General features: G+C 59.8%; 141 protein-coding genes and 2 pseudogenes. 68 read left to right on the top strand and 75 right to left on the bottom strand.

Translation table 11 applies throughout. The features are described 5' to 3' along the window. Positions 1-401 precede the first annotated feature (401 nt). Positions 402-7,811, bottom strand: coding sequence for a DUF4214 domain-containing protein (locus ACI2KS_RS24975; RefSeq protein WP_404623678.1), 7,410 nt, complete (start codon positions 7,809-7,811; stop codon positions 402-404). 980 nt (positions 7,812-8,791) lie between these two features. Here ACI2KS_RS24975 and ACI2KS_RS24970 point away from each other — a divergent pair. Then, the gene (locus tag ACI2KS_RS24970) at positions 8,792-14,305 is read left to right on the top strand and encodes a DUF4214 domain-containing protein (RefSeq protein ID WP_404623677.1); all 5,514 of its coding nucleotides are present in this window, start codon (positions 8,792-8,794) and stop codon (positions 14,303-14,305) included. A gap of 829 nt (positions 14,306-15,134) precedes the next feature. Here the strand turns inward: ACI2KS_RS24970 and ACI2KS_RS24965 are convergent. From ACI2KS_RS24965 to lapG, 12 genes are all read right to left on the bottom strand, one after another. Continuing rightward, positions 15,135-17,492, bottom strand: a complete 2,358-nt coding sequence (locus ACI2KS_RS24965) for a DUF4214 domain-containing protein (RefSeq protein ID WP_404623676.1) — start codon at positions 17,490-17,492, stop codon at positions 15,135-15,137. A gap of 489 nt (positions 17,493-17,981) precedes the next feature. Further along, positions 17,982-18,974, bottom strand: coding sequence for a hypothetical protein (locus tag ACI2KS_RS24960; protein ID WP_404623675.1), 993 nt, complete (start codon positions 18,972-18,974; stop codon positions 17,982-17,984). Positions 18,975-18,979: 5 nt separating this feature from the next. Then, positions 18,980-20,395 (bottom strand): MBOAT family O-acyltransferase, encoded by a 1,416-nt coding sequence (locus ACI2KS_RS24955; RefSeq protein ID WP_404623674.1) that lies wholly within the window; start codon positions 20,393-20,395, stop codon positions 18,980-18,982. Between the two features lie 341 nt (positions 20,396-20,736). Then, positions 20,737-21,513 (bottom strand): ABC transporter permease, encoded by a 777-nt coding sequence (locus ACI2KS_RS24950; protein WP_404623673.1) that lies wholly within the window; start codon positions 21,511-21,513, stop codon positions 20,737-20,739. A 135-nt stretch (positions 21,514-21,648) separates the two neighbouring features. Beyond that, positions 21,649-23,448 carry a DUF4214 domain-containing protein gene (locus tag ACI2KS_RS24945; protein ID WP_404623672.1) on the bottom strand — a complete coding sequence of 600 codons (1,800 nt, stop codon included), beginning with the start codon at positions 23,446-23,448 and terminating at the stop codon, positions 21,649-21,651. Between the two features lie 334 nt (positions 23,449-23,782). After that, positions 23,783-27,130 (bottom strand): glycosyltransferase family 4 protein, encoded by a 3,348-nt coding sequence (locus ACI2KS_RS24940; RefSeq protein WP_404623671.1) that lies wholly within the window; start codon positions 27,128-27,130, stop codon positions 23,783-23,785. Positions 27,131-28,313: 1,183 nt separating this feature from the next. Beyond that, the gene (gene gmd / locus ACI2KS_RS24935) at positions 28,314-29,360 is read right to left on the bottom strand and encodes a GDP-mannose 4,6-dehydratase (protein WP_404623669.1); all 1,047 of its coding nucleotides are present in this window, start codon (positions 29,358-29,360) and stop codon (positions 28,314-28,316) included. Then, a complete protein-coding gene (locus tag ACI2KS_RS24930; RefSeq protein ID WP_404623685.1) occupies positions 29,357-30,733 on the bottom strand; it encodes a TolC family outer membrane protein in 1,377 nt (458 codons plus the stop codon). Before ACI2KS_RS24930 ends, gmd begins: the two co-directional genes overlap by 4 nt. Positions 30,734-30,765: 32 nt before the next feature. Further along, positions 30,766-32,088, bottom strand: coding sequence for an HlyD family type I secretion periplasmic adaptor subunit (locus tag ACI2KS_RS24925; RefSeq protein ID WP_404623668.1), 1,323 nt, complete (start codon positions 32,086-32,088; stop codon positions 30,766-30,768). Positions 32,089-32,101: 13 nt separating this feature from the next. Further along, positions 32,102-33,835: a type I secretion system permease/ATPase gene (locus ACI2KS_RS24920; RefSeq protein ID WP_404623667.1), complete on the bottom strand. Its 1,734-nt coding sequence runs from the start codon at positions 33,833-33,835 to the stop codon at positions 32,102-32,104. A 408-nt stretch (positions 33,836-34,243) separates the two neighbouring features. Next, positions 34,244-36,190 carry a cyclic di-GMP receptor LapD gene (lapD, locus tag ACI2KS_RS24915; protein ID WP_404623666.1) on the bottom strand — a complete coding sequence of 649 codons (1,947 nt, stop codon included), beginning with the start codon at positions 36,188-36,190 and terminating at the stop codon, positions 34,244-34,246. A gap of 8 nt (positions 36,191-36,198) precedes the next feature. Next, positions 36,199-36,894, bottom strand: a complete 696-nt coding sequence (gene lapG, locus ACI2KS_RS24910; protein ID WP_404623665.1) for a cysteine protease LapG — start codon at positions 36,892-36,894, stop codon at positions 36,199-36,201. A 479-nt stretch (positions 36,895-37,373) separates the two neighbouring features. Between lapG and ACI2KS_RS24905 the strand changes: the two genes are divergently transcribed. The 6 genes from ACI2KS_RS24905 (at position 37,374) to ACI2KS_RS24880 (ending at position 44,441) form a co-directional block, all read left to right on the top strand. After that, positions 37,374-38,162, top strand: coding sequence for an ABC transporter permease (locus ACI2KS_RS24905; protein WP_404623664.1), 789 nt, complete (start codon positions 37,374-37,376; stop codon positions 38,160-38,162). A gap of 1 nt (position 38,163) precedes the next feature. Further along, positions 38,164-38,880: an ABC transporter ATP-binding protein gene (locus tag ACI2KS_RS24900; protein ID WP_404623663.1), complete on the top strand. Its 717-nt coding sequence runs from the start codon at positions 38,164-38,166 to the stop codon at positions 38,878-38,880. Positions 38,881-38,885: 5 nt separating this feature from the next. Further along, positions 38,886-40,085, top strand: a complete 1,200-nt coding sequence (locus ACI2KS_RS24895) for a hypothetical protein (RefSeq protein ID WP_404623662.1) — start codon at positions 38,886-38,888, stop codon at positions 40,083-40,085. Positions 40,086-40,207: 122 nt separating this feature from the next. Then, the gene (locus ACI2KS_RS24890; RefSeq protein ID WP_404623661.1) at positions 40,208-41,329 is read left to right on the top strand and encodes an acyltransferase family protein; all 1,122 of its coding nucleotides are present in this window, start codon (positions 40,208-40,210) and stop codon (positions 41,327-41,329) included. A 363-nt stretch (positions 41,330-41,692) separates the two neighbouring features. Further along, complete coding sequence (locus ACI2KS_RS24885) at positions 41,693-43,132, top strand: mannose-1-phosphate guanylyltransferase/mannose-6-phosphate isomerase (RefSeq protein ID WP_404623660.1); 1,440 nt, start codon at positions 41,693-41,695, stop codon at positions 43,130-43,132. 187 nt (positions 43,133-43,319) lie between these two features. After that, positions 43,320-44,441 (top strand): glycosyltransferase family 4 protein, encoded by a 1,122-nt coding sequence (locus tag ACI2KS_RS24880; RefSeq protein ID WP_404623659.1) that lies wholly within the window; start codon positions 43,320-43,322, stop codon positions 44,439-44,441. A gap of 144 nt (positions 44,442-44,585) precedes the next feature. Here the strand turns inward: ACI2KS_RS24880 and ACI2KS_RS24875 are convergent, their stop codons facing one another. The 3 genes from ACI2KS_RS24875 to ACI2KS_RS24865 all read right to left on the bottom strand — a co-directional run bounded on the left by ACI2KS_RS24875 (position 44,586) and on the right by ACI2KS_RS24865 (position 47,616). Further along, positions 44,586-45,923: a DEAD/DEAH box helicase gene (locus ACI2KS_RS24875; RefSeq protein WP_404623658.1), complete on the bottom strand. Its 1,338-nt coding sequence runs from the start codon at positions 45,921-45,923 to the stop codon at positions 44,586-44,588. A gap of 61 nt (positions 45,924-45,984) precedes the next feature. After that, positions 45,985-46,884, bottom strand: a complete 900-nt coding sequence (gene yedA / locus ACI2KS_RS24870) for a drug/metabolite exporter YedA (RefSeq protein WP_404623657.1) — start codon at positions 46,882-46,884, stop codon at positions 45,985-45,987. Between the two features lie 120 nt (positions 46,885-47,004). Further along, positions 47,005-47,616 carry a PolC-type DNA polymerase III gene (locus ACI2KS_RS24865; protein ID WP_404623656.1) on the bottom strand — a complete coding sequence of 204 codons (612 nt, stop codon included), beginning with the start codon at positions 47,614-47,616 and terminating at the stop codon, positions 47,005-47,007. A gap of 158 nt (positions 47,617-47,774) precedes the next feature. Here ACI2KS_RS24865 and ACI2KS_RS24860 point away from each other — a divergent pair, with 158 nt between their 5' ends. Together ACI2KS_RS24860 and ACI2KS_RS24855 are read left to right on the top strand one after the other, a co-directional pair. After that, positions 47,775-48,782: a glycosyltransferase family 2 protein gene (locus tag ACI2KS_RS24860; protein ID WP_404623684.1), complete on the top strand. Its 1,008-nt coding sequence runs from the start codon at positions 47,775-47,777 to the stop codon at positions 48,780-48,782. A 1-nt stretch (position 48,783) separates the two neighbouring features. Continuing rightward, entirely contained in the window at positions 48,784-49,122 is a 339-nt protein-coding gene (locus ACI2KS_RS24855) for an EamA family transporter (RefSeq protein WP_404623655.1), read from the top strand. Between the two features lie 7 nt (positions 49,123-49,129). Here ACI2KS_RS24855 and ACI2KS_RS24850 read toward each other — a convergent pair whose 3' ends face one another. After that, positions 49,130-49,609, bottom strand: coding sequence for an NYN domain-containing protein (locus ACI2KS_RS24850; RefSeq protein ID WP_404623654.1), 480 nt, complete (start codon positions 49,607-49,609; stop codon positions 49,130-49,132). Between the two features lie 282 nt (positions 49,610-49,891). Beyond that, positions 49,892-50,707, bottom strand: coding sequence for a DUF2076 domain-containing protein (locus tag ACI2KS_RS24845; RefSeq protein WP_404623653.1), 816 nt, complete (start codon positions 50,705-50,707; stop codon positions 49,892-49,894). Positions 50,708-50,887: 180 nt separating this feature from the next. Here ACI2KS_RS24845 and ACI2KS_RS24840 point away from each other — a divergent pair, with 180 nt between their 5' ends. Further along, complete coding sequence (locus tag ACI2KS_RS24840) at positions 50,888-51,547, top strand: YciC family protein (RefSeq protein WP_404623652.1); 660 nt, start codon at positions 50,888-50,890, stop codon at positions 51,545-51,547. Positions 51,548-51,555: 8 nt separating this feature from the next. Further along, positions 51,556-52,647, top strand: coding sequence for an endonuclease/exonuclease/phosphatase family protein (locus ACI2KS_RS24835; RefSeq protein WP_404623651.1), 1,092 nt, complete (start codon positions 51,556-51,558; stop codon positions 52,645-52,647). A 197-nt stretch (positions 52,648-52,844) separates the two neighbouring features. On the opposite strand, the gene hrpB is transcribed toward ACI2KS_RS24835, so the two are convergent. Next, the gene (hrpB, locus tag ACI2KS_RS24830; RefSeq protein WP_404623650.1) at positions 52,845-55,391 is read right to left on the bottom strand and encodes an ATP-dependent helicase HrpB; all 2,547 of its coding nucleotides are present in this window, start codon (positions 55,389-55,391) and stop codon (positions 52,845-52,847) included. A 144-nt stretch (positions 55,392-55,535) separates the two neighbouring features. Here hrpB and ACI2KS_RS24825 point away from each other — a divergent pair, with 144 nt between their 5' ends. Next, on the top strand, positions 55,536-55,961 hold the full coding sequence (locus ACI2KS_RS24825) for a polyribonucleotide nucleotidyltransferase (protein WP_404623649.1): 426 nt from the start codon (positions 55,536-55,538) through the stop codon (positions 55,959-55,961). A gap of 30 nt (positions 55,962-55,991) precedes the next feature. Continuing rightward, the gene (locus ACI2KS_RS24820) at positions 55,992-56,897 is read left to right on the top strand and encodes a cation diffusion facilitator family transporter (protein WP_404623648.1); all 906 of its coding nucleotides are present in this window, start codon (positions 55,992-55,994) and stop codon (positions 56,895-56,897) included. A 117-nt stretch (positions 56,898-57,014) separates the two neighbouring features. Here ACI2KS_RS24820 and ACI2KS_RS24815 read toward each other — a convergent pair whose 3' ends face one another. After that, positions 57,015-57,746 carry a DUF6515 family protein gene (locus ACI2KS_RS24815; RefSeq protein ID WP_404623647.1) on the bottom strand — a complete coding sequence of 244 codons (732 nt, stop codon included), beginning with the start codon at positions 57,744-57,746 and terminating at the stop codon, positions 57,015-57,017. Between ACI2KS_RS24815 and ACI2KS_RS24810 the strand changes: the two genes are divergently transcribed. The 3 genes from ACI2KS_RS24810 (at position 57,732) to ACI2KS_RS24800 (ending at position 59,537) form a co-directional block, all read left to right on the top strand. Continuing rightward, complete coding sequence (locus ACI2KS_RS24810; protein WP_404623646.1) at positions 57,732-58,370, top strand: hypothetical protein; 639 nt, start codon at positions 57,732-57,734, stop codon at positions 58,368-58,370. The genes ACI2KS_RS24815 and ACI2KS_RS24810 overlap by 15 nt on opposite strands. Positions 58,371-58,796: 426 nt before the next feature. Beyond that, positions 58,797-59,276 (top strand): Lrp/AsnC family transcriptional regulator, encoded by a 480-nt coding sequence (locus tag ACI2KS_RS24805; RefSeq protein ID WP_081569314.1) that lies wholly within the window; start codon positions 58,797-58,799, stop codon positions 59,274-59,276. A gap of 54 nt (positions 59,277-59,330) precedes the next feature. Continuing rightward, positions 59,331-59,537 (top strand): DUF2788 domain-containing protein, encoded by a 207-nt coding sequence (locus tag ACI2KS_RS24800; protein WP_404623645.1) that lies wholly within the window; start codon positions 59,331-59,333, stop codon positions 59,535-59,537. A gap of 162 nt (positions 59,538-59,699) precedes the next feature. On the opposite strand, the gene ACI2KS_RS24795 is transcribed toward ACI2KS_RS24800, so the two are convergent. The 4 genes from ACI2KS_RS24795 to ACI2KS_RS24780 form a co-directional block, all read right to left on the bottom strand. Further along, positions 59,700-60,332 carry a pseudouridine synthase gene (locus tag ACI2KS_RS24795; protein WP_404623644.1) on the bottom strand — a complete coding sequence of 211 codons (633 nt, stop codon included), beginning with the start codon at positions 60,330-60,332 and terminating at the stop codon, positions 59,700-59,702. A gap of 71 nt (positions 60,333-60,403) precedes the next feature. Then, positions 60,404-61,900: an AMP nucleosidase gene (gene amn / locus ACI2KS_RS24790; protein ID WP_404623643.1), complete on the bottom strand. Its 1,497-nt coding sequence runs from the start codon at positions 61,898-61,900 to the stop codon at positions 60,404-60,406. A 772-nt stretch (positions 61,901-62,672) separates the two neighbouring features. Then, positions 62,673-64,322 carry an acyl-CoA dehydrogenase family protein gene (locus ACI2KS_RS24785; protein ID WP_404623642.1) on the bottom strand — a complete coding sequence of 550 codons (1,650 nt, stop codon included), beginning with the start codon at positions 64,320-64,322 and terminating at the stop codon, positions 62,673-62,675. Positions 64,323-64,469: 147 nt separating this feature from the next. Next, on the bottom strand, positions 64,470-66,428 hold the full coding sequence (locus ACI2KS_RS24780) for a 7TM diverse intracellular signaling domain-containing protein (protein ID WP_404623641.1): 1,959 nt from the start codon (positions 66,426-66,428) through the stop codon (positions 64,470-64,472). Between the two features lie 363 nt (positions 66,429-66,791). On the opposite strand from ACI2KS_RS24780, the gene ACI2KS_RS24775 reads away from it, so the two are divergent. From ACI2KS_RS24775 to ACI2KS_RS24760, 4 genes are all read left to right on the top strand, one after another. Further along, a complete protein-coding gene (locus tag ACI2KS_RS24775; RefSeq protein ID WP_404623640.1) occupies positions 66,792-67,589 on the top strand; it encodes a hydroxymethylpyrimidine/phosphomethylpyrimidine kinase in 798 nt (265 codons plus the stop codon). A gap of 26 nt (positions 67,590-67,615) precedes the next feature. Next, positions 67,616-68,242 carry a thiamine phosphate synthase gene (thiE, locus tag ACI2KS_RS24770; protein ID WP_404623639.1) on the top strand — a complete coding sequence of 209 codons (627 nt, stop codon included), beginning with the start codon at positions 67,616-67,618 and terminating at the stop codon, positions 68,240-68,242. 58 nt (positions 68,243-68,300) lie between these two features. Beyond that, a complete protein-coding gene (hemL, locus tag ACI2KS_RS24765; protein ID WP_404623638.1) occupies positions 68,301-69,584 on the top strand; it encodes a glutamate-1-semialdehyde 2,1-aminomutase in 1,284 nt (427 codons plus the stop codon). Between the two features lie 309 nt (positions 69,585-69,893). Continuing rightward, on the top strand, positions 69,894-70,457 hold the full coding sequence (locus ACI2KS_RS24760; RefSeq protein WP_404623637.1) for a tetratricopeptide repeat protein: 564 nt from the start codon (positions 69,894-69,896) through the stop codon (positions 70,455-70,457). Between the two features lie 6 nt (positions 70,458-70,463). Here ACI2KS_RS24760 and ACI2KS_RS24755 read toward each other — a convergent pair whose 3' ends face one another. Next, on the bottom strand, positions 70,464-70,790 hold the full coding sequence (locus ACI2KS_RS24755; RefSeq protein WP_404623636.1) for a DUF1820 family protein: 327 nt from the start codon (positions 70,788-70,790) through the stop codon (positions 70,464-70,466). Between the two features lie 131 nt (positions 70,791-70,921). Here ACI2KS_RS24755 and miaB point away from each other — a divergent pair, with 131 nt between their 5' ends. From miaB to lnt, 5 genes are all read left to right on the top strand, one after another. Next, a complete protein-coding gene (gene miaB, locus ACI2KS_RS24750) occupies positions 70,922-72,250 on the top strand; it encodes a tRNA (N6-isopentenyl adenosine(37)-C2)-methylthiotransferase MiaB (RefSeq protein WP_404623635.1) in 1,329 nt (442 codons plus the stop codon). Between the two features lie 235 nt (positions 72,251-72,485). After that, positions 72,486-73,493, top strand: a complete 1,008-nt coding sequence (locus ACI2KS_RS24745) for a PhoH family protein (RefSeq protein ID WP_404623634.1) — start codon at positions 72,486-72,488, stop codon at positions 73,491-73,493. Next, a complete protein-coding gene (gene ybeY / locus ACI2KS_RS24740) occupies positions 73,486-73,986 on the top strand; it encodes an rRNA maturation RNase YbeY (protein WP_404623633.1) in 501 nt (166 codons plus the stop codon). The genes ACI2KS_RS24745 and ybeY overlap by 8 nt, the downstream gene beginning before the upstream one ends. A 5-nt stretch (positions 73,987-73,991) precedes the next feature. Then, positions 73,992-74,834 carry an HlyC/CorC family transporter gene (locus ACI2KS_RS24735; protein ID WP_404623632.1) on the top strand — a complete coding sequence of 281 codons (843 nt, stop codon included), beginning with the start codon at positions 73,992-73,994 and terminating at the stop codon, positions 74,832-74,834. Positions 74,835-74,862: 28 nt separating this feature from the next. Continuing rightward, entirely contained in the window at positions 74,863-76,383 is a 1,521-nt protein-coding gene (gene lnt, locus ACI2KS_RS24730; protein WP_404623631.1) for an apolipoprotein N-acyltransferase, read from the top strand. A gap of 45 nt (positions 76,384-76,428) precedes the next feature. Here the strand turns inward: lnt and ACI2KS_RS24725 are convergent, their stop codons facing one another. Both ACI2KS_RS24725 and ACI2KS_RS24720 read right to left on the bottom strand, forming a co-directional pair. Then, on the bottom strand, positions 76,429-77,190 hold the full coding sequence (locus tag ACI2KS_RS24725) for a YdcF family protein (RefSeq protein WP_404623630.1): 762 nt from the start codon (positions 77,188-77,190) through the stop codon (positions 76,429-76,431). 86 nt (positions 77,191-77,276) lie between these two features. Then, a complete protein-coding gene (locus ACI2KS_RS24720; protein WP_404623629.1) occupies positions 77,277-77,648 on the bottom strand; it encodes a hypothetical protein in 372 nt (123 codons plus the stop codon). Between the two features lie 301 nt (positions 77,649-77,949). On the opposite strand from ACI2KS_RS24720, the gene leuS reads away from it, so the two are divergent. From leuS to arfA, 4 genes are all read left to right on the top strand, one after another. Beyond that, positions 77,950-80,571 carry a leucine--tRNA ligase gene (gene leuS / locus ACI2KS_RS24715; protein ID WP_404623628.1) on the top strand — a complete coding sequence of 874 codons (2,622 nt, stop codon included), beginning with the start codon at positions 77,950-77,952 and terminating at the stop codon, positions 80,569-80,571. A gap of 89 nt (positions 80,572-80,660) precedes the next feature. Further along, positions 80,661-81,266, top strand: a complete 606-nt coding sequence (gene lptE, locus ACI2KS_RS24710; RefSeq protein WP_404623627.1) for an LPS assembly lipoprotein LptE — start codon at positions 80,661-80,663, stop codon at positions 81,264-81,266. A gap of 43 nt (positions 81,267-81,309) precedes the next feature. Next, entirely contained in the window at positions 81,310-82,347 is a 1,038-nt protein-coding gene (holA, locus tag ACI2KS_RS24705) for a DNA polymerase III subunit delta (RefSeq protein WP_404623626.1), read from the top strand. Between the two features lie 232 nt (positions 82,348-82,579). Further along, on the top strand, positions 82,580-82,738 hold the full coding sequence (gene arfA / locus ACI2KS_RS24700; protein ID WP_404623625.1) for an alternative ribosome rescue factor ArfA: 159 nt from the start codon (positions 82,580-82,582) through the stop codon (positions 82,736-82,738). Between the two features lie 26 nt (positions 82,739-82,764). Here arfA and ACI2KS_RS24695 read toward each other — a convergent pair whose 3' ends face one another. Then, positions 82,765-83,694 carry a halovibrin HvnA gene (locus ACI2KS_RS24695; RefSeq protein WP_404623624.1) on the bottom strand — a complete coding sequence of 310 codons (930 nt, stop codon included), beginning with the start codon at positions 83,692-83,694 and terminating at the stop codon, positions 82,765-82,767. A gap of 725 nt (positions 83,695-84,419) precedes the next feature. Between ACI2KS_RS24695 and ACI2KS_RS24690 the strand changes: the two genes are divergently transcribed. Further along, complete coding sequence (locus ACI2KS_RS24690) at positions 84,420-85,754, top strand: lytic murein transglycosylase (RefSeq protein WP_404623623.1); 1,335 nt, start codon at positions 84,420-84,422, stop codon at positions 85,752-85,754. A 252-nt stretch (positions 85,755-86,006) separates the two neighbouring features. Here ACI2KS_RS24690 and lipA read toward each other — a convergent pair whose 3' ends face one another. The 12 genes from lipA to ACI2KS_RS24630 all read right to left on the bottom strand — a co-directional run bounded on the left by lipA (position 86,007) and on the right by ACI2KS_RS24630 (position 97,528). Continuing rightward, entirely contained in the window at positions 86,007-87,050 is a 1,044-nt protein-coding gene (gene lipA / locus ACI2KS_RS24685; protein ID WP_404623622.1) for a lipoyl synthase, read from the bottom strand. Position 87,051: 1 nt separating this feature from the next. Further along, positions 87,052-87,699: a lipoyl(octanoyl) transferase LipB gene (gene lipB / locus ACI2KS_RS24680; protein WP_404623621.1), complete on the bottom strand. Its 648-nt coding sequence runs from the start codon at positions 87,697-87,699 to the stop codon at positions 87,052-87,054. Next, positions 87,699-87,974, bottom strand: a complete 276-nt coding sequence (locus ACI2KS_RS24675; RefSeq protein WP_404623620.1) for a DUF493 domain-containing protein — start codon at positions 87,972-87,974, stop codon at positions 87,699-87,701. The genes lipB and ACI2KS_RS24675 overlap by 1 nt, the downstream gene beginning before the upstream one ends. 96 nt (positions 87,975-88,070) lie before the next feature. Then, a complete protein-coding gene (locus tag ACI2KS_RS24670) occupies positions 88,071-89,231 on the bottom strand; it encodes a D-alanyl-D-alanine carboxypeptidase family protein (protein ID WP_404623619.1) in 1,161 nt (386 codons plus the stop codon). 181 nt (positions 89,232-89,412) lie between these two features. Then, a complete protein-coding gene (locus tag ACI2KS_RS24665) occupies positions 89,413-90,441 on the bottom strand; it encodes a septal ring lytic transglycosylase RlpA family protein (RefSeq protein WP_404623618.1) in 1,029 nt (342 codons plus the stop codon). Continuing rightward, positions 90,441-91,451 (bottom strand): lytic murein transglycosylase B, encoded by a 1,011-nt coding sequence (mltB, locus tag ACI2KS_RS24660; RefSeq protein ID WP_404623683.1) that lies wholly within the window; start codon positions 91,449-91,451, stop codon positions 90,441-90,443. Before mltB ends, ACI2KS_RS24665 begins: the two co-directional genes overlap by 1 nt. A 41-nt stretch (positions 91,452-91,492) precedes the next feature. Continuing rightward, positions 91,493-92,596 (bottom strand): rod shape-determining protein RodA, encoded by a 1,104-nt coding sequence (gene rodA, locus ACI2KS_RS24655; protein WP_404623682.1) that lies wholly within the window; start codon positions 92,594-92,596, stop codon positions 91,493-91,495. A gap of 31 nt (positions 92,597-92,627) precedes the next feature. Further along, on the bottom strand, positions 92,628-94,526 hold the full coding sequence (mrdA, locus tag ACI2KS_RS24650; RefSeq protein ID WP_404623617.1) for a penicillin-binding protein 2: 1,899 nt from the start codon (positions 94,524-94,526) through the stop codon (positions 92,628-92,630). A gap of 31 nt (positions 94,527-94,557) precedes the next feature. Continuing rightward, a complete protein-coding gene (rlmH, locus tag ACI2KS_RS24645) occupies positions 94,558-95,025 on the bottom strand; it encodes a 23S rRNA (pseudouridine(1915)-N(3))-methyltransferase RlmH (RefSeq protein ID WP_400597531.1) in 468 nt (155 codons plus the stop codon). A 9-nt stretch (positions 95,026-95,034) separates the two neighbouring features. Further along, positions 95,035-95,460, bottom strand: coding sequence for a ribosome silencing factor (rsfS, locus tag ACI2KS_RS24640; RefSeq protein ID WP_404623616.1), 426 nt, complete (start codon positions 95,458-95,460; stop codon positions 95,035-95,037). A 66-nt stretch (positions 95,461-95,526) separates the two neighbouring features. Then, a complete protein-coding gene (gene nadD / locus ACI2KS_RS24635) occupies positions 95,527-96,210 on the bottom strand; it encodes a nicotinate-nucleotide adenylyltransferase (RefSeq protein ID WP_404623615.1) in 684 nt (227 codons plus the stop codon). Between the two features lie 43 nt (positions 96,211-96,253). After that, positions 96,254-97,528, bottom strand: coding sequence for a glutamate-5-semialdehyde dehydrogenase (locus ACI2KS_RS24630; protein ID WP_404623614.1), 1,275 nt, complete (start codon positions 97,526-97,528; stop codon positions 96,254-96,256). A gap of 323 nt (positions 97,529-97,851) precedes the next feature. Here ACI2KS_RS24630 and ACI2KS_RS24625 point away from each other — a divergent pair, with 323 nt between their 5' ends. Both ACI2KS_RS24625 and ACI2KS_RS24620 read left to right on the top strand, forming a co-directional pair. Beyond that, the gene (locus tag ACI2KS_RS24625; protein ID WP_404623613.1) at positions 97,852-98,535 is read left to right on the top strand and encodes a DNA-3-methyladenine glycosylase; all 684 of its coding nucleotides are present in this window, start codon (positions 97,852-97,854) and stop codon (positions 98,533-98,535) included. A 3-nt stretch (positions 98,536-98,538) separates the two neighbouring features. Further along, positions 98,539-99,855: a bifunctional DedA family/phosphatase PAP2 family protein gene (locus ACI2KS_RS24620; protein WP_404623612.1), complete on the top strand. Its 1,317-nt coding sequence runs from the start codon at positions 98,539-98,541 to the stop codon at positions 99,853-99,855. Between the two features lie 169 nt (positions 99,856-100,024). Here ACI2KS_RS24620 and ACI2KS_RS24615 read toward each other — a convergent pair whose 3' ends face one another. Genes ACI2KS_RS24615 through ACI2KS_RS24605 form a run of 3 tightly spaced genes read right to left on the bottom strand, consistent with a single transcriptional unit; the run spans position 100,025 to position 101,701 of the window. After that, positions 100,025-100,615 (bottom strand): LON peptidase substrate-binding domain-containing protein, encoded by a 591-nt coding sequence (locus ACI2KS_RS24615; RefSeq protein WP_404623611.1) that lies wholly within the window; start codon positions 100,613-100,615, stop codon positions 100,025-100,027. 10 nt (positions 100,616-100,625) lie between these two features. Then, a complete protein-coding gene (locus tag ACI2KS_RS24610) occupies positions 100,626-101,342 on the bottom strand; it encodes an LrgB family protein (RefSeq protein ID WP_404623610.1) in 717 nt (238 codons plus the stop codon). Beyond that, the gene (locus ACI2KS_RS24605; protein ID WP_404623609.1) at positions 101,339-101,701 is read right to left on the bottom strand and encodes a CidA/LrgA family protein; all 363 of its coding nucleotides are present in this window, start codon (positions 101,699-101,701) and stop codon (positions 101,339-101,341) included. Before ACI2KS_RS24605 ends, ACI2KS_RS24610 begins: the two co-directional genes overlap by 4 nt. Positions 101,702-102,010: 309 nt before the next feature. Here ACI2KS_RS24605 and ACI2KS_RS24600 point away from each other — a divergent pair, with 309 nt between their 5' ends. The 3 genes from ACI2KS_RS24600 to ACI2KS_RS24590 all read left to right on the top strand — a co-directional run bounded on the left by ACI2KS_RS24600 (position 102,011) and on the right by ACI2KS_RS24590 (position 105,181). Then, on the top strand, positions 102,011-102,466 hold the full coding sequence (locus ACI2KS_RS24600) for a MaoC family dehydratase (RefSeq protein WP_404623608.1): 456 nt from the start codon (positions 102,011-102,013) through the stop codon (positions 102,464-102,466). Positions 102,467-102,605: 139 nt separating this feature from the next. Beyond that, entirely contained in the window at positions 102,606-104,330 is a 1,725-nt protein-coding gene (locus ACI2KS_RS24595; RefSeq protein WP_404623607.1) for a C13 family peptidase, read from the top strand. Positions 104,331-104,539: 209 nt separating this feature from the next. Further along, positions 104,540-105,181: an NAD(P)H-binding protein gene (locus tag ACI2KS_RS24590; RefSeq protein ID WP_404623606.1), complete on the top strand. Its 642-nt coding sequence runs from the start codon at positions 104,540-104,542 to the stop codon at positions 105,179-105,181. A 206-nt stretch (positions 105,182-105,387) separates the two neighbouring features. Here ACI2KS_RS24590 and ACI2KS_RS24585 read toward each other — a convergent pair whose 3' ends face one another. The 4 genes from ACI2KS_RS24585 to ACI2KS_RS24570 all read right to left on the bottom strand — a co-directional run bounded on the left by ACI2KS_RS24585 (position 105,388) and on the right by ACI2KS_RS24570 (position 109,801). Further along, on the bottom strand, positions 105,388-105,678 hold the full coding sequence (locus tag ACI2KS_RS24585; protein ID WP_404623605.1) for a YceK/YidQ family lipoprotein: 291 nt from the start codon (positions 105,676-105,678) through the stop codon (positions 105,388-105,390). Next, on the bottom strand, positions 105,671-106,300 hold the full coding sequence (gene ubiX / locus ACI2KS_RS24580) for a flavin prenyltransferase UbiX (RefSeq protein WP_404623604.1): 630 nt from the start codon (positions 106,298-106,300) through the stop codon (positions 105,671-105,673). Before ubiX ends, ACI2KS_RS24585 begins: the two co-directional genes overlap by 8 nt. Then, positions 106,297-107,646 carry a UDP-N-acetylmuramate:L-alanyl-gamma-D-glutamyl-meso-diaminopimelate ligase gene (gene mpl / locus ACI2KS_RS24575; RefSeq protein WP_404623603.1) on the bottom strand — a complete coding sequence of 450 codons (1,350 nt, stop codon included), beginning with the start codon at positions 107,644-107,646 and terminating at the stop codon, positions 106,297-106,299. The genes ubiX and mpl overlap by 4 nt, the downstream gene beginning before the upstream one ends. Positions 107,647-107,884: 238 nt before the next feature. Beyond that, entirely contained in the window at positions 107,885-109,801 is a 1,917-nt protein-coding gene (locus ACI2KS_RS24570; protein ID WP_404623602.1) for a sigma-54-dependent Fis family transcriptional regulator, read from the bottom strand. A gap of 299 nt (positions 109,802-110,100) precedes the next feature. On the opposite strand from ACI2KS_RS24570, the gene ACI2KS_RS24565 reads away from it, so the two are divergent. Further along, positions 110,101-111,621: an aldehyde dehydrogenase family protein gene (locus ACI2KS_RS24565; RefSeq protein WP_404623601.1), complete on the top strand. Its 1,521-nt coding sequence runs from the start codon at positions 110,101-110,103 to the stop codon at positions 111,619-111,621. A 104-nt stretch (positions 111,622-111,725) separates the two neighbouring features. On the opposite strand, the gene ACI2KS_RS24560 is transcribed toward ACI2KS_RS24565, so the two are convergent. Next, positions 111,726-111,932, bottom strand: a complete 207-nt coding sequence (locus ACI2KS_RS24560) for a hypothetical protein (RefSeq protein WP_404623600.1) — start codon at positions 111,930-111,932, stop codon at positions 111,726-111,728. Positions 111,933-112,309: 377 nt separating this feature from the next. Here ACI2KS_RS24560 and ACI2KS_RS24555 point away from each other — a divergent pair, with 377 nt between their 5' ends. The 7 genes from ACI2KS_RS24555 (at position 112,310) to ACI2KS_RS24525 (ending at position 118,484) form a co-directional block, all read left to right on the top strand. Continuing rightward, positions 112,310-112,762, top strand: coding sequence for a GNAT family N-acetyltransferase (locus ACI2KS_RS24555; RefSeq protein ID WP_404623599.1), 453 nt, complete (start codon positions 112,310-112,312; stop codon positions 112,760-112,762). Between the two features lie 254 nt (positions 112,763-113,016). Continuing rightward, a complete protein-coding gene (locus ACI2KS_RS24550) occupies positions 113,017-113,664 on the top strand; it encodes a DedA family protein (RefSeq protein ID WP_404623598.1) in 648 nt (215 codons plus the stop codon). Between the two features lie 3 nt (positions 113,665-113,667). After that, on the top strand, positions 113,668-114,486 hold the full coding sequence (locus tag ACI2KS_RS24545) for a zinc-dependent peptidase (protein ID WP_404623597.1): 819 nt from the start codon (positions 113,668-113,670) through the stop codon (positions 114,484-114,486). A gap of 108 nt (positions 114,487-114,594) precedes the next feature. Continuing rightward, positions 114,595-115,122: an inorganic diphosphatase gene (ppa, locus tag ACI2KS_RS24540; RefSeq protein ID WP_404623596.1), complete on the top strand. Its 528-nt coding sequence runs from the start codon at positions 114,595-114,597 to the stop codon at positions 115,120-115,122. Between the two features lie 487 nt (positions 115,123-115,609). Continuing rightward, positions 115,610-116,335, top strand: a complete 726-nt coding sequence (locus ACI2KS_RS24535) for a helix-turn-helix transcriptional regulator (protein ID WP_404623595.1) — start codon at positions 115,610-115,612, stop codon at positions 116,333-116,335. Positions 116,336-116,730: 395 nt separating this feature from the next. Next, on the top strand, positions 116,731-117,936 hold the full coding sequence (locus tag ACI2KS_RS24530; protein ID WP_098480867.1) for a phage integrase central domain-containing protein: 1,206 nt from the start codon (positions 116,731-116,733) through the stop codon (positions 117,934-117,936). Between the two features lie 230 nt (positions 117,937-118,166). Further along, the gene (locus ACI2KS_RS24525) at positions 118,167-118,484 is read left to right on the top strand and encodes a hypothetical protein (protein WP_098480866.1); all 318 of its coding nucleotides are present in this window, start codon (positions 118,167-118,169) and stop codon (positions 118,482-118,484) included. 98 nt (positions 118,485-118,582) lie between these two features. Here the strand turns inward: ACI2KS_RS24525 and ACI2KS_RS24520 are convergent. After that, a pseudogene (locus ACI2KS_RS24520) lies at positions 118,583-119,029 on the bottom strand (integrase); the annotation flags it as partial. Between the two features lie 1,100 nt (positions 119,030-120,129). Between ACI2KS_RS24520 and ACI2KS_RS24515 the strand changes: the two are divergent. From ACI2KS_RS24515 to ACI2KS_RS24505, 3 genes and pseudogenes are all read left to right on the top strand, one after another. Further along, a pseudogene (locus ACI2KS_RS24515) lies at positions 120,130-122,462 on the top strand (N-6 DNA methylase). Next, positions 122,462-123,835: a restriction endonuclease subunit S gene (locus ACI2KS_RS24510; protein ID WP_098480865.1), complete on the top strand. Its 1,374-nt coding sequence runs from the start codon at positions 122,462-122,464 to the stop codon at positions 123,833-123,835. Before ACI2KS_RS24515 ends, ACI2KS_RS24510 begins: the two are co-directional and overlap by 1 nt. Next, positions 123,832-127,098 (top strand): type I restriction endonuclease subunit R, encoded by a 3,267-nt coding sequence (locus tag ACI2KS_RS24505; protein WP_404623594.1) that lies wholly within the window; start codon positions 123,832-123,834, stop codon positions 127,096-127,098. Before ACI2KS_RS24510 ends, ACI2KS_RS24505 begins: the two co-directional genes overlap by 4 nt. A 104-nt stretch (positions 127,099-127,202) precedes the next feature. Here ACI2KS_RS24505 and ACI2KS_RS24500 read toward each other — a convergent pair whose 3' ends face one another. The 3 genes from ACI2KS_RS24500 to hhe form a co-directional block, all read right to left on the bottom strand. Continuing rightward, on the bottom strand, positions 127,203-128,324 hold the full coding sequence (locus tag ACI2KS_RS24500) for an endonuclease NucS domain-containing protein (protein ID WP_098480863.1): 1,122 nt from the start codon (positions 128,322-128,324) through the stop codon (positions 127,203-127,205). A gap of 168 nt (positions 128,325-128,492) precedes the next feature. Beyond that, positions 128,493-129,581: a DUF4236 domain-containing protein gene (locus ACI2KS_RS24495; RefSeq protein ID WP_098480862.1), complete on the bottom strand. Its 1,089-nt coding sequence runs from the start codon at positions 129,579-129,581 to the stop codon at positions 128,493-128,495. Positions 129,582-129,626: 45 nt separating this feature from the next. Then, positions 129,627-135,371: a DUF4011 domain-containing anti-phage protein Hhe gene (gene hhe, locus ACI2KS_RS24490; protein ID WP_227432302.1), complete on the bottom strand. Its 5,745-nt coding sequence runs from the start codon at positions 135,369-135,371 to the stop codon at positions 129,627-129,629. Between the two features lie 858 nt (positions 135,372-136,229). Here hhe and ACI2KS_RS24485 point away from each other — a divergent pair. Continuing rightward, positions 136,230-136,760, top strand: a complete 531-nt coding sequence (locus ACI2KS_RS24485; RefSeq protein WP_404623593.1) for a glyoxalase superfamily protein — start codon at positions 136,230-136,232, stop codon at positions 136,758-136,760. Between the two features lie 597 nt (positions 136,761-137,357). After that, positions 137,358-137,570, top strand: a complete 213-nt coding sequence (locus ACI2KS_RS24480; RefSeq protein WP_404623592.1) for a DUF6124 family protein — start codon at positions 137,358-137,360, stop codon at positions 137,568-137,570. An 83-nt stretch (positions 137,571-137,653) separates the two neighbouring features. Here ACI2KS_RS24480 and ACI2KS_RS24475 read toward each other — a convergent pair whose 3' ends face one another. Continuing rightward, on the bottom strand, positions 137,654-138,325 hold the full coding sequence (locus ACI2KS_RS24475; protein ID WP_404623591.1) for a DUF6933 domain-containing protein: 672 nt from the start codon (positions 138,323-138,325) through the stop codon (positions 137,654-137,656). Positions 138,326-138,496: 171 nt separating this feature from the next. Further along, complete coding sequence (locus tag ACI2KS_RS24470; RefSeq protein WP_404623590.1) at positions 138,497-139,453, bottom strand: LysR family transcriptional regulator; 957 nt, start codon at positions 139,451-139,453, stop codon at positions 138,497-138,499. A gap of 122 nt (positions 139,454-139,575) precedes the next feature. On the opposite strand from ACI2KS_RS24470, the gene ACI2KS_RS24465 reads away from it, so the two are divergent. Further along, the gene (locus ACI2KS_RS24465; RefSeq protein WP_404623589.1) at positions 139,576-140,757 is read left to right on the top strand and encodes a fumarylacetoacetate hydrolase family protein; all 1,182 of its coding nucleotides are present in this window, start codon (positions 139,576-139,578) and stop codon (positions 140,755-140,757) included. 236 nt (positions 140,758-140,993) lie between these two features. Beyond that, positions 140,994-142,778 carry an IlvD/Edd family dehydratase gene (locus ACI2KS_RS24460; protein WP_404623588.1) on the top strand — a complete coding sequence of 595 codons (1,785 nt, stop codon included), beginning with the start codon at positions 140,994-140,996 and terminating at the stop codon, positions 142,776-142,778. 135 nt (positions 142,779-142,913) lie between these two features. On the opposite strand, the gene ACI2KS_RS24455 is transcribed toward ACI2KS_RS24460, so the two are convergent. Further along, a complete protein-coding gene (locus ACI2KS_RS24455; RefSeq protein ID WP_404623587.1) occupies positions 142,914-143,819 on the bottom strand; it encodes a LysR substrate-binding domain-containing protein in 906 nt (301 codons plus the stop codon). A 131-nt stretch (positions 143,820-143,950) separates the two neighbouring features. On the opposite strand from ACI2KS_RS24455, the gene ACI2KS_RS24450 reads away from it, so the two are divergent. From ACI2KS_RS24450 to ACI2KS_RS24425, 6 genes are all read left to right on the top strand, one after another. After that, the gene (locus tag ACI2KS_RS24450; RefSeq protein ID WP_404623586.1) at positions 143,951-144,958 is read left to right on the top strand and encodes a zinc-binding alcohol dehydrogenase family protein; all 1,008 of its coding nucleotides are present in this window, start codon (positions 143,951-143,953) and stop codon (positions 144,956-144,958) included. 110 nt (positions 144,959-145,068) lie between these two features. After that, complete coding sequence (gene nfsB / locus ACI2KS_RS24445) at positions 145,069-145,722, top strand: oxygen-insensitive NAD(P)H nitroreductase (protein WP_404623585.1); 654 nt, start codon at positions 145,069-145,071, stop codon at positions 145,720-145,722. Positions 145,723-145,963: 241 nt separating this feature from the next. Continuing rightward, positions 145,964-146,206 carry an exodeoxyribonuclease VII small subunit gene (locus ACI2KS_RS24440; protein ID WP_404623584.1) on the top strand — a complete coding sequence of 81 codons (243 nt, stop codon included), beginning with the start codon at positions 145,964-145,966 and terminating at the stop codon, positions 146,204-146,206. Further along, entirely contained in the window at positions 146,203-147,090 is an 888-nt protein-coding gene (ispA, locus tag ACI2KS_RS24435) for a (2E,6E)-farnesyl diphosphate synthase (RefSeq protein ID WP_404623583.1), read from the top strand. The genes ACI2KS_RS24440 and ispA overlap by 4 nt, the downstream gene beginning before the upstream one ends. A 238-nt stretch (positions 147,091-147,328) precedes the next feature. After that, the gene (gene dxs, locus ACI2KS_RS24430) at positions 147,329-149,221 is read left to right on the top strand and encodes a 1-deoxy-D-xylulose-5-phosphate synthase (RefSeq protein WP_404623582.1); all 1,893 of its coding nucleotides are present in this window, start codon (positions 147,329-147,331) and stop codon (positions 149,219-149,221) included. A 157-nt stretch (positions 149,222-149,378) separates the two neighbouring features. Then, positions 149,379-151,262 carry a TonB-dependent receptor plug domain-containing protein gene (locus ACI2KS_RS24425; RefSeq protein ID WP_404623581.1) on the top strand — a complete coding sequence of 628 codons (1,884 nt, stop codon included), beginning with the start codon at positions 149,379-149,381 and terminating at the stop codon, positions 151,260-151,262. A 110-nt stretch (positions 151,263-151,372) separates the two neighbouring features. On the opposite strand, the gene ACI2KS_RS24420 is transcribed toward ACI2KS_RS24425, so the two are convergent. From ACI2KS_RS24420 to nrdR, 11 genes are all read right to left on the bottom strand, one after another. Then, positions 151,373-152,170 (bottom strand): cobalamin-binding protein, encoded by a 798-nt coding sequence (locus ACI2KS_RS24420; RefSeq protein WP_404623580.1) that lies wholly within the window; start codon positions 152,168-152,170, stop codon positions 151,373-151,375. 85 nt (positions 152,171-152,255) lie between these two features. Further along, the gene (ribA, locus tag ACI2KS_RS24415) at positions 152,256-152,873 is read right to left on the bottom strand and encodes a GTP cyclohydrolase II (RefSeq protein ID WP_404623579.1); all 618 of its coding nucleotides are present in this window, start codon (positions 152,871-152,873) and stop codon (positions 152,256-152,258) included. Positions 152,874-152,984: 111 nt separating this feature from the next. Beyond that, the gene (locus ACI2KS_RS24410; RefSeq protein ID WP_404623578.1) at positions 152,985-153,776 is read right to left on the bottom strand and encodes an ABC transporter substrate-binding protein; all 792 of its coding nucleotides are present in this window, start codon (positions 153,774-153,776) and stop codon (positions 152,985-152,987) included. 10 nt (positions 153,777-153,786) lie between these two features. Next, positions 153,787-154,296, bottom strand: coding sequence for a phosphatidylglycerophosphatase A (locus tag ACI2KS_RS24405; protein ID WP_404623577.1), 510 nt, complete (start codon positions 154,294-154,296; stop codon positions 153,787-153,789). Next, complete coding sequence (gene thiL / locus ACI2KS_RS24400; RefSeq protein WP_404623681.1) at positions 154,293-155,258, bottom strand: thiamine-phosphate kinase; 966 nt, start codon at positions 155,256-155,258, stop codon at positions 154,293-154,295. Before thiL ends, ACI2KS_RS24405 begins: the two co-directional genes overlap by 4 nt. A 37-nt stretch (positions 155,259-155,295) precedes the next feature. Further along, the gene (gene nusB / locus ACI2KS_RS24395) at positions 155,296-155,796 is read right to left on the bottom strand and encodes a transcription antitermination factor NusB (protein ID WP_404623576.1); all 501 of its coding nucleotides are present in this window, start codon (positions 155,794-155,796) and stop codon (positions 155,296-155,298) included. Further along, positions 155,793-156,269, bottom strand: a complete 477-nt coding sequence (ribE, locus tag ACI2KS_RS24390) for a 6,7-dimethyl-8-ribityllumazine synthase (protein WP_404623575.1) — start codon at positions 156,267-156,269, stop codon at positions 155,793-155,795. The genes nusB and ribE overlap by 4 nt, the downstream gene beginning before the upstream one ends. A 147-nt stretch (positions 156,270-156,416) precedes the next feature. After that, on the bottom strand, positions 156,417-157,508 hold the full coding sequence (gene ribBA / locus ACI2KS_RS24385; RefSeq protein WP_404623574.1) for a bifunctional 3,4-dihydroxy-2-butanone-4-phosphate synthase/GTP cyclohydrolase II: 1,092 nt from the start codon (positions 157,506-157,508) through the stop codon (positions 156,417-156,419). Between the two features lie 17 nt (positions 157,509-157,525). After that, positions 157,526-158,197 carry a riboflavin synthase gene (locus tag ACI2KS_RS24380; protein ID WP_404623573.1) on the bottom strand — a complete coding sequence of 224 codons (672 nt, stop codon included), beginning with the start codon at positions 158,195-158,197 and terminating at the stop codon, positions 157,526-157,528. Positions 158,198-158,243: 46 nt separating this feature from the next. Further along, positions 158,244-159,383 (bottom strand): bifunctional diaminohydroxyphosphoribosylaminopyrimidine deaminase/5-amino-6-(5-phosphoribosylamino)uracil reductase RibD, encoded by a 1,140-nt coding sequence (gene ribD / locus ACI2KS_RS24375; RefSeq protein WP_404623572.1) that lies wholly within the window; start codon positions 159,381-159,383, stop codon positions 158,244-158,246. A 2-nt stretch (positions 159,384-159,385) separates the two neighbouring features. Next, a complete protein-coding gene (gene nrdR, locus ACI2KS_RS24370) occupies positions 159,386-159,850 on the bottom strand; it encodes a transcriptional regulator NrdR (protein ID WP_165869747.1) in 465 nt (154 codons plus the stop codon). A gap of 173 nt (positions 159,851-160,023) precedes the next feature. On the opposite strand from nrdR, the gene ACI2KS_RS24365 reads away from it, so the two are divergent. The 3 genes from ACI2KS_RS24365 to trxA all read left to right on the top strand — a co-directional run bounded on the left by ACI2KS_RS24365 (position 160,024) and on the right by trxA (position 162,125). Further along, a complete protein-coding gene (locus ACI2KS_RS24365; RefSeq protein WP_404623571.1) occupies positions 160,024-160,488 on the top strand; it encodes a YbaY family lipoprotein in 465 nt (154 codons plus the stop codon). Beyond that, positions 160,485-161,138 (top strand): class I SAM-dependent methyltransferase, encoded by a 654-nt coding sequence (locus ACI2KS_RS24360; RefSeq protein ID WP_404623570.1) that lies wholly within the window; start codon positions 160,485-160,487, stop codon positions 161,136-161,138. The genes ACI2KS_RS24365 and ACI2KS_RS24360 overlap by 4 nt, the downstream gene beginning before the upstream one ends. A gap of 114 nt (positions 161,139-161,252) precedes the next feature. Continuing rightward, complete coding sequence (gene trxA / locus ACI2KS_RS24355; protein WP_404623569.1) at positions 161,253-162,125, top strand: thioredoxin; 873 nt, start codon at positions 161,253-161,255, stop codon at positions 162,123-162,125. A gap of 122 nt (positions 162,126-162,247) precedes the next feature. Here trxA and ACI2KS_RS24350 read toward each other — a convergent pair whose 3' ends face one another. Then, the gene (locus ACI2KS_RS24350; RefSeq protein WP_404623568.1) at positions 162,248-162,604 is read right to left on the bottom strand and encodes a hypothetical protein; all 357 of its coding nucleotides are present in this window, start codon (positions 162,602-162,604) and stop codon (positions 162,248-162,250) included. A gap of 250 nt (positions 162,605-162,854) precedes the next feature. Between ACI2KS_RS24350 and ACI2KS_RS24345 the strand changes: the two genes are divergently transcribed. The 5 genes from ACI2KS_RS24345 to ACI2KS_RS24325 all read left to right on the top strand — a co-directional run bounded on the left by ACI2KS_RS24345 (position 162,855) and on the right by ACI2KS_RS24325 (position 166,919). Then, a complete protein-coding gene (locus ACI2KS_RS24345) occupies positions 162,855-163,433 on the top strand; it encodes a DUF2796 domain-containing protein (protein WP_404623567.1) in 579 nt (192 codons plus the stop codon). Between the two features lie 64 nt (positions 163,434-163,497). Continuing rightward, on the top strand, positions 163,498-164,208 hold the full coding sequence (locus ACI2KS_RS24340) for an ABC transporter ATP-binding protein (protein WP_404623566.1): 711 nt from the start codon (positions 163,498-163,500) through the stop codon (positions 164,206-164,208). A gap of 1 nt (position 164,209) precedes the next feature. After that, positions 164,210-165,475 (top strand): ABC transporter permease, encoded by a 1,266-nt coding sequence (locus ACI2KS_RS24335; RefSeq protein ID WP_404623565.1) that lies wholly within the window; start codon positions 164,210-164,212, stop codon positions 165,473-165,475. Between the two features lie 10 nt (positions 165,476-165,485). Beyond that, positions 165,486-166,007 (top strand): DUF3299 domain-containing protein, encoded by a 522-nt coding sequence (locus ACI2KS_RS24330; protein WP_404623564.1) that lies wholly within the window; start codon positions 165,486-165,488, stop codon positions 166,005-166,007. A 225-nt stretch (positions 166,008-166,232) separates the two neighbouring features. Beyond that, positions 166,233-166,919, top strand: a complete 687-nt coding sequence (locus ACI2KS_RS24325) for an OmpW family protein (protein WP_404623563.1) — start codon at positions 166,233-166,235, stop codon at positions 166,917-166,919. Positions 166,920-166,983: 64 nt separating this feature from the next. Here ACI2KS_RS24325 and ACI2KS_RS24320 read toward each other — a convergent pair whose 3' ends face one another. Together ACI2KS_RS24320 and ACI2KS_RS24315 are read right to left on the bottom strand one after the other, a co-directional pair. Then, positions 166,984-167,913: an NAD-dependent epimerase/dehydratase family protein gene (locus tag ACI2KS_RS24320; protein ID WP_404623562.1), complete on the bottom strand. Its 930-nt coding sequence runs from the start codon at positions 167,911-167,913 to the stop codon at positions 166,984-166,986. Continuing rightward, positions 167,906-168,790, bottom strand: coding sequence for a sugar nucleotide-binding protein (locus tag ACI2KS_RS24315; protein ID WP_404623561.1), 885 nt, complete (start codon positions 168,788-168,790; stop codon positions 167,906-167,908). The genes ACI2KS_RS24320 and ACI2KS_RS24315 overlap by 8 nt, the downstream gene beginning before the upstream one ends. Before the next feature lie 154 nt (positions 168,791-168,944). Here ACI2KS_RS24315 and ACI2KS_RS24310 point away from each other — a divergent pair, with 154 nt between their 5' ends. Continuing rightward, positions 168,945-173,258, top strand: coding sequence for a DEAD/DEAH box helicase (locus ACI2KS_RS24310; RefSeq protein WP_404623560.1), 4,314 nt, complete (start codon positions 168,945-168,947; stop codon positions 173,256-173,258). A gap of 174 nt (positions 173,259-173,432) precedes the next feature. On the opposite strand, the gene ACI2KS_RS24305 is transcribed toward ACI2KS_RS24310, so the two are convergent. Then, positions 173,433-175,565: a mechanosensitive ion channel family protein gene (locus tag ACI2KS_RS24305; protein WP_404623680.1), complete on the bottom strand. Its 2,133-nt coding sequence runs from the start codon at positions 175,563-175,565 to the stop codon at positions 173,433-173,435. Between the two features lie 215 nt (positions 175,566-175,780). Here ACI2KS_RS24305 and ACI2KS_RS24300 point away from each other — a divergent pair, with 215 nt between their 5' ends. Continuing rightward, the gene (locus ACI2KS_RS24300) at positions 175,781-176,386 is read left to right on the top strand and encodes a TetR/AcrR family transcriptional regulator (RefSeq protein ID WP_404623679.1); all 606 of its coding nucleotides are present in this window, start codon (positions 175,781-175,783) and stop codon (positions 176,384-176,386) included. Between the two features lie 25 nt (positions 176,387-176,411). Beyond that, the gene (locus ACI2KS_RS24295; RefSeq protein WP_404623559.1) at positions 176,412-176,891 is read left to right on the top strand and encodes a DUF1348 family protein; all 480 of its coding nucleotides are present in this window, start codon (positions 176,412-176,414) and stop codon (positions 176,889-176,891) included. A gap of 97 nt (positions 176,892-176,988) precedes the next feature. On the opposite strand, the gene ACI2KS_RS24290 is transcribed toward ACI2KS_RS24295, so the two are convergent. Continuing rightward, a complete protein-coding gene (locus ACI2KS_RS24290) occupies positions 176,989-177,531 on the bottom strand; it encodes a single-stranded DNA-binding protein (protein ID WP_404623558.1) in 543 nt (180 codons plus the stop codon). A gap of 9 nt (positions 177,532-177,540) precedes the next feature. After that, positions 177,541-178,935 carry an MFS transporter gene (locus tag ACI2KS_RS24285; RefSeq protein ID WP_404623557.1) on the bottom strand — a complete coding sequence of 465 codons (1,395 nt, stop codon included), beginning with the start codon at positions 178,933-178,935 and terminating at the stop codon, positions 177,541-177,543. A gap of 187 nt (positions 178,936-179,122) precedes the next feature. Between ACI2KS_RS24285 and uvrA the strand changes: the two genes are divergently transcribed. Next, positions 179,123-181,957, top strand: coding sequence for an excinuclease ABC subunit UvrA (uvrA, locus tag ACI2KS_RS24280; protein WP_404623556.1), 2,835 nt, complete (start codon positions 179,123-179,125; stop codon positions 181,955-181,957). A gap of 75 nt (positions 181,958-182,032) precedes the next feature. Here the strand turns inward: uvrA and bfr are convergent, their stop codons facing one another. The 3 genes from bfr to ACI2KS_RS24265 form a co-directional block, all read right to left on the bottom strand. Further along, positions 182,033-182,497 (bottom strand): bacterioferritin, encoded by a 465-nt coding sequence (bfr, locus tag ACI2KS_RS24275; RefSeq protein ID WP_404623555.1) that lies wholly within the window; start codon positions 182,495-182,497, stop codon positions 182,033-182,035. A 260-nt stretch (positions 182,498-182,757) separates the two neighbouring features. After that, positions 182,758-183,144 carry a 50S ribosomal protein L17 gene (rplQ, locus tag ACI2KS_RS24270; RefSeq protein ID WP_074891753.1) on the bottom strand — a complete coding sequence of 129 codons (387 nt, stop codon included), beginning with the start codon at positions 183,142-183,144 and terminating at the stop codon, positions 182,758-182,760. Positions 183,145-183,186: 42 nt separating this feature from the next. Beyond that, positions 183,187-183,618, bottom strand: a 432-nt coding sequence (locus ACI2KS_RS24265) for a DNA-directed RNA polymerase subunit alpha C-terminal domain-containing protein (RefSeq protein WP_404623554.1), incomplete at its 5' end; no start/stop codon positions are given.

Here is a 183,618-nt window from a genome sequence, read left to right as displayed (position 1 = left end):
ACATGCTCCGATTCAGTGATCACCACCACCCGCTTCTGCCCGGAGGGCGTGGGAGTCCAGCTTGCTGACGATCTGCCGGGAACCGGCAGCAAACCCTGTTGATCGTTCCCACGCTCCGCGTGGTAATGCCGCCCTGGACGCTTCGCGTCCACTCCCGGAGCGATGGCTGACGCGGAGCGTCAGGCGATGCGTTCCCACGCGGAGCGTGGGAACGATCAGAAACGCGACTGACCTGACGAATGCGGTCAGCCAGTCACTACCAGGTACCTGACCCAACGCATTCGCCAGCAAGCCGCCTCCTATAGTGATTCGTTGCCGCCCAGCCAGCGCGGCCCCCAAAAAAAACCCCGCTTCCTTTTCAGGAAGCGGGGTTTTGGTATTGCAGGTCAGCTACAGAAGTATCAGAGCGGTATAGCCAAGTGGCTCGCCAGGTGCAGATCATTAACAGTGCTGATCGAACCTGTGTAAGTCACGGTACCCACCAGAGTGATGTCCGCAGCGCTGTCGACGACGCCTGCTGCACCGCCGCCGGCAGAGTTCACGAAGTAGACGTTGGCGGAGTGAGCGGTATTGTCGAAGGTGACGACCACTTCCTTGCCATCGACTTTCGACAGGAACGAGCTGTTGAAGTCTGTAACGCTGATGGCGTTTTTGCTGGCGAGGCCAAGGCTGTTGCCATCAAGCAAGGTCACCACGCCAGCGCCACCACCGAAGTCGGAGGCGTCGTTGACGATTTCACTGCCCGCAGTCGAAAAACCACCCAGGAAGGACGAGAAGTCCAGCGCGCTGCCCGCCGCGCCGACCGAGAAGTTCTTGACCAGATCGACACCGTTGGCCGCTGCCGAAGCTGCGAAGACGAAGGTGCTGGCAGTGTTCATGGTGACACTGTCGTTGCCGGTGCTGGTGAAGAAGCTCTGATGGCCGGAACCCAGAATGACGTTCGAAGCTGCCTGGGCATGAACCGAGACGCCGTCGCCATCACCGATGGTGATTGCGTTGGTCGAACGGTTGCTACCTGCCAGGTAGATGTCTTCGAAGCCCGTCAAGCCGCTCAGGTTGGTGGTGACGCTGGCCAGGCCAACATTCAGCACGTCGTGAGACGAGGTACCGGCGCTCAGGGTCTGGCCAGCCAGATCAGCCGCCGTGTCCGTCACAACCAGGCCTTCAGTGCCCGACAGTTTCAGCGTAGCGCTGGCAGCCAGTGCAGCCTTGACGTCCGCAATGTTGCCGGTGACGGTGCCGACGGACGAAGCATCGACTTGTACATCAGTCTTGCCGTCGATCGATGCCAAGGTGGCTGCGGCAACGGTACCGGTGTCGGTGAGCGTCACAGTGACGCCAGCCTTGACGTAGGTGCTGTCTGCAACCAGATGCGCCGCCGTGTCGGTGACTTTGGTGTAAGCCAGAGCAACGTCGGTGAAACCGTCGATGGTCGCCAACTGAGCAACGGTAGCCGCGTCGGAAACGCTGACAGTGATGCCGTCCTGCACAAAGGTACCGGCGTTCGTAGCCAGATTGGCCGCTGTGTCGGTGACTTTGGTGTATTCCAGGTCAGCGGAAACCAGATCGATTGCCGCCAGCTGCTCAATCGTCGCCGCGTCAGTGACGACGACAGTCTTGTTGAGGCTGTACTTGGTGCCAGCCGCCACTGCATCAGCCGCCAACGCCGCCGCCGTGTCGGTCACGCCTTGATAGTTCACGGCATCTACACCGTTCGCTGCATCAATCGCAGCAACCTGTGCAACTGTCGCGGTGTTGTCAGTGATGGATACGGACACGCCAGGCTTGATGAACGCTGCTGCATCAGCCGAGGTCAGGTTGGCGATGGAATCGGTGAGAGCGGTGTAGATCACCTTGCTCGCATCGCCAGTGGCCGCAACCAGCGCCTTCAGTTCAGCGACGGTGGCGTCGTCCTGCACGGTAACCGTCGATCCTACAGCGACATACGAAGTCAGCACGCCGTTGGTGAACAGGTTCAGATGGGTATCTGCCAGATTCGCCGCGGTCACTGTTCCGCCGGTCATCGCGGTGATCGCTGCCAGGCTGGCGACGGTCGCTGCATCAGACACGGTGACGTTGATGTCGGTGGCCGGGTCCAGGAACTCAGCGCCGTGGGCGACAAGATTCTGCGCGGTGTCTTTGACGGCGGTGTAACTCAGTTGGGTTGGATCAACCATGTTGTCGCTGATGGTGGTCAGGTCACCCAGCGAAGCTGCGTCAGTCACAGTCACCTTGGCTGCGAGTGATACGAACAGCGCGTCGCCAGCCAGTGTCGAACCGGTATCGGCAACCTCATGGAAGTTCGGGTTTGTCCCGGTAGCTGCCTTGATGTCAGCCAACTGCTGCACGGAGGCGGCATCGGTCACATCGACAGTCATGCCCAGAACAACGAAGGTGCCATTGCCGCCATTGGTCAGTGCATCGATGGCCAGGTCTGCAGCGTTGCCGCTGACTTCGTGGTACTCGACGTCGCCAGTGGTTTTCGTGGAGATCGCAGTCAGATCGGCAAGGTCGATCGCGCCGCTCACGAACACATCGACATCACCTTTGATGTAAAGGGTATCGGCAGCCAGGTGAGCACCGGTGTCAGTGATCGACGCGTACGTCAGCTCACCGGTGATTTTCTGGTCGATGGTGTTCAGGTCGGCCAGGGAGATGGTTGTGGTCACTTCGACCGCAATGTCGCCCTTGACATGACCGTTGGCTGATTGAGCGTCCAGCGTCAGCGTGTTGGCGGTGTCCACCAACTTGGTGTAGGTGACAGGGCTATCGACCAGATCCTGGATGTCATACAGGTACTGCATCGAAATCCCGCCGATGACTGTGACCTTTACCGAACCGTGGATATAGCTGTCTGTGTTCGCATGCAACGCAGCAGCGCTGTCGGCGATCTCGTTGTAAGTCACAGTGGCCGACTTGTCGTCGATGGTTTTCAGATCAGCCAGGTCAACAACACCGGTAATCTCAACGTTTGTGCTGTTGCCGATGTAAGGAGTGATGGCAACCAGATGAGCAGCGGTGTCGATGACCGAGGCTGCGGTCAAAGTGCCCGCGCCGTTCGCGCCGTCGATGGTGGCCAGGGTGCTCAGCGAGACAGCGTCGGTCACATTGACGTTCGTGCCGTCGACAACGTAGTGAGTGGCGCTACCGTTGATGTTGGCAAGCAGCAGTGCAGCGGTATCGCTGACACTGGTGTAGGTCAGTGAGGCTGCGCCATTCTTGCCATCGATGTTAGCCAGCTGAGCAACAGTGGCTGCTCCGCTCACAACCACGTTCACAGCGTCTTTGACGTAACCGCCGGTGTTGTCGAACAGCGCGCTGGCGCTGTCGGTGACCGTCGTGGCAGCGACTGTGCCGGTGCCGTTGACGCCGTCGAGCACTGTCAGTTGAGCAATGCTCGCCGAGTCAGTCACGGTCACATTTACGCCGGCTTTGACGTAGCTGCCGGAGTTGGTGGTCAGCGCAGCGATGCCATCCTGGATCAGGTTGGCAGTCAGCGTACCGCTGGTTTTCAGGTCGATAGTGCTCAGTTGCGCCAGGGTGGCCGCATCGGAGACGGTCACGTTGACGCTGCCGTTGACGTACAGGCCGGTGTTGGAAACCAGTGTTGCGGCGGCGTCCTTGATCGAGCCATAGGTGAGGGCCGCATTGCCATTCAAGCCGTCGATGGCGGTCAGCTGGCTGATGCTCGCATCGTCGAGGACGTTTACCGCAACGCCCGCCTTGATGTAGTTGCCAGCGTTGGCAGCCAGCAGTGCAGCGTTGTCAGCGACGGTGTTGGCAGTCAGAGTACCGGTGCCATTGGCGCCATCGATGCTGGTCAGCTGAGCCAGGGTAGCAGCGTCGTTGACGGTGACATTGACGCCCGCCTTGATGTAACCACCCACGTTGCTCACCAGTGTCGCAGCAGCATCGGCGATGTTGGTCGCGGTCAGGCTGCCAGTGGTTTCCAGGTCAATGATGGTCAGTTGACCCAGGGTCGCGGTGTCGGAAACAGTGACGTTCACTGCATTCTTGACGTAACCACCGGTGTTGCTCACCAGAGTGGCGGCCGAATCGGTTACCGAGGTGTAAGCCAGTGTGGCGGCAGTCTTGCCGTCAACGTTGGTCAACTGAGCAATGGTCGCCGCATCGGTGAAGCTGACGGTGCCGGCCGCGCCCAGAATGTCGCTCGAAGCGGCGTCCAGGTTGGCAGCGTTGTCGCTCAGGGTGGTGTAGGTAACAGCGCCGATGCTATTGATCGCCTTGACGCTGCCGACCTGAGAAACAGACACAGCGTCGGTGATGATGACAGCGTGGCCAGCCAGCTTCGAAACGTTCGAGGTCAGGTTGGCAAAAGTGTCAGTGACAGCGTTGTAGCCAGCAATGATGGCGCCAGCCGACGTGATGGTCGTGAGCTGGGCGATCGATACCGCGTCATCCGTCAGCGAGACGACTTTGTCCGTAAGCAGACCCGCCGCGTCTTGTGCAGTCAGGTGTGCATAAGTGTCGAAGACGCTGGTGTAGGTGACGCCTGCAATACCTGCCGCGTCCTTCAGCGCCACCAACTGCGCAATGGAGGCAGCATCGTTCACGGTCAGGGCATGACCTGTGATGGTTTGCAGATTGGCGGCGTCAGTCAGATTCGCAACGCTGTCTGCGATGGCGCCGTAAGTGACAGTACCTTCGTCAACCGCATTGCGGACATCGGTAATGTTCTGAATGGAAACAGTCCCGATGATCACAGCGTCATGGAGCTCGACGATGCCGGCGTTTGCCACGTTGATCAGGTTAGCGACCGAATCGGTCACTGCACCGTAAGCGACAGAGCCGTTGTTACCCGCAGCAGCCTCGACCGCCTGGATATCGGCTACAGATGCATCGCCAGTGACTTGCAGAATCTTGCCAGCAACGGCCTGGGAGTTGGCCTGGTCGATCAGGACTGCCACGGAATCGCTGACTACGCCATATTCAACACCGCTCACGTTAAGCTGATGGAGCTCAGTCAGATCCGCGATGCTCAGTGCATCACTGACCGAGACCGCATGATCAGCGATCAGCTCGCCTGCGCCCAGCAAATCGGCGATTTCGCCTTTGATGCCGTTGTAATCGACGCCAGCGTTAGTGCCAGTACCCACGGCGGTCTGTACTGCGGCCAGATCGTCTAGGCTGATGAACTCGTCGTCGATCTGAACGTGCTGGCCAACCACGACCGAGGTGTAGTCTGTGTCAGTGAGGTCTTCCACGGAGCCGTGCAGGTTGAACACGATGTCCAGGGTGACGGCGGCCTTGTTGACCGCGCCGTTCACCAGGTCGGTGTATTGCTCCTGCAGAGCCAGGGCGGCTTCCACACCGATCGAAGCAGTCACTTCGATATGGGCGGAGGTCAGGTTGTAGGCGAAGTCGTCGCCCAGCGCTGCGGTATCGCCGCCCAGGTAAGCCTGAATGTTTGCCAGCGAATCATTGACGGTGAAGTCATGACCGATCAGCAGGGGCGCGTTAGCGACCAGGTGCTCGACGGTGTCAGCCAGGCTGTAGGTGAAGACCAGTGGAGTATTGTCGCCAGTGGCACCGGCGTAGACGCTCTGCACAGGCAGTTCTGCCGCGATCAGCGCCTGCACGGTCAGGTCGCTGCCAGCGTCGAAGCTGGTGTCGGTCAGGCTGTAGGTGGTGTAGGTCAGATCCGAATCGGTGCCTTTGTCAGCAACGATGTGGGTCAGCGTGTCGCTTACGCTGTAATCGTGACCGGCGGTGACCGGGAAATCCGAATTCACGTCATGCAGCAGATTAGCGACGGTGTCGGTGACGGTATAACCGGCATCCAGGCTCAGCGCTGGCTCATTCTCTGCGCCATCAACCACTGCCTGAGCTTGAGCCTTGAGCAGGGTAGCGTTGGCCACGCTGAGGTTGTCGCCCAGGTCAATGCTGGCGTCGGTCAGGGTGTAGTGGTTCAGGCTCAGCGGCGATTCCACGTCGGCTTTAGCGGCCAGAACGCTGAGCAGCGTGTCGTTGACCACGTAAGGACGATTGCCATCCATCACTGCCAGGTGGTTGTTGAGCGCGGCGGTGAGGTTTTCAACGGTGTCGTACAGGGTGAAGGTTGCGTTGAGCGTGACCGGGACGACGTTGAGGGCGTTCTCGACCGCCGCCTGGAAGAATTCCAGAGCCTGCTGGCCCATCGTGACGGAAAAATGCACGTCCGACGGCACAGTTACGTTCCCGCTGGTCAGGGTGTAGTCGAACCCTTCTGGCAGCGTGTCTTGACCAATTGCCGTGAGAACGTTTTCCAGCGAGTCGTTGACGATGAAATTGCCGTCTTGGACCAGTGGGTGTTCAGCATCAAGGTCAAGAGCCAGGTTCGCAACGTTGTCGACTACGGTGCCGTGAGCCGCCAAAGCACCGGTCAGGACGTTGATGGCAGTCAGTTGTGCAATCGACGCGTCATCGCTGACGTTCACAGCGACGCCAGCCTTCACGTAACCACCCGCGTTGGCCTTCAGGTGAGCAGCTGTGTCGCTGATGGAGTTAGCGGTCACAACACCCGAGGTCTTGTCGTCGACGGCTTTGACCTGAGCGATGGTCGGCGACTCAGTGATGGCAACGGCCTTGTCGCCCAGACCGGTCAGGCCGCTGGCACTCAATGCAGTCAGCAATTCCTCTTGAGTACCGCGGATGGTGCCTTCGAAAGCGGTGAAGTTCAGCTTGGCCGTGGAATGGTTGTCGACGAGGTTCAGTTGCGCTGCGGTGATTACGCCCGAGCCGGTCACTGCAACGTTGCCGTTACCAACGATCTCCACGTTACCGAAAATGTCCAGGATGCTGATGTCGCCAGTGACGGAACCGGCGATATTGAGCCCCTGGGTGATAAGCCCCGAGGCAATCGTCACTGCAGTCCCGGTTTTCGGAGTGAAAACGACGTCGTCACCATGCAGGCTGATTGTCACAAGCCCGTTCTTGGTACCCACGATGTAGATGCCCGCATCTTCGCCCGTGCTGTTGGTCACGGTGAACGTCGGGACAGTGACAGGCGGAGTGCCTGTATCGCCGCCGCCAGTCGATGGCGTGGCCGCTGTCACATCAGTGCCAGCCTGGGTAGCCGGGTTGTCCAGCGCAGCCGGATTGGTCTGCGCCGCTACAACCTTGGTGTTGATCGACGCGAACAGCGTGGCCAGGTTGGTGTTGCCAGTCACGCCATTGGCCACTGCAGTCAGGTAAGTGGCCAGATCGGCAACTTCACCCGGAGCGGTCTTGATCAGGTTGGCGACGTTGGTCAGCGCGGTGTTCAGCGCGGTCAGGACGGCTGGAGTCTGGTTGCCGGCAGCGCTTGGAACCAGTTTGATCAGGTCCAGGGTGGCGGTCAGGGTGTTGCTGTCGGCGGTGACCGAGGTCAGGACCTTGGCGGCCAGGGTGACGTCGTTCAGGCCTTTGTCGGCGAAGGCGATACCGACCGATGCCTTGTTCGACAGCAGTGCTGCGTCCGCCTTGCCTTGAGTGGAGGTGTTGGCCTTGGCGCCGTTGATGACGGTGGCGACGAAGGTGTCACGGCTGATCGCGCCGCTGTCGAGCTGGGCTTGCCAGTACGCCAGGCCAGCGGCATCGCTGGTGCGGCTCAGCACGTTGTCATAGATGGCGTTGACGAAATCGGTGGTGCTCATGCCGGCCGGGTACTTGGCCTGGCCTTCTGGCTGGGATTCGACCCAGTTCTTGGCAATCTGACCCAGGGTGATGGTGCCCGAGTTCAGTTGATTGACCCAGTACGCCAGACCTGCTGAGTCCGGTGCACGGTTGAAAAACGCGGTGTACAGCTCAGCTAAATCCGACTGGGTGCTCATGTCTATCTCCTGACGACGAAAATTCAAAAGCCTCACCAAGTGGTGAGCCTCTTATTCCAAGGTTTTACTGTTTTAAGAAATCGTACCCAGAACGGGTGCCCGAACTTTGCAGAAAAGTTGGGGCGGCAAGCATCTCAGGGAAACAATTAACTTTCTAGTATTATTTTTTAAACCGCGCCAGCAAACCGGCGCCAATAAATCAACACAACTTAAAAACAACTTTCCGGTTAATACCAAAAAATCGCGCGCTGCATTTATATGGAGAAACCCTCAAAAACACGCAAACCAGAACAAGACTAAGCTGTAATAAAAATGAAACACGTATGCGGCATACCCCTGTGTTTACTGGACAATCCGCGAAAAACGTAAAACTGGCGCCATTTTTAAACCTTTTCCAAACACCAAAAACAAAATAACTAATGAGTCAGCTAACCACTATTCGTTTGGCAACTGAGTAGCTGCAAGAAGAGGCAAATGCTTACAAAGGAATTAATACTTTCTGGTTTTTAACCTCCTACTGATCACTTTTTGATCTCTGGTCTAGCAATAAAATAACGATGACTATCCGAGCAGAAACCCAGCAATAAAAAGTGTCATAGCCAAATATATAAAAGACATACGCAAAGCCTTTCGAAAAAGCGCTGATAGTTTGAAAACGCCTAACCTCCTCATTTCATTGAGGAATTCACCCGGTTTTTGCCATCACTTTGGCATCACGGACAGGAGAATCCTGACCAGCCGGCCATCTGCGGATTCAGCGTAGGCGCTTGATCTTAGAAAAATGCTTGCAGGGCAGTAGCTTGGCTAAGCGCCATCATCGGTGTGAGACAGCCCTTCTGCCGTTGCGAATCCCGGATGGAAAGGCGCTCAACGGTAATGTCGGATTGCCTTGGCCAGACCTATACTCCGCAGCGAATCGTCCTACAAATCCTGCATTTTTCTGCCTCGCCCTGTAGTCAGGGACAGATAAGGAACATCACATGCCCTCGCCGTCGTCCCCCTACATCGTCCTCTTGGCTCCGCTGAACTACTCCGAAGCCAGCAGCGGCGACATCGATACCTTCACCGCCTACACCGACGCCCAAGGCAATCTGGCGCATTACGCGTGGGTCATGAATCAATCTGGCGCGAACATTTGGACTGCGTCTATCAATTCGCCCAGCGACTCGGCGGACGTGATCCAGCTTTCGATTCCGACAGGGTATGCCGTAGACGGCTACTCGCTGTCGATCACCAGTTCGACGATCAACTCGTCCGCGCTTTTTGACTTTGGCTCGAACAGTGGCGGGAGCTTTGATGATTTCCGCGCGTTGGCCAGCTTCAGCAGCAACAACGTCGTCGGGGCGGGGACCTACAGCATCACCATCGGCAGCGGCACCAACGTGCTTAGCTACACCCTCCAACTGAACATGATCAAGGTCAACGAAGCGCCAACGATCACCGAGGATGCCCTCTACCCCACGTTCTACACGGGCGGCGCGCCGGCGGATCTGTTCAGCAACGTCGTGGTGAGCAACGAGGCCGGGCAGCACATCACCCAGATGACCCTGACCGTGTACGACGTCGTCGCGGCCGACAGCGAATTTCTCACGATCGGCAATGCCGATATCCGCCTTGCCGATGGCCAGTCCGGCACCCTGAGCAATGGCGTTGCCTTCACCACTACCGACAGCAACGGCTCGATCGTGGTCAGTCTGGTGATGCCCGCCAACACCACGTCGCAGACCCTGCAAGCCCTGCTCGACGGCATGACCTACAAGAACACCAGCGCCAGCCCGACACTGGGCGATCGCTACATCGAACTCACCAGCGTCAGCGATGACGGCGGCACTGCAAAGACCGGTATCGACACTGGACAGCTGGGTGACTACGCCACAGTCACCGTCGCAGCACCGCTCAACGCAGCACCGGTGGTGACCACCGACAGCGGCAGCGCGGCATTCAATGAAACCGCTGGCGGCACCTCGACGCCGGTGACGATCGATGCCAGCCTCACTGTGATCGACAGCGACAACACCACGCTGCTTAGCGCCAAAGTCAGCGTGAGCAACCACTTCAACAGCGCGCAAGATGTCCTGCTGTTTACCAACAACGGCACCTCCATGGGCGACATCAGCGGGAGCTACGACGCCAGCACCGGCGTGCTGAACCTGACATCCGCCGGCAGCGCCACCGTCGCGCAATGGCAGGAAGCCCTGCGTTCAATCGCCTATAGCAATTCCTCGCACGACCCCGACACCAGCCCACGCACCATCAGCTACGTGGTCAATGACGGCACCTCCGACAGCGCGATCGCCACGCGAGACGTCACCCTGACTGCCGCCAACGATGCGCCGGTGCTCACGACCACCGGAGCCACAACCTCCTTCACCGAGGGAAACAACGTCACCTCGACGGCTGTGGTGATCGACAGCGGGCTGAGCCTGGGCGACATCGACAACCTCACCCTGGCCAGCGCGACAGTCGCCATCACCAGCGGCGGACATTCTGCCGAAGACACCCTGGGCTTCAGCAACAACCCGGCGACTATGGGCAACATTCTGGCCAGCTATCACGCCGCTACAGGCGTGCTCGACCTCACTTCGGCCGGCGCGACCGCCACCCTTGCGCAATGGCAGGCGGCCTTGCGTTCCGTGACCTACAGCGACAGTTCAGATACCCCGAACACCTCGACTCGGACCATCAGCTTCACGGTCAATGACGGCGCGGCCAACAGCAATTTCGGCACGAAATCGGTATCGGTCACCGGCGTCAACGACGCCCCGATAGCGACGGTCAGCGGTGGTTCGAGCGCGTTCACCGAGGGTGCCGACGCCACTTCGACACCCGTCATCGTCGACGGCGGCCTGACCGTCAGCGACCTGGACAGCGTTACCTTGTCGACGGCGAAAGTGAGCATCACCACCCACTTCAAAACCGCTGAAGACAAGCTGCTGTTCGTCAATGATTCCACCTCCATGGGCAATATCAGCGGCGTGTACCATGCCGACACGGGCGTGCTCGACCTTGCCTCATCAGGCAGCACCGCCACCCTTGCGCAATGGCAGGCGGCGCTGCGCTCGGTTGCCTATACCGACACCTCCGATACCCCGGACACCAACGCGCGAACCATCACTTTCGTGGTCAATGACGGCAGCACAAATAGCGCAGTCGTGCAGAAAACCGTCACCGTGACCGCCGCCAACGACGCGCCGGTCGTCAGCACCAGCGGCGGGGAAGTGACTTTCACCCCGGGCAACAACGCCGCCGCGGTCCCGGTCATTATCGATAAACAACTGACGGTCAGCGACCCGGACAACGCAACGCTGGCCAGTGCGACCGTGGCTGTCACCGGTCACTTCAATGTCGGCGACGACGTGCTGTCGTTCACCAACAATGCCGCGACCATGGGCAACATTTCCGGGAGCTACAACGGCGTGACCGGCATATTGACGCTGAGCTCGGCGGCCAACCAGGCCGACCTCGCACAATGGCAGTCGGCGCTGCGTTCGGTCACTTATACCGACAACGCGATTGTGCCGAACACCGATACCCGAACCATCAGCTTCACGGTGAATGACAGCCAGGCCAACAGCACCACTGTCACCAAGGACATCTCGGTGGCGACGGTCGATCAGTCTCCTGTACTTGGCACCAGCATTGGCGACACCGTGTTCACCGAAGGCCAGAACGCAGCCTCGACGCCCGTGGTTATCGACAGCGACCTGACGGTCAGCGATGTCGACGGCAACCAGTTGGTCAGCGCCACCATCAGCATCGGCAACCATACGGCTGATGACTTGCTGGCGTTCGTCAACGATGGCTCGACCATGGGCGACATCACCCAGAGCTACAACGCGGCGACGGGTGTGCTGACCCTGAGCTCGGCGGCTTCGGCGTCGTTGGGTGAATGGCAAAATGCATTGCGCAGCGTCACCTACAGCAACAGCTCGGACACACCCGACACCACCCCTCGCGACATCAGTTTCGTGGTCAACGATGGCGGCAGCGACAGCGTGGTGGTGAAAAAGACCGTGACGGTGACCAGCGTCAACGACGCGCCGGTGGTGGTCACGGGCACCGACCCTGCAACATTCATCGAAGGGCACGACGTCGCGTCTACGCCTGTGGCCATCGACAGCCAGCTGCATATCAATGACGTAGACAACGGCACGCTGGCCAGCGCGAAGGTCAGCATCACCGGCAATCTGCACAGCGCCGAAGACCTCCTGGCGTTCACCGGCAGCGCTGCAACCGGCAACATCATCGCCAGCTACGACGCGCTCAGCGGTGTGTTGTCGTTGAGTTCAGCGGATGCAACGGCCACGCTTTCGCAATGGCAAACCGCCTTGCAGTCGGTGACCTACAGCAACAGCTCCGACAACCCTAGCGCGGACTCGCGGGAAATCAGCTTCGTAGTCAATGACGGCACCGACGACAGCCTGGCTGCGGTCCAGACCGTGGGCGTCCTTCCGGCCAACGATTCGCCGACCATCAGCGCGCCTCCAGCGAGCACGGCCTTTACCGAAGGCGACAGCGCGGTAGTGGTGAACGGCAACGTGGCTGTCGCGGACGTCGATGACACCACGCTCCAAAGTGCCAAGGTTGCCGTCAGCCACTATCAAACTGGTGAGGACCGCCTCGCGTTGGCGCCTGGCCTGCAGGACATCGGCGATATCACTGCCTCGTTCAACGCTCTCACCGGCGAGCTGTCGCTGACCTCGGCGACCCCAGCGACCCTTGCACAGTGGAAGACCGCACTGAGCTCGGTGACCTACGAAAACATATCGCAAGCCCCCAGCGGCTCGGCGCGCACCATCACCTTCACCGTCAACGATGGCGAATTCGACAGCAATGTCTTCTCGCAAACCGTTGACTTGTTTGCCGTCAACGATGCGCCGGAAATTACCCTGGCCGCCGCCACCCAGAGCGTTCGACAGGACACGACGCTGGTGTTCAACACGGCCAACCACAACCTGATCCGCATCGACGATGTGGATGCCGGCAGCAGTGAGGTGCAGGTCACGCTCTCGACTACCAATGGTTCGCTGACGCTGGGCAGCACTACCGGCCTGACAGTCGCTGGCAACGGTCAGGATAGTGTCCTGGTCACAGGCACCCTGGCGGCGATCAACGCCGGGCTGAACGGCCTGAAGTTCGCGCCCACCACGGGCTTCACCGGTAGCGCTACGATCAACGTGTCGGTAAACGATCAGGGCCTGAGCGCTGGTTATCCAGATCCATTGACCGCCGATACGTCGCTGGCGATCACCATCACCCCGACGCCGACAACACCGGTCACGCCACCGGTCACCGTCGATGGCGTACCTGTGACCAGCACGTCGGTCACGCTGCCTGACGGCGAGACCGGCAGCAGTGTTTCGGTAGGACTGGTCACTGATTCGCGTGTCGACAGTACCGGCAATGCCAGCACCGCCGATATCGACCTGGTGGGCAGCGGCTCGGGCGCTTCGCTGTCGGCCAAGTTGCCGGTCGGTTACGGCCTGACCGCAGCCGCCGGGGCGGTCAAAACCGTGGCCAACAGCGCCGAAACGCTGAAGGCCGCGATCGACGCCGTGACGGCCAACACCGACCAGGCGCATCAGAACGTCAACGGTCAGCACTTCCTCGACAAACTGGCCGATGGCTCTTCGCTGCTGGTGACGACCGTCACCCCGGTAACCGCCAGCACGGCACCGACTCAGGCGCTGGAACTCGACGGCTCCAGCGGCTCGCAACTTACCGCGCTGGTGATCGATGCCGGGCAAATGGGCGGCAAGGGTTCGCTGGTCCTCAACAATGTCGACTTCGCCGCCGTTGTGGGCCAGGCCACCGTGCAGGGCAACACCACCGGGCAAGTACTGACCGGGGACGACGCCAGCCAGAGCTTCATCGTCAATGCCAGCGACAGCTTCGTGTTCGCCGGTGGTGGCAGCGACACCCTGCAAATCACCTCCTTCGCGGCGGCCAACAACACGGTGCTACAAGGTGGCCAGGGTAACGACACCGTGCAGTTCAGCGGTAACAGCTCGCTGTACAACATTGAGCAGCACGGCGGGTTCACCATCGTCAGCAGCAAGGACGATCCGAACCAGCAGGTCAAGGTTGTCAACGTGGAAAGCCTGAGCTTTGCCGACGGCGCCGTGTCGATTCCCACCGACACCCAGCAGACGACGCTCGCCGCCTTGTATGAAGGCTTGTTGGGGCGTCAGGCCGACGTCGCCGGGTTCGACTACTGGACCCAGCAAAGCCTGAGCATTGGCGGGATTGGCCTGTCGATCCTCAACTCGACCGAAGCCGGCGCCAAAGCGTTGAACGGCGACACCAGCCACGACATCGCGGCGATGTACACCGCGTTCTTCGGCCGTGCCGCCGATGCGGCAGGCCAGGCGTACTGGACCGAACAGGTCCAGCAAGGTCACCTGACCTTCGTGCAAGTCGCCGACAGCCTCCTCACCTCCGCCGAAATGGCCAGCCACAACAAAGCCCCGGCCACCTGGGACTTCACGGTCTGATGGAAAAAAGGGCAGCCCGAGGGCTGCCCTTTTCTTTACTCGCGTCGGATGTACCACCCACTTGTCTGACGCAGAGCGTCACGGGCTGCATTCCCACGCGGAGCGTGGGAACGATCAACGATAGGTTCAGGGAAAGGCCGGCAGATTTGATCGCGCCCACGCTCTGCGTGGTAGCCACTCGCCGGACGCTCCGCGTCCCGTGATGGGTGACGCAGAGCGTCAGGGGTTGCATGCTCGCGCGGAGCGTGGGAACGATCAACGATAGGTTCAGGGAAAGACCGGCAGATTTGATCGCGCCCACGCTCTGCGTGCTAGCCACTCGCCGGACGCTCCGCGTCCCGTGATCAAATGACGAAAAAAGGGCAGCCCACGGGCTGCCCTTTTCTTTACTCGCATCGGATGTACCACCCACTTGTCTGACGCAGAGCGTCACGGGCTGCATTCCCACGCGGAGCGTGGGAACGATCAACGGTAGGTTCAGGGAACGGCCGGCAGATTTGATCTCGCCCACGCTCTGCGTGGTAGCCACTCGCCGGGCGCTCCGCGTTCCGTGTTGGGTGACGCAGAGCGTCACAGGATGCATTCCCACGCGGAGCGTGGGAACGATCAACGATAGGTTCAGGGAAAGACCGGCAGATTTGATCGCGCCCACGCTCTGCGTGCTAGCCACTCGCCGGACGCTCCGCGTCCCGTGATCAAATGACGAAAAAAGGGCAGCCCGAGGGCTGCCCTTTTTTTTACTCGCATCGGTTGTCTCACCGACTGGCCGATTCACGACAAGCTCCGGCCCAAGCCTGCTGCACCAGGCCTGACCCAGGGCGCATCGGGATCAGACCGGCACTGCTGCTGCGTGGAGTACCAGCGCGGTGGCGTCTACGGTGCCGTCGGCTACAAATACGCCAACCTGCTTGATTGCGCCGGTGGTATCGGCATCCCAGATAACCAGCGTCCCGGCATCTGCGGCTGTCGAAGCGGTGTAGGCGCCATCTACCAGAGCAACCCCTTTGATCACCGCGTAATGCCCGTCGGTGATTGTATGGTTGCCACCAACGTCCAGCGACAACGTGTCTTCCCCGGTCAGGCCGAACGACGTGAGGTCGATCTTGTCGCCAGCGGCGAAGTGGGTGAAGGTATCGACCGAGGCGTCATTGCTGATACTCGTGTCAGTGAAGGTGAAGGACGCAGCATCGCTCAAGCCAGCGAACGACATCGTCACCACGCCGGTGCTGATATCACCGTTGAGCGTTTCAGCGGTGTCGGCCACTTGCGATGCGGTTGCGGTCAACGCCAGGTCGCCGATGGAGTCATAAGCGGCGGCGTTGGCGACGCTGTCGACGATCGAGAAATGCCAGTTCGACGTGTCGATGTTCGGCACTGCGGCTACCGCGCCGACCTGAGCCAGGGTCACGGAGTCAGAGACGGTGACCTCACCGGCGTGCTGCAGGTAATCGGAGTGATTGCCCTGCGCATTGGCAACGATATTCGCCGCCGTGTCGTCGATGCTGTAGGCCCAGAAGTCGTCGTCCGTGACTTTGCCCAACGTGTCGCGCTGCGCAAGGCTCAGCGTGCCTGCGTCGTCGCCGGTCACTGTCACCGATGAAGGGTGAGTGAGGAAGTCGGCATCGGACGTATTGATCGCCAGCAAATTGGCCGCAGTGTCCTGAACCTCATACTCGTCATTCTCGGCAATGGCACCGGCCGTGATTGCAGCCTGCACGCCCAGCACGGTGTCGTGGATGATGGTCTCTGCCGCAGCGCCCAGGAAGGTCGCGTCATCGCCAGTGGCGCCTGAGATATCGGCGAAGGTGTCGCGCACAATGTACCCAGGATGATCGGCGATCACCGCAGCGCCGTCTTCGGTCTGCAGATTCGCCAGGGTATCGGCAACGACCACCTTCGTGGCATCACCCAAGGCACCACTGCCGGCAGCGCCAGTGAGCGCACTGACAGAATCACGAATATCGTAGGTCCAGACCTGGCCATCGGTCAGCGTTGTCAGCTCGGTATGACCGTCCACGGTCAGGGTGCCCGCGGCATCGTCCAGCACGGTGATCTTCTGGACATCGGTCAGGTAATACTTGGCCCAACTGAGAATGGTCGATGCCTTGTCGACGACTTCAAGGCTGTCGACACCGGTATAAACCGGGCTGTTGGAGACGATTTCCTTGACCGTGCCGACCGCTGTGACAGCGCCGCCGTAGGTGCTGGCGTCAACACCGGTGAAGTCCGCGGCGCCCACGATGGCAACAGTGGCCCCGTCGGAGGTCACGGTGTGGGTCGTCATGTCGACGTGCACATCAGCAGCACCGGTGCCGGTGATTTTCAGCAGACCATCGGCGCTGGTCGCCGTCAGCGCTGCAACCGGGTCAGTCGGGCCGGTTGGATCAGTCGGCCCGGTGCCACCACCGTCAACCGGCGGATTGGCTGCAGCGATGTCGTCATGCCCAAGCGTCGCCGGATTATCCAGCGCGGTGGTGTCGGTCAGTGCCGAAGTGGCAACGGCGCCGATTTTGGTCAGCAACGTGTCGAGGTTGGTCGACGAGGTCAGGCCAGCGCTGAGGGTACTCAGGTAGGTGGCCAGATCAGCCTGCTCGCCGGGTTGGCCTGCGATCAGCGCGGCAACCTTGTCGATGGTGCTGGAGAATTTATCGACCAGCGCCGGCGTCAGGCTGGCATCGGCCGGGATCAACTTGATCAGCGCCAGGGAGCTGTTCAGGCTGGCATCGCTGGCAGTCACAGTGGTCAGCACTTTAGCGGCCAATGCGGTGTTGTTGATGCCCTGATCGGCGAAGGCGATGCCTACAGCGGCCTTGTTATCCAGCAGCTGCGCATCGAGCACGCCTTGTGCCGAGGTGTTGCTGTGGGCGCCGCTGATGATCGCCTGAATGAACACGTCGCGGGACACCGCGCCAGAGGCCAGCTGGTTCTGCCAGTAGGTAGCGCCATCGGTATCGGCGGTGCGGCCCAGCACATTGTTATAGATGGAGGCGATGAAATCAGCGTCCGAGGTGCCGCTTGGGTATTTGGTCTGGCCTTCGGGTTGCTCGTCGACCCAGTTCTTGGCCATCTGTGCCAGGTTGATGTTTCCGGCATCCAGCTCACCGATCCAGTACGCCAGGCCCGCAGCATCGGGCGCACGATCGAAAAAGGCAGTATAAAGTTGCGCTACATCTGTTTGAGTTGTCATGTGCTACTCCTGAAGGAAGACGACCTGTCCGTTCTTACAACCACAAGTGAACAGCGCTCTTAGTTGGCGCGCGCAAGGTGTTTCAAGATCGGACACAGCACTACAGTAGGCCAACCCAATACAAAGACCAACTAATTAACCGATATAACTTTCTATGGTAGTTAGGCAATACGCCAACAAAAAGCAGCCCTTCTGCGTCAAAAAACATTGCGCTTAAAACAACGTAAATTTCGACTTGAAAATGACGCCAATAGATACTCCGGCCAATTGGAGCCGGGAAAACAGACGTCAAAAAAGGCGCCAGCCCGCCGGGAGCGGCGGCTGCAGGCAAAACCCCGTTTGAATGGCAGATCGGCTGCGCATTCGCAGCAGCTCAATCAGGCGGTGCTGTAGCAGTCCGGTTCGCCGGCGCTGGCGTTGTCGGATTCAATACCGCTTGTGAACCGCGCAATTACAGGATCTATCGAAAGAAAGTCAGTAACTAATGAATCAACGGGCAGGACAATTGGCAAAAACCGGCTTTACCCATTCAACTAACTGCTGCATATATAAGTGCCGGGACTCGGCATTAAGGTGATAGTTGGTGTCGAAGAACCGGTCAATCGGATACATCGTCTGCAATGGCGAGCCTACATAGTTCAACCCATGCATGCGCGCCTGTTCCGGCAGCGCCTGGTAATAACGCAACTCTCGCCCGTGATGGTAGGCCGGTCGGTCCAGCATCGGCGGCGGTACGAACAGCGCGCAGCCGCCGGCAGTGCTGACTTCATCAGCCAGCGCTTTCCAACTCGCCCAGTTGGCATCCCAGCCGTGGGCCTGCGCGCCGTAGGTCTCGACCGCTGACTGCTCGACCAGACCGCGCATCCAGACCTGCTGCTGGCTGGCTTCGCTGTGCACTTGGTCGCCTCGCTGATCGAGGTTCTGCGGCCCATACAGCCCGCTGACGACAAAGCCGGGCGGCAGACCACGGTAGCCGCTCAGCACTCTGCTCAACGGCGTCAGCCACAGCACCTGGCTCAACTGCGCGACGTTCACGTCCATGTGGCGGAAACCGGGGTGTTCCCACCAGAAATCAAGGAATGGGTAGTTGATCGACCAGCGCCCGTGAAACATCGGATATTCCACCGGCAACAACACCCAGTCGCCGGGTTTGATCACTTGTCGGGCGTAGTGCTGGATGTAGGGCGACAGCACCCCCGCGTTGACCCCAAGGTTTACCACCGGCCGGCCGACCGCCTGTTCGAGCATGGCCGAATCGATGCCGAACATCGCCGCCGAGCCGGCCACCACCACCAGCTTGGGCTGCTTGATCGCATCGGCCAAGGCCAGTTTGTGCGCATAGGCTTTTTCGATCCATTGCGTGGTCGGCACCGGGCGCCCGGCCTGCCCTGCCAGCAACAGCAGCCACAGCCCGACGACCGAACCCAGCCCCAGCAACAGGCCCAGCGCAAAACGGTTCGAGAGCAAGGCGTGCTTCATCATCGACCTCAGAAGTTGAAATACAGGAACGCGCGGTCCGGCGCGCCTGCCAGTGCCTTGAGCACCAGAAACAGGCCGACCGACACCAGCACACCGCGTCCCAACGGCCCAAGGTTCAAGCACAGGCGACGACTGCCCGGCGCCAGCAGCGCCAGGCACAGCAACAGCGCACAGACCGCGGGCAGGCTTTTGTCGATGTGCATCGCGGCCACTTCGCCCAGCATCACTGAGCCGTCGAACGACAGGGTCCAGCGCCAGCTCGCCAGGCCTTCGAACATATGCAGGCTGGTGGTCAGCGAATCAGCGCGGAACGGAATCCAGGCCAGCATCACCACCAGCAGCGTCAGTGCCACGCCAGCGGGGCGCGGCAGCCGCCAGCCACTGAGATGACGCCAGTAGTGGTTGATCACCAGCAGCAACCCGTGAATGCCGCCCCAGAGAATGAATTGCCACCCCGCGCCGTGCCACAGACCGCCCAGCAACATGGTGATCAGCAGGTTGCCATTGGCGCGCAGACGCCCTTTGCGGTTGCCGCCCAGCGGGATGTACAGGTAGTCGCGCAAGAAACTCGACAGGGTGATATGCCAGCGCCGCCAGAACTCGACAATCGACGCGCTTTTATAAGGCGAGCGGAAGTTGGCCGGCAGCCTGATGCCAAACATCAGCCCCAGGCCGATGGCCATGTCGGCATAGCCGGAGAAATCGAAGTACAGCTGCAAGCCGTAGCTCAAACCTGCGAGCAGCACCTCTGGAGCCGACAGCGCAGCGCCGCTTTGCGCGGTATTGAACAGCGTCGCGACGCCGGACGCCAAAGGGTCAGCCAGTAGCACCTTCTTTATCAGGCCCACGGTCAGCAGCGACAGACCCAATTGCCACGGCAGCGCCCGCCGGAACCAGCCGCTGGCAATCTGTGGGAACAGCCAGCGCGCATGGACGATGGGGCCGGCGATCAGCTGCGGGAAGAAACACACGAAGAAGCTGTATTGCAGGACGCTGCCGGTGTCCTTCAGGCGACCGCGATAGAGGTCCACGTGCCAGGCGATTTTCTGAAAGGTAAAGAACGAGATGCCCAGCGGCAGGATGATGTGCCAGCTGGCGGCAGATGGCAGAAACCCAAAGAAGAACCCGGCGTATTTGAAGTAACACAGCACCGCCAGATTGAACGCCACCGCCACTGTCAGCCAGAGCTTGGCGTGCGGCTCGCCACGTCGCCTGACCTGCAACTTGCCCAGCACGAAATTGATGACGATCAGAACCAGCAGCAGCCCCAGATAGCGCCAGCTCCACATCCCGTAGAACACCAACGAGGTAATGACCAGCATCGCCAAAGCCGGCCGCTCCAGACGCCACGCACGCAGCACGACGAACAGCAGGTACACGGCCGGGAAGAACACGAGGAGAAAGGCGTAGGAGCTGAAGATCATAAGAAAGAGTCAGGCGCCGCATTATTGTTTTGGACGTTCATCGGTTGCCGCGCATCGCCAGCCACCGTTACCGCTGACCCGCCGCCACACTTCTGTAGGGGCTGGCTTGCTGGCGAATGCGGTGGGATCAGGTGCATCTGATGCGGCTGACACTCCACCCCTCTACCACCAACACCCTGTAGGAGCCGGCTTGCTGGCGAACGCGGTGGGTCAGCTACAGCTGATGCGACTGACACTCCACATTCGCCAGCAAGCCGGCTCCTACAGGAATGTGGTGGGTCAGCAACATCTATGGCGACGGGCACTGCGCGCTCGCCAGCAAGCCGGCGCCTGCATGACGATCACAGGAAGTCGCGGATATCGCGTTCGAGCTTGCGGCCGACGAAAATCGCGAGGCTGAGCAACGCCACCGAGAACACCACCAATACCCCAATGGACAGCAGATGCGGCGCCTCACCGGTGATCAACGCGGCGCGATAAGCCAGCACCAGGTGGTAGAACGGGTTCAGCGCCACCAGCTGTTGAATGAAGCCCGGCAGAATATTGGCCACGTACACAATCGGCGTCAGCCAGAACCACAGCTGCACCACCACACCAACGATCTGCCCGATGTCGCGCATGAACACCGAGAGGATCGCGCAGGTCATGCCCAGCGCGTACGCCAGCAGTTGCTGACACAGGAAGATCGGAATCCACCACAGCAGCGACCAGGTGAAGTGAAAGTCGATGGCGATCAGGAAAATCATGAAAAAGCCGGTCGCGATCAGGTAATGCACGGTTTCGCTGAGCACTACGTACACCGGCAGGGTCCACAGCGACATGCGCACCTTGCCGATCAAGTGAGCCTTGTCGTGGAACACCTGGGTGATGCGGCTCAAGGTGGCGGCGAAACAGTTCCAGGCCAGCAACCCGCTGACCAGGTAAACGCTGTAGCCCCAGCGGCCCAGGTCCTGGCCGAGGCCACCCAGGCGCATGCCCATGATGTTGGAGAACACCAGGGTGAAAATAAGGATGTTGATCAGCGGGAGGATAAAGGTCCAGGCCGCACCAAGCATCGAGGCAGAATGACGGTCAATCAGATCCTGGCGGGTGAAGTTGACGATCAGGTTCCAGTTCATCAGGCAGTCCGGTACATAAGAAAGGGCCAGAGGATACGCACTCTGCGCCTAATAAAAAACCCGCCTTTTAAGGGGCGGGTTTTTTGGTCTGCCAAGGTGAGCCGAAGCCCACCTAGGCATCACTCACATTGCTTATTAGGCAACGTGGGCGCTGGTGATCACGCCGTTAGCGTAGCTAACGTCGGACAGGCTAGTTACGCCAGTCAGAGTGATCACTGCAACGTTGTCGGTGGCGCCGGTGCCAGCAGTGTGACCAACGGCGTTGGTTTCAATGTTGACGCTTACAGTGCCGTTTGCTGCCTGAGTGAAATACACTTCCTTGGCTGCAGTGTTGGTGCCAACAGCGTAGCCGTCAGTGCCTACAGTAACAGCAGAGTTGAAGGTGTAGCCTTCACCAACATAGATCGCATCGCCTTTGTTGAAGGCAGTGATGGTGAAATCGTTGGCGGTAGCAGTACCGGTAGCTGTGCCGAAGAAGAACAGATCTGCCTTGGCAGTACCAGCAACGGTAGCGCCGTTAGCAACAGCTGCTTCGTCGTGAGCGTAGGCATTCACGCCAGTGGTGATACCGTTCAGAGCGGTTTGGGTATCGGCAGCAACTGCTTGAACAGCGTCGTGCGCTGTGATTTCTGCGTTGGCTTCAGCAACCAGTGCATCAGCAGCCTGGGCGTCAGCAACGATTTTGGCAGCAGCAGCGCTGTTTTCAGCAGCATTGACGTACGCGTTACCAACCACGCCTTCAGCAGCGGTCAGCTTAGCGTCAGCGGCATTGAACGCAGCTTGTGCAACGCCGTCAGCTTTAACGCCAGCGTAGTTGGTGGTGAATACGCCAGTGTTGAAAGCGGCGTCAATTTTAGCCAAGGTAGCGGCGTCAGCAGTGCTGATAGCTGTAAACAGCGCGTCAGCGTCAGCGATAGTCGAGCCACCAGCAGCAACGTAAGCGGTGTTAGCAGCAGCGAACGCCGAAGCATTGGTGCCAATAACGCCCTGCAGAGCAGCAGTGTCAGTGTCGATTTTCGCCTCAGTAGGAGCGACGGCGGCAGCTGCTGCAGTCACAGCATCGTTGTAGGCGTTGATTTCTGTAACAGCGTCTGGGTGAGTGCTGACCAGGTTCGCGCGAGCAGTAGCCAAAGCAGTAGCTGCGGTCGATGCGTCCAGCTGCAGCTGAGCGGTGGAACCACCGATTTCGGCGCGCAGTTCGGTGGCGTTAGTCAACGCGACAGAAGCTTCGTCGTAGCTGATGACGTCGTCGGCATCAGTATCGGTAATGTCGTCCAGAGTAGCGTGGTAGTCAGCGTTCAGAGCGACGACTTTGTCGTTCAGAGCGGTCAGCGAATCGACTTTAGAGGCTTCGTAAGAAACCACCGCTGCATCAGCAACAGCATCAGCTTTGATGATTGCAACGCCAGCTGGGATAGCCAGGCCCGACAGAGTACCGTCGCTCAGGTGACCCAGAGCAGTAGTCACAGTAGCGGTATCGCCAGTCACACCGGTGATGATGGATTTAGCATCGGCAGAAGCGTAGTTCTCGCCAGCAGTCGAAGTGTAAACCTCAGCGACCAGAACCTTGTTAGCAACGATTTTAGCGTCGGAAGCCGATGCGCCGTTTACGAAAGCTTGCAACAGTTGGTCGGTGTTAACGGAAGCGCCGCCACCGGTAGTCCAGTAGGTCAGGCCAGCTGCGTCAGCCGAGTGGCCGAACAGTTGCAGGTAGATCTTGGAAACGGTTTCGCTGCGAGTCAGGCCAGCGTATGCGTCAGCGTACTCAGGTTGCTCGTTAACGAAGTTAGCGCGCAGGTTTTCCAGAGTCAGGGTAGCTGGGGCAGTAGTCGAACCGTTCAGTTCGTTCAGCCAGTAGTCCAGACCAGCTTTGTCGGCAGCGCGGCCCAGGTAAGCGACATACAGCTGTTGAACTTGTGCAGAAGTGGTAGCCATTACGTTTTCATCTCCAATATGAGTCGATATCGACACTCAGGCATCCGTTCGGATAGAAGGCCCGTCGGCCTTAGCCTGTTGCCACGTCCCAGCGGGCCGTGGCCCCCTTTATGGGAAGTCGGCGATCATCGCCAACTCTGCCGCCAGCTACTGACCCAAGCCCTTTTTTCAAAGCCCTTCAGACAGATAACTGACGATTGCGCGCCGATCATACATGTCAAAATAGCGGCGAAACAATAGCCGTGATCCATCTTTTTCATGAAAGTCCATAGGGCTTTCTTTATAGGGTCAGTAGGAAGATTCGTTATTTTCCGTAGCCTAAAGTTCCCTAAATTCACGCCGATATTGCGCGCAGCAGGTTGTTCAGACGGGCGGATACGGCTCCCCAACCGTGATTTTTCAGCCATATCTCCTGTTTGGCACGGGGCGAAGCGTCTAGCTGGGCCCTGATGCCATCGGATAGCGATTTGCTATCGGTGCCTGGAAGAAATGTAACAGCATCGGACACATCTTCAAAGATGGACAGTGGCGTACACAGAACCGGACGACCGGTGCTCAGGCCCCAACGGACCGCCGCACTGGAAGATTCCTGGGTGTGTTGGTACGGGAAAACGATGGCGTTCGCCATGCCCAGCCACGCCAGCGATTCCTCATCCGAGAGAAAATCGGTGATCAGCGTCACTCGTCCGGATAAATCCGATTGGCTGATGCGCTGACGGCAGCTTTCAGCCAGCTCCGCAGAGGCCGGAACCGGGTACTGCGCGTTGACCAACAGCAGGTGCAGGGACTTGTCTTTCTGCGCCAGTGTGGCGAAGGCTTCGATCAGCTCCGGCGTGCCCTTGTGCGGCAGCAGGAAGCCATAGCTGGCGATGATGGTTTTGCCTTCCAGTTTCGCCGCCAACTGACGCGGGCCCGGCGCGGGCGGCGGGGTGTCGATGACGCCGTGGGGGAACATCAGCAAGTTGTGGTTGAGGCCGTAATCCTTGAGGCGATTGAGGTCGCCGACGCTGTGAACCAACAGGCGCGCGCAGCCTGCAAGCGACTCCTGCATATTCCTGAGCGTCTTCAATTCTTCGCCATGCTTGACGTCTGCAGTGGAGTGGAACACCACCAGCGTGCGGATGCCCCGGTCGTGCGCCCAGTCAAGAAAGGTCGCGAACGGCTTGATACCGAAAAACGAGAAGTTGAATTGAATCAACAGCGTATCGACGCCGGATTGCTCGACGGCAGTTCTCAGGCGCTCCAGGTTATCGGTCGGACCTGCGGTCCAGCAGCGCTCGATATGCTGCTGATCGCCGCGGGTGAGCACGGCGTCATCGTTGGCGAACACATGGCAGTCCTGACCGAACGCCGGTTCCAGCAGTTTGGTGCTATAGGTGGCGATCCCGCAGGCGCTGTTCCAGGTGGTTACGCTGCCCAGTTTGGGCGCCTTTTTCAGCAGCGGTTGCTGTTGCGCCACATTAATAGCTTCGGCGCTGGCCTTGGCCACTTCAGCCCAAGTGAAGCGGCTGCGAATCAGCGCGTCAGCAGCCTGCACACGCTTGGCGGTGAAGGCGGCCAATTTGCCCTTTTTCCAGGCCTCGTGGAACTCACCCAGAATGCTCGCCAGATGCTCGGCGCTCGGCTCGAACCAGACCGATGCACTGGCCTCCAGATGGGTGCGCGCGCGCTCGTAGCTATAGTCGATCAGCCAGGCGGTGTCTGGCGTGCAGAAGTCCGACTGACCGCCCTGCCCGGTCACCACCACCGGCAATTTGTGCAGCATGGCTTCGGCCAATGGCAGGCCGAAACCTTCACCGCGTGACGGCGCAATCAGCACATCGCCCAGGGTGTACAGCGCGCGCATCGCCGAGTCAGGCAGGTCTTGCACGATCAGCTCGACTGCAGGCGCTGAAGGCAATGCCGCCGCCCAATCTTTGACTTGCTGCTCGATGTCGTGATGCGGGTTGGGGAAGGTCTTGATGATCAGGACCACGGCGTCGGCGCCGCTGAATGCCTGGCCGTACGCCTTGAGCAGTACGTCCACGCCCTTGCGCGGGAAGCACGAGGACACGTGCAGCAGCTTGAGGCGCTCGGCAGTGGCTTTGGTCATGGGTGGCAGCGCAGCGGCATCGATTTCGGCGCGCAGAATGTGATCGGCGCCCAGGCCCACGGTCACGATTGGCGCGGTGACGCCGTTGTCGACCAGGGTGCGAGTGACCCAGCTCGACATGCTCGTGACCAGGTGCGCCTGATGGTTGAAGTCATGGCAGAACGCTTGCGGCAGGCAGGACTCTTCCCAGCCGTAGCACGACACCACATTGAAGTCGCCGGCCATGTCGCTGACCCGCGGCGGGTACATCAGGCGCAGCACGTTGCTGGCCGGACGCTCGGCACGCTCGTGGAGCACGGCGCAGTCGGGGTTCGCTTCCAGGAACAGAGGATCGACGGGGATAGGCCCCGGACCTTCGGTGGCGCGCAGGGCTACGCGGTGACCGTTTTCGGCAAGGGCACGACCCAGTTCGCGGTTGACCAGCGCCAGGCTGTAGGTGCTGTCGAAGGGGCCTTCGATGCGGTAATCGACTTTGAGCTGCGGGACGCGCTTGTCGAAGCTGTATTGCGGCAGGTTGATGTCGAAGCGGGTGAGGAAAGCGCTCAGACGATCATATAGATGCTGATAGGCGAACTCGTGCAGGCGCTCGGCGCCCCGACGCTTGAGGTGACGGCGCAGCGCAGGGTTTTCCATCAGTTGGGAGATGGTCGCGGCGACGACTTGCGGGTCATCGTTGTCCAGCAGCAGGCCTGCACCGTTGAGCGTGTGGGTGACGTTGCTCGACGGCGCGTCGTAGGCCAGCACGGGCAGGTCGTGGGCCATGGCCTCGATCAGCGGCATGCCGAAGCCTTCGTGATGGCTCAGGGAGACGAACAGGTCGCTGCGGCTGTAGAGCGAGTTCAGGGTTTCGTCATCGACCTTGCCGGTCAGTGTGACGAAGGCGCCGATGCCCAGGTCGTCGATGCGTTTCTGGATCTGCTCCTTGTAGTCCATGACGGTGAAGCCACCGACCAGATACAACTGAAGCGGTACGTGGGAGCGGCGCAGCAGTTGAGCGAATGCCTCGACCACGCCCAGCTGATTCTTGTGCGGCATGATGCGGCCGACGAACAGCAGGGTGAACGGGCGCGGCAGGTCATTGCGTTTGACCGCATGCGGCTCGATGCGCTCAAGGTCGACCAGCAGCGGGATCTCGGTCGAGTTGTCGGTGGAGTAGCCGCGCTGCAGCAGCTCCTGGAGGTTCTGCTGGGAGTCGGCGATGCTGCCGGTCAGCCATTGGCGCCAGGTCTCGACCTGTTCCCAGCCGTGGGCAAGCATGGGCTGGATGGCGTGATCCGGCGGGAACAGCTCGCCGGGGGTGATGTTGTGAAACACCATGAACTTGCGCTCGGGCAAGTCGCGCAACCAGCTTTCTACCGGATTGCCAATACCATGGTGGACCAGCAACGCGTCGGCGCTGCCTGGCTGGTAATCGTCCATGCACAGGACGTCACCCTGCATTTGCTCGTTGGGGCGTATGCAATAAATGTCGGATTTAACGCCCGCCTGCCGAAGCAGCTTGCGGGTCAGCAGCATGCCGTTACTGATGCCATCGCCAACGCTGACACTGATGGCAAACTGATGAATAGTGACTTGTGCTTCATTCTGCATTGAAGGTGCCTGGGATGAAGATGAAAAAATAAGGGACGGATTATCAATCACCGCCGATAGGAATGGCAGTGCTAAGTGCGCGGCGTGCGCTTGGGCGGTGCATGGTCGGCGCGATGATCGTACCCACGCTTCATGTGTGAGCGATTGCCGAGGTACTCAACTGTAATGATCGTTCCCACGCTCCGCGTGGGAACGCCGCCCGTGACGCTCTGCGTCACCCAACAGACGACGCAGAGCGTCTGGGCAGGTGCTACCACGCGGAGCGTGGGAGCCATCAACCACGGCCTGCAGCCAGAAGCGGCTCATCACGTGCCGCGCCAGCGTAATGATCGTTCCCACGCTCCGCGTGGGAATGCCCCCCGTGACGCTCTGCGTCACCCAACAGACGACGCAGAGCGTCTGGCCAGGTGCTACCACGCGGAGCGTGGGAGCCATCAACAACGGCCTGCGGCCAGAAGCCGATCATCATGTGCCGCGCCAGAGCGATGATGATCGTTCCCACGCTCCGCGTGGGAACGCCCCCCGTGACGCTCTGCGTCACCCAACAGACGACGCAGAGCGTCTGGTCAGGTGCTACCACGCGGAGCGTGGGAGCCATCAACAACGGCCTGCGACCAGAAGCCGATCATCACGTGCCGCGCCAGAGCGATGATCGTTCCCTCGCTCCGCGTGGGAATGCCGCCCATGACGCTCTGCGTCACCCAGCAGACGACGCAGAGCGTCTGGGCTGGTGCTACCACGCGGAGCGTGGGAGCCATCAACCACGGCCTGCAGCCAGAAGCGGCTCATCACGTGCCGCGCCAGCGTAATGATCGTTCCCACGCTCCGCGTGGGAATGCCCCCCGTGACGCTCTGCGTCACCCAACAGACGACGCAGAGCGTCTGGGCAGGTGCTACCACGCGGAGCGTGGGAGCCATCAACAACGGCCTGCGGCCAGAAGCCGATCATCATGTGCCGCGCCAGAGCGTGGGAGCCATCAACAACGGCCTGCGGCCAGAAGCCGATCATCATGTGCCGCGCCAGCCTGAGCGCCATCGGTCATCCCCCCGGCGTGGGCGCCATCGCCGCTCAGCCCTGCATGCTGCAAATAAAAAAAGGGGCCGCGTTTGCACGCGGCCCCTTTCATATAGCCAGGTCAGCGCCTGGCTATCAGCTGTCCGGCTTGCGCCGTGGCAGGGTGTATCAGAACGACTTGCCGGTCTTCACGCGCTCGAGGTCGCTCTTGACCATCAGGTCACACAGCTGCTCCAGCGTGGTCTTGGCTTCCCAGCCCAATACGCGCTTGGCTTTTTCCGGGTCGCCGATCAGCAGTTCGACTTCGGCTGGACGGTAGAACTTCGGGTTGACCTGGATAACGGTCTTGCCGGTCTTGGAGTCGATACCGTGCTCGTTGTCGGCGCTGCCTTTCCATTCCAGATCGATGTCGACGGCCTTGAATGCCATGGACACGAAATCACGAACGGTTTCAGTGCGGTTGGTCGCCAGAACGAAGGTATCCGGCTCGTCGGCTTGCAGCATGCGCCACATACCTTCGACGTATTCCTTGGCGAAACCCCAGTCGCGCTTGGCGTCCATGTTGCCCAGTTCGAGCACGTCCTGCATACCCAGCGAGATGCGGGCGACTGCGTCGGTGATCTTGCGGGTCACGAACTCTTTGCCGCGCAGTGGCGATTCGTGGTTGAACAGGATGCCGCTCGAACCGAAGATCCCGTAGGACTCGCGGTAGTTGATGGTCATCCAGTGTGCGTACAGCTTGGCAACGCCGTAAGGGCTGCGCGGATAGAAGTCAGTGGCTTCGGTCTGCGGAACCTGCTGAACCTTGCCGAACATCTCGGAAGTCGACGCCTGGTAGAAGCGGATCTTCGGATTGACGATGCGGATGGCTTCCAGCAGGTTGACTGCGCCGATACCGGTGATTTCAGCGGTAGTGACAGGCTGCTCGAAGGAAACACCGACGAAGCTTTGCGCCGCCAGGTTGTAGATCTCGCTTGGCTCGGCCTTTTGCAGCAAACGAATGCTGGCACCCAGATCGGTCAGGTCGTGCTCGACCAGCTCGAGATTGGGGTGGTTCAACGCGCCGACTTCTTCAAGGCGCCAAAAGTTGACAGAGCTGGTACGGCGATAGGTGCCGAAGACCTTGTAGCCTTTTTCCAGAAGCAACTGGGTGAGGTAGGCACCGTCCTGACCGGTGATGCCAGTGATAATCACGGATTTGCTGGTTGCATTCATTGCTTCGTGTTCCGCTGAGGGACAGAGTCCGTTTTACTGTTATTACTCAACCAAACGTTGACGCTTTCAACGCTTTCCTCGGAAAGCTTGCCAGCCCAACGGTTGAGGATGAACAGATTTGTGATGAAGTCGTATTGGGTCTTGAGCAGGTCGCGACGAGCCTTGAACTCGTTCTGCGTCGCTGTCAGGACGTCAACGGCATTCACCACACCATAAGAAAACGCCTTGTCCGCCGCAATGCTGGATTGCTCGGCTGAGGCCAGGGCGTTTCGATTGGCGCGTATTTTTTCGACACTGGAGTCTGCGGTCAAGTAAGCATTTGTGGTTTCTTTCACCACCTGCCGACGCGTAGCCTCCATTTGCTCCTCTGCGGTGATCTGATCCTGGTACAAACCACGTACCCGCGCAGAGGTCGAACCACCACTATAGATCGGAACCGAGACATTCACCCCGGCAACATAACTATCAGTTTTTGGCGCCAAGGCATTGTTATAGCCTTCGTTGGTGTTTTGCGCGCTGAGGTTCAGGCTGATCGTTGGATAATGCCCGCCCTTACCGCCACGCAGCGCAGCTTCTGCGGCTTCCACGGCATTCTGGCTGGCGAGGATCTGCGGGTTGGTGACGGTCGCCAGGCGCACCCAGCTGTCCAGGCTCTCGGTCGAAACCTGCAGTTCCACATCGTTACGCACTCGGCTCAGCGGCTCGGTCACCGGGCGACCGATGATTTCCGACAGCGCTGCGCGGGTGACGCGAACCTGGTTGCGGGCATCGACTTCCTGCGCGGCCAGCGAGTCGACGCGGGCCTGGATGTCGAGCTTGTCAGTAATCATTGCCAATTGTTTCGCGTACAGCGCGTTGACCCGATCGAGATTCTTCTGGGTCGCGCGGCGTTCGGCCTGGACCAGCTCCAGTTCATCGTCTGCGGCCAGGGCCGCGAAATAACGCTGGGCCAGATCCACAGTGGCTTCGGCCTGGGCTTCCTTGGATTCTTCGCCGGCCTGCTTGGCCAGGCTCTTGAACTTCTGGTAGTTCTCCCAGGCAGCCTTGTTATAGATGTGCTGGCTCAGTTGCAGGCTGTAGTTTTCACTGCTGTACGACTGAGTGAGCAGTTCGTTTTCCTGGTGAATGCGGTTTTTCCCGGCATTGGCAGTGATCTGCGGAAGCAGGCCGCCCATGGCTTCGCGCTGCTGCTCTTTGCTCGACTGCGCGCGGGAATACGAAGCGAGGACCCGAGGGTCCTCCAGCCGCGACTCACGATACAACTGCATCAGGTCAGCGGCATACGTCTTGGCGCTGACGCTGGTCGGCGGCGGCTTGGGGGTAGAAGGTTCAGCGGTTTTCGGCTCAGCGGCCTGGACTTGCAGCGCCAACATTCCCAACATCAGACATGGAAACAGACGCACAGTCACTCCTCGATCATCGATTGCGAGATGGCGTTACGTGCAGGCTGCAAGAGGTATTGCAGCATGGTGCGCTCACCGGTTTTGACCAGAACGTCGGCAGGCATACCCACCAGCAACTTGCGGTCGCCCAGCTTGTGCGCACCGGCTTCGGTCACTTTGACGCGGGCCAGGTAGTACGGCTGGCCAGTCTTCTCGTTGGTCAGACGGTCCGCAGAAACGCTCTGCACGACGCCTTCGATCACCGGCGTCGTGGCGCTGTTGAAGGCGCTGAAACGGATGTCGGCAAACTTGCCGATGGCCACACGGTTGATGTCCTGCGGCGGAACCTGGGACTCGACCACCAGATCGGAAACCGACGGCACGATGTCCAGCAGCGGCGTGGCCTGACGCACTACACCACCGATGGTGTGAACGGTCATGCCGATGACCATGCCGTCATCCGGGGCGCGAATGATGATGCGCGTCAGGCGGTCAGCCAGCGCTGCGGTCTTCTCTTGCAGGTCGTAAGCCTTGGTCTGCACTTCAGCCAGCTGCTTGGCGACGTCGGAGTTGAAGTCTTTGTTGATCTGGAGGATCTGCAGTTGAGTCTCGTTGACCTGCAGGCGGGTCTTGGTGATGGTCGAACGATGATCCGCCACTTCCGACTTGAGCATGTCCAGCTTGCGCTGTTGTTCGAGCATGCGTTGCTTGTCGACGAAACCCTGAGCCAACAGATCACGCAGGTCACCGATCTCGCCGGTGTAGGAACCTTCAAGATTGTTCTTGGTGCCAATCATGTCTTCGGTGCCCTTGATCTGCTGGTTAAGCTGACCAATACGTTCCTGCAAGACCGAGATCTGGCCCAGACGAGCGCCACGGCGGGCGTTGAACACCTGGGTTTCACCCGCACGCGCTTCGATGCCACGCGGGGTATCGGCCTCGGCCATCGACCCGAAGTTGATCTTGGGCAGGTCGTCGCGCTCGGCGAGCAGGCGCGCTTCCATGGCCTTGGCGGCGATCAACTGGTTGTGGTTCATGTCGTATTCGGCGCGCAGTTGAGCATCGTCGAGCACGATCAACGGATCACCCTTCTTGACGATGTCACCGTCGTGCACCAGCACGTCTTTGACGATACCGCCTTCCAGATGCTGAACGGTCTTGCGGTAGGCCTGTACGGTGACGACACCCGGTGCGTAGACCGCGCCGTCGATGGGGGCGAATGCCGCCCAGCCACCAAAGATGCCGAAGGTGACCAACAGGATCCCGAAGCCCAGGCGACGGGTCTTGTGGTCCGAGGTCGGGAGGTCCGAGAAGTTATCGGGTTGAATACTGAGCGTGCGGGTCATCGATATCTTCCTGTCAGGCGCGAGCGGTCGCGCCTGTCCCAACCTGGGCTTTTTGTTGAGCGGCGATCTGTTGCTTGTTGAGCTCTTCCATCACCTGGTCGCGCGGGCCGTACATGCTGATGCCACCGGCACTCATGACCAACAGGCGATCAAGCTGAGACAGAATCGTCGTGCGGTGCGTGATGACGAAAATCGTCGCACCGGTCTGCTTGAGTTCCAGAATGGCCGCAGCCAGGGCTCGCTCGCCCACCTCGTCGAGGTTGGAGTTCGGTTCGTCGAGCAGGATCAGGCGCGGCGAACCATAAATGGCACGTGCCAGACCGACACGCTGACGCTGACCGCCCGACAGGTTGACGCCGTCGCTACCGATCACGGTGTCGTAGCCTTCAGGCAGCTGCAGGATCATCTCGTGCACGCCTGCGGTCTTGGCAGCCTTGACCACCAGCTCAGGATCAACGTCGGCAAAGCGCGCGATGTTCTCGCTGATGCTGCCTTCGAACAACTCGATGTCCTGCGGCAGGTAGCCCAGGTGCGGACCCAGTTCGTGCTTGTCCCAGTTGGCGATGTCGGCGCCGTCAAGACGCACCACGCCATGCTGCGGAGCCCACACGCCCATCAAGGCGCGCGCCAGGGTCGACTTGCCCGAAGCGCTCGGACCGATGATGCCCACCACCGCACCCGCCGGCACGGCAAAGCTGATGCCACGAATGATCGGGGTCTTGGAGCCCGGCGCGCCGACGATGAGGTTGTCGACCAGGATGTTGCCCTGCGGAACCGGCAGCGACATGCGCTCAGGTTCGGCCTTCTGCTTGTCGAGGATGTCGTTCAGGCGGTCGTATTGCGAACGGGCGGCGATAAAGCCTTTCCAGCTGCCGATGATCAAGTCGATCGGCGCCAGTGCACGACCCAGCAGCACGGAACCGGCAATGACCAGGCCCGGGCTGATTTCGTGGTTGACCGCAAGGTAAGCACCCAGACCCAGAATCAACGACTGGATCAGCATGCGGAATGTCTTGGAGATGGAGCTGATGACGCCGCCCTTGTCACTGGCGTGCGATTGCAGCAACAGCACATTGCGCTGACGACGGCTCCAACGCTCGATCAGCGTGTTGAGCATGCCCATCGATTCGATGACTTCGGCGTTACGCAGATTCTTGGTGGTGTACAGCGTCGCGGCGATGTTTTCCTTGTTCGCCTGACCCAGCGCCTTGCCGGTGAAGCGTTCGTTGAGGAACGCCAGGATCAGCAGGACGATGGCACTGCCGATCGCCACCCAGCCGTACCACGGGTGAAACATGAACATCACGGCGACATAGATCGGCAGCCATGGGGCGTCGAAGAAGGCGAACAGGCCGTTGCCGGTCATGAACTGACGCAGACCGGTCAGGTCATTGAGCGACTGGGCCGAGGCGTCCATACCGCCAGTGCTCAATGCGCGCTTGAAACTTGCCTTGTAGACATCGCGGCTGAGCAACACGTCCAGGCGGGTGCTCACACGGACCATGATCCGGGAACGAATCCACTCAAGAGAACCCATCGTGATGACGAGGACGGTCATGATCAATGTGAGCATGGTCAGCGTCGTGAGGTTACCGCTGGTGACGACACGCCCGTAGACCTGAAGCATATAAAAGGTAGGGACCAGCATCAGCGCATTGACGAACAAGCTGAAAAAGCCGACCGAGATGAAACTGCTCCTGCAAGATTTCAAGGCAGCCTGCAAGCTGTTTTCATGTGTGCTGCGCATATTTTGAATACTGCCCAAATGGGTATCAGGAAAAGCGCGCGAGTGTAACATCGCCACTATCCCTGACAAATGAAAAGGTGTTTAAGGTCGCAGGTATTTTCCAAGCGCCATGTAGGAGATTTCCGCGGCCGTTTGCGGAGTAAACGGTGGCATCACAGGACGATGCAAAAACGCTGCCGGATCGCCTGAAGGCCTTTAGAACCGGGGTCTACAGCGCTTTTCCAATTACAGCCGAGCTTGCGTCGAGCCAGAAAACTGCCGGCGCGCCCGGCTGCGCTGGCGAATGTAATTTTATGTCCTCCCACGTATCGGGATTGACATGCGACAGACGGTAGGAATTACTGTGCGGTCGTCATGACCGCTGATCGCCGCGCACAGTGCCATCATCGCAGCGAGAGGCAGCACTCATCACTGCCACGGCGCCGGATCCCCGAACAACCGCCCCTGCACTCCCTCGATCCCCATCTCGGCAATCACCTGCCGCTCACCCTCGGTCTCGACCCGTTCGGCAATCAGCGGCAAGTCGATGCTGTGGGCCGCGCGCTGCACTGCTTCGATGAACAGGCGCTTGTGGCTTTCCTCGTCGATGGAACGGATGTAGCTGCCGTCGATTTTCAGGTACGCCAGGCCCAGGTGCGCCAGGTTGCCGATCATGCTGAAACGCCCACCAAAACGCTGCAGCGCGAGGGAGAAGCCCTTTGATTGCAGGCGGCGGGTCAGTTGTTCCAGCACGGCTTGTTCGGGCAACTGCTCTTCGCCGATCTCGAAGGTCAACCGCGAACCGACCCTGGGGTTCTGACGCAACAATTCGAACACCTGCTCCAGTGACTGCGGATCAGTGAGGGTGGCCGCCGACAGGTTCAAGGCCAGGGATTGGTCGTGGGTCTGAAGGTGCGCCAGCACTTGTCTGAGCATCCACAGGTCCAGCCGACTCGACCAGCCGAAGCGTTCGATCCAGGGCAGGAAACGCCCGGCGGCGATGGTGCGCCCCTGCTCGCTGACCAGTCGCGACAGCACCTTGTAGTGCAGCACTCGGCTGTGATCGCGGGTCTCGACCACGGGCTGGAAAAACAGCTCGAAGCCGCCGGTGTTCAACGCCTCGTCCAGCACGCGATGCCAGGTATGGTGGTCATCACCGAGACTGGTGACGGCGCCGTGTTCGATGCAACTCCAGGTTTGCTCGCCCTGGGTTTCGGCCTGGGACAACGCCTGATCGGCAAGACCCAGCAGGGTCAGGGGTGCGTCGCCCGGTGTATAAGGCGCCAGGCCCATGTGGGCGACAGGCGTCATGTCGGATGCGCCGGTGGCACCGAGTGCGCGCAGCGCCAGCTCCAGATCATGCGCCAACTCCAGCGCCTCCTCGCGAACCATGCCCGGCGCCAGCACCGCAAACTCGCCACCGCGTGAGCGACTGATCAGGTTGCGGGTTTCGGGAAATCTTTCACAGTGCTTGAGCAACAGCTGACCGACTGCGATCAACAATGCATCGGTGCGCTTGCCGCCCAGACGCAGGTTCAGCCCCGCCAGATCCTGGACCCGCAACAGCAGCAGATAACCGGCCCGCTCCTCTTCCTGACTGCTGACATGGGTCTTGAGCTGCATGTCGAAATAGCGACGGTTGGACAGCCCCGTCAGGCTGTCGTGGTAAGACTCCACCCGCAGCTTCTCGCTGCGCTCGGTGCTCTCCTGAAACAGCGCCTTGAGCTTTTCGACCATCTGGTTCATGGCCTGCACCACTCGACGCAGCTCCGGCGTTCGCGGCAGCTCCTTGATGCTGGTGAACTCCCGACGACCGATCGCGTGAGACTGCGCGACCATGTCATCCAGCGGACGCAACTGACGCCGGAGCAACAACGCGCCCAGTAATGCGCTGACCACGCCACACACCAGCAACCAGCCGACACTGCCCAACGCGCTCTGCCATAACTTGGCCAGGGCGAACATCGGATGGCTCACGACTTCCACCCGCGCCGCCTGCTGCCAGCCGCGACTGACAATCGCCTCGCCCCCCGCCGGTTCCAGCCCGATGGATGTGATGAACCATTGCGGCACGCCCTGATTGTCCGGGGTTGCGCTGCGCTCGACGATCACCTGGCTGGTCGCCAGATCGACCACGCGGATGCTGGCGTAGTAGCCACTGTCGAAGATCGACGAGACCATCAGCTCGACCATCGCCGGATCGTCGATGTTGGCGGTCAGCGACAACGCCAGTGAAGTCGCCGCATCCTGCGCATGGGAGCGCAACTGGTTGACGTACTGCGCCCGCGAGCTTTCCAGGCTGACGACAAAGCTGCCGGCGAACGCGACAACCAGAAACAGACAGATGGCGATCAACAGCTGTTTGAACAGGGACATCAGAACTCCTAATTCTCAGGCTCGGCCGGGAAACCTTCGGCGGCCATTTTCTTCAGCACGTCCTGCCAACGGGACAGACGTTTGGTATCGCTCACTTTCTTGTTGCCCTGCGCACCCGGCAGCCACAAGCCATCCGCGTTGAAGGCGTAGACCGGAAGCAGGTCCTGTCGCTCACTGGCGGGTTTGATTTCGTTGATCAGGCTGTCGAGCACCAACGGCATCGCGTTGGGGCTTGAGTAATAGGTCAGGACCATGTGCGCACGGTTAAGGCGCAAGGCCTTGACGTAGGTGATCAGCAGCTTCTCGCTGGGCACGCCGAGCCGGCGCAGACTGAAATACTTGGCGATGGCGTAGTCTTCGCAGTCTCCCGCGCCCTTGATCAACGACTCCACGGGCGTGGCCCAGTAATCGACCTCGTGCCACAGGTCGATGTCTTCCACGTAGTGCATCTGCTTGTTGAAGAACTGGTTCACCACCGTCAGCTTGTCCATCTCACTGACCTGCTTCTGCGTCGCCAGCAGGTTCTGCCAGGCATCGATCCGCTGTCGCCCGGCACCCAAAGGCCCGTACAACGCTTCGGCACGACGACTGATCAGGGAGAAGTCCCAGTCCGCACTCAGATACCCGGCACACGCCGTGCATGCCAATGCAAGCGCCAGAAGCAACCAGACCCCAGGGCGCTTGTGAGCTGAACGTACTGCCAATGCGTTTAGTCCATCAGGCAAACGGAAAAACCGGAAAGCGATGGTGAGGGGTTGGCGGGGAAAAGACAATGGCGGCGGGGGGATTGGCGGGGTCAATAAAGCAAGCGACGACAGATCTACGGCTCAGACCGATTGGCTTTGTCGGTTATAACAAAACGGTCTCAGTACGGCGCTGATAGAACTTTGGAGCAGAGATTTTATCCTATGCTCTGGAGAGCCTGAGTATAATGCGCCGCGCCTGATGCTCTAAGCGTGGCGCCCAAGTTGTCGCCAGGCATCTACCAACGTAACGCGCCGAGTTATCAATGGATTGGTAAAGGCAAGCCACAGATGGATTTGATCTGGATGTAGCCCAGCCAACCCTGGAACTATTTGAACGCTATTCCTGGTTGCAAAGTCAGGTCAGGAGGATGAGTCGTTGGACTCAATCACGCCACGTGACCGACCAAGAATGCACATCGGGAATATGAGGGAAAGCTGTGACGAAAGCGGAATTTTTAAAGAGAGAGCTGGCCACCTTTGGCGACGGCTGGCATGCGTGGTATCTGCTAGCATTGCACGACGTCAAAGGCCGGTATCGGCGCTCGATCATCGGTCCATTCTGGATCACCTTGACTTCACTTCTATTTGTCGTCGGCCTGGGATTGGTCTATTCCAGACTGCTCAATCTGAACCTCAAGGATTACCTGCCGTTTCTGGCGTGCGGGATCATCTCGTGGACTTTCATCGTCACTTTCGTCAATGAAGGCGCCAGCGCGGTTATAAACTCCGGTCATATCATCAAGCAGATCAGCATGCCTATCCTTACCCACGTCATGCGCGTGGCATTCAGGAACTTGCTGATCTTCCTGCACAGCTGGGTCATCCTGATCCCGTTATTGATGTGGTATGGCTATCTCACTGTCTATGGCCTGCTCACTTCAATCCTGGGCATCGCGCTGGTGATGTTTGTATTAACCCCTTTGGCGGCACTGCTGGGCGTGACATGCGCACGTTATCGCGACGTCCTGCCGATGATCGCCAGCGGGATGCAACTGTTGTTTTTCGTCACGCCAGTGATGTGGCATCCCGATCAGCTGGCCGGTCTTAGCGCAGTGATCGAATACAACCCATTCGTGTATCTGATCGACCTGATACGCGAGCCGATGCTCAACGGTCATTTCCCGTTCGAGTCTGCTGCACTGGTACTCCTGATGGGTGTCGTGCTCTGGGCTGGTGCACTCAGCGCACTGTTTCTGAACCGCAAAAAAATTCCTTATTGGCTCTGACATGACCTACTTGATAGCAGAAGGCGTCACGGTCGATTATCCGATCCTGGATGTCTCGCACCGCTCGTTCAAAAAAGATGCGTTATCCTGGGTGACCGGCGGTCGTATCGGCGAAACGCCGCAGCATCACCTGACCATCCGCGCGCTCGACAATGTCAGCCTGGACATTCAGCCCGGGCAACGGATCGGGCTGCTGGGGCACAACGGCTCCGGCAAAAGCACGTTCCTCAAGGTGATGGCCCAAGTCTACTGGCCCACTCTCGGCACGCTGAAGTCGATGGGCAAAGTCACCTCCCTGCTGGATTTGACACTGGGCATGGAGGTTGAGGCCACAGGCTACGAAAACATCTACCTGCGCGGCGCGATCCTTGGCGTCAAACCCGGAGAAATCAAGAAAACCGTGAAAGACATTGCCGAGTTCTCAGGACTGGGCGATTACCTGCGACTGCCATTGCGCACCTACTCTTCAGGCATGTTGGTGCGCTTGGGGTTTTCCATTTCCACCGCGTTCCCGGCGGACATCATTCTGATGGATGAGTGGCTGGGAGTAGGTGACGCGCAGTTTCAGGAACAGGCCAACAAACGCCTGCATGAAATGACCTCCAATGCCGCAATCCTGGTGCTCGCCTCGCATTCCCCGGACCTTATCAACAGCGTGTGCAACCGCTGCATAAGGCTTGAGCACGGAAAAATTGTCGAAGACTTCCCTATTGAGTGACCGCCATGAAAATTGCGATTGTTTCAACTTACAAGCTTGAATGTGGCATCGCGCGGTTCTCCGAAGTCTTGCACCGCAACTTTGCGTCGGACAATGACGTCACGGTATTTGAATTGTCTCCGCAGGATCTGAAAAAAAGCTTTGGCGCTACCGATGCCGAGGGCGATCGGTTCATCGACGGCATCTGCGAGCAACTGAAGTCATTCGACGCTGTGTCGATCCAGTGTGAGTACGGGCTGTTTTCGGACTCCATCAGCCTGTCCATCGCACGGATCAAGCGACTGCTGGCCGCCAACAGCAATACCACCATCACTTTCCACACGGTTTTCAGCCGGTCGACCTCGGCAGAGACCACGTTTCCATCGCTACCGCGCCTGCTGCTGCGTCCGCGTTCGACGCTGGTGGACTTCGCGAAAAAATGGCGCACCAGCAAAACTGCACGCTATGAGCTGGGCCTGTTCGACTACATCCGCAAAAACAAGATCAAGGTGATCGTTCATACCGATACCACCAAGCGCGTTCTCCAGCAGCGCTTCAAATTGCAGAACGTCGAGTGCCACCCGCTGTGTTACACCAGCGAAGTCGAGAAGTCCGGTTATAGCCATGAATCATGCCGACAGACATTGATCGATCGCCTGGGCCTGGATAACGACAGCAAGTTGGTGGGTGTTTTCGGTTTCTTTGGCGGCTATAAGGGTTTCGATTACGCCATCAAGTGTATGGCCCGGCTACCGGAAGAATACAAGCTGCTGATCTTTTCAGGTCTGCACCCTTCCGCCATCAAAGAGTCCGACACCTCGCAGATTGATCAATTGGTAGGGCTGGCGAGAAAACACAAGGTGCTCGGGCGGACTTTCTTCATGGGCAGCGTCGATGATGCGTCCATGTACAGGGCGATCGCTGGCGTGGACTTCTCCTGGCTGCCCTACCGCGAGGTCGGGCAAGAGGCGTCTGCCATTTGCAGCGAAGTGGCCGAGCTTTCCCGACGCATGATCATCTCCCGCAACTTCGCCTTTGTGGATTACATGAAGTTCAACCTGCGCGACGACTATGAGTTCTTCGAAATCGGCAACGTGGAAGAGCTCAGGTTGAAGACCATCCACTACGACACGTACCACCCGCCAACCGCCGCGGCATCGACCCGCGACCATGCTGCACTGCAAACGCGCTTCTACATGGATGTCTTGAGCAAGCCAGCGCTATAAGGTATGCACAGCGCCTGATTTGGGTGGGGCTTGAACGCACAAGCCTCACCCGGCCTCGGTTTCAGATCACTACTTGAACAGCGTGATACGGCGAACACTATGTCAGTGCAGGGAGCAATGTCATGACAACCAAGATGCCAGCTGCTTTTTCGGTTTATCTGGATCTGCTTCGCGTCGTGGCAGCCGCTGTCGTGGTGTTGTCGCACTATCCACTGACTGCAAGCCAGGCGGCAATCACTGACCGATTCAACTTCGGTTATGACGCGGTCATCGTGTTTTTCGTGCTGTCAGGTTATGTGATCAGCCACGCTGTAGACACCAAGGAGCGGGACGGTCTTACCTATAGCATCAACCGCATTGCCAGGATCATGCCTGTCGCGGTGGTGGCCGTGCTGTTGTCGCTGTTATTGATGGCATGGGGCAGTCAGGTCAACCCGGTGCTCTATCCAGAGGCAACACAACTTCAACGCCCGCTGTATTACGTGCTCAGGACGGTTTCCTTTACCAATGAGTTCTGGTGGGACGATATCCGCCCGTTTGGCAACGGCCCGTATTGGAGTCTGGCGTTCGAGGTGTGGTGCTACATCCTCTACGGTCTGGCCATATTCAGCCGCGGGCGCTGGCGCGTGGTTATGGTTCTGGCCGCACTGCTTGTTACCGGGCCGAAGCAGTGGTTGATGCTGCCAATATGGCTGGCCGGGGTAGCCGCGTACAGATACCGGGACGGCTTCACCCTATCCAGAAAGGCGTTGTGGCGGATATGCCTGTGCCCCGTGGTGTTGTTTTTTGTCATCCAATTGAGCAACCCGCGCGACTGGTCCTACCCGCTGGCTGGCATGCAGGTGGAACGCCTGTTGGGACACGGCCTGGACGGCGCTGCGAACTTTGGCTGGGGCTATCTGCTTGCATTTCTCGTCGCCGCGCACCTGTTTGCGGCGCGCCAACTCGGCCTGTCTTCTCGCTCCGGCGCCCATGGACGGCCAGCAGTCATCGTCAGGCATCTGGCCGCCTACACCTTCAGTTTGTATATCTACCACTACCCTTTGCTGTTTTTCTGGCAAGCGCTACTGGGACAGACGAGAGACTTTTACGATCCCGTTCAGCGGGCGCTGATGTATGCCGGCATTCTCATTCCGGTTTTCATTCTTGGGCGACTGGTCGAAGGTCGAAAGAAACAATTCCGGCAACTCCTCATAGCAAGTGTGTCCAGCGCCAGACGGCTTATTGGCCCGCGAACGCCGTGACCTCAAGCTTCCGACCGGATTCTGCCCGGGGGAACATCAATTCGAAATGCTACAACACAGGCCTTCGTTGAATTGATCCGCCGCCGCCCAGCGTCCCGAGGGGCTCAGTTGCGACGGGATCGCCAGCCTCATGGGCGGCCTGATTGACCGGCGCGGGCCGCCTAAGCCCGGGCAGCTTCGGCGGCGGTTCTCTGGTATTCTTGCAGCCCTTCAGAACTCGGCGAAGTCCCGTGAAACCGGTTGAAACGGGTGGCTTCGGCTCTGTGACTTCACAGACCTGAGCACGATGGACAGTGCCGCTGGCTCGCTTGATTGTCGTTATTCCAGATTGCCACCCTATGGCACGTTAAGGATTTGAAAAACATGGGATTGATACCCGTAATTTTGTCTGGTGGTGTTGGTAGCAGGTTGTGGCCCGTTTCTCGCGAGGCCCACCCCAAGCCGTTCATGACGTTGCCGGACGGGCAGAACCTGATACAGAAGACGTTCCTGCGCGCGGCAGCGCTGGAAGGTGTGTCGGAAATTCTTACCGTTACCAACCGTGAACTGCTGTTTAAGACCGAAGACGAATATCGGGGCATCAATGCCTCCGGCGTTGCCCAGAGCTTCATTCTCGAGCCGTTTGGCCGCAACACCGCCGCCGCCGTCGCCATGGCGGCCCTGCAGCTGCAAGAAGCGCACGGTGCAGACGCGCATATGCTGGTTCTCGCTGCCGATCACCTGATCCAGAACGAAACTGCGTTCGCCCAAGCAGTTGCCAAGGCAGTGCAGCTCTCGGAAAGAGGCTTCCTTGTCACGTTCGGCATCAAACCCCAATACCCGGAAACCGGTTTCGGCTATATCGAAGCAGGCGCCCCGATCGACGTGAACGGCGGCCTGCAAGTCGCTCGCTTTGTTGAAAAACCAGACCTGCAAACGGCTGAGTCCTATCTCGCTGCCGGCAATTACTTCTGGAACTCGGGCATGTTCTGCTTCAAGGTCGGGACCGTCCTCGAAGAGTTCGCCAACCATGCGCCAGACGTATTGAGCGCCGCATCCAGCGCCATCGAACGCTCACGCCTGACCAAGGCCGATCGCTACCGCTGTCTTGCGCTGGACCCGACAGCCTTTGCCGAAGTGCCGGACATCTCCATCGACTACGCGCTGATGGAGCGTTCCAACAAGGTCGTGACCGTAGCCTGCGACATCGGCTGGAGCGATATCGGCTCCTGGAACGCTGTCAGCGAACTCACCCAAGAGGACGAAAACGGCAATCGCTTTGAAGGCGAAGTGCTGTCCCACGGGGCGAAGAACAACTACGTCAACAGCGAAGATCGCCTGACCGCGTTGGTCGGGGTCGAGGATCTGCTGGTGATCGACACGCCTGACGCCCTGATGATCGCGCACAAGGATCATGCCCAGGACGTCAAACACATCGTCGGCCAGCTCAAAAAGGCCGGACATACCCTGCACGTGCTGCACCGTACCGTGCACCGCCCCTGGGGCACCTACACCACGCTGGAAAACGGTGATCGCTTCAAGATCAAACGCATCGTGGTCAAGCCCAAGGGCTCGCTGTCGCTGCAGATGCATCACCACCGCAGTGAACACTGGATCGTGGTCAGCGGCATGGCGGTGATCGTCAATGACGATCAGGAGTTGATGCTCAACACCAACGAATCGACGTTCATCCGCGCCGGTCACAAGCATCGCTTGAGCAATCCGGGGGTCATCGACCTGGTGCTGATCGAAGTGCAAAGCGGCGACTACCTGGGCGAAGACGACATCGTGCGTTTCGAAGACGTCTACGGACGCGCCAACTGATCACATCGGCTGGCGGTTGGCAGCGCCTGAGCTGCCCCGCCGGTTGTCTTCAAGGCAGGACGACCGGCAACCCCTCCAAGACAATCGCGGCATGTTGACCAAGCCAGAGGCGCAGGCCCTGCGCTTTGTGTGCCCGGTTTGCGCATGACATGGGTCGTGCCCCTGTACTCGTATGCTCGGGATGGCAATGATTAAAGTTCTACATTTCTTCAAAACCTACTTTCCGGAGACGCCGGGAGGTGGGATCGAGCAGGTGATTTTCCAGCTGTCGCAGGGCAGCGCGGCGTATGGGATCGAACCTCAGGTGCTTTATCTGAGTGCCAACGGCTCGGCGCGCAATGAGAGGGTCGGCAATCACGTCATCCATCGCTCAAGGCAAGACCTCTACATTGCGTCTACGGGTCTGTCGTTGTCCGGTATTCGTGATTTCAGGGAGCTGGCCGCCCAAGTCGATATCGTGCATTACCACTTCCCGTGGCCCTACATGGATGTGGCGCATTTCGCGACCCGCCTGAAGAAACCGTCGCTGGTCAGTTACCACTCGGACATCGTCAAGCAGAAGACGCTGCTCAAGCTGTATACCCCGTTGATGAACCGTTTCCTCGGCAGCGTTGACCGCATCGTCGCGTCGTCGCCCAACTATGCGGCGAGCAGTGAAGTGCTGACGCGTTTCAAGGATAAGGTCGAGATCATTCCCTATGGCCTTGATCGAGCCACCTACCCTGCTCCGTCTGCGTCCCGTCTGGCGCACTGGAAGCAGCAGCTGGGCGAGCGATTTTTTCTGTTCGTCGGTGCGCTGCGCTATTACAAGGGCCTCGATTTTTTGCTCGAAGCTGCTCATCAGACCCGCTTGCCTGTCGTGATCATGGGCGGTGGCTATGAAGAGGCGCAGTTGAAGGAGAAAGCCAGGGCGCTGGGTCTGAACAATGTGACGTTCCTGGGTGGCCTGGCCGACGAGGACAAGAATGCGTTGCTCACCTTGTGCGAGGCGTTCGTGTTCCCATCCCATCTGCGTTCCGAGTCTTTCGGCATATCGCTGCTGGAGGGTGCCATGTATGGCAAGCCGATGATTTCCTGCGAGATGGGCAGCGGCACAACGTTCATCAACATCGCGGACGAAACCGGTCTGGTTGTTCCACCACGGGACTCCAGTGCCTTGGCTGCAGCCATGAGCACGCTATGGAATGACCGGGAACTGGCAGCGCGGATGGGCGTGAAGGCTGCGCAGCGTTACCAAGAAGTGTTCACTGCGCAGAAGATGGTCGCCTCGTATGCGGCGCTGTATCAGGACATTTTGAACAAGCATTGAGCGGGTCAGGTGCCCGAAGCCGCATCGAACTGCTGATGCTTTGGCAGCCATTTGTGTCCAGGGCGTTGGCGTTGGCTGCCACGGGCTGCCGCCAGAATCAGCAGCATGAGGTCTGCTCTGAAAAACAGGAGACCCCAAACTGGATCAAGGCTTGCGCTTGCGCGGACCGGTGTTGAATACCGGCACCTTCCTCACAGGCTTGGCCGCCGGTACTTCTGCTGCGGTCTCGCCGCTGTCGACCCACTTGCCCAGGTTGCGTTTACCGCCACCGCCGCTGGTTTTCGGCTTCTTGGGCTTTTTCGGTTTCTTCAGAATCTGGCCGGTGGCATCGGTGACAGGCACCCGGTGTTCTGGAATGAAGTCCGGCTCTTCCCTGCGTTGCAGGGTCTGACGGGTCAGCATTTCGATGGCGCTGAGCTGGTCGACCTCGTCGGCACACACCAGGGAAATGGCTTCGCCTGTCTGGCCAGCGCGGCCGGTGCGGCCAATGCGGTGGATGTAGTCTTCGGCAACGATGGGCAGGTCGAGGTTGACCACGGTCGGCAGGTCGTCGATGTCCAGCCCGCGCGCGGCGACGTCGGTGGCGACCAAAATCTGTACTTCACCGGCCTTGAAACGATCCAGCGCACGCTGGCGAGTCGCTTGCGGTTTGTCGCCGTGAATGCCGTCGGCGTTGAGGCTCAAGCCTTGCAGACGATCAACCAGCTGATCGACACCCACGCGGGTCTTGGCAAACACCAGCACCTGACTCCAGCGCTGCTTTTTCAACAGGTGGATGAACAGCTCGCTCTTGCGCTTTTTGTCCACGGTCACCACCCACTGCTTGACCGTCGATGCGGCAACGTTACGCGGGCTGACTTCGATGCTCAGCGGGTTATCGAGCATCTGCCCGGCCAGCAGGCGAATCTGATCGGAGAAGGTGGCGGAGAACAGCAGCGTCTGACGGCGCTTGGGCAGCGCGGCATAAATGTCGCGCAGTTCCTCGGAAAACCCCAGGTCGAGCATGCGGTCAGCTTCGTCGAGGATCAGGGTCTGGACCTGAGAAAACTTCACCGCGTTCTGGCGATACAGGTCGAGCAGACGACCCGGGGTGGCCACCAGCACGTCAACTCCGCGACGCAGTTTCATCATTTGCGGGTTGATGCTCACGCCACCGTAGACCGCATAGGTGGTCAACGGCAGATGTTCGGCGTATTGGCGAATGGCTTCGTGAACCTGCTCGGCCAGCTCTCGAGTGGGCACCAGAATCAGTGAGCGCACCGAGTTGGCGGTAACTTTCGGCCCTTCCATGGTCAGGCGTTGCAGCAGCGGCAGGGCGAAGCCAGCCGTCTTGCCGGTGCCGGTCTGGGCAGCCGCCATCAGGTCGCGGCCTTCGAGCACTGGCGGGATGGCCTTGGCCTGAACAGGTGTTGGCGTCTGGTAGCCGAGTGCTTCGAGGGCACGCAACAGGGGTTCGATCAGGCCGAGAGAGGCGAATGTCATGGGAATACCGTTGGAAAAAAGGTCAGCGCACAGGGTCTGTGGATAGACAATGGCGCGCAGTTTACCCTTTCTGCACCGGTTTCTGCTTGCGCCACTGCGGCAAGCCGATCAGCACCACGGCGCTGATGATCACAGCCATCGCGGCGGCTTCCGGCCCGCCAATGTGTTCGCCGGCAAACGAGACGCCGAGCAACACCGCGACCGCTGGGTTGACGTAGCAATAGCTGGTGGCCGCGGCTGGTCTTACGTTTTTCAGCAGGTACATATAGGAGCTGAAGGCGACGATGGAGCCGAACACCACCAGATAGGCCATTACCAGCCAGCCGGAGAGCCCGGGGGATTGCGTCATGCGCTCGCCACTGACGAAACTGCCGATCAGCATCATCGCCCCCGCCGCCAGCATTTCGCAGGCACTGGCCATGGGGCCAGGGGGCAACGGCAGGTAGCGGCTCCACACTGAACCGAAGGCCCACGCCGCGGCAGCGAAGATCACCATCGCCGCGCCCATCGGGCTGGCCTGCAGGTTCGAGCCCAGGTTGAGCAGCGCGATACCGATCAGGCCGAGCACGATCCCCGCCCACTCCAGACGCGTATTGCGATGGCCCCAGATAAGCCCGAACAGCAGGGTGAACAGTGGCACCACGGCCACGGCCAGCGCCGCGACCCCGGAAGCCACGCCCGCATGCTCGGCCAGCGTTACCGCCCCGTTACCACAGGCGAGCAGCAGGAAACCGATCATTGCCGCTGCCTTCCACTGCTTCCAGGTGGGCATGGGCGCGCCGCGAAAACGCATGAAGGCGAACAGAATAGAGCCAGCGATGGTGAATCGCACACCGGCCATCATCAGCGGAGGCCAGGTTTCAATGCCAATGCGAATGGCCAGATAGGTGGAACCCCAGATCACGTACAGTGCGAAAAAGGCCCCGATGAGCAACAAGGGAAAGCGGCGGGAAGCAGGCATGAAAGACTCAAAGACTGAAATTTATTATTGGAATGATTCTAAGAATGTCCGGGCCGGTCATGTCAGTAACAACTGAAGTTTATTCGACCCGTACACTTTTCCCGCGCGCTGACGTCGAGTTCAACAACTGCGGTGCTTGATGATCGCTTCAGCGATTTTCTTCGCCGGGATCTTTTGCAGTGTGCACAGCAGCTGATGGGAAACCCCGACCAGGCCGTGGGTGTTGCGCAGTTCGTGAGTCAGGTGAACGGTGAGGTTGGCGGCCATCTCGGCGTCGGCCATGGCCCGGTGAGCCTTGCCGGTGTTGGGCAACCCGGCCCAGGAGGTGAGTGTGCCGAGTTTGTGGTTGGGTGCGCTGGGCATCAGGCGTCGGGCCAACAGCATCGAACAGGCAAAGCTCTGTTGACGATTGCGCTTGATCCGAGACAGCTCGTAGTCCCAGAACTTCTGGTCGAAAGAAGCGTTGTGCGCCACCAGCGGGGTCAGACCGACAAACTCCGCCACTTCGTTCATGACCCGCTCTGCCGGCGGCGCAGTGCGCAGCATGCTGTTGCTGATCCCGGTCAGCGACTCGATGAACGACGGAATGCGCACACCGGCGTTCATCAGACTTTGATAACGCTCGACGATGACGCCCTGCTCCATGATCACCACGGCAATCTCGGTCGCCCGGCAACTGTTGCTGGGGGAGATGCCAGTGGTTTCAAAGTCGATGACGGCGATGCGTTCCATTCAATACGGGCCTTTAACGGTAGTTTCTGCTGGACTCGAGAGGGGGGACGAAGTGAGGGAAACCCTGAAGTCTCTGGCGGTTTGGCGGGTGACGCGCTGTGCGTTTCCCATTACCATCCGCCTGCTTCAACTATCCAATAACCAGAGAGACTCCACTGATGCACGGAAGCAAGCAATTCTCTGCGGCGGTTAAAATCGCCGTTGTCATTCCCAGCTACAAAGTTCGAGCGCACATATTAAACGTTATCTCGGCGATTGGCCCTGAAGTCTGTCGAATCTACGTGGTCGATGACTGCTGCCCTGAGGGATCCGGGCAATTTGTCGAACAAAACTGCACCGACGAACGCGTTCAGGTAGTCAGAAATCCGCAGAATCAGGGAGTCGGCGGCGCCGTCATGACCGGGTATCAGGCCGCGCTGGCAGATGATATGGACATCGTCGTCAAGATTGACGGCGACAATCAGATGGACCCGGCGTTGATCATGGATTTCGTGTCCCCGATCATCCAGGGCGAGGCCGATTACACCAAGGGCAATCGGTTTTTCGACCTGGAAGAAATCCGCGCAATGCCGAAGATCCGACTGTTCGGCAATGCCGCCCTGTCGTTCATGACTAAACTTTCTTCGGGGTACTGGGATCTGTTCGACCCGACCAACGGCTACACCGCCATTCACACTGATGTGATCAGGCATTTGCCGTTTCATAAGATCAGCCGCCGCTATTTTTTCGAAACAGACATGCTGTTCCGTTTGAACACCCTGCGTGCGGTGGTCATCGACATTCCCATGGACGCGAAATACGGCGACGAAGAGAGCAACCTGAAGATCTCGAAAATAGTCGGGGAGTTCCTGGTCAAGCACGCGCGCAACTTCGGTAAGCGTATCTTCTACAACTACTACCTGCGCAACATGTCGCTTGCCTCCCTTGAACTGCCTCTGGGCTTGCTGCTCGTCGCTGCCGGTGTGTTTTTCGGGGCCGGGCACTGGATCGAGTCTGCCCGGACTAACACCCCGACGCCAGCGGGCTCGGTCATGCTCGCAGCGCTGCCGATCATCATCGGCACGCAATTTCTCCTCGCTTTCCTGGGCTACGACATTTCCTCGACGCCCAAACGCCCCATTCACCTGCTGAAAAAGCGCTCCCGTTCAACCAGACAAGGGCAATGACGTGATCTATTTCGTGGCACTGTTGTGCGTGGCAGGCATCGCCGGTGGCCAGATTCTTTTCAAGCTGAGCGCCGCAGCCTGGCATAAAAGCGGGAGTCTCTTCGACCCGTCCACCCTGACGACCCTGTTCGCCGCCTTCGCGCTTTATGGCGTCACCACGATTGCCTGGGTCTGGGTCCTGCAGAAGATCGATCTGGGCAAAGCCTACCCGCTGATGGCACTGGCATTTGTCATCGTGCCCATTGGCAGTCACTTCATCTTCGGCGAAAAATTCCAGACCCAGTACTTCATCGGCGTAGCAATGATCATGGGCGGCATCGTCATCGCGATGCGCACCTGACTACGGATCAATTCTTGAGCAACAACCCACCTTCAATCGGCACATAGCGGCTGGCGGCGCGGATCAGGGAGTTGGCGGTCAGGCCCGGCACGCCGTAAGCCACCGCCTCGACACCGTGCTTGCTGATGATGCGCTCGAGCAGCAGATCGAAATCGCCATCGCCGGATGCCAGCACGACTTCATCGACATTGGGCGCGACGTCCATGATGTCGATGGTGATGCCCACGTCCCAGTCGCCTTTGGCCGAGCCGTCGCTGCGCTGGATGTAGGGTTTGAGTTTGACGGTAAAACCGAGGTTGCGAAGGATCTGCTGGAATTGCTGCTGCTTGCTGTCACCACGGTCGATGGCATAGGCATAGGCCTCGACGATCTGGCCGCGCTTGCTGATGTCCGCCCACAAGGCGGCATAGTTGAAGTGGCAACCATGGGCCTGGCGCACGGTGTAGTACAGGTTCTGTACGTCGGCGAACACTGCAATTCTTTTCACCGGAACTCCTCGATGCGCTGACAAGCGACAAGGGCCCGAAAACCGGACCGGCGCTCAGTATGCCAGTTTGAGGAGGGGATTGAAGACTTCAGTACGCCACTCACGACGGTAGCAGTGAGCTTGCTCGCGATAGCGAAACTACATCCAGCACATCACTGCCGTCTGTACGGGCCAATCGCGAGCACGCTCACTCCTACAGGTTTACCTCGCAGCGATCCGAGGTACGCCATCGCCGGCAAGCCGGGCGGCTACAGGCGATCAACGTGCCTGGAGTGCAAGCCGTCAGACAAACGAATCGTCATCGTCGCCGCCAAACAGGCCGCCACTGTCATCGTTGCCGTAATCGGTGTCGGCATAACCGCCGGAGTCATTGCCCCAACTGTCGTTGCTGGTGACGCGTTGCTGATCGTCGCCCCAGCCACCGCCACCGCCATTACCCGCGTCGTGATCGCTGGCAGGCTGCGCGGGTTGCTCCTGGATGATCTCGACGATTTCCTGCGGCTGGCTGTTGTGATGGAACAGGCTGCTGATGCCTTCTGCCAGCATCACACCACCGGCCACACCGGCTGCGGTTTTCAATGCTCCGCCGAGGAAGCCGCTACCCATCGGCGCGGCAGGGGCCTGTTGCTGGGGTGGCGGCGCATAGTTGCCCTGCTGTGGCGCGTTGTACGGGGGCGGGCTGCCCGGACCGCTGTCACGCCAGCCGCCGGCAGATGGCTGCGGGCTGGAGGGGCGCGAGAAAGACGATGCTGGCTGTTGTGCCTGTGGCTCGCGCGAGCCACCGCCGAAGATGCTCGACAGGAAACCACCGCTGCTCTGCGCCGGGGCAGGCGCCGGAGCTTGGGCCTTGAGTCGTTGCAGCTCGGCCTGGAGTTGTTGAATCTGTTCGTCGCGCTGACGGCTCTGGGTTTCCAGCTGCTTGACCGCCACCTCCTGAACCAGAATCGCTTGCGCCATGTAGTAAGGCGCGGCGGGCTGCCGGGTCAGGTGCTCCTTGATCAGCGCCTCGGCCTGGGCGTCGCGGGGGGCCGAATCGGTTTCTGCCCGCTTGAGTTTGCCAAACAAGCCGTCGATCAGGGTTTGCTCTTCGCTGTTCATGGCGACCTCGTTAGATTGCCGTAGGAATTCTGTGACTGACGTGAATGTCAGACATAAACAGTAATGGGGCGTTTCGCAGGCGTTTCAATAGAGTGTAGAAAAAGTTAAGAATGACCTGCGGTTGGTCCTCTCACCGGCTCTACGTTAAAGTGTCGACCTGCTTTTTCCTGTGATCCGTTCATGAATCCGCTGACCATCATTCAAGACTCGTTGTACTTTTTCCGGCGTAACTTCGCCAGCATTCTTACGCTGTGTCTGCCGCTGGTGATTCTCGAGGCGCTGACCAAGCAACTGCTGGGCAGCGCGGCCAGCGACAGCCCGGCGAGCTGGCAACTGCTGATCGGGCTGCTGTTCTACCCGCTGTACACCGGGGCGCTGATTCTGTTCATGGACGCCAAGTCCCGCAGTGAAGTGCCCGCCACGCGCAACCTGCTCGCCGCGGCCTTGCGCATGTGGCCGACCTTCGCCGTGCTGACCGCGCTGAGCACCCTGCTGATCATGGCCGGGCTCTCGCTGTTCATCATTCCCGGCGTGTGGGTGATGATCAAACTGGTGTTTTCCGAGTACTTGCTGGTGCTGCGGGGTCTCGGCCCGCTGGACGCCATGCGCGAAAGCTTCAAGATGACCCGCGGCCACGTGGTGAGGATTCTGGTCTGCGTGCTGTTCGTCTATATCCCGTTGTCGGTGCTTGAGGGGCTGAGTTTCTACGTCCTGCCCGATCAGCAAAGCCCGGCCCTTTCGTTGCTGGTCGACAGCGTTTCGAGCTTCCTGCAACTGTTCATCAGTGTGGTGATGTTCCGTCTGTTCATGCTGATCGATGAGCCCGCGCAGCCGGCCTAGGAGTGCCGATGTCCCGTCCACTGCGTTATGTCGTCGCGCTCGCGCTGCTGGCAGCCTTGGCGGCTGGCCTGATCTACGACGTCACCTGGCATCCGGCCCGACACGAGCATTTGCCCGTCACGTGCAATGCCAAGGATGCGCCACCGCCCTCGCTGGCGGCCGGCCAGACGCTCAAGGTGATGACCTGGAACATCCAGTATCTGGCGGGCAAACGCTACGTGTTCTGGTACGACATGGCCGATGGCAGCGGCCCGGACCAGCGGCCTACCCCTGAGGACATCGCCTACAACCTCGATGAAGTCGCGCGATTGATCCGCGACGAGCAACCGGACATCGTGTTGTTGCAGGAAGTGGACGACGGCGCCAAGAACACCGATTACAGCAACCAGCTGGCACTGTTGCAGGAGCGAGTGACCGACCTCTATCCCTGCAGCACCGAAGCGTTTTACTGGAAGTCGGATTTCGTTCCTGATCGGCACATCTTCGGCAGCGTCGGCACCAAGCTGGCCACCCTGAGCCGCTATCAGGTGGACAAGGCCGAGCGGCTGCAACTGCCCTCCCCTGACGGCAACATCATCAGCCGTCAATTCGAACCCCGCCACGCATTGCTGGTGAGTTACCTGCCGCTACGCGATGGCGGACATCTGGCGGTGGTGAACACCCACTTGGGCGATTTCCGGCCCGGCGACGATACCCTGCAGCGCCAGGTCGCAGCGACACGACAGCTGCTGGATACCTTCGAGCAGAGCGGCACGCCCTGGGTCAGTGGTGGGGATTTCAACCTGCTGCCTGAAGGGCAATACCAGCGTTTGCCCGCCGAGCAGCGTGAGCAATTTGCGCCTGACACTGAACTGCACGCCCTCTCTGACGTTTACCCGATGATCCCGAGCAATGAAGACGTCAATGGTGAAGATCGGCGCAAGTGGTACACCCGTTTCCCCAATGACCCCCGAATAAGCGGGCCCGACCGGACAGTGGACTACCTGTTCTACAGCCCGAAACTCAAGCGGGTCGATGCCCAGGTTCGCGAGGCCGATACGCTGTTGATCTCCGATCACTTGCCGGTGATCGCACGGTTTCTGTTGCCTGCTGCGCGGTAGAAAGGCTTTCCGCAACCTGGCTTCTGCCCTGAGGGCGTGGGAGCCGCCGGGGTGACGCTCCACCTTGCCAGCGATCTGCCGGGCCCCGGCAGCCGAACCAGATAACTCAGGTTTCACTGCCGGTGCCCGGCAGGTCGTGAGCAAGCTGCACTCCCACGGCCTGCGGCCAGAATCAACAGCAGTCGCGGTTATGGCGCTTACTTCCTCGGTTTGACCCGCGCGGTAGGCTCGGCGATCAATGGGTCGTCGGGCCAGTAATGCTTGGGGTAGCGACCCTTCAGATCCTTCTTCACCTCGGCATAGGTGCTGCGCCAGAAGTTGGCCAGATCCTGGGTGACCTGCACCGGTCGCCGCGCCGGTGACAGCAGGTGCAGTTTGACCACCTGTCGGCCGCCAGCGATGCGCGGGGTGTCGGACAGGCCGAACAGCTCTTGCAGGCGCACAGCCAGGATCGGCGGGTGTTCGCTGTAATCAAGCCGCACCGACGAGCCCGAGGGCACATTCAGGTGATGCGGCGCCTGCTCATCAAGGCGCTGCGGCAGCGGCCACGGCAGCAGGTTATGCACAATCGAAGACAAGTCCAGATGACTGAAATGGCTCAGCCGCGTGACCTTGCCCAGGTACGGCAACAGCCAGTGCTCGAGCCCGTCCAGCAGCGCCTGGTTGCTGACATCCGGCCAGTCGCTGCCGGCCGCTTTGTCCAGATCCAGTTGGCGCAGCAAGCCGACCCGCGCCTGCCACTGGCGCAACTCCGGCGTCCACGGCAGAAGCTCCAGGCCCTTGCGCCGTACCAGCGCCAGCAAAGCCTGACCTCGCGCCGAGTCATCCAGCCCGGTAAGGGGCTCGCGACTGATGATCAACTCACCGACCTTGCGTTGACGCTCGGCGCGGAACACCCCTTCGCGCTCGTCCCAATCCAGATGGTCGAACTGACTGACCTGCTCGGCCAAGACCGTGTCGAACAAGGCCGGATCAAACTGTGCCGCCAGATAAATGCGCTCTTCACGCTGTCCCTGACGGCTGCCGAGGTCGGCGATGGCCAGCCACGGCTCTTTCATCAGTGCATCGGCCTCGGCAAACAACGCGGCGCGACCGTTGGCCAGCCGGTACTCAGCGCCACCGGCACGACGCTGCTGGGCCACCCGGTCCGGATAGGCCAGCGCCAGCAAGGCGCCCAGCCAGCGCGGATGATCGGGGTCGGCCACCGGATGTTTCGCGGCGCCCCTGAGATACCCACGATACTGACGCGACAGTTGCCTGGCCCGCTGCACCCCACCTTGAGCGCCACGGGCAGCGCGCTCGGTACCAGCCAATAGCGTCAGGCGGCTGTGCAGATCGGCCCCGGCGCCCCGCAGGATGTCACGCTCGCCCAGCAAGGCAGCGACATCGCAGGCCAAAGCGCCGAGCCCTGACTCCTGACCTCGCAGCAGCAGATGCGCGATGCGCGGATGGGCCGGCACTTCGGCCATCGCCTGGCCGTGAGCGGTGAGTTTCCAGTCAGTCCCTGGCACATGAGCCAGCGCACCAAGTCGACCGAGCAGATCCTGCGCCTGGGCATAGGCCGCCTGAGGCGGAACATCGAGCCAGATCAATTGCCCAGGCTCGACACCCCAGCGCGCCAATTGCAGCGCCAGACCTGCCAGGTCCGCCTGAATGATTTCCGCCGTACCGTACGCCGCCAGCTGTTCGTGTTGCGCCTCGGACCACAGGCGATAACACACGCCGGGCTCCAGACGCCCTGCCCGGCCGGCACGCTGGGTGGCGCTGGCGCGGGATATACGCTGAGTATCAAGGCGCGTCATGCCGCTGCCCGGATCGAACCTAGGGACCCGTGCCAGGCCGGCATCGATCACCACACGCACACCGTCGATGGTCAGGCTGGTCTCGGCGATATTGGTCGCCAGCACCACCTTGCGCGTGCCCTTGGGCGCCGGTTCGATGGCCGCGCGCTGGGCGCCAAGGTCAAGCTCGCCGTGCAGCGGACAGAGCATTACATCGCGTCGCTCGCCCAGGGCATCGGCCAGTTGCTGATTGACCCGACGAATCTCGGCCTGCCCCGGGAGAAATACCAACAGGCTCCCGGTTTCATTGCCCAGCGCATCGAGCACGGTCTGCACCACGCGTGGTTCGATGAACTCCCCCGGCTGAAACGGCCGCCCCCACTGCATGGCGACCGGAAACATGCGCCCCTCGCTGCTGATCACTGGCGCGTCATCGAGCAGGCTCGACAGCCGCTCCCCTTCAAGGGTCGCCGACATGAGCAGGATCTTCAGCGGCGGCTCGGCACCAGATTCTCCATCACGAAACAGCGCCCGACCATTGAGGCTCAGCGCCAGTGCCAGATCCGCATCCAGGCTGCGCTCGTGAAACTCGTCGAAGATCAACAAACCGACGCCCTCCAGCGAGGGGTCTTGCTGCAGGCGTCGGGTGAGGATGCCTTCGGTCACCACTTCGATGCGCGTGTTCGGGCCGACCTTGCTCTCCAGCCGGATCCGGTAACCCACGGTCTCGCCGACCTTCTCGCCCAGCTCGGACGCCAGGCGCTCCGCCGCCGCCCGGGCTGCGAGACGACGGGGTTCGAGCATGAGAATGGTCTGCCCGGCCAGCCACGGCTCGTGCAAAAGCGCCAAGGGCACGCGCGTGGTTTTACCGGCACCCGGGGGCGCTTCGAGTACCACCTCGTTGCGGTGGGCAAGGGCCTGGCGCAGTGCAGGCAAGACGGCATCGATGGGCAGAGAAGTCATGGTGGCTCCGAAAACAGACCGCCGATTATACGGATGCAACGCGCACCTTTGTTCGCCAGCGCGCAGAACCGTCCTACAGGTTGGATAGTCTTAATGATTAGGCATTTGCCTTGTATAGTTGCGACTTCCTCTGAGGAGATCTCCATGCGCATACCTTCGCGTTTGATTGGCGGCGTCCTGGTCGCCACCCTGCTGACCCAGCTGACCGCCTGCGGCAGCATTTTCTACCCCGACCGTCGCGGCCAGATCCAGGGCAGCGGCAGAATGGACCCGGCCATCGTGGTCCTCGACGCCGTCGGCCTGCTGTTCTATATCATCCCTGGGGTGATCGCCTTCGCGGTCGACTTCGCCACGGGCGCGATCTACCTGCCCAGCGGCCAGCACGCGCAGATCGACCCAGAAAAACTGCAACCTGCCGTGCGCGGCGATGGCACTGTGGATAACACCCGACTGCAAGCCATCATCCAGACCGAGCTGGGCCGCACACTGCCGCTGGATGACCCGCGCCTGATCCAGCACAAGGGCAGCACGCAACAGCTGGCCATGCTCGGGCTGGTCCCGTCGGCGTGATGGATCAACGTTCTGAATGAAGGAAGCGTCATGAGCACCAGCCCTGAACATGCCCGGTTATTGCGCCTGGCGACCCGAGCTTCGCTGGCGGTCGCCAGTATTCTGATCATCGCCAAGGCGGTGGCATGGTGGCTGAGCGGTTCGGTGAGCCTGCTGGCAGGTCTGACCGACTCGCTGCTCGATGGCGCGGCCTCGTTCCTCAATCTGCTGGCCGTGCACTACGCCTTGCGCCCCGCCGATGAAGACCACCGCTACGGGCATGGCAAGGCCGAAGCATTGTCGGGCATGGCGCAGGCACTGTTCATCGCAGTCAGTGCATTCCTGATCGGTTTTCAGGCCATCGAGCGCATCCAGCATCCGCAACCGCTGGGCGCTCCCGGGCTGGGCATCCTGGTCATGGTGATCTCGATAGGGCTGACCCTTGCGCTGCTGGCGTTGCAACACCGGGTAGTCAAGGAAACCGGATCAGCAGCGATTCGTGCCGACTCTCTGCATTACCGCTCCGACCTGTTGCTCAACATCAGCATCATGCTGGCGCTGGCGCTGGCGTACTTCGGGTATGACCAGCTGGATGCTTATTTTGGTCTGGTGATTGCGTTCTACATTCTCTGGAGCGCCATTTCCATTGCCCGCGAGACGGTGGCGGTGCTGATGGACGCCGAACTTGAGCCCGACGTCAGCGCGCGCATGCTGGAACTGGCACAGAGCGTCCCCGGCGTGCTCGGGGCACACGATCTGCGCACGCGGATCTCGGGCAATCACTGGTTCGTGCAGTTGCACCTGGAGCTCCCAGGCGCGCTGACTTTACTGGTGGCACATGATCTGTGTGAACAGGTAGAGCGCGCGATCATGGCTGAATTCCCGAAAGCCGAGGTGCTGGTGCACGCCGACCCTCAGGAAGTAGTGACGCGGGACAACAGCCCGGTGATGAATTGATAACCCCGAAAAACCGTAACCGTCCTCTGTAGCAGTCCGGCTTGCCGGCGGCAGCGATAGCAACTTCGCTACCGCCGGCAAGCCGGACGTTACCGGGGCGCTTTGCTGCCTACACCCTCACTGCTGAACGCTGTACCCGCGCCCGGCGTAACACGCGGCCATGGCCTGGCGGTAAATCCCCACCACTTCAGGTGCAGGCTGATAGGTCGCCGCCGCCGGATCGAAGTTGCTCTGCTGCACCGCGTAACGGTAGCAATCATAGCGATCCTGCTCGACCTGCTGCTGCGTCTGGCCATTGGCCGGATAGGCGATCACCTCGAATGGATCGGCAGCCTGCTGCGGCGCCTGATTCGGCGAGTAGACCGGCTCGACGTTCTGCGGCGGCTCGGCCACTACATATTCCTGAGTGCTCTGCTCATAGGTGTAGTAAGTGCCCGCGGCGAGGAAGAACATCGCGCTGCCCAGCCAGACCTGTTGCGCATAGTCAGGCAGATACCGCACCCGCACCCCACGCGGCGGCGCGACCACGACATAGCGCGGGCCTTGCGGGCGGTACCAGTAGCCACTCGAATAGTAGTAATCGCCACCGTGATACGGCACACGTGAATAACCACCCGGCATGCGGTCTATTTCATAGCCGGGGCGATAGCGCGGCCCGCCTCCCCAACCGTCGCCGTGACCATCGGGCCGTCCGTTGTCGGGACGATGATCGCCGTTGCGCCACGGGTTGTTGTCCCGGGGCTGGTCGCGGTAGAAACCCTGACGCGGCTGTTGTGTCTGCATCACGGTGTCGGGACGGCTCTGGATCGGCAGATTGCCCTGGCGATCCTGCAATTGACGCTGCTGCATTTGTTGTTGCTGCTGGTGCTGCTGTTGCTGGAGCTGCTGCTGGCGTTGTTGCTGCTGCTGTTCCTGCTGCACCTGATCCTGACGCTGCTGGTTGCGCTCGCGGTCTTGCTGCTGACGCTGCTGGTCAAAACGCTGTTGCTGGTTCTGCTGGATCTGGCGCTGCTGATTCTGCTGCTCTTGCTGGCGCTGTTGCTGGTACTGCTGCTGTTGTTGCTGACGTTGCTGCTGCTGAACCTGCTGTTGTTGTTGCTGTTGTTGCTGTTGCTGTTGTTGCTGCTGATGTTGCTGGTTCCGCTGTTGATCCTCGCTGAAGCTACGCTGCTGGTTCTGTTGCTGCTGACGCTGCTGATCGAAACCATGCTGCTGTTGCTGACGCTGCTGTTGTTCGTTGTGTTGTTGCTGCTGATTGTTATCGTCGGCCAACACCTGAGCACTGATGCTCAAGGCCAAAAGACTGACACCTGCCAAACGCCAGATGCGCATGTTCATGCTTTCCTCACTGCGGCGCGGATACCTGTTGATAGGACTGCATTCTGGGTGCGCCGTTCGCGGCACTCTATCAGCGGGGATCATGCCGCGAAACTACGGGATGCCATGATCCTCGAACCTGCACTTGCTCTGTAGCAGTCCGGCTTGCCGGCGGGGGCATCCCGGGCATCGCTGCCGCCGGCAAGCCGAACTGCTACAGGACCAAGCTCCATCCAGCCGAAAAGGACCGGGCTGCAAATGCCGGGCACAAAAAAAGAGGGCTCATGGCCCTCTCTGGAATACTTCGTCCTGGCTCGACGCTTTTGACGCCGGCTCACCTCGCATCGTCTTCTGGACATTGCGTAGCCCGGTGGCCTGATCAACCCTATGGGGCTGGAGGCCGCGGCTGGCCTGATTCGGCGGGCCGCGCTGGACGCTGTGTCCGGGCAGTGATTCTGGTTAAAAGAATAGGCTTTGACGGACGACAGAGGATTGCGAATGTTGCTGACGAAAACACCACTTGCGCAATTTTTCACTTCGGATGAATAATTCAGCGCAATCGATCCTATAAAGGTGCCCATCGTGAGCAAGCTCGACAGATATGACTTGAGTATTTTGGCTGAACTGCAACGCGACGCGCGCATCTCCAATCAGGAGCTGGCCGAGCGCATCGGCCTGTCGCCATCGCCCTGCTCACGGCGGGTCAAGCAGCTCGAAGACGACGGCTACATCGTGCGTCAGGTGGCCTTGCTCGATCGCAAGAAGCTGGGGCTGAGCCTCACCGCCTATGTGCTGATCGGCATGGATCGCCACACCCCCGACCGTTTCGAGAATTTTGAACAGCACATCCGCAATCTGCCGCAGGTGCTCGAATGCAGCCTGGTCACCGGTATCGACGCCGACTACCAGCTCAAGGTCGTGGTGCCGGACATGGACCACTACCAGAAATTCCTGCTCGGCCATCTGACCCGCATCGACGGCGTGACCAGTGTGCGGTCCAGCTTCGTGCTCAATCAGGTGCTGGCCAGTACCGAATTGCCCTTGGTACACCTGCGCGGCTGATGCCTCGGACGAGAGCCTATAATTGCCAGCCTGCCGACTCACCGGAGACGATCCATGGATCCTGCGCTGTTTGAAGAATGGATGATGACCATACTGGTCACGGTACTGGTCGGCTTCATGGCGTTCATCGTCTGGGATCTGGCTAAAAAATCCAAGGCCGGGCGTTTTGGCACCATGATCCTGTTCGGCGTTCTCGGGCTGGGGGTGCTGGCGTTTGTGATCAAGAGCGTGGTGATTGCCTACCTTGAGCAGCACCAATAAGCCTCAAGACGTCCGTCATTCTCCCCATTGCCGCTTGACCCTGTAGGAGCGAGCTTGCTCGCGATTGCGAGGTATCAGGCAACCACGGCGTTGCGAGGCGGATCAATCGCGAGCAAGCTCACTCCTACAGGGGTCACCGTTTGCCTGCGGATTCATGGCGGACTACAACTTCGCCGGCACTTCCCGCCACTGCCCCTGATCCAGCCCCTCGATACTCCAGTCGCCGATCCGCACACGCACCAGGCGCAAGGTCGGCAACCCGACCGCAGCGGTCATTCTGCGCACCTGGCGATTTCGCCCTTCCTTGATAACCAGTTCCAGCCAGCTGGTCGGTACGCTCTTGCGAAAACGCACCGGCGGATCACGTGGCCACAACTGGGGTTCTTCCAGCTGCCGGGCTTGCGCAGGCAGGGTCGGGCCGTCGTTCAACTCGACACCATCGCGCAGTCGCTGCAGCTGCTCTTCGCAAGGCTCGCCTTCGACCTGCACCCAGTACGTCTTCGCCAGCTTGTGTTTGGGATCGGCGATCCGCGCCTGCAGTTGCCCGTCGTTGGTCAGCAACAACAGACCTTCGCTGTCACGATCCAGCCGGCCGGCCGGATAGATGCCGGGAATTTCGATGAAGTCCTTGAGGGTTGCGCGTCCTTCGCCATCGCTGAACTGCGTCAGCACATCGAATGGCTTGTTGAACAGGATCAGCCGAGGCTCGGCGGGCGGTGCCTTGGCGACACGCCGGGTGGCGCCGGAAGCATTCGGCGCCGGGCGGCGCGAAACGGGATGTTGAGTGCGGGGCATGGGCAATCGGAACCAGATGACGAAAACACAAAGGACCACTTTAGTGGCCCTTGCGCTAAACGCCTAGCGAATCAGCGGAACGGCGGCTCGTCGAAACTGCGCAATTTGCGCGAGTGCAGCGAGTTGAGCTGGGTGCGCATCAGGTCCAGTGCCGCGATGCCGATCTTCAAATGCTGAGTCACCGCACGCTCGTAAAAGGCGTTGGCCGAGCCCGGCAGCTTGATTTCACTGTGCAGGGGCTTGTCCGACACGCAGAGCAGCGTGCCGTACGGCACCCGCAGACGATAGCCTTGAGCTGCGATAGTGCCGCTCTCCATGTCCACCGCCACCGCGCGAGACAGGTTGATCAGCGGCCGCTCCTGGGCCCAGCGCAGTTCCCAGTTGCGGTCGTCGTAGGTCAGCACGGTACCGGTGCGCAGGCGCTTTTTCAGATCCTCGCCCCGCTCGCCGGTGACCTGGGCCGCCGATTCCTGCAAGGCCATTTGCACCTCGGCCAGCGCCGGGATCGGGATGTTGGGCGGCAGTACGCGGTCAAGAATCCCGTCGCGACGCATGTAGGCGTGAGCCAGCACGTAGTCGCCGATGGTCTGCGACTGACGCAGGCCACCGCAGTGACCGATCATCAGCCAGCAATGCGGACGCAGCACGGCCAGGTGGTCGGTGATGTTCTTGGCGTTGGACGGGCCGACGCCGATATTGACCAGGGTCACGCCGTGCCCGTCTTCGGCGATCAGGTGATAGGCCGGCATCTGGTAACGGTGCCAGACCACGCTGGAGACGATGGCCTGGGCTTCGCCGTGGTCCATGCTCTTGTCGACGATGACGTTGCCCGGCAGGACCATCTTCACGAAACGCGGATCATCGCGCAGCCGTTCCAGGCCATGGACGATGAACTGGTCAACATAGCGGTGGTAGTTGGTCAGCAGGATCCAGGGCTGCACATGACGCCAGTCGCTGCCGGTGTAATGCACCAGACGGCGCAGCGAGAAATCCACGCGCGCGGCGTCGAACAGGGCCAGCGGCAGGGGATCCGTGTTGGCCCAGTCATACAGGCCATCGGCGATGCCATCGGTGGCGGCAGACAGGTCGGTGCTCGGAAACACCCGCGCCAGCGTTGCAGCGGTGACGCCTGTGCCGGCCAGCTCATCGCCTTGCTCGACAACGTAGGGATAGGGGATGTTCTGTTCGCTGACGCCTACTTGCACCGTGACGGTGAAGTCATTCATCAGCGGCACGAGCTGCTCGATCAGGTATTTGCGGAACGCTGCCGGGTGGGTCACGGTGACGCTGTAGGTGCCGGGCAACTGAACCTTGGCATAGGCGCGAGTGGTGAGCGGGACTTCACCCTGGCAATGGTAGGTCAGGCGCAATTCAGGATAGCGGAACAGCCGACGCTCGGCGGCGTCGGGCTCGACGCGGTCCTTGAGATAACGCTTGAGCGCCTGGCTCAGGGACGTGGTCGCACTTGCGTGCAGCTCGGCAAGCCGGTCCACGGCTTGCTCGGCGGTTTCTACGACAATAAAAGCTTCAGTCACGATGCGCATCCTTCTGATCTTGCAAGGCTCCATCTTGCCTGCATCGGAAAGGGAAGGCACTAGAAGCTTGAGGATTGTCTCGACTCTGCGTTCTCGACCCTGGCCGCAGGCCGTGGGAGATTCTAGGGTTTCAAACAAGCTCCTCAAGCAGCTTTGGGCTATTGCGCCGCCTGCTTTTGATTCTGGCCGCAGGCCGTGGGAGCTTGGCTTGCCAGCGATCTGCCGGGCACCGGCAGTAGGGTCAGACGGCGCGGCGGATCAGGTGCATCGCGTGAACAGGCTTTGCTGGCGCTTCGCGCCAGATCGTCGGCAAGCCAACTCCCACGCCCTCCGGGCAGAAGCGGGTGGACATCTGCGGACCTCCGGGCAGAAGCAATGGACCCCTGTTGCGCCGCCTGCTTTTGATTCTGGCCACAGGCCGTGGGAGCTTGGCTTGCCAGCGATCTGCCGGGCAGCGGCAGTAGAGTCAGACGGCGCGGCGGGTCAGGTGCATCGCGTCCACAGGCTTTGCTGGCGCTTCGCGCCAGATCGTCGGCAAGCCAACTCCCACGCCCTCCGGGCAGAAGCGGGTGGACATCTGCGGGCCTCCGGGCAGAAGCGGGTGAACATCTGCGGGCCTGCGGGCAGAAGCGGGTGGACATCTATCGGCCTGCGGGCAGAAGCAATGGACCCCTGTTGCGCCGCTTGCTTTTGATTCTGGCCGCAGGCCGTGAGCCGGCTTGCTGGCGAATGCAGACCCTCAGTCGACATTGATGTATCAGATCCATCGCTTTCGCAGCGAGCCGGCTCTTAGAGTCTGGGTGACTCAACCGACCTGCGGCGATGACCTGGCCACCAGCGCCTGGACATCCACGCCCCTGGGCAACGCGCCGTAGACCCGTGCGGGGTGTTGCAGGCGACCGGCGATGAAACCGTCACTGACCGCCGAATGACCGGCCTCCAGGAGCAACTTGGCCTGCAGGCCGACGGCGATGTCTTCGGTCAGTTGCCGGGCGCGGTATTGAATATCCGTGGTGTCGTTGAACGCGCGCTTGAGCTGATCAATGTGCGCAGCCAAGCGCTTGTCGCCATGACCATCACCCAACTCGTCGAACAGCGCGTCAAGCACCCCAGGCTCCTTGGACAACGCCCGCAACACATCCAGACACTGCACGTTGCCCGAGCCCTCCCAGGTCGAGTTGACCGGCGCTTCTCTATAGAGACGCGGCAGTATGGTGTCCTCGACATAACCCGCCCCGCCCATGCATTCGGCGGCTTCGTTGATCATGGCCGGAGCCCGCTTGCAGATCCAGTACTTGCCCACCGCCGTCACCAGCCGTGCGAAACGCGCTTCATGGGAGTCGTCCAGCCGCTCAAGCGACCGGCCCATGCGCAGGCTCAACGCAAGCGCCGCTTCGCTTTCCAGCGCAAGGTCCGCCAATACGTTTTGCATCAGCGGCTGTTCGCTGAGCACGCGGCCGCCGACACTGCGGTGCGCGCAATGATGGGCTGCCTGGGTAAGGGCCTGACGCATCAGCGCGCTGGAGCCGGTCATGCAATCGAAACGGGTCATGGCGACCATTTCGATAATGGTCGGCACTCCGCGCCCCTCTTCACCGACCATCCACGCCAGCGCGCCCCTGAACTCGACTTCGCTGGAGGCGTTGGACCAGTTGCCGAGTTTGTTCTTCAAACGCTGAATGTAAAACTCGTTGCGGGTGTCATCCGGGCGATGCCGAGGCAACAGGAAACAGGTCAGGCCCTTGTCGGTCTGCGCCAGGGTCAGGAAGGCGTCGCACATCGGCGCCGAACAGAACCACTTGTGACCCACCAGCTCATAGGCTTGACCCGGGCCTGGCTGGCCGACCGGATACGCACGAGTGGTGTTGGCCCGCACGTCGGTGCCGCCTTGCTTCTCGGTCATGGCCATGCCGATGGTGGCGCCTGCCTTGTGGGCGATGCCGACGTTGCGCGGGTCGTACTGGCTAGCGAGGATTTTCGGCAGCCAGGTATCAGCCAGATCAGGCTGAAGCCTGAGCGCCGGTACGCTGGCGAAGGTCATGGTCAGCGGGCAACCACTGCCCGCCTCGGCCTGGGTGTGCAAGTAGCTCATGGCAGCACGGGCGACATGCGCACCTTCGCGCGGATCGGTCCAGGGCAAAGACGGGATGCCGTGCTCGATCGCGGTTTGCATGAGCTGGTGATAGGCCGGATGAAACTCCACCAGGTCGATGCGGTGCCCGTAGCGGTCGTGGCTGGCGAACACCGGTTTGTTCTGATTGGCGAGAAACCCCGCTTCCATCAATGGCCCGCCTGCCAACGCTCCGTAAGCGTCGATCCTGGACTGCGCCCAACCGGCGCCGTAGCGCTGGGACCACTCCTGCAACGGCAGGTCGATGCGGTAGAGATTGGCGCCGTCGAGGGACGGTGGCTGGTTGGTGACCTCGTGGGTCTCGGCGAACTGATGCAGGTTCATGAGGCGGCTCCGGTCCGGTCAGCGCACGGCAATGGCGCAGATGAGGGCCAGTGAATCATGCACCGGGAAGCGAACAAAGTGCCGAAGGCGACTAAATGACGGCGCTTTTACCCGCAATCACCGCGCACACGATGTCGAGAACGCCGATCAAACCACCGGTACATTCGCTTGCAACATATCCAGACTCAATCGGAACTGACTACCGTTACCTGGCTCGGATTGATGGCTCAGGCGGCCGCCCTGCAATTCGATGAGCTGCCGGCAGATCGCCAAACCAATGCCCAGGCCGCCGTACTCACGGGTCATGGAGCCGTCCACCTGGAAGAAGTTGGCGTACAGGGTTTCCTCGTCGAGGCGATTGAAACCGATGCCGGTATCAATCACGTCCACCAGCAACCGCACCTGACGCGCATCGGTGCACTGGCCACTGACACGGATTCTGATCGAGCCGTTCCTGGTGAATTTCAGCGCGTTGTCCAGCAGGCAATCCAGGCACTGACGCAGTTTCAGCGCATCCCCCTGCAGACTGTCCGGCAGGCTTTCATCCAGCTCCACCGTCAGCGCCAGTAACTTGCTGCGCGCCAGAGGCTCGTAGGTGCTGCGCAGCTGAAACAACCAGTGGCGCAGGCTGAAGGCCTCGCTCTGCGCGCTGATCCGGCCGGCCTGCAACTCGGTCAGGGTGAGTATGCCGTTGACGATGCCCATCATGTTCTGCGCCGAGTCGGCGGCAGTCTGACGATACAGCTCGATCTCACCCTCGGCCGCGTCCATCTGCATCAGCTCAAGCGAGCCGATGACGCCGTTCATCGGGGTGCGCAACTCGTGAGTCAGCGTGGCGAGAAACTCATCCTTCAGACGGTTACTGACGGCAAGCTGCTGATTGAGTTTCTCCAGGTCCTGGCTCGACTGCGCCATGATTTGCGTCTGCCGCTCACGCATGGTGTTGATGCGGTCGGCCAATGCCAGCGACAACAGCGCAACTTCCACCACCGAGCCAATCTGACTGGCGTACATGGTCCAGAAGTTATTGGGCAAGTGCCCCAGCAGCATGGTCGCGTTGATCACTCCACCCACCAGGAACGCCGACCAGGCGTACACGAAATAGCGCGCCACCCGCCGCCCCTTGAGCCAGGCAACAACGCCGATCAGCAATATGATCGGGGAGAAGATCAGCACCAGCGCGGTCACCAGACGCAATGCAATGCCGTAATCCATGGTCAAGGCCAGGACCATGATCACTGTCGAGCAGGTCATCATCAGCAACAGCGGCACATCCAGCCAGCCACCGAGCCTGGGCGTCTGCAAGAACTTGCGGGTGAACTGACTGGCGAAGAGGATCGCGGCGGCGATGAGGAAGGTGGTCGAGGTATTGGCCCACCACGGGTCATCCGGCCACAAGAACTCGATCCCGGCACCGTTGACCGAAACCTGATACAGACCAAAGCAGCTGATATAGAGGATGTAGTAGAGATAACTGGTGTCACGCACGCTCAGGTAAATGAACAGGTTGTAGACCAGCATCACCGCCAGCACGCCGTAGATCATGCCCAAGATGTAGAGCCGCGACGGCTGCTCCTCGATATACGCATGACTGGCCCAGAGATTGAGCGGCGCCTGCACCGAACCATGGCTGGACACGCGAAGGTACGCGGTCTTGCTCTGGTCAGCTTTGAGGTTGAGCTCGAACAGGTAGTTGTTCTGTTTAATCTGACGGCTGCTGAAAGGCAGCATGTCGCCGGTCTGCCAGGTCAGGCTTGGCTGCGCCGTATCGCTGGCCAGATACAGGTCGACATGGTCCATCGGCGGGTAGGCCAGTTCCAGCAGCCAGTCGGCGGAGGCCACCGGATTGATCGGGCGATAGGTCAGCTGCACTTTCAGCCAGAACACCGAACGCGAGTAACCGGCGTTGAGCGAGCCGGCATCGAGCGCTCGAAACTTTTCCGCGCCTTGGGCCGAGGCAACATCCTCGATGGTGGCGGTGCCGCTTGGGTCTTCGAACACTTGGGTAGCCCGGCCCAATGGCAGGGTACGCGTGTTTTCATTGAACTCCACGGCGCACGCGAGCATTGGCAACAGGGCCAGCAACAGCGTCAGGACAAAGCGCATGCGACACCGTCCGTACTGTTGTAGACAGTAGGATGAATGCCCCGATCCATTGGAGACGACAGTTTGACGGGGGGCAAACCCCATCCGCTCGGAGCAACCGAGAACTCGGCCAGATGGCTTAGCGGGCAACGCACTTGCATTCACTCTTGATGGCGGGGAAACAAAATCGGCCAATAGCATAACGACTGATAGCTGGGTGACACCATGTGTATCGTCACATGCCAGGCTTTCATGACTCTTTCAGGACGACCGGCACTGGCATACCCCGAGAATGCCCGTCCTAGAGCCGCGCAGCCTGTCGCGCCGAAAAATCTGCCGCCGACCAGCGGCCCGGCAAAAGCTTTAGTGGTAAGCTCGCGCACCATGAATATCTATAGCTCCCGCCCCGTTGTCCTCTGTCTCTCCGGCCACGACCCCAGTGGCGGCGCCGGCTTGCAGGCAGATATCGAAGCCCTGCTTGCACAGGGTTGTCATGCCGCTCCCACCGTCACCGCCCTGACCGTGCAGGACACCGTGAACGTCACCGACTTCCGTGTGCTGGACCGTCAATGGGTGCTGGCCCAGGCCAATGCCGTGCTCAATGACTCCACGGTCGCCGCCGTGAAGCTGGGCATGCTCGGCTCGCTGGAGATGGTCGACACCGTCGTCGGACTGCTCGAGGCCCACCCGCACCTGCCCATGGTGTGCGACCCGGTGTTGCGCGCCGGTGGTGGCGGACGGCTGGGCAAGGACGAAGTGGGCTACGCCATGCGCGAGCGGCTGCTGCCGCTGGCGACCATTGCCACGCCCAATCTGCCGGAGGCTCGCATTCTTGCCGAGCTGCCGGACGGCTCGGCCGATGAATGCGCGGAAAAACTTCTGCCGTTCTGTGAGCATCTGCTGATTACCGGCGGCCACGGCGACGAGCACGAAGTCCACAATCGCCTGTATATCCGCAACGGCCAGCCACGCACGTTTACCTGTCAGCGCTTGCCGGGCAGTTATCACGGCTCGGGCTGCACCCTGGCAAGCGCCCTGGCCGGTCGCCTCGCCCTCGGGCAGGACGTAATCAGCGCCGTGCAAACGGCGCTCGACTACACTTGGCGTACCCTGCGCGACGCTGAACAATTGGGCAAAGGGCAGTTCGTACCTCGCCGTCTGCCGCTGGATTTTTGCTCGTAACGCCACGAAAGAAAGAGGCACCCCTGATGAGACTACGTGGCCTGTATGCCGTGACCGACAGCCAGCTGTTGGCCGGCAAATTCCTGTCCTATGTCGAAGCCGCCCTTGATGGCGGTGTGACCCTGCTGCAATACCGCGACAAGTCCGGTGACGAGACCCGGCGTCTGCGCGAGGCCTCGGAGTTGCTGAAGCTGTGCGAGCGCTACAAGACCCGACTGATCATCAACGACGACGCCGAAGTCGCTGCGCGGCTGGGGGTTGGCGTGCACTTGGGGCAAACCGACGGTTCGTTGCCCGATGCCCGCGCGCTGCTCGGCCACAAGGCCATCGTCGGTGCCACCTGCCACGCGCAACTGGAGCTGGCCGATAAAGCCAAGGCCGACGGCGCCACATACGTCGCCTTCGGACGTTTTTTCAACTCCACGACCAAACCCGGAGCGCCAACCTGCAGCCTGGACATGCTCGCCCAGGCGCGCAAACGCATTCAGTTGCCGATTGCCGTCATTGGCGGCATCACCCTGGAGAACGCCGCGCCGCTGGTGGCCCACGGTGCCGACCTGCTGGCCGTGGTGCATGGCTTGTTCGGCGCCGAGAGCACCGTAGAAGTCACCCGCCGCGCCCGCGCCTTCAACGATTTGTTCAAGCCGGCCTGATCCGCGTATCGGGCCGACTGCATCCCTCTTCATGACCGATTCAAACAGAGACCCCATCATGTCCCGTTCTGAAACCCTGTTCGCCAATGCCCAGAAACACATTCCCGGCGGCGTCAATTCGCCGGTTCGCGCTTTCAAGAGCGTGGGCGGCACGCCGTTGTTCTTCAAGCATGCGGCAGGCGCTTATGTCACTGACGAAGACGACAAGCGTTATGTGGACTATGTCGGCTCCTGGGGCCCGATGATCCTTGGTCACAGCCATCCGGACGTGCTGGACGCGGTACGCAGTCAGCTGGAACACGGTTTGTCCTACGGCGCGCCGACCGCGATGGAAACCGACATGGCCGAGCTTGTGTGCTCGATCGTGCCGTCGATGGAAATGGTGCGCATGGTCAGCTCCGGCACCGAAGCCACCATGAGCGCGATCCGTCTGGCCCGCGGCTATACCGGTCGCGACAGCATCATCAAGTTCGAAGGCTGCTACCACGGCCACTCCGACAGTCTGCTGGTCAAGGCCGGCTCTGGCGCGCTGACCCTGGGCGTGCCCAGCTCGCCGGGCGTACCAGCGGCTTTTGCCAAACACACGCTGACCCTGCCGTTCAACGACATCGATGCGGTCAAGGCGATGCTGGCTGAAGTCGGTCAGGAAGTGGCTTGCATCATCGTCGAGCCGGTTGCCGGCAACATGAACTGCGTACCGCCTGCACCGGGTTTCCTGCAAGGCCTGCGTGAAGAATGCGACAAACACGGCGTGGTGCTGATTTTCGACGAAGTGATGACCGGCTTCCGGGTTGCCCTCGGCGGCGCCCAGGCTTACTACGGCGTCAATCCAGACCTGAGCACCTTCGGCAAGATCATCGGCGGCGGCATGCCGGTTGGCTGCTTCGGCGGCAAACGCGAAATCATGTCGCACATCGCGCCGCTGGGCCCGGTGTATCAGGCCGGCACGCTGTCGGGTAACCCGCTGGCCATGGCGGCGGGCCTGACCACCCTGCGCCTGATCAGCCGCCCGGGCTTTCATGACGAATTGAGCGCCTACACCACGCGCATGCTCGAAGGCCTGCAACAGCGCGCCGACGCCGCCGGCATCCCGTTCGTGACTACTCAAGCTGGCGGCATGTTCGGCCTGTACTTCACCGAGGCCAGACAGATCGTCACCTTTGACGACGTGATGACCAGCGACGCCGATCGCTTCAAGCGTTTCTTCCACCTGATGCTTGAAGGTGGCGTGTACCTGGCGCCAAGTGCGTTCGAAGCCGGTTTCACCTCCATCGCCCACGGCGAGGCGGAATTGCAACTGACCCTGGACGCAGCCGAGAAGGCGTTCGCCAAGCTGAAATAACAATCCGGGCGATAACGTGTAGGCGTGAGCTTGCTCGCGATGCGGTGTAGCTCACGCGCTCGGGATCGTTGAGCGGGCGTGGTAGACACACCCCAATCGCGAGCGTGCTCACTCCTACAGTTCTGGATTTAACTGTATGTTGATACTGCACTGGGGCTTTGACCGCCCTGAATACAGGCCAATCAAGCCCGTGCAGCAGAAAATCAGTAAAGACTTTGTAAGGTTGGCCTCGCTTATTTCATAATGCGCAGCCAGCACGTTTAGCTGGACGGGCATGCCCGCACCTTTTTCAGAGGTAAGTCGACTTCCATGAATCGCACCGGCCGCACCCTTGCATTGGGCTGCCTGTTGCTTCTTCATCCCCTGCTGGCAGATGCAGGTGGCAACTCGTTGTTGATCCCAGCGGTGGGTCGTTGCACCCTCAATACCCAGCCAGACAACCTGCAAGCAGCGTTGTCGGCCTGCCAGCAGGCGGCACAAGGCGGGGATGCGCAGGCACAATATGAGTTAGGGGAGTTTTATTACGACGGCAAGAATGCGCCCCGTGATCTCACCCAGGCACTTAACTACTTTGAACAGGCCTCATTGCAGGGCCATCCACAGGCCCAGTATCAACTGGGGCTGATGTTCTTCCGTGGCGAAGGTGTGCAGGCCAATAACATTCAGGCTTATATCGTGCTGAAGATGGCGGCGGTCAATGGTTCCGAAGATGCCCTGGATCAGGCCGACGAAGTTTCCGCACAGATGAAAAAAGAAGACCTGGAAGTGGCCACCCAGGTACTGGGACAGATCTTCCGCAAGTATCTGCTCGAGCTGCAAACGGCCGAAGGGCGCACGCCGTTTGCGCCCTTCCCCGACAGCGCCAAGCCCTGATCGGGGTTATTTGTCCGGCATCGGCATCGGAAATGGCATGACGTTGCCAGTCTGACGCGCTTCGCTGATCTTCGGCGTCCCCATACGCTCGACTTCATCGATACGCACGATCGAGTGCATGGGCACAAAGCTGCGTACCACGCCATCGAACTGCGCCTTGAGTTTTTCTTCGCTAGGGTCGACGACCACGGTCGTGCGCTCGCCGAAGACGAATTCCTCGACTTCCAGGAATCCCCACAGATCACTTTGATAGATCTGCTTGGCGTACATTTCGAACACCTGTCCCTGGTTGAGAAAAATCACCTTATAGATTGGAGCTTCGCGTTTGGTCATAACAGGCAGGCAATGATCGGGGTTTGAAAAAGGGCACGAACTATAGCATGCCGCTCGTTAGGGAACGCTAGGAACCGCGGCCATGCGTCACTATAATGCGCGGTTCTTTGAATCACCTGATGAACCCCCGCATGGCCAAGAAGCTTTACATCGAAACCCACGGTTGCCAGATGAACGAGTACGACAGCTCACGCATGGTCGACCTGCTGGGTGAACATCAGGCACTGGAAGTCACCGCGCGCGCGGAAGACGCCGATGTCATCCTGCTCAACACCTGCTCGATCCGCGAGCGCGCGCAGGATCGCGTCTACTCCCAGCTTGGCCGCTGGCGTGAACTGAAGCTGGCGAACCCGGACATGGTGATCGCCGTCGGCGGTTGTGTGGCCAGCCAGGAAGGCGCGGCGATCCGTGATCGCGCGCCCTATGTCGACGTCGTGTTTGGTCCGCAAACCCTGCATCGCCTGCCGGAAATGATCGACGCCGCGCGCGCCACTCGCCTGCCGCAGGTTGACGTGTCGTTTCCGGAAATCGAGAAATTCGACCATTTGCCCGAACCCCGCGTCGATGGCCCGAGCGCTTATGTGTCGGTCATGGAAGGCTGCAGCAAGTACTGCACGTTCTGCGTGGTGCCTTATACCCGTGGCGAAGAGGTCAGCCGCCCGTTCGACGACGTGATCACCGAAGTCTTCCACCTCGCGGAAAACGGCGTGCGTGAAGTGACCCTGCTGGGGCAGAACGTCAACGGCTATCGCGGCACCACCCACGACGGTCGTGTGGCGGACCTGGCCGAGCTGATCCGCGTGGTAGCTGCCATCGATGGCATTGACCGGATTCGCTACACCACTTCGCACCCGCTGGAGTTTTCCGACAGCCTGATCCAGGCCCACGCCGACGTTCCCGAGCTGGTCAAACACCTGCATCTGCCGGTGCAGTCAGGCTCCGACCGGATCTTGGCGGCGATGAAACGCAACCACACCGTGCTCGAATACAAATCGCGCCTGCGCAAGCTTCGCGCAGCGGTGCCGGACATCTGCATCAGCTCGGACTTCATTGTCGGCTTCCCGGGCGAGACCGAGAAAGACCATCTGCAGACCATGAAACTGGTGGAAGACGTCGGCATGGATTTCTCCTACTCGTTCGTCTACAGCTCCCGCCCGGGCACCCCGGCGGCGGACCTGGCCGACGACACTTCGCAAGAAACCAAGAAACAGCGCCTCAAGCAGTTGCAGGACCTGATCAACCGCCAGGGCCTGGAAATCAGCCGCAGGATGGCCGGCACCGTGCAGCGGATCCTGGTCACCGATTACTCGAAAAAGGACCCGGGCGAGCTGCAAGGGCGTACCGAGAACAACCGCATCGTCAACTTCCGCTGCGACAATCCCAAGCTGATCGGCCAGTTCGCCGACGTCCACATCGACAGCGCGCAACCGCATTCGCTGCGTGGATCGTTGTTGCAATAAGGCCGGACGCCCAGCTGCAGATGCAACGCTAACCCTGTAGGCCTTCGCTTGCTCGCGATTGCATTCATCCCGTCACCATCGAGGTGTCGGACACACCGCGATCGCGAGCAAGCTCACTCCTGCAAGGTCTTTGGCACGGTTGACCCAACCATTAGTAAGTGAGCCCTTTCGGACACCGCGCGCAGGGGTTATCCTTCGGTTCACCTTTATTGCCGTCGGGCGGCTAAAAACGACCTTGAACGCACCTATCGAACCACATCGCTTCACCCTCGAACCTATCGAGGCACATCGCTTCGCCAATCTGTGCGGGCAATTCGACGAGCATTTGCGCTTGATCGAACAACGCCTGGACATCGAGATCCGCAATCGCGGAGGCCAGTTCGAGATGATCGGCGAACGCAAACAGACCACTTCGGCAGAAAACCTGCTGCGCCGACTGTATCGGGAAACCAAGAGTACTGACCTGTCGCCAGACATGGTGCATCTGTTCCTGCAGGAATCGGGCGTTGAAGCGCTGGACAACCATCCTGCCGCTGAAGTCGGCGTAGCCCTGCGTACCAAAAAAGGCATGATTCGCCCACGCGGCCTGAATCAGCAGCGGTACGTGAAGGAAATCCTCGCCAACGACATCAACTTCGGCATTGGCCCGGCCGGTACCGGCAAGACCTACCTTGCCGTGGCGGCAGCGGTCGATGCGCTGGAGCGCGAACAGATTCGCCGCATCCTGCTGGTGCGTCCGGCGGTCGAAGCCGGCGAAAAGCTTGGATTCCTGCCCGGCGACCTGTCGCAGAAGATCGACCCGTACCTGCGACCGCTCTACGACGCGCTGTACGAGATGCTCGGCTTCGAATACGTGGCCAAGCTGATCGAAAAGCAGGTGATCGAAGTCGCCCCTCTGGCGTACATGCGCGGCCGCACGCTTAATAACAGCTTCATCATTCTCGACGAGAGTCAGAACACCACCGTCGAGCAGATGAAAATGTTCCTGACCCGTATCGGCTTTGGCTCCACCGCCGTGATCACCGGTGACATTACCCAGATCGACCTGCCCAAGGGCACGAAATCCGGGCTGATTCACGTCATCGAAGTGCTCAAGGACGTGCCGGGCATCAGCTTTACCCACTTCAAGCCCAAGGACGTCGTGCGCCATCCACTGGTTCAACGCATCGTTGAGGCCTATGAGCGTTTCGAGGCTCGTAGCGACCTGCCCCAGGCACCACGGGACAACCACCGCGATGCTTGAGCTGGATCTGCAGGTCGCCAGTCAAGCCAGCGCCCCAAGCGAAGCCCAGTTCCGCCTCTGGTGTGAAATGGGCCTGCGCCAGCGCACGGCCGACTCGGAAATGACCATCCGCCTGGTCGACGAAACCGAAGGCCGGGAACTGAACCACACCTGGCGCCACAAAGACTACGCCACCAATGTGCTGTCGTTTCCTGCCGATGTACCTGATGAACTCCTGGATATTCCCCTGTTGGGCGATCTGGTCATCTGTGCGCCTGTGGTCGCCCGTGAGGCTGCCGAGCAGGGCAAGACGCTGGACGCACACTGGGCACATCTGGTGATTCACGGCTGTCTGCATTTGTTGGGCTACGATCACATTGAAGATGACGAAGCCGATGAGATGGAAGCGCTGGAACGAGAGTTGCTTGCAGAGCTGGGCTATCCGGATCCCTACGCCGACGATGAAATCGTCGACGACCCCCATTCAGTAACACCTGGCAAGGACCACGAGTAAGGGCTATGAGCGAAGACCGATCGAGCAACGGGCAAAAGTCATGGTTGGGCAAACTGACCCAGGCATTTGCCCATGAGCCGAAAAACCGCCAGGAGCTGCTTGAGCTGCTGCGCGAAGCCCATCAGAACAAGCTGCTGGACAGTGAAGCGCTGGCCATCGTCGAAGGTGCCATTCAGGTCGCTGACCTGCAGGTTCGCGACATCATGGTGCCGCGCTCGCAAATGATCAGCATCAAGGCCAGCCAGAGCCCTCGTGAATTCCTGCCGGCGGTGATCGATTCCGCGCACTCGCGTTATCCGGTCATTGGCGAAAGCCATGACGATGTACTCGGCGTGCTCCTGGCCAAAGACCTGCTGCCCTTGATCCTCAAGGACAACGGCGGCGCCGGCGACGTCAAGAACCTGCTGCGTCCGGCCACCTTCGTGCCCGAATCCAAGCGCTTGAACGTGCTGCTGCGTGAGTTCCGCGCCAACCACAACCACATGGCCATCGTCATCGACGAGTACGGCGGCGTGGCGGGTCTGGTGACGATCGAGGACGTGCTTGAGCAGATCGTCGGAGACATCGAAGACGAACACGACGTCGAGGAAGACAGCTACATCAAACCGCTGCCCAGCGGCGACTTCCTGGTCAAGGCGCTGACGCCGATCGAGAGCTTCAACGAGTTCTTCGACAGCGAGTTCTCCGATGATGAATTCGACACCGTCGGCGGCCTGGTGATGAACGCGTTCGGGCACCTGCCCAAGCGTAATGAAATCACCGAAATCGGCGCGTATCGTTTCCGCATCCTGAATGCCGACAGCCGTCGTATTCATCTGCTGCGCCTGAGCCCGATCCTGCGCTCGTAAAGTCGTAATTCGTCACTAAGGAATGTAAATGCGCTGGATCACCCGCCCCGGCTGGCCCGGTAACCTGCTGGCCATGGTGGCTGGCGCGTTGATTACCCTGGCCCTGGCGCCGTTCGATATCTGGCCACTGGCGATCGTCGCGCTGGTGGTTTTCTATCTCGGTCTGCGTGACCTCAAACCCCGTCAGGCCCTGTGGCGCGGCTGGAGCTACGGCTTCGGCCTGTTTGGCGGTGGCACCAGCTGGATCTACGTCAGCATCCACACCTATGGCGAGGCACCTGTCTGGCTCGCAGGGTTTCTGATGGTGCTGTTCTGCGCCTCGGTGGCGTTCTTCTTCGCCCTGCCCGCATGGTTATGGGCGCGCTGGATCCGTCGCAACGAAGCACCGCTGGCCGACGCGCTGGCGTTTGCCGCGCTGTGGTTCGGCCAGGAAATGTTTCGTGGCTGGTTCCTGACCGGCTTCCCCTGGCTCTACTCCGGGTACAGCCAGCTCGACGGCCCGCTCAAAGGCCTCGCTCCGCTGGGCGGCATGTGGCTGATCTCCTTTGTTCTGGCCCTGACCGCAGCGCTGCTGTGCAACTTGCCTCGCCTGCGCGCACGTAAAAGCTTTCTGGCCAGCGCTCTGGTGCTGTTGCTGGCGCCATGGGTGATGGGTCTGGCGCTCAAGGGACATGCCTGGACCCAGCCTGCCGGCGCACCGCTGAAGGTCGCCGCGATCCAGGGCAACGTCGAGCAAAGCATGAAGTGGGATCCGGCCGCGCTGAATGCGCAGTTGGCGCTGTACCGGGACATGACCTTCACCTCGCAGAAGGCCGACCTGATCATCTGGCCGGAGACGGCGGTACCGGTGCTCAAGGAGTCGGTGGAAGGCTACCTGTCGGTGATGGGCAAGTTCGCGGCCGATCGTAATTCGGCGCTGATCACCGGGGTGCCGCTGCGGCAGAAAGGCGGGCGTGGTGAGTTCCGCTATTACAACGCGATTACCGTCACCGGCGAAGGCGACGGTACTTACCTGAAGCAGAAACTGGTGCCGTTTGGCGAATACGTGCCGTTGCAGGACCTGCTCCGCGGGTTGATCACCTTCTTCAACCTGCCCATGTCGGACTTCGCTCGCGGCCCGGCGGAACAAGCCCTGTTGCAGGCCAAGGGTTATCAGATCGCCCCATTCATCTGCTATGAGGTGGTTTATCCGGAGTTCGCCGCCAGCCTGTCTGCCCAGAGCGATCTGCTGCTGACGGTGAGCAACGACACCTGGTTTGGCACTTCGATCGGCCCGTTGCAGCATCTGCAGATGGCGCAGATGCGTGCCCTGGAGGCCGGGCGCTGGATGATCCGCGCAACCAACAACGGCGTCAGCGCGCTGATCGACCCGTTTGGCCAGATCACCACCACGGTGCCGCAATTCGAGCGCGCGGTGATGTATGGCGAAGTCACCCCGATGCACAACCTCACGCCCTACCTGCACTGGCGCTCGTGGCCGCTGATCGTGTTGTCGGTGTTGTTGATTGGCTGGGCACTGCTGGCGAGCCGGATTGCGAAGACGGTGTGAGGCCTGCAGTCGCTTCTGGCCGAAGGCCGTATCGATCAACCGCAATCACCGATAAAACAGCGGATACGCCACCAGCCCTGCGGCTTCATTCAACAGCTGCCCGCTCTGCCAGACCGCCCTGGCCTCCGGGGCCCAGCCGCCGAAGGGCCTGGCGTTATCCACACTCAGGAACCCCACCGGGGCGGGCACGACACTGAAGCCGGCCTGCTCGAAGCTCCACACCGAACGTGGCATATGCCAGGCCTGAGTGACCACGACCACGCGCTTGATGCCCTGCGGCTGAAGGATTTCAGCGCTCATTCTGGCGTTTTCCCAGGTCGTGCGGCTCTGCCCTTCCTGCCAACGCGCAGTCACGCCGAAATCATCGCGCAACGAATCGGCCATGATGGCGGCTTCGCTCGGCGGCTCGCCATAGTGCAAGCCACCGGTGGTGAGGATCGGCAGCCCCGAGGCCTTCGACAGACGCGCCGCATACCTCATGCGTTCAAGCGCCACGCCGGTCGGGATATCGCCGCCCCAGCTCGGGTCATTGCGCTCACGCCCCGAGCCCAATACCACAATGGCGTCGGCGCGCTGGCCCAGCGTCGCCCACTCGCTCTGCGGCAGAGGTGCAATGCGTTCGATCCCTTGGGCCGACCACTGCACGACTATCGGCAGGCTCATCGCCCACATCCCACCCAGGCCGATTACGAACAGCACTCGCGCAAGCCTTGGGCGGGAATTTCTCAACCACCAGGCAAGCAGCAGCAACAGCAGGAAGAGGCCAGGGGGCAGCAACAGGTTCTTGATGAAGTAACGAAAAGGCATCGAGCATCTCCAACAGATGCCCGAAGCCTAAAAGGAATGACGCTAAGCAACAATGCTTAATCAGACGGGACCAAAGCCCGCGAAGGTTAACGCTTGGAATGTTTGCTGGAACTGTAACGACTCAACTTTGCCGACACCTTGGCGCGACGCTGATCCTTCAGCCAGATGACATTGGCTGGAGGGTGCGGGGCGCGGATCGGCTCCGAAGGCTCCCGTGAAGTGTTGGAACTCCCTTTCCTGGTGTTCGATGAATCCTCTTTCACCACGGCTTCGCTTCTATCCAGATACGCCTCGATCAACTGGAATTCGGCATGGCTCAATCCACGCAACTCCAGCTCAGTGGGGTATTCATTGCGAAGCCGGACTGCTGTTTTCGCCATGTCCAGGGCCAGCCCCAGACGATCGATCAAACGGTCATACAGATCAGGTTTCTTTACTTGGTGCCGCAGCTCAGCCATCCGTTCACCTCACTGAAGATAGACACATACCCTCGTAAATGAGCTTAGCGGCACTGCAAAAACCGGCGCGATGCCGCGACCAACGGCGGCGCGTGGCGGCTGGAGGGTATCGAGGACGCAATAGGGTTTCCCTCGATAGTCAGGCCTCATGTATGCTACGGCGCTTCCTGTAATTCCACTTCCGCTCACCCGGCCACGAATGCATCGCGCCGCCGACGGCCCAGCCAGGCAAGCGACGCCCATCCGCTCCGGGACTGCAGCGAAGAGGTCAAGGGTCACCAATCTCTAGTAAAAAGTAGCCATGCACGAACTCTATCAGCCCCGCGAAATCGAAGCCGCCGCCCAGACCTTCTGGGAAGAGCAAAAGTCTTTTGAAGTCAGTGAACAGCCAGGCAAGGACACGTACTACTGCCTGTCGATGTTCCCTTACCCCAGCGGCAAGCTACACATGGGTCACGTGCGCAACTACACCATCGGCGACGTGATTGCCCGCTATCAGCGCATGCAGGGCAAGAACGTGCTGCAGCCCATGGGCTGGGACGCATTCGGCATGCCGGCGGAAAACGCCGCGATGAAGAACAACGTCGCCCCGGCCAAGTGGACCTACGAAAACATCGCCTACATGAAGACCCAGCTCAAGAGCCTGGGCCTGGCGATCGACTGGTCGCGCGAAGTCACCACCTGCAAGCCTGACTACTATCGCTGGGAACAATGGCTGTTCACTCGCCTGTTCGAAAAAGGCGTGATCTACCGCAAGAACGGCACCGTGAACTGGGACCCGGTCGACCAGACCGTCCTGGCCAACGAGCAAGTGATCGACGGGCGCGGCTGGCGTTCTGGCGCGCTGATCGAAAAACGCGAAATCCCGATGTACTACTTCAAGATCACGGCCTACGCCGATGAGCTGCTGGAGAGTCTGGACGAGCTGCCGGGCTGGCCCGAGCAGGTCAAGACCATGCAACGCAACTGGATCGGCAAATCCCGCGGCATGGAAGTGCAGTTCCCGTACGATCAGGCCTCGATCGGCGAAGCTGGCACCCTGAAGGTGTTCACCACCCGTCCGGATACCCTGATGGGCGCGACCTACGTCGCTGTGGCCGCCGAGCACCCGTTGGCGACCCTGGCCCTCGAGCGCATGGCTGCGGACAAGGCTGCCGAGCTGCAAGCCTTCATCCACGAATGCAAGAGCGGCAGCGTCGCCGAAGCCGACGTCGCCACCCAGGAAAAGAAAGGCCTGCCGACCCCGCTGTTCGTCGAGCACCCGCTGACTGGCGAAAAACTGCCGGTGTGGGTCGCCAACTACGTATTGATGCACTACGGCGACGGCGCGGTCATGGCCGTCCCTGCCCACGACGAGCGCGATTTCGAATTCGCCACCAAGTACAACCTGCCGGTCAAACCGGTGGTGCGCACCAGTGCGGGCGACGAAACCCCCGCGCCATGGCAGGACGCTTATAACGAACACGGCCAGCTGATCAATTCCGGCGAATTCGACGGCCTGGATTTCGCCGGTGCCTTCGACGCCATGGAAGTGGCCCTGATCAAGAAGGACCTGGGCAAGTCGCGCACCCAGTTCCGCCTGCGTGACTGGGGCATCAGCCGTCAGCGCTACTGGGGCTGCCCGATTCCGATCGTTCACTGCGATACCTGTGGCGATGTGCCGGTCCCGGAAGACCAGCTGCCGGTCAAGCTGCCCGAAGACGTGGTCCCGGACGGCGCCGGTTCGCCGCTGGCGCGCATGCCTGAATTCTATGAGTGCAGCTGCCCGAAATGCGGCGCACCGGCCAAGCGCGAAACCGACACCATGGACACCTTCGTGGAGTCGTCCTGGTACTTCGCCCGTTACGCCTCGCCTCATTACGAAGGCGGCATGGTCGACCCCAAGGCTGCCAACCACTGGCTGCCAGTCGATCAATACATCGGCGGTATCGAGCACGCGATCCTGCACCTGCTGTATGCGCGCTTCTTCCACAAGCTGATGCGCGACGAAGGCCTGGTCAGTTCCAACGAGCCATTCAAGAACCTGTTGACCCAGGGCATGGTGGTCGCCGAGACCTTCTATCGCCTGGAAGCCAATGGCAGCAAGACCTGGTTCAACCCGGCCGACGTCGAGTTCGAACGTGACAGCAAGGCCAAGATCATCGGCGCCAAGCTGATGGCCGACGGCCTGCCGGTGGAAATCGGCGGCATCGAGAAGATGGCCAAGTCGAAGAACAACGGCGTCGACCCGCAGTCGATGATCGACCAGTACGGCGCAGACACCTGCCGCCTGTTCATGATGTTCGCCTCGCCGCCCGACATGAGCCTGGAATGGTCCGACTCCGGCGTCGAAGGCTCGCATCGCTTCCTCAAGCGCGTCTGGCGTCTGGCCCAGGCTCACGTCACTGGCGGTCTGCCGGGTGCCCTGGACAAGATCACCCTGAGCGATGAGCAGAAGGCCGTGCGCCGTGCCATTCACCTGGCGATCAGGCAAGCCGGCCAGGATGTAGGTCAACACCACAAATTCAACACCGCCATCGCCCAGGTGATGACGCTGATGAACGTTCTGGAAAAAGCCTCGCAGGCCAGCGAACAGGACCGCGCGCTGCTGCAGGAAGGTCTTGAGACCGTCGCCCTGCTGCTGGCTCCGATCACTCCGCACATCAGTCACGAGCTGTGGAATGTACTGGGCCATGCTGATCCGGTCATCGACGCCAAGTGGCCGGTGGTGGATGAGTCGGCGCTGGTGCAGGACACCCTGCAACTGGTGATTCAGGTCAACGGCAAGCTGCGCGGTCAGATCGAAATGCCCGCCAGCGCCAGCCGCGAGGAAGTCGAAGCGGCCGCACGGACCAACGAGAATGTTCTGCGCTTCATCGACGGCCTGACGATCCGCAAAGTGATCGTGGTACCCGGCAAACTGGTGAACATCGTCGCCAGCTGATTGGATCGGGCGCCTGGTGTGGCCAGGCGCCGAACACACTTGCAGGGCCCGCACTTTCGGGCTCAAACGGATTCAAGGGGAATAACAAGATGATCAAACGCAATCTGCTGGTAATGGGCCTCGCGGTGTTGCTGAGCGCCTGCGGTTTCCAGCTGCGCGGCACCGGCACCAATGCCCTGTCGATCAAGGAGCTGGACCTGAGCGCACGTGATGTCTACGGCGACGTCGTTACCCAGCTGCGTCAGACCCTGACCAACAGCGGCGTACACGTTTATACCGGCGCTCAGTACAAACTGTTCCTGGCCCGCGAAGATGAAACCCAGCGCACCGCCAGCTACGCAGGTTCGGGCGGTTCGGCCGAATACGAGCTGACCTCCGTACTGAAATACGAAATCCACGGCACCAAGGACGTCCTGCTGCTCGATGACAACGTGCAGGCACAGAAAACCTTCATTCACGACGGCAACAACCTGATCGGTTCCGACCAGGAAGCCGACCAGATCCGCAAGGAAATGCGCGCCGAGCTGGTACAGAAGATGGTCGCACGCCTGCAACAGCTGACACCTGAACGTCTGGACGAACTGCAAGCCAAGGCTGACGCCGCTGCCCGCGCACAAGCCGACGCCGAAGCCGCAGCTCAACGGGTTCGCGACGAGACACCTCAGCAGTCTCCTATCGAATTCCCGACCAAGTGATGGCATTGGGGCCGCGCCTGCGGCCCCAACCTCTTCCTGAATCATGAAACTCGCCCCCGCCCAACTCGCCAAACACCTCCAGGGTGCGCTGGCGCCTGTCTATATCGTCAGTGGCGATGACCCGCTGCAGTGCCAGGAAGCCTGCGACGCCATCCGTGCGGCCGCTCGCCAGCAGGGTTTCGATGAGCGGCAGGTATTCAGCGCCGACTCCAGTTTCGACTGGGGCACCTTGCTGCAGGCGGGCGCCAGCATGTCGCTGTTCGCCGAACGCCGGCTGCTTGAGCTGCGCCTGCCCTCCGGCAAACCCGGGGACAAAGGCGCCGCAGCGTTGCTTGAATATTGCAGCCGCCCTGCCGAAGACACCCTGCTGCTGATCAGCCTGCCCAAGCTCGATGGTTCGGCGCAGAAGACCAAGTGGGGCAAGGCGCTGGTGGAGGGTGCACAAACGCAGTTCGTGCAAATCTGGCCGGTGGATGCCAGCCAGTTGCCGCAGTGGATTCGTCAACGCCTGGCGCAGGCCGGTCTGGCGGCAAGTCCCGATGCCGTTGAATTGATTGCAGCGCGCGTCGAAGGCAACCTGCTCGCGGCCGCGCAGGAAATCGAAAAGCTCAAGCTGATGGCCGAGCAAGGCACCATCAGCGTCGAAACCGTGCAGGCGGCGGTGGCAGACAGCGCGCGCTTCGATGTCTTCGGTCTGACCGATGCGATCCTCAATGGCGAGCCCGCTCACGCGTTGCGCATGCTCGAAGGGCTTCGCGGTGAGGGGGTCGAGCCGCCGGTGATTCTCTGGGCGCTCTCCCGGGAGCTGCGGGTGCTGGCCAACCTGGCCTTGCAATACAGCCAGGGCGTACCACTGGACAAGGCCTTCAGCCAGGCCCGGCCACCGATCTGGGACAAGCGCAAGCCGCTGATGAGCAAAGCCTTGCAACGGCACTCGGCCCGACGCTGGGGGCAGTTGCTGATTGACGCGCAACATATCGACGCGCAGATCAAGGGTCAGGCCCAAGGCTCGGTCTGGAGCAGCCTGAGCCGGTTGTCGCTGCTGATGGCCGGGCAAAGGCTGGCGTTGCCTTCGGAGTAACGCTCGTTCATTTACGTCCTCACTGCATTCCTCCTGTAGGAGTGGGCTCGCTCGCGATTTTTTCAGACAACGCTGTGGCGACTGCTGGAAACGCATCGCGAGCAAGCTCACTCCTACGCAGATAGGCATCAAGCTTCAGCGCTTGCGCGATAGCGCAGATCAATTAGACGCCCACGCTCATCTGCCCGATGATCGTCCGCGCTTCACCCACCCTGGAAAAGAGAGACCCGCCATGAGCAAGCCAAAAAAACGGCCGAACAAGGCCAAATCCATCATCGCCCAGCCACTGTTCCGCAGCCGTCAGGAACCATCAGCCAAGGGCAAAGGCAGCTACCGCCGCGAAGCCTTCCAGTCGAGAGATTGGGAGGCTTCTTCCGTTATGGCCGCCTGAATGGAACGCGTCATGCCATTTTGGGTTCACGGGATAGTAACAACCTGATCACTGGCTACATATTCAAAGGTCGCAGTACCATTCACACTGGTCGCCAGCTTCACGGAGATGATGGGTACTGCAATATGGGTAAGTGAGTAAAAGCGCTGCTGATCATGCTGCGCTCCCGACAATCCCGCTTGGGAAATGTAGAAGAAAGCCTCTATCGGAAGTTGCTCCGGTATATTTTGAGGCCATACCTCAATTTTCAAATCATTGGGTATTTCGAAGGCTTTTTGAGCAACCAGCCGTCCACCGAGTATGCCTTGATAGAAGTTCCGCCCCGCCACAGCATTAAGGGCATCTCTGACATCAAAGCTGCAGCGCCAGTCATAATCGCTAGGTCTTCGATTGAAGTGATCTCTCCACCCTTCTGCAGTAAAGATACCTTGGTCATTACAAGGAGCACTGTCCTTTGGATACCGAGTATTGGTACCGCAGCCTGCGTCGGTGCGGCTGTTGGAAGTACCGTCGATAGGAAAGAAACACAAAATCGCCATTTTGTATTTTTCCCTTGGCGTACTCAATATGGGCGTCAGCATGAAACCGTTAGTGTAGTTGTTTGCCAAACGCTTCATATTGTAGTCTGCCCTCAGAAAGGAGAAGGACACGCCTCCCACTCGGACGGCGGTAGGACTTGGATTCCAGGAGTCATAGCTTGTGGAGGCAACCGTGCCTCGTAGGATGATTCCCGACCACAGAAATGCCGGCATCGAGTCTTTGCCACAATTTTCCCGTTTATCGGCGTAACGCTGTCTCAGCGCCTGCGCCACCGCCGGCCCAGTGGCCAAAGCTGCATGAGTTGAAGAAGATAGATGCGGCTCGTTACCAGGCGAATTTGGCGCGTGATCATCTTGAAGCGAGCAGCCCGTCAAACAGAGCGCAAGCGCCAGCGCAGCGATATTTTTGATGTTCATTCAAGCCTCCATGCTGGGCATACGAATCCTTTGCAGGCACAGGAACTTCAGCGGCGAGGTGGCGCCTCTCACCCAGCGCCAGCAACACAGTCAGTAAATCTACCTCCAGAGGCGCTGTCTACTGTCAGAGATGACAGTGCGCCTGCACTTCATGTTATGTAGGCGACTGGGGCGAGTCGTGTCTTGTTGTTGCGTTACTGCGCCCTTGAGTGGCAAATGTGCCGAGACTTCCCGATTGCCACAACTGTCATAAATGACAGTACCCAAGAACATTTCGCGATAGCCATGCTGCATTCAAGTGCTTAGAAGGAACATGCCCGACAGCAGAGTTGTGATTATTGGGTCTGGTCATTCGCCATACGGTCCGACTCCTACCCTCCACCGGGTCACCACTGCGGGATTGAAAGAGCGCATGACAGCGTCTTTCGGCAGAGCGCAACGTCATTCAAACCCTTAATCAGGGCATTGAATAGCTGTCAAAAGTGACAGTAGAGATGAGCATGAAAGCGTGCCATGATCGCTCAGCCGTCAGGTCCAGTGCCGCCAATAGACTGTAACCGCGTGCCTTGCCTGCACACCGGCTGCGCATGCCGTAAGTGCATGCGTGCGCACCGCTCATTCACATGGTCTTGCAAATCAGGACTGCCTTCGGCCATACGGGGGTTCGGATACTCGGCCGGCATGTTAAGGTCTGCACCTTACGGTTTATCCCTGTGGACCCCAGAATGCCCTCTAGCTTTCCCCGTCGTTGGCATGTTCGCCAGCTGATTGCGGCCTCCAGCCTCTTCGTATTGGTCGCCTGCGCGGAGCAACCTACCGCTGCCGTCGCCACCCCCCTCCAAGCCGCCCCTCTGAATGTCGCCAAAGCCGCGCCGACGGTACCCTCCGCCGTGGCCCAGCCGGACGACGCGAATTTCGAAATCCAGCCTGCGATGAGTTTCAGCGAGTGGCGGAGCATGTTCCGCGCTCAAGCGCTGGCGGCTGGCGTGCGCCCCGACATCTTCGATAGCGCGTTTGCCGGCGTCACGCCGGACATGAGCGTGGTCAAGGCCGACCGTAGCCAACCTGAATTCACCCGACCGGTATGGGAATACCTGGACGGCGCCATGTCTGCCGTGCGGGTGCGCAAGGGGCAAGCGCTGCTGGCACAGTACGCCGACGCACTGACGGCCATCGAGCAGCGCTACGGCGTGGACCGCCAGGCACTGGTCGCTGTCTGGGGAATGGAAAGCAGCTTCGGGCAATTCCAGGGTACTCAGTCGGTGATTCGCTCACTGGCAACGCTTGCGTATGAGGGCCGCCGTCCGCAGTTCGCGCAGGATCAACTGATTGCCGCGCTGCAGATCATCCAGCACGGCGACATCGATGCGCCGAGCATGCTGGGCTCCTGGGCTGGCGCGATGGGGCAGACTCAGTTCATCCCCACGACCTATAACACCCACGCCGTGGACTTCGATGGCGATGGCCGCCGCGATATCTGGAACTCGCCGGTCGACGCACTGGCCTCGACCGCCCACTACCTGCAAAGCTCAGGCTGGCAGAAAGGTCAGCCGTGGGGCTTGGAAGTGCAATTGGGCCAGGGTTTCGACTACGCCTTGGCCGATGCATCTACTCGCAAGTCCCTGGTGCAATGGCAGCAATCGGGTCTGAAGCTGCCGGATGGCTCGGCACTGCCTGCCAACCTGTTGCAGCAACAAGCGGCCTTGCTGCTGCCGGCCGGATACAAGGGCCCGGCATTTCTGGTGATGGATAACTTCCGGGCGATCCTGAAATACAACAACTCTTCGTCCTATGCGCTGGCCATCGGGCTGCTTTCGGAGCGCTTTAGCGGCGGCGGTTATGTGATCGGCCAGTGGCCACGAGGCGATCGCCCTCTGAGCAGGTCCGAGCGTATCGAACTGCAGACCCTGCTATCCGCCCGCCAGTATGACGCTGGCACGCCAGACGGGATCATCGGCGCCAACACGCGCAAAGCCATCCGCAGCGCCCAACAGTCATTCGGCTGGCCGGCTGATGGTTACCCGACGCACGAACTGCTGGATAACTTGCGCAAGCCGTAAGGGCTCGCGCATGACCTGTAGGAGCCGGCTTGCTGGCTCCCACGCCTTCGGCAGAAGCCCGCGCTCCGTTGCGGACTGCACACATGACGTCGGCGAGCCGGCGCTCACAAGCCCCGAGGACGGGGTCAACGAATCGCAGGCAAAAAAGGGCCGGATACTGATATCCGGCCCTTTTTGATCGTTCCTACGTGCAGGCGTCGAACCTCTGCGGCACAACGCAGCTTCAGAGGCTCGCCGGAAACGATTAGCCCATCAGCTCGCGGTGAGCAGCGACTTGACCAGCTTGGCCTGTTCGTCGGCATGGTACGAGGAGCGCACCAAGGGACCGGAGGCGACGTTCTTGAAGCCCATCTTGTAGCCTTCTTCGGCGAACCAGGCGAAGGTGTCCGGGTGGACGAAGCGCTGGACCGGCAAGTGACTGCGCGATGGCTGCAAGTATTGACCCAGCGTCAGCATGTCGATGTTGTGCTCGCGCATGCGCTGCATTACCTCGATGACTTCCTCGTCGGTCTCGCCCAGGCCCAGCATCAGGCCGGATTTGGTCGGCACGTGGGGGACCATCTCCTTGAAGCGCTGCAGCAGCGTCAGCGACCACTGGTAGTCCGAACCCGGACGCGCAGCCTTGTACAGACGCGGCACGGTTTCCAGGTTGTGGTTGAACACGTCCGGTGGCGTCGCGGCGGTGATTTCCAGCGCGATGTCCATGCGACCGCGGTAATCGGGCACCAGGGTCTCCAGTTGTACATTTGGCGACAGCGCGCGAATCTCGCGAATGCAGTCGGCAAAGTGCTGAGCACCACCGTCACGCAGGTCATCGCGGTCAACCGAAGTGATCACGACATACTTGAGTTTGAGATCGGCAATGGCCACGGCCAAGTTCTTCGGCTCGTCAGTATCCAGCGCTTTCGGACGGCCATGACCCACGTCGCAGAACGGGCAGCGACGGGTGCAGATGTCACCCATGATCATGAAGGTCGCGGTACCACCGGAGAAGCACTCGCCCAGGTTCGGGCAGGACGCCTCTTCGCAGACGCTGTGCAGCTTGTGCTTGCGCAGCAGGGCCTTGATGCGGTCGACTTCGGGCGATACGGGAATGCGCACGCGAATCCAGTCAGGCTTCTTCGGCAAGTCCACCGTCGGGATGATCTTCACCGGGATGCGCGCAACTTTTTCCGCGCCGCGCAGCTTCACGCCAGCTTCAACTTTCGGACGTGCTGCCCGCTCTGGGGTGGCCACATTCACTGTCGGGATCAGGGTTTGCACGGCAGTGTCTGCCGTCTCATGCGCAGTAGTCATATCAATCGATTCCGCCCGTTAGGGTCGTCTGCTCAGCGTAGTCGAGGTGTTTGACGAGCTGCGCGCGCAGCCGGGCACTAACCTCGGCAAATTCAATCGGACCTGCGTGCTCGCGCAGCTGGGTCATTGCCAGCCCCGCATACCCGCAGGGATTAATCCGTTTAAAGGGGTCCAGATCCATGTCGACATTCAGCGCCAGACCGTGGAACGAACAGCCGTTGCGGATACGAAGCCCCAAAGAAGCGATCTTCGCCCCATCGACATAGACCCCTGGCGCGTCGGGTTTGGCTGCTGCCGCGACGTCGTAACCGGCCAGCAGATCGATCAGGCTGCGCTCGATCCGGGTGACCAGTTCACGCACGCCAAAACCCAGACGCCGCACATCCAGCATCAGGTAAGCCACCAGCTGACCGGGGCCATGATAAGTCACTTGACCGCCGCGATCGACCTGTACCACCGGAATATCGCCCGGCAGCAGCAAGTGTTCGGGCTTGCCGGACTGACCCTGGGTAAACACCGCCGGGTGCTGGACCAGCCAGACTTCGTCAGCGGTATCGCGTGTGCGCCCATCGGTGAAGCGTTGCATGGCTTGCCAGGCGGGCTCGTAGTCGATCAATCCGAGATCACGAAAGCCCAGACGCTCGCCCATCAGAGCACCATGTGCACGAAACCGGTGGCCCGCAACTCGCTATTGATGTCGTAAAGCTGTTCTTGCCCGGTCGCGATGATATGCAGTTGCACGGTTGTGTACTTGCCGTTGCTGCTCTGGCGCTCAGCTTGTTTCTCATCGATGACCGTTGCGTGTTTCTTGACGATCTCGATGACCTTGTCGGTGAAGCCCACGCCGGTGTCGCTGATGATCTTGATCGGGTAGTCGGCGCAAGGGAATTCGATTTTTGGTGCTTTAACTTCGGAATCTGTCATGGCAGTAACGGCCTCGTAAGCCGGAAAACGGACAGTCCCCCACCGCGAAGCGGCGGGGGCGTACAGTGCAACGGTCGCTAAACGATCAATCCGTGATCAGTTGAACAGACCGTAGAAGAACATGCGGATGCTATCCCACAGGCGGCGGAAGATACCACCTTCCTCGACCGCGTCCATAGCGATGAGATTAGCGGTGCGCACGACTTTGTCTTCCAGCTTGACCTCAACCTGACCGATGACATCGCCTTTGGCGATCGGGGCGACCAGTTTCGGGCTCATGGTCATGCTGGCGGTGAGTTTCTTCATCTCGCCTTTAGGCATGGTCATGGACAGGTCGTCAGCCAGAGCGGCCTTGACCTGATGCTCGGCGCCCTTCCAGACCGGCGCCTGAGCCAGTTCGGTGCCCTTCTGGTAGAAGGTCTGGGTTTCGAAGAAACGGAAACCGTAGGTCAACAGCTTCTGGGTTTCAGCGGCACGAGCCTGCTCGCTGTTGGTACCGAAGACGACAGCGATCAGACGCATGCCATCACGAACAGCCGAAGACACCATGCAGTAGCCGGCTTCTTCGGTGTGACCGGTTTTCAGACCGTCAACGGTCTTGTCACGCCACAGCAGCAGGTTGCGGTTGGGCTGTTTGATGCCGTTCCAGAAGAATTCCTTCTGCGAGTAGATCGCGTAGTGAGCCGGGTCTTCATGGATGATCGCGCGGGCCAGCAGCGCCATGTCATGGGCAGTGGCAAAGTGATCAGGGTTCGGCAGGCCGGTCGGGTTCATGAAGTGGCTATTGACCATCCCCAGATCGCCCGCGGTCTTGTTCATCATGTCGGCGAAAGCGTCTTCGCTACCGGCGATGTGCTCGGAAAGCGCAACGCTGGCGTCGTTACCCGACTGGATGATGATGCCGTGCAAGAGGTCGCTGACGCTGACCTGGCTGCCGACCTTCAGGAACATCCGCGAGCCGCCGGTACGCCAGGCGTTTTCGCTGATGGTCACCGGATCGTTTTCACCGATCTGCCCGCGACGGATTTCCAGGGTGGCAATGTAAGCGGTCATCAGCTTGGTCAGACTGGCCGGTGGCAGACGCTGGTCGCCATTGTTTTCGACCAGGACGTTGCCGCTGTTGGCGTCCATCAGCACATATGCCTTGGCAGCCAGTTGCGGTGGCGATGGCGTCATCTGTTCTGCCGCGAACGCGGCAGGCGCGGTGAATAGCGGGATAAGCAGGCAAAGGCGTTTTGCAAAGGTGGTGATGTTCATCCGTCTCTCGAAAATGCTAATGGGCAAACATGCCCTCGCGGGCAAAGCTATGGGCCAGGCTACCCTGGCGAACGGGGTCACATTCTACAGATGACCCCGAAAAAAGCTGCTGACAACGCTCGCTCTGGCGGCAAGTCGTCTGCCAGGCAACGTCGATCCGTCCTCGTTGCCGAGGGCCGAATCACTGATCCGACGTGACTACGCTGGGTGAGCCCAGATTGGCCGACCTGACGCTGTTTTGCAGTTGCTGGGCTTCACCCGGCGTGTCGACCGGCCCCATCCGTACGCGGTAGAGCGTCTGTTGATTGCGCGCTATCGAACTCACGAAAACCGGAGCCCGCACCATCCCGCTCAATTTGGACCTCAGGAGTTCCGCAGCGTCCGGGTTGGCGAAGGCTCCCACCTGGAGAAACAGCCCAGACGCTGGTCCGGAAGCGTTTTTTTTTGCATCGATCGGAACCGGCGAGACCGGCGCGGCGTGTTGCTGCGGCGGTGGCGTCCATTGTTCGATAGTGCCCGCCGAGGCGGTGATTACCGGCGCCGCAGCCTGCTGCACGGGCGGCGGATTGCTGGCCACCTGCGGCTGATCAAGCATCAATGGCGCAGGCTTGCCTCGTTGCGCCCAGTATTGCGCAGGGTCGATCCCCTCGACCTTCACTCGCGCGGTACCGGTTTCGGCGTAACCGAGTTTTTTTGCCGCCGCGTAGGAAAGGTCGATGATGCGGTCCGAATAGAACGGCCCACGATCGTTGACCCGCAGAATCACGGTCCGGTTGTTGTCCAGGTTGGTGACGCGAACGTAGCTGGGCAGCGGCAGGGTCTTGTGCGCCGCGCTCATGCCATACAGGTCATAGACTTCGCCGTTGGCGGTGTTCTGGCCGTGGAACTTGGTGCCATACCAGGAGGCAGTACCGGTGGCGACATACGCCCTGGAGTCACTGAGCGGGAAATAGGTCTTGCCCAGGACGGTATAGGGGTTGGCTTTGTAGGGACCGGTGTGCAGGGTCGGTACGGCATCGGGAATGCGCGATACGTCGACGTCCCACCATGGTGCGCCATCTTTATGCGCCCTGTTGATGTCCAGCCCCGGCTGCGAGCGAATCACATTGCCCTGCTGCGCCGGGCGGCTGGTGGAGCAACTGACGACCAGCAATGTCAGCGCCGCGAAGGCCATCAGCTTCAATGGTTGTTGCATCGGCAATGACCGCATTACTTGACGCCCCGAGCTTGAACAAGCTGTTCAGACAGCTGATGTACGGCCATGGCGTACATCACGCTGCGGTTGTAACGCGTGATCGCGTAAAAATTCTTCAAACCCATCCAGTATTCAGGGCCGTTGTCGCCGTCCAGGCGAAAAGCCGTGACCGGCATATCATCGCGCAGCGCATCATGACTCGCCCACCCCAAGGCTCGCAACTCCCCAACCGTCTTCACCGGATCGATGCCGGGGCTCAAACCGTCGTCAACCGCGTCACCGCGCACACTGGCGCGGCTGACCACGGGCTCGCCGGCGACCCAGCCATGACGCTTGAAATAACTGGCGACACTGCCAATGGCGTCATCGGGGTCGTTCCAGATATTGATATGTCCGTCTCCGTCAAAATCCACCGCATAAGCGCGAAAGCTACTCGGCATGAACTGCGGTAAACCCATGGCACCTGCGTACGAACCCTTGAGCGTCAACGGGTCCACCTGCTCCTCGCGAGCCAGCAGAAGAAACTCACGAAGCTCCTTGCGGAAAAAGTCCGCACGGGGAGGATAGTCGAAACTCAGTGTCGATAATGCGTCTATTACCCGATAATTTCCGGTATTACGGCCGAAAAACGTCTCGACACCAATGATTGCGACGATCACCTGAGCCGGCACGCCGTACTCTTGTTCGGCGCGCGCGAGCACCGCCTCATGCTGTCGCCAGAAGTCCACACCGCGGGCGATGCGCGCGTCGGTGAGGAACATCGGGCGATAATCCTTCCACGGCTTTACCCGTTCGGCTGGCCGTGAAATCGCGTCGAGAATCGACTGCTTGCGCTGCACATCGCGAAAAATCTCGATCAACTGCTCACCGGCAAAGCCGTAATCCCGGGTCATATCGCTGACGAACTGGGCGACCTGGGGCGAGCCTTCGTAGTCACCGGCAAGCGACTCCTGCACTGAACCGAGGATGCCCATCAGACCGACCAGCGGCACATATCGAGCAGCCCAGCCACGCACTACTTGCATTGAGTTCCTGACCTTAAAACCTGACTGGTTATTCACTGTAATCAAACCTGAGCGATCCACTTGCGATGGGTATGGATCGACATCAAAACCCCAAACGCTGACAGCAGTGTAACCAGCGAAGTTCCGCCGTAGCTAATGAAGGGCAGAGGCACCCCCACGACCGGCAGCAAACCGCTGACCATACCGATGTTGACGAAAACATAAACAAAAAACGTCATGGTCAGGCTGCCCGCCAGCAATTTGCCGTAAAGCGTCTGTGCCTGCGCGGTGATCACCAGGCCGCGACCGATCAGCAACAGATAGATCAGCAGCAGCGCACAGATGCCCACCAGGCCGAACTCCTCGCCGAGCACCGCGATGATGAAGTCAGTGTGGCTTTCCGGGAGAAAGTCCAGGTGAGACTGTGTGCCCAGCAGCCAGCCCTTGCCGAAGACACCACCCGAACCGATGGCCGCCTTTGACTGAATGATGTTCCAGCCGGTGCCCAGCGGATCGCTTTCAGGGTCGAGAAAAGTCAGGATCCGCTGCTTCTGGTAGTCATGCATGAAGAAGAACCACATGGCCACGGCGACCGGCACCGCAGCGGCAATCACGCTGATGATCCAGCGCCAGCGCAGCCCCGCCATGAACAGCACGAAGGTGCCGGAGGCCAGAATCAGCAGCGAGGTGCCGAGGTCCGGCTGGCGCACGATCAGAATGAACGGCAGACCGATCAGCCCCAGACTGACCGCCACATGCTTGAGATGCGGCGGCAGGGTGCGTTTGGACAGGTACCAGGCGATGGTCGCCGGCATGATGATTTTCATGAACTCGGAGGGCTGAAAGCGGATCACTCCGGGGATGTTGATCCAGCGTGTCGCACCCATGGCGTTGTGGCCCATGACGTCGACCGCCACCAGCAGCAACAGTCCCAAGACATAGGCAATCGGTACCCAGCGAGCCATGAAGCGTGGCTCCAGCTGGGCAATCACAAACATCGATACCAGGCCGATGCCGAACGAGGTGCTTTGCTTGATCAGCAGGTCCCAGCTCTTGCCACTGGCCGAATACAGGACGAACAGACTTCCCGCGGCCAGCGTCAGCAGCAGGATCAGCAGAGGGCCGTCAACATGGATTTTCTGCAGGAAGGTGGCGCGACGGCGCATCACATCTTCACTGGAGAGGATGCGGTCGAAATTACTCTTCACGGGCCGCGGTCTCCGGAGGCAGTGTATTGCTGGCGTATTCGGGTTTCAGATGACCTTCGCGGTCCAGTAGCCAGGCGTCCATGACCTGACGCACGACAGGCGCCGCCACGCCGGAACCCGACTCGCCGTTCTCGATCATCACGGCGACGACGATTTTAGGGTTATCGGCAGGCGCGAAGCCGACGAACAAGGCGTGGTCGCGATGGCGCTCCTGTACTTTCGAGCGATCGTATTTTTCGCCCTGGCGGATGGCGACGACTTGCGCCGTACCGCTCTTGCCGGCGATGCGGTATTGCGCGCCGACTGCCGCCTTGCGCGCGGTGCCGCGGGCGCCGTGCATCACCTGCTGCATGCCGTGGTTGACCTTGGCCCAGTCGGACGGATCACGCAGCACGATATCCGGCATCGGGTTGGCATCCACCGGTTTCTGGCCTTCGATGGTTCTGGCCAGGTGCGGCCGATTCCACTTGCCTTTGTTGGCGACCAGCGCCGTAGCCTGAGCCAGCTGCAGCGGCGTCGCCTGCATGTAGCCCTGGCCGATGCCGAGAATCAGGGTCTCCCCCGGGAACCACGCCTGGCGGCGCGTCACACGCTTCCAGTCGCGGGACGGCATCAACCCCGGCGACTCCTCGAACATGTCCAGAGAGACCTTCTGGCCGATGCCGAACTTGTTGAGGTAGGCCGACAGCCGATCGATGCCGACCTTGTGCGCCAGATCATAGAAGTAGGTGTCGTTGGAACGCATGATTGCCGTGTCCAGATCGACCCAGCCGTCGCCGGTGCGGTTCCAGTTGCGGTACTTGTGATCGTAGTTGGGCAGCATGTAGTAGCCGGGATCGAAAACCCGTGTACTGGCGGTGATAACCCCTGAGTCCAGCCCTGCGATGGCCACTGCTGGCTTGATGGTCGAACCGGGCGGATACAGGCCGCGCAGAATGCGATTGAACAGCGGCCGGTCGACCGAATCGCGAAGCTCGGAATAGGCCTTGAAGCTGATGCCGGTGACGAACAGATTGGGATCGAAGCTTGGCTGACTGACCATTGCCAGCACTTCGCCGGTACTTGGATCAAGCGCCACGACAGCGCCACGGCGCCCGGCCAGCGCGGCCTCGGCGGCTTCCTGCAGCTGGATGTCGAGGCTCAGGACAATGTCCTTGCCCGGCACCGGATCGGTACGCTTGAGCACACGCAGCACGCGCCCGCGGGCGTTGGTTTCGACTTCTTCATAACCAACCTGGCCGTGCAGCTCAGGCTCGTAGAAGCGCTCGATGCCGGTCTTGCCCATGTGATGGGTGCCGCTGTAGTTCACCGAATCCAGGCTTTTGAGTTCCTTCTCGTTGATCCGCCCCATGTAGCCGACCGAGTGGGCGAAATGCGCACCCTGCGGATAATGACGAACCAGCTGGGCGACCACTTCAACGCCCGGCAGGCGGAACTGATTGACCGCCACCCGGGCGATCTGCTCCTCGTCCAGCTCGAACAGGATCGGCACCGGCTCGAACGGCCGCCGCCCTTGCTTCATGCGTTTTTCGAAGATGATCCGGTCGTCCGGGGTCAGTTCGAGCACCTGAACGATGGTGTCCAGCACCTGCGCCCAGTCGCCGGAACGCTCGCGGGTCATGCTCAGGCTGAAGCTTGGGCGGTTGTCGGCGATCACCACGCCATTGCGGTCGAAGATCAGGCCGCGACTCGGCGGGATCGGTTGCACATGGACCCGGTTGTTTTCCGACAGGGTCGAGTGATAGTCGTACTGGATGACTTGCAGGAAATACAGCCGCGCCACCAGCACGCAGATCAGCACGATGACTGCCACTGCACCGACCACGACTCGGCTGCGCACAAGACGTGCGTCCTTTTCGTGGTCTTTCAGGCGGATCGGCTGAGACATTCAGGGCGTGTTCACAGTGGAGGCAGCGGCGCTACTTGTGATAAGGGTGACCGGACAAAACCGTCCAGGCACGATAGATCTGCTCACCGATGAGGATGCGCACCAACGGATGCGGCAACGTCAAGGGGGATAACGACCAACGCTGCTCGGCACGGGCGCAGACTTCAGGCGCCAGCCCTTCGGGGCCGCCGACCATCAGATTCACCGTGCGCGAATCCAGGCGCCAGCGGTCCAGTTCGACTGCCAGCTGCTCGGTGCTCCACGGTTTGCCGTGCACTTCAAGGGTGACAATCCGCTCGCCGGGCTGCACTTTCGCCAGCATCGCCTCACCCTCCTGACGAATCAGGCGTGCCACGTCGGCGTTCTTGCCCCGGGTGTTGAGTGGAATCTCTACCAGCTCCAGCGCCAGTTCGGATGGCAGACGCTTGGCATACTCATGCCAGCCTTCTTCCACCCATTTAGGCATGCGTGAACCGACGGCAATCAGACGCAGACGCACAATGAGCCCTTATTCCTGGCCTTTGTTGAGCTTGGCGAAATGCTCATGGGTATTTTCCGGGCTGTGATGCGCAGCGCTCAGCGACCTGCTCTGTTCGGCACCCGCCCACAGGCGCTCCAGGTCGTAGAATTGACGCGCCGAGGCGGTCATCATGTGAACAATGGCGATGTCCAGGTCCAGCAGCACCCAGTCGCTGTCGCCCTTGCCTTCTTCACCCAATGGCTTGAGGCCGTTCTTCTTGACCTCTTCACGGACCTTGTCGAGCATCGCATTGATCTGGCGGTTCGAAGTACCGGTCGCGATGATCATGTAGTCGGTGATGCTTTGTTTTTCGCGTACGTCCAGAACCTGGATGTCCTGAGCCTTCACGTCTTCCAGGGCATCGGTGATCACTTTGATCATCGGGTTTACGGTCACTGCATCTTTGTTCGTCATATAAAACTCATTCAGCTCGTATGTTTGGGTGTTTCTTCGCGCTCTTGGCTGCGTCGAAACACACCTTCAGTTCGACGCACGGTAAAGCCCGTGCGTATCGATATAGGCCAGTACCGCGTCTGGCACCAGAAAACGTACCGACTTCCCGCTGGCCAGCAGTTGACGGATCTGGGTGGCAGACACTGCAAGCGGTGTCTGCCAGACGAATGTAATGTGTCCGCCGGGCCCCTTGAGGGCTTTCGGATCGCTGACCGCTCGCGCCGCCAGCAGATTGCGCATGGCATCCGGCGACTCGCTGTCGGCATCCGGGCGTTGCAGCACCACGATATGGCAGTGCTCCAGCAACTCTTCCCAACGATGCCAGGAGGGCAGCCCGCAAAAGGCGTCCCATCCCAACAGTAAAAACAGCTGGTCATCGCTGGCGAGTTCATCGCGCATCGATTCCAGCGTGTCGATGGTGTATGACGGCTTGTCGCGCAACAGCTCGCGGTCATCCACCGTCAGTGGCGGCACGCCCTGGACAGCGCTGCGGACCATCGCCAGACGGTCATGCGCCGAAACACTTGGCGTATCGCGATGAGGCGGCCTGGCGCTGGGCGTCAGACGCAACTCATCGAGTTCCAGCAATGCGGCGACTTCCAGCGCGCCGCGCAAATGACCGATGTGCACCGGGTCGAACGTTCCGCCCAGCATACCGATGCGTTTGGGCGTGCGCGCGGCAGAACCCGGTTGCCCGGCAGGTTCGACCACAGCTTTCGCATTTTTGCCTGCGTGCCGCTCAATCTCGGCCAAGTCAGGCTGGCCCCTGCCCGCGCAACTGCTGACCGTCACCGATGACGATGTACTTCTCGCACGTCAGCCCCTCGAGGCCAACCGGGCCACGGGCGTGAATCTTGTCGGTGGAGATGCCGATCTCCGCCCCCAGGCCGTACTCGAAACCGTCGGCAAAGCTGGTGGGTGCGTTGACCATCACCGAACTGGAGTCGACTTCCGCCATGAAACGGCGGGTCTGGCTCTGGGAGTCGGAGACGATGGCATCACTGTGATGCGAGCCGTAGTGGTTGATGTGTTCGATGGCCTGATCCAGCCCGGTGACGATACGGATCGACAGGATCGGCGCCAGGTACTCGGTGTGCCAGTCTTCTTCGGTGGCCGGGACCACGTCGATCAGATCGCGGGTACGCTGGCAGCCGCGCAACTCGACGCCCTTCTCGCGGAACTGGGCCGCCATCTGTGGCAGGAAGTCGCCGGCAATCGCCTGATCGACCAGCAGGGTTTCCATCGCACCGCAGATACCGTAGCGGTAAGTCTTGGCGTTGAAGCAGATGCGCTGGGCCGCGGCCAGATCGGCGTGGGCGCTGACATAGACGTGACAGATACCGTCCAGATGCTTGATGACCGGCACTCTGGCGTCACGACTGACGCGCTCGATCAGACCCTTGCCGCCACGCGGAACGATGACGTCCACGTACTCGGGCATGGTGATCAGGGCACCGACCGCAGCACGGTCGGTGGTCTCGACGACCTGCACCACCGCTGCCGGCAGATCGGCTTCGGCCAGGCCGCGCTGGATACAGGTCGCGATGGCGCGGTTGGAATGGATGGCTTCGGAGCCGCCGCGCAGGATCGTCGCATTGCCTGATTTCAGGCACAGGCTGGCGGCGTCGATGGTCACGTTCGGACGCGACTCGTAGATGATCCCGACCACCCCCAGTGGCACGCGCATCTTGCCCACCTGGATGCCCGATGGCTGGAAGTTCATGTCGCGCAGGGTGCCCACTGGATCAGGCAGGCTTGCGACCTGACGCAGACCGGCGATCATGCTGTCGATGCGAGCCGGGGTCAGGGACAGACGTTCGAGCAAGGCAGGTTCCAGACCATTGGCGCGGCCCGCGGCTAGATCCTGCTCGTTGGCGGCGGTCAGTTCGTCGCGGGCAGCGTCCAGCGCAGCGGCGGTGGCAGCCAGCGCGCGGTTTTTCTGCGCGGTACTGGCGCGGCCGATCACACGCGAGGCTTCGCGGGCGGCGCGACCCAGGCGGGTCATATAGTCAAGAACGGACTCAGTCATGGTCTCAGAGGTCTTGGCGTTGAGGAAAGCGGCCGATTATAGCTGTCGGGCGTGCCGAACGACAGCGGCGACAGGCGGATGGTCGATATAAGCAGGTTTTGTTGGGTGAAACCTTCGCCCGGCCCTGCCACCTAACTGTAGGAGCTGGCTTGCTGACGAATACGGAGCATCGCAAACATTGAAGGTGACTGACACAGCGCATTCGCCAGCAAGCCGGCTCCCATGCCTTCGGCACAAGCATTGCTCGCTGGCCGCCCGCCATTCAGCTGCAATTAAGCCGCCGATTGCTATCATCGCCCGTCACCTCACCAAGTTGCCTGCCCATGCCCGACACCCCTCAGCGCGCCCTGCCCGACAGTTTTTTCCATCGCGATGCCCAGACGCTTGCCCGCGACCTGCTTGGCAAGGTGATCCGTCACAAGGTCGGCGAGTTGTGGCTGTCGGTGCGCATCATAGAGACCGAAGCCTATTACCTCGAGGAAAAAGGCAGTCACGCCTCCCTCGGCTACACAGAAAAGCGTAAGGCTTTGTTTCTGGATGGCGGTCACATCTACATGTATTACGCGCGAGGCGGCGACTCGCTGAACTTCAGTGCCGAAGGGCCGGGCAATGCGGTGCTGATCAAGTCGGCTTATCCGTGGATCGATGCCATGTCGGACGAAAACAGCCTGGCGCAGATGCACTTGAACAACCCGGACGCCAGCGGCAACATTCGCCCGCCGCAGCGGCTGTGTGCCGGGCAGACGCTGCTGTGCAAGGCGCTGGGTCTGAAAGTCCCGATGTGGGACGCCAAACGCTTCGATCCGCAGCAGTTTTTCGTCGAAGACGTGGGCCAGTCGCCTGCGCAAATCATTCAGACCACTCGGCTGGGCATTCCCGGCGGCCGCGACGAGCACCTGATGTACCGCTTCGTCGATCCAGCCTATGCACGCTTGTGCACACGAAACCCTCTGCGACGCGGACAGGTCGAAGGCCGCGACTACTTCACCATCGAGCAAGGAAACTGACCCATGGGCTCATGGCTCGACAGCATCACCGCCTGGCTGACCGTCAATCCCTCATGGCTGGGCACGGCGATCTTTCTGGTCGCCTTTCTGGAATGCATGGCGATCGCCGGCATCATCGTTCCCGGCACAATTGCGCTGTTTGCGATTGCCGCGCTGGCCGGCAGCGGCATCCTCCCCTTGAGCGAGGCGTTATTGCTGGGGTTCCTGGGCGGGCTGCTGGGCGACTTACTCTCCTACTTCCTTGGCCGACGTTTTCACCAGAACATTCGACGTCTGCCAGGACTGCGCCACCATCCGGAATGGATCGCTGGCGCCGAAACCTATTTCCAGCGCTATGGCATCGCGAGCCTGCTGGTCGGCCGTTTCATCGGTCCGCTGCGGCCCATGTTGCCCATGGTCGCCGGCATGTGCGACATGCCGTTCGTGCGCTTCGCCGCGGTCAGCCTGATCGCGGCGGCCGGCTGGTCGGTGGCGTACATTCTACCGGGCTGGGCCGCCGGTGCCGCGATTCGGCTGCCCCTGCCTGAAGGCTTCTGGCCAGAAGCGGCGGTCGTGGGCGCGGGGCTCGCGGTTTTGCTGGGCGTGGCGGTGCAAAGCAGTGTGCGTGGCAAGCGCTACGCCACCCGACTGATTGCCCTGGCCAGTCTGGTTCTATTGATCGCGGTGTTTCTGGGATGGCCGCATCTGGCGCATTTCGATCAGGGCGTGATGACGCTGGTGCAGGAGCATCGCAGCGCAGCAGCGGAAAACTTCGTGGTGCTGGTTACCGGCCTGGGCGATTTCAGGACGCAATTCTGTGCCGCTGCCGTGCTGCTGATCATCTTGCTGGTCACTCGCCAATGGCGGCACGCGATCTTCGCCTGCGGGGTGACGTTGGGGGCGGCGCTGATTAACCAGAGCATGAAGCACGTATTCGCCCGTGCCCGCCCCGAGGTGCTGTCCGACCCGCTCCTGACGTACAGCATGCCCAGCGGACACGCGTCGGCCTCGTTTGCATTGTTCATGACTCTGGCGGTGCTGGCGGGTCGCGGGCAGCCGGTCCGGTTACGCCTGACCTGGCTGCTGCTGGGTGCGATTCCCGCCACCTCGATTGCCATGTCGCGGGTGTATCTGGGGGTGCATTGGCCGACAGACGTGCTGGCCGGGATGCTGCTGGCGTTCTTTGCCTGCGCCGCAAGCCTGGCGTTCGTGCAGAACAGACAGCCCCTGCCGGCCCTGCCTGTACGCGTCTGGTGGCTATTGCTACCGGCAATCGTCGCGCTGCTGGGCGGGTTTGCGTTTCATTCGCTGGCCCATGGGGTGATCAGGTATCAGTATTGAGGGTTACCCAAAAGCCCCAGCAAACCTGTAGGCCTTCGCTTGCCCGCGATTGGTTTTGTCCTGTCAGCTGCGATGGCGACGGGTATTGCGCTATCGCGAGCAAGCGAAGGCCTACACGGGCGCGGTAGCGACTAAGGGATGCAGGCTGGGCTACGAGGATATGGGCAGTTCAGGCCTGCATATCGCCCTGCATTTCATCGAGCAGATCCTGGATGGCATCCAGACGCTCCTCGGCGTCGTCGATTTCCAGCAGTTCGATCTTGTCTTCCTCGGCGAATGGCAACAGGTACGCCAATTGGTTGGCCAATGACTGCTGACCACTGGCGGTCAGGCCCATGTTCAACGCCGCCACCATCGGATGCTCCGCCAGCGCCGCCAACAGCGCGACCAGATCATCGTCTTCTTCCTGTAACGGGCGTTCCTGCGGGTCTTCCAGCCATTGCACCTGCGCGACCAGCAGGTTATCGCGCTGGGTCTGGGCATCGATGACGCGAAAACGCCGCCCGCCCACCACGCGAATACCCAGCAGGCCGTTGTCCTGTTGCTGGAAGTCGGTCATCAGCGCTTCGCAACCGATTTGCGAGAAGCCTTCGGGGACGTCCCCGACCTCACTGCCTTCAGTGATGCAGACCACGCCGAAGCCCTCACCCTGTTTCATGCAGCGGCCAATCATGTCCAGGTAGCGCGCCTCGAAGATCTGCAGATCCAGCACGCACCCCGGGAACAGCACAGCGTTCAGCGGAAACAACGGCAACGACATAAACACACCCTCAAGCAACCAGAGACACCGCCAGCGGCAAAAACAGAGCCGTGGCGACACCCATCAGACTCATGGCCAGTGCCGCGAAGGCACCGCACTCTTCACCTTCCTGCAAGGCCGCCGAAGTGCCCACCGCGTGAGCCGTCAGGCCCAGGGCCATGCCCCGCGCTTCCGGGCTTTCGACACCTGCCAGGGTCAGCAGACCGGGGCCGAATATGCCGCCAATCACCCCCGTGATCAACACGAAAACCGCCGCCAGCGCTGCAACACCGCCAATCTGCTCGGCCACCAGCATCGCGATAGGCGAGGTCACGGACTTGGGTGCCATGGTCATCAGGATCATGTGATCGGCACCGAACGCCCAACCCAGTGCCACGCAAAGCCCGGTCGCAAACACGCCGCCAATCACCAGCGTAGTCAACACCGGCCAGAACAACTGCCGGATCCGCCGCAGATTCAGATAAAGCGGTACCGCCAGCGCCACGGTCGCAGGCCCCAACAGGACGCTGAGGATTTCGGTGCTTTTGCGGTATTCGGTATAGCTCAGCCCACAACTGACGAGCACGCCGATCACCACCAGCATCGAGACCAGCACCGGCTGCAGAAACACCCAGCGGGTCTTCTCGTAACCGGCCAGCACTACTTGATACGCACCCAAGGTGATGGCGATGCCGAACAACGGATGGTGGATTACCGACAACCACGCGCCCTGCCAGTCCACGCTCATGACGGCTCCCGGCGCTTGGCCTGACGGTCAATGAGCTTCTGCATCAGCCAGCCGGCAAAGGTCAGCGCTATCATCAACGACAACACCAGAGACCCCACGATTGCCCAGAAGTCGTCAGCGATCTGACCGGCGTAGACCATCACCCCTACCGCAGGCGGCACCAGCAGCAGCGGCAGATAGCGCAACAGGCTGCTGGCAGCCAGGCTGATGGGTTCACTGACCTCGCCCCGGGTCATCAGGTAAATCATCAACAACACCAGCCCGATGATCGGCCCCGGGAGTATCGACAGAAACAGATGATTCAACGCCGTCCCCACCAACTGGAACAGCACCAGCCAAGTCAGGCCTCTTAGCAACATAAAAAACTCCAGAAATTCGCGGCGACATTATAAGCACGCAGGCCCACCGGGCTATGGGTCGGTATTCGCAAGCCATCGTGTTCTTGACCAATAACCTGGGGCGTGCTGATCTTCATTCCCGGGATCCTGTAGCAGTCCGGCTCGCCGGCATTAGCGATCTTGAGGACGTCACTGCCGGCAGCCGTGCTGCTAGAGCCAATCAGCGCAAGACCGATGCTGATCAGACGAAGCAATAAAAGAGCCTATAGCTGCACAAGTCCGAAAAAACAAAAAACGCATGACGAAACCGATGTCACAAGGAGAGTATCGATGCCGTATGTACCTGTTGCAGAGCTCAAGCGTTATGAAGGCAAGGAACTGGGAAGTTCTGACTGGCTGACGATCGATCAGGATCGCATCAATTTATTCGCCGAGGCCACTGGCGACTTTCAATTCATTCACGTCGATCCGGTAAAAGCCGCCCAGACCCCGTTCGGCTCGACCATCGCCCATGGCTTTCTGTCGCTGTCATTGATCCCGAAACTCATGGAGTCGCTGCTGGTGCTGCCCGAAGGGTTGAAGATGGTGGTCAACTATGGCCTGGACAGCGTGCGCTTCATCCAGCCGGTCAAAGTTAACTCACGCGTTCGTCTAAAAGTTGCGCTGACTGAAGTGACCGAGAAGAAACCCGGCCAATGGTTGCTCAAAGCCACCGCAACGCTTGAAATCGAAGGTCAGGACAAACCTGCATTCATCGCTGAACCCCTGTCCCTGTGCTTCGTATAAACCTCATAAACATGAAACAGTCGTAACAGACTGTTTCATGAGACTTCCCCGCTGCGGCATACTCGCTGCGGCTGTGTGAGCGACTCGATTCAAGTCCGCGCTTTGATCACGCCGAAACACCTCATTTTCGGGATTTACCATGCGCGCGCTTGCTCCTCTGGCCCTCACTCTTTTGCTCACCGCCTGCGGCGACGGCGAATCGCTATTGCCCGCGGACGCACGTCTGCCCGATGGCGGTCGCTATCGTGGCGATGTGGTCAACGGCGTCCTGCAGGGCAAGGGGCGTATCGATTATCCCAATGGCAGCTGGTATGCCGGGGAGTTCAAGAGCGGCCAATGGAATGGTCAGGGCGAGTGGCACGCGAGCAATGGCGACGTCTATAAAGGCGGCTTTCGCGATGGTCTGTTCGATGGCCAGGGGACCCTGACCACCAGCGGCGGCAGCTACGTCGGCGGCTACAAACTGGGGCGGCGCGAAGGTGAGGGCACGCTCAAAGAGCATGGCATCAGCTATCGCGGCGAGTTCAAGGCCGACCTGTACGACGGCCTGGGCCACCTGGAGCTTGAGGACGGCAGCGAGTATCAAGGCCAGTTTTCCCACGGCAAACCCAACGGCGAAGGCCAGCGCAGCGATGCCGCCGGTAACCAGTTCAGCGGCAAATTCGTCGAGGGTCAGCTGGAGGGCACCGGCAACTTCAACAGCGCCGATGGCGATCAGTACGTCGGCGGCTTCCATCACAACCAGCTGAACGGCCGCGGGCGCTATGAAAACGCCGACGGCGACGTGTGGTCCGGGCAATTCAAGGATGGCGCATTTACCGGCAAGGGCGAGCTGATCGGCTCCGACGGGACCAATTATCAGGGGCAATTCCGTAACTGGCGCTTCGCCGGTGAAGGTCACCTGAAACTGCCCGACGGCAGCCTTTACGTTGGCCAGTTCGACAACGACAACTATCAGGGCGCAGGCGTGCTGACCTCTGCCGATGGCAGCGTGCAGAGCGGCACCTGGGCCAACGGTCAACGTGTGCGCGACGCCCTGGGCAAGCTGTTGCCCGATCCACTGGAAGTGGGGTTGCTGGCTCAAGGTGCGCTGCTGGATAAAGCCCTGGCCGCCGTACCTGCCTCCACGCCCGCCATCGAACTGTACAGCCTGGTCGTGGGCGGCGATGGCAAGCAGAGCGTATTCCTGCGCGAAGCCGATTACGTCAATAAGCTGCTCGCCTCGCGCTTTGGTGCTTATGGGCAGATTTCGCTGGTCAACCACCGCGACCACATGGCCGACCGGCCGATGGCCACGCGGGAAAACATCAGCCGTGCGGTGCAGACCCTCGCGCAGCGCAGCGGAGCGGAAGATCTGATCTTCATCTACCTCACCAGCCACGGCACCCACGAGCATGAGCTGGTACTCGATCAGCCGCGAATGGAACTGTCGGATCTACCGGCCAACGAGATGGCGGGGGTGCTTGCGCCGCTGAAGAACCGCGACAAGATCGTGGTGATTTCGGCCTGTTATTCCGGCGGTTTCATTCCGGCGATCAAGGATGAACATACGCTGGTGATCACCGCCTCGCGTGAAGACCGGGTGTCTTTCGGCTGCTCTGAAGAGGCTGACTTCACGTACTTCGGCGAAGCGCTGTTTGGCAAGGCGCTAGTGGAAACCGATGACCTGCAGCAAGCGTTCAACGACGCCAAGGCTATCGTGGCACAGCGGGAAATCGAAGAAAGCTTCGAGGCCTCCGAACCGCAGATGTGGGCGCCCAAAGCGGTGCTCGCGCGCTGGCAGCAACTGCGCAAAAGCCAGGCGGAACGGGCGTTGAACACGGTCTCCATTGGCCGGGGGTTGAAGGCTGCAGCCAGTCATTGATTCGGCAGACTTCATAGGTCTGTCGCAGTCCGGCTGGCCGGCGGGGGCGCCCTCCAGATCGCTGCCGCCGGCCAGCCGGACTGCTACACGGTGGGTCCAGCGTTACGGCACAGATGAATTTTTCCAGGCTTTTGTGAAACCTGTCCGGTCAGCATGCAGTCTGTTGCGATAGAGCGCCTATGCTTGTGTCGTATCAAGGGAGAAAGGCCATGTACTTGACGCCGCAACACATCCTGCTTGCCGGAGCCACGGGTCTGACCGGGGAACACCTGCTCGACCGCCTGCTCAATGAACCCACCGTCACCCGTGTCCTGGCCCCAAGCCGCAGGCCGCTGGCAGAACATCCGCATCTGGAAAACCCCATCGGCGACTTCACCTCATTGCTGGTCGAACTGGGTGGGCGGGTGGACATTGCGTTCTGTTGCCTGGGCACCACGATCAAGCAGGCAGGCTCTGAAGAGGCTTTTCGCGCCGTCGACATGGAAATGGTCGTGGCCTTCGGCAAACGCGCCCGTGCTTTGGGCGCACGGCATTTGCTGGTGATCAGCGCGGTGAACGCCGATCCCGGTTCGAGCATTTTCTACAGCCGGGTCAAAGGCGAGATGGAACAGGCGCTCAAGGACCAGGACTGGCCGCAATTGACCATCGCCCGCCCCTCATTGCTGATCGGCGAGCGGCAGGACCAACGTCTGGTGGAACAACTGGCGGCGCCCATCGCCAAGCTCATCCCCGGCAAATACGGCGGCATCGAAGCTTGCCACCTGGCCCGCGCGCTATGGCGCCTGGCGTTGGAAGAGCAGGACGGGGTGAGGATTGTCGAGTCCGACGAGTTGCGGCGCTTGGGCAAGTAGCGGTTGCATGAGCGGGTGACAAGCCTGTGTAGCAATCCGGCTTGCCAGCGGTGGCTCTCGCACCCGCCATAATCGTTGCGCCTGGCACAGAACCTGTAGGCGCCGGCTTGCTGGCGAATACGGTGGGGCAGTCAACCGACGGGTCACTGATTCAATTCATTCGCCAGCAAGCCGGCTCCCACCCGTTGACCTGCATGAGTACGGATTTACATCCCGCCCGTCGCCTGAAACCCCACCCCCAACACCGTCAGCACCGACAACGGCAGCAGCACCGTATCCAGCAGCGCGCTGCCCGGCAGATCGAGCATCGGGTATTTCGGGGCCTCGGCACCAAAGCGGTCTTTCTCGCAACAACCGCCTTTGATTGCGTACAGGTCCAGCCGCGTACCGGAATACACCACCGGCGCACCCGGCTGGTTGGCGTCGAGCGTGCGCACCGTCGAACAACCGGTCGCCAGCACCAGGCCAAGGGTCAGGACAAACAGTTTCTTATTCATCGGCGCCAAAGTGATGCTCGCCCCAACGCGGCAGCATGTCCTGAGGGATGTTGAGCAGATTGAGAATCCGCGCCACGACGAAATCGACCAGGTCGTCGATGGTCTGTGGCTGGTTATAGAAGCCCGGGGATGCCGGAAGAATCACGGCGCCCAGGTTGGACAGCTTGAGCATGTTTTCCAGATGGATGCTGGAGAACGGTGCCTCGCGCGGCACCAGAATCAGCTGACGACGCTCCTTGAGCGTCACGTCGGCGGCGCGTTCGATCAGGTTGTTGCAAGCGCCAGTGGCAATCGCCGACAAGGTGCCGGTCGAGCATGGCACAACCACCATGGCGCTGGGCGAACCCGAACCGGACGCCACCGGAGACATCCAGTCCTCTTTGCCATAGACGCGAATCTGCCCGGCCGCCGCGCCGGTGTATTCAGTCAGGAAGGCCTGCATCATCTGCGGTTTGGGCGGCAGGCTGACGTCGGTTTCAGTGGCCATGACCAACTGCGCTGCCTTGGAAATCAGGAAATGCACTTCCCGATCTTCACGCACCAGGCAGTCGAGCAGACGCAGCCCGTATTGCGCGCCGGACGCTCCGGTCATCGCCAGGGTGATACGCTCCGGGCCGCTCACTTGAGCGCCTCGGCCAGCTTGCCGTGCAGGCCACCAAAGCCGCCGTTGCTCATGATCACCACGTGAGTGCCGGGCTGGGCCTGGCTTTTCACCCGCTCGATGATGCCTTCCAGAGAGTCACAGACCACCGCCGGCACCTTGCACTGGGCGGCAGTCGCGCCCAGGTCCCAACCCAGATTGGCCGGCGCGTACCAGACCACTTGATCGGCCTGCTCGACGCTTTGCGGCAGACCGTCGCGGTGGGCACCGAGCTTCATGGAATTGGAGCGTGGCTCGACGATGGCAATGATCGGCAAATCGCCAACCTTCTTGCGCAGGCCATCCAGGGTGGTAGCGATTGCAGTCGGGTGGTGGGCGAAGTCATCGTAGATCGTGATGCCGCGCACTTCGGCGACTTTTTCCATGCGCCGCTTGACGCTCTTGAACGCGCTCAGGGCGCCAACCCCTTGCTGCGGCACAACGCCGACATGCCGGGCGGCAGCCAGCGTGGCCAATGCGTTGGCGACGTTGTGCTGGCCGGTCATGTCCCAGTCCACGACACCTTGGGCGACGCCTTCGAAGATCACCTCGAACTTCGAACCATCCTCACTGAGCAGTTTCGCCTGCCACTGGCCGCCCTCCCCGGTGGTTTGCACCGGTGTCCAGCAGCCCATCTGAATCACACGCTGCAGTGCAGGTTCGGTGGTCGGGTGAATCACCAGACCCTCGCTCGGGATCGTGCGCACCAAGTGGTGGAATTGTCGCTCGATGGCCGGAAGATCCGGGAAGATGTCGGCATGATCGAACTCAAGGTTGTTGAGGATCGCCGTACGTGGGCCGTAATGGACGAATTTGGAACGTTTGTCGAAGAAAGCGCTGTCGTATTCGTCTGCCTCGACCACGAAAAACGGTGTATCGCCCAAGCGTGCGGACACCGCGAAATTTTGCGGCACGCCACCAATCAGAAAGCCTGGCGCCATACCCGCGTGCTCGAGCACCCAGGCCAGCATGCTGCTGGTGGTGGTCTTGCCATGGGTCCCGGCCACCGCCAGCACCCAGCGGCCACGCAGCACGTGGTCGGCTAGCCATTGTGGGCCGGAAACGTAAGGCAGGCCTTTATTCAGGACGTATTCGACAGCCGGGTTGCCCCGCGACATGGCATTGCCCACGACCACCAGATCCGGAGCCGGATCCATGTGCGAAGGGTCGTAGCCCTGCATCAGGGTGATGCCCTGCGCCTCAAGCTGTGTGCTCATCGGCGGATAGACATTGGCATCGGAGCCGGTGACCTTATGCCCCAGATCCTTGGCCAGAACCGCCAGCGAACCCATGAACGTGCCGCAAATACCCAGAATATGAATGTGCATGACCAACCTCTTAAAACATCCGCGCAGGTTAGCTTAGAAGGTGGGGGGTGCGCACGGGGCAATTGAATGGGCTGAGCCCCTGTGCAGGCTCAAGGCCCGGGCGAATCGGTGCGGTGCGCAAACCATTGCAGGCGTGAGCTTGCTCGCGATGACGGTTCATCAGGCACTGCAGCAGTGCCTGATTGGGCAGGATCGCGAGCAAGCTCACTCCTGCAGATGGGGTGGTGTGTCACAGGGCTCAGCGGCTGATCCCATGCTTGCGCAGCTTTCTATATAAGGTGTTGCGGCTGACACCCAGCTCCCGAGCCGTATGGGTCATGTGCCAGCGCTGGGTTTCGAGCATCGCCACCAGCGCTGAACGCTCGGCGCAGTCCAGTGGCGAGTCGCTGGCTTGGGGTGTTTCGGGCCGCTGAACCGCGCCCTGACGAATCAACGGCGGCAGATCCGCCAGGCAGATGCGCTGCTCTTCGCACAACGCCGCCAAGGTGCGAAGTACATTGCGCATCTGCCGAACGTTGCCCGGCCAGCCGAACGCCAGCAGCGCTTGCCTCGCGGATGGCTCGATCAACACGACATGCCCGCCCGCTTCTTCTTCGAGCAAAAAATCCAGCAGTTGCTGCTTGTCGCTGCGCTCGCGCAACGGCGGCAGGGCGACTTCCAGACCATTGAGTCGGTAATAAAGGTCTTCACGGAAGCTGCCGTCTTCCACTCGGCCGAGCAGATTCCTGTGGGTCGCGCTGATGATTCGCACATCCACCGATTGCGGTTCACCGCCAAGCGGCACCACCAGACGGTCTTCCAGCACCCGGAGCAGGCGTGTCTGCAAGGCCACCGGCATGTCGCCAATTTCATCTAGGAACAGCGTGCCGCCATCGGCCTGCTGCAACTTGCCGCGCATGCCTTCCTTGCGCGCGCCCGTGAAACTGCCACCGCGATAACCAAACAGTTCGCTCTCGATCAGGCTTTCCGGGATGGCCGCGCAGTTCAACGCCACAAAAGGTTTATCCGATCGCTGGCTGGCCTGATGCACGGCCTTGGCAAACGCCTCCTTGCCAGAGCCGGTTTCGCCATTGATCAGCAACGGCACGTCACGTTCGAAGACTTTCAGGGCGCGGCGAAATTCGCTCTGCAACCCAGCGTCGCCCAGGCAGATACCGCTCAACGAAGGCTGTACCGCCGCTTTGCTGACGATCGGTGGCGCAAATTCTGTCGGGGCACAATGCGATTGCCCACGTAACACGGCAAAGAATCCGCGCCCGTCCCGCGTGCGCAACGGCCAGCTGGCTGCCGCATCCGGCGCTGCGCGACTGAGCAGTTGATCGAGCGAGCAGTCGAACAGCGATTCAACCGGCCGGCCAATCAGGTCATCGCGGTTCAGGCTCAACAGGTTCAACGCGCTTTGATTGAGCGCTTTGACGCGGCCCTCGGCATCGAAAGCCAACAGCCCTTCGCTGAATAGCCCAACCGAACCGGCCTGCAAATGAAAACGCAGCAGCCATTGATCATCGAAGTGGCGCAGAAAGTAGCTGCTTTCAATCATCTTCGCCGACAGGTTGACCAGCGCCATGGTGTGGAACTGGCTCTGCCGCGAGACATCGTGGCGTGCGGAGGACACGTCGAGCACCGCCAGCAGGTCGCCATGGGGATCGAATACCGGACTGGCCGAACAGGTCAGCCCGGTGTGCCGTCCGCGAAAGTGCTCGTTGCGGTGAATGGTCACCGACTGGCGCTCGACCAGACAGGTGCCAATGCCGTTGGTGCCCTCCCGCGCCTCGCTCCAGTCCGCACCCAGCCACAGGCCGGCACGCTCGAAGATCTTGCGCTCCCCGGGTTCGGTGACGCAGTTGAGGATCACGCCCCGGGCATCGGTCAGCAGTACCGCATTGCCGCCGGCAAGCTGCTGATGGAGGCTGTTCATCTCGCCGCCGGCAATGCTCAGTACCTGCTGCAGCCGTTCGCGGCTTTCCAGCACGCGCGCATGTTCCAGCACGGTCGGCGCCATCGCCTGGGCGGGGTCCAGATGATAGTCCTCAAGGCAACGCAGCCATGAGCGCGCAATGGAGGGATCGGCGTCAGGCCCATACAGGTGATGTGCCTTGCCTTGTGCAACGGTCAGGACTTGCCGGGCATGTCGAGTCAGATGATTGCTTTGCACTTCTTATTATTCTCCACAGGAGTTGCCGACCAGCATCCTCCTCGGATCCGGGCATTGCAATGCTTCCAAAGGCGCAACCCGCTGGGCTGTCCCACTTTCGATACACAGTGTCACGCTGACTGCGCCGAAGCTGGCACATGGACCTCCACCAAGGCCCTGATTTTACGCCGAACCCCCGATAAACCGGGCACCGAACGGCAATGGCCCGAGCTTTGCTCTACGCTTTGATCAAGCGCAGCCATAACCATTGAAGCCGTGCGTTATCCCCACACAATCACAAGAGCAAGGAGATATTCACCATGCGTTATGCCCATCCCGGTACTGAAGGCTCGATCGTTACCTTCAAGACCCAGTACGGCAATTACATCGGTGGCGAGTTCGTGCCGCCGGTCAAAGGCCAGTACTTCGAGAACACCTCGCCCATCACCGGCGAGCTGATTGCCACGTTTCCCCGCTCAACCGCCGAAGACATCGATAAAGCCCTGGACGCTGCCCACGCCGCTGCCGATGCGTGGGGCAAGACCTCCGTTCAGCAACGTTCGCTGACCCTGCTGAAAATCGCCGACCGCATCGAGCAGAACCTGGAACTGCTGGCGGTTACCGAAACCTGGGATAACGGCAAAGCCGTTCGCGAAACCCTTAATGCCGACATTCCGCTGGCGGTCGATCATTTCCGCTACTTCGCCGGCGTACTGCGGGCGCAGGAAGGCACCGCCGCAGAAATCGACGGCAACACCGTGGCGTACCACATTCATGAGCCGTTGGGCGTGGTCGGCCAGATCATCCCGTGGAACTTCCCGATCCTGATGGCCGCCTGGAAACTCGCGCCAGCACTGGCGGCCGGTAACTGCATCGTGCTCAAACCGGCCGAGCAGACTCCGCTGGGTATCACTGTGCTGATGGAGTTGATCGGCGACCTGCTGCCAAAAGGCGTGCTCAACGTGGTGCAAGGTTATGGCCGCGAAGCCGGTGAAGCCCTGGCCAGCAGCAAGCGCATCGCCAAGATCGCGTTCACAGGCTCCACGCCCGTGGGCTCGCACATCATGAAACTGGCAGCTGACAGCATCATCCCGTCCACCGTGGAACTGGGCGGCAAGTCGCCGAACATCTACTTCGAAGACGTGATGCAGGCCGAGCCGGAGTTCATCGACAAGGCTGCGGAAGGCGTGGTGCTGGCGTTCTTCAACCAGGGCGAAGTCTGCACCTGCCCGTCGCGCTGCCTGGTCCAGGAGTCGATCTACCCGCAGTTCATGGAAGCGGTGATGAAGAAGGTGCTGAAGATCAAGCGTGGCGACCCGCTGGACACCGAAACCATGGTCGGCGCACAGGCCTCGCAGCAGCAGTTCGACAAGATTCTTTCCTACCTCGAGATTGCTCAGGGCGAAGGCGCCGAGCTGTTGACCGGCGGCAAGGTCGAGAAGATGGAAGGCTCGCTGGCGACCGGTTACTACATCCAGCCAACGTTGCTCAAAGGCAACAACAAGATGCGCGTGTTCCAGGAAGAAATCTTTGGCCCGGTGGTCAGCGTGACCACCTTCAAGGATGAAGCCGAAGCCGTGGCGATCGCCAACGACACCGAGTTCGGCCTGGGTGCCGGTCTGTGGACCCGCGATATCAACCGCGCCTACCGCGTGGGGCGCGCGATCAAGGCCGGTCGTGTGTGGACCAACTGCTACCACCTGTACCCGGCACATGCCGCGTTCGGAGGCTACAAGAAGTCGGGCGTAGGCCGCGAAACCCACAAAATCGCGCTCGAACACTACCAACAGACCAAAAACCTGCTGGTGAGCTACGACATCAATCCACTGGGCTTCTTCTGATAAACCCGGTTGTTCGATAACCAGCGGCCTCTTTGGAGGCCGTTTTTATTGCAATCCGATAAACCAAAGCCTGTAGAAGCCGGCTCGCTGGCGAATGCAGTGTGTCAGTCGACATCTGTTGTGACTGGGTCGCCGCATTCGCCAGCAAGCCGGCACACGGCCTGCGGCCAGATGCCGAACATCATGTGCCGCGCCAGCGTGATGCTCGTTCCCACGCTCCGCGTGGGAATGCCGCCCGTGATGCTCTGCGTCACCCACCAGACGACGCAGAGCGTCTGGCCAGGTGCTACCACGCGGAGCGTGGGAGCCATCAACGCTTCCTGGTGAGCGATCGCCGGGGTACATCAACTGAGCCGGCTTACGGCCAAAAGCCGAACATCATGTGCCGCGCCAGCGTGATGCTCGTTCCCGCGCTCCGCGTGGGAATGCCGCCCGTGACGCTCTGCGTCACCCACCAGACGACGCAGAGCGTCTGGTCAGGTGCTACCACGCGGAGCGTGGGAGCCATCAACGCTTCCTCGTGAGTGATCGCCGGGGTACATCAACTGTAGGGGTTGAGGGTGGGCGTACCGGAATTTCGACTTTGGATTGCGCTTTGCAAACCGCTTAGGCACAGTCAGGGCGTCTGTGCCAGCACCAGGCGCGCCCTCCCCCTTTCATGAATTGACAATGAAGCTGAGGCCCAACTATGCGGATCATCCAAGCCACCCTGGAGCACCTGGACCTACTAACCCCCCTGTTCGTCAAATATCGCGAATTCTATGGCGAGCTGCCTTTCCCTGATTCCTCCCGCGCCTTTCTGGAAAAACGCCTGCGCCGAGACGAGTCGGTCATCTACCTGGCCTTGCATGACGAAGACGACAGCAAACTGCTGGGCTTTTGCCAGCTGTACCCCAGCTACTCCTCGCTATCGCTCAAGCGCGTGTGGATCCTCAACGATATCTACGTCGCCGAAGACGCCCGCCGCCAGTTGGTGGCCGATCACCTGATTCAGAAAGCCAAGAAGATGGCCCGGGAAACCCAAGCCGTACGCATGCGGGTCTCTACCAGCGCCAACAACGACGTGGCGCAAAAAGTCTACGAATCGATCGGGTTTCGCGAAGACACTCAATTCAAGAACTACGTGCTGCCGATCAATTGACCCGTCAGCACACTCTTCCACTGTAGGAGTGAGCTTGCTCGCGATTGCATTCGTTCAGAGACAACCCCGTTGACTGACACAGCGCAATCGCGAACCAGCTCACGCCTACAGGGCTGCGGGTGATCAAGACCAAATGTTTCAATCGCCTTCCCGGGCCAGCAACATCCGGTTTCTTCCCACTATAATGCGCGCCATATCACCGCAACCTATCGACCCGCACGACCCGGACCGGGTCTCACATTCAGGTGCCGCACATGGATTTCAACCCGATTGACCTTATTCTTCACCTGGACGTCTATCTCGACTTGCTGGTGACCAATTACGGTACCTGGGTCTATGCGATTCTGTTTCTGGTGATTTTCTGTGAAACGGGTCTGGTGGTGACGCCTTTCCTGCCGGGCGATTCGCTGCTGTTCATCGCCGGCGCCGTGGCCGCGGGCGGTGGTCTGGACCCAGTGCTGCTGGGTTGCCTGTTGATGGCGGCGGCGATTCTGGGCGACAGCACCAACTACGTCATCGGGCGCACGCTGGGCGACAAGCTGTTCAAGAATCCCGATTCGAAGATTTTCCGCCGCGATTACTTGAGCAAGACCCACGAGTTCTACGAGCGTCATGGCGGCAAAACCGTAACCCTGGCGCGCTTCCTGCCGATCATCCGCACCTTCGCCCCGTTCGTGGCGGGCCTGGGCAAGATGCCTTACCTGCGCTTTGTGGGTTTCAGTGTATTGGGGTCGATCCTCTGGGTCGGCGGGCTGGTGACCTTAGGTTACTTCTTCGGCAATATCCCGTTCATCAAGAAAAACCTGACCCTGCTGGTGCTGGCAATCATCCTGCTTTCGCTGCTGCCGATGATCATCGGCCTGGTGCGCAGCCGCAGGGGCCGTTCCGCCGAAGCGCGCTGAGTCATGTGGTCACTGGGCGGCTGGCTCAAACGCCGTACGCTGGCGCGCAATCCCGTTGACCCGCAACTGTGGGAGCGGGTCCGCCAGCGTTTGCCCATCCTCGACGGCCTGAGCGTCGAGGAGGATCGCTACCTGCTCGACAGCTGCGTGCTGTTTCTGAAGTCCAAACACCTCACGGCACTGGAAGGCGTCGATCTGGACGACGAATCGCGGCTGTTTCTTGCAGCCCAGGCGCAATTGCCGCTGCTGGCACTGGGCGACCTGAACTGGTATCAGGGTTTCCACGAAATCATTCTCTATGGCGACGATTTCATCAGCCCGCAGAAGCACCGCGACGCCAGCGGCGTGGAACACGAATGGGATGGCGAACACAGCGGCGAGGCCTGGTCGCAAGGCCCGGTGATCCTCGCCTGGCCGGGTGTGTTGTCGAGCGGCGGCTGGGAGGCCTACAACCTGGTGATCCACGAGTTGGCGCACAAGCTGGACATGCTCAACGGCGACGCCAACGGTCATCCGCCACTGCACAACGACATGCGCATCAGCGAATGGACCGCAGCCATGCAGAGCGCCTTTGATGACCTGAACCGCCAACTGGATGCCGACCCCGACGCTGAAACGCTCATCGATCCCTACGCGGCGGAAAACCCCGCGGAGTTTTTCGCCGTGACCAGCGAGTACTTCTTCAGCGCCCCGGATTTGCTGGTCCAGGCCTACCCGGACGTGTATCGGCAACTCAAAGCCTTCTACCGTCAGGACCCACTCGCCCGGCTGACGGCACTTCAGCACGAAAACCCGGTCTATCAAGCTCCTACCAACGTCTAGGGTCCGATTGGCGCGCATGGCAACCGTTGCCGAATGTGCCTATAATCCGGCCCACTTTTTGGCGTTGGACGCCAGATTCTGAATGGTCAACCAAGGGGGCAAAGCCCAATGAGCTACAGCAAGATTCCGGCCGGTAAAGACCTGCCGAATGACATCTACGTCGCAATCGAGATCCCGGCCAACCACGCGCCGATCAAATACGAAATCGACAAAGAAAGCGACTGCCTGTTCGTTGACCGTTTCATGGCCACCCCGATGTTCTACCCGGCCAACTACGGTTACATCCCCAACACCCTGGCTGACGACGGCGACCCCCTCGACGTGCTGGTCGTGACCCCTTACCCGGTTGCTCCAGGTGCGGTCATCCGCGCCCGTCCAGTCGGCATCCTGAACATGACCGACGACGGCGGCGGCGATGCCAAAGTCATCGCAGTCCCGCACGACAAGCTGTCCCAGCTGTACGTGGACGTGAAGGAATACACCGATCTGCCGCCACTGCTGATCCAGCAGATCGAGCACTTCTTCGCGAACTACAAAGACCTGGAAAAAGGCAAATGGGTGAAGATCGAAGGCTGGGCCGGTGCTGATGCCGCCCGCGAAGCGATCACCAAATCGGTCGCTGCCTACAAAGGCTGATCCGATTCGCCGCCTGCGAAGCGCCCGCCGCTTCGCAGGCGGCATGCTTTACCCGCATTCACAGCCTCGCCCATCTTCCACTGCACCGCATTCGCACCACTGCCCCCGCCTGTTCTGCACCTGCACTGCGCTCGCGTTGCAAGTTTTTCACCCTTCGGCCCAGCGCAAAGTGTTTAAAACAACTCCTCTCAAACAAATCGTTTAACCGATTAAAGCGTTTTGCACGCTGCAACATCAAATAGACCACCGCGACCCCACTCGATTGTATTGCGAGCGCTCTAGACTGCAGACTCTAAACGCCAGCGCTGACCTGGCCTGCCTTACAGCAACTTCGAGCATTGTTGATGCAAAACCCAACAGTGAAGGAAACAACCTACAAATTCGGTAGATCGGTGTAATCCCTACAATCCATCACAAGTTTGAAACCGCACTCATTTGAACGCTTCGTTCATTTAAACAAACTTGAACCCCCCGTAAACTTCCGGTCATGAATACATCAGGTGATCGACTACGCGTCCTTCTGCGAGAGTGCCATCTCTCTGCAACCGACTTCGCCGCCAACCGCAAGGTGACGCCGCAACACGTGAACAACTGGTTCAAGCGCGGCATTCCCATGGCGCGCATGGAAGAAGTCGCAGAACTGCTGAGCGTCAACGTGCGCTGGCTACGCAGCGGCGAAGGCCCCAAGCACCCCGGGGACAGCCGCGACATACACGTACTGTCCGGCATGGGAACATCACGCAGCGATCGCAGCAGCGTGCGCGAAGAACTGGAAATGCCGGTCTACACCGAACTGCAAACCCAGAGCCCCGGCCGTACCGCTGTCAGCGAAATACCCAACCACAAGATCCGCATCGCCCGGCGCGTCCTCGAGGCCATGGATGTCGAACAACACAATGCCATCTGCGTGGCCATGGTCGGCAACAGCATGGCCGACAAGATCCAGGACGGCTCGCTGATCGGTGTCGACCGCGGACGGGTCCACGTCATCGACGGCGAAATGTACGCACTGGAACACGACGGCATGCTGCGCGTGAAATACCTCTACCGCCTCCCCGGCGCAGGCCTGCGCCTGCGCAGCCACAACGCCGGGGAATACCCCGACGAGCTGTTCAGCGCCGAACAGATCCAGGAACAGCACATCCACATCCTGGGCTGGATCTTCTGGTGGTCCACCCTCAACAACCGCCGCCATCCGGCCACAATGCCTTGAGCAGCAGCAACGCAAACACATCAAGGCTGGGCAGACTGCGTGAACATGAGTATCCTGCACGCCTTCGTTTCAACACCCACCGGCTACCCGCCGATGAGTGCTCGACCAGGTAAAGTCTCCACGACCTGCCTCGTCTACCTGACAAGCGCCTCTTCGTAGCGCGCACTTTTGCGGATGGGTGCGATTAGCCAAAAACTAACCAAACCCGTCACCGAGAAGCCGGCCACAAGCCGGCTTTTTAATGTATTTTTGAAAGCTATTCTCATCTACCAAAATCCGCGAGAGCCTTGCTAGATCAAGGGTTTCAGCCTATTTTTGTTCCTGTGACTTCCGTTTTGATCCGAGGCGTTCCACGCGCAAGTGGGGGAACAAGTGGGGGAACAGAGGGCGAAAAAATGGGCAAACTGACCGCCAATCAAATCAAAAATCTGGTTGAGCCTGGGACGTACGAAGACGGTGAAGGGCTTCGTCTTTTGGTGAAACCCTCAGGACGAAAAACCTGGGTGCTCCGCTTTCAATTGAACGGCAAACGCAGGGAGATGGGTCTGGGGAGCTACCCTCAGCTCAACCTGAAAAAAGCCCGCGCAGCCGCCTATGAAAATAAAGTCCAGATACTCAATGGCACTGATCCACTCGCGAAACGACAGGCTGAACAAGTCGCTCAGCGGGAGGCCGCACGCCGGGAACTGGCGCAGCTGATTACCTTCGAGAAGCTGGCCTCTGACTACCTAGACGCCCATGGATCAAGCTGGTCGGAGAAATGGCGCAAGGGCTGGCTGAGAAAACTCGAGCTCTATGCTTTCCCTACAATAGGGAAGCAGTCAGCTGATCAGATCGAGACCAAACATCTGATCAAGACCCTGCAACCACTATGGTCAACCAAAACGCGGACGGCTGACGAGGTTCGTGGGCAAATCGAACAGATCCTCGATGCTGCTAGAGCGCGAGGACTTCGGACAGGCGAGAATCCGGCTCGCTGGCGCGGTCATCTGGAAAATCTGCTCAGTCGCCACGAGAAGAAAAAAGCTCGCAAACGCCAGCACCATCCTGCATTGAAATGGCAGGACCTACCGAAGCTTATGGATATATTGCACAAGGATCCCAGCCACGTTTCAGTCGCGGCTCAATTGTTGATCCTAACTGGCGCCCGTTCGCATATGGTCCGATTCGCACGCTGGGACGAATTCGACCTTGAGACTGGTCGCTGGTCTTTACCCGACGAACGAATGAAAACGCGCCAGGCTTTCGCGATCCCGCTCGCACCCGAGGTCATCTCAATGTTGAAGGGTCTTCCCAGGCTCGCCCGCGAGAGCCCTTACGTGTTTCCGGGGCGCGGCCGCAGCGGCGTGATGCATGCCAACGGGATTCGTAACCTCCTGCACGGGCTCGGCTATGAAAGCATCACTCGCCACGGGTTTCGTTCGACCTTCCGCGACTGGGCAGGCGAGCAGACCAGCATTCCCAGAGAAATTTGTGAACTGGCGCTGGCTCATGATGAGCGCGGGGAGACCGAAAGCGCGTATTCCCGTTCTGACTTCTTCGATAAGCGTCGTGAGCTGATGGAGCTGTGGGCGCGGTACGCCACCTCCGAGAAGACTTAATACAGGCCAGAAGGCTCAGAGTGAGCAGGATTGTGGACTGCTGCATAACGTAGTTTGGAAGAGGGTAGACAGTGCGTGACGGCAATCGTAAATGCACGCTGCACGCGATAAACAATGCAGTCACCGAAGCATTTTGTAACAAGCCCAAGCGTCAGCCCACTTGAAAATTGGATCCAGTGCCAGCAGTTCAATACTACCCCAATTAGTGGGCATTCCTCGGCGCATTGCAAATGACCACCTCAAACACGCTAATCAAGATCAAACCCAGCAATCTCTACTACACCGACTATAGCGAAACGGCTGTGAAAGGGGACGATCCAAAAAAGACTGCCGAAGATGCTGACCGTTTCAGCAGAAAAGAAAAATATGAGGTGGTCGACATGATTAACTCAATTGGCTGGAAAGATAACAACAATACGCTCAAAAGCCTCCTGATCGTGGAATGGATGATTCATGAAAAGCTTCCGGGTACAACGCAGGGACGCGCTAAAGTTCAAGCTTGGATTTATGCTAATTACGCAGCCTTGTCGAAGGACTATCCCCGTTAATACCAACATGCTGAATTCCCTCAGTTCATTTTTTGATCTGGAGGATTTAGATGGTATGGACCAACGCTTCAGCGTGACTCCGAAAAACAGCGTAAGCCGCAGAGCACCTCGACGATCCGCTTAACCTGTTCACGATCCTGGCCTTGCGGGGATGCTGTGCGGACGACCGTGCGCTGCAGTCCTAAAGCCTTGCTCAGACTCGACACCTTCACAGACTGATCACCGCGAAGCGCGGCGAGGGTTAGGTTTACGCTGGACAGCCGGTTTTGTGCGGTCGCGATGGCCAAGGAACCTTGTTCAACTTGGTTTCGGGGATGGCCGGCGTAATCCAGTAACGCCTGCCGATCAATTAACCAAGCATCTTTAAACCCCGGCCCGTCCTCTGATCGACACCAGCGTACAAACGCCTGCCAGCGATCACTGTGCGCCTTGACCATGCCGTAATGCCCGCCGCCAAATAGGTCGCGCAATGCCTGCGGTCCGGCATAACTCAGCTGCCGGCCATAGCCAAAATCAAGCCCATCGCGTCTACCTACCAGTACCATGGTCAAATTTCTCCCGAAGCCGAGCCTTTAAAACCTTCCCCACGTCATCCCGCCAAGAATGTTGAGTGTTATCAGGGATCAAGGCCCCTGCGACCTGTGAGGGTTGTCCACTAACGCGGGACTGGCGGCTCTTTACGACCGGGAGCTTGGGCATCTCATGATCTGGCCTCCTGAGCACTTCCGAGGAAGTGGGCGGGTGGAGGCTGCATTGGCTGACGAGACCAATGCAGCGAGATCCTGAGTCAGGTGAAGGCAGTGAAGCGAAGACCGGGGCATGCCTGACTGTCAGTCAGGTGCAGTCCATCTCGTGGGCTGCGGCACCATCATCTGCATCGCTGTTGCGGGTGACTACGGTGTTTGTCACGCCGATTGTCACGAGGGGGAATGCCGCAAAGCCTTGTACGAGTTGGGCTGCAGCAGCGGTAGGAGCGCCCGTCTCTTTCCAGGAGAAAGAGACGGGCGCAGGTTGGCGCAAGGAAATGGCCAAGCGGATAGGTTGCTGCAAAGCAGCTATGAAAGGGGAAAGTTGCCGCAGTGGGCACACTGGTAAAAGTAGGCATCCATCACATCGCTGTGAGCGTGCGAGCCGCCGGACGCTAATCGCACTTTGGGAGAACCACCACGGTGTGGCGTAGCCTTGAAGGTTCGGGCTACCTGGGCTGCTGTCAACGACAGCGCTTTGCCCGATCTTTTCTACGCCTGTGGATAATTCGGGTCAAGGCTCGAATTTTCGAGAGTTCTGCGGCTGTGGATGTAAATATCCACCGGTGGAAATCAGTGGTTTTCCACAGACAGTTGCGCGGGCTTTAGATTTTTTAAGTGAGGTCCATCCAAGCAGGGCGGCTTTGCAGCCCCGCTTGGATGGACCCGCATGGAGAAGCGGACTGCGGTGATCTCACAGGCTTACCCACATTTGGATGCGCCACGGCTATTTTTAGGGTGGTGATCGTCACCTCCCTGCCCCGGAACCTATGGAGTGGAAATATCCAACTGAGGCCATCACCGCTCGCTTTCGTTGCAGCATAATGCGCCCCAGTTAAATTCATCACCGAGCTGCGCGCTGATTCAGCAGCTTTCGAGCACTACAAGGACTTCAGAATATGTCGCAAGCCTCCAACAATCTGGCCGCTTTCATCTGGTCATTGGCCGATTTACTCCGTGGGGATTTCAAGCAAAGCCAATACGGTCGGATCATTTTGCCGTTCACCTTGTTACGGCGTCTTGAGTGCGTGTTGGAGGTGAGCAAGGCCGCGGTGTTAGCGGAGTATGCGCGCGTTCAGCAACTCAACATCTCCGAAGAAGCGCAGGAGAAACTGCTCCTGCGCGCTAGCGGCGGGTTGTCGTTTTTCAATACCTCGAAAATGGATTTGTCCAAACTTGGTGAAGGGGGGATCAAGGCTAACCTGGAGTCGTACCTGCAAGGCTTTTCCAAGGATGCTCGGGAGATTTTTGAACACTTCAAATTCACCGAGTTCCTCGGCCAACTCAACGATGCCAATCTACTCTATAAAGTTGTGCAGAAAGTTCGGCAGACAGACCTAAGCCCCTTAGCTGTTTCCAACCACGACATGGGCCTAGTGTTTGAAGAGTTGATCCGCCGCTTTGCCGAAGGCTCGAATGAAACCGCCGGGGAGCACTTTACCCCGCGTGACATCGTGCGCCTCACCACCTCCCTGGTGTTTATGGAAGACGATGATGCGCTGACCAAACCCGGCATCATACGCACCATCTACGACCCTACGGCTGGTACGGGCGGTTTTCTCTCTTCCGGCATGGAATACGTGCATGAGCTGAACCCGCAGGCGGTGATGCGAACTTATGGTCAGGAGCTAAACCCTGAGAGTTACGCCATTTGCAAGGCTGACATGCTGATCAAAGGGCAGGACGTAAGCAACATCAAGCTCGGCAACACGTTGTCGAATGACCAGCTGTACGGCACTGAATATGACTACATGCTCTCCAACCCCCCCTTGGTGTGGACTGGAAGAAGATCGAGCAGGAAATCAGCGACGAGCACACGCAAAAGGGTTTCAGCGGTCGCTTTGGTGCTGGCTTGCCACGGGTTAGCGATGGCTCGTTATTGTTTCTGATGCACCTGATCAGCAAGCTACGCGACGGATCGCAGGGCGGCGGACGGATCGGCATCATCCTTAACGGCTCTCCGTTGTTTACCGGCGGTGCCGGCTCTGGCGAATCGGAAATCCGCCGCTACATTCTCGAGGCCGATTTGCTCGAAGCTATCGTCGCACTGCCCACCGACATGTTCTACAACACCGGCATTTCGACCTATGTCTGGGTGCTGTCGAACAAAAAAAACCAGGAACGTAAGGGCAAGGTGCAGCTAATTAACGGCGTGAACCTTTGCGGCAAAATGCGCAAATCTCTTGGCTCAAAGCGCAATGAAATGGATGAAAGCGATATCACCACAGTGATCCGCGCCTTCGGTAGCTTTGCTGCCGTCGATGCCTACGAGCTGGACAAACAAGCCCCACAAAAAAGTAATCGTGGCCGCCAGGCTGCCAACCCGAAAGTTGAGTCTGCTAAGACCTTCGCCAGCAAGATCTTCAACAGCTATGAGTTCGGCTATCGCCGCATTAGCATTGAGCGCCCGTTACGGCTGTCCTACCAGTTCAGTGACGCACGTGTAGATGAATGTCGCTTTGCCCCTGGTGTCATAAACACCGCCATGAAATGGCTCTACCAAGAGTACAGCGCCGTAGAGGGCGATAGCTGGAGCGACGATGACACCTGTAAGCGTTACGGTGACCTGAGCGCACATGAAGACTCCATTCGTCGTTACTTCAAACTGCACTTCCCCGACCTGAAAGAGAAGCACATCAAAGATTTGCTCAATAGAACAACATGGCTGGATCAGAAGCGGCTCTTAGCCAAGGCACAAAGCCTGCAGGCCAGCATCGGCGCTGCCCAGCACGACGACATGAACACCTTTGATGATGCGATCAAGACCGCCTGCAAGCAACAGGGTATTGCCCTGGATGCCAAAGACAAAAAACAAATCATCGATGCGGTGAGCTGGAAGAACCCAGAGGCCGCCAAGGTCATCAAGAAAGTTCATAAAACCAAAGCCAATCCCCTTTATGGCCTGTTTGCCGTCGACGGCGAGGTGCTGGAGTACCAAACCGACAACGAACTGCGCGACAACGAAAACGTCGAGCTTGACCCGAACCAGAGCGTTAACGCCATTAACGAGGCCTACTTCCTTAAAGAAGTAAAACTGCACGTGCCTGATGCCTGGATCGATGCCAGTAAGAAAGATGCGAAGGATCAGCAAGTCGGCATAGTTGGCTATGAAATCCCCTTTAATCGCCATTTTTTCCAATATCAACCACCGCGGGATTTGCCGGAGATTGATGCAGATTTGGATTCTGTCTCCGCTGAGATTATGCAATTGCTACAAGAGGTGCATTCGTAATGGTGGTGCAATATAAACCGTATTCAGAGTACAAGGTTTCGGAGGTCGAGTGGTTAGGATTAATCCCGGCTCATTGGCACTCTACAAAAATCAAATATGGATATGCCATTACGCTTGGTAAAATGCTGCAGAAAGAAATGAAGGCTTACACTGATGAATTCAAGCCGTATTTAAAGGCAATAAATATTCAACCGCAAGGTATCTGGCTGGATTCAGTTGAAAACATGTGGTTCTCTCAGAGCGACATGAGATCATTAAAATTACTTAATGGCGATGTACTCATAAGTGAGGGTGGTGATGTAGGCAGGGCTGCTATCTGGAGGAGCGAGCTGCCTGAATGTTATATCCAGAATGCAATCAACAGAGCTAGACCTCTAAGAGGCATGTGTTCTAGCTTCTTGTATTACTGGATGGCCATGCTTAAGTCATCTGGCTTCATAGACATTCTTTGCAATAAGGCTACCATTGCTCACTATACGGCTGAAAAGCTAGAGTCCAGCCCGCTGTTTATCCCCCCCTATAAAGAAGCAAGATTTATTTCAAGCTTCCTTGATCACGAAACCGCCAAAATCGACACCCTGATCGAAAAACAACAACAGCTTATCCAGCTACTAAACGAAAAACGTCAGGCCGTGATTAGCCATGCCGTCACTAAAGGCTTGACCCCCAACGCCAAGATGCGCGACTCGGGTGTTGATTGGCTGGGAAATGTTCCGGAGAGTTGGACGATTTGCCGCATTAAACAAGTGGCCAGACTAGAAAGTGGACATACGCCAGATAAGAAAATTGAGGCGTACTGGGTGGATTGCGATATACCGTGGGTCTCTCTCAACGACTCATCTCAACTAAAAAAAGTCGACTACATAAGTGATACTGCATTTTATCTTAATGAAAAAGGCATAGCCAACTCTTCAGCTAGAAAGCTTCCTGAAAGATGCGTGGTTTTTACTAGAGATGCAAGCATTGGCTTGGCGGCAATAACTACAAGGGTTATGGCTGTATCGCAGCATCTTATTGCTTGGATATGCAACGAGGAAAAAGTCGTTCCTGAATATTTGTTGCTTGTTTTTTACGCAATGGAAGATGAACTTGAGCGGTACACCCTCGGTGCAACCTTAAAGACAATTGGTATGCCTGACGTGAACAAACTGACTGCTGCCTTCCCTAGTATTGAAGAGCAGAAGCAAATTATTTATCATGTATTTAAAGCCAGGGAGAAGTTTGATCTATTGATTGCGAAAGCTGAATATGCAATAAAAATCATTAAAGAGCGCCGAACCGCCCTAATTTCCGCAGCTGTTACCGGCAAGATAGATGTCAGAAACTGGATCACACCAAAAGAAACTCAAACCAACAAGGAAGTAGTCGCATGAGTGTATTGGGTGGAGGCAAGGCTAACGAGCTAACGTTTCAGAACGACATTCTCAAGCATCTAGTAGCCAACGGCTGGCTGTTGGGCAAGGCGGAACACTACAATCGTGAATTGGCCTTGTACCCCGAAGACTTGCTGGGCTTTGTTCAAGACACCCAGCCTGAGCAGTGGCAAAAATTCTGCGCACTCTACCCCAGCAACCCCGAACAGAACTTTCTCGAGCGGGTCGCGAGCCAGCTAAGTAAAACCGACCCCAATGCTGCCAGTAAAGACATGCGTACCTTCGGCACACTGGGCGTGTTGCGCCATGAACTTCGCCATCGTGGCACCCGTTTCAGCCTGTGCCAGTTCAAACCTGAACACGATCTAAACCCCGACACCTTGGCTTGCTATGCCAAGAACCGCTGCCGTGTCGTACCTGAGGTAGTTTATTCACCCAGGGCAAGCCAAGAACTTCTCGAACAAACAGGCACCAAGGCCAAAGCTTGGCGGATTGACTTGGTGTTGTTTGTAAATGGCTTACCGGTCGCCACGCTGGAGCTGAAATCAGAATTCAAGCAGGCCGTGCAAAGCGCTATTAAGCAATACAGAACCACGCGCTTTGCGACGGACCCTGTCACCAAAAAGCCCGAGCCGCTGCTAACCTTCAAGCGTGGTGCTCTGGTGCATTTTGCCGTGAGCCAGTACGAGGTTTATATGGCCACACGCCTCGAAGGCGCGGAGACCTTTTTTCTACCATTCAACAGGGGCACCACTGTCGGCGGTGCCGGCAACGATGTGCCGGCAGACATTAATCAATACGCAACTGATTATCTATGGAACGAGGTCTTGCTCCCCAGCAATCTACTGTCGATTCTCGGGCGCTTTGTGCATCTCCAAATTGAAGAGAAAGAAGATTGGGAAGGCCGTAAATACAAGAAAGAAAGCCTGATTTTTCCGCGCTACCATCAGTGGGACGTGGTGAATAAACTGGTGACGGCGGCCCGTACTGAAGGCCCCGGTCATAAGTACCTGATCCAGCACAGCGCCGGTTCCGGCAAGTCCAACTCGATTGCCTGGATCGCGCATCAGCTGTCGGCACTGTACGACGCGCAGGGCCATAAGCAATTTAACTCAGTGATTGTGGTGACGGATCGCACCGTGCTGGATGATCAGCTGCAAGACACGATCAACCAGTTTGAACACGTCGATGGCGCGGTTGGCCGCATCAATAATCAGGAAGGTGACGGTTCCAAATCGGAAAAGCTCGCCGCAGCGCTGGAAAACTCGCAGCCGATTATTATCGTCACAATCCAGACCTTTCCCTATGTGCTGCGCGCCATCGAAAACAGCGTCAGCCTGAAAGAGCGCAGCTACGCGATCATTGCTGACGAAGCCCACTCCTCGCAAACCGGCTCTACCGCCCGCCAGCTAAAAGAAGTGCTGATGATTGAGGCCAAGGCTGATGGTGAGGACGAACTTAGCACCGAGGACATTCTCGATGCCGCCGTGGCTTCACGCCGCGTGTCGAAAAATCTCAGTTACTTTGCCTTCACCGCTACGCCGAAAACCAAGACGCTGGAGCTGTTTGGCCGTTTGCCCAAGCCCACTGAGCAGCCCTCTAAAACCAATAAGCCCGCGGCCTACCACGTGTACAGCATGCGTCAGGCCATTGAAGAGGGTTTTATTCTCGATGTGCTGAAGAACTACACCAACTACAAAGTGGCCTACAACCTGGCGCAAAAAATCGACAAGGCTGATCAGGAGGTCGAAAGCAAGAAAGCCAAGGTCAAGCTCAACCAGTGGGTGCGCCTGCACGAATACAACATCGCGCAAAAGGTGCAGGTTATTGTTGAGCACTTTCGCAACAACGTGATGGGCCTGTTGGGCGGTCAAGCCAAAGCCATGGTGGTCACCAGCTCACGCAAAGAGGCCGTGCGATACAAGCTGTGTTTCGACAAATACATCGTCGAAAGGGGCTACCAAAAAATCCATGCCATGGTGGCATTCTCCAGTGAGGTGGAGTTCACAGAGAAAGACCCAAATGCGGTCGCGTTACTCGGCAACAAATACACCGAGAGCAACATGAACCCCAACCTCAAAGGCCGCGATATGCGCAAAGCCTTTGATAGCGATGATTATCAGGTGATGATCGTTGCCAACAAATTTCAGACCGGCTTTGACCAACCCAAACTCTGCGCCATGTACGTGGACAAAAAACTCGGCGGCGTCGAGTGCGTGCAGACCCTATCGCGCTTGAACCGTACGTATCCCGGCAAGGCGGACGTTGGCACGTTCATCCTGGACTTCTTCAACGAGCCGCAAGACATCCTCGACTCGTTCCAGCCGTACTTTCAGACGGCAGAGCTGGCAGATGTTTCCGATCCAGACTTGATCTTCGATTTGTTTGAGAAGCTCAACGCGGCGGGCATTTACAAGTCCAGCGAGGTTGAGCAGTTCTCCGCAGCCTTTTTCATCAAAAACAAAAGCAATGCGGCGATTGCCAACATTTGCAAGCCTGCGGTCGAACGCTGGACGAAACGCTACAAGTTGGCGGTTGATGCCTACGCACACTCGAAAGACATATTTGAGAGAATCAAAAAGACTCAGGATGCAGTGTTGATCGCCAACGCTGAAAACGACCTGAAGGAATGCAAGCAAGCCAAGGACGCCCTGGACATTTTCAAAAAGGATCTGGGCACCTTTGTGCGTTTCTATGAATTCATGTCGCAGATCGTCGATTACGATGATAAGCAGCTGGAAAAGCTCAGCCTGTACGCACGCAATCTAAGCCCAATGCTGCGTGAAGCCGCTGTGGATGAGGATGATATTGACCTCACTGGTGTCGTGCTCAGCCATTACCGCGTTTCGAAAATACGCCAGCAAGACCTGAAGCTAAAAGAAGACTCGCCCGACTATAAGCTCGTGCCAGGTGAGGGGCTTGGATCAGCGGCTGCGAAGGACAAAAAGGAAGAGCTGCTTTCACAGATATTAGAACGGCTCAATGAGCTGTTTGTGACGGACCAACTGACTGAAAAAGATATGGTAAATTACGCCTATACCATCCGTGACAAGGTCAGTGAAAACCAGTTAGTTATGCAACAACTGGCAAACAATACTCCCGAACAGGCATTGCTTGGAAACTTCGCCAATGCGGTTGATGACGCGATTATGGACAGTGGCGATGCCCACCAGAACCAGATGATGCAACTACTCTCTGACCCTGCTAAGGCCAGTAAATTTGCCAGAGTGGTTTTCGACTTACTTAAGCTGGCAGACCAATAATCGCATGTCCCACCGCAGGTGGGACTTTCTCCAGACTAGAAAAGAGATACTGACTGTAGGTGCTACTGAACAAGTAATTGGGCAGCAGGCTGCTGCCCAATTTATCAACTGCCAGGAACGCTCGCGACCTCAGTAGCTGCCACTTCATCGTAACGCGGAAATCGCTGCTTTAATCGCTCAATCGTCCACCGCCACTTCGGCGTAGTCGGACGGCAAACCGTATTCTGATTCCCAAACATCCCAATCTCTCGTACTGCCTGGCTCACCGGCACGCTTTGCAGCCATTGGATCGGAACAAAATAGTCGCAGCGCTCCGGATCGTCAGCAAATTCTGCATGATAGTTGGCGCGCGTTGCGACCTCTAGCACCGGTCGCTCCTCGCCGTCTTGCATCACTGTGAACTCGTTCGCAGGTGTGGACGTGCCAAGAACGCGTCCTACGCCGACATAGCCTTGCTGCGGAATGTTTACCCAGATCCGATCTCCCGGAGACAGGAGCTGCAGGGTCTTGCTGTACCACGCGCCTCCACCGCCGGAAATAAAACCGAACTCCACAGCATCGGCCCATGAGCGCGAGGCAGAATCGCCGAACGAACAGTAGAACTCGCCGTTCCAAGGCTCGCTATGCCCTTCGCTCGTCGACGCGGCGTTCACTTGAGTCTGAACAGGATCGAGTAACCATGATCGACTCAGTAGCTGTTGATCGCCCACCTGGAAAATTTGAAAACAGAGCACGTTGATCGGAATATCTCGCTTGCTGAGGTACTCAACGATTCGCTCGCTGCTGACATCCAACTCCGTGGCGACGATGATCAGTTGGTGGCTTTTATTCAAATCATCGTCGTCTAGCACACGACCAAAGCGCGCTAGAAAATCTGCATACAAGCTGCTTCCGGGGCGGAACCGTTGGTAAATCGCCGCGATTTCGTTCTCACGCAGACTCTCGACCCACACGGCGTAATCGAGAGTCTGAGCAACGACTTCACGGGGCGTGCGGTCTCGTTTGAGCTCAATTAGTACCAGATTTCCATCAGGAGCAATGGCCAATAGATCAATGCGCCCCCCCATACCAGTGCTTTCTTGCCTACCTATCAGCATCCACTCATCCGAGAGAATGCTTGGGGAGCTGATGATCATTTCTTCCAATAGCTGCTCACTGGCCAATCGGCTTTGGCGAAGCTTATTGGGTGTAAGGCCGACGGTCCAGACGTCCGTTTTGATAGGCAAGCTGTGAGTCCTTGATGAAATTGTTTATGACAAAACTGGATTTCGCCGTCGAAACTCCGACCACGCAACAATCGCTGGTAGATGCTGAATTAGTCAGCGAGCTACTGACTAAATCAACATTCCATATATGCCTGAAACTCAGGTACGAATTAGCAGAACTACGTTGCCTCAGCTTACTCGCTCAGAAGGCATCACCCGTGCAAGATCGAGAATCGCCTTGGCAAAAGCCTCTCCCACCCCATTTCGCGAGATTTGTACGACCTCATTCAGGCCCGTGGTGCTAGACAATTTCAATTCATCGTAAAGACAAATAGGGAGCTCACGATTGTTTTTGAATCTACGATCAGGGCCGCCCTTCTTGTTAACAAATTGCCACGTCCTGTCGACTACCATGGCATCCCTGGGAGGCGAAGCACTCTCAATAAACCGCTTTGCATTGACCTGCAACTGCAGCTCCCGATAGCTAACCGCGCCCACACTTTTCTCGTCATAAATTAATACACGATCAGGGAAGAAATGCAGCGTTTGGCGCCCAACAACCATGGAGATGGTTTCTATATTGGTTTTTACATAAGGTGGTGAAGACCGAGCAATAGTCGTTTTTCTCCGACGTACAAGATTGCTCGCACCTGCGTGATACTTACGATCATGAACGGCGCCTTCGGCCTCGATGTGCCAGGCCGCATCTGCTGCCGATACCTGCTGGCCACTGCTGTGCAGCGCTTCGTAAGCTTCTTCCATCTCGGCGTCAAAATCGTAAAACAGTACAACCGTCTTAGCCATCGTGTCGCGTACTGCAGAGGCAATGGTTAGGACTGAACCGAGGATAAGAGCACCCCATATAGTCCCAATGGACCAACCATTACGCAGGCCAAGAAATACTACGAAGATTCCCAGGACACCAACCCATGGCCAAAGTCGCCATCTTGCCTGCTTCGCATTCATTTCATCGAGCAGATCACGTGAGGATGAATCCACGATTTGCGAAGCATCCGCGGACTCGATCTCGACTAAAGGGGCGTGAGTGCCCTCAGGTATTACCGTAGTTTCAACGTGAGGCAAAAAAGGCGGCTTATCGTTGGTCCTTGGTACGGTAGCCCGGTAGTACAGGCCTCCCCGCCCCATATGAACGTAATTGCCTCGAGGTCCTGTCCCGATGCGTAGGCCTTTCAACCCCACCGAAACGCCCACACCCTGCCGGGACAGATTGAAACGAAACAGCCCTACTCTGATGCTCTTACGAATATAGAATCCCATTACCATTCCTTGATACAGCTTGAACATCCACTGTTAGTAGCTGACTCACTGCTCGCCAATCACAAGCAATACATCGTCGATATACCGCCCTTCCGCACCATGGGTACCATTACGCAAATACCCAGGAATCATCTGCTGAAATTCGATACGGTCTGCAGGAAGAAACTCAAGCAATGCTTCCAACATCGCGGGCCTCAATAGCCGCTGGTTAACAGGAACCTCTCGCAAATTCGGCCGGATCACATTCTCTTCAAGCCAGACCAACTTCTCTCGCAGGCTGTAGTTACCCTCAAGGGTAATACGCTCAGCGTGCTCGCTCTGCTCATCTGCCACTTGCTGGATCGAAACCTCTTCAGATTCCGTACTCATCCCTTCGACCTCTACAGCTGGCTCGGTTCGTAACCGCGCAAGCTCCTGAAGGATGGGTTCGATTTGCACACGGGCATTACGGAACCAGTCCACCGACCAAATGCGGCGAATATTCCAGCCCAATTGCTCCAACACGCTTTGACGCAGACGATCACGGTCACGCGCGGACTTGGCCGAATGATATGCCGCACCGTCGCATTCAATCCCCATCAGGTAGCGACCGGGTTGCCCTGGATCACGTACCGCCAGATCAATGAAGAAACCAGCAACACCAACCTGAGGCTCGCATTGATAGCCATGACGAGACAGCATCTCAATAACAGCCACCTCGAAATCACTGTCGGGAGCACGTTCAGACTCTTTGATGTGCGGCATGCGGCCGGACTCAGCGAAATGCAGAAAATCACGCAGTGCTTGCACGCCTCTGCTGGAAGTACCGGTCACCACTACATCAGTCGAGCTAAACGAGGAGAACACCTGCATGCGCTTCTTGGAGCGGGTATACAGCACGTTCAAACGTCGCCATCCACTGGCACCGTTAATCGGGCCAAAACGCTGAGGAACAGTACCGCCCACGTCCATAGGGCCGTAGGTGCCGGAGATGTAAATAACATCTCGCTCGTCACCCTGGACGTTTTCCAGGTTCTTGATGAACAGCGGCTCATCCTGACTTTGATTACGGTCCAATGCGACTTGTAGCTGTGGGCTTTGTTTGGCCAGCTGCTCAAGCATTCGCTCGATCTGATCAGCCTGTTTGACGTTCATGGCCACCACACCTAGCGACTCATCGGGGCGGTGAATTACGTGGTGCTCAATGGCCTTGGCGACAACCTCGGCCTCTTCAATGTTGCGTTGTTCGACAAACCGCCCGCGGGGCACTCTGACAAACTTGACACCGAACTCTGCGGACTCACGGTGCGGAGATGGGTACACCACCAGATTGCTTTCATAGAAGGCTTTGTTCGAGAAGGCAATCAGGCTCTCGTGACGGGAACGGTAGTGCCAACGCAGACGTCGCAGTTTGAACAGCGGCATGGCGGCTTCCAAAATGCTTTCCGAGTCCTCGGCCAATGAAACATCAGCTTCATCGGTATCCGAATCGCCACCATTGCGGGAAAAGAAGTTCGTCGGCGGCAGCTGTTTCGGGTCACCCACGACCACTAGCTGTTTACCCCGTGCGATGCTACCCAATGCTTCTTCCGGGCGCATTTGGGATGCTTCATCCATTACGATTAAATCGAACTCGACGTGCCCTGCCGGCAAGTATTGAGCGACAGCCATTGGCGACATCATGAAGCAGGGTTTGAGGCCTTGCAGCGCTTCGGCGGCACGGTTCATCAGGCTACGGATCGGGACATGCCGTGTCTTTTTCTCAGCCTCGCGCTGCAGCAAGGCCAATTGTGTAAAGTCTCTGACCGCACCATGACTATTTCCAACAGGAATTTTGTTCTGACTGATACGTGACGAAACTTGCTCACGTTGAAGATGCTTGAGCTGCTCATCGATATCAGCGAACCGAGCGCGAATGGCCTCCTGCTCTTTGCCCGAAAACTGCCCCAGCGCGGGATCAAGCTCAAGGATTTGCAAGGCCCAGCTGTCAAGAAGCCCGAGCAGACAGGCATCGATGCAGCGTTCAGAAACCAGGTTCTGCGTTTCGATTGCTTCGACGACAGTTTCGAACCCCAGCTCAACCAAGTGCGAACGCAAACGGCGGTACTCGAACCAATGGTCGAGCAGATCGGGGTTCTGAGCGGCCCAGGTCAGACGGCTGGCCATGGGCTCGAAATCTGCTTTCTCAATGGACTGCCACCACTGACCGGAAATAACCGCAGCACCTTGGAAAAACGCTTCCAAGGACTGCTCCCAGGCCTCTACAGCTAGAGCGAGTACAGCACCTTGTTGATGCCAATGGAGAATCAGCGACTCGGCTTCTTTGGGCATGCACGCCGTCAACTGTGGAATAAGAATATCCCGAATCGGCAACGCCAAAATGGGCTGAACGAAGGCAACGGTATGCCGCCAGGTCGTCAAACGAGGTCGGGCCGCTGAAAGATTGTCTATTCGAGGAAGCTCTTCACCCAGCAAGCAGGTTTGTAGCACGGAGTCGCTTTGCAGTGCTGCCGAACGGGCTTGCCAGCTTTCCACCGACTGAATCAGCAGCAGTATTTGCCCCATCGTGGGCTTCTCTTCGCTGATTACGGGTAACAACGAGCGCAGCGCGGTTCCGATGTCGTTGATAAGGCGAGCATACAGACCCTCTGGAGCGAGCAAATCTTCCGAACGCAAATCATGACTGTCAAAGGGCAACAGCTCTTCCAGGTCCAGTCGATGCTCCAGAACATCCAATAGGTAGGGCTCGAGCTCTGCGCTATCGCTCGAAATGCCGGCCAGTAGCGCCCCATCTGTCTTAAGCAGGTACTCCGCAACCCATACTTTTGCACCGAATCCACGTCCGCATTCTGTACGCAGGAACTTGTACCAACCCCGCAAGCGCTTGAGTGCGTCGATCGGAGTATCAAGCCCTTGGAAGTGTTCACCCAGCTTCTCGGTGAGCACTTTGCTTTCACTCAGTTCACTGTGTCTTTTCAGATAAGCTATGACATCTGGCAAGACCGCCAGAAGCTGGTTCAGCTTGAGCCCTGGTCGCGCCATAGCCAAGATCTCGGCTTTAGCAGAGCGCCATTGTCCCTTGAACCAGCGAAAAAGTGATTTATCTGCCAAAACCCGATTCAAGTCTTCCAGTCGCGTATGACTAGACAATCGATCCAGAGTGAAATGGTTCGCAGCCTGCTCCTGCAACTGCCTGATGACCGGAATGTCGTTGTCCAACTCTACGAGCAAACTGTCCAAGGTCTCGTCTTCGAAGCGTTTATGGCGAAGAGATGCCAAATCCTCAGGCATCGCCGCGAGCATTTGCAGAAAGAGCACAACTTGCTCAATACCGATAAAATCGCTTCGTAAGCCTTGAACCGCAGCCCCTTCCGCTAACAGCCGAATTAGCACTTGAACACGTGGGGCCAGTTCCAGTAACTCCTCAGCCTCTTCGATCACATCCAGCAAGGCGTTGAGGGATAGGGCCTCATCACCGTTATGCAGACGTATGGCCGCGCAGGCTTTTTTGATAGAGGCTATCGCTTGCCCAGAGCCAATAACATCCGCGCGCAACGATCGAGCTAGTACGCCTTGCTCGTCCAACAAGGAGTCCATACCTTGCAGCCACAATTTCAGTGCCTCACAGGACTCGATATCCAGTCGTCCTAACAGATCCCAGTCCTCATCACCTTTAGGTAATGCAAGTACCGGAATTGAAGCTGCTAAGCCTCGCAACTGATCTGGGCTGTAGGTTTCCAGAACAGATACCTGTAGCTGTTCTGCTAATTGAGGACGAAGAGCAGCGAGACGATTCAGCGCCTGCTGAGCCAGAGAGAGATTTTCTAGAAGTGCGGAGCGCTCAGCACCAGTCACGCGAGTTTTTGTGCTACCAAACCACGGGTGCGTTTCAAGTTTGCCAGTGTGACCAGCTTCCTCAGCCGTCTTGCGATAGATGTGTGCATAAAAGCCGGCCTGCTCCTGCAAATGCGTTTTATCGATTCGCGCCTCCGACTGCGGATGCAGATCGGCAGGTTTAATCGACAATGCCTCACGCAAACGGGTTGCCTGCATTAGCACCTCGTGAACACTCATCCCCGACTCTTCGAACTGGGCATGCAAGTGATGCACGTGTTTGTTGAGTTGCTGCTTCAATCGCTCATAGTTGGCAATCAGATCCGTCAGCTGCTTGGGCGAGCGAAAGCCACCGCTGTTCTGAATCCGCTGCCGGATGCTGTCGATAACAGCGCTCTTTTGACTCTTATGGCTATGCAACTCCAGACAAAAATCGCCCAAACCTGCTCTTGTCAGTCGAGTCTTAACCACCTCAAGCGCTGCGCGCTTCTCCGCAACGAACAACACTTTTTTGCCTTGGGCCAGCGCCGCAGCAATCATGTTGGTGATGGTCTGAGACTTACCGGTACCGGGCGGCCCCTCGATCACAAGGTCATCCCCGCGAATCACGTCTATCAATGCGCTGTGCTGAGAACTGTCAGCGTCATCTATTAGAGGAAACTGCAGGTGAACCTGATCAATGTCGTCGATTGAATGCTCGACACAAAATGCGCCTTGTTTTCCTGACGAATCTGCCGGCAAACCGTCCATTCCCGTAAGCCGTTTAACCAGACCATGATCCAGCAATGATTGGTCTTTCCAACGGCCTGGATCAAGGTCGAGATACATCATCAACTTGCCAAACTCGAACAAGCCAAGCGAGGCATAACGATGAACTTTCCAGTCAGGCTTGACCTTCAGCACCGTTTCAACAATGCGTTCGAAGTATTCCTCAGGCGTGCTGTCGTCGGTGATCCGCGGAAGTGCGATACCAAAATCAACACGAAGCTTTTCCCGCAATGACAGGTTGGTAAGAATGTCTTCTCCAGTAGGATGTACGCGGTATTCGAATGTCGCGGTTTGAGGATTGAGCTTACCTTTCTCCAGGTTTACTGGCACCAACATCAGCGGCGCCAGGCGGCTGCTGTCTTTACCTGCGACCGAGTCATCCCACTCCAGGAACCCGAGCGCAAGATAAAGAATGTTCGCGCCCGTTTCCTCGAGAGCCGATCGTGACTGGGTATACAAAATCTGTAGCCGCGACTCCATCTCCGCGGGGTAATAGAGCGTCTGAATCGCGTCGTCAGAATGCTTACCGGTTTGCCCGCTTGCAGGAGGCAGTGGTAGCTCATAGCTGGTCGCCATACCCAGGATCTGCGCCCAGACATCTGCCGTAGGCTGTTTCTTTAACTCAACAACTGTGCCTGTCTTTTCGTCCAGCTTTAAAAAGCCATGGGTAAGAAGCTGCCTTTCCGTTGGTTCAGGCACAGCAGCAAACCGCATGGATTTTTCATCTGCCAAGGTATCGAACAGGTGATCCGGCAACTCATCAATAATCCGTACGAAACGTTTGGAGCGCGCATGTGAAAAGTTCAGCAGCCGATTGCGGGCGCTGAGGTCGAGAAGTCTGCTTCTCAGCTTCTCCAGGCTTTCCGGTATCTCGCTTGGGGGTGTATCAAGGTCATCCCAATCGGTAAGAGGCGCTGAATCAATGGACTTTGAACGCCCATTGGACTCGGTATCGAACCGATAAACCGACCCACCCCGGCCGCCGCCTTTATTGAGCAGTCCCTTGGTAATGAGCTCGTCGCGCAGGCTCCAGTACTCTTCCTCAGAGACGGCAAAATTCTGAAGCTCAGCTCGCCGATCGATCCGGTCCCTGAGTGACTTGTTGCCAACGGCCGTCCCGTCTGCGGGGACCAGTTCTAGTATCCATTGCAGAACAAGTTCATATCGTTGGATAGCCAATGATTCAGGGCCTGAGTTCACGTCGATCACCGCTAATTTTTCGGGGCAACTGCCTAATGATTTTTTCTGGGCATGGCAATGCCGATGCTCAGCTTCAGCTGGCCGCGATAACAAGAGAGGCTTTGTAGGGGCGCTGCCGATTTCTCGGTGCGCTCGAGATGCCATCCTTGGGAAACAGCGGCCTGCTTGGAATTTGATGGATGTCACAATATCCAGCACAAGGAGCAAGGTAAAGGCAAAGTGCCTTGACGCCGCACAAATCCCCGCCTACTCGACGATTGGTCAGCAAATCCACCTACACTATTGAAAAGCTCTAGCTCAGGTTGATTCCTAATTTCCAACAATCTGATCTTGCCGCGTCGTCAGAGTAGAAGCGCAAAGCTTAAGTTGAGCACGAAAATACGTCACTCCATTGAACCTACTCGACCGTTTTTACAACACACGACGAAGGCTCAATTCAACTAGCAAAAACCGACCAAAAAAGCCGGCTTTTTGCCGGAAAAAAACCAGGTAAAAATAACAAAAAGTGGGGGAACAGATGGGGGAACAGATGGGGGAACAGATGGTTTCATAAAAACGACAAATTATTGATTTTCAAATACCTATATCAATAAAAAGCTAACCACAAGCCGGCTTTTTAATGCCTGGAATTCGCGCAGACCTGGCTCGGCATCCAACGGACGATTCTGTGGCTTGGGTAAGCGTGCGGCCAGGTCACCTTCCGACTTCGAGACAGACTGTGTACCATCGGCGAAGGCTTATGCTGCCTGCCGCTCGCGCCGATAAGGCAAGGTGAAAGCATATTTGCTTCCAGACTCTTTCGCGTCTCTCTTGATAGTCGAGGTTTGGCAACGCGGGCACCAAGATGCTTCGACTCCAGGAGGAATGATGTCGACAGTCGAAAAAGCCAAGCAGATGGCAAAGCGTTTGCGCGCCTCATTAGAGGCCCGCAATCACCAGATCTCCCATTGCGCGTCGCTTGAAATGGTGGCGCAGCAGCTGGGCTACAAGGATTGGAATACCGCTTCGGCAGTGCTGCCTCACGAACCGGTCAGCCCCGCCATTACGCTGAAAAAAGCCATACCCATATTGCGAATGTTCGATGAGGCCAAGGCAAGAGAGTTTTATCTCAACTTTCTCGGTTTCAGCGTCGAATTCGAACACCGCTTTGAAGCCGATCTTCCCTTATACCTGGGGCTCAGCCGGGATGGCTTGCAGATCCATCTTTCCGAGCATCATGGTGATGCAAGTCCGGGAACCACCATTTTTGTCCCCATGCAGAACATTGAACTGCTCCGGGACGAGCTGAACAGCAAAGGGTACGGTTTCGGACGCCCAGAGATTGTAGAACAGGGGTGGGGAAAGCTGCTGGAGGTATATGACCCTTTCGGTAACCGTATCCGTTTCTGCCAAAGCTGATTTGCTTGTCCTGCTATTGGCTCAAGATCAGTTAGGCCGCATGAAGTGACTGAGCGTCTGTTTGACCCGACGAGGTCAAGCAGGCGTTTTTGCGAGCGTCACTCGACGTCGTGCTGCCCACTATCAGCACTTGCGGCCAGTCGCCCGCTGCGCCGGCAGAGGAGTCACCATTCCACTGGATATGCATGCCGATCCTGCCCGTCCAGGAGAACAAGCCAATGACCCAGCGCGACTCCACACTCAGAATCAAAATCACCCGTGGTCTGCCCCATCCCTGCAACAAATTGCAGCGTTTGTAGCCCTTTTCTTACAGACCTATCTCTTTATCGCGAGGGACATTTCCTAGAAACTCATACCCGCTTGTGCGCTGTGATTTCGGTCTCTAGGCTGCGTCGGTCGCTGACAATCAGCGATCGGGTTTAGCAGCCTGCATGAACGATAGAGAAACACGCACCCACCCTTATGGTGGCTTTGCATGGGGCACCCTCGGGTGCGCCGGGGTTTCTCTGTGTCCTGGTCTGCTAACCCGTGTCAAAGCCGCCACCCTCATCCGTTTAGCAGCGGACGATCGTGTGGCCCCATACACAGAGAATGAGAATGCTCAAAATCACCCCAGATCCACCCGACAAATCCCTTGAGGAATCCCTGGCACACGTCTCTGGCCTACTGCGCTGCGCAATGGCCACCGCCTGTGAAAGCGCCGAAAACCACACCGGCGTCAAACGCGACCTGGCGTTCTCGGTCGTGCATCTGATCGACATGGCCAAGGCGGTCGTAGACCGCTCGCTGGACCAGATAGAACCACGCTGAGCGCTTCATTGCCCCTCTGGCAGGAGCCGGCGGCATCGTGCACAAGTACGTTGCCGCCGCTACCCCGCCCTCCCCCGAAATCATCAAAAACCATAGATATCCTGTCTATAGCTTTGGTACGCCGCCGCGACTTCCTCGTGGGTCATGGTCCCGCCCAGCCGAGGGTAGCCCAGTTGTATCTGAACTTCTGCGGGGTAGAAGTATTCACTGCCTCTGACGGCGCGCAAAAACCTGTTGGCGAGCTCATCGAACTCGATGAGCTCTTGAAACTCGACAGGAATGCTCTGTCTCTCGTAAGCCGGGTAGGCGGCGAGATCCAGCACCTGGTTGATATGGGTCTGGACGCTGCGATCGTTGCGCTTGAAAAAGTGCACATCCCGCAGGCTCTGTTCCCACCGGGTGATGTGCTGCTGCAGTTGCGCTTGAGGGGGAAGCGATAGCTGCATATTGGCGGACATAAGTGCCATCACCCCCAGATAGCGCTCAAGGAATTGCTGGAAAAATCCCTCGAAGTCGTTGCGTTTGAGGCTGACGAAGAGCATCGCGTAGCGGGTGTCGACTTCCATGGCGAGCAGGACGTTGGTCCTGCCAAACTTGGTGACGTGCAGTTGCCAGCGCTCGGCGGGGTAGAGGCTGGACCCTACATCCTGCAACGAATCTTCAGGCGAAGAGAGTTGAAGTTGGCTGACGACTTTGCCTTTGACCTTTTTGGAAAAGAAGTCGCACGTAGCTTGGGTGCAGTCGAAAATCAACATGAGCGGTACCGGGGTTCTCTTCGGATAGGAAGGGCAGACTGGCATGTTTTGGCGCCGCTCGTCATCCGCACGCCGTAATCCCAGTGCATTCGCCAGCAAGCAAACCGGCCGGCCGGGGTCGATGCTCAGCAGATGCTCGAGGAATACGGCCTTCGCCGGCCGGCCGTGCTCCTACAGCGGTGCAATGGGCTTGCTGGACAGCTTCGCGTTGGCCAACAGAATCTCGGCAAATTCCGACGCAGCTCCCAGCAATGGCTCTCCGCGCCGGGTAAGAATTCCGTAATCCTGCGGGGCGAGTTTCAGCGGGGTGTTGAGCACTTTCAGCAGCCCGGTTTCCAAGTGCGGCTGGGCCATCGACGCCGGCAGCATGGCGATCATCGGCCCGGATTGCAGCACTTGCAGAAAGGTCTGCATCGAAATGGTGTCGATGGTGTTTTTTGGCGTGGCGATGCCGGCCTTGGCGAACGCCTGCTCCATGCGTGCACGAATCGGTGTGCCGACCGGATACAGAATCCACGGCCATTTGCCCAGCTCCTTCAGCGGCGTCTCCTCAAGCTCGGTCAGCGGATGACGGCTGTTGACCACCATGCAGAACGGCTCGGGCGCCAGCGCCTGAAAGTCATAGACCTGCTGCTGGTTTTCGTGGGTGTAGCGCGCCACCGCGAGGTCGAGTTTTTTGTCGTCGAGCATTTCCATCAGGTGATCGCTGGTCTGCTCGACCACTTCAATGGACAACAGCGGCCAGCGCTGCTTGAGCTGAACAATGGCGTCAGGCAAGACCACCGCCGTGGCCGCGAAGATTGCGCCAACCTTGAGAAACCCGTGCCCGCCTTCGCGCAAGCTGCTGATCTGATCGACGAACTTGTTGGCGTCGTTCAGGGCGATCTGCGCGTAACGCACCACGTGTTCGCCAAGCGCGGTAGGCGGCATGTTGCGCGGCAGTCGCTCGAACAGATCGAAGCCCAGCAAGCGCTCGATTTCACGCAGCATCTTGCTCACGGCCGGCTGGCTGAGGTTCATGTGCTGCGCGGCGGCGTGCATGTTGCGGGTTCGGGCCAGGGTGTCGATCAGCACCAGATGCTTGAACTTGAGCCAGTTACACACCGTTGAGAAGGATACGTCTGACATGGGATCGGCCTCGGTACGCGATAACCCAGTGTTATCGATAATTGAGCAGATGTCATTGGAGTTTATCGGCGGCGCTGATTAGGGTCGGTAGGAAAAGCATAAAAACATCGAGGACTGCCCCTATGCCGATTCAACTGACCCCTGAAAACACACTCCCTGCCGACGGCCTGAGCGGCACCCTGGTGGGCCGCGCCTGGGTACCCGGCAAGGTGGGCGGGCCATCGCCGGTGGTGCTGCGCAGCGACGGGGTGTTTGATCTGTCGGCGCAGTTCGCGACCTTGAGCGAGCTGCTGGAGACCGACTCGCCGCTCAAGGCAGTGCGCGAAACCCAGGGCACCTTGATCGCCAGCGTCGAAGAACTGCTGGCCAATTCGACCACCAACCCTGACACCAGCAAGGCTTTTCTGCTGGCCCCGGCCGATCTGCAAGTGATCAAGGCTGCCGGGGTGACGTTCGCTGCCAGCATGATCGAACGGGTGATCGAGGAACAGGCGGCGGGCGATCCGGCCAAGGCTGAAAGCGTGCGCGCCATCGTGCACAACGCCATCGGCGACAATCTGCGCACCATCAAGCCGGGCTCCGAGCAGGCGAGCAAGCTCAAGGCGCTGCTGATCGAACAGAAAATGTGGTCGCAGTATCTGGAGGTCGGCATCGGCCCTGACGCTGAAATCTTCACCAAGGCGCCAGTGCTTGCCGCCGTCGGCAGTGGCGCGCAGATCGGCATTCACCCGAAGTCGGAGTGGAACAACCCGGAGCCTGAGGTGGTGCTGGCGGTCAACAGTCGCGGCCAGATCCATGGCGCAACCCTGGGCAATGACGTCAACCTGCGCGACTTCGAAGGCCGCAGCGCGCTGCTGTTGAGCAAGGCGAAAGACAACAATGCCTCGTGTGCCATCGGCCCGTTCATTCGCCTGTTCGACGAAACCTTCGGCATGGATGACGTGCGTAACTGTGTGGTGGACCTGCAGGTCAAGGGCGACGACGGCTACGTGATGAAGGGCTCCAGCTCCATGTCGCAGATCAGCCGCGACCCGGAGGACATCGCCGCCCAGACCCTCAACGCCAACCATCAATACCCGGACGGTTTCCTGCTGTATCTGGGCACCCTCTTCGCCCCCACTGAAGACCGCGACCACGTCGGCGGTGGCTTTACCCACAAGCTCGGTGACCAGGTCAGCATCAGCAGCCGCCTGCTCGGCAGCCTGCACAACGAAGTGACCCACAGCAGCCGGGCGACGCCATGGACCTTCGGCGTCGGCGCGTTGTTTCGCAACCTGGCGGCGCGGGGACTGGTTACACGCTGAGTTCGTCTCTGCCCGGAGGGCGTGGGAGTCTGGCTTGCCGACGATCTGGCGCGAAGCGCCAGCTAATCCTGTGAATGGTATATACCTGACCCAACGAGTTGTCTGATTCTACTGCCGGTGCCCGGCAGATCGCTGGCAAGCCAAGTTCCCACGGCCTGCGGCCAGAATCAAATGCTCAATACTGTGTCGGCGCGGACATTACCTTCCACATCACAACTACAAGAGAGACCCGAACCATGTCCGATACGCCCAAACGCCGCCTGCGCAGTCAGCAATGGTTCGATGATCCCGAGCACGCCGACATGACCGCGCTCTACGTCGAGCGCTACATGAACTACGGCCTTACGCGAGAGGAGCTGCAGTCCGGGCGTCCGATCATCGGCATCGCCCAGACTGGCAGCGATCTGGCTCCGTGCAACCGTCATCACATCGAATTGGCGCAACGGGTCAAGGCCGGGATTCGTGACGCAGGCGGGATTCCAATGGAGTTTCCGGTGCACCCGATGGCCGAGCAGACCCGTCGTCCAACCGCCGCGCTGGACCGTAATCTGGCGTACCTGGGCCTGGTGGAAATTCTTCACGGCTACCCGCTCGACGGCGTGGTGCTGACCACCGGTTGCGACAAAACCACCCCGGCGTGTCTGATGGCCGCCGCGACCACCGACCTGCCCGCCATCGTGTTGTCCGGCGGGCCGATGCTCGATGGCCGGCACAAGGGCGAGTTGATCGGTTCCGGCACGGTGCTCTGGCACGCGCGTAACCTGCTGGCGGCGGGAGAGATCAATTACGAAGGCTTCATGGAGATGACCACGGCCGCCTCGCCGTCGGTGGGTCATTGCAACACCATGGGCACGGCACTGTCGATGAATGCGCTGGCCGAGGCGCTGGGCATGTCATTGCCCGGTTGCGCGAGTATCCCGGCGGCCTATCGAGAGCGCGGTCAAATGGCCTACATGACCGGAAAACGCATCTGCGACCTAGTGCGCGACGATGTGCGTCCGTCGCAGATCATGACCCGTGAAGCCTTCGAAAACGCCATCGCCGTGGCCTCGGCGCTGGGTGCATCGAGCAACTGTCCGCCGCACCTGATCGCCATCGCCAGGCACATGGGCGTCGAACTGAGTCTGGAGGATTGGCAGCGCATCGGCGAAGACGTGCCGTTGCTGGTCAACTGCATGCCGGCCGGCAAATACCTGGGCGAAGGGTTCCACCGGGCCGGCGGCGTGCCCGCCGTGATGCATGAATTGCAACAGGCCGGAAAGCTGCATGAGGAGTGTGGATCGGTGTCGGGCAAGACCATAGGCGAGATCGTGCGCAATGCCGTGGCCCAGGATACCGACGTGATCCGCCCCTACGACGACCCGCTCAAGCATCGAGCCGGATTCATCGTGCTCAGCGGCAATTTCTTCGACAGCGCCATCATGAAGATGTCGGTGGTCGGCGAGGCATTCCGCAAGACTTATCTGTCCGAGCCGGGCGCGGAAAACAGCTTCGAGGCGCGGGCGATTGTGTTCGAAGGGCCTGAGGACTACCACGCACGGATCAACGACCCGTCACTGGAGATCGACGAGCGCTGCATTCTGGTGATTCGCGGCGCGGGCACGGTGGGTTATCCGGGTAGCGCCGAGGTGGTGAACATGGCGCCACCGGCCACGTTGATCAAACAGGGAATCGACTCGCTGCCGTGCCTGGGCGATGGACGTCAAAGCGGTACTTCGGCCAGCCCGTCGATTCTCAATATGTCGCCGGAAGCGGCGGTCGGTGGTGGTCTGGCGCTGTTGAAAACCAATGACCGGCTGCGGGTCGACCTGAACAATCGCAGCGTCAATGTGTTAGTCAGCGATGAGGAAATGGCCGAGCGTCGTGCGCAATTCGAACCGAAGATGCCCGCGTCGCAAACGCCATGGCAGGAGCTGTACCGCCAGCTGGTCGGGCAGTTATCCACAGGCGGCTGCCTGGAGCCGGCAACCTTGCATTTGCGGGTGATTGCACGCAGCGGCGAGCCCAGGCATTCGCATTGACGGGGCTACCAGGCTTGTACGCGAAGTCGCTGTAGGAGTGAGCTTGCTCGCGATAGCAGGGTGTCAGTCAATGCCTGGGATCTGACACACCGCTATCGCGAGCAAGCGCACTCCTACAGGTGTCCGCATCCAGGATCACAACAACGTCGGCAACCCCTGCTCCATCTCCAAAAACCGGCTCTTGAGCAGTGAATGCAACTGTTGCACCGCCGGCGAAAACTGCTTGCGGTGCGGGTACACCAGGTTCAGCGGAGCGGGCTCGCCGGGGTAATCCGGCAACAGCAACTCCAGACGCCCGGCGAGCACATCGTCCCGCACATCGACCCATGACTTGTAGGCGATACCCTCACCGGCCACGGCCCAGCGCCGTACCAGATCAGCATCATCGGTGAGCAGCGGGCCGGACACCGTGAACACCCGCCCGCCTACCGGCCACTTGTCATAGACCCGGCCACTGAGGATGTACAACAGACAGTCATGGCGCAGCAGGTCGTCCGACGTCAGCGGCCTGCCCTTGCGCGCCAGATAGTCCGGCGAGGCCACCAGCACCCGGCGATTCCACGGCGCAAGCGGCATGGCGATGTAGCTGGCGTCCTCGATCACACCGCTGCGAATCGCTACGTCCACCGGGTCGCGAAACATGTCGGCCAGCTGATCGGAAACGAACAGGCGCAAGTTCAGCGCCGGATGCTGTCGGCGAAACCCGGTGAGCCACTCCAGCATCACGTTGCGCCCCAGATCCGAGGGCATCGCCACTTGCAACGTGCCCTGCAACTCGGCGCTCTCGCGGCGCAGTTTTTCCCGCCCATCCTTCAGGGCATCGAGCACGGTCCGGGCGGTCGGCAGATACTGCTCACCTTCAGCAGTCAGGCGCAGGCTGCGAGTCGAGCGGGCAAACAGACGAATATCCAGCTCGCGCTCCAGGCGCTTGATGGCCGCCGCCACTTGCCCGGGCAGCAGATCAACCTCGCGCGCAGCATTGGAAAAACTGCCCAGTGCTGCTGTCCGAACGAACAGGGCCAGATCATCGATGCGGATCATTTTCACTCCAGCTGTGAAAGTGTTGGCGCATTGTGCAGGTTTTTCTTGTTGATGGAGAAGAACAAGATAGGCCCATGTTTCAGAAGCCAAATTTCAGACATACGCCTTCATCCATTCATAGAGAGAACGCCATGAAAGCCATCGCCTTTACCCAACACGGTCTGCCGATTGAAGACCCCAATTCGCTGATGGACATGGACCTGCCCAAACCGACACCGGGGCCGCGCGATCTGCTGGTAGAAGTGCGCGCCATTTCGGTAAACCCGGTGGATAGCAAAATCCGCGCAGGCTCAGCGGCAACCGAACCCAAGGTGGTGGGCTGGGACGCCGTTGGTGTCGTGCGCCAGACCGGCAGCCAGGTGACGCTGTTCAAGGCTGGCGATGAGGTGTTTTACGCCGGCTCCATCGCCCGCCCCGGCAGCTACAGCGAATTCCATCTGGTGGACGAGCGCATCGTCGGCCACAAACCAAAATCCATCGACGACGCCCACGCGGCAGCGCTGCCACTGACCTCAATCACCGCCTGGGAGTTGTTGTTTGATCGCCTGGGCGTGCGCGAAGGCGGGGGTGAAGGCGACAGCCTGCTGATCATCGGCGCAGGCGGCGGCGTGGGTTCGATACTGGTGCAGTTGGCCCGCCAGCTGACCAGATTGACGGTAATCGGCACGGCTTCGCGCCCTGAAACCCGAGAATGGGTGAGCCAGCTGGGTGCGCACCATGTGATCGATCACAGCCAGCCGCTGGTGGAACAGCTGGAAAAGCTCGGCGTTGGCCAGGTGAGCCATGTCGCCAGCCTCACCCACACCGACAGCTACTTTGCGCAACTGATCGAAGCGCTGCGCCCACACGGCAAACTGGCGTTGATCGACGACCCGAAAGTGCTCGACGTGGTGCCGATGAAACGCAAGGCCCTGTCGTTGCACTGGGAACTGATGTTCACCCGCTCGCTGTTTGAAACAGCGGACATGATCGCTCAGCACCAGTTGCTGAACCGGGTTTCGACGCTGATCGACGAAGGCGTGCTGAAAACCACGCTGGGCGAGCATCTGGGCACCATCAACGCTGCAAACCTGCGCCGCGCCCATGCGGTGATCGAAAGCGGAAAGGCCCGCGGCAAGATCGTGCTCGAAGGTTTCTGACCCGGCCCTGACTGTTCAGCCAACGTGGCGCATGTGAAGATCGCGCCGCGCTGGCAGCGGCTCGCCCAAGAGTCGTGACCCACCCCTGTTTTTTCATTCGGAGAATCACCGTGCAACTCACCGCACTCGCCAAATCGCGCTACACCACCAAGGCCTACGACAACAGCCGCAAGATCTCGCAGGAAACCATCGACACCCTGCTCGACCAGCTGCGCCACAGCCCATCGTCGGTCAATTCGCAGCCATGGCATTTCGTCGTCGCCTCGGATGAACAAGGCAAGGCGCGCGTGGCCAAGGGTGCTGAAGGCGGCTTCGTCTACAACGAGGCGAAGATGCTCCAGGCATCCCACGTGGTCGTGTTGTGCACCCGTACCGAGATGACCGAAGAGCACCTGCAAGCGGTGCTGGCGCAGGAACAACTCGATGGCCGTTTCCCGAACGCGGACGCCAGGGTCGGCCAGGACAACAGCCGCCGCGGCTACGTGAATCTGCACAAGCATGACCAGAAGGATTTGCAGCACTGGATGGAGAAGCAGACCTACCTGGCCTTGGGCACCTTGCTGCTGGGCGCGGCGTCCCTGGGGCTGGATGCAACGCCGATGGAAGGCTTCGATTTCAGGAAGCTCGACGCTGAACTGGGCCTGCGCGACAAGGGTTTCACCAGCCTGGTGGTGGTCTCGCTCGGCTATCGCAGCGAAACCGACTTCAACGCCAAACTGCCGAAATCGCGCCTGCCAGCGCAGACGCTGTTCACCTTTCTCTGATCGCAGCCTGAGCGGATCGGCAGGCGCATGATTTATCGGTCCGCACGATCCCTGTAGGCGTGAGCTTGCTCGCGATGGCTGAGTGCCAGACACGTAATCATTGGCTTAAAGACCGCCATCGCGAGCAAGCTCGCTCCTACAATTGCGGCGCAATGCCCTACCCGCCCGGCACCTGTCATTTGCCCCAATGCCATCGCTCTGCTAGTGTCGCGCCGGTTTAACGTCTACCAGGATAGCCGCCATGGCCCGCAAGAAAGCTGCACTGGATTTCGAACAGTCCCTCACTGATTTGCAAACGCTGGTAGAGCATCTGGAGAACGGTGAGCTGTCGCTGGAAGATTCATTGACCGCCTTCGAACAAGGTATCCGCCTGACCCGTGAGTGCCAGAGCGCGCTGGCTCAAGCCGAACAGAAGGTGCAAGTATTGCTGGAACGCGATGGCGAACTGGCCGAGGAAGCCTTCGACGCGGAACAGCCGGAATGATCGCCGAATATCAGGCCCTCAGTCAGGCGCGCGTCAATGCGGCGCTGGACAGCCTGTTCGATCCGCCCGCCCCGGAGTTGACCCGCCTTTACGCCGCCATGCGCTACAGCGTCACCAATGGTGGCAAACGCGTGCGCCCGCTGCTGGTGTATGCCGCCTGCGAGGCCCTGGGCGGTAATGCCGGGCAGGCCAATGGCGCTGCCTGCGCGGTGGAGCTGATCCACGCCTATTCGCTGGTTCACGACGATTTGCCGGCCATGGACGACGATGACCTGCGTCGCGGCCTGCCGACCACGCACAAGGCGTTTGACGAAGCCTGCGCGATCCTTGCCGGGGATGGCCTGCAGAGTCTGGCCTTCAGCGTGCTGACTGACAGCAAGCTGACCCCGCAGGATGCCGAGACCCGCCTGAAAATGCTCGCCACCCTGGCGCACGCCGCAGGGCCTGCCGGAATGGTCGGCGGGCAGGCGATCGACCTCGGCTCGGTGGGCTTGAAGCTCGACCAGACAGCGCTGGCGTTCATGCACCGGCACAAGACCGGCGCGCTCATCGAAGCCAGCGTCAGACTTGGCGCGCTGGCGAGCGGTCATGCCAGCCAGAACCAGCTCAATGCCCTGCAGATCTACGCCCGCGCGGTCGGCCTGGCCTTCCAGGTGCAGGACGACATCCTCGACGTCGAAAGCGATACCGCAACCCTGGGCAAACGCCAGGGCGCCGATATCGCCCGCGACAAGCCGACCTACCCGGCACTGCTGGGCCTCGAAGAAGCGAAGCATTACGCACTGGAGCTGCGCGACCAGGCGCTGGTCGCGCTGCGACCTTTCGACGCGGCCGCCGAGCCTCTACGGGCACTGGCGCAATACATCGTCGAACGCCGCAACTGACTTTCCCCGCTATACCCGTCGACACGCTCAGCAAAAACGGCCCGGCAGGCGCCAATCCTGCCGCAGCGCGGCTTGCCGACGGTAGCAATCTTGCACGTCAGGGCCGTCAAGCCGTCCCGCTGCAGAGCAATGTTTCGTTCGACCCGCGCTGATTTGAGCATCCATTGGCTGCAGTTCGTGGGCAGCTTGCGATGCATCAGGTAAACTGCCGCCTCTTTTACTCATAACGATTCGCCTGATGCCCACGACGTTCAAAGAGATTCCCCGCGAGCGCCCGTCCACGCCACTGCTCGACACGGCAGCGACGCCGGACGGCCTGCGCCGGTTAGGTGAAGCAGAGCTCGAAGCCCTGGCGGATGAACTGCGCCTGGAGCTGCTCTATACCGTTGGCCAGACCGGTGGACACTTCGGTGCCGGCCTTGGCGTGATCGAGCTGACCGTTGCCCTGCATTACGTCTTCGATACCCCCGACGACCGACTGGTCTGGGACGTTGGCCATCAAGCGTATCCGCACAAGATCCTTACCGGTCGCCGCGAGAAGATGTCGACCCTGCGCCAGAAAGGCGGCGTGGCGGCATTCCCGCGTCGCAGCGAGAGCCCGTACGACACCTTCGGCGTCGGCCACTCCAGCACCTCGATCAGCGCCGCGCTGGGCATGGCCATTGCTTCACGCCTGCAAGGCAGCGAGCGCAAATCGATTGCCGTGATCGGCGACGGTGCGCTGACGGCCGGCATGGCCTTCGAGGCGTTGAACCACGCCCCAGAGGTCAACGCCGACATGCTGGTGATTCTCAACGACAACGACATGTCGATCTCGCGCAACGTCGGCGGCCTGTCGAACTATCTGGCGAAGATCCTCTCGAGCCGCACCTACGCGAGCATGCGCGAAGGCAGCAAGAAAGTGCTGTCGCGTCTGCCCGGCGCCTGGGAAATCGCCCGCCGCACCGAAGAATACGCCAAAGGCATGCTGGTCCCCGGCACGCTGTTCGAAGAGCTGGGCTGGAACTACATCGGCCCTATCGACGGCCACGATCTGCCGACCCTGATCGCCACCCTGCGCAACATGCGTGACCTCAAGGGGCCGCAGTTCCTGCACGTGGTCACCAAGAAGGGCAAGGGTTTCGCCCCGGCCGAGGTCGACCCGATCGGCTATCACGCCATCACCAAGCTGGACGCGCTCAACGCACCGGTTGCCGCGCCGAAAAAGGCCAGCGGTCCGAAGTACTCTGGCGTGTTCGGCCAATGGCTGTGCGACATGGCCGAGGCCGACGAGCGTCTGGTCGGTATTACCCCGGCGATGAAAGAAGGCTCCGATCTGGTCGCCTTCAGTGAGCGCTTCCCCGAGCGTTACTTCGACGTCGCCATTGCCGAGCAGCATGCGGTGACCCTGGCGGCAGGCATGGCCTGTGAAGGCGCCAAGCCGGTGGTGGCGATTTATTCGACTTTCCTGCAACGCGGCTACGACCAGCTGATTCACGACGTAGCGGTGCAGAATCTGGACGTGCTGTTCGCCATCGACCGCGCAGGTCTGGTGGGCGAAGACGGACCGACCCACGCTGGCAGCTACGATCTGTCGTACCTGCGCTGTATCCCCGGCATGCTGGTGATGACGCCCAGTGACGAGAACGAACTGCGCAGGATGCTCAGCACCGGCTACCTGTTCAATGGCCCGGCCGCTGTGCGTTACCCACGGGGTACCGGCCCGAACGCGGTCATCGAGAGCAATCTTGAGCCTCTTGAGATCGGCAAGGGTATCGTCCGCCGCCAGGGCAGCAAGGTCGCCATGCTGGTGTTTGGCGTGCAACTGGCCGATGCGCTGGTCGTGGCTGACAGGATCGATGCCACAGTGGTCGACATGCGCTTCGTCAAACCCCTCGATGAAGCACTGGTGCGTGAAATGGCTACCAGCCACGAGCTGCTGGTGACCATCGAGGAAAACGCCATCATGGGCGGTGCCGGCGCGGCGGTCAGCGAGTTCCTGGCGCGGGAGAGCATTCTCAAGTCCGTGCTTCATCTGGGCCTGCCGGATGTCTACGTCGAGCACGCCAAACCTGCGCAGATGCTGGCCGAATGCGGGCTGGATGCCGACGGAATCGAAGCGTCGATCAACCAGCGTTTGCTGAAGATCTGATACGCCGCCCCCCATCCTGTAATGATCGTTCCCACGCTCTGCGTGGGAATGCATCCGGTGACGCGCTGCGTCACATCGCACTGGACGCAGAGCGTCCGGGTCGGCGTTACCGCGCGGAGCGTGGGAACGATCCTTGAAACATGTAATGATCAAAAACATGACCCTTTCTCGCTTCGCGCTTGCCCTCTCCATGCTGCCCACGGCCCAGGCCTTCGCCGACCTCCCCGATCGCGAACAGGCGTTGAAACTGCCCGATGTGCTGATTAGCGCCAATCGACAGGTCGAGCAGCGCGATACCAGCACGGCGGCCAACACAGTCTTCACCCGCGCCGACATCGAGCGCCTGCAACCGACCAGTGTCACCGACCTGCTCACTCGCGTGCCAGGCGTGCAGGTGGCGCCCAGCGGTGGGCGCGGCAGTCTGCCGGGCATCTACATTCGCGGGACCAAGGCCGCGCAGACGTTGGTGCTGGTCGACGGCCAACGCATCGCCAACGCCACCTCCGCAGACAGCGCCTTGCAGTTTCTCGACGTCGAGCAGATCGAACGGGTGGAAGTGCTGCGCGGCTCGCGCTCGGTCATTTATGGGGCAGACGCCATCGGCGGGGTGATCCAGATCTTCACCCGTCGCGGGGTCGAACAAGGCCTGCAAGCACGACTGCACACCGGGTTCGGCAACCGCGACACCTGGCAACAGAGCCTCGGGTTGTCAGGCGGTGACCAGCAGACCCATTTCAACCTCAGCACCAGCCTGGACGAAACCGCCGGCATCGACCGTACCGGCCCCTCCTTCGCCAGCGATGACGACCACGACGCCTACCGCAACAAGTCGCTGAGCCTGAACCTCAGCCACTGGCTGAACGACGAGGTGGAAATCGGTTTCAACGCGCTGGATAACAAAGGCAAGACCGAGTTTGACAACCCGTTCGGCCTGTTCGACCCGGGCACGTTCAACAGCGTTGGCCAGCAGCAATACAGTGATTTCCAGCTCAGCAGCCTGGGTACGTACTTCGACGCACGTATCAATCAGACCTGGAAAACCCGTCTGGAACTGGGCCACAGCGAAAACCGCGAGAAGACTTTCGACAAGCTCAGCGACGATCGCTACGTGTTCAATACTTACCGCGATTCGATCAACTGGCAGAACGACCTGACCCTGGACGAGCGCAACAGCCTGATGCTTGGTGGCGACTGGTACGAGGATCGGGTCAACAGCAGCACAGTGTTCGACGAAGACAGCCGCTGGAATCGTGCCGCGTTCATTCAGCATCGTTTCAAGGGCGATGGGTTCTCCACTGAACTGGGCCTTCGGCATGACCAGAACCAGCAATTCGGCAGCCAGAACACCTGGAGCGGCACGCTCACCGTGCCGGTCAACGACACCAACGATGTGTTGCTCTCCTACAGCGAAGGCTTCCGCGCGCCGACCTTCAACGATCTGTATTACCAAGGCTTCAGCAACCCCAATCTCAAGCCCGAACACTCCAAGAGCTATGAGCTGCAATGGCGCAGCCGCCTGAGCGAGACCAGCAGGCTGGAAGCATCGCTGTATCGCACCGACCTTAAAGACGCGATTGCACTGGACAGCAACTTCAGTCCGCAGAACATCGGCTCGGCACGGATCAACGGTCTTGAGGCATCACTTGAGCAGCAGGTATTGGGCTGGACCGGCAAACTCGGCGCCTCGATCATCGACCCGCGTGACCGCGACACCGGGCACACACTCAACCGCCGGGCACGTCGCACCGTCAATCTGGATCTGGACCGCCAGTTCGATCGTCTTGGCGTCGGCGCCAGCTGGCAGGCGGTCAGCGATAGCTACAACGACGAGGCCAATACTCAGTCTATTGGCGGCTATGCGCTGTTCGGCCTGCGCAGCAGCTGGAAGGCCAGTGACGAGGTCAAGCTGGAGTTCAAGCTGGATAACGCCCTGGACAAACGTTACAGCCGCACGTTGTACAGTTTTGACGGCAGCCATTACGGGTATCGGGAAGAAGGCCGGACGTGGATGTTCGGCGTGACCTGGACGCCGGAGCTCTGAGTGTAGGCGTGACCTTGCTCGCAATCGCGGTGTATCTGTGCCGATGGTATGTCTGACACAGCGCTATCGCGAGCAAGCGAAGGCCTACAGGTTGTTGGGGCTTGTCTCGATCAGCGATCTGGCGAAAGGCTTTCGCACAGCCTGGCCACCGCCTCCAGCATCTGCCCGCTGGCGCGTTCCAGGCCTTTGTCCGGTACTGCAAGCAAACGCCCTGATTTCACGGCCTGGAGCTGCGGCCAGGTTTGCCAGCCTTTTAGCAACGTCGCATGACTTGCCAGAATCACCTCAGGGTCACGCTGCATCACCGCCTCGAGACTGACCTGCGGCGCAGGCTGGCTGAGGTCGGCGAACGCGTTGCGCGCGCCACACACCGTCAGCGCATCGCTGATGATCTGCCCGCCGCCGACCGTATACAGCGGCTGGTCCCACACCTGATAAAACACGCTGAGGGGGGCCTGCCGGTAATAGCGCTGACGAAGCTGGGTCAACCGTTGCCGGAATTCGTCTGCCACCGCGCGCCCATGTTCGCCACGGTCCAGCCGCTGGCCAATCTGCTCGATCTGATCGGCCAGTTGCTCCAGCGTATGCGGCTCGGCGGTGAAGGTGGGGATGTTCAAACGCTGTAACTGATCGCGCTGGGCAGCACTGACACTGCCCGGCCATAGCAGGAGCAGATCGGGCTGCAGACTGAGCAATCGCTCCATCTGCAGCTGCCCGTAACGTCCCACGGAAGGCAGGTCAGCAACCTCGCCCGGCCGCTCTCCGCCATCGAGCACACCGACCAGCAGATCGGCTGCACCGAGTTCAATGACGATTTCAGTCAGCGAAGGCGCCAGGCTGATGACACGCGGCGCGGCGCTGGCCTGCCAAGTGGCAACCAGCAGCACACAGGCGATCAGCTGGCGCATCAGACCAGAGGACGAGGGACGCAACGGACATGGCGGGATAGCGCCAACACCGCGGCCGACACATACCGGCGCAGGTTGCCGGTTGTCACGCCGGGTCGACCTCGCTCTGGTGCTCGTTGCCCATCATGTGCCCGAGCTTGCCGGCCTTGGTCGCCAGATACAGCTTGTTGTGCGGGTTGTGGCCGGTGTGCAAAGGCACGCGCTCGGCCACGGTGATGCCCATGTCGGTCAAGGCTTTGACCTTGCGCGGGTTGTTGGTCATCAGGCGCAGGGATTTCACGCCCAGATGTTCCAGCATCGGCAGACAGATGCCGTAATCGCGCTGATCGGCGGCAAAACCCAGACGCTCGTTCGCCTCGACGGTATCGGCGCCACCATCCTGCAACTCGTACGCACGGATCTTGTTCATCAAGCCGATGCCGCGGCCTTCCTGACGCAGGTACAACAGCACGCCTCGGCCTTCGGAGGCAATGGCGCGCAGAGCCGCCTCCAGTTGCGAGCCGCAATCGCAGCGCTGGCTGAACAGGGCATCGCCGGTCAGGCATTCGGAATGCACGCGCCCCAGAACCGGGGCGCCGTCCGAGACATCGCCAAGACTGAGGACGACGTGCTCGCGACCGGTTTCCTGCTCGAGGAAGCCGTTCATTTTGAAAGTGGCAAAAGGGGTAGGCAGCTTGGAAGCCGCGACAAATACGACGGGCACCGTGTGCTCCTGATCAGTATGAGGACTGTAAATTGGCAAGGCGGCATTGTAACAGCAGGTTCCGGCAGACGCTTAGGCTGAATTGTCGGGCATTCAGATCAGGATGTTTGATCATTGCCGGGCGCCAGACTTGCCGGGACCATCGCCTGAGCCGAACGGATAGGGCTGATGCCAGCGCGCGAAGATGGGTCGCAGCTTACCGGAACGTACCAACTGCTCCATGCGCTGATCGAACACATCACGCAGCACGCGGCCTCGCGGGTTATCTGCAAAGCTCAGGAACAACGGGATCGCCATCAGATAAGTCGTGCGAAAACGTTGTGGCTCCTTGCCTTGACCGAGGATGAAATCCACTTCCGGTTTGGCGTCGATGTACAGGTCGGCGCGGGCATGATCGAGCATCGACAGGATGTGGTCGCGGCGAGCGACTTCATTGAAGTGGGCGACATTGGGCAGGTAACGCTGAAACTCATAACCTCGAACCCAGGCCAGATGATAACTGCCCAGGGTTTTCAGGGTCGGGGCCGGATTGGACGCCAGCCCCAAGGCGTAGATTTCGTCGTTGTCGTAGTGCCACTTGGGGTAGAGGGTCCCCTGGACTTCGTTCTCGTAAGCACCGACCCAGGCGTCCGCCTCACCGCGCTGCACCAGACCGACCGCACGGGTATAGGGTTCGGTACGGGCCTGGACCTTGATGCCGGCAGGCTGAAACACTTCGCGCATCAGGTCCCAGCCCAGGCCGCTTCCATCCGCTTCGGTGTAGGCATTCCAGTGCTCGCTGACCAGAACGATGTCGGTCGGCTTGTCGGACAACGCCCCGGCACAAGCCTGTTCCCGGGCAACCGTCAGGCCCACCGACAGCAGCACCAGGCCAAGCAGCCATCTCAAACCCACGCGGCCCATGACTTGCTTCCTATATCACTCCCCATACCCAGACTAGACCCTGCATCGCCAACCAGGCAAAAACCCCGGCCAGGACATCGTCGAGCATGATGCCGACGCCGCCGTGCACGTGTTTGTCGATCCAGTGGATGGGCCACGGCTTGAGGATGTCGAAGAAACGGAACACCAGAAAGCCCACCAGCAACCAGACCCAGCCTTCCGGGACCAGCCACAGGGTTATCCACATGCCGACCATTTCGTCCCAGACGATGCCTTCGTGGTCGTGCACGCGCAGATCGTCCGCCACCTTGCCGCACAGCCAGAAGCCGAACAGCATGGTGATGCCCAGCATCAGCCAGTAGCCCCAGTCCGGCAGCATCTGCCACAGCGGGATGAACGGTATGGCAACCATGGAGCCCCAGGTTCCGGGCGCCTTGGGCAGCGTGCCGGAGCCGAAGCCGAACGCCAGGAAATGCCAGGGGTTGGTCCATACCGACGGCGGAACGTTCTCCGCCGGGACCTGATTAGGATGGTCTGTCACCGTGTCTCCCGAAAATGTTGGTAACCCCGAGTCGACGGAGTGACGTCCTGCCCTTGCTCATCGATCAGCACCACGCCCTGCCCTTCGACCGCGCGGCCGATCACGCAAACCGGCCATCCCTCGCCGAGCAGCTCAGCGAGTAATGATGGCGGCAGGGTGAAGGCCAGTCTGTAGTCATCGCCGCCGCTGAGCGCTGCATCGAGCGCCGCCTCAGGACCGAAAAACGCCAGCAGCGGGTCAGACATCGGCACCTTGTCGCGCTCCACCAGCAAGCGTACGCCTGATGCCAGTGCGATATGCCCACAGTCCGCCAGCAAGCCGTCGGAGATATCCAGGGCCGATGTGGCTTTGCCGCGCAATGCCTGACCCAGGGCCAACTGCGGTTGCGGCGACCAGTAGCGCGCCAGCAGGGCCTGTGTGGTAGACGCCTCGGTGCTGCGCTGGTTCAACACCAGCGGCAAGGCACCGGCAGCGTCGCCCAGCGGACCACCGACACACAGCAGATCCCCCGGCCTTGCGCCGCCGCGGGTCAGCGCCAGGCCGGCGGGCACCGAGCCGAATACGCTCAGGGTCAGGCTCAACGGCCCGCGCGTGGTGTCGCCGCCGATCAAGCGCATTGCGCAACCCTGGGCCATTTCGTTCAAACCGCGGGCGAACGCCTGCAGCCAGTGCGCCGATACGTCCGGCAAGGTCAGGGCAAGGGTGAATGCAAGGGGTTTGGCGCCCATCGCTGCCAGATCGCTGGCCGAGACGCCGAGGGCACGCTGGCCCAGCAGGAAAGGATCGCAGCCATCGGGGAAATGCACCCCGGCGACCAGCGTGTCGGTGGATATCGCCAGCTGTTCGCCAGCCGCCACCGCGAGCAGGGCGCAGTCGTCACCGATGCCCAATGCAACGCCTTCGCCTGGCTGCGCACAGGGCGCAGCGGCGAAGTAGTTGCGAATCAGCTCGAACTCGCCCATGGCATGCAACACTCAGGTTCTGGAAGAATCCAGAGCCTTAGCGCTTGTACGCCTTCACTTCGGCTTCGCGCAGACGCGGAGCCAGCTTGTCGAGCACGCCGTTGACGAACTTGTGGCCGTCGGTCGAGCCGTAGACTTTCGCCAGCTCGATGCCTTCGTTGATGACCACGCGGTACGGTACGTCGACACGCTCGAGCAGTTCCCAGGTAGACAGGCGCAATACCGCCAGCTCAACCGGATCCAGCTCTTCAATGGTCAGGTCCAGACAAGGCGCCAGCGCCGCGTCGATTTTGTCGAGATTGGCCGGGACGCCGTGCAGGATGTCGTGGAAATAGCTGGCGTCGACGGTGGTGAAGTCGTTGTCGACGCGGAACTGTGCTTCGATCTCGTTCAGCGCCTGACCAGCCATATGGCGTTGGTACAGGGCTTGAGTCGCCATCTGGCGGGCGGCACGACGCTTTTCGCTCTTCGAGGGTTTGCCAGCGTCCGCTGCACGTGGATCGCGCGGGTTGAACTGATCGCTTTCGTCGTTAATCACTTGGCCTCCAACTGCGCCAACAGGCTGACCATCTCGATGGCGGACAGTGCAGCTTCAGCGCCTTTGTTACCGGCTTTGGTGCCGGAACGTTCGATAGCTTGTTCGATGGAATCGACAGTCAGTACGCCAAAGGCAACCGGCACGCCGAACTCCATGGAGACCTGAGCCAGGCCTTTGGTGCATTCACCGGCAACGTATTCGAAGTGCGGGGTGCCGCCACGAATCACCGCGCCCAGGGCGATGATCGCTGCGAACTCGCTGCGCTGAGCGACTTTCTGCACAACCAGCGGGATTTCGAATGCGCCCGGTGCGCGGATGATGGTGATGTCGCTTTCGCTCACGCCATGGCGAACCAGGGCATCAACGGCACCGCTCACCAGGCTTTCCACTACGAAGCTGTTGAAGCGGCCAACCACCAGGGCATAGCGACCTTGGGGGGCGATGAAGGTACCTTCGATGGTCTTCAGGGTCATTCGGCTGAGTCTCGTGTTCTCGTATTAAAGAGCAAGCAAGCGCGCATCAAGGGCGCGCTTGCAGGGATTTTAGGCCACGAATTGGCGACCGCAGGCACGAAACCGGTGAAAAGCTGCAAGCTTTCACGGCCCATGACCTACCAGTCTTTATTCGGAGGGCACGTATTCTACAACTTCCAGATCGAAACCGGATATCGCGTTGAACTTCATTGGCGAACTGAGCAGGCGCATTTTACGTACACCCAGGTCGCGAAGGATCTGCGAACCGGCACCAACCGTGCTGTAAGTGGTCGGTGTCTTGACCGGTGTGGCACCTGCGGTTTCGCGTACATGAGCGAGCACGGCATCGCCATCGAGCGGGTGACCGAGCAGCAGCACCACGCCGCTGCCGGCCTCTGCCACGGCGCTCATGGCGGCGCGCAGGCTCCAGCGGCCGGGCTGTTTGACCATCAGCAGGTCGCGCAGCGGGTCCATGTTATGAACCCGTACCAGGGTCGGTTCTTCTGCGCAGATCTTGCCCAGGGTCAGTGCCAGATGGACGTCACCCTCGACCGAATCACGGTAGGTCACCAGGTTGAACTGCCCCAGTTCGCTGTCCAGAGGCTGCTCGGCAATCCGCTGAACGGTACGTTCGTGGATCATCCGATAGTGGATCAGGTCGGCAATGGTGCCGATCTTGATGTTGTGCTCGGCGGCAAAGGCTTCGAGTTCTGCACGGCGAGACATGGTGCCGTCGTCGTTCATCACCTCGCAGATCACGCCAGTGGGCTCGAAACCCGCCATGCGCGCCAGATCGCACGCAGCTTCGGTGTGACCCGCACGGGACAGCGTGCCGCCGGCCTGGGCCATCAACGGAAAGATGTGGCCGGGGCTGACGATGTCGTCGGCCTTGGCCTCTTTGGCGGCTGCGGCCTGCACCGTGCGTGCGCGGTCAGCAGCGGAGATACCGGTGGTCACACCTTCAGCGGCTTCGATGGAAACCGTGAATTTGGTGCCGAACCCCGAACCGTTGCGCGGTGCCATCAGCGGCAGTTTCAACGTCTCGCAGCGCTCGCGGGTCATCGGCATGCAGATCAGGCCACGGGCGTAACGCGCCATGAAGTTGATGTGTTCGGCCTTGACGCACTCGGAGGCCATGATCAGATCGCCTTCGTTTTCGCGGTCTTCGTCATCCATGAGGATGACCATCTTGCCTTGGCGGATGTCTTCAACCAGTTCTTCGATGCTGTTGAGCGCCACGCGGCACCCCCTTCAATTCAGGATTTTAGGTAGCCGTTGGCGGCCAGAAAGCTTTCGCTGATGGTGCCGCCCTGGGCAGGTGTCGGGTCGGCGGCCTTGTCACCGAGCAGCAAGCGCTCCAGATAACGCGCCAATAGATCCACTTCCAGATTGATCTTACGGCCAGGACGGTAGTCGCCCATGATGGTCTCGGCCAGGGTATGCGGCACGATGGTCAGCTCGAACTCGGCGCCGTTGACGGCGTTCACGGTCAGGCTGGTGCCGTCGACAGTGATCGAGCCCTTGTGCGAGATGTACTTGGCCAACTCACGCGGGGCGCGCATGCGGAACTGGATCGCACGGGCGTTTTCTTCGCGTGACAATACCTCGCCGACGCCGTCGACGTGACCGCTGACCAGATGGCCGCCCAGGCGGGTGGTCGGGGTCAGGGCTTTTTCCAGATTGATGCGGCTGCCGGTCTTCAGATCGACGAAGGCCGTGACGTCGAGGGTTTCGCGGCTGACGTCGGCCCAGAAGCCGTCGCCGGGCAGCTCGACGGCGGTCAGGCACACGCCGTTGACGGCGATGCTGTCACCGAGCTTGACGTCAGAGAGGTCGAGTTTGCCGGTCTCTACATAAACGCGGACATCGCCGCCTTTAGGGGTGATGGCGCGGATGCTGCCGATGGATTCGATAATGCCGGTAAACATGGGTCCTCCAGGAGAACAGGGCCAGCGTTGAGACGATGGCCGAAAATTATACGCTTGCGCCGGGCGTTGGTATCGCAATGACTCGCCAGTCATTGCCGACGGCGCGCATTTCAATGATCTTGAGCTCGAATGCTTCGTTCATTTGCGCCAGCGGCAGGTCCAGCAACGGACGCGCCGAGGAGCCCATGAATTTGCCGGCGACGAAAATCTGGAACTCATCCACCAGGCCCAGGCGGGTGAACGCACCTGCGAGTTTCGGCCCTGCCTCGACCAATACGTCATTGACGCCCCGGGCGGCGAGTTCGACCAGTAGCTTGCGCAAGTCAACGTGACCACCGGTGCTGGCCAACGCCAGCATTTCATGACCTTCGTCGTGATAGCGCTCGCGTGCCGACGCCGCCGCGCAGGTCACCACAAGCGCACTGCCAGCCTTGAAAAACGGCGCATCCAGCGGCACTCGCAGGCGACCATCGATCAATACCCGTAGAGGCGGTCGGGTCACCGCCAGCGCGGTCAGCTCGGCATTGAGGCCCAGTTCGTCCGGGCGCACGGTCAGCCGCGCATCGTCAGCCAGCACGGTGTCAGCGCCCGTCAGCACTACGCTCGATTGCGCGCGCAGGCGTTGCACCGCCGAACGTGCCTGGGGGCCGGTAATCCACTGGCTTTCGCCGCTGGCCATGGCCGTGCGACCGTCCAGGCTCATCGCCAGCTTCACCCGCACATACGGCAGGCCGTGCTCCATGCGCTTGAGGAACCCCTTGTTGATCGCCCGCGCCTCGCCTTCGAGCACGCCACTCTGCACTGCGATGCCTGCGCTCATCAGGCGCAACAGACCGCGACCGGCGACATCGGGATTGGGGTCCTGCATGGCGGCAACGACACGGCCGACACCGGCATTGACCAGTGCATCGGCGCAAGGCGGGGTGCGCCCATGATGACTGCAGGGTTCGAGGGTCACATAAGCGGTGGCGCCGCGGGCCTTGTCGCCGGCCTGACGCAGGGCATGGACTTCGGCGTGGGGCTCGCCCGCGCGAACGTGCCAGCCTTCGCCAACGACCTGGCCATCACGCACGATCACGCAGCCAACCCTGGGATTGGGGTGGGTCGAGTAGACGCCCTTGCGCGCCAGTTCCAGCGCCCGCGCCATGTAAAAGGCGTCGAGCACGCTTTGCTCTGTGGAGGACATGCTCACTCTTTAACCGGCTCGCGAGCCAGTCGGTCGATTTCTTCGCGGAATTCGTTGAGGTCCTGAAACCGCCGATACACCGAAGCAAAGCGGATATAAGCCACTTCGTCGAGTTTTTGCAGCTCGCCCATCACCAGCTCGCCGACGATCAGGGATTTGACCTCGCGCTCGCCAGTCGCACGCAGCTTGCTCTTGATATGCGCCAGGGCCGCTTCCAGCCGCTCGACGCTGACCGGACGCTTCTCCAGCGCACGCTGCATGCCGGCGCGCAGTTTTTCTTCATCGAAGGGCTGACGGCTGCCGTCTTGCTTGATCAGCCGGGGCAGGACCAGTTCTGCGGTTTCGAACGTGGTGAAACGTTCGCCGCAAGCGACGCATTCACGGCGGCGGCGAACCTGATCGCCTTCGGCGACAAGGCGCGAGTCAATGACTTTGGTGTCGTTGGCACCGCAAAAGGGACAGTGCATGGTGGCAGGCAACAAAAAATGGGAGGGCCATGGTAGCGCATCCCGCTGGCAAGACAAGTCTTGGGCTTTGAGGTATATAGACGCCCATCCGGTGCAGCAAACGCTGTCACCCTCGGCGATACTGCATGATGTTGCGCGTATCCCTCGAATTCCGTTTTTTGCTGGAGCTGTTCATGACGCTACGTTCGCTTGCTCTAATCGGCATTGCCGGCCTGTTTGCCGGCCTGCTCGCTGCCTGTAGCTCCAATGAGCCGCCCAAACCTGCCACGCCGGCCAAACCCGCGCCCAACGCCATCAAGTTGCCTGACGGCCCCGGCCCGCTGCTGCCTTATCAGCGAGAATTAAGCGGGCAACTGCTGGGCGTACCCGCAGGCGCTGAAGTCGAACTGGCACTGCTGGTCATCGATGAGCGCAATCGTCCGCAAAAGTTGTTGAGCAGCACCAAGCTGACCGGCAACAACAAGTCGCTGCCATTTCAACTGCGCTTCAATCCAGAGGCCTTTCCTGAAGGCGCACGGGTCGAGCTGCGCGGGCGCGCCAGTCAGTCAGGCCAGTTGATCCTGCATCTGCCGTCGGTGCTGATCGCAAGACCCGACACCCAGGCCTTGGGCCAGTTGCAATTCGTCACGGCCCCATGACGCCACCGCTTCATCTGCAGGCGGCACTGAGCGAGCTGCTGGGCGATGCCCGCCTGGTCGCCGAGCCGTTGCCCGGCACTGACCTTGCGTTGTGGCTGATCGACGCGCAAAACATGGACCGCGCGTTCAGCCCGGACGAAACCCGGCGTATCCTCGAAGAGCCGCCCTACTGGAGCTTCTGCTGGGCGAGCGGTCTGGCGCTGGCGCGTTTTCTGGCCGAGCATCGGCATTGGGTCGAAGGCAAGCGCGTGCTGGATTTTGGCGCAGGTTCCGGTGTGGCAGGCATTGCCGCGATGAAGGCCGGCGCGCTTGAGGTGGTGGCGTGCGATCTTGATCCGATCGCGATTGCAGCGTGCAGGGCCAACGCCGAACTCAACGGCGTACAGCTCGGCTATTCGACGGACTTCTTCGCCGAGGCCGATCGCTTCGACCTGATCCTGGTGGCCGATGTGCTGTATGACCGCGCCAATCTGCCTTTGCTGGATCAGTTCCTCAGCCGCGGCCAGCAAGCCTTGGTCGCGGACTCGCGGGTGCGGGATTTTCAGCACCCGGCGTATCAGCGCCTGGGGATTATTGAAGCACTGACCTTGCCGGACCTGGCCGAACCCTGGGAGTTTCGCAAGGTGAGCCTGTATCACGCGGTGCGATGAGCGCTTAGCCTGCCCTGCTACAGGTCTTCGGCCTGCGCCTGAAAGGTAAGCGCTTTCGACAATCCCCGCAGCCCTTTATAGTTGGCGCCATTAAGCCTTTTTTCGAGACTTGCGATGAGCCAGGACACGCCGTACATCTTCGATGCGACCACCGCGACTTTCGATCAGTTGGTCATCGAGAATTCCTTTCACAAACCGGTGCTGGTGGATTTCTGGGCCGAGTGGTGCGCGCCGTGCAAGGTGCTGATGCCGTTGCTGGCGCAGATCACCGAGAGTTATCAGGGTGAACTGCTGCTGGCCAAGGTCGATTGCGATGCCGAGCAGGACATCGTTGCCCGCTTCGGCATTCGCAGCCTGCCAACCGTGGTGCTGTTCAAGGACGGTCAGCCGGTGGATGGTTTTGCCGGTGCCAAGCCTGAATCGGAAATCCGCGCACTGCTCGAACCCCATGTGCAGATGCCGCCTCCTGCCGCAACCGATCCGCTGCAGACCGCTCAGGCGATGTTCGCCGAGAGCCATTTCGCCGAAGCCGAAGCCGTGCTGCAGACGATTCTGGCCGAGGACAACACCAATGCCCCGGCGCTGATTCTGTATGCACGTTGCCTGGCCGAGCGCGGCGAGCTGACTGAAGCGCGTACCGTACTGGACGCGGTCAAGAGCGATGAACACAAGGCTGCACTGGCGGGTGCCAAGGCGCAGCTGACGTTCCTTGGCGAAGCTGCCGCCCTGCCGGATGTGGCTGATCTGAAGACCCGCCTGGCGCAGAACCCGCAGGACGACGAAGCCGCACATCAACTGGCGATTCATCAACTGTCGCGCCAGCAATATGAGGCGGCGCTGGAAGGCTTGCTCAGGCTGTTCATTCGCAACCGCAGCTATAACGAAGGTCAGCCGCACAAGACCTTGCTGCAGGTGTTCGACCTGCTGGGCAACGACCACCCGCTGGTCACCACCTATCGTCGCAAGCTGTTTGCCGCACTCTATTGAACAGGCTTGCCGGACCTGTAGCAGCACGGCTTGCCGGCGGTCGCGCGGTGTCAGAGCCCCAGGGTTCAGCTGACACACCGCCATCGCCGGCAAGCCGGACTGCTACAGGACAGGGTGTTGCCTCACGACTCCACCCAGTGGTACTCCGGCGCATCGCCATGGCTCTGGACTTTGACGTTGGCGCTGTGGCGCATGCGCACCATCAGGCGTTTGCCCGCCGCGGTGCTTCCGGCCAAGCCTTCCAGCTGCCCTAGCAGATCCGGCCCGCTCATGTGCCCGGCCTTGCGCAGCAGGTCCTGAGCGATGTCCCAGACGGCATCGTTGCGGCTGGTGACGGGTCTGGCAGCTGAGTCGCCGGCTGGCCTGGCCTCCGGGGCCTGCACCCCCAGTTGCATGCCCAGTCTGGCCCAGTCGTCTTCGTCCATTTCCACAGTCAGATCCACCGGCATGTCGCCAACGGTTCCACGGATTCGCAGCATGATGTGTGTCCTCTGGTTGACTGAGCGGCATGGTCCCACAGGTTTTGCTCACCTGAACACATCTCACTGCAGGAGTGAGCTTGCTCGCCAGAGGCCAGCACGTTCGACCTATCTCCTGCGCGCCTGCGAGCGCATCGCGAGCAAGCCCACGCCTGCCGTTATCTTCGGACGAGAAAAAAGTTAAGAAACTCTGCAACTTGTTGTTATAAGATTACATAACAATTTTTCACCCCCTTCCGGAGCCTCCCTCATGCGTCGTCTGCTACTCGCCCTGCCCTTCGCCTTGCTACCGCTGACGCTCGCCCACGCCGCCGATGAACACGACCACGATCATGAGCACGGCAGCCTTGGCGCCCACGAGCATGGCGTGGCGCGGCTGGACGTGGCGCTGGACGGCCGCACGCTGGAATTCGAACTCGACACACCGGCGATGAACATTGTCGGCTTCGAACACCTCGCCACCACTGATGCCGACAAAATGAAGCTCGCGTTGGCGCGCGAAACCCTGCTCAAACCCCACGGCCTGTTCAGTATTCCGGAAGCGGCAGGCTGCACCGTGACTAAACAGAAACTGGAAAGCCCGCTGTTCGGTGACAAGGACGACGACGGGCATGACGCCGCCGACGCGGGTGAACAGGCACACGACCACAGCGAAATCCACGGCCATTACCAGTTCACTTGCAACGTGCCCGCTGTCCTCAACAAACTGGATTTGACCCAACTTTTCAAAAGCTTCCCGGCCACCCAGACCGTCCAGGTACAACTGGTCACGCCCAAGCGCCAGATGGGCGCAGAAGTTCGCCCGAGCAATCCTGTGGTCAAGTTTTAACCAGACGGGCTTCACCTGCGACCGGGGCCTTGCGGTCATTCAATTTTCAGATGCGGCTGTGGTCATGACTCAAGCACTTATCGAACTGTCCGAACTCGGCTTCAGCTGGCCGGGACATGCGCAATTGCTGGACATCCCGGCGTTTCGCCTGGAGCCTGGCGAAACGCTGTTTCTCAAAGGCCCCAGCGGCAGCGGCAAAACCACGCTGCTGGGCTTGCTGGGCGGGGTGCAGAAACCCGATCGCGGCAGCATCCGCTTGCTCGGCCAGGAGCTGAGCCAGCTGTCCGCCGGCGCCCGCGACCGTTTTCGCGTCGATCACACCGGCTACATCTTCCAGCAGTTCAATCTGCTGCCGTTTCTCTCGGTGCGCGAGAACGTCGAGCTGCCGTGTCACTTCTCCAGGCTTCGCGCACAACGGGCGACGCAACGCCATGGCGGCGTGGATCAGGCGGCGGCGACCCTGCTCGCGCACCTGGGCCTGAAGGATCCGCAACTGCTCAGCCGTCGCGCAGACTCGCTGTCCATCGGCCAGCAGCAACGAGTCGCCGCAGCCCGCGCGCTGATCGGCCAGCCTGAGTTGGTGATTGCCGATGAACCCACCTCGGCGCTGGATGCCGATGCCCGCGAAGTGTTCATTGAGCTGCTGTTTGCCGAATGCCGCGATGCCGGTGCCAGCCTGCTGTTCGTCAGTCACGACCAGAGCCTGGCTCCGCTGTTCGACCATCATCTGTCGCTCGCCGAACTCAATCGCGCCGCCGTCGCTACCGAGGTTTGAGATGTATCTTCTTCGTCTGGCGCTGGCCAGTCTGGCCAACCGCCGCTTTACCGCCTTTCTCACTGCCTTCGCCATCGCCCTGTCGGTCTGCCTGTTGCTGGCAGTGGAACGGGTGCGCACCGAGGCTCGCGCCAGTTTCGCCAGCACCATCAGCGGCACCGACCTGATCGTCGGCGCCCGCTCCGGCTCGGTCAATCTGCTGCTGTATTCGGTATTCCGCATCGGCAATGCCACTAACAACATCCGCTGGGACAGCTTCGAGCACTTTGCCGGCAGCAAGCAGGTGAAATGGGCGATCCCGATTTCCCTGGGCGACAGTCATCGCGGTTATCGGGTGATGGGCACCAACGAGTCGTACTTCGAGCATTACCAGTACGGCCGCCAGCAGCATCTGGAACTGGCAGACGGTCGCCCGTTCGCCACCGACCCGTTCGAGGTGGTGCTGGGCGCCGAAGTGGCCGATGCGCTGCATTACAAGCTCGGCGACAAACTGGTGCTGGCCCATGGCGTCGCGGTGGTGAGCCTGGTCAAGCATGATGACAAGCCGTTCACCGTGGTGGGGATTCTCAAACGCACCGGCACACCGGTAGACCGTACGCTGCACATCAGCCTGGGCGGCATGGAAGCGATACACATCGACTGGCATAACGGCGTCCCTGCTCAGGGCGCCGGGCGTATCAGCGCCGATCAGGCACGTAACATGGACCTGACGCCTAGCGCGATCACCGCATTCATGCTGGGGCTGAACAGCAAGATTTCGACCTTTGCCCTGCAACGTGAGATCAATGAGTTTCGCGGCGAACCGATGCTGGCGATCCTGCCGGGCGTTGCCTTGCAGGAATTGTGGAGCCTGATGGGCACCGCCGAAAAAGCCTTGTTCGTGATATCGCTGTTCGTGGTGCTGACCGGTCTGATCGGCATGCTGACGGCGATTCTCACCAGCCTCAACGAACGTCGTCGGGAAATGGCCATTCTGCGTTCGGTCGGCGCGCGTCCCTGGCACATTGCGAGCCTGCTGGTGCTTGAAGCCTTCGCCCTGGCGCTGGCGGGCACACTCAGTGGCTTGGCGCTGCTGTACATCGGCATCGCGGCCGCTCAGGGTTACGTGCAGGCCAATTACGGACTGTTCCTGCCGTTGTCGCTGCCCAGCAGCTATGAATGGACGCTGCTTGGCGGCATTCTCTGTGCTGCTCTGCTGATGGGCGCAGTGCCTGCGTGGCGCGCCTATCGCCAGTCTCTGGCCGATGGCCTGTCGATTCGCTTATGAGGACGCTGTGATGCGCATGTTGTGGGTGCTGCTGTCGATGCTGGTCGTGACCTCGTCATGGGCGCAGGACCTGCGGGTGCTGACCTGGCAGGAGATGATTCCGCCCGACGCTCCGCCGGTGAAGCTGATCACCGCGCCGATCCACGACTTGTCGAAAATGGCCGACACGCTGTCGGTGGAGTCGGCACCCGCCGCCCACCAACTGGCGCCCGATGCCCCGGTCGTCAAGTCGCTGGACGGCGAGAGGGTTCGGCTGCCCGGTTATATCGTGCCGCTGGAGGTCAGCGAGGAAGGCCGGGTGACGGAGTTTCTGTTGGTGCCGTATTTCGGCGCCTGCATCCATGTGCCGCCGCCGCCACCGAATCAGATCGTCCACGTCACCAGCGAACTGGGCGTGAAGGTGGATGAGCTGTACCAGCCGTACTGGATCGAAGGCCCGATGCAGGTCAAATCGTCCACCAGCGAGCTGGCAGACGCGGGGTATCAGATGGAGGCGGACAAGATTCTGGTTTATGAGTTGCCGGATCAATAGCTTCAGAACACCGTCGCCGGTAAGTCCCCCATCGCGAGCAAGCTCACTCCTACAGGTGAGCGGACCTCCTTTGCAGGAGTGAGCTTGCTCGCGATGACGTCGGCAAGATCGGTAAAGTTTCCGAGCTGAATACCCAATCCCCATTTCATTGAGCTGTGTCAAAACCCGCGGTCCAGACGCTTCGTAACATAAGGCATCACTTTCTAATGCCTTCACGGAGCCCCCATGAACAAGTCCTTGCTCGGCGCATCGCTGGTTGCGCTCGCACTCACCTTGCCCCTTGTCGCCAACGCCCACCAGGCCGGTGACTTCATCGTGCGCGCAGGCGCGGCGCGGGTGAACCCCAACGAGGACAGCGGCAACATCAAGCTCGACGGTGCCAAGGTTTCAGGCACCAAAGCCACTGCCGACAACTCGACGCAGCTGGGCCTGACTTTCGCCTACATGCTGACCGATCACGTGGGTCTGGAGCTGCTGGCCGCCACCCCGTTCAGCCACACCATCGGCGTCAAAGGCCTGGGCCCGGGACTGGACGGCAAGCTGGCAGACGTCAAGCAGCTGCCGCCGACCCTGTCGCTGCAGTACTACCCGTTGGACGCTGCGTCGAAATTCCAGCCCTATGCCGGCATCGGCCTGAACTACACCAAGTTCTTCGACACGGACCTGTCCGGCGAGCGCAAGGATCAGGGTTTCAGCAACTTGAAACTGAAGGATTCCGTAGGCTTGGCCGGACAGGTCGGCATGGATTACATGCTCACCGACAACATCATGCTCAACGCCTCGGTCTGGTATATCGACATCGATACCAAGGCCAGCGTTGACGGCCCATCGGCACTGAGCGTCGGCAAGACCAAGGTCGATGTGGACATTGACCCGTGGGTGTACATGGTAGGCGTGGGTTACAAGTTCTGATCGCACCCGACCAAAAAACGCATAAAAAAGGCACCTCATCGGTGCCTTTTTTGCTGCCTGAACTTCAGCGTCCCAGCAAGCGCGCCAGACCGACGCTCAATGGTGTCGGCTCAGGCACCTTGAAGCGCGCCAGCAGCCGTTGGTTGTTGGCCCGCGAATGCTTGATATCACCCGAACGTGCCGGTAGATAGGTCACAGCCGGCAGGTCACCGACCACCTGGGCAAACGCCGCCAGCAGCTCATTCAGGGAGGTCGTGGCATTGAGGCCGACGTTCACCGCGCCCTCTTCCACCACCGCCAGCTCAAGACCCTGCACCACCAGATCGACCAGGTCTTCGACATAGAAGAAATCCCGGGTCTGTTCACCATCACCGAACACCGAAATCGGCAGGCCCTTCTCGGCGCGCTCGGCAAAAATGCTGATCACCCCGGAGTAAGGCGAGGACGGATCCTGACGCGGCCCGAAGATATTGAAGAAGCGAAACACCACCGGCTCCAGCGCATGCTGGCGACGGTAGAAATCCAGATAGTATTCGCTGGCCAGCTTGTCCGACGCGTAGGGCGTCAGCGGCGCCTTGGCTGTGTCTTCGGTGATGGCCTGGCCTTCGCCGTTATTGCCATACACCGCTGCGCTTGAGGCAAACACCACGCGTTTGATCCCGGCCTGACGCATCGCTTCGCAGACATTCAGGGTGCCGATGAAGTTGCTCTGGTGAGTTTTCACCGGATCGTCCACCGAAGCCTGCACCGAGGCCACTGCCGCAAAGTGCGCAACGGCCTGACAGCCCACGGCTGCGCGTGCGACCAGTGCGGCATCGGCGACGTCGCCATCGATCAGTTCGACCCGCGGATTATCCAGCGGCAGGTTGCTGCGTTTGCCGGTGGACAGATCATCGAGCACACGCACCGCGTACCCCTTGGCAAGCAGGGCATCGACCAGGTGTGAGCCAATGAAACCGGCGCCGCCGGTGATCAGGACAGGAGCATCAGACATGACGGTAGTAGCGGTCCAGTAAGCTGGGCAAACCCGCACGCCATGCGCGAGGCTTGATACCAAAGGTGTGAAGGATTTTCTTGCAGGCCAGCACTGCATTCTGCGGTTCTTCAGCAGCGTCGGGGCTGGCGGCATGGGCCTGGGCCGTCGGCGCTTCGATGGCCAGCGCACGCATCAGCCGCGCCTCGGTGAGGATCGCCTGCCCCAGCGCCAGCGGCGTGGTCGCCTCGTGACCGGCGTAGTGATAAGTCCCCCACAGCGGCGCGGCGCAATCGAGCTGCTTGAGCACCGAGATGATCACCCGTGCGGCGTCATCGACAGGTGTCGGGTTGCCACGGCGATCATCGGCCATCAACAAGTCTTCTGCCGTTTCGGCACGCGCCAGAAACCGTCCGAGCACGCCGTCGGCGCTGTCATCGAGCAACCAGCCAAAACGCACCAGCACATGCTGCGGACAAGTGGCGCGCACGCTTTGTTCGATGCGCCACAGCGCCTGGCCGCGCGAGCCCAGCGGCACGGGTTCGTCTTTCTCGCTGTAGGCAGTGGCCCGCGAACCGTCGAACACCCGGTAACTGGACGGTTGAAGCAGAACGATGTTGTGGTGCTGGCACAGTTCGGCGAGGCGCTCGACAGAGCGTTCCTGATTGTCCAGCCTCTGCGGGCTCACACTCTGCGACTGGAACCAGTCGAAGTAGTAAGCAAGGTTGATCAAGGCATCCGGTCGGGTGTCATCGAGCAGTTGCGTCAGGCTTGCCGCGTCCCAACCGTCTTGCGGTGGACGCGGTGCGAGGAAGCCAATGTCTTCCTCGGCACCCAGACGAATCAACGCCTGCCCAAGGGCATTCCCGCCGCCCAACAGCATAAGGCGCATTCGCATAGAGTCAGCAGGCTCGGTCTTGGATTTAAGTTGGAAATAGGTGAAAAACGCCCGCAAACATAACACGTCGGTGGACAAGTCCCAACTCGGGGCACCGGCAGGGCCCGATCACCGGCGCTTGCATCCAGAGCCGGGCGCCCTCATAAATTCATCCATGAACCTTCCCCAGACTCTCGACCCGGTACTAGACGCCTTTCATCCCGCCGTCAGTGCCTGGTTTCGTGCGACCTTCCCGGCGGTCACGGCCGCGCAGGCCCAGGCCTGGCCATTGATCAAACGTCGTCAGTCGACGCTTATCGCTGCGCCCACCGGCTCCGGCAAGACCCTGACAGCGTTCCTGGCGGTGATCGATGACCTGGTTCATCAGGGACTGGACGCGGGCGGCAAGCTGCCAGATCAGACGTTCGTGGTCTATGTCTCGCCGCTCAAGGCGCTGTCCAACGATATCCAGATCAACCTGCAGAACCCGCTGGCCGGGATCACCGAGCAATTGATGCAGCTGGGTCTGCCCGAGCTGCGCATCAGCACGGCGGTGCGCACCGGTGACACTGCGCAAAAAGAACGCACAGCGATGCGCAAGACTGCGCCGCACATTCTGGTGACCACGCCCGAGTCGCTGTATGTGCTGCTGGGCTCCGATTCCGGGCGGCGGATGCTGTCGGGCACGCAAACGGTGATCGTCGATGAAATCCACGCCATTGCCGCCGGCAAACGCGGCAGTCATCTGGCGTTGAGCCTGGAACGCCTGCAGGCGCTGTGCGACACCCCCCTGTTGCGCATCGGCCTTTCGGCCACGCAGAAACCCATCGAGCGAGTCTCGCGTTTTCTGGTCGGCAGCGATCCGCTCACCCGCCCCTGCGCCATCGTCGACATCGGCCACGCCCGGCCGCGTGATCTGGCGATCGAAGTTCCGCCGGTGCCGCTGAGTGCGGTGATGGCCAACGACGTGTGGCAACTGGTGTACGACCGCCTCGCCACCCTGGCCCGGGAACACCGCACGACGCTGATTTTCGTCAACACCCGGCGCCTGGCCGAGCGCATGGCCCGGCATTTGAGCGAGCGCCTGGGCAAACAGGCGGTGGCTGCCCACCACGGCAGCCTGGCCAAGGAGCAACGGCTGGACGCCGAGCAACGGCTCAAGCGTGGCGATTTGCAGGTTTTGATTGCCACCGCTTCGCTTGAACTGGGGATCGATATCGGCGACGTCGATCTGGTCTGTCAGATCAGTTCTCCACGCTCCATCGCCGCTTTTCTGCAGCGGGTCGGACGCTCCGGCCACCAAGTGGGTGGCACGCCCAAGGGCAGGCTGTTTGCCGTGTCCCGCGACGACCTGATCGAATGCGCGGCGCTGCTGGACTGCGTGCGCCGGGGTGAACTCGACACCTTGCTGATTCCCAAGGCGCCGCTGGATGTACTGGCGCAGCAGATCATTGCCGAGGTCAGTTGCCAGGAGTGGCAAGAACAGGCGCTGCTGGACCTGTTCCGCAAAGCGTCCCCTTACGCCGAGCTGGACGAAGCCCATTATCAGGCGCTGCTGGGCATGCTTGCCGAAGGCTACAGCGGACGTCAGGGCGTGCGTGCGGCCTACCTGCACCGCGACGCCGTGACCCGCACGTTGCGGGGTCGGCGAGGCAGCAAGCCGACCGCGGTCACCAGCGGCGGGACGATCCCCGACAACGCCGACTACGGTGTGATCCTCGAACCGCAGGCGCTGAACATCGGCACCGTCAACGAAGACTTCGCCGTGGAAAGCATGGCCGGTGACATCTTCCAGTTGGGGAACACCTCCTACCGGATTTTGCGCATCGAAGCGGGGCGGGTGCGGGTCGAGGATGCGCAAGGGATGCCGCCGAACATCCCGTTCTGGCTGGGCGAAGCACCAGGGCGTAGCGATGAGCTGTCATTCGCGGTGGCTCGCCTGCAAGGCGATATCGACAAGCGGCTGAGCGAGCATCCGGGCGACCTGCGCCCCTGCATCGACTGGCTGATCGGTACCCTGGGGCTTGACGCTGCCAGCGCCGAGCAACTGGTCGAGTACCTGGCGCGTGCGCACGCGGTTCTTGGCGCGTTGCCGTCGCAGGACACGCTGGTGATGGAACGTTTCTTCGATGAGTCCGGCGGCACCCAGCTGGTGATCCACACGCCGTTTGGCAGTCGCATCAATCGCGCCTGGGGCTTGGCCCTGCGCAAGCGCTTCTGTCGTACCTTCAATTTCGAGTTGCAGGCGGCGGCCAGCGAAGACGCCATCGTGCTGTCACTGTCCACCAGCCACAGCTTTGCGCTGGATGAGGTCTGGCGTTATCTCAATTCCAACAGCGCCGAGCACCTGCTGATTCAGGCCGTGCTCGATGCGCCGTTGTTCGGCGTGCGCTGGCGCTGGAACGCGGGGGTCGCACTGGCCCTGCCGCGGTACGCCGGGGGGCGCAAGGTCGCGCCACAACTGCAGCGCATCAAGAGCGAAGACCTCATCGCCACGGTCTTCCCTGACCAGATCGCCTGCTTGGAGAACCTGGTGGGCGAACGCGAAGTTCCCGAGCACCCGCTGGTCGAGCAGACCCTGGACGATTGCCTGCACGAGGCCATGGACGCCGAGGGCTGGCTGGCATTGCTGCGGCGCATGGAGCGTGCAGAGGTGCGCCTGATCAGCCGCGATCTGCCCGCGCCTTCGCCATTGGCGGCTGAAATTCTCAACGCCAAACCCTACAGCTTCCTCGACGACGCACCACTGGAAGAACGCCGCACTCAAGCCGTCCTCAACCGCCGCTGGAGTGACCCACAGTCGGCCGACGATCTCGGCGCCCTGGACGCCGACGCTATCGCTGCGGTCGGCGAAGAGGCATGGCCACAGCCACAGAATGTCGACGAAATGCATGAAGCCTTGATGAGCCTGGGCTGCGTCACGGGCATCGAGGCGCGAACCTACACCGACTGGATGAAGTGGCTTGAAAGCCTCGCCCGCTCTGGTCGCGCCACCCGCCTGCAAGTCAGCCCCGATCAAGCGCTGTGGATTCCCCTGGAGCGCCTGACCTGTCTGAAGGCGATCTACCCCGCTGCCGAAATGCATCCGCCACTGGCCGCTCTGGCCGGTTTCGATGAGGCGTGGAACGAGGACGAGGCCCGGGTCGAAATCGTTCGCGCTCGCCTGAGCGGATTCGGTCCGCTGCCGTTGTCGGTGATCGCCGACGCATTGGCATTGCCCCCAAGCGAAATCACCCAGGCCCTGGCGCAGCTGGAAAACGAAGGTTACGTGCTGCGGGGTCGTTTCAGCCCCGGGGTCACTGACGAACAATGGTGCGAGCGGCATTTGCTGTCGCGTATCCATCGCTACACGGTCAAGCGCCTGCGCCGCGAGATCGAGCCGGTATCGCTGCAGGATTGCATGCGTTTTCTCTTCGACTGGCAGCACCTTTCCGCCGCGACGCAGAGCCAGGGCAAGGCGGCGCTGCCAGAAGTGGTCGATCAGCTCGAGGGTTTTTCGGCGGCGGCCGGCGCCTGGGACAGCGATATTCTTCCGGCGCGCCTGAAGGATTATTCCCAGAGTTGGCTGAATGACCTGTGCCGATCCGGCAAGGTGGTGTGGATGCGCCTGACGAGTCGTAACAAGGTCGGCAGCGCGGCACTGCGCAGTACGCCGATTGTGTTGTTGCCGCGTACCCAGGTGCGCTTGTGGAGCGGTTTGACCGAACAACCCGCGCCCACCGAGCTGTCGCTGCGCGCACAGAAGGTCCATGAAGTGCTGTCGGACAACGGTGCGATGTTCTTCGATGAGCTGACCGGCGAGGCGCATCTGCTGCGCGCCGAGCTGGAGAACGCCTTGCAGGAGTTGGTCGGCGCAGGGCTGGTGAACGCAGACAGCTTCGCCGGCTTGCGCGCATTGGTCACACCCGCCAGCAAGCGCGCCGCGCACACCAGCCGACGCAATCGTGGGGCGTTCATCGGCGGGATGGATGATGCAGGACGCTGGGCGTTGTTGCGCCGCGCGCCTGTCAGCGAAGCGGGCCCGGCACAACGGCTCGACAGCGATACGCTGGAACACATCGCCATGACGCTGCTGCGTCGCTACGGCGTGGTGTTCTGGCGGCTGCTGGAACGCGAAGCGGACTGGCTGCCGAGCTGGCGCGAACTGCTGCGCACGTTCCATCGTCTGGAGGCCCGTGGGGATATTCGCGGCGGCCGTTTCGTTGCGGGCCTCGCCGGCGAGCAGTTCGCCTTGCCCGAGGCCATCCCCCTGCTGCGCGAAGTGCGCAAGCGGTCGCTCGATGGCAGCCTGATCGGCGTCACAGGCGTTGATCCGCTGAACCTGGCCGGCACGTTACTGCCCGGCGCGAAGGTGCCCGCGGTGATCGGCAATCGACTGGTTTATCGCGACGGGATCCCCATCGCCGCTATCGTTGCGGGCAAACCGCAGTACTGGGGTGAACTGGATGCGCAGATGATGCTGCAGGTGCGGGATCGCTTGTTTCGGTAGTCTGTAATCCAAGGGGTAGGAGCCGGCTTGCTGGCGATAACGATACATCAGCCACGCACACGGGAACTGGCCGGCGCACATTGCTGTAGCAGTACGGCTTGCCGGCGGCGGCACTGTTGAAATCGCTACCGCCGACACGCCGGACTGCTATAGAAACAACATAACCAGACCCGACTAAACCGGACTCTCAGACCCGTCCTTGTTCACCACCGTGGTCTTGCCCGGCAACGCCTGCTGGACATCTTCCTCATCCATCTGCGGCGCCAACCCGTTGCGCGGGCTCATGACCAGCTGTGGATAAGTTTGCGCAAAGCGTACGTCCGTCGACTTATCCACAAGACGCTTGAGCTTGTCGTTGAATGAGCGACTGACTGCGTATTGGCCGCCCGACGAGGTGCGGAACTGCGCGGTGATCACGATCCCGTTCATGTCCATACGATCCAGCCCGAACACCTCAAGCGGCCCCTGCAGCTTGCTCGCCAGCAGGAAGTCATCGGAGATCGCCTGCCCGGCCTCGCGAATCAGTGATGTCGCCGAATCCACGTCAGAGTCGTACGTGAACTGGAACGAGAAGAACGCATAGGCGAACTGCCGGGATTGATTGGTCACTGCCTTGATCTGACCGAAAGGCACCGAATGCACGAAGCCCTTGCCGTCGCGCAGGCGCAGCGTGCGGATGGTCAGGCTTTCCACCGTCCCGGCATGCCCGGAGTCGAGCACCACCCAGTCACCGATGGAAATGGTGTCCTCGATGATGATGAACAGGCCGGTGATCACGTCCTGCACCAACTGCTGCGAGCCGAAACCGATCGCCAGGCCGACCACCCCGGCACCCGCCAGCAACGGTGCGACGTTGATCCCCAGATTGGCCATGGTGGTAATGGTGCAGATCACCACCAGAATGATCTTGATCGCGTTGCGCAGCAGCGGAAGGATGGTCTTGACCCGGGTGCTGGGCTGCCGCGAGGAGCGATTGTTGACCGGTGGCTTCAAGGCTTCCTGGATGGCCGTGTCCATCACCACCCACAGCAGCCAGGTGACCAGGAAGATCAGCCCGATGCTGCTCAGCGAATCGCTGATCACCTTGCCCAGAGCATTGCGCTGGGCGAATTCGAACAGCGAAAAACCCCAGATCCTGCCGAGCAGTTCGATGAAGCCCACAGCCAGCGCAATGCGCAGCACCGCGTGCAAAAGGCTCAGCAGACGCTCTTTGTAGACCCGCCCGCTGCGCGCTTCGGCAGGCTTGAACATATGCTGGAACAAGGTGCTGAGAAATACCGTGCCGATCAGCAGCACGGTGGTCAGCAAGGCGCAACGCAACGCTTGCTGACTGTCCTCGCCGGCGCCGATCAGGTTCACTGCCGAGACCAGGATCATCAACAGAATCGGCAGGTGCCACAGGCTCGAGAACACCTTGAGGGTCTGCTGCAGCGCCGGTCGGGACAGGCGTGCGCCCAGTGGCCGATTGCGGATCAGGTGAGCCACGGGCCTGCGCATCCGGATCACGACGATGCAAAACATCACCGAGGCCATCAGCCCGGTAAACGCAGCAACGCTGGTGGTCACGTTGCCGCCGATCTGCCTGGATATCTGAGGACTGGTCAACGCATCGCTCAAGGCCGCGAGAAAACCGATGATGAACAGCGGGTGCGGCGCGTAGCCCCGGATGATGCGGACTGCCGGGCGCTTGTGGCCGGAGTTGAACAGCACAATCACCGAGAGCAACACAGAGGTTGAAAAGATACCGCTACTGGTTGAATAAGCCAGGCATAGCGCCAGTGCGCGACCAATCGACGGCAACATGAAATGGCTGACGTACAGCGTCAGTGGCAAGCTGATGAGCGCGGCGAGGGTGAAGGGCAACACGTAGCCCAGCACACCCTGAACGCGCTCTCGTTCAACCAGCAACCGGTGGCGCGACAGCCGCGAAACGAGAAACGCACCGATCCGGTTGAGCAGCGCAAAGCTGCCTATCCACACCACCGAGAGCATCAGGAAATCGCCGACGATGCTCCAGGGTGATCGTGACAGAGGCTTGTTGACCAGGGTGTCGAGTTCGTCCGCGGCACGGTCGGCTCGCAAACGCCATGAGTCCAGCAGATGACCGTTCAGATCCAGCCTGTCCTGCACGCTGTCGATGCTGGTACTGATCACGCCGAGCAAGCCGCCCTTGACGAGTATTTCCGGTTTGGCGGGTTCCGCAGCCGGAGCTGGATCTGCCGGCGCGGCCGACTGAGCGGTGCTGGCAGCAGGGGCATCGGCTGCCTGGACGTTGAAGCTGCCGACGCAGAGCGTCAGACAGAGCAAAAGGACAGATGTGAAGTTCGACAAAACGCAGGGCACTCCTTTCAGTCATGAGGGACGGCGAAATCAAAGCCCACAGAAACTGATCGAAATTCCTCACGCAAGTTCGCTGCCCAAGGGAAAGCTTCACCTGCGAGCAGTGAAAGCCCCGAGCCCTGACGCTCATTTTTTGTTGAAGTCGCTTGACCAAGGAGAACGATCGTTCTACCTTCAATTCCATGAATATGCCGACGACTGATACACGGGAAAAAATTCTCGCGACCGCCGAACAACTGATCTACCAGAACGGTATCCACGCCACCGGCATGGATCTGTTGGTAAAGACTTCGGGGGTCGCCAGGAAAAGCATCTATCGTTACTTCGCGACCAAGGCTGAGGTGGCTGCCGCCGCGCTCAACGCCCGTGACGTGCGCTGGATGGAGTGGTTTCGGACCGAATCGGACAAGGCCGATTCCCCGCAGGCGCGCATCCTGAATATGTTCGTCGTGCTCAGGGGCTGGTTCCAGTCCGATGGCTTTCGCGGCTGTGCATTCATCAACACCGCTGGGGAAGTGGGCGATGCAGGCGATCCGATTCGGCTGATTGCCAAGCTGCACAAACAGAAGCTGTTCGATTACGCCCTTGGCCTGTGCCAGCAGTTGCCCATCGAGCAGCCGTCAGCATTGGCCCGACAGCTGCTGATTCTGATGGAAGGCGCCATCACTACCGCCCGCGTCATGGGTGATTACAGTGCTGCCGACAGCGCAAGGGAGGTTGCACAGATGTTGCTCGAACAGGCCTCGCCGCAGAAGCCTGTGCTTCAAGAACGCTCCATCCACCGCTGAACTCAATCTGCCTGGAGGCTTACTCATGTCGTCCGATGCACAAACGCGCCCGCCATTGCCGCCGTTCACCCGCGAATCGGCCATCGAAAAGATCCGCCTGGCCGAAGATGGCTGGAACAGCCGAGACGCGGAGAAGGTCTCGCTGGCCTACACCCTCGACACTCAGTGGCGTAACCGCGTCGAATTCGCCGCCAACCGAGCAGAGGCCAGGGACTTCCTGACACGCAAGTGGAAGAAGGAACTGGACTACCGGTTGATCAAGGAGCTGTGGGCCTTCACCGATAATCGCATTGCGGTGCGCTACGCCTACGAGTGGCACGACGATTCGGGCAACTGGTACCGCTCCTACGGCAACGAGAACTGGGAATTTGCCGAGGACGGCCTCATGCATCGCCGCTTTGCCTGCATCAACGACATGCCGATCAAGGAATCGGAGCGCAAATTCCATTGGCCGCTGGGTCGCCGTCCTGATGATCATCCGGGCCTGTCGGACCTGGGGCTGTAGCAGCGGGCCTGGCTGTATCACACAACCGCTTGAGCAAAACAAAGCCCCCGGCAGCTGAGCTGTCCGGGGGCTTTTGTGTATCGCGTTTGATCGGGGATCAGAACGGGATGTCGTCATCGAAGCTGTCGAAATCGGGAGCCGGTTGCGGCGCCTGTTGCGGAGCTGGACGCGACTCGCGCTGCGGCTGCCCTTGCGGAGCACCCTGAGGCGCCGACTGTGGGCGCGATTGCTGAGGACGAGGAGCGGAGTTCTGATACCCGCCATCCTGACCTTGAGGTGCCCCATCCTGACCTTGTGGACGGCCACCCAACAGCTGCATGGTGCCCTGCATGTCGACCACGATTTCGGTGGTGTAACGCTTGATACCGTCTTTTTCCCATTCGCGGGTCTGCAGCTTGCCTTCGATATAGATTTGCGAGCCTTTGCGCACGTACTCAGCAGCGATTTCCGCAACCTTGCCGAACATCACCACCCGATGCCATTCGGTTTTTTCGACTTTCTGACCAGTTTGCTTGTCGGTCCATTGCTCGCTGGTCGCCAGACTCAGGTTGATCACGGCATTACCGTTAGGCATATAGGTAGGCTTGGGATCCACACCACAAGTGCCGACCAATATGACTTTGTTAACCCCACGGGCCATAACGTTCTCCTAGGCTTCACACGTTTCCGACGCTGGATTGACCACTTCGTCGAAAGACGCCCGATCCAACAGTTCTTTGTCAAATTTGATATAGATGGCGGCTTCGTCAGCCACCACTACTGCATCTGTTACTCCACGTACGGCCAACACGCGTTCGGCAAGGCCTGTGTCGCGTTGAGCCGCGGGCGACAACGGCAAGCGGAGGCTGGTTACGTACGGAGGTTCGCGCATGGTAACAGCAAACGCGAGCCAGATGGCGGCCAGACCCGCCCCGCCGAGGAACACAACACCCAGTCCGCCGTGCTGAAACAGCCAGCCGCCGAGGATGCCACCGGCTGCCGATCCGAGGAACTGGCTGGTGGAGTAAATCCCCATCGCCGTGCCTTTTCCGCCCGCCGGAGACACCTTGCTGATCAACGATGGCAGCGACGCTTCCAGCAGATTGAACGCGGTGAAGAACACCACAGTGCCTATGACCAGCGCGCGCAGGGTGTCGCCGAACTCCCAGAAGAATAGCTCAGTGAGCATCAGAACCAGGACGGCGCCGAGCAGAATCCGCTTCATCTGACGCTTCTTCTCGCCGTAGATGATGAAGGGGATCATGGCAAAGAAAGAGATCAGCAGCGCGGTCAGGTAGACCCACCAGTGCTGCTCCTTGGGCAGGCCGGCTTTTTGCACCAGCGCCAACGGCAATGCGACGAAACTGGACATCAGCATGGCGTGCAACGCGAAGATACCCAAATCCAGGCGCAGCAAGTCTGGATGCCGAAGCGTGGCCCCCAGCGCCTGACGGGCGAGACCCGACTCACGGTGCTGCAGCGTCACGGTGGATTTGGGCACCACGAACGCGACGATCACAATGCCGACCAGCGCCATGGCTCCGGTGGCCAGAAACAGGCCGGACAGCCCGAATGCGCCGGTGAGGATCGGTCCGACCACCATTGCGACGGCGAACGAGACGCCAATGGTCATGCCGATCATGGCCATGGCCTTGGTGCGATGCTGCTCGCGCGTCAGGTCCGAGAGCAAGGCCATCACCGCTGCCGAGATGGCCCCGGCGCCCTGAAGTACACGACCGGCAATCACGCCCCAGATCGAAGTCGACTGGGCAGCCAGCACGCTACCCAGCGCAAATACCACCAACCCCAGATAAATCACCGGGCGACGGCCGATGCGATCGGAAATGATGCCGAACGGAATTTGCAGCACCGCTTGAGTCAGGCCGTATGCGCCAATCGCCAGACCAATGAGTGCCGGGCTTGCGCCAGCCAGGTCCATGCCATAGGTCGCCAATACCGGCAAAACCATGAACATGCCCAGCATACGGAACGCGAACACCAGCGCCAGACCGCCCGCGGCGCGGGTTTCACTGCCACTCATGCGTTCGCTATGAGAATCGTGCATGGAAAAACCTCGTGTGAACCGGCGGCGATTCTACCAGTCCCATCGTTGTAGAGCACATACGACGCATTGCCGCGCATCGAGCCCTTGTGTCCTGGGGCAACGCTGCAGCATCCAGTTCGATAGTGTGCATCCATCCAGTATTTGACCGTATACTCCTACGTTTTGACGCCCGCCGTGCGAGGCCACTTTGGACAAGATCCTGATTCGTGGGGCTCGAACCCACAACCTGAAAAACATCGACCTGACCCTGCCACGCGACAAACTGATCGTCATTACCGGCCTTTCCGGTTCCGGTAAATCGTCTCTGGCATTCGACACGCTCTATGCCGAGGGGCAGCGGCGCTATGTCGAATCCCTGTCGGCCTATGCGCGGCAGTTCCTGTCGATGATGGAAAAGCCTGACGTCGATACCATTGAAGGCCTGTCACCGGCCATCTCCATTGAGCAAAAATCCACGTCGCATAACCCACGCTCCACCGTGGGCACCATCACTGAGATCTACGACTACCTGCGCCTTCTATATGCGCGCGTCGGCCAGCCGCGCTGCCCGGACCACGACATCCCGCTGGAAGCGCAAACCGTCAGTCAGATGGTCGATCTGGTAATGGCCGAGCCCGAAGGCCGCAAACTGATGCTGCTGGCACCGGTAGTCCGCGAGCGCAAGGGCGAGCATCTGGCCGTGTTCGAAGAGTTGCGGGCGCAAGGTTTCGTCCGCGCCCGGGTCAACGGCAAGCTCTGTGAGCTCGACGAACTACCCAAGCTGGACAAGCAGAAGAAGCATTCCATTGATGTGGTCGTCGACCGCTTCAAGGTGCGTGCTGATCTGCAACAACGCCTGGCCGAGTCTTTCGAGACCGCCCTGAAGCTGGCCGATGGCATCGCTCTGGTGGCGCCGATGGATGACGAGCCTGGCGAAGAGATCATTTTCTCGGCGCGCTTTGCCTGTCCTATCTGCGGTCACGCCATCAGCGAACTGGAACCCAAGCTGTTTTCGTTCAACAACCCAGCGGGTGCATGCCCGACGTGCGATGGGCTGGGCGTTAAGCAATTTTTCGACATCAAGCGTCTGGTCAACGGCGAACTGACGCTCGCCGAAGGCGCCATACGTGGCTGGGACCGGCGCAACGTCTATTACTTCCAGATGCTCGGCTCGCTGGCCAAGCATTACGGGTTCAGCCTGGAAGTGCCGTTCAAGGAGCTGCCAGCCGACCAGCAGAAAACCCTGCTCAGCGGCAGTGGCTCGCAGAATGTCGATTTCCGCTACCTGAACGACCGCGGCGACATCGTCAAACGCGCGCACCCGTTCGAGGGCATCGTGCCGAACCTTGAGCGACGCTATCGCGAAACCGAATCGGCAACGGTACGTGAAGAACTGGCGAAGTTTCTCAGCACTCAGCCATGCCCGGACTGCCGAGGCACCCGCCTTCGTCGCGAGGCTCGCCATGTCTGGGTCGGCGAGAAGACGTTGCCAGCAGTGACCAGCCTGCCGATAGGCGATGCCACTGACTACTTTGGCGGGCTGAAGCTGACCGGCCGGCGCGGCGAGATTGCCGACAAGATCCTCAAGGAGATCCGCGAGCGTCTGCAGTTCCTGGTCAACGTCGGTCTGGATTACCTGACGCTGGATCGCAGCGCTGACACCCTCTCCGGCGGCGAAGCCCAGCGTATCCGCCTGGCCAGTCAGATTGGTGCGGGCCTGGTGGGTGTCATGTACATCCTCGACGAGCCGTCCATCGGCCTGCATCAGCGGGACAATGACCGGCTGCTGGATACCCTTCGCCACCTGCGCGATATCGGCAACACCGTGATCGTGGTCGAACACGACGAGGATGCCATCCGACTGGCGGACTATGTGGTTGATATTGGTCCGGGGGCCGGCATCCATGGCGGCAACATCGTGGCTGAAGGCACACCAGAAGAAGTCATGTCGCACCCCGACTCGCTGACCGGCAAGTACCTCTCCGGGCGGGTGAAGATCGAAGTGCCGGCCAAGCGCACACCGCGCAACAAAAAGCTGTCACTCAAGCTCAAGGGCGCGCGCGGCAACAACCTGCGCAATGTCGACCTGGAGATACCGATTGGCCTGCTGACTTGCGTGACGGGTGTTTCAGGCTCGGGCAAATCGACGCTGATCAACAACACCCTGTTCCCGCTCAGCGCGACTGCACTCAACGGCGCAACGACGCTTGAAGCCGCGACCCACGACAGCATCGACGGGCTGCAGCATCTGGACAAAGTGGTCGACATCGACCAGAGCCCGATTGGACGCACACCGCGTTCCAATCCGGCGACTTATACCGGACTGTTCACACCCATCCGTGAGCTGTTCTCAGGTGTGCCGGAGTCACGCTCTCGCGGTTATGGTCCGGGGCGCTTCTCGTTCAACGTCAAGGGCGGCCGCTGCGAAGCTTGCCAGGGTGACGGCCTGATCAAGGTCGAGATGCACTTCCTGCCGGACATCTATGTTCCGTGCGACGTTTGCAAGAGCAAGCGCTACAACCGCGAAACCCTTGAGATCAAGTACAAGGGCAAGAACGTCCACGAAGTGCTGGAGATGACGATCGAGGAGGCCCGCACCTTCTTCGATGCCGTACCAGCGTTGGCGCGCAAGCTGCAAACCCTGATGGACGTCGGTCTGTCCTATATCAAGCTGGGCCAGTCGGCGACGACGCTGTCGGGTGGTGAAGCGCAGCGGGTCAAGCTATCCCGCGAACTGTCCAAGCGTGATACCGGCAAGACGCTGTATATCCTCGACGAACCCACCACTGGCCTGCACTTTGCGGATATCCAGCAGTTACTGGACGTGTTGCATCGTCTGCGCGACCACGGCAACACGGTGGTAGTGATCGAGCACAATCTGGACGTGATCAAGACAGCCGACTGGCTGGTTGACCTCGGCCCGGAAGGCGGCTCAAAAGGGGGCCAGATCATCGCGACGGGCACGCCCGAGCAAGTGGCCGAGATGAAACAGTCCTACACCGGCCATTACTTGAAACCACTGCTCGAGCGCGATCGAGCGTGATGAGCTGAAACACCGCAGAAACAAAAAAGCCCCTGTCGAGACCGTCTCGACAGGGGCTTTTTATTGAGCTGGAAATCAGAACTGCGATTGCAGATAGTTTTCCAGGCCAATGGATTTGATCAGACCCATCTGCTTTTCGAGCCAGTATGTGTGGTCTTCTTCGGTGTCGGCCAGCTGCACCCGCAGGATGTCGCGGCTGACGTAGTCCCGATGCTGTTCGCAAAGGGCAATGCCTTTGCACAACGCAGCACGGACCTTGTATTCCAGTCGAAGATCGCTGGCGAGCATTTCAGGGACGGTGGTGCCGACATCAAGGTCATCCGGGCGCATGCGCGGGGTGCCTTCAAGCATCAGAATCCGGCGCATCAACGCGTCAGCGTGTTGTGCCTCTTCTTCCATCTCATGGTTGATGCGCTCATACAACTTGCTGAAGCCCCAATCCTCATACATCCGCGAATGGATGAAATATTGGTCGCGTGCAGCCAATTCGCCGGTCAGCAGCGTGTTGAGGTAATCGATGACGTCCGGGTGGCCTTGCATCGCCGTAAATCTCCTTCGTGAAAGGCGTTAGTTTGAACCATCATTGCTGACAGGTCACCCGACCAAAGGCAGAAAAGCGAAGAAAAACAGCGAATACCTAACATTAAGTGTCGAAAATCGCCGTAAATGAGGAGAGTTCTGTTTATCACTTAGAGTTCACGCAATTACTACGCAACCCAGTTGATAACGCGTTTGATTTAGTGAACTCCCAACAACAAAAAACCGGGCACTAGGCCCGGTTCTTCGTAACGACTGACGTCTTATTCAGCAGCTTCTACAGAGCCACCGACAGGACGATCAACCAGCTCGACATACGCCATAGGCGCGTTGTCGCCAGCGCGGAAACCGCACTTCAGGATGCGCAGATAGCCACCCTCGCGGGTTGCATAACGCTTGCCCAGATCGTTGAACAGCTTACCGACCATTTCTTTCGAACGGGTACGGTCGAAAGCCAGACGACGGTTAGCGACGCTGTCGATCTTGGCCAGGGTGATCAGCGGCTCGGCAACGCGACGCAGTTCCTTGGCTTTCGGCAGGGTAGTTTTGATCAGCTCGTGCTCGAACAGCGACACCGCCATGTTTTGAAACATGGCCTTGCGGTGAGAGCTGGTACGGCTCAGGTGACGTCCACTTTTACGATGACGCATGGTTCATTCCTTACCAAACACAACGTTCGGTGATTACGACGATCAGGCAGTCGCCTTGTCGTCCTTCTTAAGACTTGCAGGCGGCCAGTTGTCGAGGCGCATGCCGAGGGAGAGACCACGAGAAGCCAGAACGTCCTTGATTTCAGTCAAGGATTTCTTGCCCAGGTTCGGAGTCTTCAACAGTTCTACTTCGGTGCGCTGAATCAGGTCGCCGATGTAGTAAATGTTCTCCGCCTTAAGGCAGTTGGCCGAACGCACGGTCAGTTCCAAATCGTCAACCGGACGAAGCAGGATCGGATCGATCTCGTCTTCCTGTTCGACTACAACGGGTTCGCTGTCACCTTTGAGGTCGACGAACGCAGCCAACTGCTGTTGCAGGATGGTTGCAGCGCGACGGATTGCCTCTTCAGGATCCAGAGTACCGTAGGATTCCAGATCAATAACCATCTTGTCCAGGTAAGTGCGCTGATCGAC

This window comes from Pseudomonas sp. NPDC087358, from assembly GCF_044900785.1.
GTDB lineage: Bacteria > Pseudomonadota > Gammaproteobacteria > Pseudomonadales > Pseudomonadaceae > Aquipseudomonas.
This window is presented reverse-complemented; position numbering and strand designations above follow the sequence as displayed.

Excerpts from the sequence above, each read along its gene's own strand:
- ACI2KS_RS24975 (WP_404623678.1), bottom strand. The coding sequence starts at position 7,811 with ATGAGCACCCAGTCGGATTTAGCTGAGCTGTACACCGCGTTTTTCAAC.
- ACI2KS_RS24970 (WP_404623677.1), top strand. The coding sequence starts at position 8,792 with ATGCCCTCGCCGTCGTCCCCCTACATCGTCCTCTTGGCTCCGCTGAAC.
- ACI2KS_RS24965 (WP_404623676.1), bottom strand. The coding sequence starts at position 17,492 with ATGACAACTCAAACAGATGTAGCGCAACTTTATACTGCCTTTTTCGAT.
- ACI2KS_RS24960 (WP_404623675.1), bottom strand. The coding sequence starts at position 18,974 with ATGATGAAGCACGCCTTGCTCTCGAACCGTTTTGCGCTGGGCCTGTTG.
- ACI2KS_RS24955 (WP_404623674.1), bottom strand. The coding sequence starts at position 20,395 with ATGATCTTCAGCTCCTACGCCTTTCTCCTCGTGTTCTTCCCGGCCGTG.
- ACI2KS_RS24950 (WP_404623673.1), bottom strand. The coding sequence starts at position 21,513 with ATGAACTGGAACCTGATCGTCAACTTCACCCGCCAGGATCTGATTGAC.
- ACI2KS_RS24945 (WP_404623672.1), bottom strand. The coding sequence starts at position 23,448 with ATGGCTACCACTTCTGCACAAGTTCAACAGCTGTATGTCGCTTACCTG.
- ACI2KS_RS24940 (WP_404623671.1), bottom strand. The coding sequence starts at position 27,130 with ATGCAGAATGAAGCACAAGTCACTATTCATCAGTTTGCCATCAGTGTC.
- gmd (WP_404623669.1), bottom strand. The coding sequence starts at position 29,360 with ATGAATGCAACCAGCAAATCCGTGATTATCACTGGCATCACCGGTCAG.
- ACI2KS_RS24930 (WP_404623685.1), bottom strand. The coding sequence starts at position 30,733 with ATGTTGGCGCTGCAAGTCCAGGCCGCTGAGCCGAAAACCGCTGAACCT.
- ACI2KS_RS24925 (WP_404623668.1), bottom strand. The coding sequence starts at position 32,088 with ATGACCCGCACGCTCAGTATTCAACCCGATAACTTCTCGGACCTCCCG.
- ACI2KS_RS24920 (WP_404623667.1), bottom strand. The coding sequence starts at position 33,835 with ATGCGCAGCACACATGAAAACAGCTTGCAGGCTGCCTTGAAATCTTGC.
- lapD (WP_404623666.1), bottom strand. The coding sequence starts at position 36,190 with ATGTCCCTGTTCAAACAGCTGTTGATCGCCATCTGTCTGTTTCTGGTT.
- ACI2KS_RS24900 (WP_404623663.1), top strand. The coding sequence starts at position 38,164 with ATGACCTACTTGATAGCAGAAGGCGTCACGGTCGATTATCCGATCCTG.
- ACI2KS_RS24895 (WP_404623662.1), top strand. The coding sequence starts at position 38,886 with ATGAAAATTGCGATTGTTTCAACTTACAAGCTTGAATGTGGCATCGCG.
- ACI2KS_RS24890 (WP_404623661.1), top strand. The coding sequence starts at position 40,208 with ATGACAACCAAGATGCCAGCTGCTTTTTCGGTTTATCTGGATCTGCTT.
- ACI2KS_RS24885 (WP_404623660.1), top strand. The coding sequence starts at position 41,693 with ATGGGATTGATACCCGTAATTTTGTCTGGTGGTGTTGGTAGCAGGTTG.
- ACI2KS_RS24880 (WP_404623659.1), top strand. The coding sequence starts at position 43,320 with ATGATTAAAGTTCTACATTTCTTCAAAACCTACTTTCCGGAGACGCCG.
- ACI2KS_RS24875 (WP_404623658.1), bottom strand. The coding sequence starts at position 45,923 with ATGACATTCGCCTCTCTCGGCCTGATCGAACCCCTGTTGCGTGCCCTC.
- yedA (WP_404623657.1), bottom strand. The coding sequence starts at position 46,884 with ATGCCTGCTTCCCGCCGCTTTCCCTTGTTGCTCATCGGGGCCTTTTTC.
- ACI2KS_RS24865 (WP_404623656.1), bottom strand. The coding sequence starts at position 47,616 with ATGGAACGCATCGCCGTCATCGACTTTGAAACCACTGGCATCTCCCCC.
- ACI2KS_RS24860 (WP_404623684.1), top strand. The coding sequence starts at position 47,775 with ATGCACGGAAGCAAGCAATTCTCTGCGGCGGTTAAAATCGCCGTTGTC.
- ACI2KS_RS24845 (WP_404623653.1), bottom strand. The coding sequence starts at position 50,707 with ATGAACAGCGAAGAGCAAACCCTGATCGACGGCTTGTTTGGCAAACTC.
- ACI2KS_RS24840 (WP_404623652.1), top strand. The coding sequence starts at position 50,888 with ATGAATCCGCTGACCATCATTCAAGACTCGTTGTACTTTTTCCGGCGT.
- ACI2KS_RS24835 (WP_404623651.1), top strand. The coding sequence starts at position 51,556 with ATGTCCCGTCCACTGCGTTATGTCGTCGCGCTCGCGCTGCTGGCAGCC.
- hrpB (WP_404623650.1), bottom strand. The coding sequence starts at position 55,391 with ATGACTTCTCTGCCCATCGATGCCGTCTTGCCTGCACTGCGCCAGGCC.
- ACI2KS_RS24825 (WP_404623649.1), top strand. The coding sequence starts at position 55,536 with ATGCGCATACCTTCGCGTTTGATTGGCGGCGTCCTGGTCGCCACCCTG.
- ACI2KS_RS24820 (WP_404623648.1), top strand. The coding sequence starts at position 55,992 with ATGAGCACCAGCCCTGAACATGCCCGGTTATTGCGCCTGGCGACCCGA.
- ACI2KS_RS24815 (WP_404623647.1), bottom strand. The coding sequence starts at position 57,746 with ATGCAGCAGCGTCAATTGCAGGATCGCCAGGGCAATCTGCCGATCCAG.
- ACI2KS_RS24800 (WP_404623645.1), top strand. The coding sequence starts at position 59,331 with ATGGATCCTGCGCTGTTTGAAGAATGGATGATGACCATACTGGTCACG.
- ACI2KS_RS24795 (WP_404623644.1), bottom strand. The coding sequence starts at position 60,332 with ATGCCCCGCACTCAACATCCCGTTTCGCGCCGCCCGGCGCCGAATGCT.
- amn (WP_404623643.1), bottom strand. The coding sequence starts at position 61,900 with ATGGAGCCTTGCAAGATCAGAAGGATGCGCATCGTGACTGAAGCTTTT.
- ACI2KS_RS24785 (WP_404623642.1), bottom strand. The coding sequence starts at position 64,322 with ATGAACCTGCATCAGTTCGCCGAGACCCACGAGGTCACCAACCAGCCA.
- ACI2KS_RS24780 (WP_404623641.1), bottom strand. The coding sequence starts at position 66,428 with ATGCGCTTTGTCCTGACGCTGTTGCTGGCCCTGTTGCCAATGCTCGCG.
- ACI2KS_RS24775 (WP_404623640.1), top strand. The coding sequence starts at position 66,792 with ATGAATATCTATAGCTCCCGCCCCGTTGTCCTCTGTCTCTCCGGCCAC.
- thiE (WP_404623639.1), top strand. The coding sequence starts at position 67,616 with ATGAGACTACGTGGCCTGTATGCCGTGACCGACAGCCAGCTGTTGGCC.
- hemL (WP_404623638.1), top strand. The coding sequence starts at position 68,301 with ATGTCCCGTTCTGAAACCCTGTTCGCCAATGCCCAGAAACACATTCCC.
- ACI2KS_RS24760 (WP_404623637.1), top strand. The coding sequence starts at position 69,894 with ATGAATCGCACCGGCCGCACCCTTGCATTGGGCTGCCTGTTGCTTCTT.
- ACI2KS_RS24755 (WP_404623636.1), bottom strand. The coding sequence starts at position 70,790 with ATGACCAAACGCGAAGCTCCAATCTATAAGGTGATTTTTCTCAACCAG.
- miaB (WP_404623635.1), top strand. The coding sequence starts at position 70,922 with ATGGCCAAGAAGCTTTACATCGAAACCCACGGTTGCCAGATGAACGAG.
- ybeY (WP_404623633.1), top strand. The coding sequence starts at position 73,486 with ATGCTTGAGCTGGATCTGCAGGTCGCCAGTCAAGCCAGCGCCCCAAGC.
- ACI2KS_RS24735 (WP_404623632.1), top strand. The coding sequence starts at position 73,992 with ATGAGCGAAGACCGATCGAGCAACGGGCAAAAGTCATGGTTGGGCAAA.
- lnt (WP_404623631.1), top strand. The coding sequence starts at position 74,863 with ATGCGCTGGATCACCCGCCCCGGCTGGCCCGGTAACCTGCTGGCCATG.
- ACI2KS_RS24725 (WP_404623630.1), bottom strand. The coding sequence starts at position 77,190 with ATGCCTTTTCGTTACTTCATCAAGAACCTGTTGCTGCCCCCTGGCCTC.
- ACI2KS_RS24720 (WP_404623629.1), bottom strand. The coding sequence starts at position 77,648 with ATGGCTGAGCTGCGGCACCAAGTAAAGAAACCTGATCTGTATGACCGT.
- leuS (WP_404623628.1), top strand. The coding sequence starts at position 77,950 with ATGCACGAACTCTATCAGCCCCGCGAAATCGAAGCCGCCGCCCAGACC.
- lptE (WP_404623627.1), top strand. The coding sequence starts at position 80,661 with ATGATCAAACGCAATCTGCTGGTAATGGGCCTCGCGGTGTTGCTGAGC.
- holA (WP_404623626.1), top strand. The coding sequence starts at position 81,310 with ATGAAACTCGCCCCCGCCCAACTCGCCAAACACCTCCAGGGTGCGCTG.
- arfA (WP_404623625.1), top strand. The coding sequence starts at position 82,580 with ATGAGCAAGCCAAAAAAACGGCCGAACAAGGCCAAATCCATCATCGCC.
- ACI2KS_RS24695 (WP_404623624.1), bottom strand. The coding sequence starts at position 83,694 with ATGAACATCAAAAATATCGCTGCGCTGGCGCTTGCGCTCTGTTTGACG.
- ACI2KS_RS24690 (WP_404623623.1), top strand. The coding sequence starts at position 84,420 with ATGCCCTCTAGCTTTCCCCGTCGTTGGCATGTTCGCCAGCTGATTGCG.
- lipA (WP_404623622.1), bottom strand. The coding sequence starts at position 87,050 with ATGACTACTGCGCATGAGACGGCAGACACTGCCGTGCAAACCCTGATC.
- lipB (WP_404623621.1), bottom strand. The coding sequence starts at position 87,699 with ATGGGCGAGCGTCTGGGCTTTCGTGATCTCGGATTGATCGACTACGAG.
- ACI2KS_RS24675 (WP_404623620.1), bottom strand. The coding sequence starts at position 87,974 with ATGACAGATTCCGAAGTTAAAGCACCAAAAATCGAATTCCCTTGCGCC.
- ACI2KS_RS24670 (WP_404623619.1), bottom strand. The coding sequence starts at position 89,231 with ATGAACATCACCACCTTTGCAAAACGCCTTTGCCTGCTTATCCCGCTA.
- ACI2KS_RS24665 (WP_404623618.1), bottom strand. The coding sequence starts at position 90,441 with ATGCGGTCATTGCCGATGCAACAACCATTGAAGCTGATGGCCTTCGCG.
- mltB (WP_404623683.1), bottom strand. The coding sequence starts at position 91,451 with ATGCAAGTAGTGCGTGGCTGGGCTGCTCGATATGTGCCGCTGGTCGGT.
- rodA (WP_404623682.1), bottom strand. The coding sequence starts at position 92,596 with ATGCGCCGTCGCGCCACCTTCCTGCAGAAAATCCATGTTGACGGCCCT.
- mrdA (WP_404623617.1), bottom strand. The coding sequence starts at position 94,526 with ATGTCTCAGCCGATCCGCCTGAAAGACCACGAAAAGGACGCACGTCTT.
- rsfS (WP_404623616.1), bottom strand. The coding sequence starts at position 95,460 with ATGACGAACAAAGATGCAGTGACCGTAAACCCGATGATCAAAGTGATC.
- ACI2KS_RS24630 (WP_404623614.1), bottom strand. The coding sequence starts at position 97,528 with ATGACTGAGTCCGTTCTTGACTATATGACCCGCCTGGGTCGCGCCGCC.
- ACI2KS_RS24625 (WP_404623613.1), top strand. The coding sequence starts at position 97,852 with ATGCCCGACACCCCTCAGCGCGCCCTGCCCGACAGTTTTTTCCATCGC.
- ACI2KS_RS24620 (WP_404623612.1), top strand. The coding sequence starts at position 98,539 with ATGGGCTCATGGCTCGACAGCATCACCGCCTGGCTGACCGTCAATCCC.
- ACI2KS_RS24615 (WP_404623611.1), bottom strand. The coding sequence starts at position 100,615 with ATGTCGTTGCCGTTGTTTCCGCTGAACGCTGTGCTGTTCCCGGGGTGC.
- ACI2KS_RS24610 (WP_404623610.1), bottom strand. The coding sequence starts at position 101,342 with ATGAGCGTGGACTGGCAGGGCGCGTGGTTGTCGGTAATCCACCATCCG.
- ACI2KS_RS24605 (WP_404623609.1), bottom strand. The coding sequence starts at position 101,701 with ATGTTGCTAAGAGGCCTGACTTGGCTGGTGCTGTTCCAGTTGGTGGGG.
- ACI2KS_RS24600 (WP_404623608.1), top strand. The coding sequence starts at position 102,011 with ATGCCGTATGTACCTGTTGCAGAGCTCAAGCGTTATGAAGGCAAGGAA.
- ACI2KS_RS24595 (WP_404623607.1), top strand. The coding sequence starts at position 102,606 with ATGCGCGCGCTTGCTCCTCTGGCCCTCACTCTTTTGCTCACCGCCTGC.
- ACI2KS_RS24590 (WP_404623606.1), top strand. The coding sequence starts at position 104,540 with ATGTACTTGACGCCGCAACACATCCTGCTTGCCGGAGCCACGGGTCTG.
- ACI2KS_RS24585 (WP_404623605.1), bottom strand. The coding sequence starts at position 105,678 with ATGAATAAGAAACTGTTTGTCCTGACCCTTGGCCTGGTGCTGGCGACC.
- mpl (WP_404623603.1), bottom strand. The coding sequence starts at position 107,646 with ATGCACATTCATATTCTGGGTATTTGCGGCACGTTCATGGGTTCGCTG.
- ACI2KS_RS24565 (WP_404623601.1), top strand. The coding sequence starts at position 110,101 with ATGCGTTATGCCCATCCCGGTACTGAAGGCTCGATCGTTACCTTCAAG.
- ACI2KS_RS24560 (WP_404623600.1), bottom strand. The coding sequence starts at position 111,932 with ATGGCTCCCACGCTCCGCGTGGTAGCACCTGGCCAGACGCTCTGCGTC.
- ACI2KS_RS24555 (WP_404623599.1), top strand. The coding sequence starts at position 112,310 with ATGCGGATCATCCAAGCCACCCTGGAGCACCTGGACCTACTAACCCCC.
- ACI2KS_RS24550 (WP_404623598.1), top strand. The coding sequence starts at position 113,017 with ATGGATTTCAACCCGATTGACCTTATTCTTCACCTGGACGTCTATCTC.
- ACI2KS_RS24545 (WP_404623597.1), top strand. The coding sequence starts at position 113,668 with ATGTGGTCACTGGGCGGCTGGCTCAAACGCCGTACGCTGGCGCGCAAT.
- ppa (WP_404623596.1), top strand. The coding sequence starts at position 114,595 with ATGAGCTACAGCAAGATTCCGGCCGGTAAAGACCTGCCGAATGACATC.
- ACI2KS_RS24535 (WP_404623595.1), top strand. The coding sequence starts at position 115,610 with ATGAATACATCAGGTGATCGACTACGCGTCCTTCTGCGAGAGTGCCAT.
- ACI2KS_RS24530 (WP_098480867.1), top strand. The coding sequence starts at position 116,731 with ATGGGCAAACTGACCGCCAATCAAATCAAAAATCTGGTTGAGCCTGGG.
- ACI2KS_RS24525 (WP_098480866.1), top strand. The coding sequence starts at position 118,167 with ATGACCACCTCAAACACGCTAATCAAGATCAAACCCAGCAATCTCTAC.
- ACI2KS_RS24510 (WP_098480865.1), top strand. The coding sequence starts at position 122,462 with ATGGTGGTGCAATATAAACCGTATTCAGAGTACAAGGTTTCGGAGGTC.
- ACI2KS_RS24505 (WP_404623594.1), top strand. The coding sequence starts at position 123,832 with ATGAGTGTATTGGGTGGAGGCAAGGCTAACGAGCTAACGTTTCAGAAC.
- ACI2KS_RS24495 (WP_098480862.1), bottom strand. The coding sequence starts at position 129,581 with ATGGGATTCTATATTCGTAAGAGCATCAGAGTAGGGCTGTTTCGTTTC.
- ACI2KS_RS24485 (WP_404623593.1), top strand. The coding sequence starts at position 136,230 with ATGTCGACAGTCGAAAAAGCCAAGCAGATGGCAAAGCGTTTGCGCGCC.
- ACI2KS_RS24480 (WP_404623592.1), top strand. The coding sequence starts at position 137,358 with ATGCTCAAAATCACCCCAGATCCACCCGACAAATCCCTTGAGGAATCC.
- ACI2KS_RS24475 (WP_404623591.1), bottom strand. The coding sequence starts at position 138,325 with ATGTTGATTTTCGACTGCACCCAAGCTACGTGCGACTTCTTTTCCAAA.
- ACI2KS_RS24470 (WP_404623590.1), bottom strand. The coding sequence starts at position 139,453 with ATGTCAGACGTATCCTTCTCAACGGTGTGTAACTGGCTCAAGTTCAAG.
- ACI2KS_RS24465 (WP_404623589.1), top strand. The coding sequence starts at position 139,576 with ATGCCGATTCAACTGACCCCTGAAAACACACTCCCTGCCGACGGCCTG.
- ACI2KS_RS24460 (WP_404623588.1), top strand. The coding sequence starts at position 140,994 with ATGTCCGATACGCCCAAACGCCGCCTGCGCAGTCAGCAATGGTTCGAT.
- ACI2KS_RS24455 (WP_404623587.1), bottom strand. The coding sequence starts at position 143,819 with ATGATCCGCATCGATGATCTGGCCCTGTTCGTTCGGACAGCAGCACTG.
- ACI2KS_RS24450 (WP_404623586.1), top strand. The coding sequence starts at position 143,951 with ATGAAAGCCATCGCCTTTACCCAACACGGTCTGCCGATTGAAGACCCC.
- ACI2KS_RS24440 (WP_404623584.1), top strand. The coding sequence starts at position 145,964 with ATGGCCCGCAAGAAAGCTGCACTGGATTTCGAACAGTCCCTCACTGAT.
- ispA (WP_404623583.1), top strand. The coding sequence starts at position 146,203 with ATGATCGCCGAATATCAGGCCCTCAGTCAGGCGCGCGTCAATGCGGCG.
- dxs (WP_404623582.1), top strand. The coding sequence starts at position 147,329 with ATGCCCACGACGTTCAAAGAGATTCCCCGCGAGCGCCCGTCCACGCCA.
- ACI2KS_RS24425 (WP_404623581.1), top strand. The coding sequence starts at position 149,379 with ATGACCCTTTCTCGCTTCGCGCTTGCCCTCTCCATGCTGCCCACGGCC.
- ACI2KS_RS24420 (WP_404623580.1), bottom strand. The coding sequence starts at position 152,170 with ATGCGCCAGCTGATCGCCTGTGTGCTGCTGGTTGCCACTTGGCAGGCC.
- ACI2KS_RS24410 (WP_404623578.1), bottom strand. The coding sequence starts at position 153,776 with ATGGGCCGCGTGGGTTTGAGATGGCTGCTTGGCCTGGTGCTGCTGTCG.
- thiL (WP_404623681.1), bottom strand. The coding sequence starts at position 155,258 with ATGGGCGAGTTCGAGCTGATTCGCAACTACTTCGCCGCTGCGCCCTGT.
- ribE (WP_404623575.1), bottom strand. The coding sequence starts at position 156,269 with ATGACCCTGAAGACCATCGAAGGTACCTTCATCGCCCCCCAAGGTCGC.
- ACI2KS_RS24380 (WP_404623573.1), bottom strand. The coding sequence starts at position 158,197 with ATGTTTACCGGCATTATCGAATCCATCGGCAGCATCCGCGCCATCACC.
- ribD (WP_404623572.1), bottom strand. The coding sequence starts at position 159,383 with ATGTCCTCCACAGAGCAAAGCGTGCTCGACGCCTTTTACATGGCGCGG.
- nrdR (WP_165869747.1), bottom strand. The coding sequence starts at position 159,850 with ATGCACTGTCCCTTTTGCGGTGCCAACGACACCAAAGTCATTGACTCG.
- ACI2KS_RS24365 (WP_404623571.1), top strand. The coding sequence starts at position 160,024 with ATGACGCTACGTTCGCTTGCTCTAATCGGCATTGCCGGCCTGTTTGCC.
- ACI2KS_RS24360 (WP_404623570.1), top strand. The coding sequence starts at position 160,485 with ATGACGCCACCGCTTCATCTGCAGGCGGCACTGAGCGAGCTGCTGGGC.
- trxA (WP_404623569.1), top strand. The coding sequence starts at position 161,253 with ATGAGCCAGGACACGCCGTACATCTTCGATGCGACCACCGCGACTTTC.
- ACI2KS_RS24350 (WP_404623568.1), bottom strand. The coding sequence starts at position 162,604 with ATGCTGCGAATCCGTGGAACCGTTGGCGACATGCCGGTGGATCTGACT.
- ACI2KS_RS24345 (WP_404623567.1), top strand. The coding sequence starts at position 162,855 with ATGCGTCGTCTGCTACTCGCCCTGCCCTTCGCCTTGCTACCGCTGACG.
- ACI2KS_RS24340 (WP_404623566.1), top strand. The coding sequence starts at position 163,498 with ATGACTCAAGCACTTATCGAACTGTCCGAACTCGGCTTCAGCTGGCCG.
- ACI2KS_RS24335 (WP_404623565.1), top strand. The coding sequence starts at position 164,210 with ATGTATCTTCTTCGTCTGGCGCTGGCCAGTCTGGCCAACCGCCGCTTT.
- ACI2KS_RS24330 (WP_404623564.1), top strand. The coding sequence starts at position 165,486 with ATGCGCATGTTGTGGGTGCTGCTGTCGATGCTGGTCGTGACCTCGTCA.
- ACI2KS_RS24325 (WP_404623563.1), top strand. The coding sequence starts at position 166,233 with ATGAACAAGTCCTTGCTCGGCGCATCGCTGGTTGCGCTCGCACTCACC.
- ACI2KS_RS24320 (WP_404623562.1), bottom strand. The coding sequence starts at position 167,913 with ATGTCTGATGCTCCTGTCCTGATCACCGGCGGCGCCGGTTTCATTGGC.
- ACI2KS_RS24315 (WP_404623561.1), bottom strand. The coding sequence starts at position 168,790 with ATGCGAATGCGCCTTATGCTGTTGGGCGGCGGGAATGCCCTTGGGCAG.
- ACI2KS_RS24310 (WP_404623560.1), top strand. The coding sequence starts at position 168,945 with ATGAACCTTCCCCAGACTCTCGACCCGGTACTAGACGCCTTTCATCCC.
- ACI2KS_RS24300 (WP_404623679.1), top strand. The coding sequence starts at position 175,781 with ATGAATATGCCGACGACTGATACACGGGAAAAAATTCTCGCGACCGCC.
- ACI2KS_RS24295 (WP_404623559.1), top strand. The coding sequence starts at position 176,412 with ATGTCGTCCGATGCACAAACGCGCCCGCCATTGCCGCCGTTCACCCGC.
- ACI2KS_RS24290 (WP_404623558.1), bottom strand. The coding sequence starts at position 177,531 with ATGGCCCGTGGGGTTAACAAAGTCATATTGGTCGGCACTTGTGGTGTG.
- ACI2KS_RS24285 (WP_404623557.1), bottom strand. The coding sequence starts at position 178,935 with ATGCACGATTCTCATAGCGAACGCATGAGTGGCAGTGAAACCCGCGCC.
- bfr (WP_404623555.1), bottom strand. The coding sequence starts at position 182,497 with ATGCAAGGCCACCCGGACGTCATCGATTACCTCAACACGCTGCTGACC.
- rplQ (WP_074891753.1), bottom strand. The coding sequence starts at position 183,144 with ATGCGTCATCGTAAAAGTGGACGTCACCTGAGCCGTACCAGCTCTCAC.